The organism is Paenibacillus sp. PL2-23, from assembly GCF_040834005.1.
In the GTDB taxonomy this organism is placed as follows: domain Bacteria; phylum Bacillota; class Bacilli; order Paenibacillales; family Paenibacillaceae; genus Pristimantibacillus.
In genome coordinates, this window is record NZ_CP162129.1 from 1,248,869 (window position 1) to 1,479,554 (window position 230,686).

The 230,686-nt window shown below is 50.5% G+C and carries 153 protein-coding genes, 15 tRNA genes, 3 rRNA genes, 3 pseudogenes and 2 riboswitches (2 of these 176 cut by a window edge); of the genes and pseudogenes, 146 read left to right on the plus strand and 28 right to left on the minus strand.

Features of this window, described 5'->3' with window-relative positions; translation table 11 throughout:
- The 5 genes from AB1S56_RS05360 to AB1S56_RS05380 form a co-directional block, all read left to right on the plus strand.
- Nucleotides 1-263 carry the 3' portion of an extracellular solute-binding protein gene (locus tag AB1S56_RS05360; protein ID WP_340872136.1) on the plus strand. The gene continues 1,081 nt to the left of window position 1, outside the view, so only the last 263 of its 1,344 coding nucleotides appear in the window; its start codon lies off the left edge, out of view; it ends in the stop codon at nt 261-263.
- A 67-nt stretch (nt 264-330) separates the two neighbouring features.
- Nucleotides 331-1,224 (plus strand): sugar ABC transporter permease, encoded by an 894-nt coding sequence (locus AB1S56_RS05365; protein ID WP_340872135.1) that lies wholly within the window; start codon nt 331-333, stop codon nt 1,222-1,224.
- Between the two features lie 18 nt (nt 1,225-1,242).
- On the plus strand, nt 1,243-2,076 hold the full coding sequence (locus tag AB1S56_RS05370) for a carbohydrate ABC transporter permease (RefSeq protein WP_340872134.1): 834 nt from the start codon (nt 1,243-1,245) through the stop codon (nt 2,074-2,076).
- Between the two features lie 31 nt (nt 2,077-2,107).
- Complete coding sequence (locus AB1S56_RS05375; RefSeq protein ID WP_340872133.1) at nt 2,108-3,952, plus strand: histidine kinase; 1,845 nt, start codon at nt 2,108-2,110, stop codon at nt 3,950-3,952.
- Nucleotides 3,953-3,991: 39 nt separating this feature from the next.
- Nucleotides 3,992-5,179: a response regulator gene (locus tag AB1S56_RS05380; RefSeq protein WP_340872131.1), complete on the plus strand. Its 1,188-nt coding sequence runs from the start codon at nt 3,992-3,994 to the stop codon at nt 5,177-5,179.
- A 6-nt stretch (nt 5,180-5,185) separates the two neighbouring features.
- Here the strand turns inward: AB1S56_RS05380 and AB1S56_RS05385 are convergent, their stop codons facing one another.
- The 4 genes from AB1S56_RS05385 to AB1S56_RS05400 all read right to left on the minus strand — a co-directional run bounded on the left by AB1S56_RS05385 (nt 5,186) and on the right by AB1S56_RS05400 (nt 11,156).
- Nucleotides 5,186-7,483, minus strand: a complete 2,298-nt coding sequence (locus tag AB1S56_RS05385; RefSeq protein WP_340872130.1) for a helix-turn-helix domain-containing protein — start codon at nt 7,481-7,483, stop codon at nt 5,186-5,188.
- A gap of 229 nt (nt 7,484-7,712) precedes the next feature.
- The gene (locus tag AB1S56_RS05390; RefSeq protein ID WP_340872128.1) at nt 7,713-9,227 is read right to left on the minus strand and encodes an ABC transporter substrate-binding protein; all 1,515 of its coding nucleotides are present in this window, start codon (nt 9,225-9,227) and stop codon (nt 7,713-7,715) included.
- A gap of 104 nt (nt 9,228-9,331) precedes the next feature.
- Nucleotides 9,332-10,225: a carbohydrate ABC transporter permease gene (locus AB1S56_RS05395; RefSeq protein WP_340872127.1), complete on the minus strand. Its 894-nt coding sequence runs from the start codon at nt 10,223-10,225 to the stop codon at nt 9,332-9,334.
- A gap of 16 nt (nt 10,226-10,241) precedes the next feature.
- Complete coding sequence (locus tag AB1S56_RS05400) at nt 10,242-11,156, minus strand: ABC transporter permease subunit (protein ID WP_340872126.1); 915 nt, start codon at nt 11,154-11,156, stop codon at nt 10,242-10,244.
- A 251-nt stretch (nt 11,157-11,407) separates the two neighbouring features.
- Between AB1S56_RS05400 and AB1S56_RS05405 the strand changes: the two genes are divergently transcribed.
- The 26 genes from AB1S56_RS05405 to AB1S56_RS05530 all read left to right on the plus strand — a co-directional run bounded on the left by AB1S56_RS05405 (nt 11,408) and on the right by AB1S56_RS05530 (nt 36,089).
- A complete protein-coding gene (locus AB1S56_RS05405; RefSeq protein ID WP_340872124.1) occupies nt 11,408-14,629 on the plus strand; it encodes a glycoside hydrolase family 2 TIM barrel-domain containing protein in 3,222 nt (1,073 codons plus the stop codon).
- A 240-nt stretch (nt 14,630-14,869) separates the two neighbouring features.
- Nucleotides 14,870-17,818 (plus strand): glycosyl hydrolase family 28-related protein, encoded by a 2,949-nt coding sequence (locus AB1S56_RS05410; protein WP_340872123.1) that lies wholly within the window; start codon nt 14,870-14,872, stop codon nt 17,816-17,818.
- Between the two features lie 240 nt (nt 17,819-18,058).
- Nucleotides 18,059-24,163, plus strand: a complete 6,105-nt coding sequence (locus tag AB1S56_RS05415) for a DNRLRE domain-containing protein (RefSeq protein ID WP_340872122.1) — start codon at nt 18,059-18,061, stop codon at nt 24,161-24,163.
- A gap of 68 nt (nt 24,164-24,231) precedes the next feature.
- Nucleotides 24,232-25,515, plus strand: coding sequence for a DUF4038 domain-containing protein (locus AB1S56_RS05420; protein ID WP_340872121.1), 1,284 nt, complete (start codon nt 24,232-24,234; stop codon nt 25,513-25,515).
- Between the two features lie 74 nt (nt 25,516-25,589).
- Complete coding sequence (locus AB1S56_RS05425; protein ID WP_340872120.1) at nt 25,590-26,642, plus strand: glycoside hydrolase family 88 protein; 1,053 nt, start codon at nt 25,590-25,592, stop codon at nt 26,640-26,642.
- A 66-nt stretch (nt 26,643-26,708) separates the two neighbouring features.
- Entirely contained in the window at nt 26,709-27,890 is a 1,182-nt protein-coding gene (locus tag AB1S56_RS05430; protein WP_340872119.1) for an FAD-dependent oxidoreductase, read from the plus strand.
- Nucleotides 27,891-27,904: 14 nt separating this feature from the next.
- On the plus strand, nt 27,905-28,807 hold the full coding sequence (gene sigJ / locus AB1S56_RS05435) for an RNA polymerase sigma factor SigJ (RefSeq protein ID WP_340872117.1): 903 nt from the start codon (nt 27,905-27,907) through the stop codon (nt 28,805-28,807).
- 426 nt (nt 28,808-29,233) lie between these two features.
- A 16S ribosomal RNA gene (locus AB1S56_RS05440) occupies nt 29,234-30,780 on the plus strand.
- Nucleotides 30,781-30,959: 179 nt separating this feature from the next.
- A 5S ribosomal RNA gene (rrf, locus tag AB1S56_RS05445) occupies nt 30,960-31,076 on the plus strand.
- Nucleotides 31,077-31,136: 60 nt separating this feature from the next.
- The gene (locus tag AB1S56_RS05450) at nt 31,137-31,259 is read left to right on the plus strand and encodes a hypothetical protein (protein WP_367903434.1); all 123 of its coding nucleotides are present in this window, start codon (nt 31,137-31,139) and stop codon (nt 31,257-31,259) included.
- A 327-nt stretch (nt 31,260-31,586) separates the two neighbouring features.
- Nucleotides 31,587-34,629: ribosomal RNA gene (locus AB1S56_RS05455) — 23S ribosomal RNA — on the plus strand.
- The 16S, 23S and 5S rRNA genes sit together here with 15 tRNA genes alongside, the layout of an rRNA operon.
- Before the next feature lie 163 nt (nt 34,630-34,792).
- Nucleotides 34,793-34,868, plus strand: a tRNA-Asn gene (locus AB1S56_RS05460).
- A gap of 3 nt (nt 34,869-34,871) precedes the next feature.
- Nucleotides 34,872-34,962 (plus strand) — tRNA-Ser (locus AB1S56_RS05465).
- 4 nt (nt 34,963-34,966) lie between these two features.
- Nucleotides 34,967-35,041: transfer RNA gene (locus AB1S56_RS05470), tRNA-Glu, on the plus strand.
- A gap of 4 nt (nt 35,042-35,045) precedes the next feature.
- A tRNA-Val gene (locus AB1S56_RS05475) sits at nt 35,046-35,121 on the plus strand.
- A 12-nt stretch (nt 35,122-35,133) separates the two neighbouring features.
- Nucleotides 35,134-35,210: transfer RNA gene (locus AB1S56_RS05480), tRNA-Met, on the plus strand.
- Nucleotides 35,211-35,224: 14 nt separating this feature from the next.
- Nucleotides 35,225-35,301: transfer RNA gene (locus tag AB1S56_RS05485), tRNA-Asp, on the plus strand.
- Between the two features lie 19 nt (nt 35,302-35,320).
- Nucleotides 35,321-35,396, plus strand: a tRNA-Thr gene (locus AB1S56_RS05490).
- A gap of 4 nt (nt 35,397-35,400) precedes the next feature.
- Nucleotides 35,401-35,473 (plus strand) — tRNA-His (locus tag AB1S56_RS05495).
- Nucleotides 35,474-35,482: 9 nt separating this feature from the next.
- Nucleotides 35,483-35,557 (plus strand) — tRNA-Gln (locus AB1S56_RS05500).
- Nucleotides 35,558-35,569: 12 nt separating this feature from the next.
- Nucleotides 35,570-35,645, plus strand: a tRNA-Lys gene (locus AB1S56_RS05505).
- Nucleotides 35,646-35,654: 9 nt separating this feature from the next.
- Nucleotides 35,655-35,740 (plus strand) — tRNA-Leu (locus AB1S56_RS05510).
- Between the two features lie 13 nt (nt 35,741-35,753).
- A tRNA-Leu gene (locus AB1S56_RS05515) sits at nt 35,754-35,840 on the plus strand.
- Nucleotides 35,841-35,846: 6 nt separating this feature from the next.
- Nucleotides 35,847-35,921, plus strand: a tRNA-Gly gene (locus AB1S56_RS05520).
- An 11-nt stretch (nt 35,922-35,932) separates the two neighbouring features.
- Nucleotides 35,933-36,009, plus strand: a tRNA-Arg gene (locus tag AB1S56_RS05525).
- A 6-nt stretch (nt 36,010-36,015) separates the two neighbouring features.
- A tRNA-Pro gene (locus AB1S56_RS05530) sits at nt 36,016-36,089 on the plus strand.
- A gap of 432 nt (nt 36,090-36,521) precedes the next feature.
- Here AB1S56_RS05530 and AB1S56_RS05535 read toward each other — a convergent pair.
- The 3 genes from AB1S56_RS05535 to AB1S56_RS05545 all read right to left on the minus strand — a co-directional run bounded on the left by AB1S56_RS05535 (nt 36,522) and on the right by AB1S56_RS05545 (nt 39,179).
- Nucleotides 36,522-37,511 (minus strand): TIGR03943 family protein, encoded by a 990-nt coding sequence (locus tag AB1S56_RS05535; RefSeq protein ID WP_340872340.1) that lies wholly within the window; start codon nt 37,509-37,511, stop codon nt 36,522-36,524.
- On the minus strand, nt 37,508-38,422 hold the full coding sequence (locus AB1S56_RS05540) for a permease (protein WP_340872342.1): 915 nt from the start codon (nt 38,420-38,422) through the stop codon (nt 37,508-37,510). The genes AB1S56_RS05535 and AB1S56_RS05540 overlap by 4 nt, the downstream gene beginning before the upstream one ends.
- Before the next feature lie 145 nt (nt 38,423-38,567).
- Nucleotides 38,568-39,179, minus strand: a complete 612-nt coding sequence (locus tag AB1S56_RS05545; protein WP_340872344.1) for a superoxide dismutase — start codon at nt 39,177-39,179, stop codon at nt 38,568-38,570.
- Nucleotides 39,180-39,924: 745 nt separating this feature from the next.
- Between AB1S56_RS05545 and AB1S56_RS05550 the strand changes: the two genes are divergently transcribed.
- The 7 genes from AB1S56_RS05550 to folE all read left to right on the plus strand — a co-directional run bounded on the left by AB1S56_RS05550 (nt 39,925) and on the right by folE (nt 44,179).
- On the plus strand, nt 39,925-40,347 hold the full coding sequence (locus AB1S56_RS05550; protein WP_340872347.1) for a GNAT family N-acetyltransferase: 423 nt from the start codon (nt 39,925-39,927) through the stop codon (nt 40,345-40,347).
- Nucleotides 40,348-40,462: 115 nt separating this feature from the next.
- Nucleotides 40,463-41,020: a DUF402 domain-containing protein gene (locus AB1S56_RS05555; protein ID WP_340872349.1), complete on the plus strand. Its 558-nt coding sequence runs from the start codon at nt 40,463-40,465 to the stop codon at nt 41,018-41,020.
- Nucleotides 41,017-41,535, plus strand: coding sequence for a signal peptidase I (gene lepB / locus AB1S56_RS05560; RefSeq protein ID WP_340872351.1), 519 nt, complete (start codon nt 41,017-41,019; stop codon nt 41,533-41,535). The genes AB1S56_RS05555 and lepB overlap by 4 nt, the downstream gene beginning before the upstream one ends.
- A gap of 26 nt (nt 41,536-41,561) precedes the next feature.
- Nucleotides 41,562-41,996, plus strand: a complete 435-nt coding sequence (gene rnhA, locus AB1S56_RS05565) for a ribonuclease HI (RefSeq protein ID WP_340872353.1) — start codon at nt 41,562-41,564, stop codon at nt 41,994-41,996.
- A 2-nt stretch (nt 41,997-41,998) separates the two neighbouring features.
- On the plus strand, nt 41,999-43,138 hold the full coding sequence (queG, locus tag AB1S56_RS05570; RefSeq protein WP_340872356.1) for a tRNA epoxyqueuosine(34) reductase QueG: 1,140 nt from the start codon (nt 41,999-42,001) through the stop codon (nt 43,136-43,138).
- Nucleotides 43,139-43,327: 189 nt separating this feature from the next.
- The gene (locus tag AB1S56_RS05575) at nt 43,328-43,549 is read left to right on the plus strand and encodes a YneF family protein (RefSeq protein WP_340872357.1); all 222 of its coding nucleotides are present in this window, start codon (nt 43,328-43,330) and stop codon (nt 43,547-43,549) included.
- A gap of 36 nt (nt 43,550-43,585) precedes the next feature.
- A complete protein-coding gene (gene folE, locus AB1S56_RS05580; RefSeq protein WP_340872359.1) occupies nt 43,586-44,179 on the plus strand; it encodes a GTP cyclohydrolase I FolE in 594 nt (197 codons plus the stop codon).
- 70 nt (nt 44,180-44,249) lie between these two features.
- On the opposite strand, the gene AB1S56_RS05585 is transcribed toward folE, so the two are convergent.
- Nucleotides 44,250-45,293 carry an alpha/beta hydrolase gene (locus tag AB1S56_RS05585; RefSeq protein WP_340872362.1) on the minus strand — a complete coding sequence of 348 codons (1,044 nt, stop codon included), beginning with the start codon at nt 45,291-45,293 and terminating at the stop codon, nt 44,250-44,252.
- 238 nt (nt 45,294-45,531) lie between these two features.
- On the opposite strand from AB1S56_RS05585, the gene AB1S56_RS05590 reads away from it, so the two are divergent.
- On the plus strand, nt 45,532-46,275 hold the full coding sequence (locus tag AB1S56_RS05590) for an IclR family transcriptional regulator (RefSeq protein WP_340872364.1): 744 nt from the start codon (nt 45,532-45,534) through the stop codon (nt 46,273-46,275).
- A 98-nt stretch (nt 46,276-46,373) separates the two neighbouring features.
- On the opposite strand, the gene acnA is transcribed toward AB1S56_RS05590, so the two are convergent.
- The gene (gene acnA / locus AB1S56_RS05595) at nt 46,374-49,085 is read right to left on the minus strand and encodes an aconitate hydratase AcnA (RefSeq protein WP_340872366.1); all 2,712 of its coding nucleotides are present in this window, start codon (nt 49,083-49,085) and stop codon (nt 46,374-46,376) included.
- Nucleotides 49,086-49,318: 233 nt separating this feature from the next.
- Here acnA and AB1S56_RS05600 point away from each other — a divergent pair, with 233 nt between their 5' ends.
- The 6 genes from AB1S56_RS05600 to AB1S56_RS05625 all read left to right on the plus strand — a co-directional run bounded on the left by AB1S56_RS05600 (nt 49,319) and on the right by AB1S56_RS05625 (nt 55,485).
- Nucleotides 49,319-50,539, plus strand: a complete 1,221-nt coding sequence (locus AB1S56_RS05600; protein ID WP_340872368.1) for an amidase domain-containing protein — start codon at nt 49,319-49,321, stop codon at nt 50,537-50,539.
- A gap of 50 nt (nt 50,540-50,589) precedes the next feature.
- On the plus strand, nt 50,590-51,762 hold the full coding sequence (locus tag AB1S56_RS05605) for a D-alanine--D-alanine ligase (RefSeq protein WP_340872370.1): 1,173 nt from the start codon (nt 50,590-50,592) through the stop codon (nt 51,760-51,762).
- A gap of 111 nt (nt 51,763-51,873) precedes the next feature.
- On the plus strand, nt 51,874-52,191 hold the full coding sequence (locus tag AB1S56_RS05610) for a hypothetical protein (RefSeq protein ID WP_340872423.1): 318 nt from the start codon (nt 51,874-51,876) through the stop codon (nt 52,189-52,191).
- 3 nt (nt 52,192-52,194) lie between these two features.
- On the plus strand, nt 52,195-53,217 hold the full coding sequence (gene uvsE / locus AB1S56_RS05615; RefSeq protein ID WP_340872372.1) for a UV DNA damage repair endonuclease UvsE: 1,023 nt from the start codon (nt 52,195-52,197) through the stop codon (nt 53,215-53,217).
- Nucleotides 53,218-53,455: 238 nt separating this feature from the next.
- Entirely contained in the window at nt 53,456-54,313 is an 858-nt protein-coding gene (locus AB1S56_RS05620) for an inositol monophosphatase family protein (RefSeq protein ID WP_340872374.1), read from the plus strand.
- On the plus strand, nt 54,313-55,485 hold the full coding sequence (locus tag AB1S56_RS05625) for a PQQ-dependent sugar dehydrogenase (RefSeq protein WP_340872375.1): 1,173 nt from the start codon (nt 54,313-54,315) through the stop codon (nt 55,483-55,485). The genes AB1S56_RS05620 and AB1S56_RS05625 overlap by 1 nt, the downstream gene beginning before the upstream one ends.
- Nucleotides 55,486-55,561: 76 nt before the next feature.
- On the opposite strand, the gene AB1S56_RS05630 is transcribed toward AB1S56_RS05625, so the two are convergent.
- Together AB1S56_RS05630 and AB1S56_RS05635 are read right to left on the minus strand one after the other, a co-directional pair.
- Nucleotides 55,562-56,869 carry a glutamate-1-semialdehyde 2,1-aminomutase gene (locus AB1S56_RS05630; protein WP_340872378.1) on the minus strand — a complete coding sequence of 436 codons (1,308 nt, stop codon included), beginning with the start codon at nt 56,867-56,869 and terminating at the stop codon, nt 55,562-55,564.
- A 92-nt stretch (nt 56,870-56,961) separates the two neighbouring features.
- Nucleotides 56,962-58,029 (minus strand): LCP family protein, encoded by a 1,068-nt coding sequence (locus AB1S56_RS05635; protein WP_340872379.1) that lies wholly within the window; start codon nt 58,027-58,029, stop codon nt 56,962-56,964.
- Nucleotides 58,030-58,257: 228 nt separating this feature from the next.
- Between AB1S56_RS05635 and AB1S56_RS05640 the strand changes: the two genes are divergently transcribed.
- The 13 genes from AB1S56_RS05640 (at nt 58,258) to AB1S56_RS05700 (ending at nt 75,641) form a co-directional block, all read left to right on the plus strand.
- On the plus strand, nt 58,258-59,292 hold the full coding sequence (locus AB1S56_RS05640) for an ABC transporter ATP-binding protein (protein WP_340872380.1): 1,035 nt from the start codon (nt 58,258-58,260) through the stop codon (nt 59,290-59,292).
- On the plus strand, nt 59,289-60,083 hold the full coding sequence (locus tag AB1S56_RS05645) for an ABC-2 family transporter protein (protein WP_340872381.1): 795 nt from the start codon (nt 59,289-59,291) through the stop codon (nt 60,081-60,083). The genes AB1S56_RS05640 and AB1S56_RS05645 overlap by 4 nt, the downstream gene beginning before the upstream one ends.
- A 6-nt stretch (nt 60,084-60,089) precedes the next feature.
- On the plus strand, nt 60,090-60,881 hold the full coding sequence (locus tag AB1S56_RS05650; RefSeq protein ID WP_340872382.1) for an ABC-2 family transporter protein: 792 nt from the start codon (nt 60,090-60,092) through the stop codon (nt 60,879-60,881).
- A 69-nt stretch (nt 60,882-60,950) separates the two neighbouring features.
- Nucleotides 60,951-61,424: a thioredoxin-dependent thiol peroxidase gene (bcp, locus tag AB1S56_RS05655; RefSeq protein WP_340872385.1), complete on the plus strand. Its 474-nt coding sequence runs from the start codon at nt 60,951-60,953 to the stop codon at nt 61,422-61,424.
- A gap of 240 nt (nt 61,425-61,664) precedes the next feature.
- Nucleotides 61,665-63,158, plus strand: coding sequence for a polysaccharide deacetylase family protein (locus AB1S56_RS05660; protein ID WP_340872387.1), 1,494 nt, complete (start codon nt 61,665-61,667; stop codon nt 63,156-63,158).
- Between the two features lie 79 nt (nt 63,159-63,237).
- Nucleotides 63,238-64,281 carry a MoxR family ATPase gene (locus AB1S56_RS05665; RefSeq protein ID WP_340872389.1) on the plus strand — a complete coding sequence of 348 codons (1,044 nt, stop codon included), beginning with the start codon at nt 63,238-63,240 and terminating at the stop codon, nt 64,279-64,281.
- On the plus strand, nt 64,278-65,609 hold the full coding sequence (locus AB1S56_RS05670; RefSeq protein ID WP_340872391.1) for a DUF58 domain-containing protein: 1,332 nt from the start codon (nt 64,278-64,280) through the stop codon (nt 65,607-65,609). The genes AB1S56_RS05665 and AB1S56_RS05670 overlap by 4 nt, the downstream gene beginning before the upstream one ends.
- Nucleotides 65,596-68,280 (plus strand): transglutaminase-like domain-containing protein, encoded by a 2,685-nt coding sequence (locus tag AB1S56_RS05675; protein ID WP_340872393.1) that lies wholly within the window; start codon nt 65,596-65,598, stop codon nt 68,278-68,280. Before AB1S56_RS05670 ends, AB1S56_RS05675 begins: the two co-directional genes overlap by 14 nt.
- A 576-nt stretch (nt 68,281-68,856) precedes the next feature.
- Nucleotides 68,857-70,395 (plus strand): glutamine-hydrolyzing GMP synthase, encoded by a 1,539-nt coding sequence (guaA, locus tag AB1S56_RS05680; RefSeq protein ID WP_340872395.1) that lies wholly within the window; start codon nt 68,857-68,859, stop codon nt 70,393-70,395.
- Nucleotides 70,396-70,591: 196 nt separating this feature from the next.
- Nucleotides 70,592-71,572 (plus strand): NERD domain-containing protein, encoded by a 981-nt coding sequence (locus AB1S56_RS05685; RefSeq protein WP_340872396.1) that lies wholly within the window; start codon nt 70,592-70,594, stop codon nt 71,570-71,572.
- 186 nt (nt 71,573-71,758) lie between these two features.
- Entirely contained in the window at nt 71,759-72,751 is a 993-nt protein-coding gene (locus AB1S56_RS05690) for a right-handed parallel beta-helix repeat-containing protein (protein ID WP_340872398.1), read from the plus strand.
- A 516-nt stretch (nt 72,752-73,267) separates the two neighbouring features.
- Complete coding sequence (locus AB1S56_RS05695) at nt 73,268-74,062, plus strand: hypothetical protein (protein ID WP_340872400.1); 795 nt, start codon at nt 73,268-73,270, stop codon at nt 74,060-74,062.
- 217 nt (nt 74,063-74,279) lie between these two features.
- Nucleotides 74,280-75,641 (plus strand): hypothetical protein, encoded by a 1,362-nt coding sequence (locus AB1S56_RS05700; protein WP_340872402.1) that lies wholly within the window; start codon nt 74,280-74,282, stop codon nt 75,639-75,641.
- A gap of 460 nt (nt 75,642-76,101) precedes the next feature.
- Here AB1S56_RS05700 and AB1S56_RS05705 read toward each other — a convergent pair whose 3' ends face one another.
- Nucleotides 76,102-76,986 carry a hypothetical protein gene (locus tag AB1S56_RS05705; protein WP_340872404.1) on the minus strand — a complete coding sequence of 295 codons (885 nt, stop codon included), beginning with the start codon at nt 76,984-76,986 and terminating at the stop codon, nt 76,102-76,104.
- A gap of 747 nt (nt 76,987-77,733) precedes the next feature.
- Between AB1S56_RS05705 and AB1S56_RS05710 the strand changes: the two genes are divergently transcribed.
- The 4 genes from AB1S56_RS05710 (at nt 77,734) to AB1S56_RS05725 (ending at nt 89,274) form a co-directional block, all read left to right on the plus strand.
- Complete coding sequence (locus AB1S56_RS05710) at nt 77,734-78,303, plus strand: Uma2 family endonuclease (RefSeq protein ID WP_340872405.1); 570 nt, start codon at nt 77,734-77,736, stop codon at nt 78,301-78,303.
- Between the two features lie 384 nt (nt 78,304-78,687).
- A complete protein-coding gene (locus AB1S56_RS05715) occupies nt 78,688-82,203 on the plus strand; it encodes a PA14 domain-containing protein (RefSeq protein WP_340872406.1) in 3,516 nt (1,171 codons plus the stop codon).
- Nucleotides 82,204-82,226: 23 nt separating this feature from the next.
- Nucleotides 82,227-83,777: an S-layer homology domain-containing protein gene (locus tag AB1S56_RS05720; RefSeq protein ID WP_340872408.1), complete on the plus strand. Its 1,551-nt coding sequence runs from the start codon at nt 82,227-82,229 to the stop codon at nt 83,775-83,777.
- Nucleotides 83,778-83,799: 22 nt separating this feature from the next.
- Complete coding sequence (locus tag AB1S56_RS05725; RefSeq protein ID WP_340872410.1) at nt 83,800-89,274, plus strand: GH92 family glycosyl hydrolase; 5,475 nt, start codon at nt 83,800-83,802, stop codon at nt 89,272-89,274.
- 133 nt (nt 89,275-89,407) lie between these two features.
- Here AB1S56_RS05725 and cobA read toward each other — a convergent pair whose 3' ends face one another.
- From cobA to nirB, 3 genes are all read right to left on the minus strand, one after another.
- Entirely contained in the window at nt 89,408-90,184 is a 777-nt protein-coding gene (gene cobA / locus AB1S56_RS05730; protein ID WP_340872412.1) for a uroporphyrinogen-III C-methyltransferase, read from the minus strand.
- Between the two features lie 26 nt (nt 90,185-90,210).
- Nucleotides 90,211-90,525 carry a nitrite reductase small subunit NirD gene (nirD, locus tag AB1S56_RS05735; RefSeq protein WP_340872413.1) on the minus strand — a complete coding sequence of 105 codons (315 nt, stop codon included), beginning with the start codon at nt 90,523-90,525 and terminating at the stop codon, nt 90,211-90,213.
- Nucleotides 90,526-90,612: 87 nt separating this feature from the next.
- Entirely contained in the window at nt 90,613-93,051 is a 2,439-nt protein-coding gene (gene nirB, locus AB1S56_RS05740; RefSeq protein ID WP_340872416.1) for a nitrite reductase large subunit NirB, read from the minus strand.
- A gap of 379 nt (nt 93,052-93,430) precedes the next feature.
- On the opposite strand from nirB, the gene AB1S56_RS05745 reads away from it, so the two are divergent.
- The 7 genes from AB1S56_RS05745 (at nt 93,431) to AB1S56_RS05775 (ending at nt 100,910) form a co-directional block, all read left to right on the plus strand.
- Complete coding sequence (locus tag AB1S56_RS05745) at nt 93,431-94,048, plus strand: ANTAR domain-containing protein (RefSeq protein WP_340872418.1); 618 nt, start codon at nt 93,431-93,433, stop codon at nt 94,046-94,048.
- A 49-nt stretch (nt 94,049-94,097) separates the two neighbouring features.
- Nucleotides 94,098-95,132 (plus strand): anthranilate phosphoribosyltransferase, encoded by a 1,035-nt coding sequence (locus AB1S56_RS05750; RefSeq protein WP_340872419.1) that lies wholly within the window; start codon nt 94,098-94,100, stop codon nt 95,130-95,132.
- Between the two features lie 102 nt (nt 95,133-95,234).
- Nucleotides 95,235-95,335, plus strand: a riboswitch (purine riboswitch).
- A 121-nt stretch (nt 95,336-95,456) separates the two neighbouring features.
- Nucleotides 95,457-96,803 (plus strand): NCS2 family permease, encoded by a 1,347-nt coding sequence (locus AB1S56_RS05755; RefSeq protein WP_340872421.1) that lies wholly within the window; start codon nt 95,457-95,459, stop codon nt 96,801-96,803.
- Nucleotides 96,804-97,020: 217 nt separating this feature from the next.
- Complete coding sequence (locus AB1S56_RS05760) at nt 97,021-98,139, plus strand: RNA-guided endonuclease InsQ/TnpB family protein (RefSeq protein ID WP_367903435.1); 1,119 nt, start codon at nt 97,021-97,023, stop codon at nt 98,137-98,139.
- A gap of 200 nt (nt 98,140-98,339) precedes the next feature.
- Nucleotides 98,340-99,104, plus strand: a complete 765-nt coding sequence (locus AB1S56_RS05765) for a 5-oxoprolinase subunit PxpA (protein ID WP_340871115.1) — start codon at nt 98,340-98,342, stop codon at nt 99,102-99,104.
- A 16-nt stretch (nt 99,105-99,120) separates the two neighbouring features.
- Entirely contained in the window at nt 99,121-99,900 is a 780-nt protein-coding gene (pxpB, locus tag AB1S56_RS05770; RefSeq protein ID WP_340871117.1) for a 5-oxoprolinase subunit PxpB, read from the plus strand.
- Complete coding sequence (locus AB1S56_RS05775) at nt 99,897-100,910, plus strand: biotin-dependent carboxyltransferase family protein (RefSeq protein ID WP_340871118.1); 1,014 nt, start codon at nt 99,897-99,899, stop codon at nt 100,908-100,910. The genes pxpB and AB1S56_RS05775 overlap by 4 nt, the downstream gene beginning before the upstream one ends.
- Here AB1S56_RS05775 and AB1S56_RS05780 read toward each other — a convergent pair.
- Both AB1S56_RS05780 and AB1S56_RS05785 read right to left on the minus strand, forming a co-directional pair.
- A complete protein-coding gene (locus tag AB1S56_RS05780; protein WP_340871119.1) occupies nt 100,903-101,979 on the minus strand; it encodes a phosphodiester glycosidase family protein in 1,077 nt (358 codons plus the stop codon). The two genes, AB1S56_RS05775 and AB1S56_RS05780, sit on opposite strands and share 8 nt — an antisense overlap.
- The gene (locus tag AB1S56_RS05785; protein ID WP_340871120.1) at nt 101,976-102,407 is read right to left on the minus strand and encodes a hypothetical protein; all 432 of its coding nucleotides are present in this window, start codon (nt 102,405-102,407) and stop codon (nt 101,976-101,978) included. Before AB1S56_RS05785 ends, AB1S56_RS05780 begins: the two co-directional genes overlap by 4 nt.
- Before the next feature lie 327 nt (nt 102,408-102,734).
- Between AB1S56_RS05785 and msrA the strand changes: the two genes are divergently transcribed.
- The 3 genes from msrA to AB1S56_RS05800 all read left to right on the plus strand — a co-directional run bounded on the left by msrA (nt 102,735) and on the right by AB1S56_RS05800 (nt 107,257).
- Entirely contained in the window at nt 102,735-103,700 is a 966-nt protein-coding gene (gene msrA, locus AB1S56_RS05790; RefSeq protein WP_340871121.1) for a peptide-methionine (S)-S-oxide reductase MsrA, read from the plus strand.
- Between the two features lie 16 nt (nt 103,701-103,716).
- Entirely contained in the window at nt 103,717-104,337 is a 621-nt protein-coding gene (locus AB1S56_RS05795) for a nitroreductase (protein ID WP_340871122.1), read from the plus strand.
- A 1,666-nt stretch (nt 104,338-106,003) separates the two neighbouring features.
- Entirely contained in the window at nt 106,004-107,257 is a 1,254-nt protein-coding gene (locus tag AB1S56_RS05800; protein ID WP_340871123.1) for a TraB/GumN family protein, read from the plus strand.
- A 137-nt stretch (nt 107,258-107,394) separates the two neighbouring features.
- Here AB1S56_RS05800 and AB1S56_RS05805 read toward each other — a convergent pair whose 3' ends face one another.
- Entirely contained in the window at nt 107,395-108,678 is a 1,284-nt protein-coding gene (locus tag AB1S56_RS05805; RefSeq protein ID WP_340871124.1) for a LysM peptidoglycan-binding domain-containing protein, read from the minus strand.
- 286 nt (nt 108,679-108,964) lie between these two features.
- A riboswitch (purine riboswitch) is annotated at nt 108,965-109,063 on the plus strand.
- A gap of 247 nt (nt 109,064-109,310) precedes the next feature.
- On the opposite strand from AB1S56_RS05805, the gene purE reads away from it, so the two are divergent.
- From purE to AB1S56_RS05890, 17 genes are all read left to right on the plus strand, one after another.
- The gene (gene purE / locus AB1S56_RS05810; protein WP_340871125.1) at nt 109,311-109,796 is read left to right on the plus strand and encodes a 5-(carboxyamino)imidazole ribonucleotide mutase; all 486 of its coding nucleotides are present in this window, start codon (nt 109,311-109,313) and stop codon (nt 109,794-109,796) included.
- Nucleotides 109,793-110,977, plus strand: a complete 1,185-nt coding sequence (gene purK / locus AB1S56_RS05815) for a 5-(carboxyamino)imidazole ribonucleotide synthase (protein WP_340871127.1) — start codon at nt 109,793-109,795, stop codon at nt 110,975-110,977. Before purE ends, purK begins: the two co-directional genes overlap by 4 nt.
- The gene (gene purB / locus AB1S56_RS05820; RefSeq protein WP_340871128.1) at nt 110,971-112,266 is read left to right on the plus strand and encodes an adenylosuccinate lyase; all 1,296 of its coding nucleotides are present in this window, start codon (nt 110,971-110,973) and stop codon (nt 112,264-112,266) included. The genes purK and purB overlap by 7 nt, the downstream gene beginning before the upstream one ends.
- A 113-nt stretch (nt 112,267-112,379) precedes the next feature.
- On the plus strand, nt 112,380-113,279 hold the full coding sequence (locus tag AB1S56_RS05825; protein WP_340871129.1) for a phosphoribosylaminoimidazolesuccinocarboxamide synthase: 900 nt from the start codon (nt 112,380-112,382) through the stop codon (nt 113,277-113,279).
- A gap of 48 nt (nt 113,280-113,327) precedes the next feature.
- Nucleotides 113,328-113,573 (plus strand): phosphoribosylformylglycinamidine synthase subunit PurS, encoded by a 246-nt coding sequence (gene purS / locus AB1S56_RS05830; protein WP_179215887.1) that lies wholly within the window; start codon nt 113,328-113,330, stop codon nt 113,571-113,573.
- A 3-nt stretch (nt 113,574-113,576) separates the two neighbouring features.
- Nucleotides 113,577-114,272 carry a phosphoribosylformylglycinamidine synthase subunit PurQ gene (gene purQ, locus AB1S56_RS05835; RefSeq protein WP_340871130.1) on the plus strand — a complete coding sequence of 232 codons (696 nt, stop codon included), beginning with the start codon at nt 113,577-113,579 and terminating at the stop codon, nt 114,270-114,272.
- Nucleotides 114,250-116,493 (plus strand): phosphoribosylformylglycinamidine synthase subunit PurL, encoded by a 2,244-nt coding sequence (gene purL / locus AB1S56_RS05840; RefSeq protein WP_340871131.1) that lies wholly within the window; start codon nt 114,250-114,252, stop codon nt 116,491-116,493. The genes purQ and purL overlap by 23 nt, the downstream gene beginning before the upstream one ends.
- 53 nt (nt 116,494-116,546) lie before the next feature.
- A complete protein-coding gene (purF, locus tag AB1S56_RS05845; protein ID WP_340871183.1) occupies nt 116,547-118,034 on the plus strand; it encodes an amidophosphoribosyltransferase in 1,488 nt (495 codons plus the stop codon).
- Nucleotides 118,035-118,531: 497 nt separating this feature from the next.
- Nucleotides 118,532-119,575: a phosphoribosylformylglycinamidine cyclo-ligase gene (purM, locus tag AB1S56_RS05850; RefSeq protein WP_340871132.1), complete on the plus strand. Its 1,044-nt coding sequence runs from the start codon at nt 118,532-118,534 to the stop codon at nt 119,573-119,575.
- The gene (gene purN, locus AB1S56_RS05855; protein WP_340871133.1) at nt 119,575-120,186 is read left to right on the plus strand and encodes a phosphoribosylglycinamide formyltransferase; all 612 of its coding nucleotides are present in this window, start codon (nt 119,575-119,577) and stop codon (nt 120,184-120,186) included. Before purM ends, purN begins: the two co-directional genes overlap by 1 nt.
- Nucleotides 120,187-120,231: 45 nt before the next feature.
- Entirely contained in the window at nt 120,232-121,779 is a 1,548-nt protein-coding gene (purH, locus tag AB1S56_RS05860; protein ID WP_340871134.1) for a bifunctional phosphoribosylaminoimidazolecarboxamide formyltransferase/IMP cyclohydrolase, read from the plus strand.
- A gap of 25 nt (nt 121,780-121,804) precedes the next feature.
- A complete protein-coding gene (purD, locus tag AB1S56_RS05865; RefSeq protein ID WP_340871135.1) occupies nt 121,805-123,070 on the plus strand; it encodes a phosphoribosylamine--glycine ligase in 1,266 nt (421 codons plus the stop codon).
- A gap of 449 nt (nt 123,071-123,519) precedes the next feature.
- Nucleotides 123,520-124,608, plus strand: coding sequence for a polysaccharide deacetylase family protein (locus AB1S56_RS05870; protein WP_340871136.1), 1,089 nt, complete (start codon nt 123,520-123,522; stop codon nt 124,606-124,608).
- Between the two features lie 37 nt (nt 124,609-124,645).
- A complete protein-coding gene (locus tag AB1S56_RS05875) occupies nt 124,646-126,100 on the plus strand; it encodes a hypothetical protein (RefSeq protein ID WP_340871137.1) in 1,455 nt (484 codons plus the stop codon).
- A 31-nt stretch (nt 126,101-126,131) separates the two neighbouring features.
- Entirely contained in the window at nt 126,132-126,917 is a 786-nt protein-coding gene (locus tag AB1S56_RS05880) for a response regulator transcription factor (protein WP_340871138.1), read from the plus strand.
- Nucleotides 126,893-128,314, plus strand: a complete 1,422-nt coding sequence (locus AB1S56_RS05885; protein ID WP_340871139.1) for a HAMP domain-containing sensor histidine kinase — start codon at nt 126,893-126,895, stop codon at nt 128,312-128,314. Before AB1S56_RS05880 ends, AB1S56_RS05885 begins: the two co-directional genes overlap by 25 nt.
- Before the next feature lie 339 nt (nt 128,315-128,653).
- Entirely contained in the window at nt 128,654-129,751 is a 1,098-nt protein-coding gene (locus AB1S56_RS05890; RefSeq protein ID WP_340871141.1) for a DUF3048 domain-containing protein, read from the plus strand.
- A 197-nt stretch (nt 129,752-129,948) separates the two neighbouring features.
- Here the strand turns inward: AB1S56_RS05890 and AB1S56_RS05895 are convergent, their stop codons facing one another.
- The gene (locus AB1S56_RS05895) at nt 129,949-130,494 is read right to left on the minus strand and encodes a hypothetical protein (protein WP_340871143.1); all 546 of its coding nucleotides are present in this window, start codon (nt 130,492-130,494) and stop codon (nt 129,949-129,951) included.
- A gap of 231 nt (nt 130,495-130,725) precedes the next feature.
- On the opposite strand from AB1S56_RS05895, the gene AB1S56_RS05900 reads away from it, so the two are divergent.
- From AB1S56_RS05900 to AB1S56_RS06045, 30 genes and pseudogenes are all read left to right on the plus strand, one after another.
- Entirely contained in the window at nt 130,726-131,016 is a 291-nt protein-coding gene (locus AB1S56_RS05900) for a YerC/YecD family TrpR-related protein (protein ID WP_340871144.1), read from the plus strand.
- Nucleotides 131,017-131,027: 11 nt separating this feature from the next.
- Complete coding sequence (locus tag AB1S56_RS05905; RefSeq protein ID WP_340871146.1) at nt 131,028-131,798, plus strand: CbiX/SirB N-terminal domain-containing protein; 771 nt, start codon at nt 131,028-131,030, stop codon at nt 131,796-131,798.
- Between the two features lie 28 nt (nt 131,799-131,826).
- Nucleotides 131,827-132,735 carry a diacylglycerol kinase gene (locus AB1S56_RS05910; RefSeq protein WP_340871148.1) on the plus strand — a complete coding sequence of 303 codons (909 nt, stop codon included), beginning with the start codon at nt 131,827-131,829 and terminating at the stop codon, nt 132,733-132,735.
- A gap of 32 nt (nt 132,736-132,767) precedes the next feature.
- Nucleotides 132,768-134,249 (plus strand): 23S rRNA (uracil(1939)-C(5))-methyltransferase RlmD, encoded by a 1,482-nt coding sequence (rlmD, locus tag AB1S56_RS05915; RefSeq protein WP_340871149.1) that lies wholly within the window; start codon nt 132,768-132,770, stop codon nt 134,247-134,249.
- 94 nt (nt 134,250-134,343) lie between these two features.
- Nucleotides 134,344-134,517 carry a hypothetical protein gene (locus tag AB1S56_RS05920; RefSeq protein ID WP_340871151.1) on the plus strand — a complete coding sequence of 58 codons (174 nt, stop codon included), beginning with the start codon at nt 134,344-134,346 and terminating at the stop codon, nt 134,515-134,517.
- 574 nt (nt 134,518-135,091) lie between these two features.
- The gene (locus AB1S56_RS05925) at nt 135,092-135,931 is read left to right on the plus strand and encodes a hypothetical protein (protein WP_340871154.1); all 840 of its coding nucleotides are present in this window, start codon (nt 135,092-135,094) and stop codon (nt 135,929-135,931) included.
- 880 nt (nt 135,932-136,811) lie between these two features.
- On the plus strand, nt 136,812-137,762 hold the full coding sequence (locus AB1S56_RS05930) for a WYL domain-containing transcriptional regulator (protein WP_340871156.1): 951 nt from the start codon (nt 136,812-136,814) through the stop codon (nt 137,760-137,762).
- A 363-nt stretch (nt 137,763-138,125) separates the two neighbouring features.
- Nucleotides 138,126-139,370 carry a VWA domain-containing protein gene (locus AB1S56_RS05935; protein WP_340871157.1) on the plus strand — a complete coding sequence of 415 codons (1,245 nt, stop codon included), beginning with the start codon at nt 138,126-138,128 and terminating at the stop codon, nt 139,368-139,370.
- A gap of 591 nt (nt 139,371-139,961) precedes the next feature.
- Entirely contained in the window at nt 139,962-142,859 is a 2,898-nt protein-coding gene (locus AB1S56_RS05940) for a PD-(D/E)XK nuclease family protein (RefSeq protein ID WP_340871158.1), read from the plus strand.
- A complete protein-coding gene (locus AB1S56_RS05945; protein ID WP_340871159.1) occupies nt 142,852-146,157 on the plus strand; it encodes a UvrD-helicase domain-containing protein in 3,306 nt (1,101 codons plus the stop codon). The genes AB1S56_RS05940 and AB1S56_RS05945 overlap by 8 nt, the downstream gene beginning before the upstream one ends.
- Before the next feature lie 175 nt (nt 146,158-146,332).
- On the plus strand, nt 146,333-146,584 hold the full coding sequence (locus tag AB1S56_RS05950; protein ID WP_340871160.1) for a helix-turn-helix transcriptional regulator: 252 nt from the start codon (nt 146,333-146,335) through the stop codon (nt 146,582-146,584).
- On the plus strand, nt 146,581-147,183 hold the full coding sequence (locus tag AB1S56_RS05955) for a DUF1819 family protein (RefSeq protein WP_340871162.1): 603 nt from the start codon (nt 146,581-146,583) through the stop codon (nt 147,181-147,183). The genes AB1S56_RS05950 and AB1S56_RS05955 overlap by 4 nt, the downstream gene beginning before the upstream one ends.
- A gap of 2 nt (nt 147,184-147,185) precedes the next feature.
- Nucleotides 147,186-147,764, plus strand: a complete 579-nt coding sequence (locus AB1S56_RS05960) for a DUF1788 domain-containing protein (RefSeq protein ID WP_340871163.1) — start codon at nt 147,186-147,188, stop codon at nt 147,762-147,764.
- Nucleotides 147,765-147,776: 12 nt separating this feature from the next.
- Nucleotides 147,777-151,388, plus strand: coding sequence for a BREX system P-loop protein BrxC (gene brxC, locus AB1S56_RS05965; RefSeq protein ID WP_340871164.1), 3,612 nt, complete (start codon nt 147,777-147,779; stop codon nt 151,386-151,388).
- A gap of 14 nt (nt 151,389-151,402) precedes the next feature.
- Complete coding sequence (gene pglX, locus AB1S56_RS05970) at nt 151,403-154,972, plus strand: BREX-1 system adenine-specific DNA-methyltransferase PglX (RefSeq protein WP_340871166.1); 3,570 nt, start codon at nt 151,403-151,405, stop codon at nt 154,970-154,972.
- Between the two features lie 24 nt (nt 154,973-154,996).
- The gene (gene pglZ / locus AB1S56_RS05975) at nt 154,997-157,519 is read left to right on the plus strand and encodes a BREX-1 system phosphatase PglZ type A (RefSeq protein WP_340871167.1); all 2,523 of its coding nucleotides are present in this window, start codon (nt 154,997-154,999) and stop codon (nt 157,517-157,519) included.
- 53 nt (nt 157,520-157,572) lie between these two features.
- Nucleotides 157,573-159,594: a protease Lon-related BREX system protein BrxL gene (brxL, locus tag AB1S56_RS05980; RefSeq protein ID WP_340871184.1), complete on the plus strand. Its 2,022-nt coding sequence runs from the start codon at nt 157,573-157,575 to the stop codon at nt 159,592-159,594.
- 340 nt (nt 159,595-159,934) lie between these two features.
- Nucleotides 159,935-161,263, plus strand: coding sequence for a reverse transcriptase/maturase family protein (locus tag AB1S56_RS05985; RefSeq protein ID WP_340871168.1), 1,329 nt, complete (start codon nt 159,935-159,937; stop codon nt 161,261-161,263).
- A gap of 168 nt (nt 161,264-161,431) precedes the next feature.
- Complete coding sequence (locus AB1S56_RS05990; protein WP_340871171.1) at nt 161,432-164,116, plus strand: DEAD/DEAH box helicase; 2,685 nt, start codon at nt 161,432-161,434, stop codon at nt 164,114-164,116.
- 224 nt (nt 164,117-164,340) lie between these two features.
- Nucleotides 164,341-166,875 (plus strand): DEAD/DEAH box helicase, encoded by a 2,535-nt coding sequence (locus tag AB1S56_RS05995; RefSeq protein WP_340871185.1) that lies wholly within the window; start codon nt 164,341-164,343, stop codon nt 166,873-166,875.
- 60 nt (nt 166,876-166,935) lie between these two features.
- The gene (locus AB1S56_RS06000) at nt 166,936-168,036 is read left to right on the plus strand and encodes a PD-(D/E)XK nuclease family protein (protein ID WP_340871172.1); all 1,101 of its coding nucleotides are present in this window, start codon (nt 166,936-166,938) and stop codon (nt 168,034-168,036) included.
- 39 nt (nt 168,037-168,075) lie between these two features.
- On the plus strand, nt 168,076-170,337 hold the full coding sequence (locus AB1S56_RS06005; protein WP_340871174.1) for a hypothetical protein: 2,262 nt from the start codon (nt 168,076-168,078) through the stop codon (nt 170,335-170,337).
- A 136-nt stretch (nt 170,338-170,473) separates the two neighbouring features.
- Nucleotides 170,474-171,814, plus strand: a complete 1,341-nt coding sequence (locus AB1S56_RS06010) for a DUF2357 domain-containing protein (RefSeq protein ID WP_340871186.1) — start codon at nt 170,474-170,476, stop codon at nt 171,812-171,814.
- Nucleotides 171,815-171,835: 21 nt separating this feature from the next.
- Nucleotides 171,836-172,474 (plus strand): HD domain-containing protein, encoded by a 639-nt coding sequence (locus AB1S56_RS06015; RefSeq protein ID WP_340871176.1) that lies wholly within the window; start codon nt 171,836-171,838, stop codon nt 172,472-172,474.
- Nucleotides 172,475-172,904: 430 nt separating this feature from the next.
- Complete coding sequence (locus AB1S56_RS06020; RefSeq protein WP_340871177.1) at nt 172,905-173,972, plus strand: hypothetical protein; 1,068 nt, start codon at nt 172,905-172,907, stop codon at nt 173,970-173,972.
- On the plus strand, nt 173,969-177,082 hold the full coding sequence (locus tag AB1S56_RS06025) for a hypothetical protein (protein WP_340871178.1): 3,114 nt from the start codon (nt 173,969-173,971) through the stop codon (nt 177,080-177,082). The genes AB1S56_RS06020 and AB1S56_RS06025 overlap by 4 nt, the downstream gene beginning before the upstream one ends.
- Nucleotides 177,048-179,516 carry a DUF3962 domain-containing protein gene (locus AB1S56_RS06030; protein ID WP_340871179.1) on the plus strand — a complete coding sequence of 823 codons (2,469 nt, stop codon included), beginning with the start codon at nt 177,048-177,050 and terminating at the stop codon, nt 179,514-179,516. The genes AB1S56_RS06025 and AB1S56_RS06030 overlap by 35 nt, the downstream gene beginning before the upstream one ends.
- A pseudogene (locus AB1S56_RS06035) lies at nt 179,513-180,469 on the plus strand (3'-5' exoribonuclease YhaM family protein); the annotation flags it as partial. The gene AB1S56_RS06030 and the pseudogene AB1S56_RS06035, both read left to right, overlap by 4 nt.
- A gap of 520 nt (nt 180,470-180,989) precedes the next feature.
- Nucleotides 180,990-182,360 carry an SIR2 family protein gene (locus tag AB1S56_RS06040; RefSeq protein WP_340871180.1) on the plus strand — a complete coding sequence of 457 codons (1,371 nt, stop codon included), beginning with the start codon at nt 180,990-180,992 and terminating at the stop codon, nt 182,358-182,360.
- The gene (locus AB1S56_RS06045; RefSeq protein WP_340871181.1) at nt 182,350-182,601 is read left to right on the plus strand and encodes a hypothetical protein; all 252 of its coding nucleotides are present in this window, start codon (nt 182,350-182,352) and stop codon (nt 182,599-182,601) included. The genes AB1S56_RS06040 and AB1S56_RS06045 overlap by 11 nt, the downstream gene beginning before the upstream one ends.
- Nucleotides 182,602-182,795: 194 nt before the next feature.
- Here the strand turns inward: AB1S56_RS06045 and AB1S56_RS06050 are convergent, their stop codons facing one another.
- Nucleotides 182,796-184,133, minus strand: a complete 1,338-nt coding sequence (locus AB1S56_RS06050) for an IS1380 family transposase (RefSeq protein WP_340873812.1) — start codon at nt 184,131-184,133, stop codon at nt 182,796-182,798.
- Nucleotides 184,134-184,232: 99 nt separating this feature from the next.
- Here AB1S56_RS06050 and AB1S56_RS06055 point away from each other — a divergent pair, with 99 nt between their 5' ends.
- The 12 genes from AB1S56_RS06055 (at nt 184,233) to AB1S56_RS06110 (ending at nt 198,563) form a co-directional block, all read left to right on the plus strand.
- Complete coding sequence (locus tag AB1S56_RS06055; RefSeq protein WP_340873725.1) at nt 184,233-185,699, plus strand: ATP-binding protein; 1,467 nt, start codon at nt 184,233-184,235, stop codon at nt 185,697-185,699.
- Between the two features lie 155 nt (nt 185,700-185,854).
- On the plus strand, nt 185,855-188,020 hold the full coding sequence (locus AB1S56_RS06060) for a hypothetical protein (RefSeq protein WP_340873727.1): 2,166 nt from the start codon (nt 185,855-185,857) through the stop codon (nt 188,018-188,020).
- Nucleotides 187,995-189,896 (plus strand): hypothetical protein, encoded by a 1,902-nt coding sequence (locus AB1S56_RS06065; protein ID WP_340873728.1) that lies wholly within the window; start codon nt 187,995-187,997, stop codon nt 189,894-189,896. Before AB1S56_RS06060 ends, AB1S56_RS06065 begins: the two co-directional genes overlap by 26 nt.
- On the plus strand, nt 189,893-190,663 hold the full coding sequence (locus AB1S56_RS06070; protein ID WP_340873729.1) for a hypothetical protein: 771 nt from the start codon (nt 189,893-189,895) through the stop codon (nt 190,661-190,663). The genes AB1S56_RS06065 and AB1S56_RS06070 overlap by 4 nt, the downstream gene beginning before the upstream one ends.
- Nucleotides 190,664-191,188: 525 nt before the next feature.
- Nucleotides 191,189-191,611 carry a DUF6431 domain-containing protein gene (locus tag AB1S56_RS06075; RefSeq protein ID WP_340869355.1) on the plus strand — a complete coding sequence of 141 codons (423 nt, stop codon included), beginning with the start codon at nt 191,189-191,191 and terminating at the stop codon, nt 191,609-191,611.
- 46 nt (nt 191,612-191,657) lie between these two features.
- Nucleotides 191,658-193,013 (plus strand): DDE-type integrase/transposase/recombinase, encoded by a 1,356-nt coding sequence (locus AB1S56_RS06080; RefSeq protein WP_367903367.1) that lies wholly within the window; start codon nt 191,658-191,660, stop codon nt 193,011-193,013.
- Nucleotides 193,006-193,806: an ExeA family protein gene (locus AB1S56_RS06085; protein ID WP_367903368.1), complete on the plus strand. Its 801-nt coding sequence runs from the start codon at nt 193,006-193,008 to the stop codon at nt 193,804-193,806. Before AB1S56_RS06080 ends, AB1S56_RS06085 begins: the two co-directional genes overlap by 8 nt.
- A 17-nt stretch (nt 193,807-193,823) precedes the next feature.
- Entirely contained in the window at nt 193,824-194,030 is a 207-nt protein-coding gene (locus AB1S56_RS06090; RefSeq protein WP_367903463.1) for a DUF5348 domain-containing protein, read from the plus strand.
- Between the two features lie 576 nt (nt 194,031-194,606).
- Nucleotides 194,607-195,677: an SIR2 family protein gene (locus AB1S56_RS06095; RefSeq protein WP_340872993.1), complete on the plus strand. Its 1,071-nt coding sequence runs from the start codon at nt 194,607-194,609 to the stop codon at nt 195,675-195,677.
- Nucleotides 195,678-195,819: 142 nt separating this feature from the next.
- Nucleotides 195,820-196,833 carry a hypothetical protein gene (locus AB1S56_RS06100; protein ID WP_340872994.1) on the plus strand — a complete coding sequence of 338 codons (1,014 nt, stop codon included), beginning with the start codon at nt 195,820-195,822 and terminating at the stop codon, nt 196,831-196,833.
- 217 nt (nt 196,834-197,050) lie between these two features.
- Entirely contained in the window at nt 197,051-197,962 is a 912-nt protein-coding gene (locus AB1S56_RS06105; RefSeq protein ID WP_340872995.1) for a DUF4365 domain-containing protein, read from the plus strand.
- Nucleotides 197,963-198,266: 304 nt separating this feature from the next.
- Nucleotides 198,267-198,563, plus strand: a complete 297-nt coding sequence (locus tag AB1S56_RS06110; protein WP_340872997.1) for a transposase — start codon at nt 198,267-198,269, stop codon at nt 198,561-198,563.
- Nucleotides 198,564-198,937: 374 nt separating this feature from the next.
- On the opposite strand, the gene AB1S56_RS06115 is transcribed toward AB1S56_RS06110, so the two are convergent.
- A complete protein-coding gene (locus tag AB1S56_RS06115) occupies nt 198,938-199,669 on the minus strand; it encodes an aminoglycoside 3'-phosphotransferase (RefSeq protein ID WP_340872998.1) in 732 nt (243 codons plus the stop codon).
- An 880-nt stretch (nt 199,670-200,549) separates the two neighbouring features.
- Here AB1S56_RS06115 and AB1S56_RS06120 point away from each other — a divergent pair.
- The 3 genes from AB1S56_RS06120 (at nt 200,550) to AB1S56_RS06130 (ending at nt 202,703) form a co-directional block, all read left to right on the plus strand.
- The gene (locus AB1S56_RS06120) at nt 200,550-201,317 is read left to right on the plus strand and encodes a DUF4230 domain-containing protein (RefSeq protein ID WP_340873020.1); all 768 of its coding nucleotides are present in this window, start codon (nt 200,550-200,552) and stop codon (nt 201,315-201,317) included.
- Between the two features lie 254 nt (nt 201,318-201,571).
- Complete coding sequence (locus tag AB1S56_RS06125; RefSeq protein WP_340872999.1) at nt 201,572-202,348, plus strand: SDR family oxidoreductase; 777 nt, start codon at nt 201,572-201,574, stop codon at nt 202,346-202,348.
- A gap of 37 nt (nt 202,349-202,385) precedes the next feature.
- Complete coding sequence (locus tag AB1S56_RS06130; protein WP_340873000.1) at nt 202,386-202,703, plus strand: metalloregulator ArsR/SmtB family transcription factor; 318 nt, start codon at nt 202,386-202,388, stop codon at nt 202,701-202,703.
- Between the two features lie 85 nt (nt 202,704-202,788).
- Here AB1S56_RS06130 and AB1S56_RS06135 read toward each other — a convergent pair whose 3' ends face one another.
- Both AB1S56_RS06135 and AB1S56_RS06140 read right to left on the minus strand, forming a co-directional pair.
- Nucleotides 202,789-202,995 (minus strand): hypothetical protein, encoded by a 207-nt coding sequence (locus tag AB1S56_RS06135; protein WP_340873001.1) that lies wholly within the window; start codon nt 202,993-202,995, stop codon nt 202,789-202,791.
- A 34-nt stretch (nt 202,996-203,029) separates the two neighbouring features.
- Nucleotides 203,030-203,458 carry a hypothetical protein gene (locus AB1S56_RS06140; RefSeq protein WP_367903436.1) on the minus strand — a complete coding sequence of 143 codons (429 nt, stop codon included), beginning with the start codon at nt 203,456-203,458 and terminating at the stop codon, nt 203,030-203,032.
- 161 nt (nt 203,459-203,619) lie between these two features.
- Here AB1S56_RS06140 and AB1S56_RS06145 point away from each other — a divergent pair, with 161 nt between their 5' ends.
- From AB1S56_RS06145 to AB1S56_RS06165, 5 genes are all read left to right on the plus strand, one after another.
- Nucleotides 203,620-209,376, plus strand: a complete 5,757-nt coding sequence (locus tag AB1S56_RS06145; protein WP_340873002.1) for an S-layer homology domain-containing protein — start codon at nt 203,620-203,622, stop codon at nt 209,374-209,376.
- Between the two features lie 167 nt (nt 209,377-209,543).
- Complete coding sequence (locus tag AB1S56_RS06150) at nt 209,544-212,789, plus strand: S-layer homology domain-containing protein (protein WP_340873003.1); 3,246 nt, start codon at nt 209,544-209,546, stop codon at nt 212,787-212,789.
- A gap of 119 nt (nt 212,790-212,908) precedes the next feature.
- Nucleotides 212,909-214,141 carry a carbohydrate-binding domain-containing protein gene (locus AB1S56_RS06155; protein ID WP_340873004.1) on the plus strand — a complete coding sequence of 411 codons (1,233 nt, stop codon included), beginning with the start codon at nt 212,909-212,911 and terminating at the stop codon, nt 214,139-214,141.
- 148 nt (nt 214,142-214,289) lie between these two features.
- Entirely contained in the window at nt 214,290-214,592 is a 303-nt protein-coding gene (locus AB1S56_RS06160) for a hypothetical protein (RefSeq protein WP_340873005.1), read from the plus strand.
- Between the two features lie 118 nt (nt 214,593-214,710).
- A complete protein-coding gene (locus tag AB1S56_RS06165) occupies nt 214,711-215,055 on the plus strand; it encodes a hypothetical protein (protein ID WP_340873006.1) in 345 nt (114 codons plus the stop codon).
- Between the two features lie 124 nt (nt 215,056-215,179).
- On the opposite strand, the pseudogene AB1S56_RS06170 reads toward AB1S56_RS06165, so the two are convergent.
- Both AB1S56_RS06170 and AB1S56_RS06175 read right to left on the minus strand, forming a co-directional pair.
- Nucleotides 215,180-216,361: pseudogene (locus AB1S56_RS06170) on the minus strand (right-handed parallel beta-helix repeat-containing protein); the annotation flags it as partial.
- A 135-nt stretch (nt 216,362-216,496) separates the two neighbouring features.
- A pseudogene (locus AB1S56_RS06175) lies at nt 216,497-217,090 on the minus strand (LamG-like jellyroll fold domain-containing protein); the annotation flags it as partial.
- Between the two features lie 336 nt (nt 217,091-217,426).
- Here AB1S56_RS06175 and AB1S56_RS06180 point away from each other — a divergent pair.
- Both AB1S56_RS06180 and AB1S56_RS06185 read left to right on the plus strand, forming a co-directional pair.
- Nucleotides 217,427-217,681: a hypothetical protein gene (locus AB1S56_RS06180; RefSeq protein ID WP_340873007.1), complete on the plus strand. Its 255-nt coding sequence runs from the start codon at nt 217,427-217,429 to the stop codon at nt 217,679-217,681.
- Nucleotides 217,682-217,804: 123 nt separating this feature from the next.
- Nucleotides 217,805-218,590, plus strand: coding sequence for a sporulation protein (locus AB1S56_RS06185; protein WP_340873008.1), 786 nt, complete (start codon nt 217,805-217,807; stop codon nt 218,588-218,590).
- 126 nt (nt 218,591-218,716) lie between these two features.
- Here the strand turns inward: AB1S56_RS06185 and AB1S56_RS06190 are convergent, their stop codons facing one another.
- Nucleotides 218,717-220,288, minus strand: a complete 1,572-nt coding sequence (locus AB1S56_RS06190; RefSeq protein ID WP_340873009.1) for a histidine kinase N-terminal 7TM domain-containing protein — start codon at nt 220,286-220,288, stop codon at nt 218,717-218,719.
- 279 nt (nt 220,289-220,567) lie between these two features.
- Between AB1S56_RS06190 and AB1S56_RS06195 the strand changes: the two genes are divergently transcribed.
- From AB1S56_RS06195 to htpG, 4 genes are all read left to right on the plus strand, one after another.
- The gene (locus AB1S56_RS06195; RefSeq protein ID WP_340873010.1) at nt 220,568-222,787 is read left to right on the plus strand and encodes an EAL domain-containing protein; all 2,220 of its coding nucleotides are present in this window, start codon (nt 220,568-220,570) and stop codon (nt 222,785-222,787) included.
- Nucleotides 222,788-222,814: 27 nt separating this feature from the next.
- Nucleotides 222,815-224,458, plus strand: a complete 1,644-nt coding sequence (locus AB1S56_RS06200) for a thiamine pyrophosphate-binding protein (RefSeq protein ID WP_340873011.1) — start codon at nt 222,815-222,817, stop codon at nt 224,456-224,458.
- A 23-nt stretch (nt 224,459-224,481) separates the two neighbouring features.
- Entirely contained in the window at nt 224,482-224,865 is a 384-nt protein-coding gene (locus AB1S56_RS06205) for a carboxymuconolactone decarboxylase family protein (protein WP_340873012.1), read from the plus strand.
- A 312-nt stretch (nt 224,866-225,177) separates the two neighbouring features.
- Nucleotides 225,178-227,055, plus strand: a complete 1,878-nt coding sequence (gene htpG, locus AB1S56_RS06210) for a molecular chaperone HtpG (protein WP_340873013.1) — start codon at nt 225,178-225,180, stop codon at nt 227,053-227,055.
- A gap of 77 nt (nt 227,056-227,132) precedes the next feature.
- Here the strand turns inward: htpG and AB1S56_RS06215 are convergent, their stop codons facing one another.
- Entirely contained in the window at nt 227,133-227,576 is a 444-nt protein-coding gene (locus AB1S56_RS06215; protein WP_340873014.1) for a CBS domain-containing protein, read from the minus strand.
- 197 nt (nt 227,577-227,773) lie between these two features.
- Between AB1S56_RS06215 and AB1S56_RS06220 the strand changes: the two genes are divergently transcribed.
- Nucleotides 227,774-228,496, plus strand: coding sequence for an HAD family hydrolase (locus AB1S56_RS06220; RefSeq protein ID WP_340873016.1), 723 nt, complete (start codon nt 227,774-227,776; stop codon nt 228,494-228,496).
- On the opposite strand, the gene AB1S56_RS06225 is transcribed toward AB1S56_RS06220, so the two are convergent.
- Nucleotides 228,486-230,686 carry the 3' portion of a LuxR C-terminal-related transcriptional regulator gene (locus tag AB1S56_RS06225; protein ID WP_340873017.1) on the minus strand. Its footprint extends 436 nt past the window's final position, so only the last 2,201 of its 2,637 coding nucleotides appear in the window; its start codon lies off the right edge, out of view — the gene reads right to left on this strand; its stop codon occupies nt 228,486-228,488. The two genes, AB1S56_RS06220 and AB1S56_RS06225, sit on opposite strands and share 11 nt — an antisense overlap.

Sequence of the window (230,686 nt, forward strand, 5' to 3'; positions counted from 1 at the left end):
TGGCTTTCGAGAAAAAAGCGGCAGTTGGCTTGGCGCAGAAGGTCGAAGGCGACTTCAAGGCTGCCGGTTATTCTGATCTGGCTATCGATGCGCTGTCTCGATTCAACGAGGTGCAAGGCGGGGATATGAACTTTGACAACGTCATTGAGCCTGCTACAACACAAACGCATCTGACGGGTCTTCAAAGCCTGCTGATCAAAGACGTGAACATTGAAGAGCTGGCTGCCGAGCATCAGAAGACTTGGGAGCTTAACAAAAAATAGTAAATGATGACGCAAAGGGAGCCGAAAGGTTCCCTTTGCCAATGAATAAGCGTGGGAGGGGAAGCTAGTGAACGGAGTATTGCGGGTTGGAAAATGGACGTTGTCGGTGTTCGTCCTTCCCTGTTTGATTTTTTATATGGCGTTTGTATTTGCTCCCATTATCGTGTCGGTCTATTATTCCTTTGTGGAATGGGCGGGAATGGGCGAGCAGAAATTTATCGGATTTCAAAACTTTACAGTGCTCTTTACTCAAGACCCTATCTTCTGGCCGTCCGTCCTGAGGACGTTATATATTTCGGTCGCGTCGCTGCTGCAAATCCCGATTGCTATTGTGATTGCGATCCTGCTGAGCAGGTACGTAAAGCGCGCAAATTTTCTTCTGTCCAGCTATTTCCTGCCGGTTATTCTGTCGGTCGTGATCATTGGCCAGCTTTGGAAGGCGATCTACAATCCAGCTTCGCTGGGCGGCATGATTAACCAGATGCTGATCCAATTCGGCTTGGAAGCGTGGACCAAAACCTGGCTTGCTGACTCAGAGGTAGCCATTTTTGCGCTATGTTTCGTCATTTTCTGGCAATACATCGGTTACCATGTCCTGATTCAATTCACAGGCGTTCAGAACATATCGACGGATATTTATGAAGCAGCCAGCATTGATGGGGCGGAGGGCTTTAAGGCGGACCGCTATATAACGCTGCCGCTTCTGTCTCCCGTCATCAAGGTGTCCACGGTGCTTGCCGTTATTGGCTCGCTGAAGGCGTTTGATTTGATCGTGGTCATGACAGGCGGCGGACCCGCGAATACAACAGAAGTTATTTCAACACATATGTACAACATGACATTTGTTACGTTCAAATACGGTTACGGCAGCGCCATCTCCACGTTCCTCGTTATCTTCTGCTTGATGATGACGGTATTGTTGAACCTGGCATTCAAACGCGCTGAAGAAGCGGCCTCTTAGAGAAAGGAGTTCAAAACAATGAAGGATTTACGTTCTTTGAGACGAGCGGGCGCATGGGTGGTCATGGGGATTTTGGCCGTAACGCAGCTGTATCCGCTGCTTTGGCTGGTGCTGTATTCCTTCAAGACGAACAGCGAAATTATGTCAGGACAGTTTTTTGCCCTGCCGAAGGAATGGGTATGGCAAAATTATGTTGATGCGTTTACTTCGGGGAGCTATCTGAAGTATATTGGCAATAGTATCTGGGTGACAGGCATCACGTTACTCGTGACGATCGTGTTGAGCGGCATGGTGTCCTACGCGATAACCAGATTCAAGTGGCGGTATGGAAATGTCGTGATGCTGTTGTTTATGATTGGCATTATGATTCCGATTCAATCCACACTGCTTCCGCTTATGATTATATTCAAAAACCTGGAGCTGCTTAATACGCATGCATCCATCATTATTCCATATGTGGCCTTCTCCATTCCGATCGCCGTGTTTATCCTATCCGGCTTCCTGAGAGGCATCCCAGCGGAAATCGAAGAGTCCGCTATGATCGACGGGGCGAATATCTATCGAATCTTTTTCAATATTATATTGCCCGTTATGGTGCCGCCGATTATGACGGTCACCATTCTGACCTTTATCTCCATCTGGAACGAATATATTATTGCGGCCATTTTCCTTTCCTCCGATAGCCTGAAGACGCTGCCGTTTGGCCTGAACAGCTTTGTTGGGCAATACAACGCCAACTATGGCGCGATTGGCGCGTATCTCGTTATGGGCGCCTTGCCGGTCGTCAGCGTATATTTTGTCCTGTCGGACAAAATAACGAAGGGGATGGTAGCCGGGGCTGTCAAAGGATAAGGGATATCAGGCAGGAAGGAACTAGATTGACATGCTGAGACTGAATACATTCCGGGCGCGTTTGTTAATGTGGACCCTGTTGTCTACGCTCGTGCTAATCATTGGGCTGACAGGGGCCTTCTATCAATATACCGCGCAGCAAATTGATCTGCGGGTTGGCGAGGCCGCCCAGCGGAATGTATCGCAGGCCATGGATAACTTTTCTCTGCTTGCAAGAGGCTATGACAGCTTGGCCAAGTCCATTATGAGCAACGCCGAAATCCAGCGCCTGCTGTCCCGCGAAGAGCCAACCGCGATGGACGAATTTAATAAGCAGCTGCTTATGATGGGTGCGCTGGGGACGATTTTTTACAGCTATAACGATGTTAAGGGCATACATGTCATCTCGCCAGTAGGGAATGTGTACAGCTACGAATCTACAACTCATGAGATTAATGCAAGCTTCCTGGACGGGGAGTTCCATCAGGAGGTTATGCGCTCAGACGGTTCTCTGCTGTGGGGCGGGATGATGGGCGAGCAGTCTCTTACGGTGCGTGAAGATCCCGTATTTACATTCGGCAGGCTCCTGACTAACCTGGCAACACGCCGGCCCATTGGTGTGCTCATCATCGAAGCAAATCCGCAGACCTTTATCTCGTCTATGAATAACCTGATGATCAAACCAGAAAGCCGAACATATGTCTATTCGTCCTCGGATGCTTTGCTTGTTTCTTCCCACCCCCATGAAGAGCCGGGAAGCCTGGAGGGGATGGCGGAGCTGACCGACCTGTCCAGATATACTTTCAGCGAGCATGCCCGGGATGAGAGTGACAGCGGGCACCTCATCATTACGGGACAGGACCCGAAGCTCGGCTGGAAGCTCCTGACGATAACGCCTAAGCCTGTTGCAAGACTGGAGCAGGCGGCTGCGAACCGCTATTTTGTGATGGTCACTGTGGCGATGATTGTTATAGCTGTTGTGATCGCGTTTGTCCTGTCACGATCGGTGTCCAAGCCGATTAAATCCATCGTGCAGGAGATGCGGAGAGTGGAGAGAGGCGATCTGGCCACCAAGCTCTCTGTACAGCAATCCTATGACGAAATCAATTATCTCAATGCCAGCTTCAATCGTATGATGAATGAGATCAATGGATTACTGGACCGGAATAAGCTGGCTACAGCCAGCGAGAAGAACGCTCAGATCCATGCGCTGCAGTCGCAGGTCAACCCTCATTTTTTGTACAATACTCTCGATATGATTTATTGGCTGCTGGACGAGCAAGAGAATGAGAAGCTGGCACAGCTGGTGTTGTCGTTGTCACGTATGTTCCGGTACAGCAGCGATTGGCGGAATGCAATGGCCACGCTAGAGACCGAACTGGAGCAAATTGGTCATTATATGGCCATTATCAGCGCTAGGTCGGACGGGCGTATTCATGTCGCTCATCCTATTGGGGATGAGCTGTTAATGGCTTCGCTGCCCAAGATGACTCTGCAGCCGTTAATTGAAAACGCGGTGATTCATGGCTTGTCCACGTACAAGGGTGAAGGGCAGGTTACCATTACGGCGAATCGCGCCGGCCAGGCTATTGAAATTCATATCCATGATAATGGAGCAGGCATGCCGCTGGGCAAGCTTCAGGAGCTTAAGCTGGCCCTTCATCGAGCTGAACGTCTGGAATGGGATGAGCTGATGGAGGAGGAGCGTAGGAGCTTGTCAGTGGAGCCCCCGATCAATGGCAAGTCGCAAGGCTCGGGTGCGGGCTTCTTGAACGTGCATAGGAGACTGGTGCTGGAATATGGCAAAGGGTATGGCTTGCGCATTGAAAGCGAGGAGCATGCAGGCACAACGGTAACGATTATGATTCCTGATACCTCGGCATTACGATTTAGGTAAGGATGATTGATGCGAGAGCGGGAGGAGGCTGAAGCAGAGATGCGTATTTTGGTTGTAGACGATGAACGGACGATTCGGGAGGGCTTGAAGCGCACCATTAACAAGGAGTTTGCTGATTCGGTGCAGGTGAGTACAGCATCCCTGGCTTCGGAGGCTCTTCAGCTTCTTATGACCGAGCGTATTCATGTGGTATTCCTGGATATCATGATGCCTGGGATGAACGGACTTGAGCTGCTGGCGGAAGCGCGCAAGAAGCATAGGGGCGTTCATTGGATTGTCGTATCCGCACATTCCGAGTTCAAATATGCCCAGGAGGCCCTGCGTCTCGGCGCCGAGGATTATATTCTGAAGCCGTTCGGCAAGGAGCAGATTATCAAGTCCGTTGCTTCGCTTCTGGAGGCGTGGCGGCAGCAGGAGCAGGCTCCCATCGACGCAAGCATCATGGAGCAGAACCTGAATTATTTGCGAGAAGCGGTATTCCGCAGATGGATTCAAGGCCTGGATATTGGCTGCTTCGATATGAGCTTAATCTGCTCGGAGTATCAACGGTTTCACCTGGTGGCCGTCAAGCTGGAAAGCCACAAGGAGCTGTCTCTGCGCAATTTCATAGTGGAGAATGTGATGAGCGAATATATTCAGCTTAACGGGAAGGGTTTTCTCGTCAATATGGATGACGATTTCCTGGTTGGCGTTGTTACGCTGCTGGGAGACGGCGGTGTTGACGCCTTCCAATCAGGAGCCATACAGCAGCTGGACCTGTGCTTAAGGGAGCCCTATCAATTGTACATGAGTGCGGAATTGACGGATTTCTACGCCATCCCATCGGAAATTCGCAAGTTCCACTCGTCCATGACGGCGTTCTCGGATCAAGAGCAGGAGGAAGTGGATCACGCCAGCGGCAAGGGCGATGCTATCGATATTGCGCTTCAATATATAAAAGGCCAATATTATGAAAACCTGACGCTTGAGCGTGTCGCTTCCATCGTTTATTTGAACCCCGTCTATTTCAGCAAGCTGTTCAAGCTGAAGACGGGTACGGGATACAAGGAATACCTGACCCATCTTCGGATGGATAAAGCGGCCGAGCTGCTTCGCCATCCAGATATGACCATCACTCGAATCGCGGAGCTGGTGGGGTACCCTGATGTGCGCCACTTCACGCAGGTATTCCGCAAGCATTTCGAATGTACGCCCAGCCAGTTCCGGGTAGAGAAAGCCCATGTCTAACGGTAACTATTCCATCATTGTCTTCTTCAGCCGGTAATCTCTTGGAGTGGTGCCAAATCTGCGTTTGAACAGCTTGAAGAAGTAGCTCTGATTGGTGTAGCCGACCTCGTTCATAATCTCCTGAACCGTTTTGTTCGTTTGTTCAAGCATGAGCACAGCCTCCTGCAAGCGGACCTCGTTAATATAATCCGAGATGGAGATCGACTCCACTTTCTTGAACTGCCGGCTGGCATAATCGGCTGAAATGCGCGTCAGATCAGCGATAATATGCATGTTCAACGCGCTATTGCGGTAGTTCTGCTTGATAATATCCTTGATGGTTTCGGTCAAAATACGATTGCGATCGTCCCTCTCATGAGGACGATTGTTAACAAGGTCATGAAAGGTGTTTAGAACAATCGTTCTAAACTCCTGGAATGTGCCCGATACCTGCAAGCTTTTGCTTAAGGAATTAAGATCGGAGAGCACAGGCAGTAAACGGTTGTCATTCATCTCCTTCACCGCCGACTTAATAATGACCAGCAAGTGCAGCAAGGAAAAATGCAAATAATCGTGATGGAAGGCTGCAATTTCTTCAAGGACATTGTCTAATGCGGCCTCGATGGCCTGAATGTTCAAGCTTTTAATGGCTTCCATCAATTTGCGCTCCAGGTCTGGCGATATATGATTTGATGTGCAGATCATATTGTTGGCAACCATACCGGGCACAATAAGGGCTTCCCTGCCATAAATAGGCGAATACAACATCGTTTGCTGAGCGCTCTCATAGGATCGAGACAGATGGCGGAAGTCGGTTACGGTCTCGCCGAGCGATACGCTAACAGTCGTTTTGTACAAGTAGGCAAACACGCGCTGCGTTTCAGCAATTCCCTCCGACAGTGCATCAATGTTCAACTGGGTAGAGGATGCAAGGATAAGAATAACATGATCGGAGCGCATATCGGCTGCGCGGCAGGGATATAGCCTCGACACCACCTCCTCCGAAATATTCTGGAGTGCGAAGCGGAGAATGGATGTATTCTCATCTCCATGCAAGCCTTCATCCGGCTTAAAGAGAACGACATTGAACTGTTCAGCTGCATTCAGCTCCGAGCCGTCCTCCGAGAAGAGACTCCAGAACTCATCAGCTTCAAAGCGAGAGCTGTCTGAGACAAGCCGACGCATTTGATAATTAAATACGATTTGCTTATTGCTGCGCTGCTCCTTCTCCGCTTTTTTCAATCGAAGCATCATTCTTCTATAGGTTCCGGACAAATAGGCAAACTCATCGCCAGACGACACCGACTCTCCACCTACAGATTCCGTACGGACTACGTCCAGAACAAGCTTTACGGGCCGATACAGGTTACGCCCAAGCCATAACGCTACAAGAACGGAGATGACAAAAAAAGCCGAAACGAGCAGAAGTAATGTCGATCTGAGCTTAACGATATGACCAACAACGGCATCATATTTCTGAATACTGATCATGTAAGTCTGATCAACCGCAGTATCGGAATAGGATACGATATATCGTTCCTTCTCATGGGAATGGATGAAATAGCTGCTGTGGGCTTCACCCTTGTCAATCTGGGCAACAATGGACGAGATGATCTCCTCATCCAAGGCAAGAGTGCCTCCTGACGGATTCAGTGTGCTTCCGTTGGCATGTACAAGAAAGACATCATTGTCTTTAATGTCCGCAGAATTGTTGATCAGCATAATGTTATCGAATAGCCACTTTGGCTTTACGTTTACAAGTATAAAGCTTTCACCGGGCAGTCCAGGTAGCGGATCGGCAGCTTTGAAGGCAAAGCGGTCAACCTTTCCGTTCGATTGAAGAGCCGTCAGACGAATAGCAGGAAAAGCATCGTCCATAATTTGAGCCCTCAGCTCAGGAGCAAACATAGGGGTGTGCACGCTTGTCTTGAGCGCGCCTTCCCCATAGAAGGTATCCGTAATTGCGTTGTAGAACACCACGGAATCCAGATAGGAGCTGGAGGTCACTACTGTTCGGAGTCGATTCATCTTCTTAATCAGCTCAAAGGCTTCAACCTTCGATTGATAAAGCAAGGGCCGCAGCTCGTTATCGTTAAGCAAGGAGATGGAAAGCTGACGAACGATTTCATCCATGCTTTCAATATTGTAATTGATTTGGCCCAGCAGGCTTTGGCTATGCTGCTTTTGAAGCTCCAGCATCTTTTGCTCGGATATATAATAGATGGCCGCCGAGGACAAGCACAGAACAACGACTGCGAGTATCGTAATGGAGAACATCATTCGGTACAAATATTTTTTGGAAGGTGATCCTTGAAGCGGTTTCATAAATGTTGGCCCCCCAGCTCTATACTATAATTACCTCAAAAGGAAACAGCAGCGAATGCTTGTCGTCTGCTGTTTCCTCTATTATAAGGGCTGGCTTACTATCATGAATACTTTACCACAATAGAATGTATAAGTTTTCGAGCATTCGAAAAACGGAAATTCTATTTGGCGATAAATCCTACTTCTAAACGCGGTCGCTCATCTTTGAAAGGCCTCGATAGAGGATTACTCATTTCCTGGAAGCTAGGAATGCATCGAACTGCTCCTGCATCTCGGCAATGTATTTATCAATGCCAGCTCGGTTAAGAGCATCCAGGAACCGTGGAATGTACTCCTCCGGATCTACCATGCCTGTATTGATAGCCGTAGCGTACTCTGTTTTGACCGCCTTAATGTTGGCGTTCTCCGCTTGCACCTCCGAATTGTCGAAGGAGAAGCCGAAGGTTGGGGCAAGCTCCGCAGAGTTGTTCATTTCAATAGTACGTTCAATCGTATCCGCCGGCTTGCCTTCGATGAGGTGACCGATTAATTCATTGCCGTATACCCATGAAACGCCAGGATTGTAGCCGCCGTTCGGGATTGGTCGAATCGTGTTGTCATTCAGCTTCTCGTAATGCTTGCCCTCCAGGCCATAAGCAACCATATTGTACAATTCCGAATCAGTATTAAGCAGGTTCAGGAACATCATGGCGCGTTCAGGATTTTTGGACGTCTTGCTGATAGCGGTCAGGGTAGGGCGCACGCCTGTATATTGTGCGTCAGTCATAGGCACATAGATGACTTCCTTGCCGCCGAACCGCTGGGCGCTCTCTGGCTCTCCGCCTGGCTTCAAGGTGTTATCGAATACGACAACCACATTGCCTGTTTGCGTCTGTTCTGCCAGCTTCAATGTTGCTGCATCCAGGCTGATATAGCCCTTCTGGTTCCAGCTGCGGATCAGCTTCGCATAATCCATGTATTCGGGGGATGCGAACCGGTTCTCAAGGACAAGCTTGCCACCATTTTCTCGAACCAATGCGGGATCAAGATTAGTCAGACCGTAGAACAGAAGCTCGAAATCGCTTCCTTGTGTTCCATATGGAATGATGTTATCCGGCTCATTTTGTTTAATTTGCTCCAGGAATGGCTCGATGTCGGCCAAGGTGCGAAGATTGGACGTATCGAGATTGTATTTGTCGGCGTATTCCTTCTGAATGATCAGACCGGAGCGTTTGGCGGCAATTTGATAATTCGGTACGGCGTACAGCTTGCCGTTCTCGCGAATATCCTCCCATACTTTCTCTGGCATCGACTCATAGAATTCCTTGCCGTGTGTTTCCAGCAGGCTGTCAAGCTCCAGGAAAGCGCCCTTAGAGATATTGTCAGCGTAATGGAAGTTCCAGTTCGACGTCCAAGCAAGATCATAAGCTTCACCGGATGCGGCTACTGCATTCATCTTGTCGGTATAGTCGCCAGCCAAAACCGGCATAAACTTGATGGTTGTGTTGATTTTGGGTTGAAGATAATCATTGATGGCCTTCTGTACGGATTCATAATCGGTCTGCAGCTCGAAGTTGATGAAATACCATGTTAATTCCACAGGATCAAGCGTTTCCACAGGCTCAGTAGTCGCAGTGCCTTCCGTATTGGTCGAGGCTGACGGCGTAGCGTTATTGTTGCTGGAAGCACCACCGGAGCAACCTGCAATGACGAGTGCCAATGCTACTACAAAAACCTTCAAGCTAGCCATTTTCCATTTGTACATTTCTATGACCTCCCTAACCTAGAAATAATATATCTGCACCGACCGTCTTACGCAAGCTGGACGTCTTCAGCATGGATGGACGATAGCGGGTGTCAGCGCGAGTCTTATGATTTTAGTGAACCAACCGTAAGTCCCTTAACGAAATAACGTTGGAAAAAGGGGAAGACGAACAGCATGGGTCCGGCTGCCACGACAGTCATGGCCATACGAGCGGATAAGGTCGGCAAGCTGCTGATGTCGTAAGACAGACCCGTTACGAATTCGGCGTTGGTCTGCAGGAAATTGATGGTACGCTGCATACGGACAAGGAGCAGTTGCAGAGGGACAAGCTGCTGATTGTCGATATACAGCAAAGCAGGGAACCAAGCATTCCAGTAATTGAATGAGATAAACAGGCCCAGCGTGGCCAAAGCTGGAGTCGATAAGGGTACAACGATTCGGAAGAAAATGCGCCATTCTCCGGCACCGTCGATCTTGGCGGATTCCATAATTTCGAAGGGCACCTTGGATAGGAAGCCTTTCATAACCATGATGAAGAACGGTGAGAGCATACCCGACAGGATGAGCGCCCAGATCGTATCCTTCAGATGCAAATATTGCGTGAAGAGGATATACGATGGGATGAGACCGCCGCTGAAGATCATGGTGAAGAAGACGTAGAAAGTAACAGGGCGATGATAAGCGAAATCCCTGCGAGACAGTCCATAACCAACCATCGCGGTAAGGAGCAGGCTGCCCATCGTGCCTAGAATGGTAGTCAGCATAGTGACTCCATAAGCGCGCAGCACAATTAAGGGAGAATTGAAAATATACTGATAGGCCTTGATGCTCCACACTTCCGGAAAAAAGCTGTAGCCATATGCGAATAGAGACTTGTCATCGGTAACCGATACGATGATGACAATGGCCAGCGGGAGCAGCATGGCCAGACTGATCAGGATAAACAAGATGTGGATGGAAAGCTCCACTGTCTTATTGGAGATCGAGACGGATTTCATCGGACTGCACCTGCCTTTACCATAGAGAGTTTTCTTCGTTAATTAGGCGAACGATATAGTTAGCCAAGAGAACGAGCACAAGACCTACTGCCGATTGGAAAAATCCAACGGCCGCGCCCATTCCCACGTTGCCGATTTCGGTCAACGCCCGATACACAAAGGTATCAATAATATCAGTGGTCGGGTACGTCAAGCCGGAGGTGCCAGGTATAAAGTAATGTAGACCAAAGTCGCCGGACATCATGCCGCCAATCGACAGAATAAGAAGAATTGACACAAGCGGCATAAGCACTGGAATCGTAATGCGTACAGCCATCTGAAAGCGTGAGGCGCCGTCAATTCTTGCAGCCTCGTAATATTCCTGATTGATGGCCAGTATACCGGCATAATACACGAGCATGGAGAAGCCAATCTTTTTCCATAAAGAAATGATGTTCAGCAGGTAAGGCCAGGGCGCGCTGTCCAAATACCAATTTTTGGCCTCCAAGCCGAGAGAGACAAGCGTGTTGTTGACCAGGCCATGCTTCATATCCAAGAAGGCATAAACGACATAATACACCACGATCCAGGATAAGAAGTAAGGCAAGAACATGGAGGTTTGATACAGCTTGGTGAACCTTGACGAAATTTCATTAAGCAGTACGGCAAGCACCAAAGCGACTAGCGTCGTGATGATCATATAACCGAGCTCATAGAGAATTGTGTTGCGTATCAGGCGGAAAGCAAATTGCGAGTTGAAAAAAAACTCAAAATTTTTGAACCCGACCCATTCGCTTCCGAATATACCCAGATCGTAACGAAAGTCCTTGAATGCAAGAACAACTCCAATCATAGGCAAATAAGCGAAAATAAAAATTTTCAGAAGACCAGGCGTCATTATAAGCAGCAAATCCTTATTTTTGACGAAGGTTTTCCAAGCACTAGCTTTCATAACTCCACCCCATCATCTATTATTCTCTGGCTATGCTCAAATCATGGCACACCTATTGTCCGAGCGTATACTGTTCATTTCGGTAAAAGGTGTGTCAGAGAGTGGATTCTGCCCCCTGCAGCCCACAGGTCCCCGGCTATGAACAGCTTTTCAGGCATGCAACAGTATCCATGCTCATCTATTTATGTTAATTTTAAGCCGTTTACAGGGATAGTTGAGCGTAAATCCATGCCTGAAGGAGAGAAGAAGCTATGACATTGAGACAATCAAGAAACGATGCGTTCGCCGATATTGCCGGTCACGACTCGTCGAATCGCAAGGAAGGGCTGGAGGTGCCGCAGCCTCCTGTGCTGGAGCATAAGGTATTGCCGTTGAAGGCTATTAATGGAAAGGAAGCTTCCAGCAGGGGGGTGTTCCAGCCGCTGCAACGTATGGAAACCGATGAGCAGCTGCATAGGGAGCTAGTTCAAATGAGAGAGATACATGAGCCTTATATGATGGATTTGGCGCCAGAGGCGGGGGGGCAGCGTCATCGACTGGCGATAAGCGAGTTCGATTGGCGTATTGCCACTGAGCAGGATTTCCGGGATTTTGCAAGCGTATTGGAGGGGGGCGGAGAATGGGAGCGGGTGACGATCCCGCATTACGGGGCACCTCTGGGGTTGGCGACGGTCTATTATCGCACGACGGTATGGCTGGATGAGAGCATGGCGTCCGCCGAGGCGCTGTTCGCTGTTTTCCGTGGAGTGGATTATCGCGCCCATCTGTTTGTGAATGGGTGCTTCGCAGGCTCGCATGAAGGTTTTTTTGCTCCATTCGAGTTCGAGATTAAGCGCTGCGTTCAGCCTGGCCTTAATGTGTTGGTGATTCAGGTGGAGAACGACTATGTCGTTCAGGGGAGCACGGACGAGAAGGGCGTGCGATGCGAAGGGGATAAGCTGTACGCGGCTACGGGACCTGGCTATGATGAGCCTGTGCATGGCTGGCATCATTGCCCTCCCGGCATGGGCATTTATCAGGAGATGTGGCTGGAAGCCCGTTCCCGCGTATATCTGAACGATATTTTTGTTAGGCCGCTTGGGGATTTGGAAAGCGCAGAGACCTGGATCGAAGTGAGCAATCTGGATCCTGGCGGCAGACAAGTGTCAATGGAGGTATCCGTCTACGGCCAGAACTTCGAGGAGGTGGTATTCGAGAATCGCAAGCTGGAACCGGATCATGCGGGTCAATATCTCATCTGGGCTTCGGAAGGCATGCAGGAGAACTTAACTAAACTGAGCCCTGAGGACGCTGCCAGGCTGCTGCCCGGCGATGATTGGTTTAAGAATGAGCCCTTGAGAGCGGAGAAAGGTATGAATCGGTTCCGTATGAGATTCCGTATTCGGGATGCAAGACTGTGGGAGCCCGCAACGCCGTGGCTCTACCAGATTCAAGTCAAGCTCCTGGACGAGCACGGACGGGTAGTGGATACGGTCTGCAGGCAGTTCGGCATGCGCTGGTTCCAAATGGATGAGACCGGACAGCGCAAAGGCAAGTTCAGTCTGAATGGCAAGCCGATTCGGCTGCGCGGAGCCAATACGATGGGACATGAGCAGCAGTGTGTCATGAAGAAGGACTGGGACCAGCTGAGGGACGATCTGCTGTATGCGAAGATAGCGAGGTTGAATTATTTGCGTCTGACGCAGCGTCCGGTACAGCAGGAGATCTATGATCTGTGCGACAGACTGGGCGTGATGACGCAAACCGATCTTCCGCTGTTCGGCAAGCTGCCTCGCAGCCGGATAGACGAGGCGCTGAAGCAAGTTGGCGAGATGGAGCGGCTTGTTCGCTCTCATCCGTGCAATATTATGGTTTCCTATATTAATGAACCTTTTCCTTATGCGTCCTGCAAGCCTCATCGGCATGCCGTTCGAGATGAAATGGAGAGGTTTTTCGAGGCAGCGGATGTAATGATACGATTGGCCAACCCTGATAGGGTCATCAAGGCAGTGGATGGCGATTATGATCCGCCGGGCCCCGGGCTGCCCGACAATCATTGCTATACGTTATGGTATAACGGACATGGCATCGATGCGGGGATGCTGCATAAAGGCTATTGGACGGCAGTCAAGCCGGACTGGTATTACGGCTGCGGCGAATATGGCGCCGAAGGGTTGGATGCTGTAGAAACGATGCTGGCGCATTATCCGAAGGAGTGGCTACCTTCCAATCCTGATGCGGAAACGGAATGGTCGCCGAGCGCCATTGTTCAGGCTCAGACAGGAAGCTTTCATTATTATTTCTATGACACACCGGCAAGCCTGCGGGAGTGGTGCCGGCAAAGCCAGAAGCATCAGGCGAGGGCAACACGCTGGATGACAGAGGCGTTCCGTCGAGACAACCGAATGGTATCGACAGCGATTCATTTGTTAATCGACGCCTTTCCTTCCGGCTGGATGAAAGCGGTCATGGATTGCGAGCGAAGAGCAAAGCCTGCCTACTTCGCATTACGAGACGCACTAGCACCGCTGCTTGCAAATTTGCGGAGTGACCGATTCGCCTATACGGCTGGAGAGACGGCAGAGATTGAAGCCTGGATCTGCAATGATTCGGGAAGTGCTCCTAAGAGTGCCGAGTGTTATTTCATGCTGGAGCAGAATGGGGTTTTACTTGCGAGCGGGAGACAGCCTGCTCAGGTTGCGGTTTGCGGAAGCCGGTTCCAGGGCTACGTCCAATTCCAATTGCCTGCTGTAGCCGATCGAACGCCGCTTACGCTGCGCATGGGGATCGTAGATGACCGTGGAGCCGTGCTGAACGATACCGAGCTGGAGCTGGAGGCTTGGCCAAGTCTCGATGCGACCTCTTCGACAGAATGGAGTCATCAGGGCTTAAGGGAGCGCCAGATTATACTGCTTGGCCAGGATGAGCAGCTACAAGTCTCATTAGAGAGAGAGTCCCGTATGGCAGGTCTCCTATTCAAGGCTTTGGATACAGGGGCGCTGGAGGAGAACGTGGATAACTCCGTGCTGTTCATTACCGATCCAGGCATCTTTACCTGGCAGGAGCCGGTGATCGAGGAGGCTGTTAGACACGGCTCGCATGTGATATTGTACGGCTGGCCGCCAGGACGCTATTCCATTATGGGGGACGAGGTGATTGTGCAGCCTTGCGTGTATAACGCCGTACACTTTGTATCTCGGGGAACCGGCCATCCGCTCGTTGCTGATTTCCGTGAGGATGATTTTCGGCTCTGGTACGACAAGGAAGTGGACCGAATTACTCCAATTGCGGACAGTATGACAATTTCTCCTATGTTCGATCCCGTACTGACGACTAGAGGAATGGATGGCCAGGGAGCACGCAAGGCAGCCTGTGTAGTGGGCGAGAAAAAAATGGGGGCGGGCACCATTGTGTTGTGCCAGCTTCAGCTCATTGACCGCGCAGAACATAATCCCTCAGCTAGAAGTTTCTTACAACGCCTGCTTCGAAAATAGCAAAAGAAACAAGGAGTTCTCGGATTAGGCGACTATTCACCGGATTCTACAGTATAAAGCGCGGAATATGCCATGTTAGAATGTGGGCACGATCAGGATTCGCACCTAGACCGAAGCACGTATTTGGGGTACCGACGGGAGGCGATGCATGAATCCACACCGATAGCTTTATCTCTTCTTGCAAGGCATCTTGACAGGCTAGAGGGCATCTACCAAAAAATAAGGGAGGAAAGTATTTGTATGTATGCCATTCGTCAGAAATCAAAGGCCGTAAGAAGTACCATTTGGTTCACGAACGCGCTTCTGCTCTTATCCTTATTGTTTCCAGCCTTTGTCGCAGAAAAAGCTTATGCCGCTGTGCTGAATGTAACCAGCTACGGCGCCAACGGCAGTGATTCAAACGATGACACAAGCGCATTCCAAAGTGCCATTAATGCATCTTCCTCAGGAGATACCATCTATATCCCGAACGGTGTGTACCGAATCAGCAGCGCCCTGCAGCCGAAATCGGGCACGTCGCTCGTCGGTCAGAGCGAAGCGGGCACCGTATTGCTATACACTGGGAGCGGCAACGAAATTATAGCTTTATCGAATAAAACCGGCGTTGAGCTAGCGGAGTTCACCTTGAACGGCAATAACAATACCAGCCTGTACAGCGCGATCTACGCACATAAGGGCGGGGAGCATCATATTCACGACCTGACTATTAAGAGTCTGGCGAGAGCCTCCGGCTTTGGGCCATTCGGTGTTTATTTGGTTGGGACAAACGGACATTATAACGACGGTGTGACCGACAGCATCATTGAGAATACAACCTTCCTGGATATCGGGAACAGCTCCTTATGGGGGAGCGCTTTCCGAATTGCTTGGGGCTCACACAGCAATCAAATTTTGAATAATACAATTAATCGGACCGGAAGGGGCGGCATACTTGCAAACGATGGCGCCTCCGATCTTGTCATTATTGGCAATACAATCACGAATACTGGCTTAACCGATCAGAAATTGAGCATTGAGGTGTGGCAGGATTGTGATCGCGCCATTATTGAAGACAATGTGACGGACAGCTGGATCAGCGTACACGACTCCAATAATTCGGCGGTCAGAAACAATACGATTGAACGAATTGGATATGGTACGTATGCCAAATACGGCTTGGAGCTGATTGGCTCCAAAAACGTAGTATTCACCGATAATGTAGTGGATTCCGGCATGCAGCTCGGTATTACGGTTGCAGGCAGCAATCCGGCCAGACCGAATCACTACGCTTATTGGGGTTACAACTCCTTCGAGAACATGCTCCAATGGGGCGCTCAGATTCAGGGAGGAACGGCGACTGCCGCTTATCACTATTTCTACAAAAATGACTTCAACGACACCATTAAAAATCATCCTGCTGCTCTTTATCCAGGAAGCTCAGGCTATGGCTTCCGTGTCAATGGGAATGTCACCGATTTCACGCTGGACAATAACAATATCAAGGACAATGACGATCTGGGCATTCAGTTTACAACTGCTGCTGGGGTTGATCGCTTCAGCTTTGTGAACAATGCGATTACGGGTAATGGAGCGGCTTCAATTAATGCCTATCCATCTGCAGCAAGCCACTTGATCTGGAGCGGCAATACAGTCAGCGGCAATGGCACGAATACGCAATTAACTTCCCGCGGCTTCTCCAATGCCAAGCCCACGGCTTCCTTCAGCGCAGCATCGACAGGAACGGCGGGCGTGCCCGTCAGCTTTACGAATACCTCGTCTGACTCCGATGGTTCCATTGCCCATGTGCTGTGGGATTTCGGTGCAGGAATACCATCGACAACATCTTCGCCTTCATACACTTATGATAAGCCCGGCACTTATCGAGTCACGCTGCTCGTATGGGATAACGGCGGCAGGGGCAGCATCAAGGAGCACACTATTACGATCAGCAGCTCTGGCAGCGACACACAGGCGCCAACCGTGCCTCAAAGCTTTGTATCGACAGGTGTGACAACAACGACTGCGTCCTTCTCCTGGAGCGCATCCTCGGACAATGTCGGAGTGGCAGGCTACCGCATTTACCGGAACAGCATACTTGTCGGCACGACAGCCAGCCTGGCGTTTACGGATACCAGCTTGACGCCGGATACGACGTATTCGTATACGATCAAGGCTTATGACGCCGCTAACAATGAGTCTAGTGCAAGCAGCGCGGTCAGTGTAACTACGGATGAAGTGCCATCGGGAACACCACTGACGGTTAACAACGCAACAACCGGTACGGGACTTCACCAGTTCAACTTCAATGGTACGTGGACGGCAGGCTCTAATGTGGATTCCTACAATGGCGACAACCATTGGTCGAATGTCACGAATGCCTACTACGAGGTGAAATTTGAGGGCACTCAGGCAAAGCTGTATTCGGAGAAGTGGACCAACATGGGCATTGTTGCTGTATCCATTGACGGCGGAGCGGAGACGATGGTAGATCTGTACCAATCCACGCGGCAGCATATCGCGCTAGTGTACACAAGCCCAGTATTGGCAGACGATGAGCATACGCTTCGTGTGCGTATTACAGGTAATCGCAACGCGAGCTCAACAGGCAACTACCATGTCGCTGACAGGGTGGATGTGATAACGGCAGCGCCTCCTGCCGGCCTGCCTTCACCGTGGCTTCAGACGGACATTGGATCGGTTGGCATTGCGGGAGACGCGGAATATGCAAGCGGTGTCTTCACGGTGTATGGATCAGGCTCCGATATTTGGGGGACGGGAGATCAGTTCCATTATGTATATCGGACGTTATACGGAGACGGGGAAATTGTCGCACGAGTAAGCAGTGTAGAGAACACGGACAGCAATGCCAAGGCGGGAGTGATGATTCGGGACAGTTTGGATGCGAATGCCAAGCATGCGCTTATGAACATCACGCCTGGCTCACAGACACAGTTTTTGAGAAGAACGTCGACAGGTGGGACAACCTCTTATACGCTAGGCAACAGTCAGTCGGCACCGCACTGGGTCAGACTGGTTCGCTCGGGCTCCACCTTTACGGCTTACGAGTCCGCGGACGGCAGCAGTTGGACACAGGTCGGATCGAACACAATTTCCATGGGAACTAACATTTATATCGGACTTGTTGTGTTAAGCAAAAACAATGGACAGCTGAACGAATCTGCTTTCGAGCAAGTGACGGTAACAGATTAGGAGTTTTCAGTGGTGCGGCGGTGCATGACTGCTTGATATACTTCATGCGCCGCATGCTCCACATCAGCCATAATCTATGCTTTTGGAATTGAGACGAGCGACCGCGTTTAGATGTAGGATTTATCGCCAAATAGAATTTCCGTTTTCGAATACTCGAAAACTTATACATTCTATTGTGGTTAAAAAGGGGCGTTTAAGCGTTGAAATGTTATCGATAACCCCAAATGAGGAGGCTTTACCATGATCAATCGCTCAACAAAGAGAAGGGTTAAAAAAGCGATCTGTCAGCTTCTGCTGGTGGCACTCATCCTCCAGACGGGATGGATGCTGCCCGAAGCCAGCGATACAGCATCAGCCAGTGAAATGATAAACGAGACGGAAGGTCCAGTCCGTCTAGGGCTGCATGTTACTCAGCAAGAGCTTGAGATCTGGAGAGAACGGGCCAAAAACGGGCCTTATAAAACGATCGGCGATGTCGCGCCAAATTCACCAGGCAGCTGGGATCGTATCGTGTCCAGCACCCGGCAATTTTTAGTGGATCCCGCCGCTGGGCGAGAGACGACAAGCACAGCTGCCGTAGATGAATCCGGTGCAGTCATATTCGCTGCTCCTAATGGAGGGCAGCCGTGGCAAATCCCGTCACATCCACATAGTACAAGATTGCGTGACGCAGCATTCTATGCGCTCGTTATGGACGATGACGAGGTGCGTGCCGAGGTAGCTGCGGAGCTGCTGACAACGATCACTCATCCCGATATGGACTTCTCGAATCGTACGCGCTGGAGCAATGATCCTTCGGTCAACTGGGATTTGAATCCTGGCTTCGCCATTGCGGCCGTGCTGGAGAAGCTGCTTTACGCACGCGATTATATTGGCCGAGAGGCACTTACCGAGGAGCAAAATGTCATATTCGACAATTGGCTGTACCACGCGGCGGATTTGTTCGTCGATGATCGCACGCGCTCCTTCGACGAGGCTTGGCCGGAGCGATACAACAACGATTATTCCGCCGACGGCTGCGCGGATCCTTGGTGGTACAGCGATCCCAAGCTGTTCGACGGAGGGATCGAAACGTATCATGTTAACCTGCGAGCCAATAATCGGGCTATCCATCTATTTGAATTTGCCGTTCCAGCTGCTATTTATTTGAAGGATCACGGTTATGAGCCGTCTGGCGGCAATCCAGGCAGGACACTTGAGGAAATTATTGATGTCAGCAAGCAAGCGGCACGGGACGTACTGAATACCACCATATACCCTTTTGGAGCAATGGCAGACTTTATGCGGGGGTATCAAGGCGGTGAAATCGCGCTTTCCTACGGTACGAATCAGGTGGCGTCCATCACCTGGATGGCTGAGCATTTGGCCAGAACAGGAGATTACGATTTATATGACTTTCAGACGACGGCAGGGGCATGCGGCAGCCAGGTAATTGAGGACATCAATGAGCGCGACCCGAACCCTAATCTGGCCTACGATCTGGATGAGGGCTTCAAGGATATACGATACGCTAATCGCACAGTCATGAGATATTACGATGGAACCTACAATCGTACCTGGAATGGGTCGCCGATTAACGGCACTTCTACAGGGAAGGTTGGCGAATCCTATACGACGATGCTGGCTGCTCGTTACTATCAGGACAAGGATTTGCACGATACGTCTCTTCGCAAGCGTAACGGAATGGCTTCGTATCCATCTAACGCAGTCGGCTTCCATGCTCAACCAGGATATACGTGGCATGGAGGGTTCGCCAGCACGTTATTTATGTTCGGGGATATGGGGGATGTATGGCCTTACCCTAACTTGCCGAATCCCTACAACACGAAATTAAGCGGGCTAACCATCAGTGTTGGTGAGCTTGGTCCAGCATTTGACGCTACGACAAACACATATTCGGCAATTGTTGATCACACTGCGACTTCAGTCCTGGTTGTGCCTCAAGCGGAATACGATAAAGCGATTGTCAAGGTGAATGGCACATCTGTTACAGGAAGCGGTCTGCACGTAGAGCTGGCGGTTGGAACGAATAAAATTGAAGTAACGGTTGCCTCGCCTTCTGGCATTACGGAGCAGATCTACACGCTATGGTTGGTCAGAGCGGCGGAGGATAGCGCTCTAGGTGCTCCTGGTTTGCCGGTATTAACGAGTGCAAGCACGAATGGCACCAGCTTGTCTGACGGTTATGTCACGTTGAGCATGAACAAAAACGACGGGAACAATGGCGCGGTTTATCGTCTGTACGAAAACGGGAGGCTGCTGGATACTGTATTGCTTGCAGACGAGAGCTCCGGCATACAGACAGCCCAGACGATTATTCCCGGCCGGGCTAACGGCACCTACACGTATACCTGTGAATTGGCCAATCAGCATGGATCGAGCTCATGCGAGACGTTGACGATTACTGTCACCGATGCTAATCCCGCGAAGCCGGTATTGAATCATGACAACTCGGACGGCAATGGGGATTACAGCATTGAGATGGTGATGCCGGAAGGGACAAACGGCTCGGAATATGTACTGTACGAGAATGGGATCGTTGTCGATTCCAAGCAGCTGATCTCCAATACACCTCAGCCGCAGTCGGCTTCGACGGTGCTATGGTACAGAGCTAATGGCACCTATGAGTATTATGCAGAGGTAAGCAATAAGTTTGGCACAACCCAAAGTGACAGCATCTATGTAACCGTTAACCAATCAGGTGTTGCTGAGGTATTGTCTTCCAAACAGAGCTGGAACAGAGATGATATCCATCAACTGGGCGTTCATCATACGGACAATAAATTATTAATCGAATTCGGCCTGATCCCGCTATTTGACAATATTAATGCGGTCGTAGCTTATAGCGATTCATCAACAACGATTAAAGGGTACGACAACATCTCGATGATCATTCGCTTGAATCCTGGTGGATACATGGATGTAAGAGATGCGGATACGTATACTTCGCTGGTTCCATTCACCTATTCATCCAACACCAGTTATCGGTTCAGAATTGAAGCTGATCTAGCGAGCCAGACCTATGATGTCTGGGTAACGCCAGTCGGCAAGAGCGAGATACAGCTTGCGGAGGACTACGGGTTCCGTACCAGCGCGCCAGCTATGGATGATCTGGGTCAACTGGTCTTGTACAGCTTGCAGGGCAATGATGAGTTCCAGGTTATTGATCATCGGGTGACGCCAATGCCAATGCAGGCATTAGCAGATGGATATGTGCAGTCTCATCAGTCCCATCAGGAGAGCAATTATGGCTCCACCGACCAATTACGAGTTAGTCAAGCCAATCAAGCTGCCAACACGAGCAATACCTATGTGAAATTTGATATTAGCGAGCTGGCTGGCGACATATCTGGTGCAGTTCTGAAGATGTTTGGCCGCCTTGAAGCTCAATCGGAACAGAGTGTGACCGCAGCTGTTCATGGCGTGATCGCCGAGGACTGGACAGAATCAGGGCTGACCTGGGTGAATGCCCCAGCAGGTGGAGACGAATGGAGTCGTGTTGATATCTCCAGCTCAGAGGCGCGTTGGTACCAATGGGACGTAGCCCAATATGTTCAGGAAGCGATCGAGGCAGGCCAGGAGACCATCAGCTTCCAGATTGCAGCGGCGACGGAAGGCGATGAAGCTGTTGTATTCGACAGCAGAGAGCATGCCAGCGGCCATGCGCCGACATTAAGCTGGAGCAGACCTGCGGATAAGCAGCCTCCGACAGTGCCTGCCAATGTGGAGGCAGTGGATGTGACAATATCAACTGCGACACTGCAATGGCAGGCGTCTACCGACAATCATTCACTGCTCGGCTATCATGTTTATCGGGATGGAGTAAAGATAGCATTTACAGCTGAACCGCAGTTTGCAGATACGGGACTAATAGTTGATTCCCAATACAAATATGCAATAGCTGCTGTGGATCTAGCTGGCAACCTATCTGCAAGAAGTGACGAGATTACCGTAACGGCCACAGGTGCTCAGCCCATCTGGCATGTTACGGATGGCGCACAGATGACTGATATCGAAGGCGGCTTCGAGCTGTCCGGAGCCAATGCGAGAGCGGGCTATATGGCGCAGAAGCTGAAGGATGAGACGATTTCCTTCACGATGAACGCAGACCTTGAGGGCAATGCATGGCCGGCAGTCGTCATGCGGGGCACAACTTACGATACAGCCGTGTGGAATACCGGCAATCAGGGTTATTTGGTAGTCTTTAAGAAGGATGTAATGGAAATACAGAAGTTCATTTACAATTCGTCTACGTCCAAGACGACCAATGCCAAGTTTGAAGCAATTGATATTCCGGGTGTGATCATCAGCGGAGAAGATCATTATGTTCAGGTTGGTGTTAGGAATGAAGGGGAAGCAGCACGTCTGTACGTGTATGTGGACGGGGAATTCATCTACGAATGGCTGGACGAAGACAATCCTCTTATGGAGGAAGGCTATACGGTGTTCTATGCGATGTCTGGCCAGCCGCTGCGCGTAACCGACCTGTCATTCGGACCGCTGGCAACAGAGAAGTGGCATGTTACGGATGGCGCACAGATGACTGCTGTCGAAGGCGGCTTCGAGCTGTCCGGAGCCAATGCGAGAGCCGGCTACAAAGTCAAAAAATTTAAGGATGAGTTTTTCTCCTTTACCATGAATGCGGAGCTTGCGGAAGGGGCATGGCCAGGAATCGTCATGCGCGGCCAGAGCTACGATATACCATTGTGGAACAGGGGAGATCAGGGTTATCTGGTTGCTTTTAAGGAAAATGAGATGGAGGTTCAGAAGTTCTTATACGATCCCGTTAAGAACCAAACGGCCAATAAGAAATACGATACCGTTGATACGACTGGCAAGGTCGTTAGCGGTAAGGATCATCTTATTCAAGTTGGTGTTGTGAATGAAGGGGATGCTGCAAGGCTCCAGGTTTATGTGGATGGGAAATTGCTGTATGAATGGCTGGACGAGGATCAGCCTTTGCTGGATAGAGGGTACGCGGTGTTCTATGCGATGTCAGGTGATCGGCTTGCCATAACGAACTTTAAGTATGGACCGCTGGAGCTGCAGGAACCGCAGGAGCCACAAGAACCGCAGGTGCCAGTCCTTCCGATTATTGTCGGTGGCGAGAAGGAGAAGGATGGTCTGGAGCTCTTGGGCGAGACAAACAGTGAAACGTTGGGCAGCCGCAAGATAACCACCGTAACGCTGGACGCCAAAAAGCTGGACGCCTTGATTGCGGCGAAGGGGACTCCCAAGTCGCTTGTACTCCCCTTCAAGGAGGGCGCCGACTCGGCTGTCGCCATCCTCAAGGGAGATATACTTGCCAAGACGGAGCTCCAGGAGACGATTCTGGAGGTACACAGAGGCAATGCCGTATATAAGCTGCCGGTGAAGGAGGTTGGCCTCGAGAAGCTTCGTTCTTCGCTTGGCAAGGATATAAAGCTGGAAGAAATCGAGATCTCTATCGAAGTGTCCACAGCCAGCGATTCCATTCATCAAGAGGCTGCGGCGTCAGCCCAGAAGAGAGGCTTTGAATTGCTTGCGCCTCCTGTTCAATTCCGGGTCGAGGCGAGCTATGGCAGCAGCAAGCAGGAAATCTCAGCCTTCAGCGGTTATGTAGAACGCCTTATAGAGCTTCCTGAAGGCATCAGCGCGGATGAACTAACGACAGGTGTCGTGCTTGAGCCGGATGGCTCTTGGCGGCATGTGCCAACCAAACGGACAAGGCTGGACGGCAAAGCTTACGCTGTGATCAGCTCGAAATCCAACAGCACCTATGCCATTATTGGCGGCCAGAGGACATTCGAGGATATTGAAGGCCATCCATTCGAAGCAGCCATCACGGATATGGGGGCTAGAATGATTGTCAATGGTGTAGGAGGAGCTAGGTTCGCACCGAGCGGTCAAGTGACACGCGCTGAATTTGCAGCGATTATTGTGAGAGGATTGGGTCTCAAGCTGGAGAAGCAAGCAGAAGCTTTCACAGATGTGAACGCTTCGAATTGGTACAGCTCTGTTGTTCATACCGCCCATCAATTTGGAATGATTCAGGGCTTCACGGACGGCTCCTTCCGTCCAAACGACCGCATAACGCGAGAGCAGGCACTGACAATTATGGCGCGGGTCTTACGCATGGAGGGTATCCAGGAACGGCTGAAGGAAGAACACTCGACTCTAGATTGGAACCAATTTGTTGATCTGGATATGGCGGGCGCTTGGGCGCTGCCTAACATTCAAGCTGCAGCACAGGCTGGACTGTTAGTGGAGCTGTGGGGCTCACAGCTCGAACCGCAAGTGTGGCTGACCAGAGCAGAGGCTGCCGAGCTGATTCATCGGCTGCTGCAAAGAGCTGAGTTGATTTAACGATTGACCTTTTGCAGGCAGAAGGAGGAAGCTGCCTTCTGCCCTACTTCAATTATGGAGGAAAAAGCATGAGACTGGAGATCAGCCCGGACAAAACTGGGTTTATGAGGAACGGCAGACCGTTTTTTCTATTGTCTGACACCGCATGGTGCGCGCTGTATAATCTGACTGAATCCGAGTGGAGACAATATCTTGCTATACGCAAGCGGCAGGGCTTCAACGCCGTGCAATTGATTATGCTGCCTGAGCAGATGGTGGAGCTAGGCAAGGAATACCCCTTTCAGCTGCTAGATGCTGCAACGCTGGATTTCTATTCGCTAAATGATTCGTTTTTTGAGAAGGCGGAGCGGTTCGTGCGTATCGGCGCTGAAGAATTTGATATGGTCATGATGCTGTGGCTGACGTGGAGCCAGTTCATACCGGATACCGAATATGCCAATTACGCCAAAACTTTAGTGATGCCTCTTGATGCGATTGAGCCGTATGTTGAACGAACAGTCCGAGCTCTAGCTCCGTATGTGAGTGTATTTCCGGTCTGCGGGGATACCGACTTCAATTCGCCTGCTGCCTCAGAAGCTGTCATGAGGGTGCACCGTACGGTGAAACGATTAGCCCCCGAGACGTTAACGACCTTGCATCTGTACGGGGAGCATGGTCTAAACGAATATTCCACTCCCATCGCCAGGGAGGCAGACTTTTATATGTATCAGTCCGGCCATAGACTGGAGGGTCAACATTCTGCTTATACGCTGGCACAATATTTTGCACAATTGCCGGAACGAAAGCCGATTATGAACGGCGAGCCTTGTTATGAAGGCATGGGCATGATTGGGAGATACGGCCGATTTCACCGATTCGATGTACGGAAAGCGTTCTGGCAGAGTGTGTTAGCGGGGGCTTCAGCTGGCATTGCTTATGGGGCATACGGTATGTATACATTCCATCGGGGCGAGGGACCAGATCGTCTGATCCATCCCTTCAATTCACCGTTTGCTTGGAAGGAGGCCATTCAATTCCCAGGCGCGTCAGATTATTCGTTTGGGCAGAGGTTGTTTCAAGCTTATCAGATGCAACAACTCGTTCCAAAGCAAGAGCTGCTGGAAGAGGAGAATGAAGAAATTCGCATTGCGGCTTCTGGGAGTAACGATCTCATTGTCATATACGTCCCTTACAGCCATAGACTGCTGTTGAAGGTGGATTTCAGCGGATATGAGATAGAAATGATAGAGCTGGAGACTCATCGTTCAATTGAGCCGCAATGGCGGTGGGACAATGGAGTGACGAATGTGAAGATGAATGCCGTTAATTCGGATGTTCTGATTATTGCGAAGAGGGGAGCGTGCCACCGTTGATTAACGCCAGCGTACCAAGTGTATCTCAATTTTTGCAAAAGATTGATAGAAATATAGAGCGGTTTGGACATGTTGTGTTTCCTGTAACTGCTAGGAACGGACAATATTCCGATAAGAAGGATGAGTTCCTGAATCAATATCATTGGACGAATTCTTTTTTTACAGGTATGGTTGCCTATGCGTATGAGCTGACCAAGGAACGTCGATATTTGGAGCATTTGTACGGGTATAGTTCGCTGTATCGGGAAAAGGTGTTTGGACGTCCCTTAGAAACTATGCATGATCTGGGATTCTTGTATTCATTATATTCTATCGCCATTTATAAGCTGACGGGAGACCCGGCAGCGCGTGAAACAGCAATCAAAGCCGCTGATGTGCTGGCTCAGAGGTTTAAGCTGAACGGTCGCTACATTCAGGCATGGGGGCGAATGGACGAAGCGGAGGGCAGCTTTCACGGATGGATGATTGCTGATTGCATGATGAACCTTCCTCTCCTGTATTGGGCTTGGCAGGAAACGGGCCATCTGTATTACCGGGATGTTGCCAATGCTCATGCGGATACGAATATTGCTTATATTATCAGAGAGGACGGCACGGTTAGCCATGCCTACGGCTTTGATCCAATAACGGGCAAGCCTCTTGGCGAACGCAATCAATGCGCGGCAGATGTTGGCACCTACTGGGCCAGAGGAACCTCATGGCAGATCTACGGTTATGCGCTCGCATACCGATATACAGGTGAGCAGCGTTACCTGGAAGCTGCACAGAAGGTGGCTGACCGGTATTTGCAGGAGCTGGGAGGCGATGGCGTGCCTGTATGGGATTTTCGTGCGCTAGAGGGGATTGGAAGTGATACGGAACGGGATCCGACAGCTGCCGTCATTGTTGCCTGCGGCTTGTTGGAATTGGCAGAGGTTACGGGCAATAAAGGTCAAACGTATCGTCTAGCCGCTGTCGAGATGGTGAATGCCGTCTGTAAGGAGCCGTATTCCAGGTGGGAGGATACGGACGAGACCATAATCCGGGTGCCTAAACCAAACGGTGAGTTTGCCGGGGGGATTTGGGGCGATTATTTCTTCATGGAGGCCGTGCTACGCTTGCAAGGAGGAAGCTCTGTTTTCTGGTAGCTGTCACAAATCCAATCCCTCTCTCGTTCTATATGCGAAAGTAACATATAGTGGGAGAGTGGTCGTATGCAAACATTGACAATTGCAGTAGTTGGAGCAGGCTTCGCAGGGATACACACCGTGAAGGAGCTGCGCAAAACGTTCCAAAATAAAATGGATCAATACGCGCTGCGCCTCATCTTGATCGACCCTAATCCCTATCATCTGCGTAAAGTGCTGATGTTTAGGCCCGCTGTCAAAAATGAGGACATTCGAGTTCCGCTAAAGAGGCTGTTCCCTGAGGGCGTCGAATTGCTCCAGGGGACGGCCTGCCGAATTGTTTCTCCAGAGAGGAAGCTCGTTTATCTTACTGACACGGGAGAGGAAGGCATGCTGCATTACGATCGATTGATTATTGCGGCAGGAAGCGTCATTCGTCAGCCCGTTCCGGAGCTAGGGGGTATCGCGCTCTCATCATTGGAGAACGCCGAGCGCATTCGCAGGGAATGGCAGGCTCGGCTTGTTCAGGCAGCGAAGGAAACTGATCTTGAGGAACGTGAACGAATGTTGCGAATAGTGATTGCGGGAGCGGGAATCAGCGGCATGGAGACGGCAGCAGAGCTGGCCTATTATGCACGGCAGGACGCGAAGGCAATAGGTCTGGATCCGGAAGGCGTCAGTATCGAGCTCTACAATGCCCAGCCGCGGCTGTTCCTCGAGGGCCCCTCCAAGGTCGCGATGAAGCTGGAGCATCTTCTTCGGGACATGGGGGTTCGCGTCATACACGATACCCGTGTGATGAAAGAGAGGGACGGTACTGTCTGGCTGTCGGACGGAGGGCAACGCTCGGCTGGACTCTGCATCTGGACGCTTGGGCTGTTGCCCAATCCCAAGCTGCGCTCGATTGGATTGCCCGTTACTCCGGAGGGCTACGTACTTGTCGATACTAGCTACAGAGTGGCGGATATACATGGCGTGTACAGCATCGGAGACTGTGCCCGAGTTGTAGATCCAGCCAGTGGACAGCCGGATGGGAGCACCTGCAAGGAAGCGATTCCTCAGGCGGCAAGATTAGCTAAGGTCATCCTGGCCGATCAGGAGGGACGCCGCGCGCCTGTGCACCAGAGCTATATGACAACGTTCTGCATAGGCCTAGGTCCAGACAAAGGCTTGACTTGGGTCCGCAAGTGGGGGCTCGATATCGTCATCACTGGCAAATTGGGCTGGCGGATCAAACAATTTACTTGGGATACAGCCAGCTTGTTATAATGAAATATGAGAGTATGCGGGTTGAAACGGAGGCGCTGAAGATCGAGCATTTGTACAGTCAATACAGGGGCCTGCTGCTTACGCTGGCTTATCAGATGACAGGCGAGTGGTCCGACGCGGAGGATGTTGTGCAGGACGTGTTCCTCAAAGCATTCCACGCACAACCACCGGGCTTGAAGGAAGAGTCCAAGGCTTATTTGTGCAAAATGGTCGTGAATCGCTGCCGCGATCTTCACAAATCCGCCCGCAAGCGGCGGGAGCGATATGTTGGAGAATGGCTGCCCGAGCCGGTCCCGACGTCGGAGGACGGACCGCTGGAGCAAATCATGCGTGACGAACTGCTGTCTTATGCGACAATGGTGCTTCTAGAGAAGCTGTCCCCCGCAGAAAGAGCGGTGTTCGTGCTGCGTGAGGCGTTGGGCATCGACCATGCAGGTATAGCAAGAATCATTGACAAAAGCGAGATGAATTGCCGGAAGCTGTTCAGCCGTGCCAAGGGTAAGCTTAATGAAGGAAATCTGGAGATCGGAGAGCAGGGGCGGAACAAGAATGAGCGGGAAGCGTGGATACGTCAATTCGTGTCCGCTTTCGGACAGGATCAAACGGAGCAAATCATCGACATGCTTTCTGACGATATCGTGCTCGTCTCCGATGGAGGAGGGAAGGTGTCCGCGGCCGTTCGGCCAATTGCGGGCCGGGAGTACGTCATGGCATTTCTTTTGGGCATTTTCCGGAAAATGTCCCAGCCTGATCATGAAGCGATGAGCTTCGAGTTCCGGGAGATTAACGGCCAGACGGGGATCGTTTTTCTGGTGGGCGGACAAATCGATTCCGTGGTCATGCTTCAAGCCCAGGGTCAATCCCTCCGCCGAATTTACATTATTCGCAATCCCGATAAGCTCCGTAACTTTAGGTAGGCAGACGCTGGGACTCCTTTTTATTTAACTTGCCCGATCATTCACGACAGCACACTAACCTTCTTGAAGCAGCCGCCTTTATGTTGTTTTCGTTTTGTATTATGAATTTGTTGAATTTGTAGTTGCATTTCATATTAGGGGTATGCTAAGATATGATTCTTGTCGTTGATAACTGGAGTGAATAATCTTTAGCGAATGTAACCATTGAAAATGCAGTAAAAATTCTTTTTAAAAAAAGACTTGCATTTTGAATGACAAACGTGATAAGATATTAATCGCCGCTGAAAAACGGCATGAATGAAAAACATTGTTCCTTGAAAACTGAACAACGAGCGAAACTGCCCTGTTTAAAGTTTTGCGAAGCAAAACTGCTTCGTAAGCATTAAATAGATAAAGCAACAAACGTTAATGAGCAAGTCAAACACTTTTATGGAGAGTTTGATCCTGGCTCAGGACGAACGCTGGCGGCGTGCCTAATACATGCAAGTCGAGCGGAGTTACTCCTTCGGGGGTAACTTAGCGGCGGACGGGTGAGTAACACGTAGGTAACCTGCCTGTAAGACTGGGATAACATTCGGAAACGAATGCTAATACCGGATACGCGAGTTGGTCGCATGGCCGATTCGGGAAAGACGGAGCAATCTGTCACTTACAGATGGACCTGCGGCGCATTAGCTAGTTGGTGAGGTAACGGCTCACCAAGGCGACGATGCGTAGCCGACCTGAGAGGGTGATCGGCCACACTGGGACTGAGACACGGCCCAGACTCCTACGGGAGGCAGCAGTAGGGAATCTTCCGCAATGGGCGAAAGCCTGACGGAGCAACGCCGCGTGAGTGATGAAGGTTTTCGGATCGTAAAGCTCTGTTGCCAGGGAAGAACGCTTGGGAGAGTAACTGCTCTCAAGGTGACGGTACCTGAGAAGAAAGCCCCGGCTAACTACGTGCCAGCAGCCGCGGTAATACGTAGGGGGCAAGCGTTGTCCGGAATTATTGGGCGTAAAGCGCGCGCAGGCGGTCAATTAAGTCTGGTGTTTAAGGCTGGGGCTCAACCCTAGTTCGCACTGGAAACTGGTTGACTTGAGTGCAGAAGAGGAAAGTGGAATTCCACGTGTAGCGGTGAAATGCGTAGAGATGTGGAGGAACACCAGTGGCGAAGGCGACTTTCTGGGCTGTAACTGACGCTGAGGCGCGAAAGCGTGGGGAGCAAACAGGATTAGATACCCTGGTAGTCCACGCCGTAAACGATGAATGCTAGGTGTTAGGGGTTTCGATACCCTTGGTGCCGAAGTTAACACATTAAGCATTCCGCCTGGGGAGTACGGTCGCAAGACTGAAACTCAAAGGAATTGACGGGGACCCGCACAAGCAGTGGAGTATGTGGTTTAATTCGAAGCAACGCGAAGAACCTTACCAGGTCTTGACATCCCTCTGACCGGTTCAGAGATGAGCCTTTCCTTCGGGACAGAGGAGACAGGTGGTGCATGGTTGTCGTCAGCTCGTGTCGTGAGATGTTGGGTTAAGTCCCGCAACGAGCGCAACCCCTAATTTTAGTTGCCAGCACTTCGGGTGGGCACTCTAAAGTGACTGCCGGTGACAAACCGGAGGAAGGTGGGGATGACGTCAAATCATCATGCCCCTTATGACCTGGGCTACACACGTACTACAATGGCCAGTACAACGGGAAGCGAAACCGCGAGGTGGAGCCAATCCTATCAAAGCTGGTCTCAGTTCGGATTGCAGGCTGCAACTCGCCTGCATGAAGTCGGAATTGCTAGTAATCGCGGATCAGCATGCCGCGGTGAATACGTTCCCGGGTCTTGTACACACCGCCCGTCACACCACGAGAGTTTACAACACCCGAAGTCGGTGGGGTAACCCGCAAGGGAGCCAGCCGCCGAAGGTGGGGTAGATGATTGGGGTGAAGTCGTAACAAGGTAGCCGTATCGGAAGGTGCGGCTGGATCACCTCCTTTCTAAGGAATACTCAGTCACGATGATGACTGATAAGGAAACTTCGGTTTCCACAAGCAACTCTCAGGCAGGAAGTTGCTCGCTCGTTGTCAGTTTTGAAGGATCAATTGATCTTTCAACAGCATGGTTGCGTATTTTCTGAAGTCATTCAGGATGCGGAATCAACGAAAAACGCTAGCCGTTTGGTGGCGATGGCGGAGGGGATCCACGCGTTCCCATACCGAACACGACCGTTAAGCCCTCCAGCGCCGATGGTACTTGGACCGCAGGGTCCTGGGAGAGTAGGACGTCGCCAAGCGGGTATATCATAGATGAAGCGACTTATCTCTCCCTTGGGAGAGTATCGGAAACTTGATCGATGAATACTCAAGAAGCTGAACCGATGTTTAATGAAGTCTCCGATGCCGACCTCGAAGTCATTCGAGAAGTTGATGCAATCGGTGCGGAATGGACGTCGCCAAGCGGATTTTTCTTGTCATGAATATGTCGAATGAACCAACATTTTCTTGTTGCAGAAGTCGAGTAGACATGGTAAGATACAAATCCTGTCGCAGCAGTGCGGCATTGCACCTTGAAAACTGGATAACGAAAGTAACAAGAAGATGCAAATCTTCTGCTGAAACATCCTTTAGCTGAAATTAAACTAGCAGCGAGCTAAGCTTTGCGAAAGCGAGCCAAGCCGTTGCGAAAGTGAAGGTTGTTCGAGATTGTCCCGACATCTTTTTATTTTGTTTAAACCACCACATCATCTGTGTGAGGGGTGAAACAAAGTAAAAACGGCGGGCAAGCCGAATCAACCGGAACGATAGGTTAAGCTAATAAGAGCGCACGGAGGATGCCTAGGCACCAGGAGCCGAAGAAGGACGTGGCGAACAACGATACCGCCTCGGGGAGCCGTAAGCAGGCTTTGATCCGGGGATTTCCGAATGGGGAAACCCAGCTGGGGTAATGCCCAGTTACTCTTGACTGAATACATAGGTCAGGTAGAGGCATACCGGGGGAACTGAAACATCTAAGTACCCCGAGGAAGAGAAAACAAAAGTGATTCCGTCAGTAGCGGCGAGCGAACGCGGATTAGCCCAAACCAAGGAGCTTGCTCCTTGGGGTTGTAGGACGTCTCACATGGAGTTACAAAGGTGTTGGTTAGGCGAAGAGGTCTGGAAAGGCCCGCTAGAAGAGGTAAAAGCCCTGTAACCAAAAGCCAGCACCCTCCGAGACGGATCCTGAGTACGGCGGGACACGTGAAACCCCGTCGGAATCCGGCAGGACCATCTGCCAAGGCTAAATACTCCCTGGTGACCGATAGTGAAGCAGTACCGTGAGGGAAAGGTGAAAAGCACCGCGGGAGCGGAGTGAAAAAGAACCTGAAACCGTGCGCTTACAAGAAGTCAGAGCCCGATTAATGGGTGATGGCGTGCCTTTTGTAGAATGAACCGGCGAGTTACGATCACGTGCAAGGTTAAGGTGGAAAGCCGGAGCCGCAGCGAAAGCGAGTCTGAATAGGGCGCCATAGTACGTGGTCGTAGACCCGAAACCGTGTGATCTACCCCTGTCCAGGGTGAAGGTGCGGTAACACGCACTGGAGGCCCGAACCCACGAATGTTGAAAAATTCGGGGATGAGGTGGGGGTAGCGGAGAAATTCCAATCGAACTCGGAGATAGCTGGTTCTCCCCGAAATAGCTTTAGGGCTAGCCTCGGTGATGAGTGTCGTGGAGGTAGAGCACTGATTGGGTGCGGGGCCCGCCAAGGGTTACCAAGTCTAGTCAAACTCCGAATGCCATAGACATGCTTACCGGGAGTCAGACAGTGAGTGCTAAGATCCATTGTCAAGAGGGAAACAGCCCAGATCATCAGCTAAGGTCCCCAAGTGTGTGTTAAGTGGGAAAGGATGTGGAGTTGCACAGACAACCAGGATGTTGGCTTAGAAGCAGCCACCATTTAAAGAGTGCGTAATAGCTCACTGGTCGAGTGACTCTGCGCCGAAAATGTAACGGGGCTAAACACACCACCGAAGCTATGGCATGTCGCAGCTTTCACTTTGTTCTGGTTAGAGACGGGACATTAGTCAGAATCAACCGCTTAGGTTGTTCAAGATTCTGACCAAATGCCCCAGGCTAAACCACACCAGATTGAAGTGAAGGCTGCGACTTGGGTAGGGGAGCGTTGAATGTAGGTTGAAGTCAGACCGTAAGGACTGGTGGACAGCATTCAAGTGAGAATGCCGGTATGAGTAACGAAAAGACAAGTGAGAATCTTGTCCGCCGAAAGCCTAAGGGTTCCTGAGGAAGGCTCGTCCACTCAGGGTAAGTCGGGACCTAACGCGAGGCCGAAAGGCGTAGTGGAAGGACAACAGGTTGATATTCCTGTACCACCGAAAATCGTTTGAGCGATGGGGTGACACAGAAGGGCAGTGACGCGGACTGATGGAATAGTCCGTCCAAGCAGTGAGGCTAGTTGGTAGGCAAATCCGCCAACTGTAAGGCTGGGCTGTGATGGGGAGCGAAAATTGCAGTAGCGAAGGTCATGTACTCCGGCTGTCAAGAAAAGCCTCTAGTGAGATCAAGGTGCCCGTACCGCAAACCGACACAGGTAGGCGAGCAGAGCATGCTAAGGCGCGCGGAAGAACTCTCGTTAAGGAACTCGGCAAAATGACCCCGTAACTTCGGGAGAAGGGGTGCCTCGGTAGGGTGAATAGCCCGAGGGGGCCGCAGTGAAAAGGCCCAAGCGACTGTTTAGCAAAAACACAGGTCTGTGCGAAGCCGTAAGGCGAAGTATACGGGCTGACGCCTGCCCGGTGCTGGAAGGTTAAGGGGAGCGGTTAGGGGTAACCCGAAGCTGTGAACCGAAGCCCCAGTAAACGGCGGCCGTAACTATAACGGTCCTAAGGTAGCGAAATTCCTTGTCAGGTAAATTCTGACCCGCACGAATGGCGTAACGACTTGGGCGCTGTCTCAACGAGAGATCCGGTGAAATTTTAATACCTGTGAAGATGCAGGTTACCCGCGACAAGACGGAAAGACCCCATGGAGCTTTACTGCAGCTTGATATTGGACTTTGGTACGATCTGTACAGGATAGGTGGGAGCCATCGAGCCCGGAGCGCCAGCTTCGGTGGAGGCGTCCTTGGGATACCACCCTGATCGTATCGGAGTTCTAACCTGGTACCGTGAATCCGGTACAGGGACCGTGTCAGGCGGGCAGTTTGACTGGGGCGGTCGCCTCCTAAAATGTAACGGAGGCGCCCAAAGGTTCCCTCAGAATGGTTGGAAATCATTCGAAGAGTGCAAAGGCATAAGGGAGCTTGACTGCGAGACCTACAAGTCGAGCAGGGACGAAAGTCGGGCTTAGTGATCCGGTGGTACCGCATGGAAGGGCCATCGCTCAACGGATAAAAGCTACCCTGGGGATAACAGGCTTATCTCCCCCAAGAGTCCACATCGACGGGGAGGTTTGGCACCTCGATGTCGGCTCATCGCATCCTGGGGCTGAAGTAGGTCCCAAGGGTTGGGCTGTTCGCCCATTAAAGCGGTACGCGAGCTGGGTTCAGAACGTCGTGAGACAGTTCGGTCCCTATCTGTCGCGGGCGCAGGAAATTTGAGAGGAGCTGTCCTTAGTACGAGAGGACCGGGATGGACGTACCGCTGGTGTACCAGTTGTTCCGCCAGGAGCACCGCTGGGTAGCCAAGTACGGACGGGATAAGCGCTGAAAGCATCTAAGCGTGAAGCCCCCCTCAAGATGAGATTTCCCAATTTAGTAAGACCCCTTGAAGACGACGAGGTTGATAGGTTCGGGGTGGAAGCACGGCAACGTGTGCAGCTGACGAATACTAATCGGTCGAGGGCTTATCCTAAACACATCGTAAGCATATGCTTATGACAGCTAAAGCATTTCAGCAAACTTTCGTATCCAGTTTTCAAAGTGCAAAGCCTTGAGAGCTATTCAAACGTAATTTCTTGAATTGTAGCGTATTTTCTGAATCAACTCTTGAAGCTGTTCATCGAAAAACGCGATATTCCCTGATAGCTCAGTTGGTAGAGCACTCGACTGTTAATCGAGTTGTCACAGGTTCGAGTCCTGTTCGGGGAGCCATACAGAGAGGTGTCCGAGTGGTCGAAGGAGCACGATTGGAAATCGTGTATACGTTAACCGCGTATCGAGGGTTCGAATCCCTTCCTCTCTGCCAGTAAGGCCCGTTGGTCAAGGGGTTAAGACACCTCCCTTTCACGGAGGTAACAGGGGTTCGAATCCCCTACGGGTCACCAGTATGGAGGATTAGCTCAGCTGGGAGAGCATCTGCCTTACAAGCAGAGGGTCGGCGGTTCGATCCCGTCATCCTCCACCATTCATATAACGACGCGGGGTGGAGCAGCTCGGTAGCTCGTCGGGCTCATAACCCGAAGGCCGCAGGTTCAAATCCTGCCCCCGCAACCAAAACTTTTTCTTGTGGAGCTGTGGTGTAGAGGCCTAACATGCCTGCCTGTCACGCAGGAGACCGCGGGTTCGAATCCCGTCAGCTCCGCCATTTTTTTACCAAGCAATATGCCGCTGTAGCTCAACTGGTAGAGCAACTGACTTGTAATCAGTAGGTTGGGGGTTCAAGTCCTCTCGGCGGCACCATATGGCGGTCGTGGCGAAGGGGTTAACGCACCGGATTGTGGCTCCGGCATTCGTGGGTTCAAGTCCCATCGATCGCCCTCTAATGTTGGGGATTAGCCAAGCGGTAAGGCAACGGACTTTGACTCCGTCACGCCTAGGTTCGAATCCTAGATCCCCAGCCATTTTTTTTTCGAGAGCCATTAGCTCAGTTGGTAGAGCACCTGACTTTTAATCAGGGTGTCGTAGGTTCGAGTCCTACATGGCTCACCAGTTTCATACGCGGTTGTGGTGGAATGGCAGACACGCTATCTTGAGGGGGTAGTGGGCGTACGCTCGTGGAGGTTCGAGTCCTCTCAACCGCACCATACAACTCCATATGCGGTCATGGCGGAATTGGCAGACGCGCTAGATTCAGGTTCTAGTGTCAGCAATGACGTGGAGGTTCGAGTCCTCTTGACCGCACCATCATTAGCGGAAGTGGCTCAGCGGTAGAGCATCGCCTTGCCAAGGCGAGGGTCGCGGGTTCGATTCCCGTCTTCCGCTCCATTTTTATGTTTGCGGCCTTAGCTCAGCTGGATAGAGCGTTTGACTACGAATCAAAAGGTCAGGAGTTCGAATCTCTTAGGCCGCGCCATTATTACGGGATGTAGCTCAGCTTGGTAGAGCACCTGGTTTGGGACCAGGGGGTCGCATGTTCAAATCGTGTCATCCCGATACATGAATGAAACAAGCCCTTTTATCCATCAATGGATAGAGGGGCTTGTTTCTGTTATGAGAAAAGTTTACTGACCACCCATGCGGCGGTTGAAGCCTGCAAATCTGCAGCAATTCATCCCCATGAGGAGGGGTGGAAGTGGAATTGATGCAAATGTGCAGGATATTTACCCAATTGTAGTCGTATGCAGGGTGCATGTGCTGAAAATGATGTATTATCGCAGCAATTCCCCTATTTGAGTATGAAGATGTCTAAAATGATGTATATTCGCAGCAATATGGCGTCTGAGCACCGCACCGGAACTAAAATATTAATGATGTTAACTCATCTTAAACGGAACACTGATCCTGGAGAAAAATTAAAGATGATGTAATCTAGCCAGAACCTTATTCTGCATGACATGACAGCATTCAGACCTCAAGCCACCCCGCTCAATAATTCCGATATACATAGGGATTCTCAGGCTCCGGGATGGCCTCCCAGGAGGTGACGCGAAGAACGGGTATGGTCTGCTTGAACGGCTGGTACAGCTGAGAGGTCAGCACCCCCGACACATGAACCCAATCATCGTTGTTCAGCGTTGTCCCTTTGGGAAACTCCACGAGCATGCCGAAGATGCCGGAGTCAGCAACGCAATGAATAAACCCAAAGCGGAATACGAAGTAATGGCTGTCCTCGACTTGTTCTCCCTTGTATGCAAAGCCGGTAAAAGAGATATTTTTCCCCATAAATGTGCCTGGGAAGTTGTAGATAACCTCCATACCCTTCATATAGTTGCTGTCATCCAGCGCGATGGTGTCTAATCCAACAAAATCCTTGAGCTCCTTGTTTTTGAGCTTATCGTAGCCCTCCTGGCCATAGAAGACGCTCGAGTCCGGCTTCAGGAATTGATGCTCGCCAGGCATGCCGTCCGACATTTGCTCCAGCTCGGCTGGGAAGGAGAAGCCTTTGGCTTTGACAAAGCTGGAATCCAGCGTCTGCACCGGCAGGAATATACCTGTAACGATGGGCACAAACAGAATGAGATAACCGACGCCACGCTTCCATCTGGACTTTGGCTCATGAGAATGGCCAAACACGTCTTCCTCATGATCATGATGGTGTGAATGGGGATGTTCATGATCGTGATGAGCGCAGCAAGAGTTGTCATGGGCTGCTTGTCTGGTGGCAGAAGCCGAGTGCTCGGAGGCTGGAATGGACGGCTCCGTATCTGCCGGCAGACTAGCATCCTCCAGCCTTTTTTTGGCCTTTTCCTCCATTTGCACCCGGACAAACTCAACAACGCACAGCACCAGCAACAACACGATCGCGCTTATGGACAGATAGGCGTATTTGGTATTAATGTATTTGTTCAGCTGGCCTTCCTGATGAATAATAGCGAATAGAAGGGCAAAGCCGACCAATATGGCAAATCGAATCATGTGACAAACCTCCCGACTAACAAGGATGCGGTAAAGGTGCTAACGGCCACAAGGGCAATGAGCGCCAATACAAATTTGGTGCGGAACGTGCCGAGCAGCATCAGCGTGTTCTTAATGTCAATCATCGGGCCGAACACGAGGAACGCGGAGATGGAGCCCAGCGAGAAGGTGCTGCGGAACGATGATGCGATGAAGGCGTCTGCTTCCGAGCACAGCGACATGGTGAAGGCCAGCGCCATCATAACCAGTGACGCCGTAACGGGATTGTTGCCGATTTGAAGAAGGGAGGACGTTGGTATAAAGGTCTGCATGCTGGCCGCGATAAATGCGCCAAGAACCAGATATTTGCCCACCGAAAAAAACTCGTCCACCGCATGCGTCAGCACCGATCCCATACGTGGAAAAAACCGCTTGGCCGGAGGGGCTGGAGCAGGCGTCTCCGAGGCAGCCGCAACCGCCTGTTGGGCGGGGCTGTAGTCTCGAAGCGGCAAAATCGGGAACCAATAGGCGACTGCGACCGACGCGATCAGCGCAACTGCGAAAGCCATGCCTGCGCGGATGGCGACAACTCGCCAATCATTGCCGAATGCGACGAACGTCGAGAACAAGACGATGGGGTTGACGATGGGGCCTGTCAGCATAAACGCGATGCCGGCGTTAAGAGGCACGCCCTTCTTCAGCAATCTTCTGGTGATAGGCACTATGCCGCATTCGCAGGACGGGAACAAGAGACCGACGCTGCAGCCGAACAGGGAGCTGAGCAATCGGTTTTTGGGCATGATGCGGGAGATCCACTGCTCCGTAATAAAGGATTGAATGAAGCCGGATACGATAACCCCGACAAGCACAAATGGAATGGCCTCCATCAGCATGCTAAGAAATATGGTATTTAATTGTAGGAACGTATTCATCTTGCGTTCACCTGCCTGGAGGAAATGGGGCATACATCACTTGCTTGACCCTATTAAATATAGCACATATCCCTTCAAAACTTCATGCCGGCAAAACACAAAAAAGCCTCCAGCCCTCAATGGGCTGGAGGCTTATGCACTTCAATTACTTAACGGCAGCTTCGTAACGCTTGCCGACTTCTTCCCAGTTCACAACGTTCCAGAACGCTGCGATGTAGTCAGGGCGTTTGTTCTGGTAGTTCAGATAATAAGCATGCTCCCAAACGTCCAGACCCAGGATCGGCGTCTCGCCTTCCATGATCGGGCTGTCTTGGTTAGGCAGGCTGTATACTTTGAGCTTGCCGCCAGCTACAGCCAGGAACGCCCAGCCGCTGCCGAAGCGAGTTGCGCCAGCTTTGGCGAATTCTGCCTTGAATGCTTCGAAGCCGCCGAGCTCGCTTTCGATAGCTGCAGCAAGAGCGCCAGTAGGAGCGCCGCCGCCGTTAGGGCCGATTGTTTCCCAGAACAGGCTATGGTTAGCATGGCCGCCGCCGTTGTTGCGGACAGCTGTGCGGATGGATTCAGGCACGCTAGCGAGGTCGCCGATCAGCTCCTCGATGGATTTGCTTTGAAGCTCTGGAGCGGATTCAAGAGCGGCATTCAGGTTCGTCACATAAGCGTTGTGGTGACGGCCGTGATGAATTTCCATCGTCAGTGCGTCGATGTGTGGTTCAAGTGCGTTGTGAGCGTACGGCAATGCAGGTAGTTGATGAGCCATTATTCATTACCTCCCAGATTTATGTAGGTTTATCATAGATATTATCCCTTATCGCAACGAATAAATCAACATTGTTGTTGAAAAAGTCGCCTTTACCCCAGTCGAAGATAGGGGCCTAGCCTATTGTGCCACGCTTTCATTTTTTTAACCACAATACGCGGTCGCTAATCCTGACAGGTCTCAATAGCGGCTTTCTCAAAATATAAGCATATATAAGTTTTCTCTATACTGGGACGGCGCAGCCGTTTACGCTAGACATTATAGAATATCTTTTTGTCGCGCTTCGGACTCCACGACGCTAACGGACAAAAAATGCGCTTAGAGCTCGAATTTGACTCTTTCCAGCCTGTAACGGTCAAACTGGACGCTTAGCCGTCCTAAACGCAACGACTTTCCCTCAAGTGTCGTTCTAAGGTTCGAAAATGCCCGTTACAATTTCGGGCGACCAATTAGAAGGGTGTAAAGGTTTTTTTTGTCCGTTAGAAGCCTCAATGGTAAGGTTGGCGTCGTCGAGACGATGTCGAAAGGGAAGTTTTAATCAAGGACGCCGTCAGGCCATTTTTTCATTCAAGCGAAAAATATAAAGAAATTATGTTGTAAGCGCTTAAAATAAAGCGTTTTCACTAGAAAAACGGCGATTTTTCTAATTTTTTAAAGAATTTTAAAGAAAAAAGAAGGATTACACTATATTTCGTCGTATAATATACGAGTACGAGACTATGATATGGTAGAAGGTGTTTATTGAATGAACGTACGTTCCTTCCAGTTGTCCGATTACAAACCGCTTACGGAACTGCTAGAGGAAGTTCTGACAACGGAATGCTATGAGCAAACCATGGAAGCATTTGCCAGACAGTTATCATGGGATAGCGAGCTCGTTCTAGTCGCCGTCAAACAATCAGAAATCGTAGGAATGATTATCGGCACGATCGATAACAACAAAGGCTATTATTATCGAATTGCAGTATCTCCGCAGCATCAGCGTATTGGCGTAGGCAAAGCGCTTGTAACAGCACTGCGCCAGCGCTTCGAGCACAGGAATGTGTCGAAGATTCTGATTACGGCGGACGAGCATAACGAGCCTGTGCTTCCGCTGTACGAAGCCATGGGCTTCGCCTCTTCGGACTTCTTCCGCTCCTTCCAGAAGCTGAGTATCGTAACGGGGTAACAGAGATATTATAGGCAATTCGTGTTTTCGTTCGGGCATATCTGGATCGCCGTTGCAATTGGCGCTCAGATATGCTTTTCTTATTACTATAAGGAATCTGAGGAGCACGAGCAGCATGGTAACATACGAGCAATGCATCATTAAGAGCTTCAAGCATAACGGCCATCTTCATAGGCTTTGGCAGCAGAATTGGCTTGTGCCGAACGAGCTTCTGCTCGATGAGCACAGGAAGGAAGCCATGATCGTGCTCATCAACCGGCAAACACCTATTCAAGAGTCCGATGGCAAGCAATGGATCAGCCGTGTGCCGGCTGTTTCTTATTTTATCCCGGGGCAATGGTTTAACGTGGTTTCGCTGCTGGAGCCGAATGGCGTAAGATATTACTGTAATATTGCTTCGCCACCGTACCTCCAGGGCGGGGTGCTTACGTATATCGATTACGATCTGGACGTGATTCGAACGACTGACGGCAGCCGGTATATCGTAGACCAGGATGAATACGAGCAGCATAAGAGGCTGTATCATTATCCCCATACCGTTCAGGACAAAGTGTATGAGGGGTTAAACGCTTTGCTTGGACGAATCGAGCATAAGTCCAGCCCTTTCTCCGATGAAGCGGCATACGCTTACTATGAAGGCTGGCTGGAGCATACTGGCGGAGAACCGGAGTGAAGGAGCAGCCAACCCCATTCCTGAGAGGCTGGTTCAGGACAGCGGCAGCAGCGATTGCGCTCGTTCTGCTTGTGCACTATTGGGTGTTCACGGTGTCGCCCATACATGGGCATTCGATGGAGCCAGCTCTACGGGAGAACGACTGGGTCGTGGTCAACAAGGCAATATACGGGCTGGATCGTCCCCGTAACGGGGATATTGTGGTATTGGCAGGCGACGATAACGGGTATTGGGTGAAACGCGTAGCAGGGGAGCCTGGCGATCGTATTGAGCTTGCCGGAGGCAGGCTGTATCGCAACGGCCAGAAGATAGACGAGCCTTATACGGGCGAATGGAGCGGCGAGACGAGCTACGGACCGATTGTTGTGGAGGCGGGCAGTTATTTCGTACTTGGCGATAACCGGGGACTTAACGCAAGCTTGGACAGCAGGGCCATCGGTCCTGTGCCCCTGGATCACATTAAGGGCAGAGTGGACTGGATCGTATGGCCGATCCGGTCTGCGGGTCCATTATAGCCATTCGACATTTGGAGGTGGATAATATGAAGCAAGTGATGATCTACACGGACGGAGCGTGCTCCGGGAACCCCGGACCTGGCGGCTGGGGCGCGGTGCTGTTCTATGGCGAGCGGCGGAAGGAAATTTCTGGCGGAGAGAAGGCCACGACCAACAATCGGATGGAGATCCAAGCCGTAATCGAGGGCCTTAGCCTGCTGAAGGAGCCGTGCGAGGTCAAAGTATACAGCGACTCCGCATACGTCGTGAATTGCTTCCAGAAGGGATGGATTCACGGCTGGCTGCGGAACGGGTGGAAGAACAGCAAGAAGGACCCTGTCGAAAATCAGGATTTATGGAAACGGCTATGGGAATTGATGAAGCAGCATTCAGTTGAATATGTGAAGGTCAAAGGCCATAGCGACAATGAATGGAACAATCGCTGCGACGAGCTGGCCCGCGAAGCGATCAAAAGGCTGTAGAGATGAGCGATCGTTGGGAAGAGCTGAAGCAGGAGCTGAAGCGTTCAGCCCGGGAGCTCGGCATTGACGCGATTGGCGTTGCTTCCGCTGATCCATTCACGCTGCTGAAGGATAGATTGCTCCGCCATCGGGAGCTGGGCAGGGAATCCGGCTTCGAGGAACCGGATTTGGACAAGCGGACAGACCCTTCTCTGCTGTTCGACAAACCCAAAAGCATAATCGCTATTGCGGTTGCTTATCCCTCCAAGCTGGCGGATCCTCCGAAGTCGGAGCCCGGTGAGCGCCGCGGGATCATGTCGAGGTCCGCGTGGGGCGAGGATTACCACAAGGTGCTTCGGAACCGATTAGGGCGTCTGGAGGAGTGGCTGCTTGAGCGAGTGCCCGAGGCCCGAGTGGAAAGCATGGTGGATACGGGAGCCTTATCGGATCGCGCCGTCGCGGAGCGGGCTGGCATTGGATGGAGCGCCAAAAACACTATGATCATGTCCCATGAGCTGGGCTCCTGGATCTATCTGGGGGAGATGATTACCAACCTTCCGCTGCCGCCGGACGAGCCGGTTACTGAAGGCTGCGGCACTTGTACCAAATGTATAGACGCATGTCCAACAGACGCGCTTGTTGGCCCTGGAGAGCTGGACGCCAAGAAGTGTATTTCATTTATTACGCAAACCAAAGGCATGGTATCGGATGAGAATATGCGCAAGATCGGCAATCGCTTATATGGGTGCGATACGTGCCAAATTGTATGTCCGGTCAATCGGGGCAAAAACTGGACGCAGCATGCCGAGCTGCAGCCCGATAACGAGCTGGCCAAGCCGCTTCTAATTCCGCTGCTCACGATCGGCAACCGGGAGTTCCAGGAGCGGTACGGCCAGACCTCATCGGCGTGGCGGGGCAAAAAGCCGATACAGCGCAATGCCGTTATCGCTCTGGGCAATTTCAAGGACAAGTCGGCTGTGCCGGATTTGATCGGCGTACTCAAGAAGGACCCGCGTCCTGTGCTTCGCGGCACCGCTGCATGGTCGCTGGGCCGAATCGGCGGCGAGGAGGCCGAGCAGGCTTTGCGGGAGGCCCAGGCGAGCGAGCAGGATGAAGAGGCGCTGGAGGCTGTCATAGCGGCTTTGAGCATGCTTGAGTCATAGCGTGAGCTGCCGGCAGAGCGGCCGGGAGGAGGATGTACATCCTGGCCTGCCGTCTTGCCAAGCGACTTGATGACGCGGGGGAGGAAATGCTCCGCTTGCATTGCGTAACAAATGTGGACATGCTATAGTGCAGGGTGCTAAGATCGTATTGAACTACCATTACAATATTGAGAGGAACAGGTGACATAGATGGAATGGTATCATATCGTAATTCCGATTGTGACGCTAATCGTTGGAGCGATCGGCGGATTTGCAGCAGGCGTGTTCTATCTGCGCAAGCAGCTTGAGAAGATGCAGAACGATCCCGAGATGATTCAGAAGATGGCGAAACAAATGGGATATAATCTGAACAAGCAGCAGATGACACGCGCGCAAAACATGATGAAAAACCAAAAATTTCCTCGCAAGTAACAGCACCTGGGGAAGGTTCGGAAGGAGCGGGTACGGATGGCGGGCTTAAAGGATTACGTCAACACAAAGGTATCGACCAACCGCGAGCAGATCGAATACCACGTGAAAGAAATATTGAAGCTGATTGGTGAAGACGTCGAGCGTGAAGGTCTGCTGGATACGCCAGCCCGTGTTACACGCATGTACGAGGAAATATTCGCCGGCTACGAGGTGGATGCCAAGGATGTGCTGGGCGTGACGTTCGACGAGCAGCATGAGGAGCTTGTCATCGTGCGGGATATCGTCTATTACAGCCAATGCGAGCATCATATGGCGCCTTTCTTCGGTAAAGCGCATATTGGCTACATTCCAAGCGGTAAGATTGCTGGACTAAGCAAGCTTGCGCGCCTCGTAGAGGCCGTAACGCGCCGTCTGCAGGTGCAGGAGCGCATTACATCGCAAATTGCGGACATATTGGACGAGGAGCTGGCGCCGCACGGCGTAATGGTGGTCGTGGAAGGCGAGCATCTATGCATGTGCGCAAGAGGCGTGAAGAAGCCGGGAAGCAAGACGGTGACGTCGGCGGTTCGTGGTGAATTCCGTACGAGCGCAGCGCTGCGCTCGGAGTTTCTGGCGTTACTGAAGCAATAAAGAATAGGTATAAGAATAGAGCATGGCGGCATCCCTGTAGGCAAGCGGGATGTCGCCATGCTCTATTTGTCTAAGCTTCGGCTTTCGCCCCGTTCTCTCCGTCGACCTGGCTGAGAAACAGTGCCGTCCGCTGAATATACTCCCGAGGATGCATACGGAACAGCAGCTCATGCTGTCCGTTATCCACGATCCAGGAGCGGGTCAACGAATGGCGCTGATTATTGGCAATGGCCTCCGCGACTCCATAAGGCGCTTTGGCGTCCTGAGTTCCGTGAATAATATACATCGGCATATCATAGGCGTTCGCAATGACTTCTTCGGCCGGGATTGAGCCGAAGTCCGTGCCGGTCCAGAGCGGAATCATGGTCTCAATCAACGGGAGCGATGGAAACTTCGGCAGCGGCACGAACTGATTGAGATTGTCGAACAGCGCCTCAGAGCTTGGGACGAACAAGCTGTCCAGAATCATGGCGTCAATCTCATCAGTCTGAAGGGCGGTCTGAAGCGCTGTTCCTGCGCCCATCGAGAAGCCCCATACAACAATGTCCTCCGCCCCTCGCGACTTGGCATAGTCAATGGCGGCAAGGAGCTGCTGAGATTCCTCGCGGCCTCCAGTCGCAGGTGCCTTATATTGCTTGGACGCGTAGCCGTAATCGAATAGCAGAACATTGTATTGCAAGCTGTGCAGCAGCTTGGTCAGCTCATACATAGGCACCCAGGCTTCTTCCCGATTCGCGCCATAGCCATGGGAGAATACGACCGTTCTTGCAGCATCGTTGGCGTCGTTAGCAGAAGCGGGCACGTACCAGCCGCTGACAGTCGTCTCACCGCTGTGGCTTGCGAATACGACATCCTCATAAGCGACGCCTATGGCTTCCTCGGGATTCGAGGAGAGCGGCGCGACGTAAGGATAAGCCAGGAGCCAAGCGACGTAGCCATGAAAGAGGATAATGGCAATTAAGCACATCGCGGCCATAGAAGCGACCAATGCGATGAACACATGCTTGTTGCGTTTCTTTCTCTTGCGATTATGCGCGACAGGCGGCGAGGCGTGCCGGGCTGGATGAGGGGCTAATGCCTCAAGTGAAATCGTTGTTGTTATGATGTCGCTCATCCCTATATCCCTCCTAAGCCCCATATTTAATGGAAGCGCTCTCTAATCGTTATCTCTTTAATGGTAGTAGGGACCTAGCAGCCTGTCAATTCATGTCGCCCGATTGTTAGCGCCTTGTAATCGTTCTGTAATATTAGAGAAGTGTTTGAGAATTAATTTCAATTAAAACGAAAAAAGGTTTCATTTGATGAAACTTGTTCTATAATAGAAGAGTATAGGCAATGGGAGGAGTTATGCGATGGATGAGGGGAAATCGACGGTTCGCGCTGTTGATCGGGCGCTGGATATATTGTTATGCTTCACAACCAAAACCGATTGGGCAATGACAGAGATCGCGGAGCATGTTGGTCTGCATAAAAGCACGGTTCATCGTATGCTGGCGACGCTTGAAGAGAAGGGCTTTATTGAAAGAGACCGTTCCACGGACCGCTATCATCTCGGGCTGAAGGTGTGGGAGCTGTCCGCCAATCTGTCGCGGACGGATGATCAGGCGACAATCTGGCTTCCGGAGCTGGTGCGTCTGCGCGATCAGCTTGGCGAGACGGTCAGCATCTATGTGCGGGATGGCGCGGAACGGATTCGTTTGCAGGCGGTTCAAAGCAATCAGCCCGTGCGCAGAGTTGCGCCGGTGGGTGTAAGGCTGCCGTTGTATGCCGGAGCCTCCAGCAAGGTGCTCATCGCGTATGAGGAGCCGTCAATGCAGGAAAGCTTGCTTCAGTCGATAGCTTGGCCGCAAACAGTCGATCTGGAGCAGTATCGGCAGCAGCTGCTGGAGGTGCAGGCTCAAGGCTACGCCACCAGCTTCGAGGAGAGGGAGGAGGGCGCGGCCGCTTTGTCTGCTCCTATCTTCGACAGGAACGGTAAGCTCGGCGCCGCCTTGTCCGTCTCTGGTCCCGCCAGTCGCTTGAAGCCCCAAACCATGCGCGATTACGCGCCGGTCATGATTGAAGCGGCGCGCAGAATGGGCACGATGATCAGGTAATGATAATGGGCTTTGATAAACGCCAAAAAGAACCCTTCCTCCTCCCGAATCGGGAGGAGGAAGGGTTTCTTGTAGAATTCTCGGAATGAAACGTTGAATTACATGTTAGCGATCATCTGGCGAAGCACCGTCTGCAGGATACCGCCATTACGGTAGTAGTCCACGTCCACGAGGGAGTCCAGACGGACGATAGCCGGGAATTCGAATGTTGTGCCGTCTGTGCGAGTCGCCTTCACGACAACAGTCTGGCCCGGTTGAACCTCGTTCGAGAGACCGGAGATGTCGAACGTTTCTGTTCCTGTAATGCCAAGCGTATTCCAGCCGTGGCCTTCCTGGAACTGAAGCGGAAGCACGCCCATGCCGACAAGGTTGGAGCGGTGAATCCGCTCGAAGCTTTCCGCGATTACGGCTTTTACGCCCAGCAGGTAAGTGCCTTTGGCTGCCCAGTCACGGGAGCTTCCTGTGCCGTATTCTTTGCCTGCGATAACAACCAGGTTTTTGCCTTCGGCTTGATATTTCATGGAAGCGTCATAGATGGACATCACTTCGCCTGTTGGCAGGTAAGTGGTTACGCCGCCTTCCGTGCCTGGAGCCACTTGGTTACGGATACGGATGTTCGCGAACGTGCCGCGCATCATGACCTCGTGGTTGCCGCGACGGGAGCCGTACGAGTTGAAGTCCTTGCGCTCTACGCCATTCTCGATCAGGTATTGGCCGCCAGGGCTGTTCACCGTGATGTTGCCTGCAGGGGAGATATGGTCCGTAGTTACGGAATCGCCCATAAGCGCAAGCACGCTTGCCGATGGAATATCAGCGATGTCGCTGACATCGGAGCCCAGGCTCTCGAAGAACGGAGGATTCTGAATGTAAGTGGACTTCGCATCCCACTCGTAGCTTTCGCCTTCCGGTACGTCGATTGCGTTCCAACGCTCGTTCTGCGTAAATACATTTTCGTATTTGGCGTTGAACATCTCAGGGTTAAGCGATTGAGCGACAGCTTCCTTGATCTCAGCGTTCGTCGGCCAGATGTCCTTGAGGTAGACAGGCTGTCCGTCTTGATCATGGCCGATTGGATCATGAGCCAGATCGATATTCACGGTTCCCGCAAGCGCATAAGCGACAACAAGCGGCGGAGAAGCCAGGTAGTTCGCTTTAACCTGAGCGTGAACGCGTCCCTCGAAGTTACGGTTGCCGGACAATACGGCAGCTACCGTCATATCGTTGTCGGCGATTGCTTTGCTGACCTCATCCGGAAGCGGACCGGAGTTGCCGATGCAAGTCGCGCAGCCGTAGCCAGCCACGTGGAAGCCAAGCGCCTCAAGGGATTCCAGAAGATTTGCTTTTTTCAAATATTCCGTAACAACCAGGGAGCCTGGCGTCAGGGAGCTCTTCACGTAAGCCGGCTTAGTCAAGCCGCGCTCTACCGCTTTTTTGGCTACAAGGCCAGCGCCGAGCATAACGCTTGGGTTGGACGTGTTCGTACAGGAAGTGATAGCGGCAATAACAACCGCGCCTGTACCCATCTTGGATTGAACGCCATCTGCATGTTGAACCGGAACAACCTGCTCGATTTTCTCCTCGCTCAGACCGTATCCGCCCTTGTCGATCGGCGTGCGGATAATGTTGTTGAACGATTCCTTCATCGCTGTCAGCTCAACGCGGTCCTGCGGACGCTTCGGACCGGCCAGGGATGGCACGATTGTGGACAGGTCCAGCTCGATAACGTCAGTGAAGACAGGGTCTGGCGTATTGTCGTAGCGGAACATATCCTGCGCTTTGTAGTAGGCTTCAACCAGCTGAATTTGCTCCTCTGTACGGCCAGTTTGACGCATGAAGTCAAGCGTTTCGCTGTCGACAGGGAAGAAGCCGATTGTTGCGCCATATTCTGGAGCCATATTGGCAACCGTTGCGCGGTCAGCCAGGCTGATGTTGGACAGGCCAGGGCCGAAGAACTCGACGAACTTGCCTACAACGCCTTTCTTACGAAGGATTTGAGTAACGGTCAGCGCCAGGTCAGTTGCCGTGGAGCCTTCAGCCAGGCTGCCCGTCAGCTTGAAGCCGATAACCTCAGGCATAACGAAGTACAGCGGCTGGCCCAGCATGCCTGCTTCAGCCTCGATACCGCCAACGCCCCAGCCCACAACGCCAAGACCGTTGATCATCGTGGTGTGGGAGTCAGTGCCCACAAGGGAGTCCGGATATACAACCGTCTCGCCGTCAGTTGTCTTCGTAGCGGCAACGGATGCCAGATACTCCAGGTTCACCTGGTGAACGATACCTGTTCCCGGAGGAACGGCACGGAAGTTGTCGAACGCCGTTTGCGCCCAGCGCAGGAAGCGGTAGCGCTCCTCGTTGCGCTCAAACTCAACCTTGGTGTTGTATTCAAGTGCTTCAGGGCTGCCGAATGCGTCAACCATAACGGAGTGGTCGATAACAAGGTCAACCGGAACGAGCGGGTTGATTTTCTTCGGATCTCCGCCTGCTTTCTTCACAGTGTCGCGCATAGCTGCCAGGTCAACGACAACCGGAACGCCTGTAAAGTCTTGAAGCACGATACGCGCAGGGATAAATGGAATTTCCTTGTCCTCGCGGCCGTTGGCCCAGTTAGCCAGCTGCTTGACATGGTCGCCTGTAATGCCGCGGCCGTCGAACTGGCGTACAGCAGCCTCAAGCAATACTTTAATGGAGAAAGGCAGCTTGGAAATCTCGCCAATACCTTGCTCTTCAAGTCCGCCGAGACGGTAGTAAGCGTAAGACTTGCCGCCCGATTCCAGCGTTGTGCGAACGGAATACTCATTTTGTTTTGACATCGCTAATCTCCTCTTCTTGAATTGGACATTTTGATGTTTCATTAGGTGAAACACAATTTCAAAATCCTATACCTCTAGTATAGCTTTAATAAGGGCATTCCGTAAAGTCCAATTCTAACCGTATTGCGAGAAAGATGACATGATGAGCGCCGTCAGCCCATATAATGAAGCAGGCCGTTGTGGCCATGGAACGCCACGCAACATTATCCTTTTTCGGAGCGGGAGGGAACGAGATGTCCAAATCAGGCAAACGCTCGTTTGCAGGCGGACGGACGGGACGCGGCGATAAGAAAGCAAGGCCGGTTGCGAAGACAGCTTCACCCGCGAAAGCCCGAATTCAACATAACGCTTCAAGCCAGAGGCAGCAGCCCCAGATCAGCTCGCTCATTCAATCCTCGAACTCGGCGGCTCCAGCAACTGCGGTCCAAGGCGCAAGCTGGAGGACTGCCGTTCAAGCCTATGTCAGGCTGTATAATCAAGCCGAGACCGATCAGCATTCCCGCGTGCTGGCGGATTTTCTGTCCGATCGCGTGCATGGCGACAGGCTGAGCGTTCGACTGGAGCGCATCCGGGACCGCGACTTGTACAGAGGCGCGCTTCCCGCTGGCAGCGAAACGAAGGCAGAGCTTGTCCGGGTGAACGAATCCGCAAGCGAAGTCATCGTCTTGATCAGGCTGCATATTAAAAGAAGAATGGAGCAAGGCGGGCTCTATTATATGGAAGAGCGCTGCGAGCTTGAACGACTGTGGCTTGCCGCCTCAGGCTCCCGCTGGGACGTGGTGCAGGTCGAGCCCATCATCTCGGAGCGCAGGCCCCGCTTCGGCGCGGCAGCGCACCAGCTCGCTTCGGAGCCGGAGCAGGTGTCACGGGACGAGGTGTATGTGATGCCGTCTTTGCCCTACTTAAATTATGACCTAATGCCCCAGCTCCAAAACCGGTTAACCGGCATTCGATACAGGAGAGATTTGGCAGCGGCCTATGCCGACCGGTGGTGGAATGAAGGCAATCCGGCATATGAGCTGTTCGAGGTCAATTGCACGAACTACGTATCCCAATGCATCTTTGCAGGCGGTGCTCCTATGAACTATACTGGTAAAAGGGGCAGCGGCTGGTGGTACAAGGGAAGATCGAGCGGCCAGGAATGGTGGAGCTACAGCTGGGCTGTTTCCCATGCCTTGACACAATATTTGGCCGTCGCGCGCAAAGCGGGTCTGCATGCTATCGAGAAGCAAGCTCCTGAGGAGCTCCAGCTCGGCGACGTCATTACATATGACTGGAACGGCGACGGGCGCTTCCAGCACAGCACGATCGTCACCGCCTTCGATTCGGCCGGCATGCCGCTTGTGAACGCCAATACGGTTCCGAGCAGGCACCGTTATTGGGATTACCGGGATTCGTACGCCTGGACGAAGGGTACACGCTATCGTTTTTTTCATATACCCGATACGCTATAAGAGGTTGTTCAAATGAAATATGACATTATTAATTATTCCGGAGGATCATTATGGGGAGCAAAGTGAGAGTAGGGCTTGTATACGGCGGCAAATCCGGCGAGCATGAAGTATCGCTGCAGACCGCGTTCGCTGTTATGCGCGAATTCGATTACAGCGCTTACGAAATCAAGCCATTCTATATTACGAAGCAAGGCGAGTGGAGGAGCGGGGAGCTGCTGCTGGCTCCGCCCGATAACGTCGAATCGCTCCGTCTGGGAAGCGGGGAGCAGGGCTCGTCCTCGCTGTCGCTGTCGCCGCTGTTCAGCGCCCTTGACGCGGCTGCGGCCGGGGGTGCTCCAGCCAAGCAGGCCAAGGTCAGCGGTGTGGCGGCTGTGCCTGCAGAGCAACCGAATGAAGAGGCGATTGACGTCATGTTCCCGCTGCTGCACGGCACATTCGGCGAGGACGGAACGATCCAAGGTCTGTTCGAGCTTGCGAATGTTCCTTATGTGGGGGCCGGCGTACTTGCTTCCGCTGTAGGCATGGACAAGATTATGATGAAGAAGGTATTCGCGCAGGAGGGGCTTCCGCAATGCGTATTCCGCTACTTCAATCGCACGCAGTGGGAGAAGGACGCCTCCTTCTTCATTATGGAGTGCGAGGTATCGCTGGGTTATCCGTGCTTCATTAAACCTGCGAATCTGGGCTCCAGCGTGGGCGTATCCAAGGCGAAGAACCGCGAGGAGCTGATCGCGGCTGTCAATTATGCCCTCCGCTTCGACCGCAAGGTCATAGTAGAGGAGTTTATTGACGCGCGGGAAATTGAGGTGGCGGTGCTCGGCAACGACGAGCCTAAAGCTTCTATCGTGGGGGAAATTGCTCCGTCTAATGAATTTTACGACTATAAGGCAAAATACATCGACGGTAAATCAACGATGATTATTCCGGCGGATATTCCGGAGGAGATCTCGACAGCCGTCCGGGAGATGGCGGTACGGGCATTCCAGGCGATTGACGGCTCCGGTCTGTCGCGCGTTGATTTCTTCCTGCGCAAGCAGGATCAGCATATTATGATTAACGAAGTGAATACGCTGCCCGGCTTCACGCCGTTCAGCATGTATCCGCTGCTCTGGCGGGAGACCGGCGTTCCATACAAGGAGCTGCTGGACACGTTGATTCGTCTGGCTATCGACAGGCATAAAGACAAGCAGCGCATCGACTATACGGGAGATTCCGCGCAATAGCGGGATCAGCTCCAACCATCAAGCAATGTGCCGCGCGGCGCCTCCTTCTGAAGGACGCTCTGCGCGGCTTATCCTATTAGCTGATTAGCTCGTGAAGGGATGGATATGAATATGGGATTTCAGACGGAATTCAACTCGGTATGCAAGTTCAAATCGGAGCAGGAGCTGTATGAATTGTTGGAATACGGCAAGGGCAAAATGGTAAAGAGCGGCTTCCGCGTCTATCCTACAGGCCAGAAGGTCATCGCGTATACGCCGAATAACCAAGCCATTGCGATTGTGCGCATCTCGGCATCCATTGCGGAGATCAACTTCCAAGGCGAAGAAGTGACGCAGGTCGAGATGGAGCTGGTCAGGAAGCTGACGGCTGAGGAGTCGAAGGTGCAGACTGCGCTGGCTCACGAAATGTTTTTTGGGGAGAGATCATAAGGGATGATTGTCAGATTCGGCTTCGTCGCGATGAGTCTGCTGCTGGAGAACGCGTCACCGTCCCGCACGATGACGTACGCGACCTTCTCCAAGCTGGATGACCGCGAGGCGGCCATACGCAAGCTGGAGCGGATTGCGGAAGAGAACGTAACCAGCTCTCTGCGCATTCTGAAGCATGCCAAGGCTCATGATATCCAGATGTACCGATTCTCCTCCAAGCTTATCCCGCTGGCTACCCATGAGGCGCTTATAGACTGGATTCCTTATGAACGACTGACGGAGCCATTCCGGGAGGCTGGAGATTTCGTTAAACGGCAGAGTATACGCGCCTCGTTCCATCCCGATCACTTCTGCGTGTTCAGCACGCCGAGGCCGGAGGTGCTGGAGAAGTCACGCCAGGATCTGGAGCATCATGTTCGGATGCTGGAGCTGATGGGACTGGACGAGACCAGCAAAAACAATATTCATATGGGCGGGGCGTATGGCGATAAGGAAGTGTCCGGCCAACGCTTCATCGAGCAGTTCAGCTCTCTGCCGGACAGGCTCAAGCATCGCGTGACGCTGGAGAACGACGACAAAACGTTTAATGTGAAGGAAACGCTTGCCGCTGCTGAAGCGGTAGGGGTGCCTATGGTGCTGGATATTCATCACCACGCAGTGAATCCCGGCGATACGGAGGAGGACGAGCTTATGAACGGCTTGTGGCCTCGAATCATCGCTACGTGGCAGAAGGAAAGGGAGCGTCTGGGCTTGCTGGACGCCTCTCAGCTTCCGCCCAAAATTCACGCCTCCAGTCCGAAGAGCTTAACTGATCCTAGAGGACATGCGGACAACGTTGCTGCGGAGCCGCTTCTCCATTTCCTCCGAGGGGCAGCCAAGCATGCCGACTACGTGGACTGCATGCTGGAAGCCAAGCACAAGGATTCGGCGCTGCTGCAGCTTATGGAGGATATGAAGGAGCTCGAAGCCAAAGGCGAAGGCGTCAAGATGATCAACGGAGGCCGTGTTGAAGTTGTGCCTTATTAAGCGTATAAGGCGGGGGGAGCGTTCCTTCCCGCCTTGTGCTGTCGCATGGAGCCTTGGACAGGCTTGAAACCGTTTACGAGGGCGATTCCGATGTTTACTTGCATTCCACAATATTGGCGAAACGAAACCAATCAATCAGACGTATAACAAATAGTTGTGAGCAATGCTGACCGTTATGAACGATTTTGAACTGGCATGATAATTATCTATCATTCAAATACATAAGGGGTGTGAGAACGTGAACGAGGGGAACCATAACGCTTCTATTATTGGGAGCAAGAGCTTCACCGCAGTCGCGATCAACTGCGCCGCCAAGGCGGGGGAATGGATAACGACGAAGCTGGGCAATTACAGCAGCCTGGAGCTTAAGCATTCAGCCCATGACCTGGTTACGGAGGTAGACAAGGGCTCGGAGAGGCTCATTCGCAATTTGATAGGGACACACTTTCCGACGCATGGGTTTCTTGGCGAAGAGGGAGTAGAGCCAGGGCCAGAGGCTTCTGCGCAAGCGCTGGAGGAAGCCAAGGAATCGGAATATCTATGGATCGTTGACCCCATCGACGGCACAACGAACTTTGTGCACAGCTTTCCATTCTTCTGCGTATCCATCGCACTCGCTTACCGAGGAGAGGTGATCGTAGGCGTTGTGTACGATCCCGTGCGGGACGAATTGTTTGTGGCGGAGAAGGGGAAGGGCGCTTACGTGCGCGGCAAACGAATGAGCGTCTCCAATGACGCGACGCTGAGAGAAAGCTTGATCGCGACGGGCTTCCCTGCGGATCATCGTGAGGCGCTGCCTATGAATTTGAAGGGCGTCACAGCCATCGCGCCGCAGGTGCGCAATCTGCGAATTGCCGGCTCTGCGGCGCTGCATATGGCGTATGTGGCTGCAGGCAGATTAAGCGGCTTCTGGGAAATCAGCCTGAATAGCTGGGACCTTGCGGCTGGAGCGCTGCTCATCCAGGAATCGGGCGGCGTCGTGACGGATACCCGAGGGGAGCCGTATTCGCTTTCCGTTCGGAATGTCGCGGCCAGCAACGGCCATCTGCACAAGGAGCTGCTTCAAGCGCTGGAGCATGCGGGAGCTCAGGGCTGATGAGGCGCGCGAGGCTGCTGTTGACAGCGACCTTGGTGCTTTCTCTCCTTGCTTCCGCATGCGCAAGCGGCGGCACTGGCGACACAGGCAGGGCAGAGTCGCCTCCAGCGGCTGTTTCGCCGTCGCCAAGCGCCGGAGCCAGCGCCGGCAACGGCAATGCGTCGACTCCTGGCCCTAGTGAGACGGTCTCGCCGTCGACTAAGCCTTATGAGGTCATCGCCGCCGAGCTTCGTATTCCTTGGTCGATCGCGATCGCTGGGGATACCGTGTACATGACGGAGCGGGAAGGGGCGATCGTCAAGGTCCAGGACGGGCGGACAACCCGCGAATCCGTGCGCCTGACGGAATCGGTTCTGCACAAAGGAGAAGGCGGCCTGCTCGGTCTGCTGCTGGCTCCGGACTTTGCAGAATCCGGTCTTGCTTACGCGTATCATACGTATGAGCAGCGGGGCAGAACGGCTAATCGAATTGTCCTGCTTCGCAAGGAAGGTGCGGAATGGGCGGAGCAGAGGGCGATATTGGAGGATATACCGGGTGATACCTATCATAACGGAGGCCGCCTGGCATTTGGCCCAGACGGCATGCTGTACGCTACGACGGGAGATGCGGAGGAGCGGGCGCTGTCGCAGGACAAGAGCAGTCTCGCCGGCAAAATATTGCGGATGACGCCAAACGGCGATATCCCCGCAGATAATCCCATCAAGGACTCCTATGTCTATTCATACGGCCATCGCAACCCGCAAGGATTAGCCTGGACGAGCTCAGGCGAGATGTACAGCACCGAGCATGGGCCATCTGGCAATCCCGGCGGACATGATGAGGTGAACCGGATCGAGCCGGGCCTCAACTACGGCTGGCCGTCCATTATCGGGGACGCGGCCCAGGAGGGCATGGTGACGCCGCTTTATCACACCGGGGAAGAAGCCATCGCACCCTCCGGCACGATAATCGACGAGCAAGGCAGACTCCTTATTGCCGCGCTCCGAGGAGAAGCGATCTATCGCTATACTCCGGAGACGGGGAAGATGGAGGTGCTCCGTCAAGGCGAGGGGCGCGTGCGAGACATCCAGCTCGTGGACGGGCGACTCTATTTCATTACGAACAATACAGACGGGAGAGGCCAGCCGACAAGCGATGATGACAGGCTGATTGCCATTCCATATCCGTCCTGAAGGAACAACAAGGGATCTGAATGCCGCGCGTCGGTCATCAGATCCCTTGTTGCCGTGCAGTGAGAGCGCGCCGGGGCTATAGGGCCGCCATCGCTTGGCGCGCTGCTTCGATCGTGGCGTCGATGTCGGACTCCGTGTGAGCCGTTGTCAGGAACCAGGCCTCGTATTTGGAGGGCGCAAGATTAATGCCCTGATCCAGCATCAGACGGAAAAACTTGCCGAAGCGTTCGCCGTCCGTATCCTGTGCCTCGTCATAATGCGTGACGGGGTGATCGCAGAAGTGGGTGGAGAAGGAGCCGCGAATGCGGTTGACCGTGAGCGGAATGCCATTGTCCGCGGCTGCGCTCCTGAGTCCATCCGCCAGCTTGGCGGCCAAGGCGTCCATCCGATCGTAAATGCCGGGCTGCTGAAGCACCTCCAGGCAAGCGATGCCCGCGGAGATGGAGGCCGGATTGCCCGCCATTGTACCGGCCTGATAAGCGGGTCCAAGCGGAGCGACCTGCTCCATGATGTCGCGGCGTCCGCCGTAGGCGCCGATGGGCAAGCCGCCTCCGATTATTTTGCCCAGGGCGGTCAGATCGGGCTCAATAGCGGAATGGTCGGGGAAGGCGGAGAACGTCTGCGCCGAGCCGTAATGGAAGCGGAAGGCGCTGATGACCTCATCATAGATTACAAGCGCGCCGGCCTCCCGCGTCAGCTTGCACAGCCCTTCGAGATAGCCGTCATGCGGCATGACCATGCCGAAATTGCCGACGATGGGCTCCACCATAACCGCCGCCGTATCGCTGCCCCAGCGCTGAAGCGCCTGCTCCAGAGCGGGGAGGTCGTTGAACGGAACCGTGATGACCTCATGGGCGATGCTGGTCGGGATGCCCGCGCTGTCGGGAATGCCGAGCGTGGAGGGGCCGGAGCCCGCCGCGACGAGCACAAGATCGGAGTGGCCGTGATAGCAGCCTGCGAACTTAATGATTTTGTTGCGCTTGGTATAGGCTCTTGCGACACGGATCGTCGTCATGACGGCCTCCGTGCCGGAGTTGACGAAGCGCACCTTGTCCATAGAAGGAATGGCTTGCTTCAGCATTCGCGCCAAGGTAATCTCCAACTCGGTTGGCGTGCCGTAGAGCGTGCCATTCGTTGCCGCGCGTACGATCGCCTCCGTAATATGGGGATGGGCATGTCCCGTTATAATGGGCCCGTACGCGGCCAAATAGTCGATATAGCGATTGTCGTCGACATCCCAGAAATAAGCGCCCTCTGCGCGCTTCATGAAGACGGGAGCGCCGCCGCCGACTGCCTTGAAGGAGCGGGAGGGGCTGTTGACGCCGCCTACGATATGCTGAAGTGCGTCCTGGTAGAGCGCTTCAGAGGTTGGTCGTTGATTCATAGTCAATATTATCAATCCTTTCGTGGATAGGTAGAAGAGAAATAGAGCACGCGAGGTGCTCTATCTCATCGATGCAGCTATGGGGTGTCTGTCTATAGCTTGCCGTTTCCCGCGCTTCCTGTGCTTCCTGACGTGCCGCCTCCGCTGGCGTCAGGCGACGGCGACGGGCTGGGCTCCGGAATTGTCTCATCCTTCGATAACACTTCCTGCACGTAGCCGAGCAGCGCATCGTCATCCCGAATGCCGATTACAGAGGCGCCTCCGATATGATCCTCGCTTACGAGCTCCATTGGCGGAATTTGGGCAGTGGCGCCGACATGGCTCTCCAAGCCGAGCTGGCCCAGCTTCAGCATATCGGTTACGCTTAGATTCGTTTCGATATAAGGCGACACGCTTTCTAATATTTGCTTCATCTGAATCAGGTTCCATGTCTTCTGAAGCTCGTCCGCGACGGCCTTCAGGAAGTTGCGCTGCCGCTCTGTTCGTGTGAAGTCGCTCATGGCATCATGGCGGAATCTGACGTATTGAAGCGCCTTGTCTCCGTCCAGCAGCTGGTACCCCTTCTGCAGGTCGATATCATATCGGTTCTGATCCGCATTATCCGTATAATACATGTCCTTCTCGACGTCGAACCAGATGCCGCCGAGCTTGTCGATCAATGCCTTGAAGCCTTCAAAATCGGTATAGACGTAATACTGGATTTCCAGACCCAGCATATCGCCGACCGTCTTCATCGCCAGAGAAGGTCCGCCGATCGTAATAGCGGAGTTCACTCTTGCCTGGCCGTAGCCCTCGATATCCGCATAGGTGTCGCGGAGAACGGAGAACAGATGAGCCTTCTTCGTGACAGGATCGAAGGAAGCGACCAGAATGGAGTCGGAACGAGCGATCTCGCCCTCCTGGGCGTCGCGCGCGTCGCCGCCAAGCAGCATAATGTTGACGCGCTCCTTGCCTTCCCACTTCGGCACCTCGACCGTTTTCTCGGGCTCTATATCCTTGAATATCGAGTTCTCCGGCGATTTCTGCATGCCATCCAGCTCTCCAAGCACGCCGGCGCCCCAGACGCCGACCGCCGCAATAACTAAAGCAAGCAATATGGATAAGCTAATGACTATCCATTTCCATTTGGGTGATTTGGTTTGTTTTGACCGTGATCGCATCTCGCGAGGTCTCCTTTCAATAATAGACGGTTTCAAGCTTCGGAAGCAGAGGGCTGCGGAACTGTTCTAATAAAATGCACAGTTTACGCATCGAGCTAACTGATGTATGATTACATATCATAAAATTATAAAGCTGATGCCTTGATAGTTGCAAGTTTTATCAATTTGGGCACAATATAGTCGCTATTTCCCAGGAAATGTCGAAGCGAGAGAGGAGCCATAAGCACAATGCTGGCAATAGACGTGAAGGAGCTGCGCAAGGACTTCCGCGTGCAGAAGAACCGGGAGGGCCTCAAGGGCGCTCTTCAGGATTTGTTCAAGAGGGAATACAGGGAGGTTAGGGCAGTCAAGGACATCTCCTTTCAAATCCCGCAAGGTGAAATATGCGGCTACATAGGAGAGAATGGAGCGGGCAAATCGACGACAATCAAGATGCTGACGGGGATTCTCGTGCCGACTGCCGGCGACTTGAAGGTCAACGGCTTCGTGCCTTATAAGGATCGAGAGAGGTTCGTCAACGAAATCGGCGTCGTCTTCGGCCAGCGGTCTCAGCTGTGGTGGGATATCGGCGTCATTGAGTCGTTCCAGCTGCTGCGCAAGGTGTATAGAGTGCCGGAGCAGGATTTCCGCAGGAGATTGGACAGGCTCGTAGAGCGGCTGCAGCTCGGCGACTTGCTCAATCGGCCGGTCCGCAAGCTGAGTCTCGGACAGCGGATGCGATGCGAGCTGGTCGCTTCCCTGCTGCATAACCCGTCCATTCTATTCCTGGACGAGCCGACCATTGGTCTCGACATCGTCGTCAAGACGGAAATCCGTGACTTCCTGATGCAGATGAACAAGGAGGAAGGCACAACCATTCTGCTGACCACTCATGATCTGCAGGATATTGAAGCGCTCTGCTCCCGCGTCATTATGCTGGATGACGGACAAATTATTTATGACGGCGGTTTGGACAAGCTGAAGACGACGTGGAGCAAGGGTCGTGATATTCAGTTTCAATTCGCCATACAGACGCCTCTTGCGAAGCTTCAGTCGCTGACGGAAGGCCTTGCGGTGAGCTGGACGATGGAGAACGATGTGACGGCCAAGCTGTTTGTGCCGCATGAGGTCAGTGTATCGGAGGCAATGGCTCGCGTGGTCAGCGGAGCGGATATTCGCGATATCAAAATATTCGAGACCAATACAGACGAAATTGTCAGGGGTATCTATCAATCGGGCTCAGCCGACGCGGCGGCCGCCAACAAGGAAGTTGCATCGTCATGATGAGCGCTTATTTCGATTTTATACGGATTCGGTTCCTGATGATGCTGGCTTACAGGGTCAATTATTACAGCGGAATCGTCATCTATGCGATCAACATTGGCGCTTATTATTTCCTGTGGCAGGCGATCTATGGGGAGCAGGATTCCCTCGCAGGCTTCACCATCGCGCAGATGACAACGTATATTGCGGTTTCGTGGATGGCCAGAGCCTTTTATTTCAACAACCTGGACCGCGAGATCGCGAACGAAATACGAGATGGCAGCGTAGCCGTGCAGCTGATTCGTCCTTATTCTTATTTGCTGGTGAAAATGATGCAGGGCTTCGGGGAAGGCGCGTTCCGGCTGCTCCTCTTCATGGTGCCCGGCATGATTATTGTCTGCCTGATCTTCCCGGTCAAGCTCCCGACAGATCCTGTTGTATGGCTGATTTATCTGGCCATGTTATTTCTCAGCTTCCTGATTAATTCGCAAATTAATATTTTGACGGGACTGTTTGCGTTTTTTGTGGAAAATAACGAAGGCATGATGCGGATGAAGCGTGTAATGGTCGACTTGTTCTCGGGCGTTGTCGTGCCGATCGCTTTTTTCCCGGGTTGGCTGAAGAGCATCATGGAGTGGCTGCCGTTCCAGGCGATTACGTATTTGCCCAGCTCGGTATTCACAGGACGAACTCCGCTTGGCGAGGCGGGAGGCGTGCTGGGGCTTCAGATAGCCTGGTTTGCCGTTCTGCTCCTGCCCATTTGGCTGACGTGGCGAGCGGCGCGCAAGCGGCTGTTCGTGCAAGGAGGGTAATGGAGAATGAGATACGCGTCGCTGTTCTGGGAATATATTAAAAACTATGCGAAAACAAGGCTGACCTACCGGGCAGACTTCTGGATTGAGGTGCTCTCCGATCTGCTGTTCCAGATTGTGAACCTGATCTTTATCTTTATTGTGTTCCAGCATACCCCTTCGCTGGGGGGATGGACGGAGCTGGAGGTGGTGTTCGTATACGGCTTCTTCATGATTCCGTTCGGCATCTTCGCCACCTTCTTCAGCATCTGGAATTTCAGCGAGCGTTACATTGTTAAGGGAGAGATGGACAGGGTGCTGACTCGTCCAGCCCACAGCTTGTTCCAGGTGCTATTCGAAAATGTAGATCCCCCGTCGATGTTCGGCTCATTTGTGGGGGCGGGCATTATGGCTTATTGCTGGGCGAAGATGGACCTGCCCTTCCATCCGGTGGATCTGCTTATTCTGGCGCTGCTCGTCATGGGAGCGGTGCTGATCTATGCGGGCTTGTATACGGCGCTGAGCGCGATATCCTTTTATTCGGACGCTCCGACCGGTATTGTGCCGCTCATGTACAACATTCAGAACTATGGCCGTTATCCGGTCAATATTTATAACAAGCTGATTCGATTTGTCCTGACCTGGCTGCTGCCGTTCGCATTTGTAGGCGTTATTCCGGCCTCTTATTTCCTGGAGAAAAAAGCGGACGATCTGTCACAGCTGGCGCTGCTGACGCCGGTTATGGGCTTGATCGTGTTCGGCATTGGACTGGCGTTCTGGAACCACGGCGTGAAGAGGTACCGCGGAGCGGGATCTTAAAGCTTAAAGGGTGAAGGCGGCTGTCTGTGACGGGAACGATTGAACTAGTATGAGAGGGGAAAGTGAGCAATGACGCTTCAACTGGGCAAAAAGGCGCCAAAATTTAAGCTGCCCGCATCAAACGGGGAGACGGTATCGCTAATGGACCTTCGGGGGCAAAACGTGGTGCTGTTCTTCTACCCCAAGGATATGACGTCGACCTGCACCGTGCAGGCTTGCGATATGCGGGACAACTATTCGGCGTTCGCAGGGGAGAATACCGTCGTCCTCGGCATTAGCGGGGACAGCGTGAAATCGCACCAACGCTTCGTGGAGAAGAAGGAGCTGCCTTACCTGCTGCTGGCGGACGAGGAGCATAAGGTATGCAAGCAGTATGGCGTCTGGCAGCAGAAGAAGCTGTATGGCAGAGAGTATATGGGCATCGTTCGCTCAACATTCCTGATCGACGCCCAAGGCAATCTGGTCCGGGAGTGGCGGAAGGTGCGCGTCAAGGGCCATGCCGAGGAAGTGCTGGAGGCGGCTCGGGGGCTTAAGAAGAAGTGATTAAGCGTGTGTGGCACGTCTAAATGATGGTGCGGGGCAGGTTTGAGGAAATAGTGTGCGCGGTCAGTGGGAGCTGGCCGCGTTTTTTGTCGTTTAGCCGGGTTTCGCTCCAAGGTGGGGAGCCTCCGAAGCTATGTTAAAATCTCGCAAGTGTAGGCATGTCCTCGAGACGCAGTTCATATACTCTATCAACTTGATTAATCATAATCACTTTGATGATAGAGAAGGGTGGCAAGGACGATGCGGCGAGTGGTGATGGCGTCAATCTGTGCGGCTGTGGTATGGTTCGGCATTATGGAGCTTGGAGGGGGAGCTTTGCGGCAGGGACAATTAGCGCAGCAGGCAGCGGGGACAAGCTATACGAAGACGGTATCCCTGCAATACGAGGCGCGTACTTTGCTGAGCGGAGGACCAGGAGCTTCAAGAGCTGGAACAGGGACGGAAGCGGGAGAAGGCTTTAAGGCCGATGATGAAAAGGCAGAAACATCTGAAGCAGCAGAAGCAGAAGGGCCAGAAGTAGGAGATGCTGCCCAAGCAGTCGGGGTAGACCAAGCGGCGCAAGGGGACCAAGCGAAGGAAGCAAACCAAGCGGCGCAAGCTGCTGGAGAAGCTCAAGCTGTACAAGAAGGTAAATTAGCCAAAGCCAACGGAGGAGAGGGAGAGAGCGGCGCTGACCGGCAGCGAGGCAAGATTGTGTATTTGACATTCGACGATGGGCCGAGCCGCCATACGCCGGAGGTGCTTCGCATTTTGGAGCAGGAAGGGATAAAGGCTACGTTCTTCGTGCTTGGCGAGCATGTTGAGGAATATCCCGAAATCGCCAAACGAATAGTCGAAGAGGGTCATGCGATCGGCAATCATACCTATAATCATAAATACGAGGAGCTATACGGCAGCTTCGGGGAGTTCGCGAATCAGATCATTCAGACGGACAACGAGATATTCAAGGCAACAGGCGTCAGAACAACGCTAATGAGAGCGCCGGGCGGATCGTATCGCAATATGGACCAAGGTTATTTTGAAGCCATGGATGCTGCGGGCTACAGTGTGCATGACTGGAATGTGGACAGCGGCGATTCCAAGCGGCGCGGCGTGCCGGCGTCGGAAATCGTAGCCAACATCAAAGCCTCCAGGATTGCGGATACGCTGAATGTTCTGCTGCACGATAGTACGGGACATGAAGAATCGGTCAAAGCCTTGCCGCAAATTATTCAATATTATAAAGCGCTCGGTTATTCGTTCGAGGTGCTGGAGGACGACGTCAAGCCCATGCAATTCCAGGTGGCGGAGCAGTCGAAGTGGAGCAGAGGCAAGCTCAAAGCCAGCGACAGGGAGAGGCTCGTCGCATTCGGCAGGGAGCTCGACGCCAGCGGGCAACGCCAGCTCTCCGCTTATCGCGAGCCGGCGCTTATCGTTCACCGTGGAGAAGAGCGTCTCGTGCTGGAAGCGAATCAATACAGGCTGATAGACGGAGCGATTCAGGTTCCGCTGCTTAGCCTGACAGAATGGCTGGGCGCAGAAGCCGAGCTGGATACGAGCTCCGGTGTTGTTGAAGCCAGCTTCATGGGTAAGCGCGTGTTCTGGATAAGCGACGCTTGGCCGCCTGCCGATGCAGAGCATCAAGCCGATGTCGAGGTACCGCTTCGAGCAACGCTTGGCGAGTTCGGCTTGCTGATCGAGGATTACGTCTATACGAAAGATCAGAGAGAGGTATGGATTCAGGAGCATCCGTGAATCTAGCAGGTCTAAACCCGTTTAAATGTGGTGACACTGAAAAATAGATAGATTTATTTTTCAGGAGGTGAATTCGGCTATGATCTCTCCACATGTATGGTATAGCAAGGAAGAAGAGCTTCGCGAGGAGTCGGCGAGGCATTGGGCAGAGCCGCCGCAGGTGCTGCTGCATCGGCTTCAGCAAAAAATAGAGAGTGTTCTGCTAGGGAAACAAGACATGATCAAGCAAGCGCTGACTGCCATGCTGGCAGGCGGACATGTGCTGCTGGAGGACGTGCCGGGCGTGGGGAAAACGATGCTGGCCAGCGCATTTGCGAGAGTGGTCGGGGGAGAGTTCCGGCGCATACAATTTACATCCGATATGATGCCGGCCGATGTGATTGGCGGTGTGGTGTTGGAGCCGAAAACGAACGAGCTCGTATACCGTCCGGGACCGATAATGGCTAATGTCGTGCTGGCGGACGAATTAAACCGAGCTTCGGCAAGAAGCCAATCGGCGCTGCTGGAAGCGATGGAGGAGCGTAGAGTGACCATTGAGGGCAAAACTCGCAGACTGCCTGTTCCCTTCATGCTGATCGCGACACAAAATCCGTTAACCTTCGAAGGGACCAGCGGACTGCCGGAGGCGCAGCTCGACCGGTTTATGATGAAGCTGTCCATCGGCTATCCGGAGGCGGAGCATGAAAACAGAATGCTGGAGCAATACGCAAGCGGCAAAAGAATGGAGCCGGAGCGCCTGAGGCCGGTGCTGGCGGTGCAGGAGTGGCTGCAAATGCAGGCGGAAGCCCGGCAAGGACATGTGCATCCGGCACTGATGCGTTACATGGTGGACATTGCAGACGCGACGCGGCGTTCGCCGGAGGCTCTGCTCGGAGTGAGTCCTCGGGCGCTGCGGGATTGGCTTCGTGCGGCGCAGGCGAGCGCCTATATCGAGGGCAGGCGTTATGTGATACCTGACGATCTGCTGGCTACGGCAGAATCCGTTCTGAGCCACCGCATTGCGCTTCGAGGGGGCGCGGGCTTCGGAGGAAGGCATGCTGCAGCCTTGATCAGGCAAGTTGCGGCAGCGACGCCGGTGCCGAAGGAAGCAGCGGCTCCCGCTGCGAAAGGAAGATGGAGATGAGCCAGCGCAGACGATATCGGCCGAGATGGGGGGGCTGGTCCTTCATAGCGGCCGCCTCCGGATTTGCCGTATATGCCGTTGTGACACGAGGCGGTGCGCTGGAATGGTTTCTCCTTGCGCTGCTGGCCGGCTTAACGATGATGAGCCTGCTTCTGCCTATAGCCGCGATAAGAGGAATCGGTGTCAGCCGCACGCTTCCGGCGGGAGAAGGAATCGCTGGAGAAGAGCTGGCGATAGGCTTGACGCTGACGCGGAAGCTGAGATTGCCGCTGGCATGGATAGCGGTGGAGGATACGCTGTGCAATACATGCAGCATGCGAGCAGAAGAAAAGTCGGTTAGAGCTGTATTTGCCCCCATGTTCGCCAAGGAGCTGGAGGCCAGCTGGAATCTGAAGGGGCTGAAGCGAGGCGTATATCAGCTCCGGTCGGTGTCCGTGACCTGCGGAGATCCGTTCGGTCTGATGTCGATTCGCCGGGAATTCGAGCTGGAGGGAGAGCTGCTTGTTGCGCCTGCTATGGTGCCGGCTGATCCCGCTCGGGAGCCAGGCGATCCATCGTTCTTCAGCAGGCTCGACGACGATAGGATACAGCGCTTGAATCCGGGCCTGCACGCGGAGCCCTCTGACGGGAATGACGGCCTGTTGACTAGAAATGCGGGAATTGGACCGGACACGAGGCCTTATGCGGACGGAGATTCCTTCAGGCATTTGGATTTTCGGGCGATGGCCAGAGGCAGAGGGCTCCACACGAAGGTATATACCGGAGCTGCGCGGCTTCAGCTGTACGTCGCGCTGGATCAATTCGCCGCCCCTTATGCGGGGGACGACGTTTTATTGGACGATTGTATCGGACAGCTGCTCGGCGATTCGGCCAGAGCCGTATCCCAGAATATTGCCGTTACGATATTGGCTGAGGGATGGACACTTGGACTTGCGGGTGCAGAGGGCAAGGAGCCGGCGCCTCGACTGATGGAGCTGCGGAGCAGATTGGCCAGACTCCAGCCGTCCAAGCAGCCTCATCAATGGGAGGGTCTGGAGCGGCTTGGCGGCAGCCCCATGTCAGGCCGGACACTTCGTATGTATTCTGCGGACTGGAGGAATGGTTCGCGATGGACAACGCTGGCGGATCAGCTTGGCGCGCAGGGCTTCCGACTGGAGCTTTTGCTGTTCACGAGCGCAGGCGTGCTGTCCTACGCGATGAGGGAGCAAGCGCGTCACCTGGAGGGCAGAGGCATTCCCGTAAGATGGCTTCAAAGCGCGCCTAGCGTTCCAGCGGGAACGCCGGCAGGATCGACAGCGGAAGGAGCGGGTGCTTATGCTCTGGGATAAGGAAGAGCAAGGGCTTGATCCTTCTTTGCTGTATCGGTTAGTCACAAGCTTGCTCCTGTTCGGCTTGCTGGCGGAGTGGCTGCTGCCCTGGGTTCATTCGACACAGTGGGCGGTTATTTATCAGCCGGCGCCGCTGCTCGCGATTATCGCTTGTATTCTGGCCGCTGGCCTGTTCCGCCTGAACGGCGTTGTCGCTGTGATCATCTACTCCCTGCTGATCGTGTGCTGCCTGATGTGGCTGTTCAAAGAGCAAGGGCAAAGCGGAGCGGAATGGCTGCTGTCATTCCCCGGCATGCTTGTCCGGCATGTCGGCCTTATGGCGGAGCAAGGCGTGTGGGCGATGTCGGATGAGCTGCGGACCTTGCTGCTGTTCGTGGGATGGGCTATGCTGGCGCCGGCCCTGCAGGCGCTGGTGTGGCTCCGTCAGGCTGCGTTTGGCATTGCGGGAGCGACTTTGCTTTATTTGGTCGCGCTGCACGTGTGGCTCGGGATGGATGTGATGGGCGGTGTAGTACGCGCTTCCTCGGAAGGGGTACTGCTGGCAGCCGTTGTCGCGCTGCCTCGCGCCCGCAGGGTAATGGAGGCGGGGATCGGCCGGCTGAAGGCTGTCGAGGGCAGCTGGATCGCGGCCTCGATGTTCGTCACGCTTATCGTCGTAGGGTGCGCGCTGCTGGCTGCTGGCGGGAAGGAGTGGGAGCTAGCGCCGCCGGAGTGGACGCGATCGTTCAGCGAGAGGCTGGAGGAAGGCATCGCGCGACTGAACAACGGACAAGCCAGCCTGTCAACGCTGGGCACCTTGAGCGAAGGGGGACCGGGCCAGGGGCTGACAGGCTACGGCTTCGACGACACGCTGCTGGGGGCAGCCGTTGCGGATGATCCGGCTACGATATTTTGGGGGTATTCACCGCTTCGTACGTATTGGCGCGGGGAGGCGAAGGCGATCTACGACGGCTCCGGCTGGAGCAATCCCAGCCTGGAATTGATCCTGCGGCAGGTGCGAGAGGCGACAGAGACTGTCAGCGAAGCTTCGGCAGAGGTGGAGGGCGGACGCGGCCTGCAGGGAGCATGGATTACGCAGGTCGTCAGATGGGAGACGCCGAGTCCTGGGATGCCGATATTTATGGCGGGCAAGGATGGCCGGGTGACGGAGCTGATTGGCGCCAATCCGCGTAGAATGCTGGACAGCTATTTGGCCAGCGATGAATATGGCTCGTTGTACGCCAAATCCGGCGAATGGCTTCTTGGTCAATATACGACGTTAAGCCGTCTGCCCGTTACGGACGGAGCCGTGCTTCGTTCGCTGGATGATGGGCAAGCGGGTCCGGACGCGTCTGTTCTGACGGGAGAAGCCGCTGTGGATGGCAGCTTGACGGAGGAGGAGCTGGCGCCGTTTCTGCAGCTGCCTTCGGGGCTGCCCCTTCGTGTGCGTGCGCTGGCGTCCGAAATTTCGGGCGGCGGAGCGACAAGCCGTTACGACCGGGTTCAGGCGATCGAGCAATATTTGAAGAGCGCATATGTGTATACCAAGACGAACAGCCAAATTCCGCCTCAGGGAACGGATTTTGTGGATCATTTCCTGTTCCAGCAGAAGAGCGGCTATTGTGTGCATTTCTCCACGGCGATGGTCGTCCTGCTGAGGGCGGAGGGCATTCCAGCCAGATGGGTGAAAGGGTTCGCGCCTGGCACGCCGGTAGATGTGGAAGGCGACGAGCTGAGGCTGGAGCAAGGGTCCCAGTCTCAGTCTCGGCCTGCACAAGGGGAGCACGAACGCCTCTACGAGGTGAAAAGCTCGGACGCTCACGCATGGGTGGAGGTATATTTTCCCGGTGCGGGCTGGGTGCCGTTCGATCCGACGCCGGGCTTCGACGGCGTCTCAGCTATAACCGCCGCCGCAGCAGCCGGCGGCGGATCAATGGCGGCTGCGGCGCAAGGCAGCGCAGCCGTCACAGCGGCCGCCACGGCCAGCGGGCTATCGCTGGCCGAGCGGCTGGAAGCGGCGGCGGAGCATACCGCCGCTGCCGTATCGCGCTTCGCGCGAGAGCTCGCGGGCGGCGCGCAGCTCGCCGCGAACCGCGCGGCGGCCGAGCCTGCGGCGGCGGCCGCCATAGGCGCCGCGGCGCTGGCGCTGGTCGGCGGCGCGTTGGCCGCTGCGCGGCGCAAGCGGCTGCGCCTCGCGCTCGCGCAGCGGCGCTATCGCGCGGCGTGCGCGGAGCTCGCCGCGCGGGAGTCGGCGCGGGCGCCGAGCCCGAGCGCCGAGGGCGGGCTCGGCCCGCGCCGGCCGCGCAGCGCTGCCGCTGCGGAGGCGGCGGCAGCCGCAGCGCAGCAGCGGAGCGCGCTGGTCGATGTCGCGGAGGCGCTCATCGACCTGCTGTGGAGCCGCGTGCCGCGAGGCTCCGATGCGGCTCGCGCTATGATGCAGCGCGACAGCATGACGATGCGGGAGCTGATCCGCAGCTTGGGCGCAAGCATGAGCGCGGAGCGGCGCGCCGAGCTGGAGCGTATCGCCAGATGGGTGGAGGAAGCGCGCTACGCCGCTCCCGGAGAGCTGGCGAGCGCCCCTGCGCCCGCGGAGCTGAAGCTTGCTTGCGCGAAGCTTATCGCGCGCGAGCCACGCGAGCCGGCGCGGCAATGGAAGAGGCCGAACAGCGTAGCAGACGAGCCGTTGAAATAGGTATTGTGGTGGTGGAGGGCTGAACGCTAACGACTGAGCGCGCGCGGCCCTTCCCATCCCAGCACAAATAGACGTTCCTGGCACGTCTAATTGCTCACGACCACCCCTCTCAGCGCAAATAGACGTTCCTGGCACGTCTAAATGCTCGCGCTCGCTCATCTCAGCACAAATAGACGTTCCTGGCACGTCTAAATGCTCGCGACCGCCCATCCCAGCACAAATAGACGTTTCTAGCACGTCTAAATGCTCGCAACCAGCTATCTCAGCACAAATAAACGTTCCTGGCACGTCTAATTGCTAGTGATCGCTCATCCCAGCACAAATAGACGTTCCTGACTGACACACTTAATTGCTCGAAACTGCCCGCCCAGCACGAATAGGCATATCTGGCACGCTTGATTGCTTCAGCGGCTTTTTGTTTTCAAGCTAACAATGACCAAAACGATCCGCCAGCAGACGCTTGCGGGAGCGTGTGCCACACTCTGCAGGTGCGCCGCGCGAAGCCTGCTGTTATCGCCTTGACGGGCTCAGAGCGCCTTATATATAATTAGTAGATCAATTGAGGGAGGCTCGGTCATGACGAAGCAAAACGAAATTATTGTTGTCCTCGATTTCGGTGGACAATACAACCAGCTGATTGCGCGCCGCATCCGCGATTTGGGCGTGTACAGTGAGCTGTTGCCATTCAATACGCCGGTAGAACGGATCCGGGAATTGCAGCCGAAGGGCATTGTATTCTCGGGAGGACCGGCTAGCGTATACGAGGTGAATTCTCCGCTTGTCGATCCGGCGGTATATGATCTGGGCGTGCCGATCTTCGGCATCTGCTACGGCATGCAGATGATGTCCCATCAGCTGAGCGGCAAGGTGGAGCGCGCAGGCAAACGCGAATATGGCAAAGCCGAAGTGGAATTTGCAGAGGGCAGCCATATTGTGCAGGGACTGGATAGAGTACAGACGGTATGGATGAGCCATAGCGACCTCGTTATCGAGCCGCCAGCGGGCTTCCGCGTCGATGCAAGCACGGAGCATGCTCCGATCGCGGGTATGAGCCATCCGGAACGTGGACTGTACGCTGTACAATTCCATCCGGAAGTGCGCCACTCCGTATACGGCAATGAGATGATTCGCAATTTCCTGTACAACATCTGCAAATGCGAAGGCAACTGGTCTATGGAGACCTTCATTGATGATACCGTTCGCGAGATTCGTGAGCAGGTTGGCAATAAAAAGGTTCTTTGCGCGCTGTCGGGCGGTGTAGACTCCTCTGTAGTAGCCATTCTGCTTCACAAGGCTATCGGCGACCAGCTGACTTGTATGTTCATCGACCATGGCTTGCTGCGCAAGGGCGAAGCGGAGAGCGTCATGGAGACCTTCGTTGGCAAGTTCGACATGAAGGTGCTGAAGATCGACGCCAAGGAGCGTTTCCTCGGCAAGCTGGCCGGTGTGGACGATCCCGAGCAGAAGCGCAAAATTATCGGCAACGAGTTTATTTATGTGTTCCAGGAAGAATCGGACAAGCTGGATGACTTTGAATTCCTGGCTCAGGGCACTCTCTATACGGACATCGTTGAGAGCGGCACCGCTACGGCACAGACGATCAAGTCCCATCACAACGTAGGCGGTCTGCCGGAGGACATTAAGTTCAAGCTGGTGGAGCCTCTCAAGGCACTATTCAAGGACGAGGTTCGCAAGGTCGGCGAGGAGTGCGGTCTGCCGGAGGCTATCGTATGGCGCCAGCCGTTCCCGGGTCCGGGTCTGGCCATTCGTGTGCTTGGCGAGGTAACAGAAGAGAAGCTGCATATCGTGCGCGAATCCGATGCGATCCTGCGTGACGAAATTGCCAAAGCCGGTCTTGACCGCGAGATTTGGCAATATTTCACGGCGCTTCCGAACATGAAGAGCGTCGGCGTAATGGGCGATGCCCGTACGTACTCTTACACAGTAGGCATCCGCGCCGTCACGTCTATTGATGGCATGACTGCTGACTGGGCCCGCATCCCTTGGGATGTGCTGGAGAAAATCTCCGTTCGTATCGTCAACGAGGTGGACAACGTCAACCGCATTGTGTTTGATGTGACCTCGAAGCCGCCAGCGACGATCGAGTGGGAGTAGTCTTCCCTCAGCTATATCTATAGAATTCAATAATAAAATCCCTTTTATTTGCCTCATTTGAGCAAATGAAGGGGATTTTTTTGTGGTGCAACCAATGAATTTACCAGCCCAATTCAGTAAATACATGGTATAATCTTACTATGTCTTAACTCCTACTAGCGATCAGTTATCGGAATAATTACAAGGGGATTGTTACATGTCTATATTTAATATGCTGTTTGGCCAGAAAAGAACAATCAAAAGTCCTGCTTTTGTTAAAGACTTTTCTAAGGTGAATGATCAACTAACTGCTCTTAATGAGCTGCTTGATAAAGTTTTTGACGGGGAAAAGAAGGACAACATCGAGAGAGATATTAAGCTTCTTAAATACGGATTAGATGGCGAAAATAATGTTTATTTTGAACTGAAAAATTCGTTCCTCCCCATATTATGTCTGCATGATGTAAGGGTGGCATATGAGGATTATGTCGCACAGCTTGATTTTGTGGTCATTTCTAATAAGTTTACCTGCATCTTAGAAACAAAAAAGTTGAGCGGTAATATTTCCATTGATCAAGATGGCAATTTTGTGCGAACAATAAAAAATAAGTTCGGTAAAGAGTATAAGGAAGGGATCTACAGCCCCGTTACGCAGAATAAAAGGCATATCGATATTCTAAAGCATGTACTCTCGAAAGAGCTGAAAATTAACAACATGCCAATCCTGTCGCTTGTAGTTATGGCAAATCCTAAAACGATAATCAAGAAGTATAAGTGTCCGGCGGAAATTGATAGAACGCTTATTAAGTATGATCAGATTAAAGCTACCTTAGAGAAATTTCAGAATGATAAAGCCAATCTATACGATCTTCCTGAAAAGGATATGTTCGATATTGCCAATTTGCTCGTCAGATTGAACACACCGATTAATATGGATTTGGAGGCTAAGTACCAGCTTGCCATCGAAGAGTATCAGAAGAAAGGCGAAGAGCAGCTTCGTGAGGAATTGACAGCCTATCGACTTCAAACATCAAGAGCCGAGAACATAAAGGCTTACTACATATTCAACAACGCTGAGATGGAGGATATGATTACGAAGTATCCACGAACGACAGAGGAGTTATTAGGAGTAAAGGGATTTGGTAAAGGGAAGCTGGATAAGTATGGAGAAGCAATTTTGAATATCTTTAATTCGTGAGGTGCACCCCTTCATTTGCGTTTATCGCAGATTGAAGGGGATTTTTTTGTGAAAATATTTCTACACGACATTTTACGAAAAATATACCAATTCATATAGGATTTAAACAAGACGAAATGGCGCGATTCGACTACAGTGTTATTTGTAAGCGCTAACAGTAAGCGCATTCAAAGAGAGGGAAGTGATATGATGTTCAACGTTCAACACGCTTCATTCAAGCTACGCCAAGCAGTCGTGTATACCGCTATTCTCTCGCTTGCTTTATTCGGCATTCCAACTGCCTCCCAGGCCGCATCCGTTACTTGCAGCACCGCTTCATGCCTCACATCGGCACTTGCTAATGCGCAGCCTGGCGATGTGATCACCCTTGCAGCGGGCGTGACCTTTACGGGCAACTTTGTTGCGGCCAAGAATGGCACCGCCTCTGCCAAAATTACAATCAAAGGAGCAAGCTCCACCAATAAGCCGATCCTGAATGGCGGCACAACCTCCAGCGGCTACGCCCTCTATGTGACCGGCGACTACTACGACATCCGCAATGTGAAGGTGACAAACGCCAAGAAGGGTATCATGCTCGACCATGCCAATAACACGTGGATCGAATATGTCGATGTGTACAACATCGGTGAAGAAGGCGTGCATTACCGGGACGGAAGCTCCAATAATGTCATCAAGAACTCCACCGTATACGATACAGGGAAGCTGAATCCCGAATACGGCGAAGGTGTATATGTAGGCTCGGACATCGGCAAATGGGGCACCTATAAGAAAGAAACAAATAACAACCGGATTTCCTCTGTATCCTTTGGTCCCAATGTGCGGGCTGAGCATGTGGATATTAAGGAAGGCTCCTCGGGCACCATTGTCGAGAATTGCACCTTCAACGGAACGGGCATCTCAGGCGCCAATTATGCGGACAGCTTCATTGATGTGAAGGGCAACAACGACATCATTAAGAATAACGTCGGCTACCGCAACGGCAACAGCAAGATCGTAGATGCCTTCCAGGTGCATGAACGCGCCAGCGGCTGGGGACAGAACGCCAGCTTCACCGGCAATACGTTATATCTCGACAACGCGACCCCATATGTCGTCAATGCCGATAACGGCGCCACGGCCACAGCCTCCGGCAACACGCGCAGCCCATCCGGCAATATGTACAAGGGAAGCGTGAATTAAGGATTTATTTTGGATAAAAAGTGCGGGACCCTCTTATCTGTGAGCTGTTGCAGGTGGGAGGTTTTTTGTTTAAGGAAATCAAGTGGTTCTGGAGTGAGATGACAAGTCCGTCGAGCAGCTTATCGCTAGAAAGGCGAGCGAGAGACAAGTATACTATTGGTATACGGTCATGAAACAGAAAACTAGTAGCTCAGGCAATAAAACTATCGCCATACCAAAAAGAAATAATGGAGGAGTTATGTCTAAAGTGGTATTGTTCTTTGCTACCAAAACTGATATAGAACTAGGACTTAGCGAGGCAGAATTCGACTCTACGAAAGACGCTTGGTATAGAGCGTTCGTACAACCCGCTTCACGTACAATAATCGAGATTCAATCCAAGTACTTGCAGTGAAGAGAATAGTCTATTCGTTACTTGTCGTGGTTGTAATCCTCATTCTCTTCATCTCGGTCCAAGGGCTTCCCTTCCCCAGAACGGTCGATGGTGATTTCGTATTCATCACAAAGAGTGCACAATTGGTCCGCTGGTCACCTGATGGTAACCAACTGGCTCTTCTGAATGAATCCGAGCACTTGATTGTGGCGGATGTTAAGGATCGGATCAAATTCCGGAACATCCATGAGTCTGGGTTTATCTTCTCTAATGCAGCCTGGGATCCGGAGGGGACTAAACTTTATTACTTCGAGACACCTTATGACGATTATGACGGTGTAACAGGCGACAGTCAGCTGCGCGTCATTGATGTCCAGTCGAAGCAGGAATCCATCATTCATCCGCAACAATTCTACGTAGCAGGTGATGTGGATTTTTCGCCATACGATGGGAAACTGTACTTCCAGAGCACGGCACAAGGGAGCCGTGAAAGTGTCATCATGTCCTATGACTTTCGAACGGATGCTTATACGGATATAACCACCCCGCTCAGCATTAAGGTGACTACAGGGAGCAGGCTATCTAGAGATGGCAAGTGGCTATTCATCAATGAATCTCTCGGGAACGGTAATGGTCATCGAGGAATCATCCTGGACCTCGAATCGGGGAGAAGATGGACAATCAGCGACCACTACCTGCAGAGTCCGACCTGGTCCCCGGACAAGAAGTGGATCGCATATGCAAGAGATCACGAGGTCTTTCTCATTCCAACCGATCGCATCGACGTTGGGACGCGTATCTTGGAGGACCATTACGTAACGGGACTAGACTGGTCCCCTAAGGGAGACAGAATCGTCTTCTATACAGGAACCAATATCCGGATCGATAGCTCCAAGGCCTATCTGATGCGAGTACCCGATGCTTATTTGCCTTGCTAAATTAGGACATGATTCCCAATTGTACCTAGAGAACTGAACAGGAAGAGCCATGAGGCATGTTGTGAAAAGTCTATGTTTGTTATTCCTTATTCCTGCATACTTGTATAAATATTCAAAATCTAATACTATTATCTAGTATCCCGTGCCAAGCTGCTAACTAGACAAATCATATGTACGCATAGATACCTATTCAAATACTTTGAGGAGGTTTTTTTGCTTGAAAAAAAGATTGTCTATTGTCCTCGCTTTCACTCTGCTTCTGACGTCCATGCTCTCTGGCGCGGCCGTCGCTGCACCCAAAAAAACAGATGCAACCTTCAACCTGGCCTTACAAGCGCTGATGGGCAAAGACAACACGGAATTGACGATGCAAGTCTATTCGAATACTGGAGACTATATGCCTCCACAAGAGCTCAAGAAGGTAGAGCTTGAGGTCTATGACACGATTACCGGCAAGAAGGTAATAGATAAGAAATTTAAGAATGTATCCAATTATCCCAATATTGCTGCGCTCACTTTAAACAATATAAAGCGCCATCAAGTTGTCAATACGAAGATTACATTCAAGCATGATGAGCTTAAGGGTGAGCAGACACTAACTGGGGAAACGCAGGTGCTTCTTCGTCCCGACCTAGTGCTAGACGATCTGCAAGCGCCTTCCCATATAGCTCCTAATGAGCAGTTTATAGTAACCGCGGACTTGAAAGAGCTGAATGGTGATCTAGGCGATGCGGCGCGGGTCGATGTCGTATTCGATGGTGTGGTGCTGGGCACGCTGAACGAAGTGTATGCAGCCAAAGGCGGAGTCACACCAATTGCGATTCCAGTATCCTTGAAATATCCTGGAACGTACCCGATGCAGCTGAAGATCATCAAAACCGGTATTCCGCAATACGATACGTCGAATGATGTGCTCGACTTCACTGTTACCGTTGAGGAGAAGCAGCAGACTAATCCGTTAACGGATTACTCCGTGCAATATGACTATTCACCAAGCTATGCGCAGCACCTACGCGAATGGGTGAATGGAAGCTTGTTCTATGCCTATGACTATGAGCCTGCCAGCTTTGAGTCATTCAGTATGAATGCCCAGGTACCAGGCGATATGCTTAATGGCGGAAGCATGACGGTTAGCCTTCAGGGCGCTGGAGGAGGCTCGTACAGCTTTACAGTGCCCGTTCTTACAGCGAAGGAAGAGGCGAGCATGTACAATCCGTTCAACTATGAGGATCGTAACAGCGGTTTAATGGTTACGGTCTACCCTAACCCTGGCGGTCCAGATGTGGTCAGCCTTACCAAAAACGCCGGCTTCTATGAGCAAAGTTACTTCACTGAAGGGACTTGGCAGCAGTTATCTTATGCTGAGGGCGAATTTGCGCTGAACGAAAAGGATTCAGTCGCCTTCACGATCTCCATCACGAACAACACAGGCGAGACCTTCAGCCTGTCGGATGTCATATCTCTCGACTATTCGCCAACACAATATGACGACACGTGGAATTATCAGAGCAACACAACTCATTCCTGGGGCTTCATGGACAAGTATGCAGGCTTCGTGTCCTCTTATGTGAATTGGTAACATAGTAAGGTTGGGTATCAAACGGACTCGGAAAATACTGAATTTAAAACCTTGATTGGCTTAGTGCCTATCAAGGTTTTTTCTTTGAACCTGAATTACGAAAGTAAAGCTACATAAAAATATGAAAAGGTACCCTGATATTTGGTAGAATGGTGTTTGTTGGAACAACATCACCCAAAGAGAGGGGCACCTTTAAGGTGAAGTTTATCAGAAAACGATCCGTTATCACGTAAACAAAATAAAGATAAATAAAATAAATGAGGAGTGACATAGTTGGACAACCAGATCATCTATGAGTTGAATTGGACTAGGGAACAATTGTGGAAGGGATGGATATGTGGTCTATCGGGTAGGCAAAGCCATTATTGGAGCTAAATTGCCATTATTTTCCCTCCATGAAAAAGCAGTAAATGCATAGGAGTTCCGTCAGTATTAGTCACGGAGCTCCTATGCAAATGGTTTATTCGACTAATCTGTGAATAGGATTTCCGTAGAACTCCAAAGGGGTCACCTGTTCGAGATTAGGCGGGAACAGTGGAGACAAGAACGCTCGAAGCTCTCTGAGCTGATCGTCGGAGTAGTTGTTAATATCGGCGCTAAGCTGAAGCTGTACACCAGACGGCCATCGTTTCTGCGAGAAGCATGGAGCGTGTTCTGTTATGTAATCGAGCCCCCCCAGGCTGGCGATATGGAGTTCACTCAGGAAATTCATCCAGAAGTAGCCCTTGACATGATGTCTGTAACCAGGCTTACTGAACGGAGGGATTTTATAGTAGTTTTCAAAAGGTGTCATCATAGGGCTAGACCCGGCAATAGTCTCGTATGTTATAAATCCGGTAACCCCTCTTGAAATGGATAGTGCTCGTTCAAACAGGACTATGAATTTTTGCTGAATGTCCTGCGGGATGTGCCCCCCTAGTACTCTGTCACTTAGTGAAAAACCTATTCCATTCGGATAATTATATAATTCCTGAGACCGGGTGGGGAAATTAGAAGCATAATTGCAAGAGATGCCCAAGCAGAAATCCTGAGGATAGGTGGCTGGCGGAGCGTCTTCGTCGTAATGGGGATCATCATCCCATTCATAGTAGTCGATAATCAGCAGTTGTACAAGCTCTTGGTTCAGCAACATTTTATAAACCTTATTGATGTTTTTTTCGTTATAGAGCATTCTCTGCGAGCGGTGATTGGTTTTCTCCAGTTCGATCACGAGTCCCTTCTTCAAATAAGGCACGAAGGCGATCAGTATATCGTTGATGAACGGGACAAGAGAACTCCCGCGGTCAGATAAACTTTCGTAAGTCGTTACATGCAGACAAATGGCTTTTGAAAACAAGATATCCAAACAGACCACTCCTTCTTATATTTCTTCGCAGGCAGATTACATAGGATACAATCAATAATGCGATATTGAAACGACGAAAAAACTTGAATGGAATCAAGGATATAATACCATGAAATAACAATTTTTACGATAAGCATGGCCGAAAGAACGTCAACAGCTACCATGCTCTCAGGCAAGTTCTCTCAGCTAAATCGGATTTCGAAAAAACGGAAACAGGAGGACAAAATGACATCTATCGCCTATCAAGGCATGGCGCAATCAGCCGTTTATGTCCATGCCACCAATGAAAAGGTACGGGAATTCGCGCTTGCACATGGATGGAACGCGTCATATAGTTATGGACAAGTTATATCAGAGGGGACTTCGAGTAAAATACCCTTCCGTATTCACAGAAAGCCATGACTTATCCCCATATGAATTTATGGAAGCGGTCAAGCTAGAGAGGGCCAATGAGGAAAAAAATGTTAGCAAAAGAGAGAAAGTTTGTCGAAACTAATCCAGGTCCTCCAAATAAAGAGCCTTGTGCAGTCGTTAGGTGAGGGTAACAACTCAACGCTAAGAATTGAAGCGATATGTGTTATAATTTAGGTACACGCAACCAGATTTTCACAAGTAATGATCCAGCAATCCGAAGATGATATCAGGCAAGGTAAGATTATTACGACGAACGAAATCATCGAGCAGATAAGAAAAGGTGAACTATAGATAGGTTGTAAAAAGATAAAAATCCGAAGGAGGTAGATCCAAGTGTCGAATCCGGATGAGAAAAAGCAGCACACGTATCAAGATTGGTTGTTATGGGATGGAGCATGGGAATTAATTAACGGCAAGCCATATAACATGTCACCGGCTCCAACAGCCCTTCACCAGTTCGTTATAGGAGAGCTGCATTTCGCACTTCGAACGCACTTGCAGAATCGGAGCTGCTATGTGTTTGTCGCTCCGTTCGACGTATTCTTCAGCGAGAGCGATCAATATAATACACCTGACCATGTTACGCAGCCGGACCTGTCGGTGGTGTGCTCCAAGAATCAGATCTCCAAGAACGGCTGTCACGGCGCTCCGACGATGATTATAGAAGTATTGTCGCCATCAACAGCGCTTAAGGATTACAATGAGAAGTTCAATCTATATGAGAAGTATGGCGTTCAAGAATATTGGATCGTCGATCCCGGCAATCGCACGGTTCATGTGTATGCGCTGCAGGATGGCGTGTATCAGGTACGCGACTTATATACAGAGCAAGATAACGTGCGGTCGAATGTGTTCAAGGATTTTCAAATATCGCTTGGCAAGCTGTTTAACTTGGAAGCCTAATACGATAAAGCCGATTCCTGTGGGAATCGGTTTTTTTCTGCTCCATTAAGCGCTCGAATATCTGGGAACGTAGTTTTGGTTACTTCATAACCTTGATTGGCTAAACGCCTTTCAAGGTTTTTTTTTCAACCGCTATCAATCACGGATAAAATAGCGCCATCGCGTTTGTTGGGTGAAAATTGAGAAATGAACTCATGAATAATCACTAAATTTATATATTTTCAACAAAAAATCTTCACAATACACAAATTAATTATTTATTAACATTAACAAATCATTAACTTTACAAATAAATAACTATATTAATCTTGATAGTAAACATTACGCTAGATATACTGTGATAGGCTGTATACAAACATAGAGATTGTGATAGGAGGAAGAGTAGTGAAGTTGAACCTGAGCAAGACGAAAGCGAATCGTCTTCTGTGGATCCTGTTATGCGCATTCCTGGTGCTTCCAGCGCCTGTTATTGGCCTGCAATATAATATGGCGCAGGACAATGATCTCTTGATTGCCCATAACAGCACTTGGAAGTACCTGGACGACGGTTCTAATCAGAAGACGGCGTGGAGGTACAACGACTTTGATGATACCGAATGGAAGACTGGAGCTGCTCCACTAGGCTATGGCGGGGGAGACCTGCCGTTAGCTACGATCATTCAATACGGCTCTAATGCTGCCAATAAGCCGATTACCGCTTATTTCAGGCATGAATTTACGGTAGATGACGCTTCGGAGATTAAGCAGCTGTCGGCTGCTCTTATTCGGGATGACGGGGCCGTTGTTTATTTGAATGGCAATGAAGTATACAGAACAAACATGCGAACGGGTCCCATTGCTTACAATTCTGTAGCTCTCGAGGCCGTTGATACGGATCGCGCGGCGAATGTATTTGCGATTGATCCTTGGCTGCTGGAGAGTGGAAGCAATGTGATGACCGTTGAGGTTCATCAGAATTCAGCCTCCAGCTCCGACTTGTTTTTTTCACTGGAGCTAAGGGGGGAGTCAACGCCGCTTCCAAAGGATAAAGGGCTGTATGCCGAGTATTACACGAATATGGGGCCTAGCGGCAACTTTGCATTCGACGAGCGAAAAGCTGCGGCTGTTGATCCCTCTATCCAATTTGCGGATTTGAACCCGGTGCTCGCTCGAATGACGGGTATGGAGGATACGGCCAGTGTTCGATGGACAGGTCAGATCGAGGCTCCTGCTACGGGCGAATATAAGTTTTATGTCATCGGGGACAATGGCTTCCGGCTCTGGGTTGATGATATGAGCAGCCCGCTAATTGACTTTTGGGTCGATGAGTGGGACAAGGAACAGGAAAGCCGGCTGATCACGCTCGAAGCGGGACGCAAATATGATATCAAAATGGAATATTTCGAGCATTTCGGCGGGGCTAACCTGTTTTTGAAATGGTCGGGACCCGGCATTGCCAAGGAGCTTGTGCCAGCCAGCGCTTTGTCCTTGCCTAAGGACTATATGGGACCGATCGGCGGCAAAGCAAGGGCGGAAGGACAAGTCATTGATCTGAAGCTCTCTCATGAGCTGGCAGCACTTCCGCAGGAATTGAACAAACATTTCCTGCTGCATGCGGAAGGCAGACAGATTGCCATCAAAGCATTGGAACGAAACGCAGCGGATGCCTCCATCGTTCATCTGGTTCCGGAGCAGGAGATTATCGCGGGTCAGTCCTTGAAGCTGCAGTACGACGGATCAGCAGGCTTGCAGTCCATTGATGGACAAGCTATAGGCTCGTTTGTCTATGCCATCGATAACGAATCGATGAGAATTGATTATTCACCTGTCGCAATCGCAATGTCGCTGTATGGAAGCGCCAAGACCAGCCGCTCGTTCGCCTGGTATACAAGCTACAATTACCCGGACGACGCTCCTGCGAATGCAATGGACAGTGTTGTGGAAGTCGTGCGCGCAACCGAAAATTTCGATTCGCCTAACAAGCTGCGATTCGAGGGAGAGTCGAGAGTGCTTCAGAATTTGAAGTACACCAATTTTACGACCATCTCATTTATCGGACACAAAGCTCTTGTAGAGGGCCTGACGCCGGGAACGCCATACAAATATCGTCTCGGAAGCGACGGTTATTGGAGCGAGACGGGCACATTTGTTACCGAAGCAGACAATGAGAGCGAATTTGAGTTTTTGTATATGACCGATTCGCAGGGTGGAAACAGCGGGGATTATGAGGTGTGGGCGAACACCTTGAATCAAGCGGTTGAACATTTTCCACAGTCCCAATTCCTGGTTATGACAGGCGACATGGTAGATGGCGGGGCTTTGGAATCACAATGGCTGGATTACTTTGGCAAGCCTCAACAAACGTTAATGCATTTGCCCATTATGGCGGCAGTAGGCAATCACGAGGGTCCATACAATGATAACTATTATTATCACTTTAATTATCCCAATGATCAGATAGATGATCCGCTTCCGCCAGGCAGCGTCTATTCCTTCGATTATGGCGACGCCCACTTTATGATTCTTAACACGATGGACATGGGCTGGGACGCGCGGCAACGCGAATCCTTTATGCATCAAATCGAGTGGCTTCGCCGTGAGGTGGCAGAGACAGATAAGAAGTGGAAGGTCGTTGCCTTTCACAAAGCGATTTATTCTGTAGGCGGCCATTCCAAGGAAACGGAGATTTATGAGCTGAGGGACATGCTGTATCCTGTTTTCGACGAGCTGGGTATTGACGTTGTTCTGCAGGGCCATGATCATTCCTATGTTCGAACGCATCAGATGTATGGCGATAAGGCGGTGCTGGATGTCAAGAAGGACGCTAATGGCAACCCGCTTAATCCCAAGGGCACGATGTATATGATCAATAACGCTGCGGGTACCAAATATTACGACATTCGCAATGATATTGATGATTATTACAGTGCTGTGAAGGAGCAGCCCAAAAAGCCGATTTTCTCCGGGATCAGGATGACCAAGGACAGCTTTACGGTGGAATCGTACCGAGCGGGCGAAGATCAACCTTTCGATGAGTATACGATCGTGAGGGATGACAGCAAGCCGGAGGCTGTACAGAACGCTTCTGGCGGCCTGGATCGTTCGGGTCATGTTACGCTGGCCTGGAGCGTGGCGGAGGATGAGACGAGCGCTTCCGACGTTCGCGGCTTCCGCATTTATGAAACCTCCGACAAGCTTGGACGCAATTGGAGCTTGTATGTCCCAGCAGAGGAAGGCAAGCGCCACTATAGTCAAATGATCGAGAGCGCGCAGGCTGGAGAAGCCTACGAGTTCGTAGTTCGCGCAGTGGATGAACGCAACAATTCAGATCTAACAAAGGTTGCCGTTACTGGAATGGATATTGCTTCCCCGTACGGTCCTGTTGTGGATGATGGCTATAATCTGTTCTACTGGAAGACTGTCCCTGGCTTTGATGCGCTGTCCGACTATGAATTTACGCTTGACGGTGGTTCAACATGGGAGCCTGTAACGGTTAATCCGTTGCCGATTGGGGATGTTGCACACGCGATTGGCCAGATTGGCGTACGCGTTAAGGCTGATGAAGGTGTCGGACGCGAAGCGGGACTGCCGCTTTGGAATGACAAGCCCTTCACGGTAAACAGCATTCATGATGTATTCGCCATTACCGGCAATGTGAAGCGAGCCAATGGATTGAGCATGGATGTGAACGTCGTCCGCAGGGCGCCTTATGAGGGCTCCGCTTACATGGTCTTCCAGCTAATGGACGGCAATATTCCGGTACTGATCAACGCTGTGCCGATTAAAGGGGACAAAACGGTATTGTCTCAGCACTTCGAGGTTGAGGGCAGCAATTATAAGGTGCGTGCATTTGTGTTCGATTCATTCGGCATGGAAGGCAAGGCGCCTCTAAGCTTGGCAAGATCGGTCGAGCTCAAGTAACCGGAAGAAAGCGAGGGTAACACGTGAAAAATTATATTGCAGGCATTCTGGCGCTGCTGTTGCTGCTGCCGTCTCTGCACGCCTACGGAGCTCAGGATTTTACGGTCTCCTTAAGTGCAAGGGAGGTCTTGCGCGGAGGGGAAATCGTCATTTCGGGAACAGTGCCCGATCAACAACACGATGTCGCTGTGAAAGTCGTGGGACCCGAAGGCGCAATGCTTTACCTGGATGCGGTCAGCCCGACCAATGGCAGGTATTCCGTTAGAGTCGGCATTCCGACACAAGCGGAATTTGCTCCTTATGGCAAATATACGGTATACGCGGGCTATGGAGACAAGCAAAGGACCGAAGCATTTGCGGTTATGCTCCAGTTGCCGCCTATAGGGGTAATCCCGTCCAATCCCGGACAATCGAACCAAAGCCATGTTAAGCCGTCTCTTGGCGGGAATGGCGTATATGTAGCGGAAAGCAATATGCTGGCGTCCGCCCTTAACGCGCCCGGCGAATCGATCACGATTGAGCTGCCTGCCTCTGCGGCAGAGCTGGGCACTGCGCTGGAAATGCCAGCCCAGTCGCTTCGTGCGGTTGATGAAGCGGGCAAGGCGATTCTACTGACCTCCGGGGAGCACAAGCTGCTCTTCCCGGCTGGGGCGATCGGAGTATATGGCGGAGAGGACTCTCGGATTCGTATTACGGTTAACACGTCATGGACCAAGGATGCCCAGGAAATCGTGGAGCAATCCATAGCTTCCGACAGCAGTCTACGCCAGGTAGGAGTAGCGTTGTCGGTCGTGATCGAGCTCGTTACAGGAAACAGCAAGTCGGTCATTCATGAGATGAAGCAGCCTGTATCCGTCTCTCTCAAGCTGACTGAGGAGCAAGAGAAGAAGCTGCGCTTAAGTCTTGCAGGCATCTATGATGTGGACGGGGAGAAGGCAGTCTATGTGCCAGGCATTCTGAAGAATGGCGTATTTACGTTCCATGCCGCCCATTTCTCTTATTACGCTGTACTGGAGTATGACAAACGGTTTGTGGATATGAAGGAGCACTGGGCGGAGGCTGCTGTTCAAGCGCTGGCAGCCAAGCATGTCGTAACGGGCGTTGATGAACAGCGTTATATGCCGGAGGCGAATATCAAACGAGCCGATTTCGTCACCATGCTGAATCGCGCGCTGGAATGGAAGGGCGTTGATCTGCCTGATGCTGGCGCACCGGTATTCTCAGATGTAGAGAAAAGCAGCTATTATGAGGAAGCTGTCGGAACGATGGTCACGCTGGGCATTATCAAGGGCTATGACGGGAAATTCCGCCCTAACGATATCATGACGCGAGAAGAAGCCGCCGCAGCCATTGCCCGGTCATTATCATTATTCGAGCTAAGCTCTTCCGCCGCAAGCAAGCCTTCCTTTGGAGACCAAGGCGACATCGCTGACTGGGCTGCCGAAGCCGTACAAGCGGTCTGGTCCACTGGGCTGATGAAGGGCGACGACAGGGGTCGTTTCAATCCGAAGAGCTCGCTGACGCGAGCGCAGGTTGCAGCCATTATAGATCGTGCGCTGAGCCAACATTCGTAACTAACGGGAGCAGGAGGATCACATGAAAAATAAATGGTTTGCGATCGTTATGACAATTGTGCTCGTGCTCGGATTGCTGCAGCCGGTCATGGATCGAGCGGCGGCCGAAGACGGAGGCGAGGTCGTATCGGCGACGAGGAACGTCGCTCTGAACGCAATCGTGACGGCAACCGGGGCATGTAATGAAAAGGAAATGCCTCAGTACGCGGTTGACGGGGACAGTACAACCAAGTGGTGCGACAATCATCTGGGGACGGCGAACAAATGGCTAAAGCTGGATCTCCGCGAGGAGTACGTCATTAACCAGTGGGTCGTCGAAAATAACTGCATGGCGGAATCCAATAAGTGTCCTTACCGGAACACAACAGATTTCCGCTTGCAGAAAAGCGATGACGGAGAAACCTGGGTTGACGTTGATGTGGTGAACGATAACGTTCAAACAATTGTTGACCGATACGTGGCGCCATTCACGGCGCGTTACGTTAGGTTTGTGTCAACGAAAGGCGCGAAGGACGGCCATATTGTCCGTTTGAATGAATTGAAGCTGTACGGCGTGGAGGCAGGGAAATATCCCGCGTACCCTCCAACAGAGCTTGAGCCTGTCGATTATGTCGATCCCTTCATTAATACGCTGGGGGATAATGGGCAGACGAATCCAGGTCCGCGCACGCCATTCGGCTTGATCGCGCCGGGTCCGGACAGCGAAGGCACAACAGGCAGAGCGTTCAGCGGTTATTACTATCAGGATCCAGAGATTAAAGGTTTCTCTCATGTGAGGTTTAGCGGAGTAGGATGCAGCGGCTCAGGCGGCAACATTCTGATGATGCCGCAGACGGGAGACTTCACATACCAGAGCAACCAATACAAGCAGCCGTATGACAAGGACAGCGAGCAAGCCACCCCGGGGTATTATGCTGTGGAGCTTGGTTCAGGAGTTGGCGTCGAGTTGACGACTTCGGACCGTGTCGGCTTCCATCGGTATACCTTCCCGGCAGACGCTGCAGCTCGTGCGGTCCTTCTCGATTTGTCCACTTCCTATGCGGGCATGAATGCCGCCAGCTTGAAGGTGGCGGGCTCAAACGTAATTTCAGGTATGATCGATTCCAAAAATGTGTGCGGCCACGGTAATTACCGACTGTACTTCTCTATTCAATTCGATAAGGATTTTGTCTCCGCGACAACATGGAAGGATGGCAATAGCGGAGCCGTATCCGATCGTGAGGGCGTCAATATCGGCGCCTGGGTGAGCTTTAACGCTGCTGCAGGAGACACGATACAAGCCAAGATTGGCCTGTCTCCGATCAGTGTGGAGCAAGCCGCATACGAACGCGATCACGAAATTCCGGACTGGAGCTTTGACGCTCAGCGCGAGAAGGCGCGTGCGTTATGGAGCGAAACGCTTGGTAAGATTGAAGTCAAGGACTCCGACGAGGAGAATAAAAGGATCTTTTATACGCAGCTGTATCACGCCTACCAGCATCCTAATAACGTGACGAGCTCAACAGGGCAATTCCGCGCGGCGCGCAAGGAGAATGAGCTGCGTGAGGCCTCCGAGCTCGGGGAAGACTTCGAATACTACAATGGATGGTCGACGTGGGACGATTTCCGTAAGTATTCGTTATATTCCCTGCTTGAGCCGCAGCGCTTCGAGAACATGGCGAAATCGATGATCGATGTGTACGAGACCAGAGGCTCCTACGCGCAATGGGGTTCGGGTTACTGGCCGAGTCCGACGGTGCGCAACGAATTTAATGGAGCGGTCATCCTGGACGCGATTGCGAAGGGCTTCGACTTCACGGACGAACAGCTCAAGTGGGCGCTCAAAGGCATGGCGGAGGATACGGATCAATATACAGTAGAAGCGGGCAAGTTCAACGGAGGGCTGGAGAAGGCATATAGCGCCTATTATCCAATGAAGCTTGCCGAGCTGATGAATGATCGATATACGTACGACAAATACAAAACAATCGCAATGTCCTACAAGTCATTATGGAATCCTAATCAGGTGGATGAACAGGGAGTCAAGCAAGGCTTCTTCACCCCTGCAGGTAGCAATGTGCCAAGCGGCTCTGTTACCAAGGTGAATGAGTATGCATATCAAGGCAATATGTGGACGTATCGCTGGTTCGTTCCTCACGATGTCAACGGAATGGCGGAGCTGATGGGCGGACAACGGGAGATGGCGGAGGACCTGCAGCACTTCTTTGCCATTGACGAATATGTAGCCATTAATGAGCCTGACCTGCATGTGCCGTATTTGTTCAACTATCTGGGCATGCCGTATTTGACCCAATATTACGCACGGGAATTCACGACGGAGCCTGTCATTCAGAGATACCACAACCATGGACTATACGAATATCCGATGTTATCCCGAGTCTATCGGGCGGATCCTGAGGGCTACTTGTCCTCCATGGACGATGATGCAGGAGCAATGTCCTCTTGGTTCGTATACAGCGCGATGGGATTGTTCCCGGGCAATCCTGGCGATCCTTATTATCTGATTGGCTCCCCAATCTTTGAAGAGCTGACTCTTCATTTGGACAATGGCAACAGCTTTACGATCAAGGCCAATGGCGTGTCCTCGGAAAATCGTTTTATCCAGTCAGCAGAGCTTAACGGAGAGACGTTCGACCAGGCCTGGATCGGCTACGACATGCTGATGGCGGGAGGAGAGCTGGCTTTTGATATGGGTCCGGAGCCGAACGTCAAATGGGGTGCGTCAGAGGAGGCTGCTCCGCCGACAACGGACTTCTCCGGCGAGACGTCTGCGCCGACTATCGTCAAACCAGTCATTGAAGGGGGCGCAGAATGGCGGTACTGGGATGAAGGGCGTTACGCGGGCAACGGCTGGACAGAGCTAGGCTTCGACGACAACGCTTGGAAATCAGGCCATGCCGTGCTTGGTTACGGCGGCAGCAATGTGACGACGACGGTCAGCTATGGGCCGAGCAGCAGCAACAAGTATCCGACAACCTACTTCCGTCACACTTTCGAATGGGATGATTCCGCCGAGCTGTTAAGCCTGGAGGCTGGAGTGGTCCGGGACGATGGCGTTGTCGTATATGTGAATGGCCAAGAAGTGTTCCGCAGCAATATGCCGAACGGTGCCGTGGGTTACGATACCTATGCTAATGCTACTGTGAATGCGGAGCGGGACTGGATAACGTTCCAATTAGAGCCCTCATTATTGATGGATGGTCCTAACGTCATTGCTGCCGAAATCCATCAGGCCAACGCAACAAGCTCGGATATTGCGTTCAACTTTCGTCTGAATGCTGTACGTCTGCTGACTGTGCCAGGGGCGCCGACGGGACCAGTCGTCGATGATACGGCCAACACCTTCGGTTGGACCAACGTACCGGGCTTCGATGAGGCCGTGGATTACGAATATAGTGTCGACGGCGGTGCAACCTGGAAGATGGCTTCCGCTAATCCACAGCAGATTGGTCCGTTTGCTTTGGCTGCTGGAGAAGTCAGAGTACGTGTCAAGGCGAATCTGGCGAAGGAGCAAGCGTCTGGCAGATCGTTGCACTCCCAGCATGCCTTCACAGCTGATCGACTGTGGGAGCAGTTCGAGCTGAACGCTGTTACGTCACGCGAAGGCGTGATGTCAGTAAGAGCGGAAGGTACGCTGAAGAGTGAATATGACGGCTCTGCTTATGTTGTCTTTCAATTAATGAACGCTGGCGAACAAGCCTGGATGACAAGCTCTATGCCGATTGAGGCAGGCGATTTCGAGGTTGAGCAATTATTCAATGTGACTAACGAACGATACCAGGTCAACGTGTATCTGGTCGACGAATTTAACGGCAATGTCTATGATTCCATCTGGCTGGCTGAGCCTGTTGCGCCGAAGCCGGAGCCAGAGCCAGGTCCTGGCACCGATCCAGTGGAGCCGGAAGAGCCTGAGCTTGAGCCGCTGCCGATACCGGTCAAGACGGTTAGGCCCATTGATCCGCTTGGTCCGGACGATGAGGTAACACCAATTGGTCCCATTGATCCGCTGGATACTAACAACCCTGACCCTCCTGGAGACGGATCGCTTCGCGTTGAATACGAGAGTCGAACGGAATGGACGGCAGATCGCAACAGCTTCAATAACAACCCGTTGAAGACGGAAGAAAATAACGGGGAAAATGCACAAGGCCAGAAAAACGTCGTGGTTGGCAATACGTTCGACGGCGCTTGGCTCGCGTACCGCAATCTGGACTTCGGTGAGAAAGGCAGGGATACGGTGGAGGTCGAATATGACGCTCCAACCAACCGCTCGCCTTCCGACGCCCGACTGGAGTTCCGTCTTGGCTCTGTAGACGGCGAAATCATCGGGACGGTCCCCTTGCCTAATACAGGGGGTGGATGGGGGTCGTATTCCAAGACAAAGGCATATTTGAGCCGTACTGTTACAGGCGTGAACGATGTATTTGTAGTGATGAGGGGCACAACGAACTCTAATCAGCTCTATATCGGCAACTTCGATCAGTTCACGCTTTCTCATCAAGGACTTCGTTATGACTATGCGAACCTTGAGCTTGAGAATTACAGCGAGTGGGCTACTGGCAATCATCCAACACAAGGAACGCCGCTTAAGGTTGAGAATGGCAAAAGCGGAAAGCAAGTAGCCAATACGTATAACGGCGCATGGCTCGCATACAAAGGCATGAGCTTCGGCAATGCTGGCGTGAACACATTTGCGATTGAATATGCCGGCAATACGGGGAACACAGCCGCTGATGGGGCTGTAGAGCTTCGGCTGGGGTCAGTGGATGGAGCGTTGCTCGGCAAGGTTATGACTCCGCCGACATCCTCAGGCTGGGGAGTATATGCGACGGCATCTATTCCATTAACGCAGCCGCTGGTCGGCGTGCACGATATTTATCTTGTATTTACAGGCACGACGAGCAGTACGTTCAAATATATTGGCAATTTCGACAATGCTGCGTTTACGGTTGCTCCAGAGCCTGCTCCGGATCCCGGCCCAGACCCAGATCCGAGTCCGGGGCCTACTCCTGATCCCACACCGGATCCAAGTCCAGAGCCTGTTCCGGAGCCTGACATAACGCTGCAATTCGAGAATGCAAGCGCCAAATCGGATGAGCAAAATCTATTTAATAATGGCAAGCTCGGAACGGAAGAGGGCAATGGCGGCATCGTCGTGAAGAACACATTCACCGGAGCTTGGCTTCAATTCAACGATGTGGACTTCGGCACACAAGGGAAGGCACGCGCCTCCATCGTATATTCGGCACCATCCAATCGAGTGCCGGCCAACGTGAGTGTGGAGCTTCGTATCGGCGGTGTAAGCGGCCAAGTGATCGGCACGGCCAGCTTATCGACCACAAGCGCTTGGAGCGACTTTCGCACCGTAACCTTTGATCTAACGCAAGAGCTGACTGGTGTACAGACGCTCTATATGGTATTCACAGGGCCGACCACATCAAGCCATCCTTACATTGGCAACCTGGACAGCGTGACGTTATCCGCTAGGCCAAGCTAGCAGCTAAGTGAGTAATCCTCTATCGAGGCCTTTCAGAGATGAGAGACAGTTCGAAATTATAAATTGTGGTAACAAGCAGAGAACCCGCCAGGCCCAAAGGCCATGCGGGTTCTCTGCTTCTATATGCCTAGTATTAACCGATCAGCGACAAGGCGTGCTGCTCGGCTCGGAGCAATTGCTCGCGAACCCGCACGACGTCTCCAATGATGATGAGTGCCGGGTTGGACAGCTTCATGGATACGGCCAGCGTGTGAATATCGGCGAGCGTGCCGACGATGACGCGCTGACTGGAGGTAGTTCCGCGTTCGATAAGGGCGACTGGTGTAGAGGCCGCTTTGCCGTGCCGCAGCAGCTCCTCGCGAATGGACGGGAGCTCGCTGACGCCCATATAGATTGCGAGCGTGTCTACGCCATGAGCGAGCAGATCCCAACGCACCGATTTGGTTGGGCCATGGCATCGGCTTCCGGTTACGCAGGCGAAGGAGGCGGCGAGTCCGCGATGGGTAAGCGGGATGCCTGACGATGCGGCTGAACCGATCGCCGAAGTAATGCCCGGCACAAATTCATAAGGTATGCCCCATTCCGCCAGCTCCAGCGCTTCCTCCGTGCCTCGGCCGAAGACGAGCGGGTCGCCGCCCTTGAGGCGGACGACCTGATAGCCTTCCTGCGCATAGCGCACTAGCGTATGGTGGATCTGCTCCTGCGACATGGTATGCGCTCCGGGCGCTTTGCCGCAGTCAATCAGGCTCGCATGAGGCGCACGGTAAGCCAGCAGCTCCTTGTTCACGAGTCTATCGTACAGGATGACATCTGCCTGCTGAATCAGACGCATAGCTTTGACGGTAATCAATTCGGGATCGCCAGGACCTGCTCCTACGATATAAACCTTTCCTGTATATCTTTGCTTCATAGGGCAATCCCTCCTCGAAATTTAGATTAGATCGTGACGTAGATAGAGCCGCTTGCTTGGTCGATTTCGGTCTCGAAGGTGTTGATGCAGCCTTCGTCGGGCTCCTGGACGCGTCCCGTCTTCAGATCAATCTTCCAGTCGTGAAGCGGGCAGTGCACGGCGTGGCCGCACACCATACCTTCCGATAATACTCCGCCTTTGTGCGGGCATTTGTTCTCGACAGCAAGCACGCTTCCGTCGGTCATTTTGAATACGGCGATTTCCAGCTCATTATATTTAATCGTGCGGGATCCTCGAATATCAATATCGTTAACGTTGGCGACAAATAGCTTGGTTGTCATGTGGGTTCCTCCTCAAATGTTTCGCGTCAGCGAAACATACGTCGTAAGCATAGGCTCATGTTTCGCTGGAAACGATAGGTGACGCTTCTAGGTAGTTGCAGGCTGCGAAGTCGGCAGCGGCTCGAAGTTTTTGCGAAGTTCGTCCTTCGTCACAATTTCCTTCCATGGATCGGTGGTCAGGCTGAGCGTGTGCTGGATACGCTCCATCAGCGCCAGCCGGTCCTCTTGCTTCTCAAGCTTCTGCTTCACGTAGTCGAGACCCACGCGCTCGATCCATTGCGCTGTCCGCTCGTTCCAGATCGCTTCCTCGCGATAGAGCTGCAGGAACGCATGCGCCCACTCCATGACCTCATCCTCCGTCTTCACGACGCCGATGACGTCAGTGGCGCGAACCTTCACGCCGCCGTTGCCGCCGACATGGAGCTCCCAGCCCCCGTCAATCGCGATGACGCCAAAGTCCTTAATGGATGCTTCTGCACAGTTACGAGGACAACCCGATACGGCAAGCTTCACCTTGGCCGGCGTGTTCAGCCGCTCGAACGCTTTCTCCAGCTTGATGCCCATACCCATGGAATCCTGTGTTCCGAAGCGGCAGAAGGTATTGCCTACACAGGTCTTCACCGTACGAAGCGTCTTGCCGTACGCGTGGCCGGAGTTCATATCGAGATCCGCCCACATCTTGGGCAGATCCTCCTTCTTCACGCCCAGAAGGTCAAGGCGCTGGCCGCCGGTGAATTTCACGAGAGGCACCTCGTATTTCACAGCGATCTCGGCGATTTTCTTCAGCTCCTCCGGCGAAGTTACGCCGCCGTAGATACGAGGCACGACGGAGAAGGTGCCGTCCTTCTGAATATTTGCATGATAACGCTCGTTCGTTATTCTGGATTCCTTCTCGTCAACATATTGATCAGGGTAGAGCATACCCAGGTAGTAGTTCAGTGAAGGCCTGCACTTGGAGCAGCCCTCAGGATTGTTCCAGCCAAGAACATTCATCACTTCATTAATGTTCATGAGCTCCATCCGTTTGATCTCTGCCACAATCTCATCCCGGCTGAGCGAGGTACAGCCGCAGATGCCTTCCTTGACCGCCTCGCCCGAGCCATCGGAGTAGATGCTCAGCAAGCCTTCCACAAGCGGCTTGCAGCCGCCGCAGGAAGCGGATGCCTTCGTGCAGGATTTGATCGCGCTGACGGAATGGCAGCCCTTGCCCGTGATGGCTTCGGCGATTGTGCCCTTGGATACGCCGTTACAGCCGCAGATGACCTCGTCATCGGCCATGGCCTTCAGGCGAGCCTCTGGCGAGGAGCCTCCGCCTTGTCCAGGGGTGAAGCCGAGCAGCAGCTCCTTCTCGCGTCCTTCGACGGATTCGCCCTTCTTGATCTGGGCGAACAGCTCCGAGCCTTCCGACGTGTCTCCGAACAATACGGCTCCTACCAGCTTGCCGTCTTGAATAACCAGCTTCTTGTAAGTGCCCGCAAGGTCGTCCTGCAGCTTCAAGGAGCGAGTCTCTGGCGTCTCGTCGAAGCGTCCGGCGGAGAAGACGTCAACTCCGGACACCTTCAGCTTGGTTGACGTGACAGAGCCGGCATAGCCAGCGGTTTCAACGCCCGCAAGCAGCTTGGCAAGAACGGCGCCTTGCTCATACAGCGGAGCAACCAGACCGTACGCGATGCCGCGATGCTCTGCGCATTCGCCAACAGAGTAGACGTTAGCGATATCCGTACGCAGGAAGTCGTCGACGATAATGCCTCGGTTAACGGTAATGCCTGCGCCTCTTGCCAGCTCGATGTTAGGTTTGATGCCTACCGCCATAACGACCAGATCGCCATCTACTTCAGTGCCGTCTGAGAAGACGAGGCCGCTGGCGCGCTTCTTGCCTTTGATAGAAACCGTGCTCTTCTGAAGCAGGAATTTCATGCCTTGGGCTTCCAATTCACGCTGCAGCATGCGGGAGGCGGCTTCATCCAGCTGGCGCTCCATCAGGAACGGATTAATATGAACGACGTGCACCTCCATGCCGAGGTGGAGAAGGCCGCGAGCGGCTTCAAGCCCCAGCAATCCGCCGCCGATGACGACCGCTTTTTTGAAGCGCTGCGAAGCGTCGATCATCTTCTCGCAGTCTGCGATGTCCCGGAAGGCGATGACGCCCTCCTTGTCTGCGCCTGGCAGAGGAAGCATGAAGGGGTTGGAGCCAGTTGCGATAATGAGCTCATCATAAGCGACCTTATGGCCATTCTTGCTCTCTACTACTTGTTTGTCCGTGTCAATATTCGTTACGGGGTTTCCAGTGTGAAGCGTAATATTGTTTTCTGTGTACCAGTTCCAATCGTTGATGACAATATCATTCATCTCTGCTCCGCCGGCAAGCACGGAGGATAACAGAATCCTATTGTAGTTAGGGTGCGGCTCGCTTCCGAAGATGGTAATCTCATATTTGTCCGGCGCAAGCTTGAGCAGATGCTCGATCGTTCGAACGCCGGCCATTCCGTTACCAATGAGAACCAATTTTTTCTTCTGAGTATTCATAATGATTTCTCCCCTCTCACTCTGCCCATCAATGATGAATAGCTGGTTTGGCAGCTGTATTCACGGTAATGAATACGAAAAAGCCTGCTTTCGTATTGCTAAGAGCAGATATCTCCCTTAGTACATACGAAAGCAGGCTTCTTTGCCTAGTCAACTGAATACGCCGTTGTATCCGTGACGCTATTCAATTTGTTTGTTATTGCAACTATACCTCACCCCTCAAACTGATGTCAATATATCTTACATAAGAAAATCGAAAACAAACTTTTCTAGTGACACTTCGTCTTCCTTTGTGTTATATATAATCACATATTGGTTTTTTCTTTGGACCAGATTTGGACTAGATTTCATTATGAAGAGTAGAAAGGGGAGCTTCAACATGCGTTCGTTGTTAGTCATGGAGCTGCTTTCGACGTTTGAGAAGACAGGCGCTGGAGGCGAGCCGAACCATACGACTAATAAACAATCCCCGGTTCTGCTTCTCGAAGAAAACGGTTATCATGTTTTGTATGCGAATAATGGACTGCAGGCTGAGGAGCTGCTGATTGGCGCCGACGCGATTGTGCTTCATATGTCGCTTGACGGCGTGAAGATGTGGGGTCCGCGGATCGGCAGGCTGAGAAGCCTTCCTGTCTTATGGTGGTGCAGCGAAGCGGCTGCCGCCTCTTCGGCGGAATATTGTGAAAGCGACATCCCCGTCGACGGGCTGCTGTCTCCTTCTATGGGAGAATGGGAGCTGCACTGGTCGCTTCATCTAGCCTCCAAGCAGCAGGCCGAAAGGCAGCGCTGGAGGCTGGAGCGCAAGCAGCTGGAGGATCGGCTGGAGGAGCGGAAGTGGATTGACCAGGCCAAGGGCATTCTCTGCAAGCTCAAGAATATATCAGAAGCCGAAGCGTATGAGGTGCTTCGTAAGCAAGCGATGAATGAAAGAAAACGAATGGTCGACGTGGCGGCGAATATTGTGAAGGTGCATCAATTGCTTCAGGATATGAAGTGAGTGGCGGCTAGCCCCCGCCCATCGGGACGACAGCGAAGGAGGGCCTTGCATGCTAACGAAATGGTTGAAGGAAGTTGGAAGAGGCAAAAGAGGCGCTCGCGATCTGAATTACGAGGAAGCCAAGGACGCGGCGGAGCTCATCCTGGGAGGGAAAGCGACGCAGGCGCAGATCGGAGCTTTTTTTATAGCGGAACGCATTAAGATGGAAACGGTGGAGGAGCTTGAAGCGTTTGTGCATGTGTGCCGGGCGCATGCTTACCGGACGAATGTGCATAGTGGCATGGATTGCGCGGGACCTTATGATGGCCGTAAAAAAAGCTTTTTCGCGACCTTCGCGACGGCGTTCGTGCTGGGCGCCGCAGGCTTGCCCGTTACCCTGCACGGCACCGGCTCGCTGCCGCCCAAGTGGGGCATTACGCTCCAGGATATATTAATGGAGATGGACATCGACGCGGATTCCGTATCCCGGGAGCGGTTCATTGAAACGGCAAGGGAGACGGGCGTGCTGTATGTATCCGCGGAGAGCTGGTGCCCGCCGCTGCGAGAGCTGCGCTCCATCCGCGTAGAGCTGGGCATGCGGACGGTGCTGAACACCGCCGAGAAGCTGATTGATTACGCCCATTCGAAATATCTATTGTTCGGCGTATTCCACAATACCGTGTTCGAGCGGATGGCGAAGCTGTCCGAGAAGCTGGGCTACGAGCGTTCGTTGATCGTACAGGGCGTAGAAGGGTCCGAGGACCTGTTCATCGAGCGCCCGACGCGAACTTATTTTGTCCAGAACGGCATCGCCATCCAGCAGATTGTAGATCCCGACGCTTATGGACTGGAGACGCAGGTGCCGGAGGTAGAGTGGACGGCTGCCCTGCAGAAGGACACCGTTGAAGAGGTGCTCCAGGGCGGGGGACATCTGGCCTTCGCCAATCAGGTGCTGCTTAACGCAGCGGTTCGCTTGCATCTGGCGGGCAAAGCGGATTCCGTGGAGCAGGGCATCTACATGAGCAAAGCGCTGATCGATGACGGCGAGCCGTGGAAGCTGTATTCACAGTGGAAGCATGCTCTGCAAAAAATAAGCACCATCTGAAATATGTTCCAATTCCGAATGATGGAAGCACGAAGCTGGGCGAACATTCGTGAAATTTGTTGACAAAATGTGAACTCCCTCCTTAAAATTGATGAAGGAAAACAACAATCGCATACAACTCCTCGTATAATCTCGGGAATCGGCCCGGGAGTCTCTACTCGGTCACCGTAAATGATCAGGCTACGAAGAGAGGAAAGCGATCGCGCGGCGGCCCCGCGTATGAAGCTTTCCCTTTTTGCAGAGCCTAGTAGAAATGCGTTTACATGCATTCCTATCTAGGCTTCTTTGTTTGTTCCAACACTATTTTGGGAGGGTTTTATCAAAATGAGAAGTTTCTTTCGTTTGAAGGAACTGGGAACAAATGTCAGAACTGAAGTCATGGCTGGACTGACGACGTTTATGACAATGGCCTACATTCTGGCAGTCAATCCGATCATATTGACGCCAACGGGCCTGGACTGGACGGCTGTATTTCTGGCGACGGCCCTGGCGGCGGGTATTTTCTCTATCGCTATGGGACTGTTCGTTAATTTCCCTGTCGCGCTGGCTCCGGGCATGGGGCTTAACGCTTATTTCGCTTCCGTCATCATCGCTTCTGCAGCGACGGATACGCCGATTACACCGGCAATGGGACTGACGGCTGTATTTCTCTCCGGTATTATCTTCATCATTCTGACGGTGACACAGGTTCGTCAGATGCTGATTACGGCCGTTCCGGACAGCCTGAAGCATGCCATTACCGTTGGTATCGGCTTGTTTATTGCCATTATCGGGCTGAAGAACAGCGGCATTATGACGATTATCGCATTCGACAATGGCGATAAGCTGATTACGCTGGGAAGCTTTCATAACGAAACGGTTGTCTATACCCTGCTTGCAGTAGCGCTCATCGCTATTCTGATGGTGCTGCGAGTGCCGGGAGCCATACTGTTCGGCATTCTGGGCACAACGGTTGTTGCTTTGCTTACGGGTCATGTGAATGTGAAGGAAGCGCTGGAAGGCAAGACCTGGATGCCAGACTTCTCCACGATGAACGTATGGCATTTCGACTTTGCGGGCGTATTCGAGGTTGGCCTCATTACCGTCATCCTGACCTTTACGTTCGTAGAACTGTTCGATACCTTCGGTACGCTGGTCGGCACGGCTAACCGCGCCGGCATTATGAAGAAACCTGAGGAAGGCAAGAAGCGTGTAGGCAAGGCGATGCTGGTTGACGCGGTTGCGGTTGGCGGCGGCGCTATGCTGGGAACAAGCACAGTAACGGCATATGTAGAAAGCTCCGCAGGTATCGCGCAAGGCGGACGTTCCGGCTTGACTGCTGTGACAACAGGCATTTGCTTCCTGCTGGCGATCTTCCTGTCGCCAATTGTGGCGCTGGTGCCAGGGGCCGCTACAGCGGCGGCGCTGATCATCGTTGGCGTGCTGATGATGCAATCCGTGAAGGATATTGACTTCTCCGATATGGTATACGCGATTCCGGCATTCCTGACGCTGGCGCTTATGCCGTTCACATACAGCATCGCGAACGGCATCTCCTTCGGTATCGTATCTTACGTGCTGCTGGCAACTGTCGCGAACGTATCCGGCAAGGGCAAATACCAGGTGCACTGGCTGATGTGGATTCTAGCCGTGCTGATTGTATTGCGATACGCTCTAATGGGCGGCGAATAATAGGGACAAGCAACAAGGCAGCGCTGGGCCGGCGCTGCCTTTTTTTTGCGCAGCGGCCCCTTACGGTATAATGAGGGGTATTCATCAATATCGCCCAGGATACTCCCGTCTTCTATAAGCGGGGGAGGAATGGGCGTTCGGCGTTAGCCGGAATGATATTTGGTGTGTTCTTGTTGTCCCTACTATGCTAAAATTAGTATAGTGAGGAGGCGAACATATGATCGTTACCGTGACGGCGAAAATCAAAATCAAACCGTCAGACAGTCAAATGATGGCCCTGCAACAAACGATGATCGCTTATCGTCAAGGCTGTAATTTTGTCTCTGCCCTTGTGTTTGAGACGAGCGAGCGCCGGCAGTCTGCCCTGCACCGAATGACGTATCGAACCCTGCGCAGCGCGATGGGCCTGCGTTCTCAAATGGCGCAGTCGGTATTGAAAACGGTACGGGCTAAATACAAGACCATCTTGAGCAGTGGGCATGCTTGGACTCTCGTACAATTTAAGAAGCCGGAATACGATCTCGTCTGGAGACGGGATTACTCGCTAAGCGCAAAGCTATTCTCCGTCAATACGCTGCAAGGCCGCATTAAGATTCCCTTCGAAGCCAAAGGAATGGAGACCTATTTCGACGGCACATGGACATTCGGTACAGCCAAGCTGGTATGCAAAAAACAGAAGTGGTTTTTGCATATTCCAGTGTCTAAGGAAATGGCCTCTCCTGAGCTTAAGGAGATTGAACACGTTGCAGGGATTGATCTGGGCATCAACTTTGTAGCTACGGTGTATGACACCGAGGGGAGAACGCTGTTTTTTCGAGGAAGGGAGCTCAAACACAAACGAGCCAACTACCAACGATTGCGTTCCGAGCTGCAACGCAAACAAACGGCTTCGTCCCGCCGCAGGCTGAAGCAAATCGGAGAACGAGAAAACCGCTGGATGACCGATGTGAACCATCAGGTAAGTAAGGCACTCGTTACCCGATATGGGGCGAATACGCTGTTTGTGCTGGAGGATTTGACAGGGATCCGCCGCAGGGCGGAAAAGTCAAAGCTGAAGTATCGGTATGTGACGGTATCGTGGGCGTTCTATCAGCTGCGTCAGATGGTGACGTATAAGGCGAAGCTTGCAGGATCGATGGTGATAGCCGTGGATCCGAAGCACACCTCGCAGGCGTGTCCCCTATGCCGCCACACGGCCAAAGAAAACCGGGATAAACGCAGGCATCGCTTTCGTTGCCAGGCATGCGGATATGCAAGCAATGATGACCGGATCGGCGCCATGAATCTCTGTCTGAAGGGAAGAGAGTACCTTCTTGAAGGTGCAGGCTTAGCATGACTAGGCTTGCAGGGCAGCTGTCAATCTGCCCATTGGTAGGCGAAGGCTTACTCGAGGATGTAACACCACGTTCTTCGGAACGCCAAAAGATCGGAGTCGCAAGACGTTCGTACGATCGGGTTGTTATAAGCCCCCACTTCAAACGTTAGTTAAGTGGGGGTCATTGACTGTTATTTTTATAAGGGGGAGGTGGCGGTACCATGGTTCGAATGGACTTGAATTGCGATATGGGAGAAGGGTTCGGCGTCTACCGTTCCGGCAACGATGAGCAGCTGATGCGGTATATTACGTCTGCGAATATCGCTTGCGGCTACCATGGAGGCGATCCGGCGACGATGCGATCCACGGTCCGAATGGCGCTGTCCCATGGCGTAGCGATAGGGGCGCATCCCGGCTTGCCAGATTTGGCCGGCTTCGGCAGGAGACGCATGGAGATAACGCCCATGGAGGCGTATGAGATGACGGTGTATCAGCTTGGGGCCCTTATGGCTTTTGCCCGAGCAGAGGGGGGCGGGCTGTCCCATGTGAAGCCTCATGGCGCTTTATATCATATGGCGGCCAAGGACGCTGCTTTGGCAGAAGCGATTGCTGAAGCGGTATACAAGGTGGACGGCAGCCTGCTCTTGTTCGGACTGGCGGGGAGCGAGCTCATACGCGCGGGGGAGCGCATCGGCTTGCGAGCGGCGAGGGAGGCGTTCGCGGACCGCACATACGAGGAGGATGGGACGCTGACTCCGAGAACAGTAGAAGGTGCGGTACTGGAGAGCTCCGAGGCAGCGGCGGCGCAAGCGGTTCTGCTGGCGACCGAAGGCAAGGCGCGTACTCGCCAAGGGTCATATGTAGCCGTCGAAGCGGATACCATCTGTGTGCATGGGGATTCGCCAGGCGCGTTGGCGCATGTCATCGCTCTCCGACAAGCGTTAACCGAGGCGAAAATAACGATTCAGGCGCCCGGAACCCTATAGCTTGGGAGGTGTTCGTGTGAATAAAGCTTACAGCATTACGCCGCTAGGCGACGCTTGCGTGCTGCTTCAGCTCGGCGATCAGCCCGACGAGGCGACGTTCCGGCAAGTGATGGCGACAGCGGCATATTTGGAGGTGGACGCATTCCCTGGCTTTATCGAATGTGTGCCTGCTTATGCGTCTATCGCCGTACACTATCATCCCATGACGGTATGGCGGAGCCGTTCCATAGAGGAACGGGATTGCCGGTCTCTTTATGAGACGGTATGCCGCCGAATTCAAGGGGTGCTGCAGCCTCTGGCACGCGGCGAAGCGGCGGCTGGCATTGCGGATTCCAGGACCGTCACCATTCCAGTATGCTACGGCGGCTTGTATGGACCGGACCTGGAGGAGGTCGCGGCCCATTGCAACCGAGCTGTGGAGGAGGTTGTCCGGCTTCACAGCAGCGCCGAGTATCTGGTCTATATGATCGGCTTTGCCCCCGGCTTCCCCTATCTGGGCGGCATGCCGCCGGAGATTGGGGCTCCCCGCCGCGCGACGCCTCGAACGCTTATCCCTGCTGGAAGCGTGGGAATCGCTGGCGGCCAGACCGGCGTCTATCCGCTCCCCACGCCGGGCGGCTGGCAGCTCATTGGCCGAACGCCGCTCCGCCTGTTCCGGCCGGAGGGTGACCGTCCCAGCCTGCTTCAGGCTGGAGATCGAGTGCGGTTCGAGCCGATCACGGAGGCGGAATACAAGCGTTTGGAGCGCCGTGAAGGCAGCACGGTACATGGAGCTCGAGAGGAGGGCTGTCCATGAGTATAGTCATTGAGAAGCCCGGCTTGTTAGCTACGCTGCAGGATCTGGGAAGATACGGCTACCAGAAGCAAGGCGTTGTGGTGGGCGGGGCGATGGATACTGCCGCCGCCAGAATTGCGAACTGGCTGGTCGGCAATGACGAGTCGGAGGCGGTGCTTGAGCTTACGCTTGCGGGAGCTGAGCTGCGCATCGTGAAGGAGTGTTGGATCGCTGTATGCGGAGGCGATATGAGTCCGGTTACGAAGCGGGGCGAGAAGGTGCCGCAGTGGCGGCCGGTGAAGGCTGCCGCTGGAGCAGTTATACGATTCGCCGGCTGTCGAAGCGGGTGTCGGACTTATGTCGCGCTGGCGGGCGGGCTTGATGCGCCGCTCACGCTGGGAAGCCGCAGCACTTATCTTCGCGGCGGAATCGGCGGCCTGGAGGGACGCGCGCTGCGCGCCGGCGATGCCCTGACGCCAAGGAACGAGGCGGCTGAGCTACGACTGGACGAGCGCACCCTGGCGGAATCGGAGGAGCTCCGGTGGCCGCGATGGCATGCGGGAGGCTTTGCCGTTGCGCATATGGATATTGCGGAAATTCGATTGATGTCCGGGATGCATACCGATTGGCTGCATGAAGAAGCGAGGATGCGTCTAGAGCAAGAGATCTTCGCCGTGGGGCGGAACTCTGATCGAATGGGCTATCGGCTGGATGCTGGGGAGGGGCTGTCCATGACAGGGGATCGGCCTGAGCTGCTGTCGGAGCCGGTTGCGATGGGCACGATTCAGCTGCCGCCGGACGGCAGCCCCATCATTCTGATGGCCGACAGGCAGACAACGGGCGGCTATCCCCGAATCGGACATGTTGCCACGGTCGATCTGCCCGTCCTGGCGCAGCTGAAGCCAGGCGATCGGCTTAGGCTTCAGCGCGTCAGCCATGCGGCTGCGGAGACTTTGCTGCTGGAGGACGAGCTGGAGATGCTCCAGCTCAAGGGGGCGATTGGGCTGAAGCTGGCGGGTGCCGTCACTTGAAGAATAGGAAGTGAGTCGGCAGCTTTCTCATCGAGCCGTCAGAGGGCTTATTGATGAGCTTGCCGTTAAAGACAAGCGTCGACGAGCCGCCGCCATCCAGATTGTAGGCATCGATGACGCCATATTTCTTCAGCAGCGTCTGCAGCTCCGCAAGCGTGGCGCCGGAGCTGCCGTATTCGTTGTAGCCGTCCGTTACGAAGATAAGCAGCTGATCATCCCTGTAATTCCCGATAACTGTACGCGGCGCTCGCTTCGGGCTTGTCTGCCATTTGAGCGGAATCGGCTGCGGAACGCCGCTGCGAAGCAGGATCGGCACGAAGGAAGCGCCGAACTGCGGCTTCTTCGCGTCGAGCTGCTCGCGGCTGGCGAACTTGCCTCCGATCAGCTTGTTGTTCTCGCTGAGACCCACAAAAAACAAATCGTTGAAGGATGCCTGAAAGCCCGATACGTATTCGCCCTCTACCATTGTTGTGCTGAGCGGGTACCGCTTGCCTCCGCCGTCGGCATAGCCGCCGGCGTTGACGCCTACTGCGGCTTGATGCTTGGTGACGGCTTGAAGCGTCGTCTGGGCATCGCCAAGCTGGTCGCCCCCCATGACCATCTGCATCGCGCCGTCGGCTTTTAGCTGTATTTTGACCGCATAGCTTCTAAAGTTGTCGTGCTTCAAGTAGAACAGCTGCGCCCGAAGCTTGCTGGACTGGATCGTCGCAGCAGGCTTGCCCAGCCGGGCCGTTATCTTGGCATCGTAAATAGCCAGCGGGCGCGAAGCCTGAGCTGCGGCGGTCTTCGCGATCCCATTCATCTCCGAGTTCGTCTTCTGGTACAAATCAAGCTGCTTCTTGATGGCTTCGCCCGTCTGCACAGCAGTCACATTCGCCTGATCGAGACCTGCCGCGGTTTCGGTCCATACTTGAGCGGAGGACGCTCCTCCGGCTTCCGTAAGCTTAGGTACCGCTTCCTGCGACAATTCAATGGCAATGGTCGAGGAGAACAGCCAGATCAGTATGCCGGCGAAAGGGGCTAAGGCAAGCAACGCCGTCCGGTTTAAGGTTTGGATGGTCACTCTCATTTGAGCACATCCAGGCTTTTTTTCAATTCGTCCAACTGCTTCTTCACTTCGTTCAGCTGCGTATATAGCTTGTTGCTGTTATCCGTCTTGTCATCGGCGTTGTCCTTGGCGAAGGTCAACAGCTCATTCAAGGCGTCCACCTTGTCCTTGAGCACGGAAATTTCGTTCTGGTAGCTCTGCTCCATAGCGGTTATACGCCCATCATATTCGTTCTGCAGCTCTGCGATCTGCCTTGCGGTCTGCCGTTCAATATCGGCGGTAATCTCCCGCTGCATCCCCTCCGTATATACTTTTGCTCCGTATACGCCGCCTCCAATCAGAAACGTCCATATGCCAATAAAAGCAATAAATGCGGCTTTGCTTCGTTTCTTGCGTGTATTCGCGGCCTGGCGGCTCGACGCCCCAGGCTCCAGCTGCATCTCGCTCATTGCGGTTCATTCACCTCTCATGTATGCCTAAATTTGCACGTTGTGCGGTTGAACGAACGAGTGTTGAAAAAAAGCGCCTTCCGGCAATCGACAGCCTTCCGGCTAATGCTTGCCTCACTCTTATTAAACGACGGCATACGTCATAAAGGTTGCGAATGTCATCCTATTGTAACAAACGAAACGGCGAATGTCGCCGTTCAGCCTCTCATTAACGACATGCAAAAGCAGGAAGCGCAGTCGGTCCTTAGCCTTTTTGTTAGCGTGAGCGGCGTCATGTATAATGGGATGAGCGAGTCATTCAGCGAGAGTGGAAAAGGAGAGATTACCATGGAGCAACAATCGAGTCGCAGGGAGCAGGCCATGTTCGCGGGAGGCTGCTTCTGGTGTATGGTAACGCCATTCGACGAAATGCCGGGCATTATATCGGTCGTATCGGGCTATACCGGAGGCCATACGGAGAATCCCACCTACGAGGAGGTATGCTCGGATACGACGGGGCATACGGAAGCGGTGCACATCACTTATGATCCGGAGCTTTTTTCGTACGAGCGCCTGCTCGATATCTTCTGGCGCCAGATTGATCCGACGGACGCGGGGGGCCAATTCCACGATAGAGGCTCCTCTTATCGGACGGGCATCTATTATTACACGGAGGAGCAACGTCAATTGGCGGAGGCGTCCAAGGCGGAGCTGCAGGCGAGCGGGCGCTTCGACAAGCCGATTGTAACGGAGATCGAGCCAGCTGGTCCCTTTTATCCCGCGGAGGAATATCATCAGGATTATTACAGGAAAAATCCGTTCCGGTATAAAATGTACCGCAAAGGCTCAGGACGAGACGCTTTTATCACAAGTCACTGGAAGGTGAAGAAGGATCAGGCTGAGCTGCGAAAGCGGCTGACGCCGGTCCAATATGAAGTGACGCAGAACAGCGGTACCGAACGGCCATTCACAGGGGAATATTGGGATCATCAGGAGGAAGGCATCTATGTCGATATTGTCTCCGGCGAACCGCTGTTCAGCTCGAAGGACAAGTTCGACGCCGGCTGCGGCTGGCCGAGCTTCACAAAGCCGCTGCAGAAGACGAATGTGACGGAGCATATGGATACCACGCATAACATGGTGAGAATCGAGGTGCGAAGCCAGGAGGGGGACTCTCATCTGGGCCATGTGTTCGACGACGGTCCGCAGCCTACGGGGCTTCGTTATTGCATTAATTCTGCCGCTCTGCGTTTTGTGCCGAAGGAGAAGCTGGAGGAAGAGGGCTACGGGCAATATCGCAATTTATTCGATTAAAGGGGATGAATGGGGAATGGAGACAATCGGCAGCGGAAGCAGCACAGCGGGGCAAGGGAACGGTATAAGCGTTATGGAAGCCATCAAGAGCAGACGCTCTATCGGCAAGGTGAAGCCGGACGAGGTGGAGCGCGAGATTATCGAAGCGCTTCTGGAGGCGGCGACTTGGGCGCCGAGCCACTTCAACACGCAGCCATGGCGCTTTGTTGTGATGACGGGTGAAGGACGTTCGAAGCTGGGAGAAGGCTACGCGAAGGTGCTGGAGGCCGCATCGGCTGGGGTCGAAGGCGCGGAGCTGGAGGAGAAGCTGCAGAAGGAGAGAGCCAAGGCGTTCCGGGCGCCGCTCGTCATTACGGCGATCTGCTCGCCGTCCGACGATCCGCGCGCTGAGCGCGCGGAGGAGCTGGCCGCCGCTCAGGCTGCCGTGCACAATCTGCTGCTTGCTGCGCACGCGTACGGCTTGGGGGCGATCTGGAGATCGGGCCCTCCCATGTACGATCCCGTCATGAAGCGGCATTTCGAGCTTCGGGAGGATGAGGAGATCGTCGCTTTCCTCTACATCGGCTATCCGGACATGACCCCTGGACAGCCGCGCCGCTCACCCGTAGCGGACAAGACAATCTGGCTGGACAGCTAGGAGCAAGGAGCGGCCCGCCCCCCTCTGGGGGCGGGCCGCTCCTTTTTTTTGTGTGGGTTGGGGGCAGCTGGGTCTCTTCGCTTGAAGAGGGGCAGCTAGTTGGCGCAACAGGGACATGAGGTGTCGTTATGGAGGCGCCCGAGGTCACTTGGGGCGCGATAGCGACATGAGGTGTGGTTATAGCGGCGAAAGGGCAGTTAGTTGGCGCAACAGCGACACGAGGTGTCGTTATGAAGGCGGCCGAGGTCACTTGGGGCGCGATAGCGACATGAGGTGTGGCTATAGCAGCGAAAGGGGGCTAATTATCGCAACAGCGACACGAGGTGTCGTTATGAAGGCGGCCGAGGTCACTTGGGGCGCGATAGCGACATGAGGTGTGGCTATAGCGGTGAAAGAGCAGCTAGTTGGCTCAATAGCGACATGAGGTGTCGCTATGGAGGCGCCCGAGGTTGCTTGGGGCGCGACAGCGACATGAGGTGTGGCTATAGCGGTGAAAGAGCAGCTAGTTGGCGCAACAGCGACACGAGGTGTGGCTATGGAGGCGGCCGAGGTCACTTGTGGCGCGATAGCGACATGAGGTGTGGCTATAGAGGCGAAAGAGCAGCTAGTTGGCGCAACAGCGACACGAGGTGTCGTTATGGTGGTGTCCGAGGTCACTTGGGGCGCAACAGCGACATGAGGTGTGGCTATAGAGGCGAAAGAGCAGCTAGTTGGCGCAACAGCGACACGAGGTGTCGCTATGGAGGCGCCCGAGGTTGCTTGGGGCGCGACAGCGACATGAGGTGTGGCTATAGCGGTGAAAGAGCAGCTAGTTGGCGCAACAGCGACACGAGGTGTCGCTATGGAGGCGCCCGTGGTCACTTGGGGCGCAACAGCGACATGAGGTGTGGCTATAGCGGCGAAAGAGCAGCTAGTTGGCGCAACAGCGACACGAGGTGTCGCTATGGAGGCGCCCGAGGTTGCTTGGGGCGCGACAGCGACATGAGGTGTGGCTATAGCGGTGAAAGAGCAGCTAGTTGGCGCAACAGCGACACGAGTGTCGTTATGAAGGCGGCCGAGGTCACTTGGGGTGCGATAGCGACATGAGGTGTGGTTATAGCGGCGAAAGGGCAGTTAGTTGGCGCAACAGCGACACGAGGTGTCGTTATGAAGGCGGCCGAGGTCACTTGGGGCGCGATAGCGACATGAGGTGTGGCTATAGCAGCGAAAGGGGGCTAATTATCGCAACAGCGACACGAGGTGTCGTTATGAAGGCGGCCGAGGTCACTTGGGGCGCGATAGCGACATGAGGTGTGGTTATAGCGGTGAAAGAGCAGCTAGTTGGCGCAACAGCGACACGAGGTGTCGCTATGGAGGCGCCCGAGGTTGCTTGGGGCGCGACAGCGACATGAGGTGTGGCTATAGCGGTGAAAGAGCAGCTAGTTGGCGCAACAGCGACACGAGGTGTCGTTATGGAGGCGCTCGAGGTCACTTGGGGCGCGATAGCGACATGAGGTGTGGTTATAGCGGCGAAAGAGCAGCTAGTTGGCGCAGCAGCGACACGAGGTGTAATCTCGTAATACTCTCTCGTCAATCATTCCCTATTTTGATAGAATAATAACAGGTTCATAGACGCCGATCAGGCGCAGGACACAATAGCCAATAGGCAAAGGAGAGAAATCCCCGCATGAAAAAGCTTGTCGCATTATTCACATCCCTCATCATGGCGCTCAGCTTCGCTTCGGCTGTCGGCGCAGCGCCGGCAGCACCACCTCTCGAAATCTACGTCAACGACAAGCTTATTACGTTCAAGGAAGACAAGCCGGTCAAGGAGAACGGCACGACGCTGGTTCCTGTGCGCATGCTTCTGGAGCAGCTGGATTTCGAGCTGGAATGGCATCAGGAAAGTCAGGTTGCAACCGCAACGAGCGTCAATCCGAGACATCAGCTGGTCATCTCCCTGCAGATCGGGAATGACACGGCTTATGTAAACGGCAAGCCGCAGAAGCTGCTGCTCGCCCCGAAGAAGATCAACCAGCGCACTTATGTGCCGCTCCGTTTCATTGTCGAGCAAAGCGGCTACCAAATCGATTGGAACGAGCAGCTGAACCGCATCTCCATCGACACGATTCTGGAGAGCAAGGGCTTCATGTGGAAGGCGGAGAAAAACGGCAATGTTGTATATTTGCTGGGCTCCATTCACGTAGCGAGCGAAGCGATGTATCCGCTGCGCGACGAATTAAATGAGGCATTCGATACTGCCGATTATTTGGCTGTCGAGGTCAACACCTCGGTAGAGAAGCCTGGTCTGGGGGACTATATCGAGGATCTGGCTACATATAAGGACGGCACGACGCTGCGCAATCATGTATCCGCAGAGCTGTATGAAGCGCTGGTCGAGCTCCTGGAGGAGATTGGCGCTCCCGCGAATGCGCTGGATCATCTTGAGCCTTGGTACGTATCCATGATCGTGGACAGCTTGTCTGCTGAGGACAGCGAATTTGAGGCGGAGCTTGGCATTGACCTGCATTTTATGAACAAAGCAAAGAAGGCGAACATTCCTATTATGGAGCTGGAGTCGTACGAATCGCAGCTTCAGATGTTTAACGACTTCTCTGATCGTTTGCAGGAGCAATTTCTGTACGGTTCCTTGTACAAATATTACCAGGAAGAGGATTCTGTAGAGGATCTGTCCGAAATGTGGATCACGGGCGATGTGGATGCCTTGACCGATATGGCCGATGAAGTGCAGGCGGACGAGGAGTATTACAACGCGGTGCTGAGGGATCGCAACCTGCTGATGGCTCAGAAGATTAACGGCTTCCTGACAGGCTCGAATCCAGCGACGTTCTTCGTCGTTGTGGGTGCGCTCCATATGGTAGGAGAGCATGGTCTTGTCACTCTTCTGGAGGAGATGGGGTACACGGTTACACAGGTTTAAAAATAATAAAGCAGGGTCCGGCGGAGGAGGTTCCGCCGGACCCTGTCTGCTGTTCGGCTGCTTCCAACTTTCCGACGCACCCGATCCTATTGTTCTCGGATAGCATCCGAAATGGAATTCGAACGGTTGTTCAGCCGTCAGACGAGCTTCTTGATTGTAAAATTTTCGTTCAGCACGGTCCAGTTCTGAGGGAAGGGCACGCCAAGCTTCCAATAGCTTACACCGCGAAGCTTATAGGCTTTGACAATATCGAATTTGGCCTGTACGCTGCGAGCATCCTCGAACCAGACGACATGCTCTCTTCCTTCCTGGTCATAATAATTATAGTAAGGCGACTGTCCTTCTTCATCATATTGGATGGCCGCGTTGAATTGTGCCGCTCGTTCAACCGCCGCTTTGGGACTGACGGTGGGAGCCCATCTGCCGCCTTGCACATATGGCAGCGTCCAATCGTAGCCGTACAGCGGCATGCCCATCATTATTTTTTCCGGCGGGATGACGGTAATGGCGTAATTGAGCACTTTAACAACCTCGTTGATAGGCGCAACCGCTCTCGGGGGGCCTCCCGACCAGCCCCATTCGTACGTCATGATGACCACAAAGTCGACGATGCGGCCATGAGCCGCGTAATCATGCGCCTCGTAAAGCGTGCCCGTCTGCTCCGCTGATATTTTGGGAGCGACGGCAGTGGATACAAGCAGGCCAAGCGGTCGCAGCGTGTTCACCAAGCGTTCCAGGAATCCATTGTAAGCCTCGCGGTCGGCCGGCGGAATATATTCGAAGTCGACGTTCAGGGCCAGGTAGCCCTTCTCTTTCATAACAGCAGCTATATTATTGATCAGACTAGCTTGAACGCCTGAATCGGTTAAGACGGTATGGGCGATCTCAGGACTGAATGTGCCATTCTCGAAATTGGTAATGACCATCATCGGGGCAACTCGATGCTCATAGGCGGCTCCAATGACAGGGGAATCGTCGATTGGCTGCATGCTGCCATTCGGCTGCACACGATAGCTGAAGGGGCTCAGGTACGTCAGGTATGGCCCCGCCTCGTTCACAAGCTCCACACCGCCCGGCCCGAGCCGTTCCGTATAGGCGTTCACCTCCGTTACCGGCTTGGCTGCGACGGGAATCGTCAGAGTCATGCCGGGGTATATAAGCGCCGGGTTCGTGAGCCGATTCGCCTCCATGAGCGCTTGAATGGTAACGCCATAGCGTTGTCCAATCTTCCATAACGATTCGCCGGCCCGCACCACGTGGGTTGCTCCTGCCCCGGACGTCGGAATGATAACGGCTTGCCCAACAACAAGCTGGCTCTGCGCCGTCAGCCCGTTGGCGGCATACAGCTGCTCCAGCGTAACGCCGTATTGCTGCGACATCTCCCAGAGCGAATCCCCTCTTTTGACCGTATGGATTTGCATGATGTCATCCTCCTCGCATGAATGTGTCAACCGTACCATCTTCAACAGGCTCTATAATCATCTATATTCAGAGGGCTTGTTCTATAGTCTCAACATGGAATTCCACAATGAGGGGCAAGCTATCCAGAATGAAGGGGAATAATAGCGGCGGATTAAGGTCAGCCATGAGGTGTGTGGATATTTGGGCTAAAAAACGAACTTTAATATATGAACCTCTATTAATGTTCGTATTTCATTGACAGTGTGGAGTGGATTGGATAAACTAGAGTAGGTTTGAGGCGGCAGGTGCCGCTTGAAGCAGCAATCTCGTATAAATTCGGGACAGGCCCGAACGTTTCTACCCGGAAACCTTAATTTCTGGACTACGAGCTTGATGAATCGGTTAACGTTGATCGTAGCTGAATCCGGCCATATCCATTAGGTTGCTCTCATCGGAGCAGCCTTCTGCTGTCTATGGCGGGCGGCCTTGAGACAACTTCCGATTGCATCATGGAATAAACCGTTATGGCGCTGACAGGCGCCGCAGGTTTTCTCGGGGTCCTGGGCACATCGGAACGTAATGCCGCGGGACCTCTTTTTTTCATAGGCGATTATACAAGTCAACATTCCACAATAGAAAGAGGTAAAAGCACATGTCTGCGATGGTAGGCGTCATTATGGGCAGCAAGTCAGATTGGGAAACGATGAAATTGGCCTGCGACGTGCTGGAGGAGCTCAGCATCCCTTACGAGAAAAAGGTAGTGTCGGCGCATCGTACGCCGGATCTCATGTTCGAATACGCGGAAACGGCGGCTCAGCGCGGACTTAAGGTTATTATCGCGGGAGCGGGCGGGGCTGCTCATTTGCCCGGCATGGTCGCAGCGAAGACGGCTCTGCCGGTTATTGGCGTTCCGGTCAAATCGTCGAATTTGAATGGACTGGACTCCCTGCTCTCCATCGTGCAGATGCCGGGCGGTATCCCGGTTGCGACTGTCGCGATCGGCAATGCGGGCGGCACGAATGCCGGCTTGCTGGCCGCTCAGATACTGGGCGCCTTCGATCCGGAGGTGCAAGCCCGTGTGGAAGCGCGGCGCGAGAGAGTGAAGCGTGAAGTGCTGGAAAGCAGTGAGACGTTATGATCGAGGGCAAGAACGGTTCTGTGACAACAATCCTGCCAGGCGCGAGGATCGGCATTCTCGGCGGCGGCCAGCTGGGGCGTATGCTCGCGAACGCGGGCAGCGCCATGGGCTATCGATTCGTTACGCTGGAGCCTACGCCGGATTCTCCGATGGGCCAGGTGTCGGAGCAGATTGTGGCGGCTTATGACGATCGGGAAGCGGCGCGCCAGCTGGCGGAGCGTTCAGATGTCATTACGTATGAGTTCGAGAATGTGAACGCCGAGGTCGCCGCGATGCTGATGTCGGAGTCCTATGTTCCGCAAGGAAGCGAGCTTCTATACACGACGCAGCATCGGCTTCGCGAGAAACGGGCGATCGAGGCGGCTGGCGTGAAGGTAGCGCCTTACGCGGAGATTAGCAGCGAGGACGAGCTGCTGGAGGCGGTGCGACGCTTCGGGACGCCGTGCGTGCTGAAGACCGCGACCGGCGGCTACGACGGCAAGGGCCAATGGGTCATCCGCGACGAGGCCGAGGTGCCGAGCGCATTCGCCGAGCTGTCCAAGGCGCGGACGCAGCTTGTGCTTGAGCAATTCATCGACTTTGCGATGGAAATTTCGGTCATTGCGGCGAGAAGCACGACGGGTGAAATAAAAGCGTTCCCTCCTGCGGAAAATATTCACAATGAGAACATCCTGCATCTGTCGATTGTACCGGCAAGGACGCAGGAAGCCGTGCTTCGGGAAGCGGAGCGCCTGGCGGTCCGCATCGCGGAAGGGCTTGGCGTTGTGGGACTGATCGCGGTAGAGATATTCGTGACGCGGGACGGCGAGCTGTTCGTCAACGAGCTTGCGCCTAGGCCCCATAACAGCGGGCACTACACGATGGAGGCCTGCAGAACGTCGCAATTCGAGCAGCATGTCCGGGCGATATGCGGCCTGCCTCTTGGCGATACGGGGCTGCTGACGCCTGTCGTGATGGTCAATGTGCTGGGGCAGCATGTGGAGCCGGTGCTTGCGAGGACGGCAGTGGCGGATGAGGCGGCCAAGCGGCTGGGCGTCGCGCCGAAGCTGCATTTGTACGGAAAGAAGGACGCTGTGTTCAAACGGAAGATGGGGCATGTGAACGTGCTTGCGCCGAACGTAGAGGCAGCGCTTGATTGGATAAATGAAACTAAGATTTGGAAGGTGGAGGGCACATGCTAGATCGTTACAGCAGACCGGAAATGAGGGCCATCTGGACCGAGGAGAACAAATTCAAGGCTTGGCTGGAGGTTGAGCTTTGCGCATGCGAGGCTTGGGCAGAGCTTGGCGTTATTCCGAAGGAGGATGTGGAGGCGCTGCGCAAATCCGCCAGCTTCGATATCGACCGCATCTACGAGATCGAGCTGGAGACTCGCCACGATGTCATCGCGTTCACACGCGCAGTATCGGAGACGGTTGGTCCTGAGCGCAAATGGGTGCACTACGGCCTGACGTCGACAGACGTCGTTGACACGGCGCTGGGCTACCTGCTTCGCCAAGCGAACGACATTCTGCTGCAGGACATTGAACGCTTCATTGCAATCCTGCGCGAGAAAGCCATCCAATACAAGGATACTCCGATGATGGGGCGCACGCATGGCGTACATGCGGAGCCGACGACGTTCGGCCTTAAGATGGCGCTCTGGTATGAAGAGATGAAGCGTAACCTGGAGCGGTTCAAGCATGCGGCGAATGGCGTGCAATTCGGCAAAATGTCCGGCGCTGTCGGCACATACGCCAACATCGACCCGTTCGTTGAGACGTTTGTATGCGAGAAGCTTGGCATTACAGCCGCTCCAATCTCGACGCAGACGCTGCAGCGCGACCGCCATGCGGAATATATGGGCGTGCTGGCGCTGATCGCTACGTCGCTCGACAAATTCGCCACGGAAATCCGCGCTCTGCAGAAGAGCGAATTCCGCGAGGTGGAGGAGCCGTTCGCGAAGGGCCAGAAGGGCTCGTCCGCGATGCCGCACAAGCGCAACCCGATCGGCTGCGAGAATATGTCCGGCTTGTCCCGCGTCATTCGCGGCCATATGCTGACGGCTTACGAGAACGTGCCGCTGTGGCATGAGCGCGACATCAGCCATTCCTCGGCTGAGCGCGTCATTCTGCCGGATTCGACGATGCTGCTGAACTATATGCTGAACCGTCTTGGCAACATCATCAATAATTTGACCGTCTTCCCGGAAAATATGAAGCGCAACATGAGCGCGACATACGGCGTGCCGTTCTCCGGCCGCGTTATGACGAAGCTCATCGACAAGGGCTTCAGCCGCGAGCAGGCTTACGACACCGTTCAGCCGCGCGCGATGCAGGCATGGGAGACGCAGCGTCAATTCCGCTCCATCGTGGAGGAGACTACGGAGATTACGTCCGTGCTGTCGCCTGAGGAGATTGACGATTGCTTCAACCCGGCATGGCATCTGAAGCATGTCGATACGATATTTACGCGTCTTGGCTTGAACTAGGAAGAAGCATATGCTTTCGTAGCGGTTTTGTTCCACTACGCTACACAAAACTAAGCATATGCTTTCGTAGCGGTTTTGTTCCACTTCGCTACACAAAACTTTAGGAGGAACTCATGGGAGCTCAGTTGACGGCTATATCTACAGCGGCGGACTATGTGAAGGCGCCGCTCGTATACAAAGGGAAGGTACGCGAGCTGTACGATCTTGGCGAGCACTTCCTGATCGTGGTGACGGACCGGATCTCCGCGTTCGACTATGTGCTGGACCCGGCTGTGCCTGACAAGGGCAATGTGCTGAACCGCCTGTCCGCCTTCTGGTTCGAGGTGACGAAGGAGCTTCAGGAGAACCATGTTGTGCACTCCGACGTGGAGCTGCTGGGGGAGCTTGTAACGGAGCCGGAGCTTCTGCGCAATCGGATCATGGTTACGCGCAAGGCGGAGCGCATCGACATCGAATGCGTCGTGCGCGGCTACATTACGGGCGGCGGCTGGCGGCAATACGAGAAGACGGGGGCGATCAACGGTATTGCGCTGCCGGAGGGCCTTCGCAAAAATGAGCAGTTCCCAGAGCCGATCTTTACGCCGGCTGCCAAGAACGACGTCGGGCACGACGAGGATATATCGTTCGAGCGCATGTGTGAGCTGGTCGGCGCGGAGCTGGCGGCCGAGCTTCGAGACCGCAGCCTGGAGCTGTACCGCTTCGCTCACGCCTATTGCAAGGAGCGCGGCATCATTCTCGCGGACTGCAAGTTCGAATTCGGACTGATCGACGGCAAGGTCATCCTGATCGACGAGATCTTCACGCCGGACTCCTCGCGCTTCTGGTCCGAAGGCAATTACGCCTTCGACGTGGAGATCGACAGCATGGACAAGGAGCCGGTGCGCACGTACTTGCTTGGCTCCGACTGGGATCGCGACAGCCATCCCGACCCGCTGCCGGAGCTGGTGGTGCAGGCGACGACAGCGCGCTACCGCGAGATTTACCGGCGCTTGACCGGCCTTGAGCTGAGCTAGCCCTATTTGAAATAAACCATCCAAAATTCAACCATATATCAGGAGGCTATTATGAAGGCAACCGTCTACGTCACGATCAAGGAAAACGTATTGGATCCGCAAGGTACAGCAGTGCAAGGCGCGCTTCATTCCATGGGGTTCGCGGAAGTGGGCAAGGTGCGCATCGGCAAGTACCTTGAGGTGGAGCTCGACACGAACGACCGCGCGGAAGCGGAAGCTCGTCTGAAGGTTATGTGCGAGAAGCTGCTGGCGAACACGGTCGTTGAAGATTACCGCTTTGAGCTGGAGGGATAAGAGATGAAGTTTGCTGTACTCGTATTTCCAGGCTCCAACTGCGACATCGACTGCTACAAGGCGGTAGAGTCCACGATCGGCCAGAAGGTTGATTACGTGTGGCATACCGCAACGGATCTGTCCGCATACGACGCCATCCTGGTGCCGGGCGGCTTCTCCTACGGCGACTATCTGCGCTGCGGCGCAATCGCTCAATTCGCGAACGTGATGAACGAAGTGAAAAAAGCGGCCGAGCAAGGCAAGTTCATTCTCGGCATCTGCAACGGCTTCCAGATCCTGACGGAGGCGGGCCTCCTGCCTGGCGCCTTGATCCGCAACACGGAGCTCAAGTTCCGCTGCCACGCGCAGCCTCTTGAAGTGGTGAACAACAATACGGCCTTCACGAACCAATACTCGCAAGGCGAGATTATCGATATTCCGATCGCCCATGGCGAAGGCAACTACTTCTGCGATGACGCCACACTGGCCGAGCTGAAGGCGAACAATCAGATCGTGTTCCGCTACGCGGGCGACACGAACCCGAACGGCTCCGTGGAGAATATCGCGGGCATCAGCAACAAAGCGGGCAACGTGGTGGGCATGATGCCGCATCCGGAGCGCGCGGTGAGCCAGCTGCTTGGCTCGGAAGACGGCACACGCATGTTCACATCGATTTTGAATGCATGGAGGGAACAACATGGCGCAGCAGTTAACGGCTAAGGAGCCGACGGCGGAACAAATCGCGGATCAACGCATCTACACGCAATTCGGCGTGACGGACCATGAATACGAACTGATTTGCGGCTTCCTGGGCCGTAAGCCGAACTATACGGAGATCGGCGTGTTCAGCGTCATGTGGTCGGAGCATTGCTCCTACAAGAACTCCAAGCCTATCCTTAAGAAGTTCCCGATCACGGGTCCACGCGTTCTGATGGGACCGGGCGAAGGCGCGGGCATCGTTGACATTGGCGACAACCAAGCCGTCGTGTTCAAGATCGAATCGCATAACCACCCCTCTGCGGTGGAGCCTTACCAAGGCGCGGCGACTGGCGTCGGCGGCATTATTCGCGACATTTTCTCCATGGGCGCTCGTCCTGTCGCTCTTCTGAACAGCTTGCGCTTCGGCAACCTGAACAATGACCGCGTGAAATATTTGTTCGAGAACGTGGTCAGCGGCATCGCCGGCTACGGCAACTGCATCGGCATCCCGACGGTAGCAGGCGAGGTTATGTTCGACGAGAGCTACGAGGGCAATCCGCTCGTTAACGCGATGTGCGTTGGTCTTATCGATCATGACAAAATTCAACGCGGCGTTGCCAAGGGTGTAGGCAATCCGGTATTCTACGTCGGCCCGGCGACAGGCCGCGACGGCATCCATGGCGCAACGTTCGCATCCGTTGAGCTGTCGGAGGAATCCGAAGAGAAGCGCACCGCGGTCCAAGTCGGCGATCCCTTCATGGAGAAGCTGGTTATGGAAGCGACGCTTGAGCTGATCAACTCCGGCATCGTGCTTGGCATCCAGGACATGGGCGCAGCGGGTCTGACATGCTCCAGCGCGGAGATGGCCTCCAAGGCGGGCAACGGCCTGGAGCTGTACCTCGACGAGGTGCCGCAGCGCGAGACGGGCATGACGCCGTATGAGATGATGCTGTCAGAGTCTCAGGAGCGTATGCTCTTCGTCGTGGAGCCGCAGCATGAGGCGCAGGCGAAGGAAATTTTTGACCGTTGGGGCATCATCTGCGCGAAGGTCGGCAAAGTAACGGACGACGGACGTCTCCGCCTGTTCCACCAAGGCGAGGAAGTGGCTGACATGCCGGTTAAGGCGCTCGTCGACGAGTGTCCGGTATACAACAAGCCATCCGCAGAGCCTGCGTACTTCCGCGAGGGCGCGGCTGTAGACACGGCTGCATTCGCAGAAATCACGGACTTGAACGGCGCGCTTGAGAAGGTGCTGGCTTCCCCTACAGTGGCCAGCAAAGAGTGGGTTTACAACCAATACGACTATATGGTTCGCACCAATACAGCTGTACAGCCAGGCTCAGACGCCGCTGTTGTGACGATCGACGGCACGCGCAAAGCGCTGGCGATGACAACGGACTGCAATGGACGCTACGTATTCCTGGATCCGGAGATGGGCGGACGCATCGCGGTAGCGGAGGCGGCGCGCAACATCGTGTGCTCCGGCGCCGAGCCGCTGGCGATCACGGACAATCTGAACTTCGGCAATCCGGAGAAGCCGGAGGTATTCTGGCAGCTTGAGAAGTCTGCGGACGGCATGTCCGAGGCATGCGTGAAGCTGGATACGCCGGTAATCGGCGGCAACGTCAGCTTGTACAACGAGAACGCGAAGGGCGCCATCTATCCGACGCCGGTTATCGGCATGGTCGGTCTGGTGCATGACATCGACCATATCACGACGCAGAAGTTCAAGTCCGAAGGCGACGTCATTGTGCTTGTTGGCGAGACAAAGGCCGAGTTCGGCGGCAGCGAGCTGCAATATGTGATGAACGGCGCTCCGTCCGGCCGTCCTCCAGTCATTGATCTGGATGTGGAGAAAAAGGTGCAAGGCGCAGTTCTCGGCGCTATCCAGCAGGGTCTCGTCGCATCGGCGCATGATCTGTCCGAGGGCGGCATCGCGGCTGCGATCGCGGAATCCTGCATCAGCGGCGGCATCGGCGCTCATGTGTCCCTGACGAGCGAGCTTCGTCCGGACCACCTGCTGTTCAGCGAATCGCAATCCCGGATTCTGCTGTCGGCGAAGCCGGAGCAAGCGGACGCTTTGACGGCTTGGCTGTCGGACCAAGGCGTGGCGCATGCGACAATCGGTACGGTTACAGGGAGCAATCTGACCATCAGCGTGAACGGCAAAGCCGGCATCAACACGCCGGTACAACAACTGGAGAAGGTTTGGAAGGATGCGATTCCATGTCTCATGAAGTAATCGACCGTTCCGCTCGCGAGCGCGCCGTTAAGGCTCGTTCCGCGTTCGGCGGCATGGCGCCGCAGGGCCTGGAGCTTGACGGCCATGCGCTGTGGACCGGCGATCATTACAATGAAGGTATTGGCCATGACGATATTTTTGACAAATTGCGCGAGGAGTGCGGGGTGTTCGGCGTGTTCGGACATCCCGACGCTGCCGGGCTGTCGTACTACGGCCTGCATGCCTTGCAGCATCGCGGCGAAGAAAGCTCCGGCATCTGCACGGTCGATTCGCAGGACGGCGGCAAGTTCGCCTACCACCGCGGCATGGGGCTCGTCAAGGAAGTGTTCGACAAGGAAAATCTGGAGAGACTATCCGGTGATCGCTCTATCGGACACGTCCGTTATTCGACCTCCGGCGCCAGTCATCTGGGCAATGCCCAGCCGCTGATCTTCCGGTACCGCGACGGCGACCTCGGCGTGGCGACGAACGGCAATATCGTGAACGCGCCGGAAATCCGCCGCGAGCTCGAGATGAGCGGCTCCATCTTCCAGACGTCCAGCGACACGGAGGTTATCGCGCATCTGATCGCGCGTTCGCCGAAGGACTTCGTGACGGCTGCGAAGGAGGCGCTGCAGCGGATCGTCGGCGGCTTCGCGTTCCTCATCATGACGAACGACAAGCTGCTGGTCGCTTCCGACCCGCATGGTCTGCGTCCGCTTGCGATGGCCCGTCTCGGGGACAGCTACGTGTTCTCCTCCGAGACGTGCGCGTTCGAGACGATCGGCGCGGAATACGTGCGCGACGTTCAGCCGGGCGAGCTGCTTATTCTGGATGAGAACGGCCTGACGGAGGATCGGTACGCGGTTATCGAGCGCCGCGCGACATGCGCGATGGAGTACATCTACTTCGCTCGTCCGGACAGCGACATCAACGGCATTAACATTCACTCGGCGCGCAAGCGCATGGGCCAGCAGCTCGCATCGGAATCGTTCGTCGACGCGGACGTGGTGACGGGCGTGCCAGACTCCAGCATTTCCGCCGCGATCGGCTTTGCAGAGCAGACAGGCATTCCATATGAGCTTGGCCTCATCAAAAATAAATATACCGGCAGAACCTTCATCCAGCCGTCTCAGGAGCTTCGCGAGAAGGGCGTCAAGATGAAGCTGTCCGCCGTCCGCAAGGTGGTGGAGGGCAAGCGCGTCGTGATGATCGACGACTCCATCGTGCGCGGCACGACGTCCCGCCGTATCGTGAACCTGCTTCGCGAGGCGGGTGCGACAGAGGTGCACGTGCGCATCACGTCGCCGCCGTTCAAGAACCCTTGCTACTACGGCATCGATACGCCGGACCGCAAGGAGCTGATCGCCTCCTACCGCACGGTGGAGGAGATCCGCAAGGAAATTAACGCGGACTCGCTTGCGTTCCTGACGGACGAAGGCTTTGTCGACGCGGTCGGCGGCAATGACGGCGCGTATAATCGCGGCATGTGCCTCGCCTGCTTCGACAACGACTACCCGACTCCCGTGAACGAGGAGTCGGACAAGAGCTGCAGCTGCTAACTGCAAGCAGCACCCGCGCCTGCGCCGCAGGGGCAAATAAGCGTGGCACACACGCTTAAATGCGCAAAACCTGCGCCGCAGGGGCAAATAAGCGTGCCACACACGCTTAAATGCGCAGAACCTGCGCCGCAGGAGCAAATAAGCGTGCCACACACGCTTAAATGTGCAGAACCTGCGCCGCAGGAGCAAATAAGCGTGCCACACACGCTTAAATGCGCAGAACCTGCACCGCAGGTGCAAATAAGCGTGCCACACACGCTTAAATGCGCAGAACCTGCACCGAAGGGGCAAATAAGCGTGCCACACAAGCTTAAATGCGCAGAACCTGCGCCGCAGGGGCAAATAAGCGTGGCACACACGCTTAAATGCGCAAAACCTGCGCCGCAGGAGCAAATAAGCGTGCCACACACGCTTAAATGCGCAGAACCTGCGCCGCAGGTGCAAATAAGCGCGCCACACACGCGGCATCAACAGATTGATTGAAGGAGTGGACCCAATTGTCAGAAGCGTACAAAAAAGCCGGCGTCGACATAGCCGCGGGCAATGAAGCTGTCGAACGAATGAAGAAGCATGTGAAGAGAACGTACCGTCCTGAGGTGCTGGCTGAGCTGGGCGGCTTCGGCGGCCTGTTCGCCCTGAACAAGGACAAGTACGAGGAGCCGGTGCTCGTATCGGGAACAGACGGCGTAGGCACGAAGCTGATGCTTGCGTTCGCGATGGACAAGCATGACACGATCGGCATCGACGCTGTGGCGATGTGCGTGAACGACATTATCGTACAGGGCGCTGAGCCGCTGTTCTTCCTGGACTATCTTGCAACGGGCAAGGTCAAGCCAGAGAAGATCGAAGCTATCGTCAAGGGTATCGCCGAAGGCTGCGTGCAGTCGGGCTGTTCCCTGATCGGCGGCGAAACGGCCGAAATGCCGGGCATGTACTCCGAAGAGGAATATGACATCGGCGGGTTCACGGTCGGCATCGTCGACAAGAAAAACATGATCGACGGCTCCACCATCGCACCTGGCGATGTCGTGCTGGGTTTCGCGTCCAGCGGCATCCACAGCAACGGCTTCTCGCTTGTGCGGCGCTTGCTGCTTGAAGAAGCGGGCTACAAGCTGGATCAGCAGCTGGAAGAGCTGGGCGGAGCGAGGCTGGGCGACGTTCTTCTGGAGCCTACGCGCATCTACGTGAAGCAGGCGCTGGGCCTGATTGAGAAGGTGAACATCAAAGGCATGGCGCATATTACGGGCGGCGGCTTTATCGAGAACATTCCGCGCGTCCTTCCGGACGGCGTGAACGTGGAGATCGACTACGGCTCCTGGCCGATTCTGCCTATCTTCAGCCTGATGCAGGACAAAGGAAATATTAGCAACCGCGACATGTTTACGACCTTCAACATGGGCATCGGTCTTGTTATTGTCGTACCGGAAGAGCAGGCGGAGCAAGCGATTGCCGCAGCTGCAGAGCTCGGCGAGAAGGCATACCGCATTGGTCGTGTGACAGAAGGCAGCCGTATCGTGACGTTCCAGGGAGCGGATGTATAATGGCGGCGCTTCGCATCGCGGTCTTCGCTTCGGGACAAGGCACGAATTTCCAGGCGATAGCGGATGCGGTGCGGGAGGGGAAGCTCGATGTCAGCATCGAGCTTCTTGTCTGTGACAAGCCTTCTGCGCCGGTTATCGAGCGCGCTCGCAACGCCGAGGTAGAAGCCTTTGTGTTCAAGCCGAAGGATTATCCTTCGCGCGAAGCATACGAGACGGTGATCCTGGAGGAGCTGCGGGAGCGGAAGGTCGAGCTGATTGTGCTGGCGGGGTACATGCGCATTCTCACGTCGACGCTTGTTGAGCCGTTTGAGGGGCGCATGATCAACATCCACCCGTCGCTGCTCCCGTCCTTCCCCGGCATCAATGCCATTGGGCAGGCGATGGAGCATGGCGTCAAAGTAACCGGCGTCACCGTTCATTATGTGGATGGCGGGCTGGACAGCGGACCCATCATCGCCCAGACGGCTGTTGCGATCCGGGAGGATGATACAGAGGAGACGCTTGCCGCTCGGATACACGAGGCTGAGCAGGAGCTGTACCCGAGGGTCGTGGGACAAATCGCGCAGGGCCTTGTCTCGGTTGAAGGTCGCAAAGTGACCGTCAGCGGTTGAGCTTTTTTACGGATAACAATCTTGAACCAATAGGAGGAAGCTGAAGTGGCAATTCGCAGAGCGTTAATCAGCGTGTCCGACAAGACGGGCATTGTGGAGTTTTCAAGAGAGCTGGCCAATCAAGGCGTACAAATCATCTCGACAGGGGGCACATTCAGCCTTCTGCAGAAGGAAGGCGTGCCGGTAATCGGCATCTCCGATGTCACGGGCTTCCCGGAAATTCTCGATGGACGCGTCAAGACGCTGCATCCGGCTGTACATAGCGGTCTGCTGGCTGTACGCGACGACGAGGAGCATCAGAAGGCGATGCAGGAGCTGGGCCTGGATTACATCGATCTGGTCATCGTTAACCTGTATCCGTTCAAGGAAACCATTGCCAAGCCGGACGTTACGTATGAGGATGCCATCGAAAATATCGACATCGGCGGACCGACCATGCTGCGTTCCGCTGCCAAAAACCACGCTTTCGTGACGGTTGTCGTCGACGCGAACGACTACGCTGCCGTACTCGAAGAGGTGAAGGCGCAAGGTGACACGACGCTCGACACGCGCAAGCGCCTCGCCGCGAAGGTGTTCCGCCATACGTCCTCCTACGACGCGCTGATCTCCGACTACCTCAGCAAGCAGGTCGGCGAGCCGCTGCCTGAATCGTATACAGTCACTTACGAGAAGGTGCAGGAGCTTCGCTACGGGGAGAATCCACATCAGAAGGCTGCCTTCTATCGCAAGCCGCTTGCGGCCTCCGGTAACGTAACAACTGCGGAGCAGCTGCATGGCAAGGAGCTGAGCTACAACAACATCAACGACGCCAACGCGGCGCTTGCGATTCTGAAGGAATTCGACGAACCGGCTGTTGTGGCGGTTAAGCATATGAACCCTTGCGGCGTAGGCATCGGCGCTTCCATCCACGAGGCGTACCAGAAAGCGTACGAAGCCGATCCAACATCGATCTTCGGCGGTATCGTAGCCGCTAACCGCACCATTGGAGCGGATACGGCGGAGCTGCTGGGCAGCATCTTCCTAGAGATTATTATCGCGCCGGACTTTACGCCGGAGGCGCTGGATATTCTGACAAAGAAGAAAAACATCCGCTTGATGAAGCTGGGCGAGCTGACCGCTGCGGCTGAGCGCAAGCCGGAGTGGGTGGTAACATCCGTTGACGGCGGTATGCTGGTGCAGGAAAGCGACGTTCACAGCATGACGGAGGCGGACCTGAAGGTCGTGACGAACCGCAAGCCAACGGAAGAAGAGCTGAAGCAGCTGCTGTTCGGCTGGAAGGTCGTCAAGCATGTGAAGTCGAACGCGATTCTGCTCGCGAAGGACGATATGACGGTAGGCGTAGGCGCGGGTCAAATGAACCGTGTAGGCGCGGCGCGCATCGCCATCGAGCAGGCAGGCGAGAAGGCGGCGGGCTCCGTGCTGGCGTCTGACGCGTTTTTCCCGATGGGCGACACAGTAGAGCTGGCGGCGAAGGCTGGCATCACAGCCATTATTCAGCCAGGCGGCTCCATCAAGGACGAAGAGTCAATTGCGGCGGCCAACGCAAGCAATATCGCTATGGTCTTCACGAGCGTGCGTCATTTCAAACATTAATCGATTGACTGGGGGAGATGGAACGATGCGTATTCTGGTTATTGGCGGAGGCGGCCGCGAGCATGCGATCTGTTGGGCGCTCAAAAAAAGCGAGAAGGTGAAGGAGCTTTTCTGCGCTCCAGGCAACGCGGGAATCGCGCAGCTGGCGGAATGCGTGCCGATTGCGGTGAACCAGTTCGACGAGCTGACGCGGTTCGCGAGAGAGGCGTCCATTGATCTCGTGTTCGTCGGTCCGGACGATCCGCTGGCTGACGGCATTGTAGATGCGTTCGAAGCGGCGGGCATCCCGGCATTCGGCCCGGACAAGAAAGCGGCGGAAATCGAAGGCAGCAAAATTTTTATGAAAAACCTGCTCAAAAAATATAACATCCCGACGGCGAAATACGAGACGTTCACGAATTACGAGGAGGCTCTCGCTTACCTGAAGCAGCAGGAGACGCCAATCGTGATCAAAGCGGACGGACTGGCCGCAGGCAAGGGCGTTACCGTCGCGTTTACGATGGAGGAAGCCGAAAAGGCGCTTCGCGAGGCGATGGTGGACAAGGTGTTCGGCGACGCTGGCAACCAGATTGTCATCGAGGAATTCCTCGAAGGGCAAGAGATGTCCATTCTAGCATTCGTGGATGGCGAAACGGTTAAGCCGATGGTGCCGGCTCAGGATCACAAGCCGATATTCGACGGCGACAAAGGTCCTAACACGGGCGGCATGGGCACTTATACGCCGCTGCCTCACATCGATCCCAGCATCGTAGAGGACGCCATTGTGAACATTATCAATCCGACGGCAAAGGCTATGGTGAGTGAAGGCCGGCCTTTCCGCGGCGTGCTGTTCGCCGGTCTCATGATTACGAAGGACGGTCCGAAGACGATTGAATTCAACGCGCGTATGGGCGATCCGGAGACGCAGGTGGTGCTGCCTAGGCTGCAAACAGACCTGGTGGACATTGTGCTTGCGGCAATGAACGGCCGTCTTGGCGAGCTGGAGATCGAGTGGAGCGAGGAAGCGGCGGTGTGCGTTGTGGCGGCATCCGAAGGCTATCCGGCTTCTTATCCCAAAGGCCGCGCCATCACCGGCATTGCGGAAGCCGAAGCGCAAGGCGCGCTCGTATTCCATGCCGGCACGGCTATGAAGGACGGCGAGCTGGTGACAAGCGGCGGCCGAGTGCTCGGTATCGTGGGCCGCGGCCGCGACATCGCGGAGGCGCGCGCAAGAGCGTATGAAGCCGTCAGCGTCATTCACTTCGACGGCATGCAGAATCGAACGGATATCGCGGCGAAGGCGCTGCGTTAATGCGGATCCAGCCTGCTCTCACATTGGAGATGATCCGATGCGGGAGCAGGTTTTTTTGTTGCGCGCCAGGACGCTAACGGACATAAAATGCGCTTACAGCTCTCTTTCGACGCTTATTAGAGTGTAACGGTCATTGTCGACGCTTAGCCGCCTTAAACGGACTCATTCTATCTCAATCGTTATTCTAAGGATCAAAAATGTCCGTTACAATTTCGGAGGGCCGCTTTGGCTCCTCTAAGGGTTCCTGGCGTCCGTTAGAAGCATGCATCTCCGAGACGATGACCAAGGACGAAAGCATTGATCAAGCGACGCCGTCATTTTTTTCTCATTTTTATATAAGTTGAGCTATTATGTCGTTTGGTATCGAACGATGTTACTAATTTGTAACTCTCTAATCACGCTCATTCGGTAGTATAGAGCTATAAGCGGAAGAGCAGAAGGTGAAAGCGATGAGGAGAGGAAACACGGTAAGCGGCAGCAGATGGGCTGCGGTTGTGGTGCTGCTGGCGGGGGCAGTAGGATTGAGCAGTTGTGCGGTGAGTCAGTCGTACGGCTTGTCGACTCTGGTCTATGAGAAGCAGCATGGCGAGGTTATTCAGCAGGAGCAAGAGAAGGTGCTTGATCAGGATGCAGGAGCAGGGAAGGGCAGCGACGGTGTGCCGGCGGTATTTGTTCCCGAGGATGAGAAGTCAGGAACCCAGCATGGCATATTGAGGCCTGGAGAAAATGGCGGCGGAGCAATCGAAGCGGATGCGGGTGTCGGAGCGGGTGCTGGAGCAGGTTCCGGAACGGGTGCCGGGATAGACGTGAAGACGGACGCTGGGACAGACAGAGCGGGTGCCGAAGTGGATGGTGGCGAAGGGGGCAAGGAGAAGGACAGGGAAGCGGATGCGGGTGCCGGTGTGGATGCCGGCAAGGACGAATCTGAGGACTCCCGGAATGACAGCGCTGTCAAGCCCGAAGAGCTCAAGCGGGTGGCACTGACGTTCGACGACGGGCCGGATCCCCATTACACGACGGCTATTCTTGATATTTTGCGGGAGAAGGGCGTAAAGGCTACTTTTTTTGTAGTAGGGTCACAGGTGGAGAAATATCCGGACGTGATGAAGAGAATGATAGAGGAAGGCCATGCGGTAGGGAATCATACACACGCTCATAAAAATTTAACCAAGCTGTCCCGACATGGCATTATCGAAGAAATTGAAGAGACGGACGATGCGATCCTGGAGACGCTGGGCTTCGAGCCGGAGCTGTTCCGCGCCCCGTATGGCGCTGTATCCGACACACTGGAGGCTGTGCTTGAGGAGACAAACCGCAGGTTGGTGGGCTGGACCGTGGATACACGCGACTGGGCGGGCACGCCGATCTCCGAGATGAGGAAAATGATTCGTAAGGAGACGGAGCCGGATGGTATAATATTGTTGCATTCGTTCGGCGGCAAGCACATTCGCAATACGGTGGAGATGCTGCCGGAGGTCATTGATGATTTGCATGAGCTAGGATTTACGCTGGTCACGGCGGATCATATTCCGGAATGACAGCAGGCTATCAATAAATGCTCGAAGAGGAGTGCCAATGAGAAGCAGCGGGTTGTCAGGTGAACACATAGGTTATACGAGGGGCAAGGGTCGCAGACCCGCGCTCCTCTTCGTCATGCTGGCCGTAATGGTGCTGGCCGCAGGCTGCAAATATACAGCGGCGCCCGCAGACCTGCTGCAGAAGCCAGTTATCGCGGCCGACAAGGAGGAGCTGGCTGCCGCAATCAAGAAGCAGCTGCCGCAGTTCAGCGTGCTGATGCTTCCGCATCGGGATGACTTTAAGGAAGCCATCCGGATGATGGATCTGAACCATGACGGTATCGAAGAGGCGGTAGTCACCTATTACAACGCATTCAGCGCGCCGGAGATGATGGTGCTTCGCAAGACGGAATTCGGCTGGCGGCAGTTTGTCATCATTGAGCAGCCGCTGGCAAGAGATATCGGCTGGCTGCGTATTGCCGATCTGGATCAGGATGGCCACTTTGAATTTATCGTGGGCTGGATCGGAGCGTTCGACAGTCCCAATATGCTGGAGCTTTATTCGCTCAAGGAGAAGGCGGTCCGGAACGACAATGGCCTCCTGACGATGAGAGCGATACAATCTCTGCCTTATCGGCTGGCCGACTCAGCCGACCTTGATGAGGACGGGCGGCCTGAGCTTGTTGTGCTGGATGCTCTGGGAACCAGCGGAGAGCTGGAGGTTCCTTCTTATTTTCTAAGCATGTATGCATGGAATGATGGCGAGCTGTCGAAGATTGGATTGGCGACACTCCCGCAAGGGGTCAGCCTATTCGAGCGTTTGCTGACGGGACGGATCTCGGAGGAGCATTACGGTGTTGTGCTGGAGGGCGCGGCGGGAGCCCATAGCACGCTCACGTACATGTATGCGTGGGAGAAGGGGGGACTGAACCTCGTCTATCCCGATCCTGAGCGAGGGGTGGAGGGCTTCAACGCCTCGGCTTCGCGAAGCGACGATATGAATGGCGACGGCATTATCGAGCTGCATCAGATGAAGGCTGCGCCGGGACTGGAGGATTCCGCTTATGTCGATACGCTGTGGATCCATAACTGGATGCAATGGGACGGCGATGATCGATATCTTCCTACCGTCGAGCAATATCAGGATTATACATACGGCGTACGGATAACAATTCCGGAGCTGTGGAAGGGCCGTTATACAATGAAGAGGCCGCCTTCCTCCTCTTATGGGCTTGTCTCCTTTTATTATTGGAATGGGAGCAGCAAGGCGATGGCGGAGCTCGTAACGGTATATGTGGTGCCTTTGGGACAATGGGGCAATGTGGAGTCTGCTTGGAAGGACGAGCATAGACACTATCATCTGCTGTACAAGGACAGCGGCAATGCCTACCTGGCTACCTTCCAGCAGGAGGCCCCGCCTGGGCTCGGCGACAAGGCGATGCGGGAGTGGAAGGATATGCTGCAGGTGGAAGCGGAGTTCGCTTCCTATATGACCATTGAACGCGAGAGCTAAGTGAAACGGGAGCCAAATGGAGGTGGAGTTAATGCGTATCTTGTTGTTAGAGGATGAGGAAGCCATTCGCGGCTTTGTCCGCATTAATCTGAAGAGAAACGACATGGAGGTGCTGGAGGCGGAGCGCGGCGAAGAGGCGCTTGCCCTTGCGGAATCCGAGGGCCCTATCGATATTGCGCTGCTCGACGTCATGCTGCCGACAATAGACGGGTTCGAGGTCTGTGAGAGGCTGCGAGAGCGATATCCCCGAATGGGGATTATTATGCTGACCGCCAAATCGCAGGAGGCGGACAAGATCCGGGGGCTGGAGCTGGGAGCCGATGATTATGTGCAGAAGCCCTTCAGCCCCGGCGAGCTTATCGCCCGGATCAAATCGCTGCATCGGCGAATGAATGCGGAGCCGAGTCAAGCGGAAACAGAGCAGGCCATCCTCCACAAGGCAGCAACCGGAGAGCCGGCTGCGGCCGACAGCCCGCCGAACGGGGCAAAGCTGCCGTCCGGCGAGCTGGAGCGGAGAAGCGGACCCTTCCGATTATCCGTTATGGAGCGGAAGCTGTGGAAGCGGGATAGCGAGATTGTGCTGACGCCTACCGAATGGACCCTGGTCAGGCTGCTAATGGAGCATGAAGGCGAAAGCGTCAGCCGCGATCGGATTTTGACGGAGGTATGGGGCCGCTATTATGTAGGGGACTTGAAGGTGGTAGACGTCAACATCCGCCGCATCCGGCAAAAAATCGAAAGCAATCCTTCCGATCCGTCCTTTATCGAGACCGTATGGGGCCACGGCTACCGATGGAAACGGAGCGAGCCGCAATGAGAAGCGTCCAGACGAGAATGGTATGGAGCTATCTGCTCTTGATCGTCCTTGTTGTCACTGTGCTGGGAGCGGCTTTTGCCATTCTCATGTGGAATTATTATTACGGCAGTGCCCAAAGCTCGGTCAAGCAGCGGGTGGAGTCGGCTATGGCGCTTCATTCCCGTTCCCTGGCTTCGTTGACGCTGCAGGATCAAGCGGACTATATGCTGCAATACATGACCGAGGGCGGACCTGCGCGCATTCAGCTGCTTAACAGCGCCGGCGTGCTGCGTATTGATTCCGATGGCTTCGCCCCCGGCATTCAATATGGGACGGACGACGTGAGGACCGCCATGACAGGCACGATGGGCAGCTGGAAGGGCGTAGACCCGTTCTACGGCGAGAGAGTCATTAGCGTCACGGCGCCGCTGTGGAATGAGGCCAGAGTCGTGTCCATGGTTAGGTATACGGCGTCCCTGCGGCAGGTGGACGATATGGTGGCGCAGCTCATTCGCATGGCAACGTTCGCGGGACTGGCGGTTATTCTGCTCTTCCTCGGGCTTAGCTTGTTCCTGGCGCAGCGGATCGTGATGCCGATTCGAGAGTTGACGAGAGCCGCGCGATATATGGCGGAGGGCGACTGGTCGAGGAAGGCCGCGAAACGAAGCGATGACGAGATTGGACAGCTGGCGGAGACGTTCAACGCAGTGATGGGAGAGCTTAACAAGCGGGAGAAACTGAAAAATGATTTTATTTCCTCCATCTCGCACGAGCTCCGCACGCCGCTGACTTCTATCAAGGGCTGGAGCGAGACGCTGCGCGAAAGCGAGCCCGGCGAGGATGACGAGGAGGTGAAGCTGGGGCTGTCCATCATTAGCAAGGAGACGGATAGACTGGCTGGTCTCGTAGAGGATCTGCTTGATTTCTCCAAGCTGTCGGCACGGACGATGGAGCTGCAGCGCGAAACGCTGGATCTGAACAGTCCGGTCAAGGAAACCGTCAGCCAGCTTGCGGTGCGCGAAGAAGGCACGAAGGTGAAGCTGGCGGCGGAATATGGCGAGGGACCGATCCTCATTAGCGGAGACGCGAACCGACTGAAGCAGGTTGTCATTAACATCATCGACAACGCCTACAAGTTCACGCCGGCTGGCGGCCAGGTGTCCATAAGGACGGATGCCGAAGCGGGATATGGCACCATTACGATATTGGATACGGGCAGCGGCATCGCCCCTGAGGATCTGCCGCATGTGCAGGAGAAGTTCTTCAAAGCTAACAACAGCCATGGAGGCTCGGGTCTAGGCCTTGCCATTTGCAGGGAGATTATCGAGCTTCACGGAGGGCGGCTGGAGATAGAGAGCGATCGGGGAGCGGGAACAGCAGTGAAGGTCAGACTTCCCTTATTGAGCGACGATGAATAAAAACGATGAATGAAAAAGCGAAGCCGCTATTCCTTGTAGAATAGCAGCTTGCGGTTGGCGTATACGAAAATAACGGCGACAAGAGCACCGGCTCCAAGCAGGATGGACAACCAGTTCTCACGCAGCCATGCGATCCATTCAGGCATCGCAGCGCACCTCCAGTCGGTATGGGTAAAATGAAGCTTATCCATATATTGCCCGTTTCCGCCATCCCTATGTGCTGCAAAATGAATACGGCTTGAGCGAAATTCCAAGCTTTTTGGTACAGACAAGCACTCCCATCTATGTTTAAATATAAGGTACGAACACTATACTTTAAGCAAAAGGCGGGTTGCACAAATGTCCATCGCATGGCGTTCACCGGCTGCCGCATTGCTGGCCGCTTCCTTGCTTCTCTTGTCTGCATGCAGCGAGGAGAAGCCTGTTAACGTCCTTCCTATCGAGTCCTCAAGTCCTTCACCCGAGATAACCGCTACACCGTCTCCCGAGCCCACTCCTCTGCCGTATAAGGCGCCTTTGACAGGCATCGGCCGCGAAACCGAGGCAACGGGCAGACCCATTGCAGTCATGGTTAACAATTATTCCGCGGCCCGGCCGCAATCTGGCTTGTCTAATGCTGACGTCGTCTGGGAGGTGCTTGCGGAAGGCGGCATCACCCGATTGGTCGCCATCTATCAGAGCACTGAGGCGTTGGCCGACACAATTGGCCCCATTCGGAGCAATCGCGCGTATCTGATTGATATTGCGGACAGCTACGGCGCCGTTATGGTGCATGCCGGAGGCAGTCCTGAGGCGTATTCCATTCTTCAGAAGCAGGGCAAGCCTTATTTGGACGAAATAACGAATGCAGGCTCCTACTTCTGGAGAAGCAAGGAGCGCAAGGCGCCTCATAACCTGTATTCCAGCTTGGATAAGATGAGAGAGGGCGCTGACAAACGAGGCTACGACAGCGAAAAGCAGTCTCCGGCCTATCCCTCCTCCGAGGCGGGCACTGTCACAAGCACGGCAGAAGCTGCATCCTCCATTGATATTACGTTCCTCATGCAGAGCTATGTCGTAGGCTATACATATGATGAAGCAACCGGCTTGTACCACCGGACAATTGACGGCCAGCCGCATATCGACCTGAATAACAATCTGCAGCTGACGGCGACCAATCTTATTGTGTTCGAGACTAGCCATAAGACGCTGGATCAGGTAGGCCGGCTTGCGGTTGACCTGGAGTCGGGCGGGGCGGGATATCTGTTCCAGCAGGGCAAGAAGGTTGATATTGAGTGGACCAGAAGCTCGGACGGCATGGTTCGTTTCCTCAAGGAGGGGCAAGAGATCAGCCTGCTTCCCGGCAAAACCTACATTCATGTCGTACCGAACCGGCCTGCGCTGGCGGAGCATGTGACGTGGCCAGAGCTTCAAGCGGCGACTTCCACCTCATCATGAACAGGCTGCTCTGAGAGAGGCTGTAAGCATTGTAAAAAATAGAAGGACAGCTTCGAGCTCTCCCGCTGGAGAGAGGAAGCTGTCCTTCTTGCTTGAATTCTAAGATTTTATAAGTTTTGCACCGTATCTGAGCTTAGAATTCTCGAAAGAAACGCGCTGCGCCGCCAAAGACGGCGACAGCCGTTTCACCTTGGGGGCTAACGTCTGCGCTTCGTGCCGCGGCGACGTCCAGGGCCGCTCCTCGGCCTGCCGCTGCCGGTTCCTGTTCTGCGGCGTTTCCTGCGTGAAGCCGGCTTGCGGCCGGCATTGTTCTCATCGTCGGCAGAGGCGGATTTTTTGCCGAAGGAGCCGAAGAGCACCTTCACCATTGGCGCCATCTGCGAGATGCTGCCCACTACCTTCTGCATCTTCGTGACCGTAGACAGAATGCCGTCGATACCGCCCATGCGATCGACTAGGCCTTTAATTTCCGTCAGGTTCGCCATATTGGTGAGATTGCTGAGCGAAAAGCCTTTTTTGGGCGGTGCTGCTGACGTGTCCGGAAGCTGCGGAGGAGCTAGGACGGGCAGCAGGCTCGGCGCCTGCGTCTGCGAAATGTGAACGTTCGGCGGCTGAGGGCTGTTCGTTCCTGCCGGCGCCTCGTACGGCCGGTGATGCGGATATGGAACCTGCCCTTGCGGATGATGCGGATATGGTCCCGCTCCCCGATGGTTGCCGAGACCGGGATATTGCTGACGATTCAATCGGATCACAACCCTTTTTTTTATTAGTCTATGGGATAGGCGATGAAGCGGATTGGACGAATGTCCCGATTGGCAATAAAAATATAGATGAATGTCCCGAAATTCGAGATATCCGCCTTGCTCAATAGGCAGCAGGAAGGAAGGACTGCAGCGCGTAAAATCGGTAACGTTTGAAAAAAAGTGATTTAACCTTTACAATGATAGCAATAGTACTCATAGGAGTGAATGCGAATGCAGCTGAAGAAGCTGAACGATAAAGCAATAGACCAACTATTCGAAGCTATCTTAACGTTGAAATCCGTGGAAGAATGCTATATTTTCTTTGATGATTTGTGTACGGTGAATGAGATTCAGTCCTTGTCCCAACGACTTGAGGTGGCTCGTATGCTGGGGAAAGGCAGTACATACAACCAGATTGAAGCGGAGACGGGAGCAAGCACGGCGACAATCTCCCGAGTGAAGCGCTGCTTGAACTACGGCAATGACGGCTACAAGCTGACGCTAGAGCGTCTCGGCCGCTAGAGGAGCCCGCGATGAAACAAGGCGTATTGATTATCAGTCATGGTTCCCAGGAGCCGAAGTGGGTTGAGCTCGTGGACGCTTCGATCCGCAAGGCTGCGGAGGAGCTGACGATCCCCGTCGTATCCGCCTTTCTTGAAATTGTGGAAGGCCGGCTCATTCAGGATGGCATAGATGAATTAGAGAGATTAGGGGTTACGGACATGTTCGTCTTGCCTCTATTTGTATCTTCCGGCAGCACCCATGTCGACGAAATCGGGCAGGCACTAGGGTTTCCCCCATTGACCGACTTCGAAGGAGACTTGGGTGTGTTTCGCGTGAATGCTGGCGTAACCTATGGAGCGCCTATTGACGATGATCCCGAGATTGCCGAGCTTCTGCTCGAGAATGTGCGGGAGCTGTCAACCGATCCTAGCCGCGAGACGCTGCTGCTTCTGGGTCATGGCAGCAAGCTGCCGGTGTTCCACGAGCGCTGGCAGGAAGGGCTGGGTGCGCTTGCCGAGCGGCTTCGGCAGTTGGGAGGCTTCGCGCGCGCGGATTACGCGATGCTGCTGCCGGATCAAGCGGCGGATAAGCTGCGAGAGCTGTCCCAGTGGAGCGAGAACGAGGTCATTGTGGTCCCGGTGTTCCTAAGTCCGGGCTATTTCACAACCCATGTCATTCCCGGCAGGCTTGAGGGCATGAGCTATCGCTATAACGGGCGCGCCATGCTGCCTCATTCCGCCATTGAACGGTGGATGAGCCGCCGAATCCATGACTGGCTTGCTGCTGTCAATATTGGTTAGTGTTTCATGTGAAGGAGCGAGAGTACAAATGAAACGCGCGAGATTAATCTATAATCCTACTTCGGGCAGAGAAGAGATGAAGCGGCGGCTTCCCGATATATTGCAGCGTCTGGACCAGGGCGGCATCGAGACAACCTGTCACGCCACAATAGGGGAAGGCGACGCGACGCTTGCCGCGGCGGACGCGGCAGATCGCGGCTATGATATGATCATTGCGGCGGGAGGAGACGGCACGCTGTATGAGGTGATCAATGGCCTGGCGACCAAGCCAAGCCGTCCCCCGCTGGGCATTCTGCCCGTGGGCACCACCAATGATTTTGCCCGCGCGACCGGTATACCGAAGCATTGGGAATATGCGTGCGATCTGATTATTAACCAATATACGAGACCCGTCGACGTCGGCGTGGCGAATGATCGTTATTTCATCAATATTGCAGGCGGAGGCTCGCTTACGGAGCTGACCTATGATGTGCCAAGCAAGCTGAAGACGATGGTAGGCCAGCTGGCTTATTATATGAAGGGTCTGGAGAAGATGACCCGCCTGCGGCCGACGGAGCTGAAATTTATCGCCGAGGGTGTCGGCGAGTTCCATGACGAATTTATGATGTTTCTTATATGCAACAGCAACTCGGTGGGCGGCTTTGAACGGCTCGCGCCGGAGTCCAAGCTGGACGATGGGCTGCTGGATGTGCTGCTCATACGGAAGATGAACCTGGCGGAATTTATCCGTATTGTTACGCTGGCGCTTCGCGGAGAGCATCTGAATGATCCTCATATCATTCACTTCCGGACAAGCGATCTGAAGGTGACGACGCCGGATTATGTGCAGCTCAATCTGGACGGCGAATACGGCGGCGTGCTGCCGGGGCATTTCTCCGTGCTGCCGTCCCATCTGCGCATTTTCGCGGACGAGACGGGCTCGTCGACTTATCAATAACGATTCTACAGGCAGGAAGAGCGGAAGCTAAGATGAAGAGAAAACAAACACGAGGCAATGCGGGAAGCGCCAAAGGGAAAGCGACAAAGCGGGAGCAGCAAGCTGCCCTTGAGCCCAACGCGCCTTTTCAAAAAAATGAAGAAGTGACGGTCGATCTGATCGGCCTGACGCATGACGGGGAAGGGGTAGGCCGCGCTGGCGGCTTTACCCTTTTTGTACAAGGGGGGCTTCCCGGGGAAACCGCCCGCGTGCGCGTCATGAAGCTGAAGAAGCAGTATGGCTACGCGCGTCTGGAGGAGCTGGTGCAGTCCAGTCCCGACCGCCTGCAGCCGCCATGCGATATATTCAAGGAATGCGGCGGCTGCCAGCTGCAGCATCTGGACTATGCGGCGCAGCTGGCCTGGAAGAGGCAGTCTGTTGTGGACAACCTGAAGCGGATCGGCAAGCTGCAGGTGGCGGGCGAGGATGGTCATGCGGACGCTGGCATTGTCGTTCATGACACGGTTGGCATGGAGGAGCCTTGGCGCTATCGGAACAAGGCGGCTGTGCCAGTCGGAGCTGGAGATGAAGGGAAGCTCATTGCGGGCTTCTACGCGCGCGGCAGTCATCGTATCATCGATATGAACGATTGCCTGATCCAGCATGAGCGCAATGACGAGGTTGTTCGCGTCGTGAAACGGATCGCTCGGGAGCTGCGGATTCAGCCCTACAACGAGGAGACGGGGCAGGGCGTGCTTCGTCATGTCATGACTCGCACCGGCGTGGAATCAGGCGAGGTTATGGTCGTGCTCGTGACGAACGGAGGACGACTGCCGCGACAGCCGGAGTGGATCGAGCAGCTGCGCGCGCAAATTCCAGGACTGAAGAGCATTGTGCAGAACGTCAACAGCCAAGCGACCAACGCCATATTCGGCGATGAAACCCGCGTGCTCTGGGGCAGCGAGGTCATCTATGACGAGCTTGACGGCATTCGCTTCGCCATATCCGCGCGTTCCTTCTATCAGGTGAACCCGGCTCAAACCGTCACGCTTTATCGCAAAGCGGTGGAATACGCCGCGCTCACCGGCAAGGAGCGGGTCATCGACGCCTACTGCGGCATCGGCACGATCTCGTTGTTCCTGGCGCGACAAGCGGGCCATGTCTACGGCGTCGAGATTGTGCCGGAGGCGATCGCGGACGCCCGCCGCAATGCCGAGCTGAACGGCATCGCGAACGCGACCTTCGAAGCGGGCCCCGCCGAGGTCGTCATGCCCCGCTGGCGCAAGGAGGGCATCGAGGCTGACGTCATCGTCGTCGATCCCCCGCGCAAGGGCTGCGACCCCGCGCTGCTGGACACGATCCTCGCGCTCCGTCCCGAGCGCGTCGTCTACGTCAGCTGCAACCCCTCCACCCTGGCCCGCGACCTTCGCGTGCTGGAGGACGGAGGGTACAAGACGGTAGAAGTGACTCCGGTGGATATGTTTCCGCATACGGTTCATGTGGAGTGCGTAGTATGGATGGTTAGCAAAGATTAAAGAGATGTGACAGGATCCGATTAATTTATTTGATCCAGGATCGGCGTTCCATCTATTGTGTGCAATCCTATGATCGGAGCTTTATGGGAAGCGCTTGCGCTTTGTCGTCGTCCACTCCAGCCAGCACAAGGAGCTGCAAGGGGAAACGTTGCTGCGTCAGTTTACCAAAGAAAATGAGAAATTGGAGCAGGCGATGCACGTCTTGGCGACAGAACGATTTGCCTGTGAACACGATGCGCAGGATCGGCTGGCCGCTTGGAATAAGTAGCAAAAATGGAAGTGGCTCACGGTAGATCTGAGCACGGGCTTCGAGAAGGTGATCTTGCCACGTGCCAAACGCGGACGTCCGAAGGCCGATGAGGTTCCGCAATCCGAGATCCGGCGCTGTTAGTCTACGGACTGCTGGAGTGGCGCGTGCTGGAGAACATGAAACAGTAGACGGAACCGCGGATTCTGCCGGGCAAACGCAGAAGCTTTGCGCCCACGGTCGAGATGCCTTCCTGGATCTGCTCAAAACTATTCAGGTGATTCACGTCTCGGTCAGCGGTTCCACCGTCCGAGGCCATTCTGCACATGTCGATGACCAGATCAAACGCATCCTATGCCTTGCCGGACATGATATTTCTATTTACACTGCTACCGCTGCAGACAACAGTAAACAACAATCGTCGGCACTCAAATAATTGAAAATACTATATTGGCTAATCATTTATTTCTGGAAAATTAACTCATGCGGAAAGCCGGTTAAAACGGATTGCAGCATAAGTGAGAAAATATCAAGTTACTGCTCGGTTTAATTATTAGACGATGCTAATGGGAAAATTATCAAGGGGGGTCTTTCTATGAATTTAAACGAAGAACATATTAAATCGCTATTAGCTTTTGTAGGATATGGAGATTTCTCAAAAGCAGATGTCGTTTTTCTTGCGAATGAAGGAGGTCTTGGGGACCGTTCGGTTGAAGAGAACATTTTTGATATTTGCGGACTTATTAGAGAGGATTCAAATAATTGGTTAGAAAATGATTGGAGTAATGGATACTGGAAGATTAATCAATGGTCGCCAGGAAGAGTCGGGAAAGTGCCAAGAAGCCCTTTTCTTAAACTAACTTCGAGAATGATGCTGGCACTTGAAGATCAAAGCCAATCATGCGAAAACTGGTTCCGAAGAAAGGACATCAATGTGATTACCAAAGTCAATAAATTCTTAATGGAAGGTGGACTTTACTCTAACCGTCCCGGGATCAGTACTGCATTGTTGGACTGGAGACCCTTGCCACGCAAAACTGAGAGAGAACCGTTGCCTTATGAGAACGTTGATCAAATTCGGTATTTTGAGGCATTCCGCTTCAAAGACAGAAGTGATAACCCATATATAAAATGGCGGGAAGAGCGGATCAATCTTTTTCGTAGTTTATTCAAAGTTTTTTCAATTCCCGTCGTTCTTTGCGTGGGCGCTTCTGAAGATAAAAAAATTCTCGCAAAAGAAATATGGGGGATTTCTAAATATGATGAGATCGAATTGTACTCTAGCGGAAAGAAGATCTATGTATCAAAAGAAGCGGTTGGAGCCGGCACAAAAGTTATCATAAGCCCTTTTTTCGGATACGAACATATGGGTTATGCGGGTGTATGTGATTTAACTGCGTATATTCAGGAAAATATCCTTATTCATAAATCTTAGTTTATGCCAGACTAGTCACACAAGTATTCTGTAGCAATAATCGCGTGCACGATGAAATCTACAATTTTATTGAGTATGGGTATCCTGATTAGTATGTAATGAACCTAGCGGTTCACTACCGTGAAAGGGCCTGATTGATATAAAACATCAGCAGAATCGAACTGAATTCAGCCATTCAGAAGAGGAAGCCATTGACCAAAGTAAGTCAAATCAAGGCTTCTACGAATTGCGGAACATAACATCCTAGAACTGTATGTTCCCGCATACGTTGCATGTTGAGTGTTGCTCACTGTTAGTGCGAAAAGATAATTAAATCGTATGGGTGATACTATTAATTTAATAGCACGTTGCCTTCGGGCCAAGCTCCTACTTTGTAGGAGCTTTTAATTTGCGTCAAGCCGATATTTGAAAAAATTTAGACGCGTCAGATGACCGTAAATTGTCCCTAATACCACTTATCTAAAGGCTATTGGGTGCCTCTTATTATTCGGTTATTCTGTGTAGCTTTATTTTATTATAATAAGTTTCAAATGTTGGTAGTTGTTTAACGAGGACGGTGAAAACGTATGAATCAAATCAAAGACCCGGAAGAGCTAATCAAGCTCACTGGTGATCGCGCTAACTGTCACCGATGTGTACATTTCTGCCGGAAACAATGGTAGCGGTAAAAGCACCATACGAAGCCTCATTGTTGATCGGCTCGGAATAAGCGTGAATATTGATCCTGATGGGCTGGCAAGGAGCATTGATTCAATACATCCGGAAGGTCGCAAAGTATTCGCAGGAGGAAATTCGATTGCTTCCTCTTCATAGATTATCCGAACCGTGATAAGATAGTCAATGATGAGGATACCTTTTATGGGAAATTGAGGGGATTAACGTGGTAGATAAAGTGATTCGTATTTTTAAAATAATCAATGCCATTCAAGCGAACCCCGGCATCTCTGCCAACGATCTTGCTTTTAAGTGTGAAGTGGACGTACGGACGATTTATCGGGATTTAAGAGTGCTCGACCTGATAGCCCCCATTACCAATGATGGCAAGGGAACGGGCTACAGGTTTATGGGCAAGTTCTCTATGTATCCGTTAAATTTTTCGGAGCAGGAGGCATTAGTATTTTCGCTTCTTCCTTCTGTATTGGACGAAGATAAGCTCCCGCCTGGTTTCCAGACGGCTTATGATAAAGTCATGGCAACCCATGTTAAACAAAAGTCAGATCAGATCAATATCATCGAAGATATCGCAGGCATTATTCAAATGGGCACACCTGCTTACCGCAAAGAAAGTCCTAACTTCCTGCAGCCGATTATCCAAGCGATAATAGAGCAAAAGTCGATCGACACCGTTTATCACACTCAATACCGCAATGAAACGACGGAACGGAAAATCGACCCTTATTATCTCGTTCCGCGTGATCGTCTGTTTTACTTATTCGGATATTGTCATTCAAAACAGGATATCCGTACGTTTAGAATCAGCCGTTTTCAAAAGGTAGAAATTACGGGACAGTCATTCGACAAAGGCGATTTCAACATTAAACAATATTTAAAAAACACGTGGTCGATCGATCGCGGGGAAAAGAATATGACGTTCAAAGTTCGGTTTTCTGCCGATGTGGCTCGGTACATAAAAGAAGAGGAGCTATTCGTTCATCCGCGCATGAAGGATCAGAAGGACGGAAGCCTTATTTTCGAAGTGACAGTTAATAATGAAAAAGAGTTTCTGAAATGGGTACTACAATACGGGCCTTCTGCGGAAATTCTTGAACCTAAGTCGATACGGGATTCGCTCAAGGCTCAATTATCGCAGTGGGTCAGCATGTATCAATAGCTATACAGGAGAGGAACAGCCTCGCTTCTACTTTGTTGAAGCGGGGTTTATTTTTTGCGAACGTTTATTCGCTGACAAATAAGTGCCCAATAGGAACTTTAAGATACAAGTACAATGACGAGATGAGGAGGCATCGACCATGAAGCTCATCATAACGAAACTTAGAGTGGCAAGGCAATCCTGCCGTGTATTTCAACAAGTCCTATTGGCGTTACGTGCGGGACGAGAAAAAGAAAGAAATCACGCTTGTCACATGTTTGGGTATTTTGGAATTCATCAGTAACGACAAAGACTGGATTCATTTAGAAATAAACGAGCAAATCAGAAAATCATAAAAATCCATTCGGAGGAAGGGGAAATATAGTGAGTCAAGCCATAGCGGTTAATCATGCTTGGAGCAAAGTTTATTTACCGACCGGCGGAGCCGAGAAAGTGTACTTGCTTATCGAAGTGAGGGGAAACGAAGGGGAGAAGGCTCAAATTCGGGCACTGATCAATTTATCTCTGGTGCTTGACCGAAGCGGTTCTATGTCCGGAGAAGCATTGTTGTATAGCAAAAAAGCTTGCCAATTCGTCGCTGATCAGATGAATGTATCCGATCTGCTTAGTCTCGTTGCTTTCGATGATCAAGTTCAGACGATTATTCCTCCATCGAAAGTCACACACAAAGATTTGATTAAGCATCGCATCGAATCCATCGAAACGGGAGGAACAACAAACCTTAGCGGCGGCATGATAGAAGGCGCGCAACATGTTCGGAAGAACAAGACGGACGGAGTAGTTAATCGAGTCATTTTGCTTTCCGATGGACACGCGAACGAAGGGGTTACGGGTAAGCAAAAGCTTTTCGCGATTGCAAAAGAGTACCGTTCGTCCGGGGGAGGAATCAGTACGATGGGTGTTGGAGACGGTTTCGATGAGGAGTTAATGGAAGGCATCGCCGAACATGGCGGCGGCAATTTCTACTATATCGACAAGGCTGACGGCATCCCAGAGATTTTTGAGCAAGAGCTTGAGGGATTGCTGTCGGTAGTCGCCCAGAACGTTAAACTTACGCTTAATCCATCGGATGGCACTCAAATCGTTGCAATCTACGGATATCTGGCAGAGGAGCAGTCTGGCAAGCCGGTTCTCCAATTAGGTGACATCTATCACAACGAGGTAAAATCCATTCTTATCGAGCTGGCATTCTACCCGCACATTCAAGGCGAACATAACGTGATTCAATTGAACTGGGACTACATTGATGTTACGGAGAGTGCGGTAGCATGCAGCACCCAGATAGAAATATCCGCTTCGTTCACATCGGATATCAATCTGCTGAACGAACCTGGTAACGCCATAGTAGAGCAGCAGGTCGAATTAACAAAGTCGGCTAAGGTCATCGAGGATGCCATGGTGGCTTTCGATAATGGCGACATGGAACAAGGTCAGAAGCTGCTGAAAGCTCAGGCGGATCAAATGCTTCGATTGTCAGTCACCATGAGCAGCCCGGCCATGGTCGAGGAATCGGCTAAGCTATACAGTCAGCTAGAGAATTTCGAGTATTCCAGCAAGAAGCGTAAGGTGCTGCATCAAGAAAAGTATCGCCGGATGAAACGAAAGTAGTGAATGGTCATCTACGCCAGGAGACTCAGGTTCGGTTGGATTATCGGAGTGTCGAAAAATGGGAATATTGGTCTGGATTTAGAAGGAGAATCGCTTAAATTGAAGAATAAGTGGATAAACCCATCTTTCATAGAGAATAGGGAGGGGAAGACCTTGCAAGCATTTGAAACGTGGAATCGAATTATTGAACGGGCCGAGAGCCAATCCTTCGAGATACATACCGTCCCACAAAACAAAAAGACACCCTTATGGTTTCGAGTCAGTACGGATGGAACTAAACTTATCATCAGTGAAGCAAAGGATAACGGACCAAGCTCCACTCTGAAAATGTCCCGTACCATTACGTTCAAAGAATTCGAAAGAATATATCCCTATTATCATGTACGGCTTAAAGGGACCTCTGTAAGTCAAGAAGTCACGAGTAAATCGGTAAATTCAGTTTACATTTACGGGCTGATTGCAGATGCGTTAACGAACCTCGCTTGATCCCAAGCGGGGTGTTTCGTTTTTCGGAACATACATTCGCTGACATCCTGCTGTCTATTCGAAATTGTAAAATGAGGTTAAATGAATTCGCAGGGAGGCTTTTACATGGATCTGATCGATCGATTGTATCAGAAAATCAACGAGGCTCCATTATCTCCGAAAGTGTTGTTGGCCAGATCCTATGCCCAAGGACACCAACTGCTCGAGCAGATATGCAAGCGTTATGAAGCTGTCTTTAACGTAGAAGTGCAGACTCTCCGTGGAACAGTGACTGCGAATACAAAGTCAGAGCTGTTTCGCAGAAACATCAGACTGCTTGATGAGGGGCAAGCGGTTTGGGTTGTCCGTGAGCTGATGAAGCAGTTGGCCATAGAGAATCCGATGAGTTATATAAACGAGTCCATGCTGAAACCGGGAATCGTGAATCAATTGAATCGTGTTATATTCGATATGCGGCTGGCCGGTCTTCGTTCGGATGAAGTGAAGGCGGAGTGTTTCACGAATCTGCATAAAGGCGAATATTTGAAGCGACTGCTTGCAGCCTATGAGACGTATCTAAGGAAAAATTACCTGACGGATGCTGCCGGATTGGCTGACTACTTGAAGCCAGGCGGGGACGAAACCATCTATCTGGCGCTTGCGCCAACAGGGTGGACGTTGGTGGAGCGGAACATGATCCACAAGCTGTCGGGGGAGCGTCTCTGCATCCTGAATTCGGATGCTCCATTTTATAGGAACGAAGCGTTCTCAAAGAATCAATTCGCGATGTTCCGCGCAACCGGAAGCCTAGCGGAGGTCAAAGAGGGATTTCGAAGAATCCTATCCGATCCCGCGGCTCTTGATAAGATGGAAATCATGTTGTCAGATTATGAACATTATGCGCCCATTATTCAATCGCATGCCGAAGCACTGGGCGTCGAATTTACGCTCTCGAACGGGCTGCCGCTTGTTTTTTGTGATGCTGGGAAAGCGGTTGTAGGGATACTTGATTGGATTGTCGAAGGTTTCCCGGTAAAGAGGCTTTCGGAAATGCTGCGACATGGCTATATTTCGTTCTCAGATGAACGCTGGACTCGCACCGATTGGGTTCGCTTGCTGGAGAAGTCCGGTATTGGTTGGGGAAGAGAACGGTATCTTGCTATCCTTCGTCCAGAACGATTGAGTGAGGAAGAGCGGGAGCAAGGAACGGCTTTACTTACATACGTGAAGGATTGGTTTGATCGGCTGCCCGAAGGCAATGTATGGAATCCATTTATCTTGTTAGAGTGGGTAACGGATTTTGTTCAGAAATATGTGCCGGCACGGTCACTGGATGATGCTCATGTAGGGGTAGTGTTGAAGGAGATGACGAAGCGTTACTCAGCAATTCCATCTGAACCAATGCCGATGGATTTGGCTATCCAGTACGTGAAAGAGATGTTAGCCGGGATTCGTATTCGAGCCACGGCATCACCAAAACCGGGTTCGATTCATATTAGCTCCTTACAAAACGGTGGGTGGAGCGGGAGAGAGCGGACTTGGATCTTGGGTATGGATGAGAGAACTTGGAGTATATCTGCAGTGCAAGACCCTCTTCTCTTGGACCAAGAACGTATTACGCTGTCTAAGCATTTGGAGCCTGCCAAGGAACGTGCGATGAATGCCAGGAGCGAACGTGAGTCCCGGCTGTCGCGAATCCGGGGCGAGATATGGTTAAGCTATTCCTCTTATGATGTAGGTGAGCAAAAGAGCCAAGGTCCCGCTTTTGAAATGCTTCAAGTTCTGCGGCTGCAGTCAGGGGATTTGTCATTGGATTATGGAGCATTGGAACACTCATTAGGTGAACCCTACCGTGTGATGGATATCATGCATACGACTGGTGTACATGCTCCGGTTGACGGAATCGATGCGTGGGCGGGGCTGCTCCAGGAACCGAATGGCAAATCCAAGGACGGATTGCAGGCTATGATGGAAACGTACCCTGCTCTTGCCGCGGGGTATCAAGCCCTAGCTTTCCGGTTAGATGAGAGGTTATCAGCCTATGACGGCTGGCTGGAGATCGACTCTTCTACAAGCTCTCATGGCTTAGATGACGTTCAGCGCAGCGATGCCATTAGTGTGAGTCAGTTAGAGAAGTATGCGAGCTGCGGGCTGCAATACTATTTCTACTATGTCTTGAAGCTTCGTCCGAAGGAGGTCTCGGAATTCGACCGGACCCGCTGGCTGCAAGCAAGCGAGAGAGGCTCCTTGCTGCACGATATTTTCAGACGGTATCTGGAGGACGTTACGGACAAAGGAACGAAACCGGTCCAGCATGATAAAGGCCGACTGGTCGAGATCGCGGAAGCCGTAATCCGGGAAAATGCGCTAACTATTCCTACCCCTAATCCGCATGTATTCAACAAGGAATGTGAGGAAATCCGTCGGGATGCGGAAATTTTTTATCTCCATGAAGTCGGCAGAACGGACCAGCCCTGCTTCTTCGAATTAGAGCTCGCGGCGCAGGATGGAGAGTCTATGGAGATTCGCTTGCCCGGCGGCATCAATTTTAAGCTGAGAGGCTTCGTGGACCGGATCGATCGGATAGGACCTCACGAGTATCGCATTATCGATTATAAAACGGGCAGCACCAGCAAGTACAAGGCTGCAGCCTATTTCAGCGGCGGAACACAGCTGCAGCATGCGATCTATTCCATTGCTGTAGAGCAGTGGCTCCGCGAAACAGGCAGGGATCCTGAAGCCAGGGTGACGGAGGCGGAATATTATTTTCCAACGGAGCGTGGACGCGGCGAGAAGGTAACACGGCTACAGAACCGGAGAGAAGACCTTGCTTCTGTTGTTGCCAAGCTGTTGGATTCGCTGAATCGAGGGGTCTACATTCCGGCTAAGGATTCGATGGTCTGCAGGTGGTGTGATTACCAAGCCGTATGCGGATCTCATGCGGATTGGATGGCAGGCAAACGTGAATCGTCTGTCAATGCGGAAATTCTAAGTACGCTGCTGGAGGTAGAGGGACATGATTGAATCGTACGGCCTTACGGCACCGGCAGACCAAACTGACCGTGACCGGATCCTTACGGATTTAGATACGACTTTGCTCGTGGAGGCAGGGGCGGGATCGGGGAAAACGACCAGTCTGGTTGGCAGGCTGCTGGCCTTGATCGAGTCCGGTGTAAACATCGGCCACATTGCCGCCATTACGTTCACCAACAAAGCGGCGGACGAGATGAAGGAACGCTTCCGCCTTGCGCTGGAGAAAGCCTATCGAAGATCATCGGAGGGTTCTATCGTCCGTGAACGGCTGTCCGAGGCGCTGGGGAATCTGGATCTGATCTTCATCGGAACCATCCATTCGTTCTGTGGATCGTTATTGCGCGAGCGTCCCATTGAGGCGGGGCTGGACCCTTCTTTTGAAGAAATGGACGAAGAAAGCGATAAGCAATTCCGCGCAAGCTGCTGGGATGAATACATGGCTGAGCTGGATGGGGAAGCGCGGTTGCAACTCGAGGAGTTAGTGTCGCTGCGGGTGGATGTGAATACCCTTCGGGACGTATTTGACCGTGTGTCTTTGTTTACGGATGTTGAATTGCCTTGCGAGGAGCGGGAGCGGCCCAGCTTGGATCGAATTCGGGATACACTGCTTCCTCTGCTTGATGCTGCAGCGCCCTATATTCCGACGGTGGAGCCTGAGAAAGGCTGGGATCCGGTTCAGAAGCTTGTTCGGCAGACGCGTCAGAAGCTGCGCTACATCGACTTGTCGGATGATATGCGAATGCTTGAGATCGCCAAAGAGTTTGACCGCAAGCTCGACGTGACGCTGAATCGATGGACCTCCAAAGAACATGCCGGCGAGATGAAGAAGCTTTTTCCCGATTGGCAGATCAACGTACTTGTTCCATTCCTTCAGGCATGGCGTGAATATCTATATCCGAAGCTGATCCGCTTCGTGCGGCCTGTACTGGATGATTACAAGAGACGCCGATATGCTGCGGGAAAACTGAATTTCCAGGACTTACTCATGGAAGCGGCCAAGCTTGTACGTGAATATAGGGAAGTCAGAGCCTATTTCGCCGAACGGTACCAGCGGCTGCTTGTCGATGAATTTCAGGATACGGATCCGATTCAAGCGGAGCTGATGTTTCTGCTCACGGGGAGCACTGAGGGCGGGGTATTCGAGAAAAACTGGCGGCGGCTTACACCTCGGCCGGGTGCGTTGTTCGTGGTCGGGGATCCAAAGCAGTCGATTTACCGATTCCGCAGGGCGGATATTTCGATCTATAACGAAGTCAAGGCGCGCATCCAGGAGTGTGGTGCAGTTTGTCGTCTGACCGCTAATTTCCGTTCGGTAAACTCCATTGGCGATTTCATCAATGGTCAGTTTGTCGGTAAATTTCCGTCTTCGGAAACGGAGGTCCAAGCAGCGTTCGTGAAGATGGAGACACGTGCGGGCGATCCCAAAGGCGCTCGTAAAATGCCGCATGGCACATACGTTCTTCCTTATCCCAAAATGCCGGGAGGCAAAGCTGCCGTCGCTCAGGCGGATGCCGAGCAGATAGCGGCCTATATCTCTTGGGCTTGCAAAAACGGCAATTTACAAATCGCAGATCGTGATGGGGGAAGCCGTGACGCGGTTCCAAGCGATTTTCTGATTCTGACGAAAACGAGGGAGTTCATCCACTTGTACGCAGAACAGTTGGATTCGTTCGGGATACCGGCTGATACTTCGGGCAGTACGACGGTCTATCAAGAACTGCTAGCATTATTACAGCTGGCTCGGTATTTAGATGATTCCGCCGATAAGCCGGCTTTGCTCTCGGTTATTCGTGGAATGCTGTTCGGCTTGAGCGATCGGCAATTATGGGCCTATAAGAAGGAAGGATTTTCGTTCTCGTTATTCGACTTACCATCGTTGGAGGCCTGCAGTGACGAAGCCAAGGCAGTTGTTACGGTGCTTGGAAAGCTTCAGAAATATAAGGGGTGGGTACGCACATTAAGCGCGGCCGCCGCGTTCAGTCAAATCGTGGATGATCTCGGTATTCTGCCGTACGTGTCGACGCTGCCGGCTGGCTCTGTTCGCGCGGGGACGCTGGTGAGAATGCTGCAGCTGTTACATGGAGATCCTGCGGCGAGTTCCAACTGGTCGGAATTGTGCCGATTGATCGAGCACATGCTCGCGGATCGAGGAATGGAGACATCGAGCCTGTACGCCGGCGGGAACCAGGCTGTCCGGATTATGAACCTGCATAAAGCCAAAGGATTGGAAGCACCTATCGTGTTCCTAGCCTGCCCCTGCGGAGAGTCGGATCATGATGCGACGCAGTATATCGATCGTTCCGAAGATCCGGCTGCTGGTTACTTTACGATAATTAAATCGATCGGAGAGTTCAAAACGGAATTGATCGCTCAACCCATAGGCTGGAGTGAGATGAACGAACGAGAGCGTGCTTTCTCCAATGCAGAGAAAGATCGGTTACTTTATGTTGCTGCTACACGCCCGAAGCAGATGCTGGTCATCAGCTTGTATCCCGATCAACCGGCGAAGTGCCCTTGGACACCGCTCGTAGATGGGATGGATCTTGCGCGCGAGCTGGATGTGCCAGCGGTGAAGCCAGGGCAGAAGACGGAGCTGACTAAAGGGCCGGATTTGAGTGAGTTGGAGGAAACTCGGAGGGTAAGGCTGGATGCGATTCGTGAGCCTACTTACGCAGTAATGTCCGTTACCGGCCATACGAAAGCATCCGGCGATACGCCGGAATGGTCCGCGGAGGGCAAAGGCATGGCATTCGGGAGCGTCGTTCACCGTACCATTGAGCTGCTAGGCAAGGGGTTATCGGAGTCGGACCTAGAGGACACCATACGCTTCTTAGCGGATGAGGAAGGCATGGCGGAGGAACTCATAAGCGAAGCCGTTCGGGTTGTAAGAAGCGTAATCGCCAGCGAGCTCTGGCAGCGCAGCCTGCATGCTCGCCGCCGATTATTCGAGGTGCCGCTGATGATTCGAAAGAATGCTGATGAAGTCGGAAAGCGCAGCAATGTCGGGGATGCAGGATCAGAGGTTGCGGCCGCATCGGAGGGTACAGGTTCCATTCAGCATGCCTATGTTCGCGGGGTCATTGACTTCCTCTTCGAGGAAGAGGATGGCTGGGTGATTGTTGATTTCAAGACGGACAGTGTAACTGAAGAGAAGTTACAGTCATTCCTTGACTTCTACCGGCCGCAGGTGCAGGCTTATGCGTCGGAATGGGAGCAGACTTTTGGTTATAAGGTGAAAGAAGCGGGGTTGTATTTTGTTAGTTTACAAAGATTTGTTTCTGTAAGGTAGGGGGGCTAACGTGTTAGATATCGAGACTGTTTGGGCTAATGTGTAAACAATCGAATATATATCTGTTTGTAAGAAAAAATCGCAAATTCTTATACATAACTATTAAGATCCTATAACATGTGGTATTCTGTAGCTTGTAGGCTCTTAAAGTATGGTATAAGAGGGTGTTTAATGGATGGATGTATGTTACAACAAGCTTTTCAAGTTGTTGATCGATAGAGGAATGAAGAGAACAGAACTACGGAGAATGACCGGTATCAGTCCCAATACCTTGACGAAGCTCTCGAACAATGAATTGGTTTCGATGGAGGTTCTTGTTAAGATTTGCCGTTCATTGGCTTGTGATATCGGGGATATCGTGGAGATTGTGGATAAGCCGGAGAATGACGCTTTTTCCCATGTTGCACTGAATGGTGACAAAGGATGAGAAAACAAGAATATAGTGCAGGAATGGTGAAGCTTTCGTTTTGGTTTTCTGACTTTCGTAAGGTGATAAACCTGATCAATCAGGGGAAATCGGTGAAAGAGATTAAATTGCTAAATATAGAAGAGAATCTATTCGCGGCTCCTACACAAGATAGAGCAATACAAATCTTTAATACAGTGTCCAATCGGGTAAAAAGTTTGGATCAATCATTTTATTCACTTTTTGAACAAAGTGATATAGCAACGCAGAAAATCATCAACCTTATAGCAATAATGATGACAGACAGCTTATTCTTCGATTTCGTTTATGAGGTTTACCGGGAAAAGCTGATTATTGGAAGCGATGAACTGGATGATAGTGACATCCGAATTTTCTTTAAAAACAAGCAACTGCAAAGCGAGAAAGTTGCAAAATGGACGGATTACACCTTAAAGAGATTGGGCACATGCTACAAAACAATGTTGATGGAAGCAGGTTTAACGGATCGTTCAACCGGAAACAGAAAAATCCTGAAACCAATCTTGGATCTGAAGCTGGAACAATGTCTGAAGGATAACGGTATGAAATTGATATTTCATGCCCTGACGGGGGTGAGATAAGAATGGCCAGCTTGGAAGAAAGATTAGATTTAGCGGAACGAATGATCCGAATGCCAAGTTTCCGGCAAAATAAAGGGCTCGGCAATGAAGTCGGTTACTATGTTTTTGATTACCCGGCGGAAAAAGAACTTGTAGTCAGAGATCGAATTGAGTACATGAAAACCAAAAATTCAAAAACAGCCGATGGTTTCGAGCTGATGGTCTTTGATCTTTACGATATCATCATTGATATTTTGGAGCAAGAAGGTTTTATGGAGCAATGTTTTATGTTCGAGAAGAAAAAAGGACTTGAACGCATCGTAAAATCAGTCGGAAACCTTCTGCAGATCAATGATGATGCCAGTCTGATCGTTCAATATATTAAAGAACGCACCCCGAAGGAAGCTGTGGTCTTCTTAACCGGAATTGGAAAATGCTATCCATTGCTACGGTCACATAAGGTGTTGAATAATCTGCATCAGGCCATTGATCATGTGCCGGTGGTTATGTTTTACCCGGGGAAGTATGATGGGCAGGAATTAATCCTGTTTTCGGAAGTCAAAGACGATAATTACTACAGAGCATTCAGGCTTGTTGATTAGGGAGCTGATGATATGAAGATCAAAGATATGTTCGTTAGAGAAATCGATCGGGATATTAAAGGTGTTATCAAAGTTGGTCAAGCCGATGAAGAAAATATTAAGCAAGAACTTGAAGAATACGTGGTGACAAAGGAACTGCAAAAGCACTTTGCGGATTTCTTCTCAAGTTATAAGAAGGGGATTAACGGATACACTGACAAAATGGGTGTGTGGATTTCTGGCTTCTTCGGTAGCGGTAAATCCCACTTTCTGAAAATTCTATCGTATTTACTAGACAATAAAGAAGTGCAAGGTAAGAGAGCACTGGATTACTTCATAGAAGATAACAAAATCGTTGACTCCATGGTGCTGGCAGACATGAAACTTGCTGCTAGTGTTCCTACGGATGTCGTTCTGTTCAATATTGATTCCAAGAGTGAAATGACCGGAAAGCATTCCAAGGATGCCATTGTGTCCGTTTTTCTTAAAGTATTTAATGAAATGCAAGGGTTTTGCGGTTCCATTCCATTTCTGGCAGATTTGGAAAGGCAACTTGTTGAGGTAGACCGCTATGAAGAATTTAAGAACCTCTTTCAAGTGAATTTCGGCAAGCCGTGGGAAGAATCGCGGCACAAGTTTGATTTTATTCAAGACAGCATAGTGGAAGTATTGGCCGAAATGGGATTTATGAGCGAAGCCGCGGCTCGTAACTGGTGCGAGAAAGCATCGGAGCCGTACTCCATTAGCATTGAACATTTTGCGCGTCTGGTGAAAGAATACATCGATCGGAAAGGGAATAATCGCCACATTGTATTCCTCGTGGATGAGATTGGTCAGTACATAGGGGATGACTCCAAGCTGATGCTGAATTTGCAAACGGTAACCGAGGATCTGGGAACGGCCTGCAATGGTAAGATTTGGATTGTCGTTACTAGCCAACAAGATATTGATTCCATTACCAAGACGAAGGGGAACGACTTCTCCAAGATCCAGGGACGGTTCGATACCCGCCTATCTCTTTCCTCAGCCAATGTTGATGAGGTAATCAAGAAGAGAATTCTGGATAAAAACATGACAGCGCAGCAGACGCTAAGATTACTGTATGAGCAGAAAGCTACCATTATCAAGAACTTGATTGTCTTTAATGACGGCATCGAAAAGAAGCTATATGCAGACGACCGCGACTTTGCAGCCGTTTATCCTTTTGTGCCTTATCAATTTAATTTGCTAGGGAGCGTCCTGACTTCCATCAGAACTCACGGGGCTTCGGGCAAGCATCTGGCTGAAGGCGAGCGATCCATGATTGCTTTGTTTAAGGAATCGGCGGTAAAACTGATGGATCGTCCGGAAGGTACGTTAATCCCTTTTAATATGTTCTACGATGCGCTGCATCAATTCTTGGACCATAGTCATAAAGGCGTCATCAGCCGCGCAATGGATAACGATTATATTAACCTCGACAGAAAGGACGACTGCTTCGCGGTAAATGTACTGAAAACGTTGTTTATGATCAAGTACGTGAAAGAAATTAAAGCCAACATCGATAATATTACCAGTTTGATGATCGCGGATATAGATACTGACAGAATGGAATTGAAACAACAAGTAGAAGAAGCATTGAAAATTCTTGCCAATCAAACATTAATCCAGAAGAATGGCGATATCTACGTGTTCTTGACCAATGAAGAACAAGAGATAAACCGTGAAATTGACAGCCAGAATGTGGAGATGGCGGAGGTTATCAGTAAAGTATCGGAACTCATCTATGATGATATTTTCAAAGGCGACAAATATCGTTATCCGGCCTTTAATGGCAGATATAATTTTGCTTTCAATCGATTCGTGGATGACCGGCCGTATAAATCGAATCAGAGCCACGACATCGGAATACGGGTACTCACTCCGAGCAGTGATTATAGTACCGATGAGACAACCTTGCGTATGATTTCGGGGCAGGGAAGAGAAATTCTTGTCGTACTCCCCAATGATTCCGCCTTTCTAGATGAAATCAGGAATGCTCTCAAAATTGAAAAATATCTGCGCTTGAATACTTCCAGCACATTGACCAAATTCGAACAAATCAAGGAAGCCAAGCGTGTGGAGATGCGTGAGAGAAATGGAAACGCCAAGTTATTCTTGAGCGAATCCTTGAAGAGTGCTGATATTTATGTGAATGGGGACAAAGCCCAGATAGCATCGAAAGACATCACAGCAAGGATGAATGATGCACTTGGACGCCTCGTTTCGATCGTTTATCATAAACTGACGTATATTGACACTCCCATGAGTGAAGGCAATATTCGCGCCTTGTTCAAGAATGAAAACCAGATCACTCTTTCCTTGGAGGGCACTGCCGAACCGAACATCCATGCGTTCAACGATATGCTCAGTTTTATTTCAAATAATTCTTCCATGCACACGAAAACATCCATGAAGAGTTTGATGGATCGTTTTATGAAGGCACCTTATGGTTTCTTGGAGGATGATGTGGAATGGCTCGTCGCCAAACTTTTCAAGAACGGCGATATCTCATTTACCGTGAATGGAACCAGTGTCACCTTGCTGAATAAATCGCAGGAAGAAATTATCAACTACGTCACCAAGAGAGAATTTGTTGAGAGGCTGTTGACAGAGCGAAGAGAGAAAGCATCTGACGGCCAAAAGAAAGCTGTTCGCGAAGTCATGAAGGAATTATTCGGCACCTCCAGCGCCAATGACGATGATGATGCGATGATGCAAAGTTTCCAGAAATACAGCAAGGACATTTTGAATGAGCTGGATAAATATGAAATTATGTATCAAGCAAAGTCGTTCCCTGGACAGAAGGTTGTCGCTTCCGGAAAAAACTTGCTTCGTGCCATTCTTCAGATTCAGTCTCCGACGGAATTTTTCAAGAAGCTTCATGCAGATCGGGACGATTACCTTGACTTTTCTGAAGACTACGAACCGGTCAAATTATTCTTTGATGGAGAGCAAAAGAAGGTATTTGAAAAAGCTCTGAACTTAATGAAAATTTACGAGGAAAGTAAGACCTTTATCGTAGAAGAAAAAGTCGAACAAGTTGTTAATGAAATAAAAGCGATCTTGAAAAAAGAATCTCCTTATAGTGAGATTCCTAAATTGCCTGCTTTATTGGATGAATTTACCGAGCTTTACGCCCAGTTACTGCAGGATATGGAAGCTCCAGTGATCGCGGCGATAGAGGATGCCCGAAAACGAGTATTTGATGTATTAGATACGAAGGGGTACAAGGACCAATATTCTAGTCGCTTCCATCAACTTTTCCTTGAAATCACGGAAAAGGCGAGGACATGCAATAATGTCGCGACAATGCAGAATATTAAAGTGGAAGCTGATGCGTTGAAAGTACGGCTGTTGAATGAATTATCCAGAATAGACGAGCAAATTGCGCGCGACAAGGTTAAAGAGGAAAGTGAAAAATATAATCAAAACAACACTGTGAATCCAGAGCCTATGCCTCAGCCGAAGATTAAGAAGAGAAAGAACATTAGCATTAAGAGTGTGAACCTTGCCGCCTCTTGGCAGATTGAAACCCCGCAAGACGTTGAAAAATATATTGCCGCCCTTAAGGAGCGAATCCTGAAAGAGTTGGATGCAGACACGATCATTAATATCGAGTTTTAAGGGAGACATTACAGATGAATAAGACCGCAATTAAAAACTTTGCCATATTGGCAAGAAAGAAGCTCATCGCAGAGATCACATATAAGGCAGGACTAATGGGGGTTACGGAGAAGGGGATTAAAAATCCCCTCCCACAATCTACGAAAGATGTTCAATTCTTTGACATCGGTGCTAAGGAGCCTTATTCCATCACTGGAGTTGAAATTGAGCAACGCAAACATCTGGTTGATACTATACAAAATAAAGAAAAGCAGTCTAACTATAAAACGGCTTATCATAGCGTCATTGAAGAGGTTGCCTATACCTGGTTTAACCGTCTCATTGCGGTGCGTTTTATGGAAGTGAACGATTATTTGCCTTCAAGAAGCAGGGTTTTATCTTCGGCGAGCAGTTCCAAGATTGAACCGGACTTGGTGACATCCCCTTTTGATGCTGATTTGGATTATACGCCTGACGAAAAAGATAGAATTATTCAGTTAAAGAATGAAAATAAGTTGGACGAACTGTTCAGGATGCTATTTATTAAACAGTGTAATGCACTGAATGCAGTTTTGCCTGAACTGTTTCAGAAAACGAATGACTATACAGAATTGTTGATGAATGTGTCCTTTACGGATAAGGATGGTGTTGTGTATCGATTGGTACACGATATTCCGGAAGATGATTTCAATGTGGAAAAAGAGGGACAGGTTGAAATCATTGGGTGGCTGTATCAATATTATAATGATGAGAGAAAAGACCAGGTCATTAATATAAACAAAGGAACAGTTAAAAAAGAAGATATTCCAGCGGCCACTCAGTTATTTACCACAGACTGGGTTGTTCGTTATATGATAGATAACTCTCTAGGTAAATACTGGATTGAAAGGCATCCTGAAAGCACTTTGAAAAATAAGTTGAAATACCTAGTGAGTGATACAATCATATCAGTAAGCCAGAAGGTCTCTCCCGAAGATTTGAAAGTGTTTGACCCTTGTATGGGAAGCGGCCATATTCTTGTTTATGCTTTTGATGTATTGATGGCAATCTATGAAGAGTGTGGATACACTCAAAGAGAAGCAGCAAAGAAGATAATTGAAAATAATTTGTACGGGCTGGATATAGATAACCGTGCCTATCAGCTAGCATATTTCGCTGTAATAATGAAAGCAAGACAGTATAACCGCAAAATCCTAAATGGTGAGATAGTATGTCATGTTTATGAAATTCAAGAAAGTATTGGGGTAAATCGCGAACATTTAGAGTATTTTGGTTGGAATATGAGTAATTCTGATCGGGATATTGTCCTGAATCAAATCGAATATTTATTGAGTAATTTTAGGAATGCTAAAGAATATGGTTCGATTTTACAGATCGATAACCTAAACTGGGAGTTACTAAATCAGTTTGCTGATAATGTAAATTTCAGTGGTCAGATGACTCTTGATAGTACTGGTTTGGACATTACACAGAAGCAGCTGCACAAGTTAGTGGAGATTGCAGCTTTAATGGCACAAAAGTATGATGTAGTAGCAACTAATCCACCGTATCTCAATAAGATGGATAAAAAACTTAAGGAATATGTAAATACAAACTTTAAGAATTACTCGGGAGACTTGTTTTCTATTTTTATTTACCGAAATTTCGATTACTGTAAAGTAAATGGATATTCAGCATTTATGTCTCCATATGTTTGGATGTATATTAAAACCTATGAAAAGTTGAGAAAATTCATTATCAAAGAAAAGTATATATCCAGTCTAATTCAGATGGAGTATTCAGCTTTTGAAGAAGCTACTGTACCCATTTGTACTTTTGTTCTGAAAAATGCAAGAGAAGATCTGCCAGGAGTATACATCAAACTTTCTGAATTCAAAGGTGGTATGGAGGTACAACGTCAGAAAGTGTTAGAAGCCCTTAATAATCATAAATGCGGTTATTACTTTAAAGCAAATGCGAATAACTTTTCAAAAATTCCTGGTATGCCTATAGCCTACTGGGCAAGTGAAATTATCATTCAAGACTTTGAAGCAAAGCAAAAGGTTGAGACCGTATCCGAAACAAGAATTGGAATGGCAACAGCCAATAATGATTTGTTCATGCGGCTTTGGTATGAAGTCCCTTTTACTGCAATCAATTTTGGAGCAGATTCGAGAGATACTGCACAGGAAAGTGGAAGTAAATGGTTCCCATATTGTAAGGGGGGGCCATTTAGAAAATGGTCCGGGAACATGGAATTTATTGTTGATTGGGAGAATGACGGATATAATATTAGAAATTTTAAAGACGAGGCGACTGGGAGAGTCAGGTCACATAATTATAATTTAGAATATATTCTCAAACCAGGACTAACATTTACGGCGATTAGCAGTAGTAAATTTTCCTGCAGACATATGAATTTCGCATTATTTGGAAGTGGTGGTTCGGGTGTTTGTAATATCAATGAAAAAAATAGGTTACCTTTGTTAGCATTCCTAAATTCTAAAACCGCAGAATATTTACTTAGAGTTTTAAGTTCAACTATGAATTTCGAGGTTAATATTGTTGGTAGTCTACCATTTATAGTAAACGATAAATACGAGATAATTACCCAAATCACTCATGAATGTATTGCAATTTCTACGTTAGAATGGGACTCTTTTGAAACAAGTTGGGATTTTTTGCGGCATCCTTTTATGGTTCATAGTACAAGCAGCAATCTCCTCGTAGATGTTTATAATACATGGGAGAAATTTACCAAATTTCAATTTTATAAGTTAAAATCTAAAGAAGAAGAACTCAATCGAATCTTCATCGAAATCTATGGATTGCAGAATGAGTTGACACCAGAAATTGAGGACAAAGATGTCACAATCCGAAAAGCCGACTTAGGTCGTGATGTTCGCTCCTTCATTTCCTATGCCGTCGGCTGTATGTTTGGCCGTTACAGTCTTGATGTCGAAGGGTTGGCCTATGCTGGTGGCGAATGGGATGATAGCAAATACAGTAATTTCATTCCAGACCAAGATAATATCATCCCAATTACCGACGAAGAATATTTCGAGGATGATATTGTCGGCTTGTTCTGTGCTTTCTTGAAAAAATCATTTGGCTCAAATACGCTCGAAGAAAATCTTGACTTCATCGCCAAAGCTCTTGGAAACAAAGGCAATACTTCAAGAGAAGTGATTCGGAATTATTTTCTAAAGGACTTCTTTAAAGACCATTGCAAAGTTTACCAAAAGCGTCCAATCTACTGGTTCTTTGACAGTGGAAAAGAGGATGGCTTCAAGGCTTTGATCTACATGCATCGTTATAACGGGGATACCATCGGCAACTTGCGGATTGACTATCTTCACCGGATGCAGCGTGTCTACGAGAACGAGATCGCGCGGATGCAGGACACCATTAACAACAGTAATAATGCGCGAGAAATTGCCGCGGCAACGAAGCGGAAAGAAAAGCTGACCCGGCAGTTGAAGGAAACCAAAGAATATGACGAAAAGATTGCACATCTAGCGCTTACACGCATACCGATTGATCTGGACGATGGTGTGAAAGTCAATTACGATAAAGTGCAGACGGGAACAGACGGCAAGAAGCTGGATGTGCTGGCGAAGATTTAATCATGATGGGAAGGAGCGGGTCGTATGGCTGAACTAAATTTGAAACAAATTGCCGACAAGCTGAGTGCCGAGTTCACTGGCGAAACCCGCAAACTGGTATTCTGGTATGACGATAAAGCTGAATTTACCGAAGACGTTCATACTCTCGAATTAAATAATGCTAAACTGTATCGTTTGGAGCCCGACAACCAGTTTTATACCAAGTACTTTCTGGAACGGTTGGATCGAACAACGAATTATTTGATTTATGCACCGTTCCCCAAACCGCACGTTCGGGATAATCATCTGGCTGATACCATCAAGTATTCCAAAGAATTTTTTGCCGATCGTGCTTCTCTGTTATCTGTTGACCTCGGAATTGATGAGAAGTATAAACCGCTCATCCAGAAATACATTAAATTCTTTGGGGCAAAAGACCGGACTCAAAGGTTTTATGATTTAGAAATTGAAAATTTCACTAAAGACACCATTGAAATTGCTCTGATGAGCGTACTTTGCAAAACACGAACAGCTTCCTTCGAGGAAGTTGTTCGTGTCGTCTTAACAGATAGCAGCTTGCAGGGCAACAAATTTCTTGCAGATTTTGAAAAGTATGATCTTCTTCCCGCTTACTGGCGACTTTGTGAGGACTATTTTGGTTATACGGATTCCAATCCGACGCTTGAGAAGCTGGTCGTTACCATGTTCGTTACCTACACGGATCGTTATATCGATACCGAACTTCCTAAGGCTTGGAAAAGCTTTGTTTCTTATAAGTCCGGCAATATTATAGCTTTCTTGGACAACCTGATGAATAGTTTGCTCTACCGTGATAGATATAACGAATTATCAGAGATTGTGGCCACGGGATTGAATGCCGCTTCTACCTTGGAATCCGTAAACGTCGAAGATATGTTGCGCTGCGATGCATTTGCGTTTATCGATCGGATGATCATTCAATGGATTGTGGATCGGCTCTTGGCTGAGGATACCGGTGCTCAACTGAAAGGAATGACCATCCCACTGATCTGCCAAGAACGGAGAAAGCGGCATTTTGAAGATATCTACAAAGAACAGTATCATCTAGTGGAACACGCCTATTTTCTGATATTACAGGCTAATTATCACTGCCCCGATGATTTCAAAGGCATTGTCAGTCAATACTGCGAGACTGACTACCTTATGGATACACATTATCGATATTTCTACACCTATTTCGACAAACTCAAGGACAACGTTGCATTTGAGCGATTGCGTGATCTGATTGAGAACATCTATACCAATGAATATTTGGCTGAAATCATTTCAAAGTGGAACGCGGTTATTGATTGCGATGAATCTATGACGATATTGCCGTTACAGAGGGATTTCTACTCTCGATATGTTCGCAACAGCAAAGAACGTGTAGTCATCATTATATCCGATGCTATGCGTTATGAGACGGGCCGTTCGCTGTTTGCGAGATTACAGGATGATGAGAAATGTACTGTGAAATTTGAATCCATGCTTGGTGTATTGCCATCGTATACGCGGCTTGGAATGGCGGCACTCCTTCCGCACAAAACAATAGAAATGACAGATGATTACCGCGTACTGGTGGATGGGGCATCTTGTGATGATCTAAAACAACGTGAAGTTGTGTTGCAACGCTATAATCCAAATAGCCGCTGCATTCAATATGACGACCTCAAATCGATGAAGAGGGATGCGATCCGCCAGTTATTTGTCGGGATGGACGTCATCTATATTTATCATAATCAAATTGATGCCCGCGGCGATAAAGCCAATACTGAGAACGAGGTTTTTACTGCTTGTGAGGAATCAATAAATGAAATCCACGATCTGATTCGTCAGCTCACAGACCATGTAAGTGCTACTCATTATATCGTAACTGCGGATCACGGGTTTATCTATAAGCGCGACAAGCTGCAGGAAAGCGATAAGATCGCGAATATTTCCGAGAAAGGATCGTTTGTTAACCGGCGTTTTATTGTATCCGATCAATCAATTCTGGGGGATGGTATTGCTTTTTTGCCATTAAGCCGAATTCTTGGAAATAATGATACCAAAGTGGTATCATTCCCGATCAGTTCTAACGTGTTCAAGGTAGCTGGCGGTGGTCAGAACTATGTACATGGCGGGTCATCCCCGCAGGAAATGATTATTCCAGTGCTGGATATTAAAACGGAAAAAGGGCATAAAGAGACGAGAACCGTCCAGATTGCGCTGATCAGTATGGTTCAGAAAATTACGAACTTGATTACAACCCTTGATTTCATTCAGAACGACCCGATTAGTGATGTCCTGAAGGGAACAAGTTTCAAGATTTTATTCATATCCGAAGACAACGAGAAGATTTCTAACGAGAACATTTATATTGCAGATAAGAAAGATGCTGACCCGCAAAAACGAATGTTCCGCCTCCGCTTTAATTTTAAAAATAAACAATACGATAAGTCGAAACGATATTATCTTGTTGCATTTGATGAAACAAATGATTTGGAAGTCCTTCGCCATGAGATAGTTATGGATATTGCTTTTGCAAATGACTTTGGATTCAATGTATAGGTGGTGAGTTTGTGATCGACGACGTTCAGCATGGGACGGATGGCCAATCGGAAATGATAGAAAAGTTGAAAACCTGGTTCTCTGGGAAAATTGTCAGGAAGGACCTGACCAAGAGAATCAAAGAAGGAGCTAACGTTCCGGTCTATGTCTTGGAATATTTGCTCGGGATGTATTGTTCATCCATGGATGAAGAGGAGATTGAAGCCGGGGTCGTTAATGTAAAACAAATCTTGGCCGAAAACTATGTACGTCCGGATGAATCGCAGAAGATTATTTCCAAGCTGCGCGAACGTGGCAGCTATACTGTAATTGATAAGGTTTCTGTCAAATTAAATTATAAGAATGATATCTACGAATCGGAATTTTCCAATCTTGGAATTAAAGGGGTTCCTATTGCAGAAACATACGTTTCCGACTATGAGCGACTTCTCTGCGGGGGTATTTGGTGTATTGTCCAACTGGAATATTTTTATGATGAAGCCGACAAAAATCGCTGCCCGTTCATTATCCGCAAGCTGACACCCATACAGATGCCGAGTTTGGATATCGAGGAAGTCAAGCAAGCAAGAGCCCATTTTACAGACGATGAATGGATTGATCTTGTTTTAAGAAGCACAGGGATGGAACCCTCTCAATTTACTAAACGGTTGAAATGGTTGCATTTGGCCAGATTGATTCCACTTATAGAAAATAACTACAACCTGTGCGAACTGGGGCCGAGAGGAACGGGGAAATCCCATATTTATAAAGAAATTAGCCCCAATAGTATACTTGTCTCCGGTGGTCAGACTACAGTAGCCAATTTATTCTACAACATGGGCAGCAAAATGGTGGGCCTCGTTGGTTTGTGGGATTGTGTAGCGTTCGATGAAGTGGCCGGTATCAAGTTTAAAGATCAAGACGGCGTACAAATCATGAAAGATTATATGGCTTCTGGTTCTTTCGCAAGAGGCAAGGAAGAGAAGAATGCATATGCTTCCATGACATTCGTTGGCAACATTAATCAAAGTGTTGACGTAGTCTTAAAGACGTCACACTTGTTTGATCCGTTCCCAGATGCAATGGCTAACGATTCTGCATTCCTTGATCGCATGCATTGCTATATCCCTGGTTGGGAAATACCGAAATATCGACCTGAATATTTTACGAATGATTACGGTTTTATTACGGACTATTTTGCGGAGATCATGCGTGAGCTTCGTAAAATCTCCTACGGAGATGCATTTGAGAAATTTTTTAAGTTGGGCAATAATCTGAACCAGAGAGATGTAATCGCGGTAAGAAGAACGGTGTCAGGATTAACCAAATTGATTTACCCCAACGGGCAATTCACCAAAGAGAACGTTGAGGAAATTCTGAGGTTCGCCTTGGAAATGCGTCGAAGAGTAAAAGAGCAGTTGAAAAAGATCGGCGGCATGGAATTTTATGATGTGAATTTTTCGTATATCGATCAAGAAACTTTCAACGAGGAATTTGTTCCAGTTCCAGAGCAGGGCGGTGGGAAGCTAATTCCGGAGGGAATGGGCAAGCCCGGTCATATTTACACGGTATCGCATGGAAAGTCTGGTATGATTGGGGTCTACAAATTAGAGATGCAAATGACCTCGGGTACCGGAAAATTTGAGAAAACCGGTCTTGGTTCGGATCGTGAAGCTAGGGAAGCTGTTGATACGGCGTATCGGTACTTAAAAGCGAATGGTAAAAATATTAGTGGATCGATTAGTACGACCACAAAAGATTACCTCATGCACATCCAGGACATGAACGGTATTGGCATAACCAAGTACCTGACTTTACCTGCTGTAGTAGCTATATGTTCGGTAGCCTTGAATAAACCTGCTCTAAGTTCCTCCGTAGTGTTGGGTGACTTAAGTATCGGTGGCACGATCATGAAAGTTGAAGAACTTGCTAACACATTACAGGTTTGCTTGGACAGTGGAGCAAAAAAAGTTTTGATTCCAATTACATCAGCAGTTGATCTTGGAACTGTCCCGTCTGAATTGATTGGCTGCTTCAATATTATCTTCTACCAGAGTGCGGAAGATGCTGTGTTTAAGGCATTAGGGGTTGAATGAACGAAATATCAAAATTTTTGTCGAATTTTTGTTTGCCAAATCTATGAAACTATGATAATATGATTTTGCCTTACAGATTGCTGTAAGGGTTGGAGATTGAAGTCAAGGGTCTGGCGAGCAGAAGCACGCACATGACACATTGACAAAGTTCACAGGTGGACACAAACTCACACATCAACCAACAAGCACTCCACATTGAACACGCCTCCTCAACTATCATAGCATAGTTGTTCATGCGTAATGTACGGGTGGCTGCAATACAATTACATCATACCTGCCAACTTAGGGATGCTACCCCCCGTGTTGGCAGGTATTGCACTTTATGGGGGAATATATGACTGTGGATGAGTGGAAGAAAAAGGTGAAATTCCGAGGCTATGCCCATTTCGATAGAAAAATAACCATAAATGAAGCATGGGATTATATCTCTGATCCACTAAAAATAAAAACTCATGGATTTCTTCCTTTTATCCACCATACATTGAAAATTACGAAGTATAGTAAATCCAAAGGTAAGACTACCAAAAACCGTGAAATTTGTTATTCCGCACACATGGATCGGTATATCTATCAGTACTACGCTTATCTATTAAATGAAGAATATAATAAAAGAGTAACTATTGACGGTCTTGACCAATGCTCGATTGCGTATCGCAACAATCTGCACATGAATAATATTCATTTTGCTAAACAGGCTTTTGACAAAATAATAGAACTTAAAGAATGCTATGTCGTCATCGGGGACTTTAAAAGCTTTTTCGACAGCCTTGACCATCAGTACTTAAAAAAGCGAATGTGTGAGCTGCTTCAAAAAGACAAGCTTCCTAACGATTATTATGCGGTATTTAAAAACATCACTAAATATTCAACATGGGAATTATCCGACCTTTTGAAAGAAAATGGGCATTTGATAAATCTTTCTGGAATTAAGCGACTAAACAAACAAGATTTGGCGATACCTTGGAGTAAATTTAAGGCCTTAAAGAAGGACATGGTTACTCCAAATAAAAAATCGTTCGGCATTCCTCAAGGATCAGCAATAAGTGCTGTGTTGTCAAATATATACATGCTTGAGTTCGATGCTAAGATAAATTCATATGTTACTTCCAAAGATGGAATGTATATGAGGTATAGCGATGATTTTATTGTTATCCTTCCGAAAGATAAGGCGTTACCATTGGAACAAGAACTTGCCTTCTTGATGTCAATCATATATGCAACACCGTCACTGGTGTTGGAGCCTGATAAAACCCAACTTTTTGAATGCAGTATAGGCAACATAGAATCATTTGAAATCCGCGATGCTTTATTATGTATGACAGGAAAAAAGAAAATTGATTACTTAGGTTTTTCTTTCGATGGGAATGCTGTAACTATTAGGGATAAGACCATTTCGAAGTATTATAATAAGTTGAATCGAAATATAAAGAAGATTCTGAGAAGCAAAGATGATCCAAAAACAAAAGTAATCATTAAAAGCATACGCCTCTATCGAAAATTTGGATATCATGAGCATGAGGATAGCAAGGATTTAAAAAATAGGAACTTCCTTAGTTATGTGGATAGGGCCGAACGAATATTTGGTCCTGATGAGCGAGTTAATGTAGTGAAGGCAAGACACATTCAGATGATAAGAAAAAAAATGAGAAATCACGAAAGACGATCATAGTGGTCGTCTTTTTTTGTGCGAATTTACATAAACAAGGACTTAATGCCTATATTGTCGAATTATCAGTAAAGGGATTTTCCCCATAAGAACGTATATTCGATGACAACCTATTGTCTAATCATTATGTTTTAATTTAATCAGCAGCTATTAACGATGGAGGGATCAGGTATGGCATTTCTGAAATGCTCGGAATGCACCAATATGCTAAAGGCAATTCAAATTTCTAATAAAATCAGCCAAGTTGGGGAGCAACGATTACTTGAATATTCGCCAACCGGGATTAAATGCTCAGACTGGACTCCCGTAATTGAAAACCTCCGAGGATTCGCAGAAGGAATTTACTGTCCGTCTTGTTTTGCTATCGTTCCTCTAGAGAAAGAAGAATTTGCACTATGTGAGGATAACCGAATTCCTGGCGTCGTAAGTCATGACTTTTCATCAGAAGATGTACTGGATAAGCTGAAGAAGTTGGCCGAGGAAGAGGCCGCTGAGATTTATGTACATACACTTCCTGCCAAAGAAGCAACTTTTGCAGATATTCCTGAATCTACACCGGAGCCCATTAAGGACGCCTTGCATCGAATGGGAATTAAGCAGTTATATTCACACCAAGCAGAAACGGCCGATGCAGTCCATTCTGGTTCTAATGTTGTCTTGGTCACTTCAACATCATCCGGAAAGACGTTGTCCTATAACCTGCCGATTCTGAGTCGTTTATATAACCATCCCGAAGAACGTGCATTATACATATTTCCAACAAAAGCGCTAGCAAATGATCAGTTGGATCAAATTAGGCGTTTTGGCTTGCAACTGACGGAGAATCCTTCTTCCCTGGATGAGTGGTTTGAGACCCAGTTGCATTTGGGAGATCGTCTGATTCATATTGGTCGGCTGGATGGGGATACCGAGAATGGGCCGCGGCAGCGAATCATGGAAAAAGCACAGGTATGGATGACGAATCCGGATATGATTCATTACTCCATTCTCGGGCAAGTTCAGAAGGTGAAGTATGCGACCGCGCACCACATTCGAAATTATCTGCGGAATCTCAAATTTATTGTGCTTGATGAGATGCATATGTACCGCGGCACATTCGGAAGTCATGTCGCATTAGTACTCAGACGCCTGCTTAAGGTTTGCCGAGAGCTTGGTAATGCACACAAAATCCAGATTATCACGAGCTCAGCAACGATTGAGAACCCTGCTAGATTAGCAGAGGATCTTACGGGGCTAAGAGGCTTTACCCTCATTAATACAGATGGTTCCGCCCATCAGAAGAAGGGAATCGTCCTCTGGAATCCTGGCATGTCTGCCGACGAACAAGTCCGCCGCGCGCCTTCTACCGATGCGATTACGATGGCGAAACAAATTATGACTGTGGATCAGAAGGTGATTAAGAGCATTATTTTTCAGCCTTCTCGCAGCCAGACGATGGTATTTACCCGTTATATCAAAGACGTATTGCGCCAGCCTCTCCGACTACCTAAGGAGAAAGTGGACGGAGAGAAACTCGCTGCTTTTTATACTGGAATCCTACCGAATGATACCCGGAAACGAATTATTGAGCGGCTCAAGTCCCACGATATTCATGTCATTATTACGACCAATGCCCTTGAAGTCGGGATTGATATCGGTGATCTGAGTCTCGCCGTTCTTGTTGGTTATCCCGGATCGAAAGCGGCATTCTCCCAACAGATTGGGCGCGTAGGCCGCAAAGGCGAGGGAGTCGCTGTCTTGATCCTGCAGGACGAACCGCTTCAGCAGTATTACATGCGAAACCCACTGGAGTTTATTCACAAGGCTCCGGAGGTAGTTCGAATTAATCCAACAAATTACAAGTTGTTGGCTTTGCATATTCCTCTACTGAGAGAAGAGCTCGGGAGAGAAGTCACGAAGGAAGACTTGCAGAACATGTTCCCTGGATTAGTTGAAGACTATATCGAGACTGTTCTCCAAGTTGCCGCATCAGCGAATCAAGAGGAAGTCGTTGATAAAAAGTTTAGCCTTCGGTCCATCTCCGGGCAAAACTACAGCGTCACTATTCGTGGACAGGATCAAACGATCGTTGACGGTCTGGATGAATGGAGTGCTCTTCGTGACTTCCATGAAGGAGCGATCTATTGGACTCCTGGAGAAAAAGGCTATCGAGTAGACTCTATCAATCGCAGAAAAGGCGAAATCATTCTATTGCCCATTCAAGAACTAACCTATTACACCCAATCTACTTATCGTGATGCCATCGATATTATGCAGACTTACCAGAAGCAAAATATCGAAGGAATCGATATGGCCTATGGTGAACTGGAGATCAAGCGGAGCGTCTTCGGTTATAAAAAAGTTTACTTCGGACAGAAGCATGAATCGGAGCAGGTTCAATTGGATCATCCGTCCGTCACCCGATTTACTCCCGAAGGAATGTGGGTTACATTAACGGATTCCCAATGGGGCCACTTGAAAAATAACATCCTGGAGTGGGTAAATGAAGGCAGATCCCTTGATTTGTTGGCCGAAGGCTCACTTCACGCTGCAGGTCACGCTATGACTTCGGTTATTCCAGACCTCATTATTTGTGACGCGAATGACTTTACAGGTTTTTCGGCGAGCGGGATGACGGCTTTTGCGAATAGATCTGTTATCGGCTTCTATGGCGAGAATGGGTCCGGCCTCGGTACCATAGAAGCGATTTACGTGAAACTTCCGCAAGTACTTCGAAAAGCGCTTGAGCTTATTGAGAGCTGCCCTTGTGCTGAAGGATGTCCTAGCTGCGTGCAGCTCCCAGGTAAAGGAAATATTGAATTATTCAAACCTGGAGCCAAAATGCTGCTGAAGATTTTGATTGAAGGGATCGATTAAGAATGCCAGTAATCTGTTCCGCTTGCGGAGGCCAAAGACCTTACGGGGACTTCGTTCAAGTCAGTTATAAAGCAGATCCGAAAGGCTATTACCGATATATCCATCAACGTGCAAACGGGATTCGAATTTCGGAGTGGCGCTCCCTTGAACCCGATATGGAGTCCTATATAAACAAACAAGCCGGCGTTTATTGTGCGCATGATGGATGCTTGATCTTGGACGGGATGTTAACACCGGAAGAAATGGAAATGATCTCAGACCGAAGACTTCCCGTTCAACAAGCATTTGATAGTGATATGCTCGTCCAGAACTTGCTTGAAGTAGGAACTCGTGTCCGAAGCGAAGTGCATGTGCATCAAATTGACGCCAATCAAGGCGCTTATGCTGGCCAAATCTATATGCCCAGTTGGCTGGAACGGAAGCTGCAATCTCTGGGAATAGAAAAGCTATATGAGCATCAAGGAGAAGCTATACAGAACATCCGTGAAGGAAGAAATGTCGTTCTCTGTACGAAAACCGCATCGGGAAAATCATTGGCCTACAATGTTCCCATCATGGAAAAAATGGTATCTGATCCGGATGCGTGTGCGCTATATTTGGCTCCGTTCAAAGCATTGGTCGAAGATCAGTTTACCCATTTGAAAGAATGGGCCGATGATATAGAAGAGCAGGGAAATGAAATTTCGCTTAATGGATTTTCGCGATTCACTGTGAATGGACAACAAATATCTGTTGGACTTCTTCATGGACAACGGAACGTTCCAGAGCATATGAGAAAAGATCAGGCGTCTAGCTTCGTGTTCTCTGAGGGGCGCTATTGGCTGACCAACGTTCACTATCTGCACTTAATTCTTCAAGGTGCAAGTTCACCTAAGGGGAAAGGCCCTGGGCTGTTGCGCTTTCTGCAAAATCTTCGGTTTGTTGTTATTGATGAGCTTCATCAATACTCAGGCTTGTTAGGTTCAAAGGTTTCTTTGGTCCTTCGCAGATTAAGAATGTTATGTGACAGGTTGGGGAATAAAAACGTCCAGTTTATTGCCTGCTCGGCTACCATTGCTAATCCAAAGTATCTAGCTGAAGAATTAACAGGAATGCGTGGACTGAAAGGATTTCATGAAATCTCGGGTGTACAAGCGCCAGTAAAGAAGAAAGCGATTTTGATGTGGAATCCTGGCTTATCAGACGATGAGCAGAAGAAAAGGGCTGTTGTTTCGGATCTCTATGAAATTCTGCGCACGATCTACAAGGATGGAAGATGGCCAAGAAGTATCATTTTCACAAGCAACCGCCAGCAAGCCCAGCTTTTAAGTCGTGAATTAAACATGATATTGCGCAGCCATCTTCATGACCATGGCGGGCTTTCGGCAGAAGAATCACATGAACTTTTTCTACCGTATCATGCTTATCTGACACAAGAAGTTAAGGAACAAACTATACAGAAACTCGAGCAAGGTGAGATCCTTGGAGTGGTAACAACGAGCGCTCTAGAGGTTGGAATTGATGTGAAGTGTCTGGATGTATGTATATTGTTGGGGTATCCAGGTTCTCAGGCCTCCTTTTGGCAGCAGGCTGGCCGTGTGGGGCGCAGCAGAGACGGTGTGGTGATTATGATGGTTCAGGAAGAGCCATTGCAGCAATACTTTGCCCGCAACCCTGAAGAATTCTTTACGCTTTCGCCTGAATCTGCGGCGATCAATACAACGAATCCCAAGCTATTAAAGGAGCATCTCGCATACGCAGCCCACGAACTGGGAGGGACGTTGACGAATGCTATGAATTATGTTCGCTCTTCGGCGCTTCGCAAGGTGGTTGCGGAAGCAAGCGACCAGTGGCAGCAGATTGAAGGGAAACTACACTATCAAGGAGAAACACCCCGGTATCAAACTTTGTTCACTATGGGCGATACCTATACGGTTGTAACCAAGAACGGGTGGAATGAGGACATCCTATTTCAAAGTGTGGACGGACGTTCCTTGATTCGAGATTATCACGTAGATGCCGTATTTCTGGGACCTGACAATCGTACCTTTTATAAGGTCAAGTGGGTCAATAACAGGCAACGCAAAGTGGTTGTAGAGCCAGTAAGAACGGATTACCATACTCGCGGAATTGTTCGTGATAGCATTGAAATCCATGATATAACCAATCCTTTGATAAGTGACGCGGCGATCAAATCCAATCTTGGAAACATCATCGTAAAACGAAGTACATTTGGCTACAAAAAAATCTACAATCACGGCGCAACGCCTCCCGAAACCGTGCAATTAACAAACACATATCCTGTCAGTTTTCAAACCGAGGCGTTTTGGTTGATGTGGGATCACCAAGGAAGGAATGAACTTAGAGGTCTGCTCGAGGATGTGCAGAATCGCGAATCCATTGACTTGGAGACTTTGGTTGAAGGAAGTCTTCATGCCGTTGAACATGCCATAGCTTCGGCTATACCGGCTGTTGTAAGGTGCAGTATGGCTGATTTTCAGCATACTTCTTTTTATTCTGGCTCAGCCTTGTTTGGAATGCCCGGGATGTTCTTCTACGATAGCCAAGCAGGAGGCGGTTCGGGTATAGTCGAGGTCGTCGCTGAAAAGTTCGGGGTTCTCTTGGAAAAAGCTCGACAGATCATTAGCAGCTGTGGTTGTTCAGACGGCTGTCCATCGTGCATTCAGTTATTTCATTGTGAAAAACAGAATGAGCCGCTGCACAAGGCTGGGGCCTTATTGGTAATCAACCATTTACGAAAATCTTTCGGATATCTCTAAAGCAGTTGCTCAATATGTATCCGTCCGAAGTGTATCTGCATTTCAAGAGAAACCTGGATCGTGGAATATTATGAGAAGGAGCGTATGATGAAGAGTGTATTTTCCCGACTATTTCGGGTGTTGAATAACAGTAATAGTCATCCTCACGAGGACTTCTTAACTGAAGTGTTCGCCGAACTTCTTTGTGATCAGGAGACGATGATTGATTTTCTTGAGAATGTATTAGAAATACCGGTGCAGGAAGTGAAGCATTCATCCATTCAAACACAGGTGATGTTTCCGGCTTTGCCCCATCATCAGATGGATAGCCGACCGGATATGGCGATACGATTTTATGAAGGACAGAAACCATATGTATTGTTCATCGAAAGCAAGTTAGGATCTCCGGAAGGAACGGATCAGTTGTCGAGATATGCGGATCAACTCAGCGTACTCACTAGTCAAGGAACAAAATGCTATCTGATTTATTTAACCCAGTATTCTGATGAAAAGGATGCTTCGCTCGTATTAGCGAATCACAAAAACGTAGTTTTCAGGCAGCTGCGGTGGTTTCACATTTTCAAGTGGATCAAGCAGTTGGAATTGGAGAATAGCTACGCGTCCAAAGTTTTGGATTATATGGAGGAGATCGGATTGGAAGATAATCGGCAGTTCACACCTGTTGACGTGTATGCTATTCAAAACATGAATCGGCTGCAGCGCATGATGGACGAGTGCATGGATGGGATTGTAGACGGTGTGATGACAGAACATTTCGGTAGGGCACTTCAGCAATATAACCGTTATAACCAGCTAAAGTATCTGGAACGATACGTTAAGGCTAGTGAACAAGAAGGGCGAGCCACCGAGGTGGCTGTAGGTTTTTATTTAACAGATGGAGATTATCCCATGGTTTCCGTTGTTTACGAATTCTGTCCACGACGATGCTCAGACGTTCCTAGCGTTGTGGCAGCCATGCAGAACTTTATTGCTAAACATTCGGGCTGGGAAACTTTCGATTTAAACACTGACGCAGAATGGCAAGGGATTTCCTGTGACCGTAGTTTAGTCGAATTTCATCATCATGAGGATCACATCAACGAAATCCAAAAATTTTTCCTCGAGAAATTAAATGAGCTTCATGAGATCAAGATTAACCATCCGGACTTGTACTGGAAATAAATGTCGCAATACTAAAGCGGAGACGACCTGGAGGCAACCATGAATATTACCCAAATTGAAGAAGCCTTAAGTATTCCCGAAACATCACTGCGATGTCAACGTGTGCTGGATGAAGTACAGCCTGTACTTCGTCAGCTTATGGACGAGTTTAAAAACAAATATGCGAATGCCGCCCCGGAATTGCTCGATTACCATGTCCATACATATGAAGCTACTCTCCGTACTACGATGCACGATGCTCGGAATCCGAAATATTCGAATAAGAAGCAAGATTCGGATATTGGTAAGAAGGCGTTTGTTGAAATCATTGACAAAAAGTATTTTCAAACCGAATATGGGGTATTGTCTCTGGAAATAAACGGGTTAGAAAAGAGGATGAAAATTGTTCTTTCCAGTAACTTTTATCCATTCTGGGAGGCCATCAGAACGCAGGGAAATACCAAAGAATTAACGGAGGTCATAGAGTCTATATCAGACGATGTACATATTCAAGTCAGCGATAAAGACACCCCCTTTCTTTCAAAAATCGAATTGCTTCCCTACCTTCAAAAATGTGTCGACGAGAAGAGAAAACCATGGTTATACTTTGGTACATTTATAGATTTTGATCAAATTCCTGGTAGAGAAGAACTTGTTAATTTAGTTTGGAATACTTGGATCAAACTAGAGCCACTCCGTGTTTTTGTACGCAAAGAAGCATCCAGTCATGCGTTATCACTGCAAATTTTGGAGTTATTTAATAAGCATCAGAATGATTTCTCGATTACGCTTTATGGCAAAAACTATACGGTTAAGTTTGATGAGTTACAGGAGGTTAAGGCAAATGACCGTCGTCAAATGTACAGTATATTGGATAAAGGACAGTTGCTAGCCAAAATAGCATTGTATAGCTTTTTAAGAGAACCTAACGAAGTTATTGGCGTTAAAATTGATGGTCGAGGTCAAATTTATTCGAATCTTCGAGCTTTACATGGTTCTGGAAAAGTAGAGTGGTCGATTTCAAAAAGCTTTTATTCCCGCGGCAAAGAGAACTCAGCTGATATGAACAAAGCACTTCAGTCAAAAGCAATGGAAGTGTTAACTCAGCATGGGTTTCAAGTCAGTGGATCTTCGTTTTATGTAGGAACATGGGACAATGACTCCATAAATTTCGTCGAGCCAATTGCTGACGTGAAGAAGCGATTGTTTATCGCAGGGGCACTATTAGCAGATTGTAGCGGGAAAGTATTTTTTCCGAAAGATAATATCGAATCTATACCTGAGCCAGACAATGGACTTGAAAATAATAATGATGATCCGAATGAAGAGGTATTTCAGCACGATTTTAACCTGAGCGCCATCCTGTCCAATGTTCGCGAGAGTCCCTTCACCTACCCGGACGCCATTGTTCGGGACTTCCATTTGAACCTGACGAGCCTGGAGGATAAGCATTTTGTCATCCTGAACGGGATATCCGGTACGGGGAAAACAAGACTTTGCTTGCTCTATGCAAATGCTGTGTATGGCAAAACGTACGACTCGATGAATCCGTATTTGAAAGTCATTCCGGTTCGGCCGGATTGGACCGATTCTACGTCATTATTCGGTTATTACAGCGCTCTGGAAAAAAGATATGTTCGGACGCCCTTCCTGAACGCCGTGCTTCAAGCTATCCAGGAAGGAAAGCCGATGTTCATTGTGCTGGACGAGATGAATCTGGCCCGCGTCGAATACTATTTGAGTGACTACTTAAGTGCGATTGAATCGAGACAGCCGATTCGTCTGCATACGGAAAGCCATATTACAGATGTTCCGCAGGAGCTCCAGATCCCTCACAACCTGTATGTTATAGGCACGATCAACGTGGATGAGACCACGCATAGCATCTCGGATAAGGTGTTGGACAGAGCCTTCGTCATGACCTTGTCGGATGTCGATCTGGATCAGTTCTGGAAAGCAGCGGAGTCAAAGTATAAGGTCGCCTTGCAGGAAGAATGGAAAATGCTTCAGGCACTTCATGTAAAGCTAAGCCGGTATGAGCTTCATTTCGGTTACCGGACGATGAATGAGATGCTCCGCAAGCTGTACGCCAACGAGGAACTAGATTCGGATATTCGCATGGAGAAGAAGGAAGCAATCGATCGCGTGATTGCCGAGAAAGTGCTGCCCAAGATTCGCGGGGATGAGCGAATTGATGCTTTGCTCACCGACTTGATCGATTGGACAGCCGCGTTATTCGGCGACGGATCGGAATCGCTCTATCATTTGCTGCGCATGAAAGGAGAACTGGATCGGTATGGCGCTACCCAGTTCTGGAGATAATCCTGAATTCTACTGCTCGGACACGGGGATATGGACTCCGATTGATAAAATGCGATTTGAGGAAGCGCGAGTCTATCGCTGGAGAACGTCGTACCGCGAGCCATTCCAATTTTTTGCGCTTGGTATGCCGATCTCGATGGTGCGAACGGTAACAGGCTGGGAAGGCGAATGGACGGCGCCTTTCCAGTCTGGCTTGCTGACTTTCACAATTGAACAAGCTGAACGAATAACCCATGAGACGTACTTGTTTCCAGACAAGCGGAAAATAACCGAAGCAGACTACACGCAAATGATAGCGGATATTCTTGCGGAAGCGGCGGCTTGTTTTCAACATTGCGGAGCTTTTCTGAAGTTCGATAACAAAGGTTTCGCTCGAAAAACCTCATTGGCGCAGTGGGATTATGTCGATCGTTCCTTTTATCGGCTGCAGCAATGGTTTCGAGACATTCAAGCCAGACCGCTTCGCAGGCTGACCACGACTGATCAATGGATTCGCAGAGAAAACGTGAAGCATGTGACGCCGGCGCTACTTGCTTGGTCGGAACGACATCCAGGCAACGGAATGAGTCGAATAATTCCCGTTCCCGAGCTCGTATGGTCTGGTGTGCGCGAGGACACGTACAGCGTATATGAGAACCGAGTGTTGCTTCGGCAACTGCTCGAGCTACAGCATCTTCTGCGTGAGTACCAGAGCGTATCCATGGATGCGATACGATCCAAAGCGGGTTATTATCTTGATCGTGTGAACGGGTGGCTGCGCTCTTCTTTTCTGCAGCAGCTACAGCCTCACGCTGGCCCGGTCGTCGTATCACAAGTGTTTCGCAAACATCCGATCTATCGGAATTGGTTTTCTTGGTTTCAGCAGCTCTATCAATTTAATGAGTACTCGATCGGATTTCAAAACTCGATTCCTTTGAAAGACACGTATCATCTTTATGAAATATGGGTCTTCATGCAACTGGTCAAGATACTGCGGGAAAACGGCTCATTGCTCGATTCTTCCGATCTCTTTACCCTTGAGCAGGATGGTCTAGTCTTGAATTTGTCCGAGAAAAAAGAGAGCCGAATTAGGCTGGTTGGCGGCGCCACTCTTGCTTATCAACGAAGGTTCAAACCGTCAACGCTCGATTTCGTCACGTATACGCATGATATGATCCCGGATATCGTTCTTGAGGTCAAAGGGCAATTGTTTATTTTTGATCCAAAGTATCGCGTCGATCGCAATCTACCGATGGCGCTAGGAGAAATGCATAAGTATCGGGATGGAATCGTGCGATCAACTGATGGCAGCAGGGCGGTAGAAGAGGTTTATATTATTACGCCTGCGGACGGTAAGGAAAATTCGATTCTGTTCGGAGACGACTATAGGAAGAAGCATCGCATGGGGGTATATACATTAAAGCCGGGCATATGGAATAAGGAATTAGCGAAAAAGTTAACGAATATCATGAGCGAATCCGTAGAGGCACTGATTTGAAGCGGAGAGGAGTCAGTTAGGATGGCCGATGTCGAAGATAAACATGGATTGAGTTGTAATTCACTCATTGAAAAAGCGATCGAATTTGCCGCCTATGCACATCGAAATCAGACGCGCAAAGGAACAGAAATTCCATATATCAGTCATCCGTATGCGGTAGGAATGATTTTGCTGAAAGCGGGTTGTAAGGAAGAAGTCGTAGCTGCCGGGATTCTGCATGATACGCTTGAGGATACCGAGACGACCGATGAACAATTGCTTGAACTGTTTGGCTCCGTTGTTTTTGAAATTGTCATGGGTTGCTCTGAACCCGACAAAGGAGCCACTTGGGAGGAGAGAAAACAGCACACGCTGGAGGCTCTTAAAACGTCGAATCTGGCCATTCGTCAGGTGACTTGCGCAGATAAGCTGCACAATATCCGCTCAATCAGACGGGATTTGGGGCAGTATGGCGAAGAGACATGGAAGCGATTCAAACGGGGACGTGAGAGCCAGCAATGGTATTATACTGGGCTAATTGAAAGTCTTGGATACGCATCGCGATTCCCGCTCTTAGACGAGTTGCAAGATGAGATAGAGCAAGTTTTTGGAGCCCCATTGGCGCAACCGGGGTGGAGTAAACTTCGATACAGCCAAAAGTTTATTGATCTGGTTTTTTGAAACTGCGTATGGCAACCTGTCTGATATTGAAGAGCGGCAGCCGAAGTTTTTCAAGCTAGGAGCATGGGATCTTATACAGCATATCCACGAACGAGCTTATCCGCTATATCCGGAATATCAGGACGATTTCGATAGGCTGATAACTTATTTACAAGAAAGGGGCATTGAGTTTAAATTTAACAGTGAAGGCCCCGCTATTCTTGAAGGCTTCTGCACTGTACTCATGAGCGTATTAAACATGTATCCTTCTGAGGTATTTCATCATTTCAAGCGTGGTATAATACGTGGGATATTATGAAAGAAACTACATCATGGCGGACTTCAATTATTTTGAGGTTCGTTTTTTTATAGGAACAAACATTCGGTGACAAGTAGAGGTCAAATTGTTGTGTCATAATGATGGTTAAGTACTTTCAAGGAGCGTGTTCCATTGAATAGATTACAAGATATGCTTTATTACCTTATCACCGGATTACAACAATGGACAAAAAATTATGATCATGTCCCAGCGGAGCTTCACAGGGGTATGCTTATGTTTATACAAGAAGCCGGAAGGTCAGGGGCTGAGATTCCTACGGATTTGCACCGGCTTCTTCATATTTTGCATAAACCATCTTCTGAATGGGGAATTCAAGGACTTATTGAATATTATCCTGGCGAATCCGCTCTTATTGAAGAGTTTATTGGGATAACTCCTGAAGCAGAGGATTTCATTACTACTTATATATCCCCTGATGAAGCGCAGCAGAAGAATATGCTGGCTATTTTGCAATTTTGCAGAGATGAAAACCGGAATTTGCAAGAGGAATATACTCATATACGCACATTATTGTCCAGGACTCAGAATGCAGTATTGTCTGCGCTTCAACTCGCGCAATTTGCTGAGTCCATTCGTGACCGCGAATTAAGCGCATTAGTTCGTCAGTGTTATGAAGAGGTAACTCTACAGATAGATAACTATCGTAAATGCCCGCATTGTGGATGGACATTAACATATAAGCATGATCGATGGAGCTGCAATAAAGAAAATATCTGTCGTTCATTAGCTGATTTCGAGAAATTCGATTTGTTCAACTATAAAGATGAACGAGTATTTCGGATGCTTCCCGGTATACAGAGGTATGTGCTGTTACCAGGGATTTCAGAAATGAAAATTGCCGAATGGTTAAGACAGAAAGGGTACGGCGTAGAATTATATCCTCATATTGATGAGTATGATCTTGCAATTTCACATAATGACATTGAAAGTAAGATGTTATTGGATGTAAAAGATTTCAAGGATCCAAGAACGCTGGCGAATTTCTTTAATCAAAAATCATTATCGTATTTGGAGAAGTATGGTCAACAGGTGTACATTGTTGTTCCCAAATATCGAAATGATCTATATCCATCTTACGGTATGAGAGCCTCAACACTTTTAAAAGAAGACAGACGGCAACTCATAAAGATCATTATGGAGAATGAATTGGAAAAAACGTTGAAGAAGGTGCTCTGGTGAGGAAAACCTATTGGGATTTAACTGAAGAAATAAACAAAGAGTTTTTCTCTCTAGAACTACCCAAAGCCGACATATCAACAATATTAAGCCTGGAGCTATTTGTGACAGGCTGTCATTTGATTGACCCGATGCTTCATATTGATCAAGGCTGGTCGTTATTGGTCGGTTATGATGAACCGATTTTAAAGTACATCGAACATAAAGATATCGTAGTTCGACTTAGAATTTTATTTCCTGAGTTAAGGAATAAAAAGATATTGGCCAGACGAATTGAAGCCTATCGAGCTATTGATATGAAGTTTCGATTGTTTGATATCGATGATCAGGGACGGACTAAGCAACTGGGTCCACGTTTTCTGACAAATAGAATGAACGATTACCAGCAGATACTTAATAGACCGATTCCCAGACAAATCGATACAACTCCTTTCGCAACGCAGGGAAAATTCGAATACTCCAGAATTGTAAGAGGAGGATTTATTCAAAGTTTTAATGGTAACATCCCGGAAGCTTTAATAGTAAAAGAAAAGCGTTTATTACCCTCTTATCGTGAGAAGATGAGGCTTCGTTTAGAATTGCCATTCAATGGGCTATTGTTGGGCAAAGAAATGGATGAGATAACTGGCAAATCTTCTGCTTGGGAGAACAGGGCAGCTTCAGTTGTACTCGAGTCAATAGATTGGGATACAGAATTTGTCTACAAAGGAAACCAGCAAATTGGCGGAGCACTGGGGGCAGGTAAATCTACTTTCATGCTCATGGAGACGTATCGTCTCGTGAAGCGGGAGGGAGCCAGAGTCGGCTTTATTGAAGGCAGCGTTTCCCAAGTAGTAGAGCGTATCAAAACTCTTCGCGAGTTAGGCATTCGTGCTGTTCCGATCATTGGTAAGTCATCAAGAAAGACGCATCAAGAGAATTATTTATTTGCAAATGCCGGCGGGATTATCGAGCTTAGTGATTGGACGAACAACGAATTTCAAGATCTAAAGCATTTGTCGGACTTATGTGTTATTAAAGCGTTGTCTGAAGATTACGAACGAAATAGTAGTTATCCGTGTACTCAGCTAAAACAAGAAAATAAGTCTGTGAAATGTCCATTAGCGGATCAATGTGGAGTTTACCGTGATTTCTCCCGACTTGCAGAAGCAGATGTTTGGGTGGCTACGTCTGCAAGTGTACTCAAAACAAGAATTCCAGCGATGATTGACCCGTTAGAGAGGACGATCTATGAAGCGATGTACGATCTAATGGATGTTGTATACGTTGACGAAGCGGATGAAGTCCAAAAGCAATTCGATGAGACGTTCTTATCGGAATATAATGTCTTTGGAAGCGTTGAGGATATTTTCGAACGGCTGTCTAACGAATCCAATCAATTAACGAATGGACAGTATCATTTAGCAGGTGATCCTGTAGTTACGGAGTGGAAAGATAAGCTTCGCCAATTGGATCATATGATCTGGAGTATATATAAAAAGCTAGATCGTTCTCTAATGTTGCGTAAAAATATCAGTCGTAATCTGATTAGAGTGGCGGCGCTAGCCGATTCATTAAGCGAGAAGATCTCTTTCGACGATGAATCGCAAAAGAAAATCCGTAAACATTTATTGGATTATGCAAATGAGCCTTATCAAGATTCCATGTTATCTAGCATTGTTGATGAGTTAGTAGAAAAAGAAAATCATGATGAAAAGCAGAAGCTGCTGACTCAGATTACAGAGAAACTGCTTAAAGGAACAATTCGGCCGCGTGTAAACAGAGATTTATTTTATGCGCAATTGGAGTTTTTTATTTATTTATGCCGAGCGGAAGAATGTATAAAGTTCATTCTGACTTCCTTTACTATGATTCAAGCCAAGCTAGGAATGACAGCAGATTTTTCTCCGTTATTCACTATGCAGAAAGATTATCAAGCATTCATGAAAGAGGCCATGACGGGCACGATGATCGGATATAAATATGATTTGAAGGATGGGGAAACGACAGGAGCATTTAAATTAATCGAATATACAGGGGTAGGCAGATTATTGTTGCATGACTGGCATTGTGTATATGAAGATTCTGATCAGAAACAAGGGCCGGCAGTTATCTTTCTATCAGGCACAAGCCATGCACCCGAATCCGCGCATTATCATTTGAACACGGGATCCAAATGGTTGCTCAAAGCAGATCGAATATCTCCAGAAGTTCAAATGACATTCAAACCCATACTTGACGCTCGACATGAAAAATTTCTGGAAATCTCGGGGATAGGCGATGATGAGGTCAGAAGCAGTAATTTGTATGAGATGATCCAAAAACTCAAATCTGATATTCTTTATGAATTGAAATTTTGGAGTAATAGAGGGAATCCGCGAAGGGCACTCTTAGTGGTGAATTCGTATGATGATGTTGCCACAGTCGCCAGGGCTTTTCGCAGTGACCAGAGCTGGGTAGGTCGGTATAAAGTTCTATCAAGGGAACGAAGTCATGAACCGGATCATTTCCCTAGAACAATGATAGAGTCATTTCGCAAAGAAAAGGCTGAAGTATTGATTGTACCGCTTCTCTCTGTAGGTAGAGGTTACAATATCTTGGATCAAAACGGAGAGTCGTTGTTTGGATCAGTCTTTTTCCTTGTTCGTCCTTATCCTATTCCTAATGACATGAATTATTTGGTTCAAGCGCTCCACTCCTACTTGCCTCATTATTTGCAAAGAATAACAGGACAAGGGATTCATTACGAAAAAGCTGTTTCTAAATTACGCCAAATAAGCAGTGGTAAGTTTGAAGCAATGTATAAAAAGCCTGACTACTGGTCGATTCTTAACGATTCTGAAAGAGAAGTTATGGCGTGGTATACGTTTATCCCGATTTGGCAAATGATTGGACGATTGCTGCGCGGCGGTAAAAATGCCAGAGTATTTTTCTGCGATTCAAAGTTCAATGCAAAGCCTGCTGGTAAACCAGAAGGGATGTCCATGCTGGATAGTTGGGCAGCGATTATGCAGAAGCACAAAAGGGATCCTTTGTTCTTGAGTTTGTACGGACCATTTATCTACGGAATAAATAATATCATTCGGGAGGGATATGGCGATGAAGAAGATGGAACTGTTTGCATTGGAGATTGATGAAACACTGTTTTATAACGAAACTATCTATTATATGAAAATGCCGGAGAGCTGGAGAAACTTCTTTAATAGAGAGCGTACAGACCGCTTTAAGCTTGCATTTAAAGTAGAACCTCTAGGAAAGAAACTTAAAAGTATTTTCCCTGAAATCGTAAGCGTATGTTCTAACAACAAAGTACTGCTCGATGATCAGCCTTGGCTGGTTTCCACAAAACCTATTCATTCATCGTATATAAAACATTTGACGTTTGGATGGCTAGCGCATCTAAAGGATTACTCCATTCTTGATTTACCGCAAGACGTAAGAGATTCGGAGCTTGTTTGGGTTTCTTCTACGTTTGGTGATGTTCACGAATTCGTTGATAACTACCAGTGGGTTCCCGGCATGGCAGCAGTCAAGTTCTGCCAGGAATCAAAGTTTCTTGATTTAGGTAATGAGCTACGTGAAGAGCTGAAATTCTATCATGTTATCTTTAATGATAAACACGAATGCATTTCTAATCCGATTCGAAAATCTCATCGTCATGATCCATTTTCTTATGTCATTCGATTTGCATTGAAGACTCGTGGGGGAGATGCTGATCGAGCCATACTAACGGTTTCCTTGGGGACAAGAAGGTATTTGAGCGATGTACAAATCAAAGAAGGCAAGTGCTACATGAGGTCTGGGCATTCCTGTTCGGTTTTGGTATCTGTTCAAAATCCATATGTTACGAGCTTAGATCGTTCATTTTCCCAATTGAAATTTGAAAGACGTCCTCGCAACTCTTCATATACATCATGGGAGAGCGCATTAGACGAATTGTATTGGGATGTGCTGAATGGGGAGTCTTTCGAGGCAGATTCGTTGCTTGTGAATCCCAAAGTCTATTCCGATGGGGATGGAGAAATCACGGCTTATGTCGTGAACAACAATCTATTTGCTGGAAATAGTGTGAGAGCGGGAATCGGCCTTCCTGAGAAAAGCGGTTTGTATAAGTTGGCCAAAGAGTTCTTAACGGATTATGGTTCAAGAGAACTTCAACTTATGCCTGATATTTCTCTTAGAGGTATGAATGACAATCGCTTTCCAATCGTTGTTCCTAAGGAAGAGAGATTAACTATCGAAATTTATAGTTCTCCAGAGATGTTTGAAGCAGTAAAAAAGGAACTATCTACAGCGCAAAAGTCAATTGAGAACGTAACTATTCTTGAGGAGATTTCTGACTCCGTCTTTAGATTAAATTCGGATAAAGAGGTCATTGTTGAACTTGTCCACTGTAACCCAGAGAGTATTACTTCGGAGTTAGAGATTGATAGTTATAAGGATAACTCGACTGCCCAGGACAAACGTATAAATCAAATCGTGAAACAGCTTTCCCGAGCTGAACAATATGGCTATCCGGTATTGGCGCTCGTAGAAATAGAGGAAAAGGATAAATGGAGAGACGGTGCTGACCCCAAGAAGGCGATTCGGGAAGGGCTGAAAAGAACAGGACGACTCTCACAATTTATTCACCCACTAACAGATGATGAGACAGGAGATTTGTCTCGTATTATTAATGCTGTCTTAGACCTCTTCAACGATTATGGTCTATTTAGTGATAACGTCAATAAGATCAATGCGTCTGGAACGTTGTTATCTATATCTGTCATAAAAGCTGGAAGAAAATATCTGCCCGCCATATCAAGATTAGACGGCACGGATCTCAGTGTTAAGCTATTAGGTAATGATAGGTGGATGACTTTGTCTGAAGCGGCACTGAAAATGGATGAATCTAAATTTCTTGATAATCCTCGAAGAGAAAATAAAAGCAGCGAAGTGTTTAAAGCATTTATTACAGCTGAGATTCACAGTGAACTAGAACGGGGTTCGGGGCAAGTCATTGTGCTTATCAACGCTACATTAAGACACGGTTGGTTGGGGGCTATCGGTAATTCAAAAATACAATGCGATCGTGTTCCTTATCTTAATGAGCGTTTGGCCAATGAGACACGATTAAGGTTCATCCGTATTAACGCGACGGATGACATTCCTCAATATCGGATCATTATCGATGATGAAATGAACAGATTTAACAAAGCTTCAGGGGTATTTAAAGATCCTATTGGTGTTTATTATGGTGTGGGCGGAAGACCAAGTGCATGGAAAGGAATTTTAATCGAGGCAACCAAGTTTTCATCCCCGTCCAAATTATTGCTTCAACAACGGGCTGTAGAATACATTCCAATGGGAGCAAAGAATGAAGAGGAATCGGATGAGCTTGCACTTTTGGCGGATCATTTAAGACGATTAGGATTGACTTACGATAAGCACACCATTTTACCATATACAATGCGTGTCCTGAGCTCCTTATCGAAATACATAACCGGTAATGAGGACGATTATGATTACGATGCTGAGTTTGATGAAGAGGTGGAATTGGACTCGGAGGAAGTAGAGGTGAAATCGTGACTTCATTAATCAGAAACTTAAGAGATGGTGAAGAATTCGTCGGATTTTATTTGATCAAAGAAGTAGAAGCAAAGCAGACCAGTAGTTCAATACCTAAAGATTATTTGGATCTCGTGCTTGCCGATTCCAGCGGTGCAATCTCTGCAAAGTATTGGGACGCGAGTAAGACGGACATAGAGACATTCTTTCCAATGTGTCTGGTCAAAGTACAGGGCATGGTCCAAGTATATCGTGACAAATTACAAGTGAAAGTGAATCGAATAAGAAAAGCTGTGGAGCGGGACGGGGTGTCCATTACAGATTTCATCCGTTCTGCTCCTGTAAGCGCTGAGGAGCTTCTCCCAGTCATCCATCAGGCCATAAACAGTATAACAAACGAGGATATTCGCGCCATTGTTACTTATTGTTTTGAGAAAGTTGAAGATAAAATGCAATCCTCTCCCGCAGCTAAATATCACCATCATGCATATCACGGAGGGTTGGCTTATCACATTGTTCGAATGCTTGAAATAGGTGACTTTATTTGCGGGCAACGACCGTTTATCAATCCAGATTTGATAAAAGCAGGTATCATTTTGCACGACATTGCCAAACCGGTTGAAATGATATCGGAGTTCGGTATGGTACTTGATTACAGCAACCAGGGCAAGTTGATCGGACACATCAGCATGGCGTCCAATTGGGTTACAGAAGCTTCAATCAAACTAGGCATCAATCTAGAGTCGAATGTCATTTTGGCGTTGCAGCATTTGATTCTGTCTCATCATAATCTGGGTGAATGGGGAAGTCCTGTTCAGCCGCAACTACCAGAAGCTGTAGCTCTTCATTATATCGATGCGATGGATGCTAAATTGCAGATGGTAGAGGACATGCTTCAAACAACCGCGGAAAGTGAAGAATGGACACCGGGTATTCGTGGTTTGGAGAACAAAGCGATTTACAAATTAAAATTATTATTTCCTCAGGAGGGTAAAACATTGATTTGGGTAAACGTTCATATCCCCGACAAGTTATGTACAGCCCATAAACCTACTTGCGGCCATGTTCTTCAAGAAGAAACGAACCTAAAAGGAATTCGAGAAATCAGAGGCGATGGTGGATGGTATGATTTCTTACTCTTGGATGTTGCGTCATCATGGTCCTAGACAAAATATCAGCGATATGAATTCAAGAAATGTGGCAAATGTAGGCCATAAATAATAGAAGCATGAGAGGAATCAAACAAATGTCAATAGATCTGGAATCTGATTTGAAATGATCCCGAGTTAGTCAGGAAGCAAAGAGAGAAGGCAAATCGCCGCTTAGTTCAATACAAAATGACATATGTTATGAACACGCTTATTAATCTTTTGACAATGTATATGATTACAAATTTGTCCAAGTGTATGGTAGAATAGTCCTAAAGGAAAATCGTTTCATAAAGTATACAACAGAATTATGTCGCTTTGCGTAATCGATTGCGGAGGGGTTATCTTGAGATATATCCATAACCAAACGGAAAATAATATTATTTTTCCAAAAGAAGAAGTGTATAAATTATTTGAAATAAATGATGAAATGGCGATCGATGGTGATGAATTCATAAAGGATTTTGCAGAGAATTATTCTGAACTCCTTAATAATAAATGGGAGAAGATTCAGAGTAAGTATCCGACTATTAAACAAATTGGATTAGAAGCGCTTGAACAATTACTTATTAAAAAAACTGAAGTTATTAGAAGTGAAATTTTATCAAAGTATCTTTTGAGTGAAAACTTACATGTATTAATGAGCAACGGTTGTTCTATATATGCTGGCTCAAAAGCGATTAATCAAACAGATGAGTCAAAGTGCAAAACACTTTTACGTAATGCACAGTTTCAAGATGAGCCTCAAATCACAGATATTATCCAGAGATTAGTTGATGAAAAACCTGAAGTAGCTTTGGATAGATTATACGAAATTAAGATGTATTGTGCTAATGTCTTAAAAAAAGAACTCTCTAGCAATTGGATTGATGATTTTATTATTCAATATAAAAATAGTTTCATTGAAGAGTTTGTTAATACGATTGATTATCGAAAAAACCATTTACATAAATTGTTCTTGAAAAGATTACTTGCTAGAAGCATTAAGTTGAAAAGAGTTAATCTGTTTACATTGAATTATGACTTGTTAATCGAGAAAAGTGCTGAAGAGATGGGGATATCTCTAAATAATGGCTTTTCGGGTTTCCACTATAGAGTATTTATGCCGTCTATTTTCCATCAAGACTTCCACATCAATAGTCCCGATGGAATCAAAGCTCAAACAAAAAGCATGAATTTGTTCAAGCTTCATGGATCGTTATCTTGGAGGTTTGATGATTCAAAGCCTCCCTATGGAATTACAGAACAGCAGTATGATTTTGCGGAAAACGGAGAAATGAAAACCATTCTACCTGAATGCATAATTTATCCTGTTCAGAGTAAGAAGAAACACTCGTTGGATCTTCCCTACAGTGAGATGTTTAGGCAATTTATTGAGTTTGTCAATAAGCCCAGCTCAACTTTACTAATTATGGGCTATAGTTTCCTAGACGAACATGTCAATGACATTATAACGAACGCACTCACAAATCCCAGTTTTAATATGATAGTTTTTTCTTATCTTGATGAAAATAGCCCGCATATATCGGAGTACCAGAAGCGATTATTTGAAAGAAGCAGGGAGGATTCAAGAATAATTATTTTTTCTGGAAATATACTAGGCAATTTTGAGTATATAGTAAAGTTTCTTATCCCTTATGCTGATGATACAAACTTTGACGCCGTATTGTTCAATACCTATAAGAATCTAAAGGGCGATCACTCTCATGCTAAATAATGACAAAGTAATTGGTAAGATCGTCAAAATAGAAGGAATCCATGTCCTAATTGAAATTACAGAGAAAGACATTGCAAATAAGATTTCGTTATTTATGGGAAGTGGAGATTTTGCTGTATCTATAAATAAATTATTATTTTCTGTTCTACCCAGTGGGAAAAAGGTTGTAGGAAGAATAACAAAGATATTTGATAGAAATATGTTTGACCAAAATTCTATTTTCATTAACCTGAATCCGTGACAGCTTAGGTCCCCTACCTCCTAGGCAGTCCGTATTTTGGAAAACAGGCGTAGAAGATTGTGTATCTTACAACATTCCCATCTTCGGATTCAAACAAGAAGCGCTTTTCACAGGAAGCAAGGCATGCGAAATAAACCTCCTTTTTTACAGGGGGGAGGCGACTGGTGGCTGTGCTTGCGTTTCATTCACAATAATCAGGCAAATGCCTGGTAGATTCGACGAACGGTTTGGAACCATGGACTGTAACGGCCGAAATTGAAGGACGTTTGTCGGGCATGGCGGCTGACTCTAGCTGCGATGTAGATGATGTTCTGAATGACAGTTCGGATACGACGGCGCCCGACGCCTCCACGAATCGGTGCATCATCTTGACGTAAGCTTTCTTGTCCCATGATGCGAAGCAGGTTATAGGCGAATACGCCAGCGTGCAGGACTAGCTCATTCGTATCGAACTTGCCTGCCGGCAATCGCTCCAAATCTAGATCGGTCTTAAGCTCACTATGAAATTGCTCGCTTGTGCCATGATCGCGATAAAGCTCAATGACACGCCATGGCGAGCAAGTCAGAGATGTCCAGTAAACGTTCACTTCCACATCTGGAAACATGAGCACCTGCCCATCCCGATCGATCGTACGCACGATGACTTGGAACACTTGACGCAGGTTACAATCGAAGTCTTTCTGTGGAAATGTAATCGCGCCGATGTAGGTGGTCTTCCCAGGGCGTTGCTCACAAGATATCCCTTTGTCTTCGGCTACTCGCAGCCAGCTTTCTTTGGAAGCGCCGCGAAGATTGACTTTAATGATGTAGTCAACATCTTTCTCCGCGTGGCAAACTTGCAAGTTTTCAAGACTATCGTGAGCAGAATCCATACGGACGAGTAGACGATCACTTGTAATGCGACGAGCGTAATGAATCGTTTCCCGAAGGAAATCAGCACCATCTTTCTGGCTGTGTGTACTACCTTCACGCAATTGAAGATTTACGCCATACCCTTCTCGGCCCAAATAGGCAAAGATGGGGGCATATCCAAATGTTCCTTTGTACGTGAGGGAGACACCTTCTTTTTTCGTGCCGGAGTTATCGAACGGCGAAACGTCAATGTCCAGCGGTATGACCGTATGCTCGCCTGCGTCAAGTCCAGTTACCGGGGCATTGAGGTTTCGGATGAGGTCGGCAGATTCCTGCAACAGAATGTCATTCCAATTGGCATCTATTGTTTGTGCAGCGGCATCCAGTCGCTGACGGAGCGTAGGGCTTGAAGGCACTTTGCGAATACCCAGGCATGTTTGAAACACCGTATCTTTGCGAAAAGGCTCGATGTGGTCGAAATCGCTTTTACCTTGGCAGAGCAGACCAAGATAGCTTTTCATGACTTCGCCGTTCCCGTGGATCGGATTCTCCATTCCTTTAACGGCTGAGCGATTAAGACGCTGAGACAACTGTGTATGGGAAAGCAGCGCACCGACCGCAGCCAAGCCTGCATGCGTTGTTAAGAGGATTTCCTTAGATTGGGTGAATTGGATCTTCATATTCAGCACCTCGTTGGTGAAAGTAGATAATAAGCGATTATCTTTAATTTTCGACTTCAGAGATGCATTTTCCTTTAAATATCTCGGTTTTTATAAACTTTGTATCACGGATTCAGGATTAATGCATCGGACCGCTTTTTAATAGAAGCTGATTTGATAGGTATACACGATGATTATTTAAAAAAATTCGATTCTGGAATAAACCATTTTCCTATTATCGGTAGTGAAGTTTATGCTGTGAATGAAAGAATACAAAAATCGGTTTTGGATATTGGTTCAAAGTGGAGAATAGAGGTGGGTAGAAGTTTTAATGACCCAAATATTTATATTTCAGCTAATCCAGACATTTTATTCGGGAAACATCTGGGGGTATTTGGTAACACCGGCACAGGTAAGACGTGCACACTTGCTTCAGTTATTCAAGGGATTAAACGCAGAATTTATAATAACTCCGATGGTTCTAAAAGTGAGATAAATCCCAAAATTATTATTTTCGATTCTAATAGTGAATATGATCGGGCTTTTGCGAGCGAAGAATTCAAAGTAAAGATTATCACTAAGCAAGAACTTAAATTGCCCCATTATCACCTCAATTTCTCAGAATATTATAAGTTTTTGGGTGCGAGTCAAGGCGTACAAGCTCCTGTTCTTAAGGCATCCATTAAGCAGTTAAGAGAAAAAAATAAGGATGTCAAAAAGTTTAACTTATCTGATGTTCCCACCGAAATAAGGAAATACTTAATGGCTCAAGCGGAAAAAGGGGCGGATAATGAGAGAAATAAGACCTTTAGTTTTTCGCAATGGTACGGATGGAATGCAACCATGATTAACAGAATAGAACGGCTAATTGAAGATGAAGATTTAATTACAATAATAGAAACTGATCAAAATACAGTTGAAGAAATATTGCAAAGTGAAGACGAGGTTATTTTAATTCAAGCCGACTTTAATAAAGATGAGTTAGATATTGTTATGTTTTTATTCAGTAAGCTTATTTATGAGTGGTCAACCAAGAACAGAGATAAAGAACATAAGAATCATGTTCTTATCCTTTTCGAAGAAGCACATCGATATATTAATGAGGATGATGCTGAAGAATACAAACTAGGTAATTATTACATAGAGCGACTGGCAAGAGAAGGACGTAAATTTGGTATAAGTTTAATTATTTCTAGTCAAAGACCGTCTGAATTGTCACAAACAGTAGTATCACAATGTAATTCCTTTATAGTACATAGGATTACAAATAAGAAAGATTTCGATGTTATTAATAAAATATTAAGTACAAATAATCAAAATCTCTTGAGTATTATTCCGGGATTAGAAAAGCAGTATGCAATTGTGATTGGTGAAGCTTTTGGATATTCCGATGTGATTAAGCTATTTGATGCCAACCCTACTCCGAAAAGTGATGATCCAGAAGTAATATCCAACTGGAAAAATAATAGTGCGAAAGTCGTCACTGAAGAAAATAGCACGTTGGATAAAGATAGTACATTGGATGAATTCGTTAGAGGGATAGTAGGTAGTGCCAAGAGCTCTAATCCCGATATTGATGTTGACTAAAAATTGCTGTATCACGGTAATTGGTAAAATGCCTGACTGATCAAGATCCTTCCGTACTATAGCAGATTAAATTTCTATGGTGATATTACAGGTAGTTAATTGCGACTTTCACAAGACATCAATGTAGATACAAGAATGGCTGGATGAATGCCATAATGAAGGGAATGGATGAATTGACAGTTGTGGAGAATATCGGATTTACACCCGAGACCGGACTGCGGGGACTGAATAGGCGGATACGCGCCTTGCTCTCAGCATCGACAGTGATTCAAAGTGAAACAGGAAGAAGTGGTATTCTATCTGATTTGTTAACATATTACCGTCAGACCGCCATAGCAGAGCTTTTTCACGATAAATATATTATCGCCATTGCAGGTATGCAAGGGGTCGGCAAAACAACCTTGCTCAAGCAACTTTACGATATTCCTTCCGGTTATATCCCAGAGAATATCGGGCGTGGAGAAAAGCTGCCAATCTTAGTCACTGAGCACTCGGTTGAAGAGATACACACCTATGTACGGCGGGCAGAGCCTGTAGAAGGTAGCTATGACTTTGAACTGAGGGAGATCCCTATTCCTAGCTCGCAGTTTATGGAGATCTCGAGACAGCCAGGCGAGCACGATATGTGGCTAGAGTTGAAGGTTCCGTATCGATATTTCTATAGCCCGGACCAATGCTTCGCTCTTCTGCCGGGTATTGAGGATCTGGAGGGGCGGGATCAAGAATGGCAGGACTTCGTCCGCCACGCCCTTACGCTTGCGGCAACCTGCATAATGGTCTTTGACCGGGCTAAGCTGGCGCAGGGACAAAACCGGACGCTGCTGGACAGCGTCGTCAAGGACTTCAAGGCGGCCAAGCCGATATTTGCCCTCTCTTCTTCGGATGAACGTAGTCCGGAGGACAATGCACAGTTAAAGGGGCTCGTGCTGAAGCATTTCGGTATACCGGAACACGAATCCGACCGGGTTGTGCTGAAGGGTACTGGTGAGGAGTTTGGAAAAACCTGGATCGGGGAGCTTATGGATGCCGTCCGCAAATATGCTGCGATCCCGAGAGAGTTCCGTAGAAATCAAGTGAATCATATAGATCGCTTGATGACATCATTCACCGCAGTTCTCGCCAGGCTGCAAACGGAGCTCGACCGATACGATATGCGAAATGAAGCGGAGGAGGAGCAGGATTACCGGAAGCATCTGCAATTTTATGATCAAGCTGTCAGATCCTTTCGCATCTCCGTGGAACGCGCCCTGAATCAACTCCTTTCCTCCCACCAAAGCACGGCAGTACACGAAATTCAAGATATGATTGCAAGTAAGGGAGGTTTAACCAAGGTCAAGGAGTTTATTTTGGGAAAATCTTATCAGGGCCACTTGGAGTTCACCAGACACGTGCAGGGTGCATGGGAGAAGCCGCGAGTGGAGCTGAATAACGACAATCCCTCTTCTCTGGCGGAGGATAAGGAAAGCGGAGAGCGGTTCTACATCGGGTTGAAATGCGCCCGACGGTTCCATGTGCTGATCAGCGATTATTTAAGGGATTTCTCGGTAAAACAGGCTAGAGCGAACCGGTTGCTTGCCTCGAAAGAGGAGCGGGAAGCGACCGGCAAGCAAGAGAGCACGGCTGAAATGGTAGTGAGACAGGACATTATCGATAATCTGAACGGATTCTTTTCCGATGAGCCTGTAAATGGAGAGAACTCCCGTGAGCTTATGGAGGAAAGCGTCAAGCTGATCCCCATTATTGCTATGGAGAGATTGGCGGAGTCCCTTGTGTTGTCTCAGATGGTGGTTAAGAACCACAATGGTCAGATGCTAGTGGAACGTCCGTCCGGAGAATTGGCAGAACAATTGGAGAAGGTGAAGTTCCCTCCCGGTTCCATTGTCCGCGGGGCGGCTTTGGTGTTCGGTATGGACGCTGTTGATGGTACGATTAATACGGTTCCGGCTCTTCTTAAAGCGCTCGGAGTCCCCACGACTACAGCCAGTATGTCGGTTGCCGTTTCGTTATGCGGCCTCATATCGCTTGGATTCGTTGCGGCGAGTGTTTGTCGTCAGATCGCCAAGCAGGATTTTCAGGATGAGGATGCGGCAATCACCCTGATCCGGCAGTTTAAGGAAGCTTATCAACAAGCCGTGATGGACCACTTCGACGACTTAATGGCTGAAGCCAAGAAACGGATGGAAAACCGCCTTCGGGTCCGCCTCCATAAGAATGAGTCTTTCATTCGCTGGGAGAGGCTGAGATATACTCTAAGAGACATCCAAAACTATCAAATTGATCTGCAGAGGAGTATCCATGACTCTCTTGGATTTTTGGTCTGAGCTGTCGGAGGCTAAGTTGGACTGGGCGTATGAGGCACAGAGGCGTTTTGTTGCTTCCTTCCAGGATGAACGAGTCAAAGAGCTGTACGCGAAGAATCGGCAAAAGGATATATTTGTTGCCGTATTCGGCCCGTCTCAGGTTGGAAAGACAACCCTGATCTTGCGGTTGATCGGGGTTGCCCCGGAGCATATGGCTAAAGTCAATCATGCTCTGAGAGGCGGCAGGGAGGAAGGGCGGTCATCAACAGTAACTTCGATGATGTACGCGGCTTCTCCAGATCAACACTATTACGTGAAAGGTTCTACAGGTTGTGACTGGATGCCTTTCCGCAATGAGCAGGAGGTTTCGAAATGGCTACATTTACTCCGCGGGGAGGTGGAGGCGAGTGCCACTTATTCGGTTCAACCGGTAGAAATACTTATTCCGCAGCGATATTTCATTCATAATCAGCGATCGGATATCTATGTCCGAATGATAGATCTGCCCGGAATTTACAGTTCGACACCAGAGGAACAAGACCATGTACTTAGGGTGATCCATCATTATTTGCCACAGGCCAATTTGATTTTGTTGGTTAACCAGGCGAAACAATTGGCTTCGTTTCAGCATTTTGGCATTGAGTCCATCGATGAGTGGAGATTTGTACCCGATAAGTTCCGCATTGTGCTGACTCATTCGGTATCCGCCAATTCGATACGGGAAATGATCCAAGAGGTGCCCCCGGAGGCGTTCCACAAACACTTCTACGAGGAATTTGGTAGAACTGTTGAGCGCTTCCCGATGAATGAGATCATGGTATATCCTCTTGAGTACGGGAACTCCTGGGATCAGATGAGGCTGAAGAGACTCTCTTGGTTTGAACAGTATGACCGGCTTATGGAACACCTGTTAGATCAACTGCGGAACGATATCAATGAATCGGCGAACGAATACAGTCAGGTCCGTATAAACTACAGACTATACAGGTCGGTGGAGGAGAAGCTCCGGGAAAAAGAAGCATGGTTTGAGCAAGGCCGGATCATGCTGGATAATCGCATGTGCGAAATGAAAGAACATTTGGAAGAATTGGACGGATATCTCGGAAGGATCGATGCCCAATCGACGGATCTGGAGCAGTTGATCGCGGCGCTTGAGTACATGGAGCTAAAGCCTGCCATCCCTATTCTGCCTAGCTGCAAAGATGGGGAAAAATCCATCAAACGGCTGCGTAGAGCAATACATGATCGTATCGATCAGATGGTAGCTTATGCGGACCAAATCTTGGAGCGTTACGAACGCAGGGTGGAGGACTTGCTGTCCTTGCACCCTGATTGTCCGATTCCGGCAAGGTCTGCCCTGAAACGGTTGAAAGCAGGAGATCTGGAAGATACGATAAGAAGCTTTCTGGTACATCTAAATAGCTATACATTTGATTTCTACTTGACCTGGTTTTCATCCAATTGGAACCGGGACTTGAATAAATTGAATGAGCTAATTAGTGAACTACATACAGTTGGGGTCGGGATTGTCCATAATGTTATTCGTAAAGATTGGCAGAACCTACATCATACACTGCAAGGGGAGCAGCGAAAGCTGCTTCAGAAGCGGAAGGTTACATTTGGTAGACAGGCCGACCAACAAGCCGAGCTGGCTGTCGTGAAAGGTCAGTCAGAAATGCATTTAGCAAAATTTAAGTCGTTTCGGAAGCAAGCGGAAAGAGATAGGGAAACGGCTCTAAGCTTTCAGCGTTACGTCGACCAATGTTTCGAGGAGGCTTATGCCGGTGCTGTTGCACGAATCAACTCGAATGAGACTTGCAGTGCCCATAAGTGGCTATATTTTATGAACCTTCAGAACTTACAAAACGAGTACCGGAAATTAACGGAGGAAGTATGAACAAGAGCTTGCAAAAAAAACAATCTGGCAGCAAAATTGCCGAACAGGCCAAGGAAGAACTGAAGCAGTTGATGGATGAACTATTTGTAGAGAAGCTGCAGGTGGGTATAGATACTCTCACTGAACAGAACAGCAGTGTAAAGAAGGAATTGGCTGAAAAGCTGGACATACAAGGCAGCCGGCTCCTCTGGCTTCAGAACGAGTTGAAGAAGATGGCGGAAGGGTTGCCGGATCAGTTGAAGCCGCTCGGTGTTATCGTGGAAGTGAAGGACACTGTAGATGAGCTGTGCGAAGGGCTTGCAGGCAGACTGGACAGCATGGAGAACGAGCTTAGAGAACGGCTCGAACAGGTGGTGAATGAGGCCGCTGGGGAAGTGAGTGATCTTAACGGGAAGCTTATCCAAACTGTGATGGAGCATCATACGGATGTGATGCGCGGCGCCTCAGAAGTAATCAACGAGAGCTTCAGCCAAGTTGCGGCAGCGATCAGTACAACGGCTGAGAATCTGAACAGCGAATCCGTTCGAAGCCAAACCGAGCTTCAAGTTCTGCTAGACGCCATCCGGATTGAGCAAACTGCCCGCGTTGATGCCGTTGCAAAAGAGCTCGAGAAGCAAATCATGACTGGCCAAGACACTATGCTGAAAGCTATAGGGGATATGGAGGACAAGCGCAAGCGTCATGGTGTGTTCGGAATAGGGATACTTACTCTGCAGATAATTTTACTTGTTGTTATAGCATGTAAAGAGCTTTTAGTGAATGGATAAGAAGGTCTATGAAAATGTAATGAATAAGTCTTTTTTTAATACCTTTTTTTGAAGGGGGTTAAATTAAGTGGAAATCATGTTTAGATTATTATTTACGCTTTTAGGTTTTCTAGGGTCTTTGTTAATTCCCTTTTTTAACGACAGGGTACATCTTTGGTTATTGTCTAGATTGGATAACCTTCCAATAATAAAAAGATTTCAATCCATTCGTGGGGTTTGGGTAGTGGCATATCCATATTGTTTCTGCCGTCCATTAATAGCCGGAAGTTGACGTTCATAAATGTCCGAAATTAGACCGATATAGTGACCATACTATCAGTCTAAAGAAAGAAGAAACGCTTCCGTAATCGTCATGCTGTTACGAGCAGCATAACCGGAAGCGTCACCCCAAGAATATGGTCATTGTATCAGATTTCACGCTGGTTGAGAAGGAGTCTGCGACCGGCGTTTTTTGTTAGGAGTGCGGAATTGGTTCCCTGTCCCTGCTGCGGCTGCTGGTTAGAGGTAGCGGGCAGTCGGGGGCGGGTGTGGTACAGAAGTAGCGGAGAACGAGCGAAGCTCATCATTCGGAGGTTGTACTGTAGGTCATGCGCAAGAATTCATCATGAGCTGCCAGATCTGCTTGTCCCCTACAAGCGGTATGACGCTGAAAGCATCGAAAATGCCTTAGTAGAGCCAGATGCTTTAGTAGTAGCCGCAGACGAATCCACCCTTTCTAGATGGCTGGCTTGGTTTCGGGTATGGGCGGCGTATGCAGCAGCAGCGCTTCAGGCGATTAGCATCCAGTTCCAGCTCCCTGTGCAGCAAGCGTCCGTTGCTCCGCAGTCCGCACTCCACGCTTTAGGACGGTATGTCGGTGACGCAGCCGGGTGGCTAAGAAGAACTGTCCGCCCCATCGCCAATTTAAATCTTTGGGTTACAGACCCGTTCTGCCTGTCTGTCCGCTGAAGCTTGTTTTAGACTCATGCTAACCCTAGTAAATGGAGGCATGAGGATGAACAGACAAAAGAAATCGGACAAGGTTGCGGCGGAACGCTTTCAACTGCTGTCGCCGCTCCTAGCATCCGGTCTGGATGCGGCGAAGGCGGCTCAGTTAAAGTCGGCCATTTGTGCGCAGTCCGGCTTATCAGAGAGGACGCTGCGCCGGTACTTGGCCGAATATCGCAAGGATGGGTTCGACGGACTCAAGCCGAAACCCAAAGGCCGGAAGCCGCTGCCAGACACCATACCAACTGAGGTGCTGGAAGAAGCGATCCTGCTTCGGCGGGAGGTGCCGAAGCGGAGTGTGCGCCAAATTATCCAGATCCTCGAATGGGAGGAGAAGATCGCACCTGGAATAATTAAACGCAGCACCCTGCAGGCGAGATTAACCAGGCGCGGTTACAGTTCAAGGCAGATGCGGATGTATGCCGGTGGCGGTACGGCCGCGCGGCGCTTTCAGAAGCAGTCCCGCAATCGCTTATGGCAGAGTGACATCAAGTATGGGCCGTACCTTCCCATTGGTCCTGGCGGTTCGAAGAAACAAGTCTATCTGGTGTTATTCGTGGATGACGCGACGCGGTATGTGCTGCATGGAGCCTTCTACGCGTCGATGGAGCAAGCCATCGTCGAGGACAGTTTCCGAAGAGCGATCGAGAAATACGGTGTCCCAGAGGCCGTGTACTTCGACAACGGCAAGCAATACCGCACGACTTGGATGAACCGGACGTGCGCGAAACTCGGTATTCGCTTGCTCTTTGCCAAGCCCTACTCTCCGGAAAGTAAAGGCAAGGTTGAGCGTCTAAACGGCGCTGTGCAGAGCTTTCTGGACGAGGTCGCGCTTGAGAACGTTAAGACACTCACCGAGCTTAACGACTGGTTCCAAGTATGGCTTTCGGAGTGCTACCAGAATAAACCCCATGCCGCGCTGGCGAACAAACAAACACCCGAAGCTGCGTTTCGGAGCGATCCGGCAGCGCTTCAGTTCGTAAATTCCGAGCACCTCGCGGCCAGCTTCCTCCACGCGGAACAGCGGAAAGTGGATAAGGCCGGCTGTATCAGCTTTCAAGGCAAGAAGTATGAAGTTGGGCTGTTGTTCATTGGGCAAACGGTTCAAGTCGTCTATGACCCGGCAGATATCACAGAAGTGACGATCGAATACGAGGGATGTACGCCTTGGCAAGCACGGGAGCTCATCATTGGAGAAAGGGCTGGCAAGCGGCCGGCCCTTCCAGAGCATTTGCAGAAGCAGTCAGCAACGGAATCCCGCTTGCTCCGAGGTGCCGAGCGGAAGCATGACGAGCGCGCACAAACCCAAACGCCGGCCGTCTCCTACCGCATGCTGAGGAAGGAGGCTGGCAAGGATGTTTGAATCCTTCTACGACATGACCCGTACACCATTTGCTCGGGATATTCCCGTGACAGAGCTTTATCCGGCGAGTGCTATGGAAGAGATGCTGGACCGGTTGCAATACGCTGCTGAGCGCCAATTATTCGCCGTCATTAGCGGCGACTGCGGGACGGGCAAGACAACAACAGTCCGCCGCTTTGCCGCCATGCTGGATGCAGCGAAGTATAAGCTGTTGTACCTGTCGGACTCCAAGCTAACGCCGCGCCACTTCTACAAAGGGTTGCTCGAACAACTCGGATGCGAGTCGAAGTTCTACCGAGGCGATGCGAAGCGTCAGTTGCATCGCGAAGTGGAACTCATGCGCGGCATTCATCGACTGGAACCGGTTGTCGTCGTAGATGAAGCCCATCTGCTCGATCGGGAGATGCTGGAGGAAGTGCGCTTTCTCCTCAACTTCAAGATGGATGCGCAAAGCCCCATGGCGCTAATTCTAGTCGGGCAGAACGAGCTATGGGAAAAGCTTCGTCTTCAATCCTACACAGCGATTCGTCAGCGGATTGACTTGCAGTGCAAGCTGCCCTATTTCGACCGTTCCCAAGTCGGTGAATATCTGAAGCGTCAGTTAGCGTATGCCGGCACCAATCATGAGATATTCTCTGATGAGGCGGTAAATGAAGTTTACCGATTCTCGGGCGGATCGGCCAGACTCATCAACAAGTTGAGCACTCATTGCCTCATCTACGGAGCCCAGATCAAGCGCCGCATCATTGACGATCATATGGTGAAGCACGTGATTCAGGGTGAATTGTCATGAACGAGCCTTGGAACCAGATGACCTACGATCGGGACGCGAATAGTTGGTTTGTCCTGCTAGGAGAGAAAGCTTATCCTGTTTATTGCGGTGAATGTTTTGAAATTCGCATTGGAGATCGTGGCATTCCCTGTCGACTCGAGCTTGACCGATATTGGTACGTGATCATGAGAGAAACGCGATTTAACTTGAGGAATAAAGAAGTTTACCATATTCGATTCGTTTAACAGAAATGGGAAAGCCGAAACTTCTTGGCTTTCCCATTCATTGAATCTCTATGGACATGATTACGATCAGACCTTGGATAACTAACGCGATCATTTTCTGGACAGTATGGATCAGCAGTAACACCATATAAATCAAAGGGGAATGATGTAAAAGATATACTTTTAATTGAGATAAGACAAATTGGAAAGGGAAGGTTTGTTGGGGATACTTTAAATGATGACTATGGTCGCTACTATGTTGAGGGAATAATTCAGGATAATAATTACATTACAGGTATTTGGTACAGCAGAATAGAGAGGGACAAGCATTCCGGGGCATTTCAGACAACACTTGATGTCTATGGCAATGAGATGACAGGCAAGTGGATAGGATTTGACAGTAAGAATGAAATTCAGCATGGAAAGCAAATTTGGAGGTATTATTCTAAATGCCTAAGCAAGAAAGAGAAGAAAAGTTTATTGGAAGAGATTAAGCAACATAAGGGAATAGAAAAGTTCCTTCAGTCTAAAGGTTTTTTGTGGGACGAACTTTCAAATCTTTAGTATGAATCTAAGTAAAACTTGAGGTGAATAACGTTGAAAACCGCAGTTTTTTTGGGGGCTGGTGCTTCAGCTGCTGAAGGTGCGCCAATACAATCAAATCTATTCCGAGATTATTTCGAAGCAACTTCCTTTGCCAGTAATAACAACAACTCCGAAATGAACCACGAGTTAGGTGATTTCTTCAGATATTTTTTTGGTGTAGATCTACGTTTCGTTAACCCCAGGGACGTTACTTTTCCAACATTTGAAGAGGCTTTAGGGATTCTTGATATGGCAGAGAAGAGAAAAGAATCATTTAGAGGATATAACTTAGACACAATTACCCACAAAAAGGATAAAATCAGAATAATTCACCAATATCTGGTTTTACTAATGGCGAAATCAATACACGATAATTTAGAGACATACAATGGATATCACAATGAACTTATTAATAAACTTAAATTAAAGTCGCAAATAAAGGATACTGTTTTCGTTAGTACTAATTATGATATTTTAATTGATAATGCTATAGCAAGTCATTATCCTGACATAACGATAGATTACGGTTTAGATTTTACAAACTACAAAAACCAAGGGGACTGGGCACCACCTGACAATAATGCTGTTAAGCTTTATAAGATGCATGGTTCTCTTAATTGGCTTTATTGCACAACTTGTAATAATTTAAAATTAACCCCTAGGGAGAAAGGGATTTTACGATTAATTAGTAATGTTGAAAATGCCACATGTAGTTATTGCAACTCCATAGTTAGCCCAATAATTGTTCCGCCTACATATTTTAAGAATATGAGCAATGTTTTCCTTAATACCATTTGGTATAACATTGAAAAAGAACTACGTGAAATAGATCATATTATATTTTGCGGATATTCGTTCCCCGACTCAGATATGCATTTAAAGTATTTATTGAAACGGATAGAAACTAATAGAAATGGGAGCCTGAAAATAAGTGTCATGAACCACCATCCTGGAAAAAGTGTAAAGGTTAGAAGGGAAGAGGAAGAGCGGTTTAAAAGATTTTTTAGAAGTGAAGTTTTATACAGAAAAAAAGGTTTTCGTGAGTTCTCCAATAATCCTCTTTACTATTTTAGGAATTCTTAATTGAGTATTAGAGACCTACGTTATCTGGAGATGGTTTACCTTGGCTTAATACCATAATCGTCGTCTAACAAGAACGGGAGGAAAGATGTCGGTTACTGGTGAATTTGGTGCTATTCAGGCTTAAGCTAACAGGAGGATTACAGTGTCTGATTTTCATACCTATTTACACATCATAGACGCTAATAAGAGAGCACTTTATCGTTCGACTTTGCAGGCGTTCGCAGACTCTCACAGTAAGGCTCGTCACTCCGCGGCAACGCCGCATGAGCCGGATTTTATCGCAAATCTGGCTGCATATGGAATCCCCAGAATGGCGGCGGACTGGAAGCGTATCCTGGCGCCTTTCGGCGTCGCCACTTCCGTGGTATCGGTGTTTTGCCACTCGCGGCCAATTGTTCATCATAGCTTGTCCACGACCAATCCGGAAATAGGGGATTTACTTATCGTGCATGTGCACCACCCCAGGAAAGGAAAGAGCAAACGTACGGCATTGCTGCTTCAGGCAAAAATGATGAACGACCTTACGGTGGAACTGAACACAAACGATCATCAATTGTTGCTTTATCAACATTGGCCGACGTTTCAATTTGTAAGGCCATCGATACCCGGCGTTACTCTCGATGTTAAGCCAAAACAGGCACACAGGGGCGCACAGTACCTGCTGGTTGATGACGATCATTTCATGGGACCTTATTCCTGTGTTTATTCGATTTCGGAGGCCGATGATACTCTGATTCCGGGACAAAGTCTGTCTCGGGCAATATATAAAGTTTTGTGCTTTGATGAAGGGAAAGAGTTTCTGGGAAGAAAAGCCTCTACGCGGAGATTGGATTGGTCCCGATTGATCTGGATGCTTATGGAACAGTCGATAGGTAAAAACTTCAAACGCAAGAACATCGGGGTTCACTCCAAGCCTAGAGTACATGGATCTAACTTGAGTGGCATGTCCGGTCTGTTTGCGTGTCTAACTTCGAATCCTGGGACAAGACATCATTCTTTCCTGTCGGATGTATTTGGTGCCGAAAAATGGAATCAAATCGAATTAGGTGAGGGGGGAAACCATCTCTTCGAATCGAATGAGGATGTAGGAATCCCAACCGTGATAATTGAGACATCCTACATGGATTCAGAAAAGATAGAGCGAGCGGGTGGTTAACCTGGGGGTTTTTCCGTATAGATAAAGACAAACGGAATGTTAGTACCGGGGGTTGGTATTCCTTTGAATTTTAGCGGATATCTTTCTTCACGCTCGTCGTGCCTACCGTACAACTTAGGCTTTTCCCTCTTTTTCATTATATGTTCGACATAATTCTACATCTACGTGTAATAATCTTGTCTATAATGGAGCGAGGTGCGAGGAAGGAAGGGTCGTCATGCCAACCGAATTGAAAATCAAGCTGCCAAAGTTTACGCGAACGAGAAAGGTAGGGAATGCCTCAGAGGACTATCTATCGAGCTATCTTGGCAAGTTCGATAATGTGATCAAAGTACCGAATCAGAACGACCAAGGGATTGATTTCATCTGCGAACAAATAACCGATGATGAGCAACCTAACGGGAATTATTACTTCGTTCAATGCAAGGGCATTGACAAGACTCAACACAAGAATGGAACGCTATCGGTAAAAATCAAAGTTACGACAATCAATTATTGGTTGATCACAAGGCGACCGGTATTATTAATCGTCGTAGATGAGAAGAATCACTGCTTCTACTGGGCATATCCCTATGATCAAGTTCAGCATAGATTAAAAGAAATTCAAGCCAAAAAATCGATAATAATTAAAGTATCGGTAGAACAGCGAATCAATCATTCCGACAACCAGCTTCCTTCGCAAATTCTGGATATTATAGAGGAGTATGACCCTGATAAAGTCTTAAAGGAATTATACAGTCCAGCTAACGGGGCTATTGAAGTCAGTGACATTTTCGATTTATATAAAGCGATCCATCATCTAAAATCAAGGGAAGACCACAATCTGGATTACGTCAATCCAGAGTTATTGCAATACGCTAAGCACGTAAGAAGCAACTTTGATTACTTCTTCGTGACTTCCGAGATTAGAATTTGGTATAAATATACGAATCAATTGCGGTTTTCCTTATTCAAGAAGACGGAAAGTGGAAGATGTTTTTTTATCGGAAATATTATCGTTCTATCCGGAGCGGAAGAAGGTTCTGTTGATCATCTTGTAGAGTTAGCCAATAGAAGTTGGTTAGATACTAAAGGAGATATCATGGAGATGTTTGACGATATCGTCAAATATCTCAATCGTCATTATTAGGATTCAGCGATTTAATAAATTTTGGTGCGCCAAGCATGGCGATTAACTTGGCGGTGAGAGTCTGTTGTGGGTATAGAACAGATCCATTGTTCCTGCTGTGGAAAACCTTACGCAATTACAGGTCTGTCGGAAGATTCGAACGAATACGATATCCAGATCAACTGGTGCGCGTGAAATATCATCGCAAACGAATGGTTCGGACCTGCGATTGCACTAAACCTAAGTTTATCACCGCCCCCCAAACCTCCCCCAAGTAATTCCGAAGGGGAAGTTTTCCCATGCCATCCTCTAGTATGTAATCTTGATGAAATATTACTTCCAAGTCCCTCTGCACCGCTTGCTGGGCATGCTCTGGATGCGGGGATTGCCTGTCACTGAAAGCAACAACGTTGGTAATTTTCACACGCTGCACGACCTGCTCACCCCACTCTACAAGCGTCTGCTTCAGATTAACCAGAAAGCGGATCATTGGCATGTGGACGAAACAGGATGGAAGGTCTTTGCCCACACCGAAAAGAAGGAGAACTTCAACTGGTGGCTGTGGATCTTTGCCTCCAAACAGACTTTGAGGACAAACAGGGACATACATGATCTGACTTAATCTAATACAAATTGACCAACAATAAAAACTAATTGCATCAGCATTCAGCGGAATCAGTCCGAATAGAAAATACATACTCACCCAACATGAGGGGCTGGTACTAATTGAGCCTGATTGATGTAAAATTGATGTAAAACATCAACGGAAACCATAGAAATGCATCTAAACAGAACGGAAACCAATTGTCAAAAAGCCCGTCAGATCAAGGCTTCCGCGGATTCCAATAGATCACATCCTAAGACTATATGTTCCCGCATACGGTTCATGTTGAGTGTTGCTCACTGTTAGTGCGGAAGGATAATTAAATCGGAGATGTATTGGCGGAAATAGCAAAGAGGGGCGGCGAACCCCTCTTTTTTGTTGAATGAATGATTTTAATCCGTCAACTTAATCAGTTTTGTAAAATAATTCAGTCCGTCATCGTTAATTTCATTTCTTCCATAAGCATCTAAAAATATATTCCTGTATTTATCAGTCTTCAAGTTATAATTTAGTGTCCATAATCCCCAATAGATATCGTAATGTCTGTCGCCTACTCCACCATATCCTAAATCAATAAAACCTTTGAATGAAAAGTAATCCATTATGATATTAGGTAAGCAGTAATCACCATGTATTATCACATTGTCGATCGCACAATAGTTGTACTCATTCATAATACTAAGGTCTATCCCCTTAATATGTGCTTCATTCAACAATTCATTAGTTCTATTGCCATATGGACAGCCCTCGGTAGGTAGTGAGTGCAACATTTTTAGATATTCGCCAAACACACTTGCTAATTTACTAGGATTCTCAATGTGTGGCACTGCCGTTCCATCTTCACCACTTACTGCTTCTGTAAATAAATAGTCATAATCTAAATCAGATTCATAGACTATGGCATTCGGTGCGACGTTATGTTTATGTAAAAAATTTGTCATTTTGTATTCACGTTCAAGCGAACCTCTTTTGCTTATCTTTAGAAAAGCACGTTCTTCACCCGATACAAAAAGTGTCTTTGCATTATCGGAACAACTACTATCATAAATTGTTGCCTCTTTTATATACTGCCTAATGGTTAGCGGTATAGTCTCAATATCAAAGGAGACTTCCGTTCGTTCCATATAATTTCCCCTCCTCATACAATTCATTAGTAAATCTTAACATAAAGCTCGGATAGTTTTGTGTAAAGTATGATTTCATTCAATTTTTCTTGATATCTTGAACCTATACGACGGATATTTACAGCCCCATAATATAAGGTATGTTTCATACCTGCTGATTTTGAGGTTAGTCGGCGGTGGCAATAAGAAACAATCCTCGTAAGGTGTAGGGAAATCAAACGCTACATCTAGTCTGCTGACTTTCCAACGCTCAGGCTCAATCATATTAAATCCACTTCGCGAAGTAGAACTGCCAACGAATAAGGCAGAGCTGGAAGAATTCCTTGCCGATCTCGTTATATTCATCGAGCATAGCGATGGCGAACGTGTTCTGAGTAAGCCGGAGGTGGTTTCATATCAAGATAACGTCATGGGCTTGAAATTGGAATCACGAAGTTCTCTACTTTTACCATTCTCAACATGGAGAACTGTTTAGAATATGCACAGCAGTTAGAACAAAGCCAACAACAGAAGGTGCACGAAGCTTATGTTACTGACTATGCATGGGCATACCAAGATATTGAAGAAGCATCAAGGAATCACGAGTATACGATCGATAACGGCATTGAGACAATAAAATATCCATAATGCCAAAACCCACCCATTCGTTACAGAACGGGTGGGTTTTTGCTGCAGCTTATTGAAAAAATGGTCCTTCTGTCGCCTAGGATTACATTAAGCGCCGCGCCGAAGTTCGAATAATACGAGGCGCGGTTGAGGTGAGCAAGCTCATCGAAAAGTAGGGTCTGTATTTAGAAGGAGAATCACTTCATTTGAAGAATAAGTAGGAGTTATGACAAGCCTTGTGAACGTAATCCTAAGAAGCTGAAAGGTGACAAAAATGGACACAAATAGAAACTCTATAGACGAAAAAGATGAAAAAATTGCCCAGCTCGAAAGACTATTAATAGAATTGAAGGAAGGACAAATGCAAAGCGCTGCAACCATCGCTTTAGATCATAACGCAAGATCTTTATCTCCCCCGAAAGGAATATTTAAGTTTTTCTTAAAAGCTGCTGGAGTGAAGATGATATTGGCCATTCTTGTTATATTAATCATTGCTTCAGGAGGCGCTTGGCTATTTGCGGGCAGTACCTTCAAGCAAGAATCAGTCACGTTTGTTGAACATGTCCAACAACTGGCCACATTGGCAACCGCTGAGGCTCATATGAAAGCGGTTATACAAGAAGAGGACAATAAGATTTTCGGAAAAGACATCCCTATTGATCTTCCAGGAACAAAGCGAGAGCTCCTATTGGTTGTACCTGGAACGGTTATTGCAGGTGTTGATTTGAAAGGAATCACTTCTGAGGACATGGAAATTAATGAAGAAACAAAACAAATTGACATTACCCTTCCTCATGCCAAGCTTATCCAGGAGCCATCCTTACAGATGGATCAAATATTAGCCATTGACAAAGGCGGGATTTTCCGTGGAGATGTGAAATGGGATGAAGGTTTTGCCCTGGCCGCTAAGGCACAAGAGCAAATTCGTCAAGATGCCATCTCTGTTGGTTTACTAGATACTGCAGAGAAAAGTGCAGAAAAAGTGTTGAAGGAATTTTTTAAAAATATTGGCTATACGGTAAATGTCACTTTTAAAAGCTGATATTGATGATTACCCGTGATACAAAGTTGACCTTGCATATGAGCGGACCAACAAACGGTATTAGCTTATCGGAATCCACTCCAATCGGTGCTTAGTGACATCATCATGATGGCGCTAAGTACTTTTTTTTTTGTGGCTTTGTAGAAGGATTGACAATAAATTGCTTTGCAGCTTATTATGTTTAAGGGATTAAACATTCAAACGTACGAACGAATGGATACAATAAAGATATAACCGACAAGGAGCTGCATGACATGAAAAAAACCGTATTAATTACAGGAGCATCTGGAGGGATCGGGTACGTGCTCGCTTATCGTTTTGCTGAGGCTGGGTATCGTCTGGTGCTTGTGGCACGGAGCTCAGACAAGCTGCAGCAGCTGGCGAGAGAGTTGAAGGATACGTACAGGGCTTCATGCATGACTGTAACGAAGGATCTGGGGGTAGAGAGCGAGATTGCTGCCTTGCACAAGGAGCTTCTGGAGCAAGAGATCGAGGTTGATGTGCTCGTCAACAATGCGGGCTTTGGATTGTACGGTGAATTTGTGGAAACAGATCTTGAGCAGGAGCTGAATATGATTGACCTGAACGTTTGTTCACTTACCATGCTTACGAAGCTGTTCGTCCCAGCTATGGTGAGGAAGGGGACGGGGGGTGTGCTGAATGTAGCTTCGGTAGCGGCATTCCAGCCTGGACCGTTGATGGCGGTCTATTATGCTACCAAAGCGTACGTATTATCATTCTCAGAAGCTCTTGAGAATGAGCTCAAGGGTACGGGGGTAACGGTGACAGCGCTATGCCCGGGGCCAACCCAGACAGGATTTAGCGACCGGGCGAATTTGGGCACGTCCAAGCTGTTCAAGAGTGGTGCGATGGATGTTCGCAAAGTGGCCGACATCGGGTATAATGGTTTTTTACAAGGGAAATCGGTTGTTATACCAGGGGCTCAGTACAGGCTGCTGACACTGCTGATCCGCTTTATGCCGCGCAAGCTGGTGACTTCAATCGTTCGTAGTATTCAGGGCAAAGCCTAAAGGACATAGCTGTCTTAGATCAAGGAGGATATCACGTATGGGTGCTGTAGAAACGTTTCGATCATGCATACCATTGTTTCAAGCGTTAAGCGACCCTGCAAGGCAGGATATTATTCTGTTATTGGCTCAAGAGGACTCTCTGTCTGTTAATGAAATTGCGGAGCATTCCAAGCTGTCCAGACCTGCCATCTCTCACCATCTGAAGATTCTTCGGGATAACAAGCTGGTTGATATCGAGCAAAAAGGGACTCAGCGTCACTATTCCTTAGCGCTTAACAGTGCGGTGGAATTGCTCAAGGAGCTGATCGTAACTGTCGAGACGACCTGCGATTTGGGCGAGAGCAAGCCTTCCTGATCATTAGCTCGCAATGAATGCCATAAGAGCGCAGCCCCCGCTAGTGTAGCGGGGGCTGCGTGCGCTGATCTTCAATGCGGCTGTGTTAATTCATTTCCTTCATCGTATTTCGTATACTCATGTACAGCCTCTGCCATTCAGGGGCAGTGTGCATGAGATGCTCGGAAGACCGCACGAATTGCGCTTCCTCTTTGCTTTCTCTTGGAAGGGTCCTTTCGGTCGGTCCCATGGGCTTCGACGCGTTATGGCGTACCGCCTTGGCCTTCGCTTTCTCTAGTCTTTTCTTTCCCACTGCCTGATGTCCCTCCATCCATTGGCCAAGCTGTCTACGTCTCCGTTACCCAAGTTTGGCGAAGCGCCAGCAGCTCCTTCAAATCGGCGGTCGAAAGCTCCGTTATCCACTGCTCGCCGCTGTCCACGACTTGATTCGTGATGCTCTGCTTGCGCTCCAACATCTCATCTATTGGTTCCTCGATTGTTCCCAGTGTAATAAACTTATGAACCTGCACATCCTTCGTTTGCCCGATACGGAATGCCCGATCGGTCGCTTGATTCTCGACGGCGGGATTCCACCAGCTCGTCAGCTCATCCAGGATCGGCATCGCCTCGAATTCCGGGAATCGGCCTGAATACATATATAGATCAATCCAATCACGATAACGTTTCGTCTCATACAGATACATGTCGTAAGCCTCAAAGGTCAGTGAAATATGCTTCATCACCCATCTCCGCCACTCCGGGTTGCTTTGTTCCAATCCGTCGATTGCCCTTCCTCCAGAAGCTCCTCAATGATCGTATATAGAGCATCTACTGCATTGTGATCCGAGGAGGAGCCTATATTGTCGAACGATGTAAGAAAAATATCAGGGGTGTATCGTACAATCACAAAAAAAGGACAAGAAAAGAGGTTTGTTAGATGAAGAAACGCAAACCAATTGCCATGCTGATGTCATTCATTATGATGCTGTCTGTACTTCCAATTGTCCCGATAACGGCACACGCCGATGCAAATGGCTGTGATGCAAGCGCCAGAGCTGCATATGGAGGCCTTGGTGGTACAGAGCTTTTCCTAGGCGGCAAATATATTGAGCTTGGGATCAGCAATTGGGGGGATTTCGGCACAGAGGGTACCAAGCCTGCTAACTTTCATGGCACGCATACCTATCCGTATAACCAACATAGAAGCAATATTGGAATGAGCGCAGATCATGACGGCTTCTGTCAAGGAATTGATATGCCAATAGACTACTATTTGCCGGGTACTGCAAAAGAAGGATTTTCAGTAGGATATGCGACTCACCCGGATGGCATTAGAAGTAATGATTTCAGATCCAATATGGCTTTGATGGACGGCAGGCAGCCTGTAACAAATGGACCAATCCTCAAAGGCAAGGAGATGTCCACCACCGTAATCAATACCTCGCAAGTGGATAAAGGCATTCTGAGCGCAACCATCGTCTCGACTTGGATTAATAGAAGTTTAACGAAGGATAATCCTGTAATGGAAGTGAGGCAAGTGATATCCTTCCATGAGGACGATAAGTTTTATCGGAATGATGTCACCCTTACGAATATTTCGGATCAAAGTGATTATCCACGAAGCTGGACAAGCACAAGGTATTCACGCTCGCTTGATCCTGACAATACCGTAGACCAAAACGATATGAGATTTTATGAAACTAGAAATGTGGTTACCCATACGATAGCCGAAGACGGCATTGCTGTGGTCAAAGCGGAATCACATCTAGATGATGATCGGTTATACCAAGTATTCGGCTCAAGGATGCCGATTTTCTATTATTCCGAGGATCCGGCAGCAAGAGGCTCCGTCTTTGGCGGCTATACAACCAATCCTTATACTGATGCCGTATATACGACACCTCGACAGAAGAATTTGCCTTGGGTTAACGATGTGTCGATCGGAATGAGTTGGGATGCGGGTCCTCTGGAGCCAGGTGAGAGGAGTGAAGTCTTTACCTACTATACGAGCTTGGATGAGCGAGTATTTGAAGAAGTCATTGCGGACATCCAATTGGATGAACGGGGTCTGCAGCCTTTCGAGGAGACGGAAGCGAATGATGGTACGGTATCCGGTAAACAGAAAGTGGCGATTTCCGGGGCGACACTTGTCGAGACGCTGGATATGAATCATATTCGCGTCAATAATCTTCCAGCGGGCTTAGGCTTTGCGGCCACTCGCTTGAGTGACAGTGAGATCGAAATGGAGTTGACGGGTGCGGCTGCCCAGCATCGCAAGGAAGCATCGGTCGACAACTTATCTGTAACGGTCGGTAAAAATAATTTGATAGGGTCTTCAGCAGATCTTACGACCAAGACGTTCAGTGTGACATTTATGGATCCTGCCCTGCTTGCTTTGGATAAAGGGATCGTGACGGGGAATGTGAACGGTGAACTCGATGAGGCGCTTACATTGTCCATTACGAACGGTACATTCGCCACAGATATTTCGATAGATGACATCGTGGTCCATCATCTTCCTGATGGTCTAAGTGCGACATTGACAGGAGCCTCTGCCCATGAGCTGCAGATTGGATTTAGTGGAGCGACGGCGGATATGGTGGATGTGAATACGGCGTACGTAACGGTACAAGCAGGTGGGCTGATTGGAAGCCCGACGGATTTAAGGACGAATACGTTCAAAATTGACTTTCCGGAAATAGAGCCCTTTGTGGTTGTGCAATCCCCCCTATACGAGTCGGAAGCCAATGATGGCAGTATCGCTGACCAATTGGTGTTAACGCTTGTAGACGGTACTTGGGATTCCAATGCTACAGATGCAGTTAATGCGGTCAATTGGCCAGCAGGCTTGGAACCGGGGGAGGCTATACTGAACAGTCCAACCCAAATGACGGTTTCCATCAACGGGCAAGCAAGCAGTCATGAATGGATTGATAGTATTCAAGAGGCACAAGTTGAAATCATGGGCATCCCGTCCAACACGTTTTCGATTATGTTCCGTTCACCACTGTCGTTTATTACAGCCTCACCTGATGTGCTCCATAATGCGGGCGACGGCTCCATAGCAGAGACACTGACGGTTACGCTGCATAATGGCAGATTTGCAGGTGAAGTCATGAGCTCGGGTGTGACGGTCAACAATCTACCGGAGGGGCTTGGCTTCGACGTGGCGCGTATAAGCGACACCCAACTGGAGCTACAGTTCACAGGACAGGCAACCAAGAAGCTCGAAGCTTCTTCATTCGCCTCAGTTACTGTTGATGCTGGTAATGTGATGGACGCTGTGTCGTCGTTAACCTCCAATCCTGTAGATATTCGGGTTCCAGATGATGCGTCATTAGCTGTTCTGGATGCCATGCATCTGACTTGGGATACGATAAGGGAAGAGAATGTCCTACAGACCTCCGTTCAAACGAATGTATGGCTCCCAGCTACAGGAATATACGGCAGCAATATAACGTGGACGACCTCGAAGGATTCCGTCATTTCTCTTGACGGTACCGTGGTTAGACCTTCTTTTGAAGAGGGGGATCAGGAGGTCACCTTAACAGCGGAGCTTGTGAACGGTACTTCCACACAAACCAAGATTTTTGAGCTTATTGTCAAGAAATTGGCAGGCACAGACGAGCAATCGGTCAATGAGGATGCGGACCAAGTGACATGGGACATGATCCGGCAGAAGAATGTGATACAGGATAGTGTTACCTATGACTTGAATCTGCCAAGCGAAGGGGAATACGGCAGCAGTTTGACTTGGACCACTTCGCAAGCCGCTGTCATTGACACGAATGGCAAGGTAGTACGTCCACAGAAAGAGGAGGGCGACCAGCAGGTCACTTTAGTTGTAAGAATCAGCAAAGGTGATGCTGCCGTTACAACAACCTTTGATCTTATTGTTATAGCTCTGGAAGACGATGTTCAAGCTCAACTGGACGAAGTCATCGGCACATTGAGAATTGGTTATGCTGACCAGGATTCGGCGCAAAGTGTGACACAGGATATTACACTGATCTCTGAGGGTTTTTATGATGCTGAGGTCGTATGGACCAGTCACCGTAGCGAGCTAATCAGTCATACCGGAAAAGTGAACCGTCCCCTTAAGGATACGGTGGTAAGAATAACAGCGCGAGTCACGAAGGACGGCTTCTTTCGAGAAAAGGACTTTTTCGTCACAGTGAAAGGAACAAGTGGAATCAGTCTCCCGCAGGATGAGGATGATGTAGAAATTGGATATGCACCTGGGGATTCAGCGGACCATGTCACAAAAAACTTGTACCTGACGAAGCTTGGTCATACGGGCTCTGAAGTGACTTGGGCTTCGGACAAGCCAGCCGTTATCTCGAACAGCGGACGAGTGAATCGACCGGGTCCAGATGAAGCTGACGAAATAGTTGAGCTTACGGCAACACTTAGGGACCCTGACAACCCGCTCATCACAAGAACGAAGACCTTTAGGGTCACGGTTATCAAGCTGAGTGATCAGGAGGCGGTTGACGAAGCGGCCAAGAAGCTGAAGATTGATGATGCGGCCGAATTCGTAGACGGAGACATCTGGGAAGGGGTTACAGAGGCGTTTCTTCTCCTGAAGCAAGGTGCATATGATACGGATATTACATGGGAATCGAATACACCTTCCGTGATCGAGGTCGACCTGGAGGGCGAACAGGCGCAAGTAAACGTCACCCGGCAACGGGAAGAGAAGCATGTCATCTTGACGGCTACGTTTACAAGAAACGATAAGACCGCTACAAAGCGATACTTAATTATCGTAAAGGCATTGGGCATTACCAAGGACGGCGGCACTCGATTGGACACGGTCAGAGATGCTAAGCTGGCAACGCTACAAGACGGGGCTCCAGTAGAGCAGAGCATCAAGATTCTGCGGACAGTCATGTCTAACGGGACCAAGATTGACACGATTATAGTCGATGATAATGGGATGTATGACTTGGTTGCATCGATTGACCCGAACGATCCTGATGCGTTAAATCGTCTTGTCACCATCACCCATGATGATGATGAGCTTGAGCATGCGGATGAAATTGCTGTCGAAATTCCAGCGACGGCTATAACAACGATGGCAGGTCGGAACATATCCCTGCATATTGGAAGTGACCTGGCTTCGATTCAGCTGGATGAAGCAAGTGTGAAAGCAATCGAGGATATGGGGACAGATTTGTACTTTAGAGTTGCACCTGTGAACCAAACACAAGATCAGGCAAGGATTCAGAGTAACGCAATGAATATTGGCGCTACTAAGATTACTTTAGCCGATAACGAGCAGATTCAGACGATTGGAAAGCCGAGAGTCATCGAGTCGAACTATCATGGGGTGATTACAGAGGTTCTTATTCCTTTGTCAGATTTCTCCGATCAGATCCCGGTTGGAAGCTCAGCAGAAAGAGACGTATTCTTGAATAGTCTCAGGATTTATGTGGAGCATAGTGACGGAGAATTTGCAGTGTATACACCGCAGCGAATGGTATATACGAATGCTGGTGTGCCGACTGCGGCTGCATTCCAAATTAGCAAATTCAGCAGCTTCCAGCTGATTCGCTTGGTTGAGGGCAGCACAGGAGGCGGATCGACTGGTCCTGGCACCCTGCCGGCACTTGAACCGGTATCGGAGGAAGAATTCCCATTAACTTGCAAGAGGGTGCAGGAGCTTCAGGACCTGAATGAAGTTATTGAGGTGAATACCGAGAGCTGGACGATTAAGCTGAATGCCGCTGACTTGAATTTGGAAGATATAAGTCTGTTATTTGACGGGCAAGAAAGGGATCATTGCGAGATTGTAATGAAAGTTACAATCGTCGAAGCAGATGAAGACCAAGAGGACGAGTTCAAGAAAGCGGCTGAACACAGGGAAGTTGATGTCGTAGGAGATCAGGTGTACATCTCGATCGAAGCTGTATATGACGGACAAACTAGGCCGGTGACGAGCCGCGGAAAGATGGAGTTCACATTGCCGATTCCGGATGGCATGAAGATTACGACAGGCGTATTGTACAGGGAAGGGAATCTGCATCATCAACCAACGTATGTATTCATTGAGAATGGACGTTATTATGCTCGCATCAACAGCTTTGAAACCGGACTTTTCGGACTGATCTGGAACCCGCAGCAATTCGCAGATGTAGAGAACCATTGGAGCAAGCTGGACGTAAACGACATGTACTCTAGACTTGTTGTGAACGGGGTTAACGAAGCCTCCTACGAGCCAGAGCGTGAAATAACGAGGGCGGAATTCACCGCTATCTTGGTCAGGGCTCTGGGAATCGTAAGACATGAGTTGGTTGTACCGAAATTTAGCGATGTGCCTGACAAAGCATGGTATCAGGGAGAGATGGCCGTCGCCATCGAGAACGGACTAATAGAAGGGTATCCTGACGGAACGTTCAGACCGGGTAACAACATCACGCGACAAGAAGCGATGATGATTATGAAGAGAGCGATGACCATCACGGAGTTGGAGTCGTCGCTTAGCGAGGAGTTATATCTAAAGCTTCTTCTAACCTTCGTGGATGGGAATACCATTGCGGATTGGGCAGAATCAGCCGTCCAGAGCAATCTTTCTACGGGAATTATTGTTGGAAGAAATGGACGATTGGATCTAAATGCGGGCATTACACGTGCGGAGACCTCGGCAATAGTGAGGAGATTATTGATTCTATCGGAACTCATTAATCCGTAGTTCATCTCGCTTATTTTTAATTGAACAATACGGTTGCAACTAGTAGACTAGAACTATATCTATAGACATACATACTAGTGCAGCAGGAAGGTGGACTTATGTTGAGACATCAAGTGAAAAAAAGTTTTATAGTTTTTATGCTTGTAATGCTATTTGCAGCAACGATCATGCCCCCAGTCTATGGTGACAGGAGCACGATTCCGAACGGTGATGGCATGAGCCACAGCGCAGAGGTTGAACCGAACCCGCTCGGGGATAATTTGTCGACAACGGAGTACGATATATTACCGGCAGGTTTTTCCTCTATGGGAGGGACGTTTGATGGTCGTTATATATGGATGGCCAGCTTTAACGGCAGTGTTGTGGCTATACAGAAGGTGGACACCTCAACTGGAACTACAGAAAGCATAAGCTTGCCTAACGATGTTAGCGGTAATTTTGTTGGCAGCGTGTTCGATGGACAGCACGTTTGGTTCATTCCGCACTCCAGCAATAAGCTGGTTAGAATAAACAAGGATACTAACGTGATAACTTCATTCGATGGATGGCCTGCCGGGTCCCGAGCTACAGAAAGTTCTGGACAATTTGCAGGGGGAGCATTCGATGGTACATACCTGTGGCTTTCGCCTTATGGTGCATTAAAGGTTGTGCGTGTGGATGTATCCGACGGATCTATGACTGCTTATGATCTGCCTGGCGCCATTTCCTCCTCTTCCTCCAGCAAATTTATTGGCGCCGTGTATGACGGAGAGAGAGTCTGGCTTCTTCCTTATTCGGCGTCGGAAGTCGTTAGCATTAACCCAGCAGATGGATCCATGACGACGCATAGCAGCTGGCCTGCGGGCTTTGCCAAAGCTACAAGCTCCATTATAGGCGGCGTATTTGATGGTAGGTATATTTGGCTGACACCATATTTAGCGGATCAAATTGTTCGTCTCGATACAATGGATGGATCCATGATGGGGTTTAATAGTTGGCCAGCCGGCTTTGATAAGACGTCAAGCATGTATTTCGGCGGAGCTTTCGACGGCCAAGCGATTTGGTATATTCCACTACTAGGCGGCAAGCTTATTAAAATTGATAAGGATAATGGAGAAATTCAGAGCTTCAGCCTGAATGTTTGTGGAAGTCCAAGCTATATGGGAGGCATATTCGATGGGAATCGCATCTGGCTGGTTCCGGGTTCCCCTGTTACGAAGCTTGCCAGTATTGGCACTTCGCTTGGGAGTGGTGACGACACTGCGCCCGTCTTAACTAGCGGTGACCTGGCTGCATCTTCTATTACGTATTCCGGAGCCGTTCTAAGCTGGAGCAAGGCTTCGGATAACGTCACTGTATCGTGTAACCTGGAGTATCAGGTGTACCAATCGGCCAGTCCCAATATTGGTACAGTTGCCGATATAGAAATTAATGGAACTCCAATCGGGTCACCAGCCAAGGATATTGCGACGAGTTCTATTACAGGTCTCACGCAAGGGACAAGCTATTATTTCAACGTTCTTGTGAAGGATGGCAGCGGCAACAAAACAGCTTATACCATGACGCAAGTGACAACACTGGAGCCTACGGTTACGCTTAGCTACAATGGCAACGGCCATACGGAAGGAAGTGTCCCTGTTGACGGCACGGCTTACACCCAAGGACAAGCGGTAGCTGTAGCTGGCAATACAGGAGCTTTGTACAAGAGTGGTTATGTGTTCGAGGGCTGGAATACAGCCGCGGATGGAAGCGGTCAAGATTATGCGCCGGGTGCTTCGATAACGTTAGGTTCCACGAATGTTACGCTTTACGCCAAGTGGAGACCGCTGAGCGAAGAAGCGAGATTAAGCGCATTGGAGTTATTCGGAGTGTTGCTGTCACCTGCCTTCGATTCAGATACGCTGGCTTATACGGCAACAGTAGGTTATGCAGTAGAGAATACGACAGTTACGGCAACTGCTTCATCAGACCTGCACGATACAATGACGTTAAACGGAGACACTGTGCTCGTTAGCGGACAAACCAGCGCACCTGTTGGGCTGGCTGTCGGACAAAACGAGCTGAAAGTGAAGGTGACAGCAGAGGATTCGGCAACTGAGATGACCTATACGGTAAATATTACACGTGAAGCGCTCATTCTCCCTCCAACTGTGCCTGCACCTCCGAAGGAGGATGGCTTCCGGATTATCGTGAACGGTCAGCCGCAGGAGCAAATTGCATCAGTCGAGAGGCACAATTCCAACGGACGCTCCAGCCTGTCGGTTCATGTGGACACAGATAAGCTCGCGGCCCAGTTAGCGAAGGAAGGGAGCAAGCCTACGATAACCATTCCTGTTACGGGCGCCTTCGATAAGGTGTCCACGAATTTAAACGGTGCCGCGGTGAAAGCGATGGAGAATAAGCAGGCGCTGCTTGATATTCAGACGCCAATTGCCAATTATAGACTTCCTGCTTCGGAGCTCGGAGTTGAACGCCTCAACGAGCTGCTTGGTGAAGGCGTGCAGGCAGAGGATATGGTAGTACAGATTGTGATTGAGATGAGCGATGCAGAGAAAGTGCTGCTTATGAATGAAGCCGAGGCGAAGGGCGGCTTTCAGGTGCTTACAGCACCTGTAGACTTCAAGATTTACGCCAGCTACCAGGAGAAGACCGTTGAGGTCAAGCAATTTACCGCGTATGTAGAGCGTGAGATTATGTTGCCGGAAGGGACAGACGCCGGTAAAGTAACGACCGCCCTTGTGTTGAATGCCGATGGATCTACGTATCATGTGCCGACTTACGTAACGAGTCGTGATGGGAAGTCGTACGCTGTTATTAATAGCTTGACGAACAGCACGTATACGCTTGTATATAGTCCCAAGTCATTCAAGGACTTGGAGGGTCACTGGGCGCAATCCGTTGTGACGGATTTGGCATCCCGACTTGTTATAAACGGAGTATCCGCGGAGCGTTATTCCCCAGATACTGCTATCACCCGAGCCGACTTTGCCGCGATTGTCATCCGCGCTCTTGGCTTGTCAGAGGCGAATGGAATGTCCGATTTCCTGGATGTAGAGGATGAGGCGCATTATGCAGGGGCCGTTGCAAGAGCCCAGGAGTTTGGGTTAATTGAAGGGTATCAGGATGGAACCTTCCGTCCAGATCAAACGATTACACGGCAGGAAGCTATGGTTATTCTGACTCGTGCCTTTAAACTTGCGGGTCTGTCTACAGAGTGGACCTCGTCAGAGGATCCAGAGTCCAACTTAGCAATGTTCGCGGATCGAGACACCATTGCAGCTTGGGCAAAGCCGGCAGCTGCGACTATGGTTCGCCATCAGCTGGCAATGGGGAATGGCGGCTTTGAGCTTATGCCGGAGAAGGAGCTCACTCGCGCAGAGACGGCAGCTCTGGTGCAACGATTGCTGAAGGCTGCAGAGCTTATCAATGAATAATATTTAGGGAGCCCGTGAGGGCTCCTTCTTTTTGTTCAAATCCTTGTTCAGATTCATTTAAGAAACAAACCTTATGATGACTGCATACTAACAACCCGATATGATAAGGAGTGTTTCAGATGAAATCCAAAACATTACATACAGCAGGTGCCGTTACGATGGCGTTATGGATAACCTTAGCGGCTGCGGGGTGCTCTGAGTCAGGGGAACGCGTGACCGTAACGACAAACCAGGGTTTAGCAGCAGATGGATCGGCACCGGAAGTGATCGTCGGTTCGGAGGAATCGGAGGTTGCTGCGGGGACGACCGTCTCCGAGGTTTCGGACTATTTTAGCGAAAGAGATCTCGTGCAAACGGCAGACCTGGCGAACGCTGCCTCGATTGAACTGGAAAGCGGTCAGGATGTGAGGATCACGGAGGAAGGGGTCTATGTGCTTGGCGGCGATGTCTCCAATGTGACGGTTGTGGTGGAAGCAGCCGACGATGCCAAAGTCCAGCTGGTTCTGGACGGAGTCGCGATAACGAATGTAGATGCGCCGGCTATATATGTGAAGGCTGCCGACAAAGTATTTGTTACGACCACAGACAGCAGCAGCTCTATGGAGGTGACGGGCAGCTATACGGCAGATGGAGAAGGTAATCTGGATGCCGTTATTTTCTCAAGAGCCGATCTGACGCTGAACGGAACGGGGAGCTTGGCTATTATAGCGCCTACAGGCAACGGTATTGCTTCCAAGGATGATCTGAGAATTACTGGAGGCGAATATACCATTGAAGCCGCTGCCGACGGCTTGGAGGCCAATGATGCGATCAAGATTCACGATGGAATCCTCACCATCCAATCAGGCAAGGATGCCTTGCATAGCGAGAATGAAGAGGATGCTTCTCTGGGATATGTCTACATGGAAGGCGGCACCTTGCAGATATCCGCTGTAGACGATGCAATCCGCGCCAACAGCTACGTTCGAATAGATGGAGGCACAATTAACATTGAGATGTCTCAGGAGGGCATTGAAGCTAACTATATTACCATCAATGATGGTCAAATCACGTTATATGCGAAGGATGACGGCATTAACGCGTCGGCGAAGGTTGATGCGCCTGTAGGGATTGAAGTGAATGGCGGAACCATTCATGTAGAGGTGGGCAGCGGTGATACGGACGCATTTGATTCCAATGGCAATCTCTATATTAATGGAGGAATCATAACGGTAGAAGCTTCATCTGCTTTTGACTTTGATGGCGAGGGTGGATTAAACGGCGGCAATGTGACGGTCAATGGCGCAACGATTACCGAGCTAACCGCATCCCGAGGCGGCGGTATGGGGATGGGTATGGGTGGTCGACGATAGCAAAGTGTAAAAAAAGGGGTTCCCTAACGTTAACGTCAGGGAACCCTTTTTGTCGATTTTCCTATTATCCTATCAGGAGAAATATTAAATTTTAAATCAAGGCGTCAAAATATTTACAATTGGACTGGGCAGCAGTATTGATGTAAGCTTGTTGAAAAATATCGCAGAAGCAACAGGCGGCAAGTATTATCACGCGACTACAGCTTCAGATTTGTCCGGCATATTCGAACAGACCTCCTCGGAGACCGTTGATTTGACGAGGGATACGGATGGGGATGGGCTATCGGATTACCACGAGAAGCGGGGCATGCGAGTGAACACGAGCTGGATTACACCGCTTATGATCGAGCGGATACCGATGCCGACGGCCTGGGAGCCAGCTTCTTATTCCATAGGCTGGGAAAAGATATTGGGCCATGGACTGCCAGGGATGAGTACGGCTATCCTCTAACTCCGGATGATGCGTTCGGGTATGAGACCTCAAAACTGCACGCTATTGATTTATTTATTGGAGATTCCATGCTGAAGTATCCGAACACATCCACAATATACTAAGAGTTGGTGAAGCTATGGCTGATTGGAAGCATTATATAATCACGCATAGGAAGCTGTGGTGGGTATATGTGATTTCGATTCCAGTCTCCTTGCTGGGATTGCTTGTGTCTGTCATATTCGTCGTAAGGCTGCTGGAGGCCATGAACGTAAGCGCGAGTGGAAATCTAGCTGGATCAAGCTTTATTGCGGCATTCATAGGCGCATTGCCTGCGCTCTATGCCAACACTGTCGCCGCAAGAGGTTATTCAGGTAAACATGCAGGGGCACAAGTCGCGCTTACTCACTTGATAACGCTGCTTGTATATTTTCTAATCATGTATTTGTGCTTGTACGCGATGATTATCGATTTCAGACGGTGAGTGAAGCGGGAATTCGTATCCGGATACGTTCGAGTGGTAGCCAAGAGTGACACAATAAATGCCCCTCCGCCATGATTGGCAGAGGGGCTGTTCTCATGGGAGCTGAGGAGAATGAACAGCTCCTCTATGGAATATCCTTTGCTCCAATATCCGTCCCCGAGGGCGTTCCTGCGCCGATCAAGTCGCTGCCGGAGGCCAGCTTCAGGAAGCTGCCCAGATTCGGTGAGCCATCCGAGTTCCGCACAAGATATGGCGTCAAGCTGACGAAGTCGGCATCCGAAGCCAGCAGGCCGCCAGCATTCGAACTCTTGTTGTTCTTCCACCAGACATTGCTTCCGGCTACGTCGGTTCCGCTGGTCTTGTCGCTGGAGCCGCCCTTGTAGGAAAGATTGTTCTTGAACTGATGGGTCCCGTTGTCGAACGCGAAGTTGCTTTGGCCATTATTGTACGACGTATTGTTCGTCATTGTGATTGAGCCAGGGTTGCTGTTGAAGGTAAAGCCATGCTTCTTGTTCTGGTAGGCGATGGAGTTCTGAACGATATGATGAACGGGAATGTTCTCGCCGCCCAGCTTGAAGCCGTTGCCATCGCTGTTGCTTGTCGTGCTGCCGGAGGAGGTCTGGCCGTTGTGATGCGCAATGCTGTTCAGAATTGTGACGGGGCCAATTGCGCCGGTGTCCGTCTTGGTATACAGATCCCAGCCATCGTCCGTGTTATAGGCCGCGATGCAGCCATCGAAGACGTTGCCATCCCCGGTGGTCAGCTTCGCGGCGAAGCCGTCGGCGTCTTCTCCATTGTCGGGATCGAAGTTGTCGTGGGAATACGTATTCAACACCAAATTATGGCTAGGCCATTCACTCTTGGCAGCCGTAGAGGCGTATCGTCCCAGCTGCACGCCGGTATCCTTATTATGGTGTACGTCAAGATTCTCGAGCCGGTTGTAGCTTCCGCCGATGAAGATGCCGTTATCTGCGGCTCCCTTGATTTCCAAGCCTTTGATGACCCAATAGCTGCCGTTCAGCTGAATGCCGCGGGCGTTCTGCGACACATTGGAGGCGTTATACGGCTGAGAGGAGAAGTCCAGAATTGGCTTCTCAGAGCCGTAAGGCTGAATATGCTTCTTCGCGCTGCTTGATCCATTGTTCGTCCGCTCGATGGTGACTTGACTGGAGAAGGAGTAAGTGCCGCCTCGCAGATAGATGGTACCGCCAGGCGCTACTCTGGTTAGCGCTGCGGTCAGCGTTGTCGGGCTGCTCAGCGTGCCGGGATTGCTGTCTGAGCCATTCGGAGCGGCATAAATCGCCCCGGTTACGGGAGGCGTTGACGTCGGCGCTGGTGTAGGGGATGGAGCAGGCGTCGGCGCAGGCGTAGTCGTAGGCGTCGGCGAAGCTGTAGGCGTCGGCGTAGCGGACGGGGAACCCGCTGAATCAGAAACCGAGACATCATCAAATTTGGTGACGGTTTTGTAAGCGACGAGCCCAATGCCGCCCGAGGATAGACTGGAGTCGCTTGCAGTAAGCTGCAGCTGTCCATTCACGTACATGTTCAGCGTAGAGCCGTTCAGCTCCAGCTTGACGGTGTACCAGGTGCCGGTGGACAACGTGTAGTCTTTGGTGGCGAGCGTCGTGCTGGACCCGCCAACCTTCTTGCGGATCTCCAGCTTACCGCCGGTGCTATTGTAGAGGGATGCGGCATAGAAATTGTTCCCGTCCTGATAACGGCCGGCCACGTAAACTCGGTTCGAGCCGTTCCAGTTGTCTACCTTTACACGGGCTTCGACGCTATAGTTCGTCCACGAGGAGCTGCCTGTCGAGGCGCGCCCTTCACTGGTGCTTGACTGATAATAGACGGGCGAGCCGCTGTCAGTCACGACGGACCAAGAGCCGTTTTGCGTGGACCATCCATCGGCCTGGCCATCATTGAAATTATCGGAGAATAGACTGGCGGCATAAGCTTGCTGGAAGACGAGAAGTCCTGCGATAGATGATGCGGCAACGATAGAAGCGAGCGCTTTCAATTTTGTGCGGGGTGCCATTAGTAATTCCTCCTTAGAATGGATTCTTCGACGAGCTTTACATCATAGCTTGCATGGCGAGTCCGGTGCTTCCTCTCCTTTCGTTCCAATATGTTCCTGCATCCCTAGATATAGCCTAATGAACTTCGGTGCGGCAATAATCATCCTGTTATAAGTTGCCAAACCACGCGTACAGCGAACGTTCGCGCAGCGGAGATAATCATTTTGTTAGATGGTAATCAATTCGTGATCTCTCAGGCTATCCTTCCAAAAAAAATACTAGATTCATGAATGAACGCCGCCGGACGGGCAATCCTGAGTAATACAAGATCAGGTAAGTAGGAAAGGGTGGCGTGTATGGTTGCGATTCACGCGGTTCATCGACGTCTGGCTGAGCTGGCCTTGAAGGCTAAGCTGACGGGAGGGAGCTACGAAAGATTGTCGCTGATGGAGAGGCAGGAGCTTGTTCACTGCCTGTCCGTTAATCTGGAGCTGGTGCGCAAGCTGGATTCTCTGAAATCGCTTGCGTTTCTTGCCTATGAGCAAGGGGATATGGTCTGGCACAATGAAATTTGCGAGAAGCTGGAGGAGCTGGAAGCGGGGCTGATATAAGCGGAAAAATGGATGGTTTGCTACCTATTCGTCTTCTTCTTCGTAAAAGTTTGTTATGATAAGAGTGCCGGAGCCGCTCCGGCATGTCTTCATCCATACTTAATCAATCGAAGGAGAGATGGCATGTCATTTTTTAATCGTATGATGGCTAGTGTGGGAATTGGAGCCGCTAAGGTAGACACCATGCTTGAGAAGCCTAACTATTGTCCTGGAGAAGAAATCCGAGGTGCTGTTCGTATTCAAGGGGGTTCCGTCAACCAGCGAATCGAAGGCATCGATCTATCTGTCATGACTTATTACGTCAAGGAAGTTAACGATTCCAAGATGAAGCAGAACGTAGAGCTGGGCAGAGTGCGCGTGTCCCCTCCGCTGGATGTGAAGGCGAATGAGCTTAAGGAAATCGGCTTTGTTTTCCAGCTGGCGCCAAATACACCCCTGTCGATCGGCCGCACGCCGGTCTGGATCAAGACGACGGCCGATATTCGCGCTGCGATGGACCCCACAGACAACGATTATATCGAGGTCATGCCGACCTACGCGCAGAGCGCTGTGCTGGAGGCTATTGAAGCGCTGGGCTTCCGTATGAAGTCGGCGGAAACCGTATACGCTCCGAAGCTAGGGGACTCTTATTCGCCATTTGTGCAGGAGTTCGAATTTATTCCTTACTCCGGCTCATACCGCGGCCGTCTCGATGAGCTGGAGCTGGTATTCTTGCGCAATCACGGCGCAGCTCTGGAGCTGCTGCTGCAGATTGACCGCAAGGCGACAAGCCTGTTCGGGATGTTCGCCGAAGCAATGGATATGGACGAATCGTTTGTCCGCGTATCTATCTCCGGAGATGACGTTCAGCGCGGGCCTCAGCATGTGGCTGCTGTGCTTGACCAGATTATTGCCAGGTACGCGCATTAACTCAGACGCTATATGCAACCTCGGTCAAGCTGCCCGTGAACAACGGGCAGCTTATTGCACGTGAAGTTGAGTCCAACATTTGGTATTAGTCGGACGACTTTGTGCTTTACGCGGGGTTCAGCTCATTTAGCCCCTTTCCAGCAAATACCCCTCCGGCATGCTTACCCGATTCCTGCCTTGCCGCTTCGCCTCGTACAGCGCCTCGTCTGCCTGCCGCAGCAGCCATTCCAGACTGACTCCACCGCCGGCGGAGGTTGCCGCAACACCAAAGCTTGCAGTAACGGTCAAGCTTTCAGCATCCACTGCAAGCGGCCTCTCCTCCAGCGCACTCCTTAATTCATTCGCAAGCGCATAAGCGTCATGGATACCGGACCCCGGTATGGCAATCACAAATTCTTCCCCGCCGTACCTCCCCAGCAAGCAATCGGGCCCAACGACTTCTCGGCAGACGGTTGCAACATGCATGAGCACAGCGTCCCCGACATCATGGCCGTATGTGTCATTAAAGCGTTTGAAGTGGTCGATGTCGAACAGAATAACCGCTGCTGAGGCGTGATCCACGGCATGCTCCTCCAGCATGGCCCGTGACTGCGAGACGAAGCGGGCGCGGTTCAGCAGGCCGGTCAAGGAATCGTAGTAGGCCATTTGCTTCAGCTGCTCCTGCAGCATGCGCTGCTCCGTCACATCAATCAGCATTAGCAGGCTGCCCACCGCGACTCCGCCCTGTCTCGTTATGAGCGAGGAGCGAATCTCGTATTCCGCCATATGCTCGCCCGAGCTCCAGCGCAGATGGCCCTGAACGCCTTCAATGCTGCGCTCCAGCGGGAATTCTGTGCCTGCCAGACGCTTCCATACGGAGTCCAGCGTCAGTCCCACCAAGCCGGGACCCAGCGCGGGCAGCATCCGGCCTGCCGCAGCATTGTAATCAATCAGCCGCTCTGACAAATCAAGCACGAGAACGCCCTCGCCCATGCTCTCGAATAAGCGTTCCTTGGCAATGGGAGAGATTCTTAACATCTGAGCGGACATAAGCGCCCATAGGTACATGGCTGAAGTGACGCACAGCACGAAGGGAACAATGTCCATACCGTCCGGCGTTACTCCCATTAGATAGATGAAGGAGGCTGTCATAGGAAGGAATTGCCCGCATATAAGCGTGAGCAGCTGCTTGCGATAAGCCTTATTTGTCTTCCGCCATTGCCTGATCAGCAGAATGCCCCCGGCGAGCAGGCAGCCGAATGTAAAGGCTCCGTGAATAAGGTACCATTGACCGACAACGACATCGGCCATTGGCGTAGGCGAGCTTTCCCGCAAATAGATATCTTTATAAAATAAATGATGGCTGTCGTTCGTGATGACCAGCGCCAGCGTCGTGACGGGAATTGTGAACATAGCCCAAACTGCCCAGCGGGGGAGAGACTTGCCCATATAGCGAAGGACCAGCATCAGGCCTATGACGGGAGCAAACGCTATGCCGAGATATTCGACAATAATCCAGCGCTTGATCTCGGCCAGGCTGTCGCTGGCAAGCTCGAAGCCGAATCCAAAAATATATATGGATTGAAGCGCCGTTAACAGGATGAGATTGCGCGCATCCGGGAGATCCTTCCTTTTGTAAACCGCAAACATACAGAGCAGAACACTGATTACGCCGGAAGTGACAATCAGGGTGAGGTACATGGTTAACCGGGATTCCATTGGCATCGGGCTCCAATATTCCTTATTGTTCGTATTGTTCCATCGTATCATAATATACGGGGACTTGCCCCCTTGGAAAAATGTTTTACGTCTAATACCATCGAAAAATGGCATTTTTTTGTTGAAGGATATTCCGCGCTAGAGTAGACTAGATATAATACAAACTTTTCAGTTGTGCCGCTATGCCCAGGTCAGCTATGCGCCTTGCGAAGCAGCTTGTTTTGAACACAGTCAGAAGTTCCTACTCACAGAGATTGACAAGTAGAAATGAGGATCACGATGAATAACGAGGTCTGGATTGAGCAGTCGAAGGATAGATGCTCGCAACGAGGAATCAAGCCGGAGGACGTCCCGACGTTTACCCAGTTTTACAGTGAAGCCGAGCTCAGCGCGAAGCGTGAGGAATACGAGGAGATTTTGTCCGTTATTAATTTCTTCATTCATAAGATGCTGGAGCTCATGAAGGGACTGCCGCTTCTCATTCTCATTACGGACGAGAAGGGCTGTGTTCTGGAAATGGCGGGGGACGAGACGATCAAGAATATCATAAGCCAGTCGGGAATTGGCGTTGGCTTGATCTTCGACGAAGAGGAAGCGGGTACGAATAGTATTAATCTGGCGCTGGATCATCGAGAAGCATTCCAGCTGATTGGAAGGGATCATTACTTCCATTTTCTAGAGGGAAGCGCCTGTTATTCCGTTCCGTTCCAATATACGGATGTGAGCAATCTGCTGGGCACGATTACGATTATGACCTCTTATGATCAGCACAATCCATTTCTGCTGGCCATGCTTTCCACGGTTGTCGACTCTATTGAGAGAGAGCTGCTGCTGAAGAAACAAAATCGCAGGCTGCATATTCTGAATCAGGTTGTCATTGAGACGACCCGCAATGGGATCATTATTACGGACAAGGACGGCAACATCACGGAATACAACCGGTTCGCGGAGTACATCACGGATTTGAAACGGCAGGATGTGCTGCATAAGTCGATTGCGGAATTGAAGGTCAGTCAGTATATTGGCGAAGTGCTTCACAAGGGGATCGTCTACGAGGATATGGAGCTCAGCATCAAGCAAGGCAATCATGGCGAGAAGCTCGTATGCTTGTTCGACGCCTTCCCGATCCTGGACGAGAACAAGAGAATTATGGGCGCATTCGCGCAGTTCCGTGATATTACGGAGCGCTCCAAGGTCGAGAAGCGGATTAACCATCTCGCTTATCACGACGACTTGACGGGACTGCCGAACCGCCGCTACTTCGCGCGGCATCTGGATATGCTGCTGGACGGCTCAGCTGGCGATCAGCATCCGTTCGCCTTGCTGTTCCTTGACCTCGATAGCTTCAAGAAAATTAATGACAATCTGGGTCACAACAACGGTGACCTGCTGCTGAAGCTGGTAGCTGAACGTCTGCTGCTGTGCATTCAATCCTCCAAGCATATTATTTCGCGGATGGGCGGAGACGAGTTTACGATTTTGCTGAAGGAGCTGAGAAGCCAGACCGAAGCGATTGAGATTGCGGAAAACGTCATCAAGGCGTTCGAAACTCCGTTTGTGGTGGATGATTACGAATTCTACATTACAGCGAGCATAGGCATCGCGTATTATCCACAGGACGGCAGAGACGCGGAGACATTAATGAAGCATGCCGACATTGCGATGTATCAGGCGAAGGACACCGGTAAAAACAACTATTCGATCTTCCGGGCTGCGAAGAGCAGCATCGGCATTGAGCAGCTGACGCTGGAGAGCTCCATTCGCAAAGCGCTGCAGAACAACGAATTTCTGCTGCATTACCAGCCGCAGATTGACGTGGAGACAGGCAGAATTATCGGGACCGAGGCACTTATCCGCTGGAATCATCCAACTCTTGGACTTGTCTCGCCGGGCAAATTTATACCGATTGCGGAAGAAACGGGACTTATTGTCCCTATTGGCGAGTGGGTACTGAGAACCGCCTGCCAGCAGAATGTGGAATGGATTGCCAAGGGCATTCCGCCTATGAAGATTTCCGTGAATTTATCGACACGACAGTTTCTCAAACGTAATCTGGTCGAGACCGTACATAACATCGTGAAAGAGACGGGACTTGATCCAACTCTATTGGAGCTTGAAATTACGGAATCCATGACGATGGACGTTGATTTCGCTGTAGAGGTGCTGGGTGAATTCAAGAAGCTTGGCATACCGATCTGCATTGACGATTTCGGTACGGGCTACAGCAATCTGTATTACATGAAACTGTTCTCTATTGACCGGCTCAAGATCGATCAGTCCTTTATTCGGGATATTATGACCGATTCGATTGACGCCGATATTGTCTCTACCATTATCGCCATGGCATACAACTTAGGGATCGACGTTATCGCAGAAGGCGTGGAGACTGAGGAACAGCTCACTTACTTGAAGCGGCTGAAGTGCCGCGAGGTGCAGGGCTACTACTACTACAAGCCGCTGCCCGCAGAAGAGATTGAGCAGTTGTTACTAAGCCAATAGGCAATCCATTTTCCAAGGAGACAATGAATGAAGAAGAAGGTTTATTCCATAATCGTTGATCATTTCAAGAGCTGGGGAGTTTCTCATGTCTTCGGCATTCCGGGCAAATCGATCTCCCCCCTCATGCTGGAGCTTGATCATCAGGAAATTCAATATGTGCTCGGCCGTCATGAGACGGGCTGCGGCTTTGAAGCATCGGGTTTTGCGCTGGGATCCAAGGGAATCGGCGTTGCGATAGGCACCTCGGGCCCAGGCGGCACCAATCTGATTACCGCTGCAGGACAAGCCAGAGAGTTCCAGCTCCCTGTACTCTTTATTACCGGCCAGCCTTCCATGTCCGACACGGGGCGCGCCTTGAGCCAGGACTCCAGCCCGTTCTGCACCGATCTCGTGAAGATGTTCGAGCCGGTCACGTCGTTCAGCGCAAGGATTGAGAGGGGAGACCTGCTTCCGCTTTATTTGCGGCACGCAATTGAGAAAGCTTATTTGGGCGAGAAGGGTCCTGTTCATCTCTGTATCCCGTTCGACGTGCTCATGGAGGAAATCGAGGAATTCCATATTCCGCTGCCGACCTACGCTTCCCCGGTAATAGCTCGTGACGTCGACCGCGTGGTGGAGCTGCTGAATGGAGCAGAGCGTCCTGTCCTCTTCCTGGGCAAGGGCGCCATTATGGCGGAGGCGTTCGAAGAAATCCGCACCATTGCCGAGCATTGGCGTATTCCCATTGTTACGGCGCCAGGGGGCAAAAGCGCTGTCTCCACAAGCCATCCCTTGTATCTGGGCGGCTACGGACTGGGCGGCTCCAAGCATGCTATGGATTATATGGTATCAGGCATTGATCTGATGGTCGTTATTGGAAGCAAGCTGTGCGACATGTCATTGTCGGGCTACACAGTGAAGATGATGCCGAAGGATATGATTCAATTCGAATATGATATTACCTTCGCCGGCAAGTCGGTCGCGGTACCGACAGAGATCGTGCTTGGAGATTTGAAGGCCAATCTCCAGCAGGTTATTGGAGCCGCAGGCGCAAGCAGACGCGAGTCGGAATACGAGCTGCTCCCGCCAGCCGCCTTCCAGGCTGACAACAACCGGGACCGGATGCTGGCCGCTGGAGATGCGTTCCGCGCGCTTCGAGCTGCGCTGCCGGATGACACGATGCTGTTCAGCGATGCGGGCAGTCACTCCTTCTACGCGGTGCAGCATCTGGATATGCCGGAGCCAGGCACCTTCTTCTTCGACGAAGTGTTTATCGCGATGGGCGCCGCAATCGGTTATTCCATTGGCGCGAAGATTGCGTGTCCTGATCGTCCAGTTGTATGTATTACTGGCGATGGCTGCTTGCTTATGCATGGCACAGAAATTTCTACCGCAGTGAATCACGGAGCGCCTGTCATCTTCTTCGTTCTGAATAACGGTCGTCTGGATATGGTAGACAAAGGCATGTCCTACAATACGGGACGTTCGGTAGGAGCGGTCTACGAGCATCCTCTTGACGCCAGCGGGTTCGGGACATCCATGGGTGCGAAGGCCCATCGCTGCTGGACGACGGCGGATATTGTGAACGGCGTGAATGAAGCGCTTCAGTCTAAGGTTGCAACGGTCATTGAGGTTATGGTGGACCCGCAGGAAATTCCGCCAATTCTGACACGATTGCTGAGCATGGACTAATTTCATTGGGGGAGGGTATGTTGATGGATTCCAATGCGTACGCCAAGGGGATTGAGATGTTGGAGAGAATGGTCAGCCCTGAAATCGTGGAGCAGACGATTAACAAGGTAGCCAAGTTCAGTCCCGACTTCGCCCAATTAATTGTAGAGTTTCCATACGGCTCTATCTATTCGCGTCCCGGTCTGGATATGAAGCAACGAGCGCTAGTCGCAATTACCTCTCTCATTACACAAGGCGCGTTTGGTCAACTGGATTTCCACGTACATGCCGGACTTAACGCGGGGCTAACGCCGAATGAATTAATTGAGGCCGTCATGAACTGCGTGCCTTATACCGGCTTCCCGAAAGCAATCAGCGGGTTATTCGTTATTATGCAGGTGCTGGAGGCCCGCGGAGTAACCTCATAGTGCTTACAGGCATTATTTTGTTTTTGTATATCCAACCAGCCTTGCCGTTGCGCTATAGTCGCCGCTGCAAGGCTTTTTTTGGCACGTCTATTTGCTCCCAACCGCCCCTCTCAGCACATTGAGACGTTTGTGGCACGTTTATTTGCTTTCTCATGCGCCCAGCCGCGTCTTCCCGATGGGATAGGTTGACATGAAATTTGCAGGTATGGTATATAAAGAGAAGGGTTAGCACTCAGTTGAGTGGAGTGCTAACATCTTGGGCATTTTGAACAAAATTTTGATCAAATAAGAAGCAAAGGGGAGAGCCTGTCCATGGCTAAGAAGCAATTCCAAGCGGAATCGAAACGATTGCTGGAGATGATGATTAACTCCATCTATACCCAGAAGGAAATTTTTTTGAGAGAGCTGATCTCCAATGCGAGCGACGCCATCGACAAAATTTATTATAAAGCGCTGACGGATGATGGACTGGTCTTTAACAAAGAGGATTATTACATCAAGGTAACCGCGGACAAAGAGGGCCGGACACTGACGATTGCCGATACAGGCATCGGCATGACGGCAGAAGAGCTGGAGAACAATCTGGGCGTTATCGCGAAGAGCGGCTCGCTGGCCTTCAAGAAGGAGAATGAAGCCAAGGATGGCCACAACATTATTGGTCAATTCGGCGTAGGCTTCTATTCCGCGTTTATGGTTGCTGACGAATTGATTGTGACAAGCAAGGCGCTGGGAAGCGAAGAGGCCTATCGCTGGACCTCGACAGGAGCAGATGGCTACACGATTACACCTGCGGAGAAGGATAGCGTAGGAACGGAAATCGTGATGAAGATCAAGGAGAATACAGAGGACGAGCAGTATGATGAGTTCCTGGAGCCTTACCGTCTGAAGGCTATTATCAAAAAGTATTCCGACTTCATCCGTTATCCCATTAAGATGGATATGAAGAGCCAGAAGCCGGTGGAAGGCAGCGAGGAGCTGGAAGAGGTTGTTGAGGAGCAGACGCTGAACAGCATGGTGCCGATCTGGCGCCGCAACAAAAACGAGCTGACGGAAAACGATTATATCGCCTTCTACAGCGAGAAGCGTTATGGCTTCGACAAGCCGCTCAAGCATCAGCATATTAGCGCAGACGGTGCGGTTGTCTACAACGCCATTCTGTACATTCCGGAGAGCGCGCCTTTCGATTACTACACGAAGGAATACGCCAAGGGCCTGGAGCTGTATTCCAACGGCGTTCTGATAATGGAGAAATGCGCGGATCTCCTGCCGGACTACTACAGCTTTGTCAAAGGCATGGTGGATTCCGAGGATTTGTCGCTCAATATCTCCCGCGAGCTGCTGCAGCATGATCGTCAGCTGAAGCTGATCGCCAAGAACATTAAAAACAAAATTAAAGGCATGCTGCAGTCCATGCTTAAGGACGACCGTGACAACTACGAGAAGTTCTACAAGGTCTTCGGCCGTCAGCTGAAGTTCGGCGTGTACAACGATTACGGCATGAACAAAGGCGATCTGCAGGAGCTGCTGCTCTTCACTTCCTCCAAGGAGAAGAAGCTTGTCAGCTTGGACGAATACATTGCCCGGATGCCGGAGGATCAGAAGTATATTTATTATGCTTCTGGCGATTCCATCGACCGAATCGAGAAGCTTCCGCAAATCGAGCTGGTGCTGGATAAGGGTTATGAAATCTTGTATTTCACCGACGACATCGACGAGTTTGCGATCAAGATGATCATGAACTACAAGGAGAAGGAATTCAAATCGGTATCCAGCGGAGACCTCGGTATTGAACAGGATGCCGAAGAGAAAGAGGCAGAGTCGGAGGAGAACGACAACAAGGCTCTGTTCGAGGCGATGCAGGAGCTGCTTAGCGGCAAGGTGAAGGCGGTTAAGGCCTCCAAGCGACTGAAGAGCCATCCGGTATGTCTAAGCGCTGAAGGCGATCTCTCGATCGAGATGGAAAAAATATTGAAGGCCATGCCAGACAGCGGCGATATCAAGGCTGACAAGGTGCTCGAGATCAATGTGGGCCACGATGTGTTCCAATCCTTGAAGAGAACGTTCGAGGGCGACAAGGAGAAGTTCAATCTGTACACGCAGCTGCTTTATAATCAAGCGCTGCTGATCGAAGGGCTGACCATTCAGGACCCTGTTGAATTTACAAACGATATCTGTAAGGTTATGGTGTAGCCTCAGACCCCAATAGAAGCCCCGTCATCGCAGGAAGCGGTGACGGGACTCTCTGTTTCATGCTGCTCCGTTATACGTTATTGCAGGAGGGTAGGCTGCTCATGCTCGGAAATTTCGCTTAACGCTTGTCCGGCGTCCCTGCCAGTCGTTCTGCCGAGCGCAAGGTCGCCAAGCGAGATGACGCCAACCAGCTTCCCGTTGTCGACAACCGGCAGACGGCGAATTTGATTAGCGGCCATAATGTCGGCTGCTTCCTCGGCATCGGTTGTGGAGGATACCGTCACAATCGCTTCGCTCATAACTTCGCTTACCGCGCAGGAGCCCGGCTGCTTGCGGGCATAGCCGCGCACAACCAAATCCCGGTCGGTAATCGCGCCAATCAGCTTGGTTGCGTCATTCGTCTCCACAACGGGAACAAAACCGATGTCGTGCTCGGCCATCAATACGGCTGCCTCATACACATTGTCTTGCAAAGTGACTGTCTGGCAATGAGTGGACATTAAATCCTTGACCTGTTTCAATTCCGTCAGCATCCTTTCATTACGTAACTTGCAGGCGCTATTCCCAATTTCTAGGGACAGCCCAACTCGCTTAGGATGCTACTAGACTGCTACTGCTATTCGCTGACAGGAGGTACGATTGACCAAGGCGCTGTTTCTCGTTATTGTTAAGGAACGCAAGAAACAAGAAACGACAGAATGAAGGATGACGGTTAAAAATGGCGAATCAGGCTCGCAAGGCGATTTTTTTTGATGTGGATGATACGTTATACGATCATATGGCTCCGTTCCGCAAGGCGGTATGGAGCTGGATACCCCAGGGGGAGCGTGCGGCCTTCCCGTTCGAGCAGGCGTATCACCGCCTTCGCTATTATAGCGATATGCTGTCGCTGAAGCTGGGCGGAGCGGGTGTGATGGGAGACGAGCTGGCCAGCGGCATGCGGCGTGAGCGGTTCAAGCTGACGCTGGAGGAATTCGGCGTGGCAGTGAGCGCGGAGGAAGCGGAGGAGATACAAGCCGCCTATCTGGCCTGCCAATTCGATATAGACATGTTCCCTGGAGCAAGGGAGCTGCTGACCCAGTTGCAGGAGAATGGCTGTATAGTGGGCTTAATCACGAACGGAGCAGAGGAGCATCAGCGCCAAAAAATTGAAGCCATGGGGCTGCACAAGCTTCTGCCGGAGGACAGAATCTTTATATCAGGCGCGGCAGGATGGGACAAGCCGGACCCTAGGCTGTTCCGTCATGTGAACGAGCTGACAGGAACGCTTCCGGGCAGCTCGCTATATATCGGAGATTCGTGGCGCAACGACGTCATCGGCGCGCTGAGCGCCGAATGGTCGGTTATCTGGTTTAATCACCGCGGCGCGGCTCCCGAGTCGGAGCACGAGCCGCAGCATGTGGCGATATGCTATGACGAGCTGATGAGGCTCATCCTTTAAGGATATCGAGCTTCTGCGCGGCAAACAGCGCCTGAGTGCGGGAGGAGACGCCGAGCTTGCCGTACAGGTTGGACAGGTATACCTTGACCGTGCCCTCAGACAGCTGAAGCTCCCCTGCAATCTGCTTGTTGCTTGCACCTTGCTGCAGCATGCGCAGCAGCTCCAGCTCGACGCGCGTGAGCGGCTCGGCAAGCTCGGCGGCAGGGCTCCTGCGAGGCTTCTTCGGCGCGGGAAACGCTGTGATCAGCTTCTGCAAGTAAGCTGCGGATATGCTGCTGCCGTGTGCAGGACTAGCTGTAAGCAGCGTCTGTGCGAACCGCTCCAGCATGTCCTTCATCCTCGGTCCTTCATCTACGAACGTGCGGATATACCCATTGGCCTCCCCGATAGCCAGCGCTTCCCGAAGCAGAGGGAGCGCCTCCTCCAGATGGCCCAGCTGGAACAGCAGCAGCGCCTGCAGCATACCGTTCTCCGCGGAGCTGGACAGCAGTCCTTCGCGCTGCGATTGCGGACGAAGCAGCTCAAGCATGCGAAGGCCCTCGCGCTCCTTGCGCTGTCTGCCAAGAAGGCGGGCATAGCTCAAGTAGATAAACTCCTTGTTGAAGGTGGGCTTGTCCGAAGCGGCCAGCCCAAGTGCCGCTGCCTCCTGCTTGGCTGCGGGCAGCTTCTCTTGCTGCAGTCGCAGTCGAAGCAGAAAGGCGCGCAAGCCCTCCCTCCAGACGACCATCGGCTCCTGGTCGGCGATAGCCCTTGCCTCCTCCAGCGCTTGCTCAGCGAGCTGAGGCTTGCCGAAGGCGAGCTGCAGGCGTGCTTCCGTGAGCCGGTGGGGAATCAGCAAGCCAGGCAGTCCACGCTTGAACACAGCTCCCTCAATGCTCTGAAGCATTCTGCTACAGTCATCGAGACGATTCCACTCGTAATAGCCCTCAGCCAGAGACAGCTTGACGTACAGATTGCTTAACGCCTCCTCCCAGCCATGCGAATCCAGTACGCTGGTGAAGAGAAGAGCCATCTTCTCCGTCTCCTTGGACAACACGCCATTCATTCCCATGGCCGTTCTGCGCACAAGAGGTTCGCTAACATTGTAATTGAAGGTGTAGAAGGCGGAGTTCTCCGGCGCCAGCCGATGGAGAATACCTTCGGAGAAGGCAAACCAGCCCTCCACATTGCCCGATGCGAACATAAGATTGGAGCGCACGAATAGAATGCCGCTTTGCAGCTCATTGCAGCGGGCTTCAGGCTCGCCGCTTGCAACCAGACTGGCATGGGAGCGCTCCAGCCTCTGCAGCATCGCCTCAGCCCCCTCCAGCCCGCCGGTCAGCACCAGCACAAATGCATGAAACAGGCGAAGCTCCGGGGCGAGCTCGCAGCTCTCCGGCACGCTATGGAACCAGCGCAGCAGCGAGGAAAGCTCGCCGCTGCGCATAGACTCTGGAATCTGCAGCTGAAGCAGTCTCTCCAGCTGAGCATAGTCCTCGGCCAATACGGCATGCTCGATGGCATCCGTTATGAAGCCGCGCGCTGCCAACGCCTCACTGGCGCGGGCGTGCATGGACCTCCATCGCCTCAGGCTGCTCTTCCTGAGCCGATCCGAAATATATTCCGCGAACAGAGGATGATAACGAAACCAGCCGTTCTGAGTGTCGATGGCGGTTAGGAACAGGTTGGACCGATACAGCGACTCCAGCAGCGCGGAGCTGCCTTCTGTGCCTGTCACTGCGTCGCACAGCTCCGCATCCATTCGGACCAGCACCGATGTGTTCAGCAGCAGCTCTCTCAGCTCCTCGGGAAGCTGCTCCAGCACCTCATGATACAAATAGTCGGCGATGGCGCGATGATCTCCCTTGAAGCTGCCGATCAGCGCCTCGAATGAACTGCCTGAGCGAAGCGAAGCCGCCGCGAGCTGTAGGCCGGTGATCCAGCCCTCCGTCCGTTCTTGAAGACGAGCGAGCTGCTCCGCCGTAAGCGACAGAGAGGTTAAGCCCTTAACATATCGGGTCGTCTCCTCCTGCGAGAATGACAGCGCTGTAGAGCCTGGGTCGAGCGGATGGCTGCCCCCTGTTCGCTTTCTGGCGAAAAACGGGAGCGCCATTCGACTGGACAGAATCAGGTGCAGCCGCTCGGGCATATAATCAATGAAATAAGCGACATGCTCATGAATGCGCTCATTCGTAATATGGTGGTAATCAT

Excerpts from the sequence above, each read along its gene's own strand:
- AB1S56_RS05950 (WP_340871160.1), top strand. The coding sequence starts at position 146,333 with ATGGATGTATGTTACAACAAGCTTTTCAAGTTGTTGATCGATAGAGGA.
- AB1S56_RS05535 (WP_340872340.1), bottom strand. The coding sequence starts at position 37,511 with ATGATTCGATTTGCCATATTGGTCGGCTTTGCCCTTCTATTCGCTATT.
- purE (WP_340871125.1), top strand. The coding sequence starts at position 109,311 with ATGTCTGCGATGGTAGGCGTCATTATGGGCAGCAAGTCAGATTGGGAA.
- acnA (WP_340872366.1), bottom strand. The coding sequence starts at position 49,085 with ATGTCAAAACAAAATGAGTATTCCGTTCGCACAACGCTGGAATCGGGC.
- AB1S56_RS05645 (WP_340872381.1), top strand. The coding sequence starts at position 59,289 with ATGATGAGCGCTTATTTCGATTTTATACGGATTCGGTTCCTGATGATG.
- AB1S56_RS05995 (WP_340871185.1), top strand. The coding sequence starts at position 164,341 with ATGTTAACACCGGAAGAAATGGAAATGATCTCAGACCGAAGACTTCCC.
- purD (WP_340871135.1), top strand. The coding sequence starts at position 121,805 with ATGCGTATTCTGGTTATTGGCGGAGGCGGCCGCGAGCATGCGATCTGT.
- AB1S56_RS06150 (WP_340873003.1), top strand. The coding sequence starts at position 209,544 with ATGCCCCCAGTCTATGGTGACAGGAGCACGATTCCGAACGGTGATGGC.
- AB1S56_RS05945 (WP_340871159.1), top strand. The coding sequence starts at position 142,852 with ATGATTGAATCGTACGGCCTTACGGCACCGGCAGACCAAACTGACCGT.
- AB1S56_RS06005 (WP_340871174.1), top strand. The coding sequence starts at position 168,076 with ATGAATATTACCCAAATTGAAGAAGCCTTAAGTATTCCCGAAACATCA.
- AB1S56_RS05800 (WP_340871123.1), top strand. The coding sequence starts at position 106,004 with ATGAAAAAGCTTGTCGCATTATTCACATCCCTCATCATGGCGCTCAGC.
- AB1S56_RS05910 (WP_340871148.1), top strand. The coding sequence starts at position 131,827 with ATGAAACGCGCGAGATTAATCTATAATCCTACTTCGGGCAGAGAAGAG.
- cobA (WP_340872412.1), bottom strand. The coding sequence starts at position 90,184 with ATGAAGCAAAGATATACAGGAAAGGTTTATATCGTAGGAGCAGGTCCT.
- AB1S56_RS06185 (WP_340873008.1), top strand. The coding sequence starts at position 217,805 with ATGTCATTTTTTAATCGTATGATGGCTAGTGTGGGAATTGGAGCCGCT.
- AB1S56_RS05610 (WP_340872423.1), top strand. The coding sequence starts at position 51,874 with ATGGGATTTCAGACGGAATTCAACTCGGTATGCAAGTTCAAATCGGAG.
- brxL (WP_340871184.1), top strand. The coding sequence starts at position 157,573 with ATGATAGAAAAGTTGAAAACCTGGTTCTCTGGGAAAATTGTCAGGAAG.
- AB1S56_RS05605 (WP_340872370.1), top strand. The coding sequence starts at position 50,590 with ATGGGGAGCAAAGTGAGAGTAGGGCTTGTATACGGCGGCAAATCCGGC.
- AB1S56_RS05690 (WP_340872398.1), top strand. The coding sequence starts at position 71,759 with ATGATGTTCAACGTTCAACACGCTTCATTCAAGCTACGCCAAGCAGTC.
- AB1S56_RS05420 (WP_340872121.1), top strand. The coding sequence starts at position 24,232 with ATGAGACTGGAGATCAGCCCGGACAAAACTGGGTTTATGAGGAACGGC.
- queG (WP_340872356.1), top strand. The coding sequence starts at position 41,999 with ATGAGCGATCGTTGGGAAGAGCTGAAGCAGGAGCTGAAGCGTTCAGCC.
- AB1S56_RS05745 (WP_340872418.1), top strand. The coding sequence starts at position 93,431 with ATGCGTTCGTTGTTAGTCATGGAGCTGCTTTCGACGTTTGAGAAGACA.
- AB1S56_RS05785 (WP_340871120.1), bottom strand. The coding sequence starts at position 102,407 with ATGAGCGAGATGCAGCTGGAGCCTGGGGCGTCGAGCCGCCAGGCCGCG.
- bcp (WP_340872385.1), top strand. The coding sequence starts at position 60,951 with ATGACGCTTCAACTGGGCAAAAAGGCGCCAAAATTTAAGCTGCCCGCA.
- AB1S56_RS05600 (WP_340872368.1), top strand. The coding sequence starts at position 49,319 with ATGTCCAAATCAGGCAAACGCTCGTTTGCAGGCGGACGGACGGGACGC.
- AB1S56_RS05395 (WP_340872127.1), bottom strand. The coding sequence starts at position 10,225 with ATGAAATCCGTCTCGATCTCCAATAAGACAGTGGAGCTTTCCATCCAC.
- AB1S56_RS05590 (WP_340872364.1), top strand. The coding sequence starts at position 45,532 with ATGGATGAGGGGAAATCGACGGTTCGCGCTGTTGATCGGGCGCTGGAT.
- AB1S56_RS05870 (WP_340871136.1), top strand. The coding sequence starts at position 123,520 with ATGAGGAGAGGAAACACGGTAAGCGGCAGCAGATGGGCTGCGGTTGTG.
- AB1S56_RS06195 (WP_340873010.1), top strand. The coding sequence starts at position 220,568 with ATGAATAACGAGGTCTGGATTGAGCAGTCGAAGGATAGATGCTCGCAA.
- AB1S56_RS06155 (WP_340873004.1), top strand. The coding sequence starts at position 212,909 with ATGAAATCCAAAACATTACATACAGCAGGTGCCGTTACGATGGCGTTA.
- AB1S56_RS05660 (WP_340872387.1), top strand. The coding sequence starts at position 61,665 with ATGCGGCGAGTGGTGATGGCGTCAATCTGTGCGGCTGTGGTATGGTTC.
- AB1S56_RS06200 (WP_340873011.1), top strand. The coding sequence starts at position 222,815 with ATGAAGAAGAAGGTTTATTCCATAATCGTTGATCATTTCAAGAGCTGG.
- AB1S56_RS06180 (WP_340873007.1), top strand. The coding sequence starts at position 217,427 with ATGGTTGCGATTCACGCGGTTCATCGACGTCTGGCTGAGCTGGCCTTG.
- AB1S56_RS06030 (WP_340871179.1), top strand. The coding sequence starts at position 177,048 with ATGAAGAAGATGGAACTGTTTGCATTGGAGATTGATGAAACACTGTTT.
- AB1S56_RS05585 (WP_340872362.1), bottom strand. The coding sequence starts at position 45,293 with ATGAGCGACATCATAACAACAACGATTTCACTTGAGGCATTAGCCCCT.
- AB1S56_RS06165 (WP_340873006.1), top strand. The coding sequence starts at position 214,711 with ATGGCTGATTGGAAGCATTATATAATCACGCATAGGAAGCTGTGGTGG.
- AB1S56_RS06130 (WP_340873000.1), top strand. The coding sequence starts at position 202,386 with ATGGGTGCTGTAGAAACGTTTCGATCATGCATACCATTGTTTCAAGCG.
- AB1S56_RS05725 (WP_340872410.1), top strand. The coding sequence starts at position 83,800 with ATGAAAAATAAATGGTTTGCGATCGTTATGACAATTGTGCTCGTGCTC.
- AB1S56_RS05650 (WP_340872382.1), top strand. The coding sequence starts at position 60,090 with ATGAGATACGCGTCGCTGTTCTGGGAATATATTAAAAACTATGCGAAA.
- AB1S56_RS05905 (WP_340871146.1), top strand. The coding sequence starts at position 131,028 with ATGAAACAAGGCGTATTGATTATCAGTCATGGTTCCCAGGAGCCGAAG.
- AB1S56_RS06110 (WP_340872997.1), top strand. The coding sequence starts at position 198,267 with ATGAAATATTACTTCCAAGTCCCTCTGCACCGCTTGCTGGGCATGCTC.
- nirB (WP_340872416.1), bottom strand. The coding sequence starts at position 93,051 with ATGAATACTCAGAAGAAAAAATTGGTTCTCATTGGTAACGGAATGGCC.
- AB1S56_RS06085 (WP_367903368.1), top strand. The coding sequence starts at position 193,006 with ATGTTTGAATCCTTCTACGACATGACCCGTACACCATTTGCTCGGGAT.
- AB1S56_RS05575 (WP_340872357.1), top strand. The coding sequence starts at position 43,328 with ATGGAATGGTATCATATCGTAATTCCGATTGTGACGCTAATCGTTGGA.
- AB1S56_RS05415 (WP_340872122.1), top strand. The coding sequence starts at position 18,059 with ATGATCAATCGCTCAACAAAGAGAAGGGTTAAAAAAGCGATCTGTCAG.
- AB1S56_RS05540 (WP_340872342.1), bottom strand. The coding sequence starts at position 38,422 with ATGAATACGTTCCTACAATTAAATACCATATTTCTTAGCATGCTGATG.
- AB1S56_RS05880 (WP_340871138.1), top strand. The coding sequence starts at position 126,132 with ATGCGTATCTTGTTGTTAGAGGATGAGGAAGCCATTCGCGGCTTTGTC.
- AB1S56_RS06220 (WP_340873016.1), top strand. The coding sequence starts at position 227,774 with ATGGCGAATCAGGCTCGCAAGGCGATTTTTTTTGATGTGGATGATACG.
- AB1S56_RS05890 (WP_340871141.1), top strand. The coding sequence starts at position 128,654 with ATGTCCATCGCATGGCGTTCACCGGCTGCCGCATTGCTGGCCGCTTCC.
- AB1S56_RS05370 (WP_340872134.1), top strand. The coding sequence starts at position 1,243 with ATGAAGGATTTACGTTCTTTGAGACGAGCGGGCGCATGGGTGGTCATG.
- AB1S56_RS05760 (WP_367903435.1), top strand. The coding sequence starts at position 97,021 with ATGATCGTTACCGTGACGGCGAAAATCAAAATCAAACCGTCAGACAGT.
- AB1S56_RS05385 (WP_340872130.1), bottom strand. The coding sequence starts at position 7,483 with ATGAAACCGCTTCAAGGATCACCTTCCAAAAAATATTTGTACCGAATG.
- AB1S56_RS05955 (WP_340871162.1), top strand. The coding sequence starts at position 146,581 with ATGAGAAAACAAGAATATAGTGCAGGAATGGTGAAGCTTTCGTTTTGG.
- AB1S56_RS05900 (WP_340871144.1), top strand. The coding sequence starts at position 130,726 with ATGCAGCTGAAGAAGCTGAACGATAAAGCAATAGACCAACTATTCGAA.
- AB1S56_RS05795 (WP_340871122.1), top strand. The coding sequence starts at position 103,717 with ATGGAGACAATCGGCAGCGGAAGCAGCACAGCGGGGCAAGGGAACGGT.
- brxC (WP_340871164.1), top strand. The coding sequence starts at position 147,777 with ATGAAGATCAAAGATATGTTCGTTAGAGAAATCGATCGGGATATTAAA.
- AB1S56_RS06115 (WP_340872998.1), bottom strand. The coding sequence starts at position 199,669 with ATGGAACGAACGGAAGTCTCCTTTGATATTGAGACTATACCGCTAACC.
- AB1S56_RS05885 (WP_340871139.1), top strand. The coding sequence starts at position 126,893 with ATGGAAACGGAGCGAGCCGCAATGAGAAGCGTCCAGACGAGAATGGTA.
- AB1S56_RS05960 (WP_340871163.1), top strand. The coding sequence starts at position 147,186 with ATGGCCAGCTTGGAAGAAAGATTAGATTTAGCGGAACGAATGATCCGA.
- AB1S56_RS05400 (WP_340872126.1), bottom strand. The coding sequence starts at position 11,156 with ATGAAAGCTAGTGCTTGGAAAACCTTCGTCAAAAATAAGGATTTGCTG.
- AB1S56_RS05450 (WP_367903434.1), top strand. The coding sequence starts at position 31,137 with ATGAATACTCAAGAAGCTGAACCGATGTTTAATGAAGTCTCCGATGCC.
- AB1S56_RS05665 (WP_340872389.1), top strand. The coding sequence starts at position 63,238 with ATGATCTCTCCACATGTATGGTATAGCAAGGAAGAAGAGCTTCGCGAG.
- AB1S56_RS06010 (WP_340871186.1), top strand. The coding sequence starts at position 170,474 with ATGGTGCGAACGGTAACAGGCTGGGAAGGCGAATGGACGGCGCCTTTC.
- AB1S56_RS05750 (WP_340872419.1), top strand. The coding sequence starts at position 94,098 with ATGCTAACGAAATGGTTGAAGGAAGTTGGAAGAGGCAAAAGAGGCGCT.
- AB1S56_RS05780 (WP_340871119.1), bottom strand. The coding sequence starts at position 101,979 with ATGAGAGTGACCATCCAAACCTTAAACCGGACGGCGTTGCTTGCCTTA.
- msrA (WP_340871121.1), top strand. The coding sequence starts at position 102,735 with ATGGAGCAACAATCGAGTCGCAGGGAGCAGGCCATGTTCGCGGGAGGC.
- AB1S56_RS05765 (WP_340871115.1), top strand. The coding sequence starts at position 98,340 with ATGGTTCGAATGGACTTGAATTGCGATATGGGAGAAGGGTTCGGCGTC.
- AB1S56_RS05430 (WP_340872119.1), top strand. The coding sequence starts at position 26,709 with ATGCAAACATTGACAATTGCAGTAGTTGGAGCAGGCTTCGCAGGGATA.
- folE (WP_340872359.1), top strand. The coding sequence starts at position 43,586 with ATGGCGGGCTTAAAGGATTACGTCAACACAAAGGTATCGACCAACCGC.
- nirD (WP_340872413.1), bottom strand. The coding sequence starts at position 90,525 with ATGACAACCAAGCTATTTGTCGCCAACGTTAACGATATTGATATTCGA.
- AB1S56_RS05675 (WP_340872393.1), top strand. The coding sequence starts at position 65,596 with ATGCTCTGGGATAAGGAAGAGCAAGGGCTTGATCCTTCTTTGCTGTAT.
- AB1S56_RS06190 (WP_340873009.1), bottom strand. The coding sequence starts at position 220,288 with ATGGAATCCCGGTTAACCATGTACCTCACCCTGATTGTCACTTCCGGC.
- AB1S56_RS06125 (WP_340872999.1), top strand. The coding sequence starts at position 201,572 with ATGAAAAAAACCGTATTAATTACAGGAGCATCTGGAGGGATCGGGTAC.
- purL (WP_340871131.1), top strand. The coding sequence starts at position 114,250 with ATGGCGCAGCAGTTAACGGCTAAGGAGCCGACGGCGGAACAAATCGCG.
- AB1S56_RS06090 (WP_367903463.1), top strand. The coding sequence starts at position 193,824 with ATGACCTACGATCGGGACGCGAATAGTTGGTTTGTCCTGCTAGGAGAG.
- AB1S56_RS05545 (WP_340872344.1), bottom strand. The coding sequence starts at position 39,179 with ATGGCTCATCAACTACCTGCATTGCCGTACGCTCACAACGCACTTGAA.
- AB1S56_RS05670 (WP_340872391.1), top strand. The coding sequence starts at position 64,278 with ATGAGCCAGCGCAGACGATATCGGCCGAGATGGGGGGGCTGGTCCTTC.
- purB (WP_340871128.1), top strand. The coding sequence starts at position 110,971 with ATGCTAGATCGTTACAGCAGACCGGAAATGAGGGCCATCTGGACCGAG.
- AB1S56_RS05550 (WP_340872347.1), top strand. The coding sequence starts at position 39,925 with ATGAACGTACGTTCCTTCCAGTTGTCCGATTACAAACCGCTTACGGAA.
- AB1S56_RS05390 (WP_340872128.1), bottom strand. The coding sequence starts at position 9,227 with ATGTACAAATGGAAAATGGCTAGCTTGAAGGTTTTTGTAGTAGCATTG.
- uvsE (WP_340872372.1), top strand. The coding sequence starts at position 52,195 with ATGATTGTCAGATTCGGCTTCGTCGCGATGAGTCTGCTGCTGGAGAAC.
- AB1S56_RS05990 (WP_340871171.1), top strand. The coding sequence starts at position 161,432 with ATGGCATTTCTGAAATGCTCGGAATGCACCAATATGCTAAAGGCAATT.
- AB1S56_RS05380 (WP_340872131.1), top strand. The coding sequence starts at position 3,992 with ATGCGTATTTTGGTTGTAGACGATGAACGGACGATTCGGGAGGGCTTG.
- AB1S56_RS05635 (WP_340872379.1), bottom strand. The coding sequence starts at position 58,029 with ATGCGATCACGGTCAAAACAAACCAAATCACCCAAATGGAAATGGATA.
- AB1S56_RS06120 (WP_340873020.1), top strand. The coding sequence starts at position 200,550 with ATGGACACAAATAGAAACTCTATAGACGAAAAAGATGAAAAAATTGCC.
- purN (WP_340871133.1), top strand. The coding sequence starts at position 119,575 with ATGGCGGCGCTTCGCATCGCGGTCTTCGCTTCGGGACAAGGCACGAAT.
- AB1S56_RS05410 (WP_340872123.1), top strand. The coding sequence starts at position 14,870 with ATGTATGCCATTCGTCAGAAATCAAAGGCCGTAAGAAGTACCATTTGG.
- AB1S56_RS05755 (WP_340872421.1), top strand. The coding sequence starts at position 95,457 with ATGAGAAGTTTCTTTCGTTTGAAGGAACTGGGAACAAATGTCAGAACT.
- pglZ (WP_340871167.1), top strand. The coding sequence starts at position 154,997 with ATGGCTGAACTAAATTTGAAACAAATTGCCGACAAGCTGAGTGCCGAG.
- AB1S56_RS06105 (WP_340872995.1), top strand. The coding sequence starts at position 197,051 with ATGCCAACCGAATTGAAAATCAAGCTGCCAAAGTTTACGCGAACGAGA.
- AB1S56_RS05625 (WP_340872375.1), top strand. The coding sequence starts at position 54,313 with ATGAGGCGCGCGAGGCTGCTGTTGACAGCGACCTTGGTGCTTTCTCTC.
- AB1S56_RS05640 (WP_340872380.1), top strand. The coding sequence starts at position 58,258 with ATGCTGGCAATAGACGTGAAGGAGCTGCGCAAGGACTTCCGCGTGCAG.
- pglX (WP_340871166.1), top strand. The coding sequence starts at position 151,403 with ATGAATAAGACCGCAATTAAAAACTTTGCCATATTGGCAAGAAAGAAG.
- sigJ (WP_340872117.1), top strand. The coding sequence starts at position 27,905 with ATGCGGGTTGAAACGGAGGCGCTGAAGATCGAGCATTTGTACAGTCAA.
- AB1S56_RS06065 (WP_340873728.1), top strand. The coding sequence starts at position 187,995 with ATGACTCTCTTGGATTTTTGGTCTGAGCTGTCGGAGGCTAAGTTGGAC.
- guaA (WP_340872395.1), top strand. The coding sequence starts at position 68,857 with ATGACGAAGCAAAACGAAATTATTGTTGTCCTCGATTTCGGTGGACAA.
- AB1S56_RS05555 (WP_340872349.1), top strand. The coding sequence starts at position 40,463 with ATGGTAACATACGAGCAATGCATCATTAAGAGCTTCAAGCATAACGGC.
- AB1S56_RS05805 (WP_340871124.1), bottom strand. The coding sequence starts at position 108,678 with ATGCAAATCCATACGGTCAAAAGAGGGGATTCGCTCTGGGAGATGTCG.
- purK (WP_340871127.1), top strand. The coding sequence starts at position 109,793 with ATGATCGAGGGCAAGAACGGTTCTGTGACAACAATCCTGCCAGGCGCG.
- AB1S56_RS06080 (WP_367903367.1), top strand. The coding sequence starts at position 191,658 with ATGAACAGACAAAAGAAATCGGACAAGGTTGCGGCGGAACGCTTTCAA.
- AB1S56_RS06060 (WP_340873727.1), top strand. The coding sequence starts at position 185,855 with ATGAAGGGAATGGATGAATTGACAGTTGTGGAGAATATCGGATTTACA.
- AB1S56_RS05630 (WP_340872378.1), bottom strand. The coding sequence starts at position 56,869 with ATGAATCAACGACCAACCTCTGAAGCGCTCTACCAGGACGCACTTCAG.
- AB1S56_RS05405 (WP_340872124.1), top strand. The coding sequence starts at position 11,408 with ATGACATTGAGACAATCAAGAAACGATGCGTTCGCCGATATTGCCGGT.
- AB1S56_RS05940 (WP_340871158.1), top strand. The coding sequence starts at position 139,962 with ATGGATCTGATCGATCGATTGTATCAGAAAATCAACGAGGCTCCATTA.
- AB1S56_RS06070 (WP_340873729.1), top strand. The coding sequence starts at position 189,893 with ATGAACAAGAGCTTGCAAAAAAAACAATCTGGCAGCAAAATTGCCGAA.
- purF (WP_340871183.1), top strand. The coding sequence starts at position 116,547 with ATGGCGCCGCAGGGCCTGGAGCTTGACGGCCATGCGCTGTGGACCGGC.
- AB1S56_RS06045 (WP_340871181.1), top strand. The coding sequence starts at position 182,350 with ATGCTAAATAATGACAAAGTAATTGGTAAGATCGTCAAAATAGAAGGA.
- AB1S56_RS05775 (WP_340871118.1), top strand. The coding sequence starts at position 99,897 with ATGAGTATAGTCATTGAGAAGCCCGGCTTGTTAGCTACGCTGCAGGAT.
- AB1S56_RS06015 (WP_340871176.1), top strand. The coding sequence starts at position 171,836 with ATGGCCGATGTCGAAGATAAACATGGATTGAGTTGTAATTCACTCATT.
- AB1S56_RS05875 (WP_340871137.1), top strand. The coding sequence starts at position 124,646 with ATGAGAAGCAGCGGGTTGTCAGGTGAACACATAGGTTATACGAGGGGC.
- AB1S56_RS05685 (WP_340872396.1), top strand. The coding sequence starts at position 70,592 with ATGTCTATATTTAATATGCTGTTTGGCCAGAAAAGAACAATCAAAAGT.
- AB1S56_RS05925 (WP_340871154.1), top strand. The coding sequence starts at position 135,092 with ATGAATTTAAACGAAGAACATATTAAATCGCTATTAGCTTTTGTAGGA.
- AB1S56_RS06145 (WP_340873002.1), top strand. The coding sequence starts at position 203,620 with ATGAAGAAACGCAAACCAATTGCCATGCTGATGTCATTCATTATGATG.
- AB1S56_RS05825 (WP_340871129.1), top strand. The coding sequence starts at position 112,380 with ATGGGAGCTCAGTTGACGGCTATATCTACAGCGGCGGACTATGTGAAG.
- htpG (WP_340873013.1), top strand. The coding sequence starts at position 225,178 with ATGGCTAAGAAGCAATTCCAAGCGGAATCGAAACGATTGCTGGAGATG.
- purQ (WP_340871130.1), top strand. The coding sequence starts at position 113,577 with ATGAAGTTTGCTGTACTCGTATTTCCAGGCTCCAACTGCGACATCGAC.
- AB1S56_RS06050 (WP_340873812.1), bottom strand. The coding sequence starts at position 184,133 with ATGAAGATCCAATTCACCCAATCTAAGGAAATCCTCTTAACAACGCAT.
- AB1S56_RS06205 (WP_340873012.1), top strand. The coding sequence starts at position 224,482 with ATGGATTCCAATGCGTACGCCAAGGGGATTGAGATGTTGGAGAGAATG.
- AB1S56_RS05375 (WP_340872133.1), top strand. The coding sequence starts at position 2,108 with ATGCTGAGACTGAATACATTCCGGGCGCGTTTGTTAATGTGGACCCTG.
- rnhA (WP_340872353.1), top strand. The coding sequence starts at position 41,562 with ATGAAGCAAGTGATGATCTACACGGACGGAGCGTGCTCCGGGAACCCC.
- rlmD (WP_340871149.1), top strand. The coding sequence starts at position 132,768 with ATGAAGAGAAAACAAACACGAGGCAATGCGGGAAGCGCCAAAGGGAAA.